This is a genomic window from Vibrio sp. B4-6 (assembly GCF_963888245.1).
Lineage (GTDB): Bacteria > Pseudomonadota > Gammaproteobacteria > Enterobacterales > Vibrionaceae > Vibrio > Vibrio anguillarum.
The window spans coordinates 230,687-461,372 of sequence record NZ_CAWPIM010000022.1 but is presented as its reverse complement, the minus strand read 5'-3'; the positions used below and the strand labels follow the sequence as shown (position 1 = coordinate 461,372).

Below are 230,686 nucleotides of genomic sequence, written 5' to 3'. Positions count from 1 at the left end.
TTGATCCTTTACTTAAATTCAGGCTCTACGATGAAACTCGTCAAGCAATGATGAAATCGGAGTTGGAGACTTTGAAGTCAATGGATAATTTAGCTCGGGATCTCTTTGAAAAAGTAACAAAAGCGCTCGAATCTTAAGGATCTTAATTCTACTAAGAGCGAGGTGATAGATACGTCTCCTCGCTCTATTTTGGTTAACGGCTATGAAGCAATACTATTTTACTCTCAATATTTCTTATCAAACTTACTTAGCGCACTATTCTGGTGTAGCAAGCTCTGTACAAGTCTACACAGATCAAGGTTTACGCCTTCAGCTACCCGCATCTCGATTTCGTCCATTTCTTAGCCAAATTGGAGTAAAAGGTCGATTTCGGCTGACAACTGACCAAAATAACAAGTTTGTAAAGTTAGAAACTCTGTGAGCCGCTGATTTTCTAGATATTTAAATAGGAATCTTAATCACATTCTCAAACATTTCACCTCAGACCTGCCCTAAAACTGTTAACTATTTGTCAATAAAGCTTTTACAATAAAGCAAGCATTACCAATGGTAAGCGCTATGCTTACCGCATACCCTACAAAAATAATAATCTTGGAGTCTACTATGACTGCGCGTGAAACTTTAGTGCCAGTTCTGCTTGAAAAAGTGTACAAACTGATTCAAGACAAACTCGATCTTGCTCATCAACCGCTCGTGACCCAACTTGCTCAACATCTATTTAGTAACATTTCGAAAGATGATCTGACTGAACGTAATGAATCTGACTTATATGGTGCGATAGTTAGCCTATGGCACCATATTAACGAGAAAAACCCGGAGGAGCGTTCAGTGCGGGTATTTAACCCGACAGTAAGCCGCCAAGGTTGGCAGTCAACGCACACGATTGTTGAAATAGTAATCCCTGATAGTCCGTTTCTTGTGGACTCCATTAAAATGGCGCTCAGCCGTTTGGATTTATCTTCACACCTCATGCTCAATGGTCCAACGCAAATCTCGCGCACCGATAACGGTGTTATTACTTCGGTAAACCAAGGTGAGGGTGTTCTGCAATCTCTTTTTCATATTGAAGTCGACCGCCTTAGTAGCAAAGAAGCGATGACACAGTTGAAAAATGAGTTGCTTAGTATTCTGAGCGATACAGCTTTAGTGGTGCAAGACTGGCAACCAATGTCGGAAAAACTGGTGCAAGTGATCGCGCAATTGGAGACACAAAAAGAATTCATTCCTGTAGAAAGTGATCGTTACGAAGAAACCATCAAATTCTTAAAGTGGATGGGAAATCATAATTTCACTTTCATGGGATACAAAGAATACGACCTCGTGACGGTCGAAGGCGATACTGAACTGAGACCAACAGCAGAAAAAGGGTTGGGTTTATTTTCTGATTCAAAACGTGTGCGCAGCGTAAAATTATCTGACTTTCCTGATTCTGCGCGCCTTGAAGCCAAAAAGCCTTTTTTATTGATTGTCACTAAAGGCAATACCCAATCACGTATCCACCGCCCAGCTTATACCGATTATATCGGCGTTAAAAAGTTCGACAAGGCAGGTAAAGTGATCGGTGAACATCGTTTCACTGGTCTATATACCTCGGCGGTGTATAACCAAAGTGTCGAAACTATTCCGCTGATCCGCGAAAAAGTAGAACGTATCCTAAAAGCCAGCGGTTATCGTGCAGGCTCGTATTCCTATAAAGCGCTGCACAATATTCTAGAAAACTATCCTCGTGATGAGTTACTGCAAGCACGTGAAGAAGAGATGTTAGAAGTTGGGATGGGCGTAGTGCAAATGCAAGATAGGGATTTGCTGCGTCTGTTTGTTCGTAAAGACCCGTTTGGTCGTTTCTTCAGCTGTATGGTCTATGTGACCAAAGAGCGCTATAACACCGAGCTTCGCCGCCAAACGCAACGAATTTTCAAACAGTACTTTGGTTGTGAGCAAGATGTTGAGTTCACCACTTATTTTTCAGAAAGCCCATTGGCAAGAACACACTACATCGTACGTGTTGATAACAACAATATGGATGTCGATGTAAAAACGGTAGAGCAGAATTTAATGGAAGCATCATCAACTTGGGATGATCGTTTATCAGATGCGATCGTAGCAAACTTTGGAGAGAGTAAAGGACTGCCATTATCGAAAGAATACATGCGCGCATTCCCTCGTTCTTACAAAGAAGACATGATGCCGGGTTCAGCGGTGGATGATATCCAGCGATTGGAAGCCTTAGATGAAGAGCACAAACTCGGCATGTTGTTCTATCGCCCACAAGAAGAAGCGGCCGATTCAAAAGCGGTGCGCTTAAAACTCTATCACCGTGACGAGCCAATCCATCTTTCTGATGTGATGCCGATGTTGGAAAACTTAGGGCTGAGGGTGATCGGAGAGTCACCTTATGAAGTACGCAAGTTAAATGGACAAACGTATTGGATCTTAGATTTCTCAATGCTGCATAAGAGCGATAAGAGTGTCGATCTTCGAGAAGCGAGAGATCGTTTTCAACAAGCATTTGCGGCTATTTGGGCTGGTGAATTAGAGAGTGATGGCTTCAACCGACTAGTACTCGGTGCTTCATTAACTGGGCGCGAAGTCTCGATTCTTCGTGCTTATGCGCGTTACATGCGCCAAGTGGGTTTCCCATTCAGTCAACAATATATTGAAGATACACTCAGCCATTATCCAGATGTAGCAAAAGGGCTGGTGGAACTATTCTTAAAGCGGTTTGATCCTAAACACAAAGGGGCTCAAAAAGGGCAAACGGATCTTATTAACGCTATTACTGAAGAGTTAGATCGTGTTGATAGCTTGGATGATGATCGTATTATTCGTCGTTATATGGAGATGATCAGTGCAACGATCCGTACTAACTACTTCCAGCTGGATGAAAACAATCAGATCAAACCCTGGCTTTCTTTAAAAATGAAACCGAAAGAGATTTCTGAAATTCCAGCTCCTGTGCCGGCTTTCGAAATCTTCGTTTATGCGCCTGATATTGAAGGTGTTCATTTACGTGGTGGTAAAGTAGCACGTGGCGGATTACGCTGGTCTGATCGCCAAGAAGATTTCCGTACCGAGATTCTAGGGTTAGTGAAAGCGCAACAGGTAAAAAATACCGTTATTGTTCCTGTGGGAGCAAAAGGTGGTTTTGTGTGTAAGAAACAGCACATGTTTACCACGCGTGATGAGATCTTTGCCGAGGGACAACGCTGCTATAAACGTTTTATTCGTGCATTACTCGATGTTTCCGACAATATTATTGAAGGTGAAGTCGTTCCACCTAAGAATGTCGTTCGTCATGATGAAGATGACCCTTACTTAGTTGTAGCCGCGGATAAAGGGACAGCAACATTTTCCGATTTGGCTAACTCAGTGTCAGCAGAATACAATTTCTGGCTAGGTGACGCTTTTGCTTCTGGTGGTTCAAATGGTTACGACCATAAAGCCATGGGGATTACAGCAAAAGGGGGATGGGAGTCAGTCAAGCGCCACTTCCGTGAGATGGGCATTAACTGCCAAACCACAGATTTTACAGCGATTGGCATCGGCGATATGGCTGGAGATGTGTTCGGTAATGGTATGCTGCTGTCTAAACACATCTGTTTGCAAGCAGCGTTTAACCATTTGCATATTTTCATCGATCCAACACCAAATTCAGCAAAAAGTTGGGAAGAGCGCAATCGCTTATTCAACACGCCACGATCTAGCTGGGAAGATTACAACGCAAAGTTGATCTCAAAAGGTGGTGGTATCTTCTCTCGCAAAGCGAAATCGATCACCTTAACGCCTGAAATTCAAAAAATGATCGGCACTAAGAAGGCTTCTGTTGCGCCTAATGAGCTGATTAAAATGATCTTGAAAATGGAAGTGGATCTTTTGTGGAACGGCGGCATCGGCACCTATGTTAAATCATCGAAAGAGAGCCATTCTGATGTAGGTGACCGTGCTAACGATGCTCTAAGAATTGATGGACGCGATCTTCGTACAAAAGTGATCGGTGAAGGCGGTAACTTAGGTATGACTCAACTTGGACGTGTTGAGTATGCATTAACTGGTGGTCGTGTTAATACCGACTTTGTTGATAACGTTGGCGGCGTCGATTGCTCGGATAATGAAGTTAATATTAAGATCTTCTTGAATGGCTTGGTGGCGAATGGTGATCTTACCGTCAAACAACGTAATCAGATCTTAGAGTCGATGGAAGACGAAGTAGGAGGCATCGTTATTGAAGATGCTTACGCTCAATCTGAAGCTATTTCTGTCACTGAGCAACAGGGTGTATCGTTAGTTAAAGAGCAAATTCGTTTCATCCATGCCATGGAAAAAGCAGGGCACCTTGACCGAGCATTGGAATATATTCCAGATGATGAAACTTTGCTTGAGCGTGAGAAGCAGGGATTTGCATTAACCCGTCCGGAGCTATCGGTATTAGTGGCATACGGCAAAATGGTGTTGAAAGAGGAATTGGCTTGTGAAGAGATTTCACACGATGAATTCCATTCACAGCAGTTGATCAACTATTTCCCTACTGAGTTACGTCGTAACTATTCTCAGCACATGCAACAGCATCCACTTCGTGCAGAGATCATTGCTACGGCTCTGGCCAATCAGATGGTGAACGAAATGGGATGTAATTTCGTGACCCGTCTGCAAGAAGAGACTGGTGCGAATGTTGTCGATATTGCCAATGCTTACACTGCGGCAAGAGAAATCTATGGTTTAGGCCGTGTTCTTGAGCAGGTTCGTTTACTCGACAATAAAGCAGAAGCCGATGCACAGTACGATGTGATTTTCTTAGTACGCCGAACCTTACGCCGCTTATCTCGTTGGTTGCTGCGTAATCGTTCAGGCAAACAATCGGTCAAAGATTTGATTGCGCTTTATCAAACTGACGTCAATGCCGTTTCCGCTGAACTAGACAATATGCTCGTTGCTGAAGAGGTTGCAGAGCATAATGCCATGGCTCAAGTCTGGATTGATAAAGGCATTAACTCCGAACTGGCGAATTACGTTGCTCGTTTATCAAGCCTGTACTCAGCACTGGATATATCCACAGTGGCTCGTGATAAAGGTAAGACCGTTGCTCAGACAGCTAAGCTTTACTTTAACTTGGGTGATCGTTTATCACTGCACTGGTTCTTGAAACAGATTAACGGTCAAGCGGTGGATAACAACTGGCAAGCACTAGCTCGCGCTGCATTCCGTGAAGATTTAGACTGGCAGCAGCGTCAACTTACTGCGCAAGTATTGAATTGTACTTGTGCGCCAGAAGAACTCGATGTAATAAAAGCACTGGATGAATGGATTGCTAGTAATGAAGTATCCTTAATGCGCTGGGAGAGTATCCTCAACGAATTTAAAGTTGGTGCAGTACATGAATTTGCAAAATTCTCAGTAGCATTAAGAGAATTAGTACTTTTAAATTTGAATTGTGCGGCAAATGAGTAAATAATAACGCCCCGTTTATACGGGGCTTTTTATTTCGGAGGCACAATGCTCTACCGCTTAGCCAGGACTGGCTTTTTTCAACTTGATGCCGAAAAGGCACATGATCTCGCCATTGAAAACTTTAAACGTTTCACAGGCACTCCTCTTGATCTCTTCTATCGTCAACACTTACCCAATCGCCCAGTCGAATGCATGGGTTTAACTTTTAAAAACCCTGTAGGTTTGGCCGCTGGCCTAGATAAAAATGGGGAATGCATAGAAGCTTTTGGTGCAATGGGGTTTGGTTTTGTCGAAGTTGGTACCGTGACTCCACGTCCTCAATCTGGTAACGATAAACCGCGTTTATTCCGTTTGATCCAAGCGGAAGGTATTATCAATCGAATGGGCTTTAACAACTTAGGTGTCGACAACCTAGTTGAGAACGTTAAGAAAGCTAAATATGACGGCATTATCGGTATCAACATTGGAAAGAATAAAGATACACCGATTGAAAATGGGGCAGATGACTATCTTATTTGTATGGAGAAAGTCTACCCATATGCTGGTTACATAGCAGTGAACATTTCATCCCCCAACACTCCTGGGTTACGAACGTTACAATATGGTGAGGCATTGGATGATTTGCTTGCCGTACTGAAAGCGAAGCAATCTGAATTGGCTAAGCTGCATAATAAATACGTTCCGTTAACATTAAAGATCGCTCCCGATCTTTCTGATGACGAACTTAAACAAATTTGCCAATCGTTACTCAAGCATAATATTGATGGCGTTATCGCGACTAATACCACATTGGATCGGTCGCTGGTGGAAGGTATGAAATTCGCGAATGAAGCGGGTGGGTTAAGTGGCCGTCCTGTTCAATCAAGAAGTACTGAAGTGATTAAGTGCTTGTACCAAGAGTTGGGTGATAAGCTGCCCATTATTGGAGTGGGTGGTATTGATTCTTGTATCGCTGCAAAAGAAAAAATGTTGGCGGGCGCGAAACTAGTACAAGTCTATTCAGGATTCATTTACCACGGCCCAGGTTTAGTGAGAGATATTGTCAAGAACCTGTAAATAAGTGCGATTTAAAGGTATTTACTCAGAAAAATAAAAAGTGACTGGGTCAAAGTAAGAGGGAATGAGTTATTCATTTCCTCTTTTTTTTTATATTTCTGTTCTTAAAATTACATTCACTAGCTGGCAAAGGTAATTAAGCGTTTTACCTAATAGTTTGATAATTCATTAAAATTAGAGAGTGGAACGATGCTTAAACCAAGTGACAAATGGAGTTGGTATTATTCAGATAGCGAAAGCTGCCTGATGTTGTACCTTGGTGATGAGATGGTTTTTAAGACCAATCTTTACCGTAATCTGCTCGTCGATTGTGCTTTTGCTGAGAATCATTTTTCAGTCGATGATGCGAGTGCTTTCCAAACCTACAAAGAGCAAATTGCCTATTTAGGTTTAAGTGAGCCAAGACAAGCCGAATTAGCACTCTATTGTGTTGCCGCTAAGCGTTTTCATAAACCTGTCCAGCCTAAAAGTTGGTTTTTTGATCATCAAGGCTACGGTTTTGAACCGAGTGAAGGTGACATTGTTCGGTTGGTCAACGGCTACAGCCAAGGTTATTTCATCGTACTTGAGGTAGGGGACTGCGCTAGTCTTTGCGCCTTAGTCGATTTGGATGCGTTCATACTGAATGGTTCCAAACAGCTGGAATTCGGACAGGTCATTAAGGTTATGCATGACCGTATGGCTTGCGCCAATCATATTTTGCTCGAAGAGCACGTTGCTCTTGTGAGTTAACTTTTCCCTAATAGCACAACGTTTCGTTCCTTTGTTTCATTTCCCATCGGCTTAATAGCCGATTTTTTTTGCCTAGAGCTTTTCCCCAACTCAATCCTATCCGTCTGAATTCGATCTTAAATGTGAGATTTGTTCAGGATTCTGATGTTTTTTTCTTCAAAAGTGACGTTATAAACAGTGTCTACATTGCTAGAAATGGCCGACATATTCCCATTTTTAGCTCATTTGTAATTAATTTACACTACAAAAATCAATCTGGTATAGTCCAATTATGCAGTGAATAAATACTCACTTATCCCGTAGGTCTTGCTATATCTAGTGAGATGTTTTTGCAATGCTCGAAGCTTGTCTATTTGTAAAATTGGCGAGTAGTTAAGCAATTGAATGGTTGAGAAGGTGAAAGAGACACTTTGTTTTACTCAAGCGTGGGATTGTCAGGTATAATGCGTGGTCATTTTTATCAGTAAAAGAGCAGTATGAATCAATATCTAGCGGTTACCTCAAACGGTCTTGAGAACCTATTAGTTGAAGAACTAACCAAATTAGGGATTACGGACGCAAAACCCGTGCAGGCCGGGGTAAAATTTAAAGCGTCGAAAGAGCAGATTTATCGCTGTTGTTTGTGGAGCCGTCTAGCATCAAGATTTGTTCGCGTCCTCTCTGAATTTACCTGCCAAAATGATATGGATCTTTACTTGTCAGCAAGTTCAGTGAACTGGGTTAATCATTTTCATAGTTCGAAAAAGTTTGTTGTCGACTTCAACGGCACAAATAACGAAATCCGCAACAGTCAGTACGGCGCGATGAAAGTAAAGGATGCGGTTGTCGACTGTTTCACCAAAAAGAACTTACCGCGCCCTTCGATCGATAAAGATCATGCAGATCTTCGTGTCCATGTACGCTTGCATAAAGATAAAGCCATTTTAGGGATTGATATGGTGGGCGGTGGTTTACATCAGCGCGGTTACCGTACCGAAGCGGGGCGAGCACCACTTCGTGAAACATTAGCAGCGGCTATTATTTTGCGTAGTGGATGGAGTGAAGCGAAGCCACTGCTCGACCCAATGTGTGGTTCTGGTACTTTGCTCATTGAGGCGGCCATGATAGCTGCTGGTATGGCCCCCAGTCTCAAGCGTCCAAAGTGGAGTTTCGAAGCTTTAGAGGATTTTGATGCAGAACTGTGGGCGCAAATAAAATCAGAGGCCAATGTTCAAGCAAGACGTGGTGTCAAGAAAGTTGACTGTAAGTTCTTTGGTTTTGATAACGATGCACGAGTGCTGCAAACCGCGAAAGATAACGCTCGCCGCGCAGGGGTTGAAGAACTGATTACCTTCCAGCTAGGTGATGCGGCACTGATCAAACGTCCTGAAGGGTTTGAGGATGGTGTAGTTATCTGTAATCCACCCTATGGTGAACGTTTAGGTACACATCCTGGTTTGATTGCTTTATACACGGCATTTGGTGGGCAATTAAAGGCTGAATTTGGCGGTTGCCAAGCGTCGATTTTCTCAAGCTCTGACGAATTACTCAGTTGTTTGCGTATGCGCGCTGAAAAGCAGTTTAAGTTAAATAACGGTGCGTTACCTTGTCACCAAAAGAACTACTCAATTTCATTGCGCACGGTAGAGCCGGGAGCGTCTATTTCTCAAGAATCGGTGATTGCTCCTGATTTTTCGAATCGTTTAAAGAAAAATATTGCGAAAATTGGTAAGTGGGCGAAACGTGAATCACTCGATTGCTATCGTATTTATGACGCTGATTTGCCTGAATACAATGTTGCGATCGATGTTTATCTCGACCACCTAGTGATCCAAGAATACGCCGCACCTAAGGATATTCCAGAAGAAAAGGCGAAACGCCGTTTAACAGATATCATTCGTGCCGCGATTCAAGTCACCGGAACAGAAGCAAATAAAGTGGTACTCAAAGTTCGTGAAAAACAGAAAGGGCGCTCTCAATATCAAAAATTAGGGCAAATTTCTGAGACAATGGAAGTGAACGAGTATGGCGTTAAACTGATTGTCAATTTACATGATTATCTCGATACGGGTTTATTCCTTGATCATAAATTGACGCGTCGTCGCTTAGGGCAAATGGCAAAGGGTAAAGACTTCCTCAATCTATTTGCTTACACTGGCTCTGCAACCGTTCATGCCGCTTGCGGTGGAGCAAAATCAACCATGACGGTTGATATGTCTAAAACCTATTTAGAATGGGCTAAAGACAACTTAAAGCTCAACGATCAAGTTGGACACCAGCATCGCTTTGAACAAGCTGACTGTGTGCAATGGCTAGAGACTGCAAAAGAACAATTTGATTTGATATTTATCGATCCGCCGACATTCTCAAATTCCAAACGTATGGAACACACATTTGATGTACAACGCGATCATATTAAGTTGATGGAAAATTTAAAACGTATCCTACGTCCAGAAGGTACGATTGTGTTTTCAAACAATAAACGACATTTTAAAATGGATTTAGAAGCGTTAGCTGAGCTTGGTTTAGTTGCTCAAAATATTTCAGCGCAAACATTGCCACTGGATTTTGAACGCAATAAGCAGATCCACAACTGCTGGACCATTTCCCATGCACGCAGTGAATAGGGAATGAAGTTGTTCACGCTTTACAGTACTGAAGGATGCCATCTCTGTGAGATGGCATTTCAGCTTGTTCAGCAGGCAAACATTGCTGAACAAGTACAACTTGTTGATATTGCATTTGATGATGTGCTCTTCTCTCGTTACGGGGTCACCATTCCGGTTCTTAAATACCAAGAATCCGAACTGAGCTGGCCCTTTGACCAACAAACATTACTTCATTGGTTAGAAAATAATGGCATTAATTACCATCCATAACGGTCAATTAGCATTTGGTGACCACCCATTACTCGATCATGCAGATTTCGCATTACAAGAAAATGAACGAGTTTGTCTCGTCGGCCGAAACGGTGCAGGCAAGTCGACTATGATGAAAGTTCTTGCGAGAGAAATCATCATGGACGACGGAAAAATGCAGATAGAACAAGATGTTGTTGTTTCTCGATTAGAACAAGATCCGCCTAGAGATGAAGCTGGCACCGTTTTTGATTATGTTGCTGGTGGATTAGCGGAAGTTGGTGAGTATCTAAAGATCTATCAAGATCTTTTAGATCTCATCGTTATCGATCCAAGTGAAAGTAATATCAATAAGTTATCTCGTATTCAAGAGCAGCTAGAGCATACAGGGGCATGGCGTTTTGAAGAACGTATCCAAAATGTTCTGGCGGCGTTGAAACTGGATGGCCACACCAAACTAACGGATTTATCCGGTGGATGGCAGCGTAAAGCGGCTCTTGCAAGAGCACTAGTGTGTGATCCTGATGTCCTTCTGCTTGATGAACCGACTAACCACCTTGATGTAACCACCATCGAATGGCTCGAAGGCTTTTTGAAAGATTTTAGAGGCTCGATCATCTTTGTATCGCATGACCGGACGTTCATCCACTCAATGGCGACACGCATTGTTGATCTTGACCGCGGTAAACTCAGCTCGTTTCCTGGTGATTATGATCAGTACCTTGTCGCCAAGGAAGAAGCCTTGCGCGTAGAAGAGATGCAAAATGCCGAGTTTGATAAGAAATTGGCCCAAGAAGAAGTTTGGATTCGCCAAGGCATCAAAGCGCGTCGTACTCGTAACGAAGGGCGCGTAAGAGCACTCAAGAAGCTAAGAGAAGAGCGTAATGATCGCCGTGAGGTACAGGGCAAAGCAAACTTGCAAATCGATGACGCTGCGCGTTCAGGAAAAATTGTCTTCGAAGCGAAGGATATTAGCTATAGCATTGATGGCAAAAACATTGTCTCGAACTTCAGTTTCAATATCATGCGTGGTGATCGCATTGCACTTATTGGCCCTAACGGATGCGGTAAAAGTACGCTGCTGAAACTGCTGTTGGGTGATTTACAACCTCAGAGTGGCAAATTACATTGCGGTACCAAACTTGAAGTTGCTTATTTTGATCAGTACCGTGAGATCCTCGATCCTGAGAAGTCGGTAATTGACAACTTAGCTGACGGAAAACAAGAAGTGATGGTGGCTGGGCGCCCACGGCACGCATTAAGTTACTTACAAGATTTCTTGTTTGCCCCTAAACGTGCGAGAACGCCAGTAAAAGCGCTATCTGGTGGTGAGAAAAACAGACTGTTGCTCGCTCGTATTTTCCTCAAACCGAATAATTTATTGATTTTAGATGAACCAACCAACGATTTAGATATCGAAACTTTGGAACTTTTAGAAGATTTGCTTGCCAACTACCAAGGCACATTGCTGCTTGTCAGCCACGATCGTCAATTTGTTGATAATACTGTAACAACGAGTTGGATTTTTGAAGGCGATGGCAAAATTGAAGAATTTGTTGGAGGCTATCACGATGCTCAGCAACAAAGAGCTCAGGTTTTGCAGTCACGAGTTGCTGAAAATGTCAGCAATAAAGAAAAAGTGGTTGAGGAAACTCTCAAAACAGCGCCAATTAAGACAAAACCTAAAAAGTTATCTTATAAACTGCAGCGAGAAATGGATGAGTTGCCCGCAATGTTAGAGCAACTTGAGAATGATATTGAAATGCTTCAACAGCAAGTGAACGATCCTGAGTTTTTCATGCAATCAGCAGACAAAACACAGCCCGTTTTAGATAAGTTAACTGCGAAAGAGCAGGAGCTTGAAATTGCTTTCGAGCGCTGGGAAGAGCTCGAAGTAATGCAACAGGAAAGTTAGAGATTATTAATGAGTAGTAAAACATTTAAAATCACCGTAATAGCAGCCAGTATTTTGGCTGCCACTCAAGCTCATGCTGCACTTTACCAAATTGTCGAAGTGACACCCGGTAACTTAGTCGCTAATGAATATTATGGAAGGGCAATACAAAAAGATAACCTTTCAGCAAATCCTCTTGGATGTTTTACGGCCGGAAATAGCTGTAATACTTTTGCGTTTGGTGGCGATACGCTCAATGGTTCTGATGGCATTTCCTATCATGATGAAGTGCCATTCAAAATGGATAATCGTTTTGTTTATCAGGATATTGATGATCTCAAAAACTATTGCTCTAACGAACTCGGTTATTCTACTTGTGACGCATGGGCTGATAAGCAGTGGCACGGTTTTGAGTACAACAATGTTGAAACTGGCGGTTTGAAGCGTGAGCGTGATGCTTGGGATAATGGTAGTTATCTACAAAATGCAGCGGCCTTTGTTAATTCATCGCAAGTTGTTTTGACTTTTGGCTCTATTGCAAATACTCAGAATACCGTTTTAACTGGGTTAGACGGTACTTATGCTTTTGGTATTACGAGCAGCGGTTACACACAGTCTGGGAGTAATTACGCTCTAGGCTACCGTCAACGTGGTTTTTATAATGGCAATATTTTAAATCCACCAACAGACACCACAATTGTCAAAGACACAAATAATAAAATTGTTGAAAAAATGGGTCGGACGTTCGCTTATGATGTATTCAATGATGGTACCCATAATTTCGTGGTTGGTAGTGCATCAGTTAGCCCTTATTTAACGGGTAATGGTGATGATGATAACAAAGACTACAATGGCGATGTTAACACTTGTGTGAGTGATGGTCTCGATCCACAGTTAACTCGTCAGTGTCAAAATTTTGCATTTGCAACGCAAGCTTATATGTGGGATACAGCATCTATCTCGACGGGTTACCGTGTAACAGGGTGGGTCGGTGATGTTGAAGCAAACCGTAGCGGATACTCTGCACAAGCAAGTGTAAGAGGCGCTGCTGTTCCTACATCTGGCAGTTACGCTAACAAGCCAGTTATGGCTGGTTTTAATACCTATCGCGATGATAATGTGTTTAGAATGCAAGCAACAGTATTCTATCCTAATGCAAGTTACGACGTAACAACTCCTAAGCATGATATGTGGAGTAGTAAGGTTATTACTGGCACAGAACTGAAAGTGGACGGAGATGTGATTTACTCCAACTCATTAGCGACAGATATTAATAACCATTTAATCGTGATCGGTGAAACAAAACGCAAAGGCGACAAACCTGAAAGCGGCGCAGCAGCAAACCGTATTTTTGTGTCGGATGCTAATAGTGGAACGCCTGTAGCTAACTATCTATCAGGTGGAATTTTCTTTACCGGTGCTGGCGGTGAAGCGAAAGCGATCAACAATTTCAATGAAATTGTCGGTCAAATCGATGCAGAAAAAGGTCGTGAGGATGGAGGCAAACAACGTCGTCATCGTGGCTTTATCTATCCTTTCAACGGTACAGGGAGTAACGCAGCAAGAATGGCGTTGTTCCAGAACCAAGGTTGGTGGTTAGATGATCTAACCAATGGTGGGGCTTACTCACAACATAATAACCAGTTCCGTATTTTTGAAGCCTCAGATATCAATGATGATGGTGTGATTGCAGCAAGTGCATTTAAATGTACTGGTGGCTATGACGATTTCTCCCATAACTCATACTGTACTTCTGGAAGTGAAAGCGTTGTCGCGATTAAACTGATCCCGATTGCTGGCGCGGCGGCTAGCGATATTGAAATCCGTAGCACGGCACTTCCACCCGTTGAACGTAAAGGCGGTAGTATGGGGTGGATTGCTCTGACACTACTTGCTCTCTTTGGGTTCCGCAGAAAATAATTAAATAGTGTAAAGAATGGCGCAAGTTCACAATTTAGAATCTGCGCCTTTTTTGTAACTTGAGAAAGCCGAATTTTTGAGCAATTCTTAATTGTGGCGTAACAGATATGCCATGTAGATTTAATAGTTGTATGTAAGACACAAGTTACTGTATGAGGACTACACTATGATGAAGAGACAAAAGCGTGATCGCCTTGAAAGAGCACAGTCTCATGGGTATAAAGCTGGCTTAAACGGACGTTCCGTAGAGGCTTGCCCTTATCAACAAACGGACGCTCGTTCATATTGGCTAGGTGGTTGGCGCGATGCCAGAGATGACAAACAAGCTGGTCTCTACAAATAAACTCCCACATACATGCAAAAGGATTTAAGCCCCGGAAGGGGCTTTTTAGTATTCAAGCCACTCTAAGGCACTATAACTAAGTGTTTTGATGAGAAAAAAGCGACTCTATGAGTCGCTTATGAATAGTTTAACGTCATTAAAAAGCAGAAGTATCTTGGAAAAGACCTACTTTTAAATCCTTTGCAACGTAAATCTCTTTGCCATCGACAAGAACGCGACCATCAGCTAGGCCCATTACAAGTTTACGGTTAACAACCCGTTTCATCGTGATTTCGTAAGTTACTTTTTTTGCTGTTGGTAGGATCTGACCTGTGAACTTAACTTCACCAACACCTAATGCCCGGCCTTTTCCTTTGCCACCAACCCAGCCAAGGAAGAAACCAACCAATTGCCACATCGCATCTAAACCTAAACAGCCAGGCATTACAGGATCGCCAGGGAAATGGCAATCGAAGAACCATAGATCAGGAGTAATATCTAACTCAGCAAGAATAAGGCCTTTACCATACTCGCCCTCGGTTTCTGACATTTTGGTGATGCGGTCCATCATCAACATATTTGGCGCTGGCAATTGAGGGTAGCCAGGCCCAAAAAGCTCACCTTGGCTAGAGGCTAGTAAGTCTTCACGATTATATGAATCTCGTTTATTCTGCATTATCAGTTACTCCAATTTTTGATAGGGTGCATATTAGGGAACACGTGTACGCTAAACAACTCCGATCAGTGCTACACAAACCAGTTTTTAATGCGCTCTGCAATACTGTGTGATTGGTCATGCCTTTCAAAGTTTTCAATACGTTGAGCAATTTTATTAATGATGCTTTCTTCGTCATCGCCTCTGAATGACGCACCCATGAGGATCGGTACGGCTTCATCAACTGTAGCGACTGGCCAAATATGAAATTCATCATTTTTAATGCTATTGACTACATCTTTATGAAGCGCAAGATGTTTTAGATTTGTTTTTGGTAGAATGACGCCTTGTCCACCCGTGAATCCCTGATGCTTACACACATGGTAGAAGCCTTCAATTTTTTCGTTTAGCCCGCCAACAGCTTGAACTCGCCCGAATTGATCAACCGCACCTGTCACAGCGATTTGTTGGTTAATGGGATGTTCAGATAAAGCGCTTACTAAAGAACATAACTCGGCTAGTGATGCACTGTCGCCATCCACTTCGCTGTATGATTGTTCGAAGACAACCGAAGCAGAATAGGGAAGCGGTGCGTCAAGGTTCATTGAACTGCTTACAAAGGCTTGCATTATCATCATGCCTTTTGCATGCAAATTACCACCGAGCTCGGCTTTGCGTTCGACATCGGTAATATCACCGTCACCAAAGTGCACAACGCATGAGATACGAGCTGGTTCACCATAGGAAAGAGGATGGCCAGCAACATCGATCACTGTTAATCCATTGACTTGGCCGACTTGTTCGCCTTGAGTTTCGATAATTACCTGTCCATCAAGTATATCGTCGAGTGCTCGTTGCTGCAGATAAGACTCTCGATAATAGCGTTTGTCTAAGGCGCTTTCGATATGAGATTTAGTAATCGGATACTGATTTGACTCTAAGGCCGCTTCTTCTATGAGTGTTCTGTGCCATATTACACATAACGGTGTGTAATGTTGATCTTCCGTGAAACGGGCACCTGCGGTCATAAGAGCAGGAATGGCATCTTCAGTCAGTGTAGGGAGTTGGTATTCTTCAGATATCCAACGCAAATAAGCGAGGTAGGTCAATATCGATTGTTCATCAATTTTCAGGTCCAACTCTAATTCGGTGTAGAAACAAAAGCTTGAGCGGACGTCTGCATCCAAATAGTCGACATCGGCTAACTGGTTCCTATCACCTAAAATGATCAGTTTGACCTCATATCTTTTAGAGATTGGTGAGGGGTGTGGTGATTTAGCATTACAATTAATGGGGCTTACATCTTCGCCTAATACTGCCGCTTTTAATAATGGCCACATTTTAGGATTAGCCAACAGCATATTAGCGGAGATCAGAAGGTAACCACCATTGGCTTTATCCAGTAAGCCAGGAATTTCGCTGGTGATAAGCCCATTTTCAGCGCGGTATTGGCCAAAGATAGTCCCCATATCGAGGGACTCCGTACAAATAACGTGCGAGTTTGGCTTTATTACTTGAAGTTTTTGACTGACTAATTGACGATAGATTGAGTTATCTGGCGCGTTGATCAACATCACTCGTGTAAAACCTTTCAATTGAACAAACTGCTGAATAGCGGTTGCTAGTCTGGGCTGTGTGTCGAGTAATGTTACCGGAGATAGACTAGGGTACTGAGCTAGTTGCGAGTGGAATTGATCATACTGAGGTGTGACTGAACGCCAAATATTTTGAGTCATTGAAATCTAGTGTTTATTAAAAGAAGCCAGATTATATAGAAAAATAGCAATGTCTAACAGCTCCATTATTATGCTTGATCTTGTTCGCTTTTTTGAATCCAAAAATTGAACTCTGAACGATGGTGGGTTACGCTGTCACCCTAACTTGGCATGGATTTTACGTTATGAAATATCAACAGCTTGAAAATTTGGAATCGGGTTGGAAGTGGCAATACTTAATTAATAAGTGGAAGGATGGCGAAACAATCACTCGTTATGTAGACAAAAGTGAAGCTCTAGCTGCAATTGAACAGTTAAAAAAAATAGAGCATGAACCCAATCTGGTTCTTGGGTGGATTGATCAGCACATGTCACTTGAACTGAGTAATAAACTCAAGCAAGCAATTAGAGCCAAACGCAAACGCCACTTTAATGCCGAGCAACTACACACCAGAAAGAAATCTATCGATCTCGATTATCGAGTGTGGGAAAAACTATCATATCGAGCCAATGAGCTTGGTTGCACTTTGTCTGACGCGATTGAATACCTGTTAAGTGAAGCATCTCGTAGCGAAAAAGCGAGTAGAACCGTCTCAAGTTTAAAAGAAGATTTAAGTAAATTACTGTCTGAATAAGAAAGGAGATAAAAATGTTGTATGTCATTCTGGCTGCTGCTGCAGTTATCTTTTGGTTAGTCGCTGTTGATCGGCCTATATTGAGAGTTAAATTCAAAGATGGTGTCGTAGCACAAGTTAAAGGTCATTTCCCTCCAAGTTTTAAACATAATGTGACTGAGATTGCTGAAAAGACAGACTTGAGCGGCGAACTAAAAGTTTACCAGCAGAGAACGGGTGTTAAGTTGGTTTTTTCTAAAGACGTACCTAAAAAAATTCAACAGCGTATTCGCAATGTTTTTCCTCATCAGGGATTTCATACAAAAGAGCAACGAACCAAGAAGTTACATTGAGTCTGCCATTCTTAAGTTACAGATTGTTTTCATTAAAAAACGAACATCGTCGAAACGATTAACTTTACACATCGTCCATTTATAACTCGCTGATATCATGATGGAAATCTCTGTAAAGGTTCTCGTCGATGAAAAAAATCTGTGTAGTTATCATTTCGTTAGTGATAGTAGTTTTCTGTTCAAAGGGTTATGCCGACGATTCAGAAAGTAATCCTGTCGCGAAATCAATAAAACAGCAAACGCTTAAAGCTCTTAAAAAATATAGATCTAAGCTTGATGGATATTGTGACGTGATGATCGAAATGAAGCATGTTCAAAGTTATGCAGAAATTGTAGGCGTTGGGACAAACGGTGATTACCAAATCTGCGCGAAAGCAAAATCTAAAATTAAGATAGGCAAAAAATTTAAATATAAAGTTCCAGAGAAATACATACGGATACAAATCAATGCAGCAGAGTTATGAGTAAGGTGTGATTTCACTGTGAAATGAAAATTTGGATGTATGGTTTCAATTGCTATTATGGTTAACAAATTAGAGTGCGCATTATGGTTATGAGTTATGTTGAGGGTTTGCCGCAGGACTGAGAGCAGTCAAGGGTGGGCGAAAGACTTGGCAATATCCGGTCAGTGCAACGCTGGCCGTGATGACTAGGATAGAGAATCGCTTTACCATCGAAGCCCGTAATATAATTCGCACTCATCCCACCAAATGACATACCTACCGGTTCAGTACGTCAAAAATGACATGCCTGATTTCTGCCGCTCGCCACAGTGCGAGCTAATCTCTGATTAGTCGAGCGCGAGGAAGAGGAATTTCACCGCCCTAAATCACTTCTACGGTCACCGTATATTGCCCAATGACGACGGACGCACGACGACGAAGACTGAGGAGGAGGAGGAAGGAGAAAGCAGGGCAAGTACACTAATGCCGTTCACTTAAGGTGAGCGGCATTGTATTTTCTAGAGTATCGGCTTGGCTTTTTCTTCACGACTCTAGGGAAGGCTCTTTCTCGTCTTGGCTCAAGTATTAAACTCCCACTCATTGCATAGAAGTTTTGGAGTTGCCTCGGTATGGCTCCCGGTGACGAGTAGGGAAGCCCCACTATTAGGCGCATGATGTGGGCTAAGGCTCCATTGAAGCTAAGTTGGTATGGCAAGTAGTCTCCATTCAACGTATTACACATCTGCACCATTTGATATCTGACTAAGTTGTATGTCAGTAGTATTCCCCAGAGCTCTTGTCTCACGAGCTCTGGGAGTCGGCTTCGCAGTGTAAGGCGGTTACCAAGCATGTATTGTTTTTGCTCTCGGTACCCCAGTTCAATTTCCCAACGGTATTCATATAAACCGACTATATCTGATTTGGGATAAAGCATAGGGTCAACCATTGAGGTGAGAACATCGTATTGCTTACCCTCTTTGACTCTCGTGATTAAACGTACCACAACCTCTTTTTCTAGCTCTGGCCATTTCTTACGCGCTTGCGGATTACTCTTCAGTTTTATCAGTTTATCTTGTCGGCCAAAAGACTGAACGACTTCATAAATCAGCCCTTTTTTCATCGGGATAAGCCAATGGCGATTGATGCCTTGCGAGCTCCATGCTTGAAGTAAACCTAGGGAGTAAAAGCCTTTGTCGAAGAGCGTTAAGCTGTTATCGGGGGTCGTTTCGATAAGCTGCTCTGCCAGCTTCATTTCATTGACGGTATAACAGTCAAAAGCACTGCCTGTGATTAAATGACTGCTCAGCTCCATCTGACAGACCATGAGCACCTGTGGATACTGTGTTTCTTTACCATCCCGATTAGTGGGCTTAGCAAACGCTTCAGCGTTATCTTTTGAGTCTTCTGTTCGCCATAAAACCCCATCAACACCCAGTAACGTAAGTCCGTTCCAGTTTGGTAAAGATGATTGTGTCGAGATTTATAACCATCTTCTTTCACGTTATGGCTTACCACCACTGACTAAAAATACTCGTTTGTACCCAAGGCAATCGCCTAATGGTAAATCAACATCGCTAGTCGGCAATGGCGCGGAAATTACTTCTATTGATTGGACTCGTAATTTGGCTGTGGGGCAGGGTAAGGAAGCCTCATTCATTCGCGGCATGTCCTCTATGCAAATCGGTCGAGGTCGTAAGCCTAATTTGTTTCCCAACGGCATGACATGCGGCTGGGGTTATGGCTCATCTTGGTTATTGAATAAACTTTACTGTAAGGCATTTGAATTAAAAGAACATTTGAAAAAAGACAAGCGTAAAAAAGACGGTATTACTGAAAATCAACTTGAATATGTAGAGAAATTAATCAGTTGTTGCGAACAAAATGGTGTCGTACGAGACGAAAACAGCCTGAAGCAATTATTTTTGAAAAAACACAGACTACAGTTTTACGGATTAGTGACCGAAGAAGACTTTTACCCGCATCTGAATGATATTGAGAACGCTATGAAGACGATACAGATTACCCATGATGAACACGTATCAATTGCCCACCAACTTCTTGATGTGGGCGCTGTCGATACACTTCGAAAGGCTAATACAACAATGAACTATTTCAGTCTTTGGCAAAATGGTACCGACTTACGCCAAGTATTGAATCGAAGCCAATTTTATGAACATAAAACACGACTTAAAAAAGTTGGTATCGACATTGGACAACCGTTTGATGTAACTCGTATGTGTCCGACCTTAAGGCGTTCTGAAGTTATCGAAGTTAAGCCGTTATCCATTCCTAGTTGGTATCAACTGCCCGTTGTTGCCAAATCTAACGTTATGCCATTTAGAGCTATTGCATCGAGAGATACCACATGTTGAAAATTGAAATATTCCCCGAAGATGTAAAAGTTGCGACTCGAACCACCAAACCCAAAGATGATAAGCCAGGTCGTGATATTTATGAGCAAGATGCTTATGCCTACATTGGTGGCAAGTTTCCCGTTCAAATGAAATTGCAGTTAGAAAAAGGACAACAACCTTACGCGGCCGGACTCTATACACCACACAGCTCAAGCTATGCGATTAATAATTTCGGCTCCCTTGAATTAAAACGGTTTGGCCAGATTATCGAGCCTTTGGAGGTTGAGCTATGAGTATCATAAAACCCGAGCAGCTAAAGAAAGCAGCAGGCTTACCTGATGATGCTAATTTCCATGGTTGGCTTATTCACAGCCCTGAGCAAGATGATTTTCTTCTTAAATACAAAGAGAGTGACTCTGTAGTTAACAAGATTTGGTGCGGTCTCCCAGACCAAGCAATGCGTTTTAATCGATTTACTAGAGCATTAAAAGTTATCGAGCGCCTAGGCTTGGAAAATCAAGCAATCATTGTCGCTGCTTTTGACTTAGGTCGTCAGGTTATCGTGTTAGCCCCGAATGACTTCAAAGAACGCATGTCTTTACCGTCTTCAAATCCATTTAGAGCCGATTCCATCAAACACTAATGACAAAGCCCGTAACTCCTTGAACAGCTACGGGCTTTTTACCACAACCAACTAAAGGACAGTTGATTATGACCATGAAAGAATACACGCTATCAGACGTAGAATCTAAGCTAAATGCAATTTCCAACATCTCAATTTTCTTAGGTACAGGCGATTGTCCTGATGAGATTGCCTTTAACTTACGAGATCATATGCACGATGAAATAGAAAACCTTCAAGGTATGTTGAGTTTCATCCGGCTTTATCCAGAGCTTAAAGCCCAAGAACGTCAAGCATCAAAACCCCAAATCGATTCATCCAATCCCAAAAATGATCATGCCTAAAGTGCGTATTATGTATATTATGTTAAGTTGAAAATGATCATATTTTAGTGTACGAATATTTCTTTCCTCTTTTCTATCTATCCTCATGATATTAAACATAATCAGTATTTACCATAAAATACCTAATAACTAGTCTGATAATCGAAGATTTCATTCTAGTTATTAGGTATGCTGATCAATCCAAGAACCAGATTGGGTTCATGTTTTATTTTTGTAAGAGTTTATATCGAGGATCTTTTTCCAATTATCTTGAAAGTTATAGGTTTATTGGGTGAATTTGGTTGGATTATCCAGTGGTCGGAATGTTGAATAAGTGTTCCATTTGTATGTATTTCTAGTTCAGGAATTCGTGGCCCAATTATGTATTGATTTGGGTTTTTATCATCTTTAATCACTATAATTTCCTGTTCATTTACAAATACAGAACAATTTGGCGTTGGAGTGCAGCTTGTCATGTCGACGTTTTGATAAGAAAAAGTCCTCCAGAAAAAAGCGACCAAAAGAATGAGTGATGTGATTAGTATTTGAGCAAACCTGTGTTTTGTAAGCTTTTCTGAAGCCATGATGCTTCCTTCCTCGTGTAACAAACTTCAAAGTTTTGAAATAAAAGGCCAAATCCTGAACAACTGTAAGGTTACTACTCTGTCATTGAATTGTTAATTGCAGTATAGTTGACGGTTGAAAATGCCACTTTTTTTTAAAGTCAGCAATAGATAGTAACGTTCTGATAAAGCAGTATTTCTATTGTGGATTTGGGGGGCATTACGACATGTGTCGTGTTGGAAGTAAAGTGTAGTTAATTAGAAATTGGAAGCATGCAAATGAGCCAAGAAAAGCAGCTTGAACAAAACTACAACTATACAGTTGTTCGGCAATTTACCTTAGTGACTATTCTCTGGGGTATTGTTGGTATGGCTGTAGGTGTTTTGATTGCCGCTCAATTAGTTTGGCCACAGCTAAACTTTGATACGCCGTGGTTGACGTACAGTCGCTTACGTCCTCTGCATACTAATGCGGTTATTTTTGCGTTTGGTACAAGTGCCCTCTTTGCAACATCTTATTATGTTGTTCAGCGTACTTGTCAAACTCGTCTATTTGGTGGTCCTCTTGTGCCCTTCACCTTTTGGGGATGGCAAGCCATTATTTTATCTGCAGCAATAACTTTACCTTTGGGTTATACCTCCGGTAAAGAATACGCGGAATTAGAATGGCCAATTGATATCGCCATTGCTCTTGTATGGGTATCTTATGCGATAGTGTTTTTTGGAACACTCGTCAAGCGTAAGACGGCACATATCTATGTGGCAAACTGGTTCTTCGGAGCTTTTATCCTTACTGTTGCTGTATTACATATTGTAAATAGCATGGCAATCCCTGTTTCTATGGGTAAATCGTATTCAGTTTACGCTGGGGCGGTGGATGCTATGGTTCAGTGGTGGTACGGTCATAATGCGGTGGGTTTCCTGCTTACTGCCGGCTTCCTTGGTATGATGTATTACTTTGTACCAAAACAAGCTGAACGCCCTGTTTATTCATACCGTTTATCGATTGTTCACTTTTGGGCTTTGATCTCTCTTTACATTTGGGCTGGTCCGCACCATTTACACTACACTGCTCTGCCTGACTGGACTCAGTCACTTGGCATGGTGATGTCGTTGGTGTTGTTTGCTCCTTCATGGGGCGGGATGATCAACGGGATCATGACGTTATCTGGTGCTTGGCATAAACTGCGCTATGACCCAATCTTACGATTCCTCATCGTTTCATTGTCATTCTACGGAATGTCTACGTTTGAAGGACCAATGATGTCGATTAAGACAGTTAATGCACTGTCACACTACACCGACTGGACTATTGGTCACGTGCATTCTGGAGCTCTAGGTTGGGTGGCGATGGTGTCGATTGGTTCGGTATACCATTTAATCCCTCGCCTATTTAACCAAGAGCGTATGTACTCTGTTAGTTTGATCAATGCTCACTTCTGGTTAGCGACTATTGGTACGGTGCTCTACATCGTTGCGATGTGGATTTCAGGTGTTATGCAGGGCTTGATGTGGCGTGCTGTTAACTCTGACGGTACGTTAACGTACAGTTTTGTTGAGTCTGTCCAAGCCTCTTACCCATTCTATACCGTTCGATTCATTGGTGGATTTATCTTCTTAGCAGGTATGTTCCTGATGGCTTACAACACGTATAAAACGGTTTTTGCACCAGATAATAGCTTAAAAGCTATTCCTCAACCGGCATAAGGAGATGAAAGAATGAGTTCTAATAATCGCCATGAAATCATCGAACGTAATGTCGGTTTACTGGCTATTTTCATTATTTTTGCCATCAGTTGGGGAGCCTTGGTTGAAATCACGCCATTGATTTTCCAAAAGCAAACTACTGAGCCTGTTGAAAATCTTAAGCCCTACACTGCGCTGCAACTTGAAGGCCGTGATATCTATATTCGCGAAGGTTGTAACGTTTGCCATAGCCAAATGATTCGCCCATTCCGTTCCGAAACGGAGCGTTATGGTCATTATTCGGTGGCTGGTGAAAGTGTTTGGGAGCATCCATTTGTGTGGGGTTCGAAGCGGACTGGGCCTGATTTGGCTCGTGTTGGTGGTCGTTATTCTGATGAATGGCATCGAGTTCACTTGACTAATCCTCGCGAACTGGTTCCTGAATCAAACATGCCCGGTTTTCCTTGGCTAGCAAAAAATGTGTTGGACGGCAAGCTTACGCAAAGCAAACTTGAATTATTCCGTAATCAGTTTGGTGTGCCGTATACCGATGAACAAATCGCGAATGCAGCAAAAGATGTCGAAGGGAAATCAGAAATGGATGCAATCATTTCTTATCTTCAATCTCTTGGTCACGCAATGAAGTAAGGGGTAGTTATGGATATCGGTACTATTCACAGTATTTGGACCATAGTGCTGTTCGTCTGTTTTATAGGCGTAGTGTGGTGGGCCTATGGCAAAAACCGTAAAGCTCGTTTCGATGAAGCGGCTAACCTCATTTTTGCCGATGAACAGCCCAAATCCTCTAAGGAACAAGGAGTGACTAAACAATGACGACATTTTGGAGTCTATGGGTCATCATCATTACGGTGGGAACTTTGCTGGGCTGTGCGATTCTGCTCGTTTGGTGTTTAAAAGACAAAATGGGAGTGGAAGAAGGCTCGGATATGGGCCATGAATACGATGGTATTCGTGAGCTCAACAACCCTCTGCCTAAATGGTGGACCTATCTTTTTATTAGTACGTTTATTTTTGCCGCTATCTATCTGACCCTCTATCCTGGGTTAGGTAGTTTTAAAGGTGTACTTGGTTGGCAAAGTTCAGATCAAACCATTCGCTCTCTTGATGAGTCCAAAGCCTCGATTGCAAATGCGCAAAACAATAAAGTGTTAGTACAGTATGCAAAAGAGTTAGATGACGCAAACACCTACTTTGGTGAAGCATTTAAACGCTTAGCTTATACTGGCGGCGGTTCGGATTTACGCCCTATTCCTGAAATTGCAGCAGATTCTGATGCATTGAAGGTTGGTCAGCGTTTATTCTTACAAAACTGCTCTCAGTGTCATGGTTCTGACGCTCGTGGTCAAAAAGGCTTTCCGAATCTAACCGATAATGCTTGGTTATATGGTGGTGAACCAGAAGCGATTGTGACCACTATCCGACATGGTCGTATTGGACAAATGCCAGCTTGGAAAGATGTCCTCGGTGAGCAAGGTGTGAAGGAAGTGGTGAGTTATACCCTAAGCCTTTCTGGGCGTTCTGTGAACGTTCGAGAAGCGGAAGCAGGTAAAGCTCGCTTCGTCGTTTGCGCCGCTTGTCATGGTACGGATGGTAAAGGTAACCCTGCGTTTGGAGCACCTGATCTTACTGATAACGATTGGTTATTTGGTGACTCAAGAGCCGATGTTACTCAAACGGTCATGCATGGCCGATCAGGTGTTATGCCTGCTTGGAATGACATTCTCGGTGAAGATAAAGTTCAACTGGTTGCTGCTTACGTGTGGAGTTTAAGCAATACAGAGAACTAGTTGCACAACAAAGGCAGCTCTTTATTAGGGCTGTCTTTCTTCTCTTTTTAATAAGCCTTCTTTATTTTGTTGTTGAGAACTTTTTTATGGTAACTCCTTGGTATAAACAATTCTGGCCGTGGTTTCTGATCATCTTACCGTTAACTGTGGTGATATGGACGATTGCAACGGTTATCGTCTTTTCTCAGAATTCAGTGTCATTGGTGACAGAGGATTACTACAAAAAAGGCAAAGGCATTAATATTGACCTATCAAAAATTAACGAAGCAAAAGCATTAAAGCTCAGCTCGGAAGTCTACTCTGAGGGTAATGATATTATCTTCAAATTTAATAAAGGTGAGCTTGAACACTACCCCGCGATTAAAATGATGTTTGCTCATCGGACACTGCCAGACCGTGATTTCACACAACTTGTCGCATCGGATGCACAAGGTATATATCGCATTACCCTGCCTGCCCCGTTACAAGGCCCTTGGTTCATCGAACTCACTCCTCACAATGAGGAGTGGTTAATCCAAGGTCGAGTAACGTTTCCAATGCCAACTTCTACTCAATTAATGAATTAAACTATGTGCAAAGCGTGTTACCACTGTGGTGAAGATGTACCAGCCAACACGGATTATAAAGTTGATATTCTAGGTAAAAGCAGAGATATGTGTTGTCCCGGTTGTGAAACCGTGGCTAAAACCATTGTAGAGAGTGGCCTAGTATCTTATTACCAATACCGAACGACCACTGCAGATAAAGTGGAGCTTGTGCCAGAGCAGCTCAAAGCACTCATTCATTATGATAATGATGATGTACAAGCAGAGTTCGTTCGTAACGACAACGAAACGTCCGAAGTGACGTTATCGTTAGAAGGTGTTTCCTGTGCGGCTTGTGCTTGGTTAATTGAAAAACAACTCTCTCATAAAAATGGGGTAATTTCGATAAGGGTCAATACCACTACCAACCGTGCTTTACTCAGTTGGGATAAGACACAAACACGACTCAGTGAATTACTCTCCACTATTCATAAATTAGGTTATAAGGCTGCCCCTTTTGAAGCAGACGCACATGAGGCAGCCTACCATCAATCAATGAAGCAATATCTTTATCGCTTGGGTATTGCAGGCCTAGCCACCATGCAAGTGATGATGCTTGCTGTGGCGCTCTATCTTGAGGTCTTCGGTGATCTTGATTCTGAGTTTCGCAATTATTTTCGTTGGGTTAGTTTGATCTTTGCAACCCCCGTACTTTTATACTCTGCCCTTCCCTTTTACCTCAATGCTTGGCGAAGCATTAGAGGCAGAACATTAGGTATGGATGTTCCTGTTTCTATCGCTCTTATTTTTGCGTATGTTGCTAGTCTGATAGCGACAGTGACTGAACAAGGCGAAGTCTTTTTTGAATCCATTTCAATGTTTACCTTTTTCTTACTGGTTGGACGATTTTTAGAGATGCGGGCGCGTAGAAAAGCCGCGGCGGCTAGCGGCAATTTACTGAAATTGATCCCTGCGGTTGCAACTACGTTGGATGGCCGTCAAGTGCCTGTAAAAACTCTAGCTCTTGGTGATCGAATTCGCGTGTTGCCTGGAGAACACGTCCCTGCTGATGGTCGAGTGTTGAATGGGCGTATTCATATTAATGAATCAATGTTGACCGGTGAATCAGTACCCGTTGTCAAAACAGTCGGTGATGCTGTTTTTGCTGGTACATTAAATGGCGATGAGTCTTTCGAGTTGGAAGTCACTGCATCTAAAGCGGATTCCGTTATTTCCAATATTGTTAGACTGCAAGATGAAGCTCAAATGTCTAAGCCTAAGATTGCAGAAATTGCTGATATTGTCGCGAGATATTTTGTGGCTGTAATTTTGATTATTGCAGCAGCCACTTGGTTTTATTGGCACCAGACAAAACCTGAAGATGCATTTTGGATCATGTTAGCGGTCTTGGTGGCAACCTGCCCGTGCGCGCTTTCTCTTGCGACCCCCACAGCCATCACTTGCGCTACATCACGAATGGGTGACTTTGGTATTTTATTGAGAAAAAACCATGTCTTTGAAACACTTTGCAAAGTTAACCATTTGATTATTGATAAAACGGGAACGTTGACCCGTGGTGATATCGAAATTAGTGACGTTGAGTTGCATGGTGATATAGACGAAAACCATTGTTTGGCGCTAGCCGCTGCTTTGGAGCATCATGCCAATCACCCCATTGCCAGAGCGTTTGCGCAATATCGTAATGACGAGTTTCGTGTTGAGCATGTGCAGAATATGATTGGGTCTGGTATTCAAGGTAAATATTTAGGTGGCGATGTTCGTATCGGCAGCGCCGAATTTGTTTTGAACGACATCAGTGACGATCGGGCAAATCGTATTTATCTGTCGCTCAACGGGCAACACATTGCGACCTTCACGTACCGCGATCCTATCCGTAGTGAAGCGAAACAATTTATCGATCGTTTCCATCATGAAGGAATTAAGATCACGCTATTAACGGGTGACTCTCAACTTAATGCACAAAGTGTGGCCGCCGAAATGGACATCGATATTGTCGTATCGAATGCCAAACCAGAAGATAAACTGAGTTACTTAAAGTCGTTACCAGATGATGATATCACCATGATGATTGGCGATGGCATTAATGATGCGCCAACGCTTGCTGGTGCGCACTTATCAGTCGCTATGGGTGGTGGAACCGATGTCGCAAAAGCATCCGCTGATATGGTTTTACTTGGTGATAAACTCGACAGATTATTGGAAGCCAGAAGCTTAGCGTTAAAAGCTCGCAAAATCATTCGGGAAAATTTAGCGTGGTCACTTGGATACAATATTATTGTTTTGCCACTCGCCGTTGCTGGGCTGGTTGCTCCTTACATTGCCGTTGTGGGCATGTCGGCGAGTTCGATTATTGTGGTATCTAATTCTCTTCGACTACTCAAAAAGAGGGATAAGTAGATGGAAAGTCTTTATATATTGATCCCCATAGCGATCGTTTTGGTTACGATCGCCGTCATCATCTTTTTATGGGCAGTAAAGAGCGAACAGTTTGAAGATTTAGAACGCCAAGGACACAATATTTTGTTTGATGAAGATGAACTTACCTCATCAAAAGAAGAGAAAAAATGACCGCAGATTGGATTGGTGCTTTCTTTATCGGTTTACTTGGAGCTGGCCACTGTATGGGAATGTGTGGCGGAATTGCTTCTCTTTTGACCTTAGGTGAAAAACGCAGTGATCGACTCCCAATACTGCTTGTTTTTTACAACCTTGGGCGTATTGCCAGCTATATGCTGTTTGGCGGTTTATTAGGAGGCCTCGCCGCCTCGCTATCCGAATTTTCTACACTTAATCATGCGTTGATTTGGTTGCGGCTCATTGCGGCAGTCCTAATGATTGTACTTGGATTGTATGTTGGCCGTTGGTGGTTTGGTCTGTTAAAGCTGGAGAAGGTTGGGCAAAAAATCTGGAGTTTTATTTCGCCTTTTGGGCAATCATTGCTCCCGCTTAGGAAAACGTGGTTCGCTCTCCCTTTTGGGTTTATCTGGGGGTGGTTACCTTGTGGGCTAGTTTACTCGGTACTGACTTGGTCTGTTGTGTCCGGTAGTGCACTGTCAGGGGCACTGGTTATGGCCTCTTTTGGTCTGGGAACCTTACCTGCGATGCTTCTTGTTGGTTATGGCGCGACCCGTTTGAAGAACATTCAACAATCATTCATATTTCGTCATTTTGCTGCGATTTTTATCATACTCTATGGTCTATACACGGGTTATGGAGCAGTGAGTATTTTATCATCTACGTGGTAGCTGTCTGATTTATGGCATCTTTTTTCGCTATCCTTTAGGGGTAATGGGTGCTAAAATATTGATGTACATCAAAAAGTGAAAGGTTGTTATGATTTCTGATAAGCCAGCGGCAAAGCGCATTCAATCTGGTGGTTGTGCAATTCACTGTCAAGATTGCAGCATTAGCCAGCTTTGTATTCCTTTTACGCTCAATGAATCTGAACTTGATCAACTTGATCAAATTATTGAGCGCAAAAAACCTATCCAAAAGGGCCAAGAGCTATTTAAAGCTGGTGACGACCTTAAGTCTCTCTACGCTATTCGCTCAGGTACAATTAAAAGTTATACCATTACTGAGCAAGGTGATGAACAAATCACTGCGTTTCATTTAGCGGGTGATTTAGTTGGTTTTGACGCGATCACTGATGATTCTCATCCTAGCTTTGCTCAGGCTCTAGAAACATCAATGGTATGCGAAATACCCTACGAAATTCTTGATGATCTTTCGGGTAAAATGCCTAAGTTACGTCAGCAAATTATGCGTTTGATGAGTAATGAAATTAAGGGCGACCAAGAGATGATTCTTCTGCTATCTAAAAAGAATGCGGAGGAAAGATTAGCGGCTTTTCTTTATAACTTGTCGACTCGTTTCTCTCAGCGCGGCTTTAGCCCTAGAGAGTTTCGTCTGACAATGACTCGTGGTGATATCGGTAACTACCTTGGTCTCACTGTTGAAACGATCAGTCGTCTACTCGGCCGTTTTCAGAAGTCTGAAATCCTTAGCGTTAAAGGCAAATACATCACAATCCTTGACCATGACCAACTGATGGAACTGGCAGGCGTATCTAAAGAAACTAAGTAACTTCAATGAGGTAGCTCTTAAATGAGCTACGTCATACTTCTGTTAAAAACTCTCTTTTTTTCTAAAATTCTCGCTGGTTATGAGCTAAAGTAACTCTAACGCCCTCCTCCATAATTAAGGAGTCGATATGAGTATTTATAGCAAGATTCTGGTGGTTGCTGACATCAACCACGATGAACAACCCGCCCTTGCCAGAGCCATACAGTTAGCGCAGCAAAGCACGTCTTCTAGCCACATTACATTTTTTCTATCTATTTATGATTTCTCTTATGACATGACGTCGATGCTCTCTGTTGATGAACGTGATGCTATGCGACGTGGTGTTATCCATCAGCGCGAGCAATGGATGAGGAAAGTAGCTGAACCGTATATTGATAGTTCGATCCAATTTGAAGTGAAAGTGGTGTGGCATAACCGCCCTTATGAAGCGATTATTGCTGAGATATTTTACGGAGAACATGACATTCTGATCAAAGGGACGCGTAAGCATGATGTCCTGGAATCCGTTATTTTTACACCGACAGATTGGCACTTATTGCGTAAATGCCCAACTCCAGTGCTATTGGTTAAAAATTCAGATTGGCCACAGAATGCGAATATAATCGCTTCGGTACATGTGGGGTCAGAAAATCCGGCTCATATTGATTTAAATGATTGCATGGTTGAACAACTAAAAAGCCTCACCACTCGTTTAGGTGCGACGCCTTATCTGGTGAATTCATACCCTATTACGCCTGCGAATATTACCATTGAGTTGCCCGAGTTTGATCCAATGACCTACACTGATGCTGTTCGTGGTCACCACTTGATGGCAATGAAAGCATTGCGACAAAAGCATGGTATAGATGAATCGCAAACACTTGTAGAGCAAGGCTTGCCTGAAGACGTCATTCCTCAAGCTGCTGAAAAGCTCAATGCGGCGATGGTTATTCTTGGTACGACGGGGCGTACAGGGTTATCGGCAGTATTTATTGGCAACACGGCAGAACAAGTCATTGATAAAATTAACTGTGATGTTTTAGCATTAAAGCCGCATGGCTACGTGAGCCCTTTAGATCCTAAAACCTCTATTTAAAATGGCCCGATCTATCATCGATCCCCCTTGTCATAGACGAGGGGGATTTTTTATCTTCCTTACTTGTTAGATCTGGCATCTGCGTTATTTATCCGTATCATACGCACTCTATTTTGTTTTAAAGATTAAAGACCAGACACTGATGACTGAGCAAATTCAAGAGCGCACCAAAGCTCAACAATATAATTTCAATAAACTTCAGAAGCGTATCCGTCGCAATACGGGTCAAGCCATTGCTGACTTTAATATGATTGAAGATGGCGACCGTATTATGGTATGTCTTTCTGGCGGTAAAGATAGCTTTACTATGCTGGATATTCTAATGAGCCTTCAGAAAAGTGCCCCTGTTAGCTTTGAGCTTATTGCCGTGAATCTTGATCAAAAACAGCCCGGATTTCCTGAACACATTCTGCCGCAGTACTTAGAGCAGCTAGGCGTTGAATATAAAATTATTGAAGAAGACACGTATTCTATTGTTCAAGATAAGATCCCTGAAGGGAAAACCACCTGCTCACTTTGTTCACGCTTACGCCGCGGCATTTTGTACCGTACAGCCAAAGAACTCGGTGCGACGAAAATTGCGTTAGGCCATCACCGTGACGACATTCTAGAAACGCTATTTTTGAACATGTTTTATGGTGGAAAGATCAAAGGAATGCCACCTAAACTTGTGTCTGATAACGGTGAACATGTGGTAATTCGCCCTCTAGCCTACTGTCGTGAAAAAGACATTATCAAATATGCGAACATGCGAGAGTATCCGATTATTCCATGTAATCTATGTGGCTCTCAGCCAAACATGCAACGTCAAAACATTAAGCAAATGCTAAATGGCTGGGATAAACAGTTCCCTGGGCGCATCGAGACCATGTTTAGTGCAATGCAAAATGTAGTGCCTAGCCATTTGGCTGATTTCAAGTTGTTTGACTTTAAGTCGATTAACCGTGATTCAGGCGTTATTAATGGCGGCGACATTGGTTTTGATAAAGAAGAGATGCCAATCCTAGCGCTCGAAGATGAGGATAGCGTGATGGAGTTTGATCCTAGTTTGAAGTTGGATGTCACCAATCTTTGATGTTCCTACAAAGATAAAAAGAATAAGGGCTGCGAATGCAGCCCTATTGATATTAGCCCAACATGTCTAATGTTTCGCTTTGGGAAGATAAGGTAACACGCGAACCGTTTCTTGTGGTAACTGCATCGATCCACCTTCACCCAGTTGACTGAGATCCACTTGGGCTTTGCCATTTTCTATGTTAATGGTTTCGCCGTTACTCAACTGAATGACCGAATTCAAATTATTGGCAAATTCGAGTGTGACACCAGAAACATCGGGTGTGAACCAACTCGCAAACATCCCGCCGAGCTCTTCCAGTAATTTTTGCATCTGAGGTAATAAGATGGCGACCTGCTGGTAAGATATTTCTTCTTTGAACTGCTCTTTTGCCATAACAACAGTCGAAAAGTCACAACGCATATCTTGAGGAGTATCGACAAACACTAACGGATTCGCTTGCCGTAAATGATCGTCTAAAGGAAGTAGTAGTTCGTGGTTGCTACTGACTTTCAACGCTTCATAGTGCTTTTCTTTTTCCATCCAAGCCTTCTCTATTGGGCAGAGCTGCTTGGTATTTGCATTAAGGAAATAATAAGCGACTTTGACATTGGGGTACTCTTCTTTCACGTTATTTTTCATTGCTGAAAACAACTTGGAGTATGTAAACATATACTCTTGAGCGTTAACGGGAAATGCGTTAGCAAAGCATAACGTTGTCAGTAATAAGGTAAGCGTTCTTTTTTTCATTATTATTCTGTCCAGAAAGGCTGATTGTGACGCATCATAGATTGAAGATCTTGCACATAAGCTTCTCCGCGCTCTGAGTATTTCAATAAGCCATTGGTCATCTCCATGGCACTGTCAGCACTCAATAAATCGGCATTATTTTTTCTTAATCGAAAACGAATCTCTCGTAAATCATGATAAGCGGAATTGCGGTTAACATTCATGAAGTAACCGTGGATTGACTCTTGAACAGAACCAAAACTCGCCACTTCGTGAGTCATACCTTCCACTCGTTGCAAAGGTACCAACCCACACCCTACACTGTAACACCATTGACCGAAATAGTTGTTTCCTTCAGTTGCAAAGCGAGAGGTTCCCCAAGCCGATTCATTCGCTGCCTGGGTCAAGACTAACGCTTCGGGTAAAACGTCAACTCGATGAAGCATGTTTTCTAGCCATGCGCTAGTGATGCCTTCTGCAGGAATCGGTACTTCATATCGCTTAGAGAGTTTTTGCGCCTCACTATAGTCACTTTTGGCTATCTGATTGCTTAGATGATGTTGTGCAATCCTCTCTAATATTTCACGCTCTCGCAAAACACGTAAATTTTCCCAAGCTATTCCTGGTTTTAAGAAAGAAAAAAAAGCATGCTTTTTCTCATTCACATCATCGATGGCTGAGAAGTCAGGCGCTTTTCCAACAGCTCTAGCACCTTGCAAAGATGGAATGTCGCTTTTGTAAGTCGTCTCAGTTGAGGTTTGCTTGACGTAATAAACGCTGCAACTCACAACCACGAGCGAGATGGCGGTAAGTAAGATTATTTTACGCATTGAACACCTGAGAATTTGGATTATTGTCGGATTGATTAGTCGCTATGATCTTTAGTTTGATGCCGAACATATTACGATAAATAATCCCTTTAGCATGGAAGAAGAAAGGTAATACAAAAATGAAACCTATCCCATAAAAGAGCGCGGCGGCAACGAACATCAGCATGATCACGGAATAAATCACGGCAATAGGAACGATTTTTTTATTGACTGCGCGTAAGGATAATAGCAGTGATTGCATAGGTGGAACCCGTTTTTCGCAGATCAATAAGATGGATTGGCTAAACGCAATACTCAAATACATTGATAGCAATGGGAAAATCATTCCTGCTACACCTTGCAGTAATAAGCTGAATAGCGTTGCTAAAATCACTGGGATGGTGAACTGTAATCCCTTACCTATATGTCTTGGCTGTGTTCTTAACCCAGCGACATGACTCATCGCCATTAAGCTCACGCCAGCATAAATAGGTGCACTAACGACCTCATAGCTAAAATTAGCCACAAAAATAGCTTGTACAATATTGCCTGTGAAAGCTTCTGGTGTTTCTAACGCATCCAAGATTAGTGATGGATCACCCAGTTGCAATTTTAAAGCAATATAGAAGATCGCAAGCTGCACAAATAAAAGAATCACGATGGAAGGAGAAAAGGAGATAAATTGCTTGATCGTACAATCCCATGCCTCTTTGAGCACGGAGTTGACTTTTAGCTCGTAATCTCCCTTGAGCGCATGCTCTACATTACCGCCTAAATTGAAATCTTTTTCAATATCATTATTCATAAAATGTCCTAGGCAACGGAAAAGCAAGTTGCCTGTATTTGGGTCACAAAGTTATTGTCATTATACTGCAATACACTCTAGTCCAAAATCAGAAGCCTAATCTGATCTTGCATTATTATGTGTTTGGTTGATAATTAACCACTTGAAAGCATTGAACAGTTAGTTAGTTCTGTATGGTAATCAATCTTTACTGCTACCTACAAAACTTTTTCTGTATCAATATAAGAAAACGCTTTGAATTCACTCTTTTGGTGATTATGATGCGCGCCTCAATTGTGTATAGCGACAGGTCGTAAGATAGGCATCCCTATAGACCAAGGTGGGAGAAAAACAGACGTTGAACGTAAAAAAATCAGTAGGAAAACCAGTAGTTCGTCTTTCTGGTATCAGTAAAAGTTTCGATGGTAAGGAAATCATTGGCAACCTAAACCTTGATGTTAATCATGGCGAATTCTTAACGATACTTGGTCCTTCTGGCTGTGGTAAAACAACAGTACTAAGAATGATTGCAGGTTTTGAAACCGCAGATCAAGGTTCAATTACTCTTGATAATCAAGATGTTACAAAAGTTCCTGCTGAACAGAGACACGTTAACACCGTCTTTCAAAGCTATGCACTTTTCCCACACATGACAGTATTTGAAAATGTCGCGTTTGGTTTGCGTATGCAAAAAGTGCCAACGGCGGACATTGAACCCCGTGTGATGGAAGCACTGCGGATGGTACGTCTCGACGCGATGGCCCAGCGTAAACCAAGTCAACTTTCTGGTGGTCAACAACAACGTATCGCGATCGCGCGTGCCGTTGTTAATAAACCTAAGGTTCTGTTACTAGACGAATCTTTATCCGCGCTTGACTATAAACTTCGTAAGCAGATGCAAATGGAGCTTAAGCAGCTTCAACGTCAGCTTGGGATCACCTTTATCTTCGTTACGCACGATCAAGAAGAAGCCTTATCAATGTCGGATCGCATTATTGTTATGCGTGAAGGGAAAATTGAGCAAGATGGCTCTCCACGTGAAATTTACGAAGACCCTAAAAACCTATTTGTTGCTCGCTTCATCGGTGAGATCAACGTATTTAATGCTGAAACGATTGAACGAATTGACGATAAGCGTATTCGTGCACATATCGAAGGTGTTGAAGCGGTGGTTTACCACGATCAAAATGTACAACCCAGACACAAACTACAAGTTTTGCTGCGTCCTGAAGATCTTCGCATCGAAGAGATTAAAGAGTCAGAAGAAAAAGGCATTGTTGGACACGTGACAGAACGTACCTACAAAGGCATGACTCTAGAATCTGTAGTCGAACTGGAAGAATCAGGCATGCGCGTGACGGTTAGCGAATTCTTTAACGAAGATGATCCTGATGTGGACCATTCTCTCGGCCAAAAAGTCGCTATCACTTGGGTTGAAAGCTGGGAGGTAGTACTCGATGATGAGCAAGAAGCTTAATCTTCAAAATGCTATTATCACATTGATTGTTGGGTGGTTAGTGCTGTTTGTGCTAATCCCTAACGTTATGATCATTGGTACTAGCTTTTTGACTCGCGATGAAGCCAACTTAATTGAAATGACCTTCACGCTTGATAACTATACACGCTTATTGGATCCACTTTACGCCAAAGTGCTCATGCACTCTTTCTATATGGCAATTGTGGCTACCCTTCTCTGCTTGGTTATTGGTTATCCATTTGCCTACATTGTCGCAAAAATGCCACAAAAATGGCGTCCAATTATGCTGTTTTTGGTGATTGTTCCTTTTTGGACGAACTCTCTTATCCGTACCTACGGATTAAAAATAGTGCTGGGCACGCAAGGCATCTTAAACCAAGCTTTAATGGCTTTAGACATCATAGACAAACCACTGCGTATTATGTACACCGAGACAGCGGTAATGATTGGCTTGGTTTACATCTTGCTGCCTTTTATGATTCTTCCGCTCTATTCTGCTATTGAAAAATTGGACGATACCTACATTGAAGCCGCGCGAGATCTAGGGGCAAATAAGCTTCAAACTTTGCTCAAGGTAGTATTGCCATTGACCATGCCGGGTATCATCGGGGGCTGCTTATTGGTGTTACTGCCAGCATTAGGTATGTTCTACATTGCTGACTTACTCGGTGGCGCGAAAAACCTGCTGATTGGTAACGTGATTAAGAGCCAAGTATTGAATGCTCGTGATTGGCCATTCGGCGCCGCGACCAGCATTGCCTTGACTCTGGCGATGGCTGTAATGCTTTATGCATACTATCGTGCTGGTAAGTTATTGAATAAGAAAGTGGAGCTAGACTAATGGGCAAAACAGTTAGATTTAGCTTTATGAGTTTAGTGTATGTATTTCTATACCTACCGATCATAGTGCTGATTGTAAACTCATTTAATGACAACAAATTTGGTATTAAATGGGGCGGTTTCACTACCAAGTGGTACCACGCTTTAGTTGCAAACGACAGCTTAGTTCAGGCCGCATGGCACTCGCTGAATGTCGCGGTTTTTTCAGCCACAGCAGCGACGCTGATTGGCAGTTTAACTGCTGTAGCCCTTTTTCGTTATCAATTTAAAGGTAAACGTGCAGTTAATGGTATGTTGTTTGTTGTGATGATGTCCCCAGATATTGTCATGGCAATTTCGCTACTTGCGCTATTCTTAGTGTTAGGTGCTCAGCTAGGTTTTCTTACTTTGTTGATTGCACACATTACATTCTGCTTACCTTTCGTTGTTGTGACTGTTTACAGTCGCCTCAACGGATTTGATGTAAAGATGCTTGAAGCTGCCAAAGATCTCGGTGCTGGCGAATGGGTGATTTTGACCAAAATCATTTTGCCATTAGCGAAACCGGCGGTTGCAGCTGGTTGGTTGCTGAGTTTCACACTGTCATTGGATGATGTGATCATTAGCTCGTTTGTAACCGGCCCTACTTACGAAATTTTACCATTGAAGATTTATTCTATGGTTAAAGTTGGCATTTCCCCAGAAGTTAACGCTCTGGCGACCGTGATGTTAGTTGTCTCATTGGCTCTAGTAATCACATCACAGTTGTTAGCAAGGGAAAAAGTGAAGTAGAATCGACATCTTGTAATACATTACGCGAAACAGAATGACAAATCGTCATTCTGTTTTTCTATCTAACGCCTAAAAATAGGCAACGTTTGGTTTGGAGCTAACGTCAATGAAAAAATGGGCTACTCTATTAGCTGGTAGTGCATGTGCGCTTTCTTTGTTCTCTGGAGCAGTAACAGCGGATGAAAACAAGGAACTAGTATTCATGAACTGGGGGCCGTACATTAACAGTGGTCTTCTAGAGCAGTTTACGAAAGAGACCGGCATCAAGGTCATTTATTCAACTTATGAATCGAATGAAACCCTGTATGCAAAGCTAAAAACTCACAACCAAGGTTATGATCTTGTTGTTCCATCCACCTACTTCGTTTCTAAAATGCGCGATGAAGGTATGTTACAAAAGATTGATAAGTCTAAATTAAGCAACTTTAAAAACCTTGATAACAACTATTTGAATAAACCTTACGATCCAAATAATGATTATTCAATTCCACACGTGGTTGCTATCACTGGGCTTGCGGTTAATACCGATATGTATGATCCCAATGATTTCCAAAGCTGGGGTGACCTATGGAACCCAGAGTTGAAAGGCCAGCTAATGTTGATGGATGATACTCGTGAGGTATTCCACATTGCCCTTCGTAAGTTAGGTTACTCAGGTAACACTACGGATGAAAAGCAAATTGATGAGGCCTACGCTGAGCTGCAAAAACTAATGCCCAATGTATTGGTATTTAACTCAGATAACCCTGCCGCTCCTTACCTCTCTGGTGAAGTTGGCTTAGGTATGCTGTGGAATGGCTCTGCAGCAGCGGCGCAAAAAGAAGGCTTGCCAATTAAGCTTGTTTTCCCTAAAGAAGGCGGTATCGGTTGGGTTGACAACTTTGCTATCAGTTCTGGTGCCAAAAACGTAGAAGCCGCACATATGATGATCGACTTCTTGCTACGTCCAGAAATTGCAGAACAAATTTCTCGCGACACGGGTTATTTAACTGGCGTGAAAGCGTCTAATGAGAAATTTAAAGACAGCCCTGCTCTTTTCCCATCTCAAGATGATTTAGATCGTGTTGAATGGCAATCTGCCGTTGGTGAAAAAACTGTGCAGTATGAAGATTACTTTATGAAGTTAAAAGCGGGTCAATAATTCCGCAAAAAGTATGAAATAGGCAGCACTAGCTGCCTATTTTCGTTAAAACTGGTATACTTTGCACTTTCGTATCACGCACCCTTGCCTAGTTAAGCTTTGGCACCGACTAAAATGGAAACGTAATGAAAAGCACACTGTATGCTGGCGCTATTTGCGCAGCAACTCTATTCACTACGCCTGCAATGGCTGCAGATCAAGAGCTTTATTTTTACAACTGGTCTGAATATATCCCCCACGACGTTCTCGAAGATTTCACCAAAGAGACAGGAATTAAAGTCATTTACTCAACCTATGAGTCTAATGAAAGCATGTATGCCAAGTTAAAGACTCAAGGTTCCGGCTACGATCTTGTCGTGCCATCCACCTACTTTGTTTCTAAAATGCGTAAAGAAGGCATGTTGCAGGAGATTGACCACGCTAAGCTTTCTCATTTTGCTGATCTTGATTCTAACTATCTCAATAAATCGTTCGACCCAAACAACAAATTTTCTATCCCTTATATCTGGGGCGCAACGGGGATTGGTATTAATACCGACATGCTTGATAAATCACTGATCAAAAACTGGGGCGACTTATGGGATGCCAAGTGGGAAGGTCAGTTGATGATGATGGACGATGCTCGTGAGGTGTTCCATATTGCACTGAGTAAGCTTGGTTACTCACCTAATACGACGGATCCTGACGAAATTAAAGCGGCCTATGAAGAGCTTAAAAAACTGATTCCAAACGTGTTAGTGTTCAACTCCGACTTTCCGGCAAACCCTTTTTTAGCGGGTGAAGTTTCTTTAGGTATGTTATGGAATGGCTCGGCGTATATGGCCCGCCAAGAAGGCGCTTCAATTGACATTATTTGGCCAGAAAAAGGCGCGATTTTCTGGATGGATAGCATATCCATTCCGGCCGGGGCCAAAAACGTTGATGCGGCTCATAAGATGATTGATTTCTTATTGCGCCCTGAGAATGCAGCAAAAATCGCATTAGAAATTGGTTACCCAACTCCCGTTAAAACAGCCTATTCACTGTTACCCAAATCTTTCGCCAATGATCCTAATATCTTCCCTCCACAATCTGTGATGGACAGCGGGTTTTGGCAAGATGAGGTGGGAGAAGCGAATGTGTTGTACGACGAATACTTCCAGAAGCTCAAAGTAAATAATTGATCATATTCAATGTTTAGATAACACGCCTACTCTAGGCGTGTTTCTTTTTTGGCATTTCTAACCCTAATATCTCTTCCACTAACCGCGGAACTTCAATACTGGCTTTACCGTAGCGTTTTTCCTCAAACTCACTTTCAACGGCACTCGGTTCTAAGTTGATCTCAATGGTGTGCGCGCCATGCATTCTGGCATCATGAACAAAGCCTGCAGCAGGATAAACAACACCCGATGTACCGATAGAGATAAAAAGATCAGCCGTCTCGAGTGCTGAATAAATATCGCCCATGCGCAGTGGCATTTCGCCAAACCAAACAATATGAGGTCGCATTTGAGCTGGAATTTGACAGCAATGACAAAGCTCTCCGCTCAGAATGTCGTCTTTATGCTCTATTACTTGGTTAGAAACGCTGCAGCGTGCTTTAAGCAGCTCACCGTGCATATGAATCACCTGTTTGCTACCACCCCGCTCATGAAGGTTATCAATATTCTGCGTAATAATCGTTACGTTTCCCTCTAGCTCTTGCTCTAATTTACCAAGCGCGATGTGGGCGGCATTAGGTTGTATTGATTCAGATTGGAGTTTTCGACGACGCTGATTATAGAAATCCTGTACGAGATCGGGATCACGTGCGAAACCTTCAGGGGTCGCGACATCCTCTATTTTATGGTTTTCCCATAACCCATCTTGAGCACGAAATGTTTTGATGCCTGATTCCGCTGAAATGCCTGCCCCCGTGAGGATCACGATATTCTTGTAAGGGAAATTCATACTATGTCCTTATTGCACGCTTTTTTGCTAGCTTAGCACCGATGCAATAACAACAGTAGTTTTGAGGGTTAGACCATAGTATAAAATGGCCATTGATTGCTTATTTTCTGTGACATAAACCGAGCTATGAAATAGACCGAAGTACCCCGCGACTTCGGTCTATATGTAATCAATCTTCGTTAATGGCGGAGATTTTATGAATAGCCAAATCCGCGCCGTTAAATTCGTCTTCTTCAGATAAACGCAATCCAGTCAATACATTGAGAGAGCCATAAACGATTGCGGCACCCAATACTGCCACTGAAATACCCAATAAGGTTCCTAGTAGTTGAACGGCGAGGCTGAGACCACCTAGGCCGCCGAGTGATGATTGGCCAAAAATACCAGCGGCAATCCCACCCCATGCACCACAAACACCATGTAATGGCCATACACCTAATACATCGTCTATTCTCGTTCGGTTTTGTAGTTGAGTGAACAACCAAACAAATAAAGCACCCGCTACCACTCCCGTCACTAAGGCACCCAGTGGGTGCATCAAGTCCGATCCTGCACACACCGCGACTAATCCCGCTAGAGGACCATTGTGGATAAAGCCAGGGTCATTTTTTCCGACAATTAACGCTGCTAAAATACCACCAGTCATGGCCATTAAAGAGTTCATCGCGACTAATCCACTAATTCCATTTAATGTTTGCGCTGACATGACGTTAAAACCAAACCAGCCCACACAAAGGATCCACGCGCCCAGTGCTAGGAACGGAATGTTGGATGGAGCAAAGTTGGTGTGCTTTCCTGCACGTACTCTTCCCTTACGCATTCCTAGAAACATGACAGCGATGAGTGCAATCCATCCGCCGACTGCATGCACGACCACAGAGCCAGCGAAATCGTGAAAAGCAGCACCGAATTGAGCTTCAAACCAGCTTTGCACGCCATAATTGCCATTCCAAATCATTCCCTCAAACAGCGGATAAACAAACCCGACGGTGAAAAAAGTAGCAATGAGAATCGGGTAAAACCGAGCGCGCTCGGCAATGCCTCCAGAAACGATAGCAGGAATAGCGGCGGCAAACGTCAATAGAAAAAAGAACTTAACTAGATGATAGCCGTTCCCTTGGGCAAGGGTTTGTGCATCAGCAAAGAAATGAGCGCCGTAGGCTATCCAGTAACCGATAAAAAAATAGGCGATTGTAGAAATACCGAAATCGGCGAGAATTTTTACCAGCGCGTTCACTTGGTTCTTTTTACGCACAGTCCCCACCTCAAGAAAGGCAAATCCGGCGTGCATTAAAAACACCATGATTGCTCCGAGCAGCAAAAATAGCGTATCAGAACTTTGAGTCAGGGCTTGTACGGCACCTTGAACCTGACTTACGGTTTGAGTCATCTTAGTGATTCTCCATTGAAATGTTGCGCACCAATCCTGTGCTACTTGATTATTTTCTCACCAATATAGTGAGTTATTGTTATTAAACAGCCTTAAAGCAAAATACATTCCAAAATAAACAAATGAATCAATAACTTTTCAATATCAAATAACTTATTGAAATAGAGTGAATTATATAAATATCAAGGGAGTTGTTGCATGATGGAAGAATAAACGCATTCATAAAAAGCGCACCAAATTGGAACGTACGCTCCATTTTAATGCACTCTATTTTTTGGCTCGCAGATTGCAGGCATTAAAAAGGCCTCCCGCAGGAAGCCTTTTCTTAAGAGTAAACCGTGGATTAGTTTACGCCACGAGATTTCAAGAATTCAGCATAAGTGCCTTTGAAATCGGTCAGTTTGTTATCACGGATTTCAATGATGCGCGTTGCCAGTGAATCCACAAATACGCGGTCGTGAGATACGAAGAACAGAGTCCCTTTGTAGTTCTCCAACGCCGTGTTGAGCGATTCGATCGATTCCATGTCCATGTGGTTGGTTGGCTCATCCATCAACAGCATGTTTGGCTTATGCATCATTAGCTTACCAAGCAACATACGGCCTTGTTCACCACCAGAGATGACCTTAACAGATTTCTTGATGTCATCTTGGCCAAACAACATGCGCCCTAAGAAGCTGCGGATCACTTGCTCGTCATCCCCTTCTTGACGCCATTGGCTCATCCAGTCAAACAGGTTCATATCTTCGGCAAAATCGTGCGCGTGATCTTGAGCGTAGTAACCAATGTTCGCGTTTTCAGACCATTTGTAGCTGCCGCTACGAGGCTCAAGTACACCCGCTAAGGTGTTAAGCAGTGTTGTTTTACCGACGCCGTTTTCACCAATGATCGCTACGCGTTCGCCTACTTCAAAAATGGCGTTGAAGTTACTGAATAGATCGTTTTCAAAACCTTGGCTAAGGTTTTCAACTTCTAACGCGTTGCGGAACAACTCTTTCGATTGTTCAAAACGAATGAAAGGGTTTTGGCGGCTAGACGCTTTAACTTCGTCCAATTGGATCTTGTCAATCTGCTTAGCTCGTGACGTCGCTTGCTTCGCTTTAGATGCGTTCGCAGAAAAGCGTGCAACGAAAGTTTGCAGTTCAGCAATCTGTGCTTTCTTCTTGGCATTATCAGAGAGCAGACGAGCACGCGCTTGCGATGCTGCCGTCATGTACTCGTCATAGTTACCCGCGTACAGACGCAGTTCACCGTAATCCAAGTCAGCCATATGTGTACATACGCTGTTTAAGAAGTGACGGTCGTGCGAGATGATGATCATGGTGCAGTTACGTTGGTTTAGCGTATCTTCTAGCCAGCGAATGGTATCCATATCCAAGTTGTTGGTTGGTTCGTCAAGCAGCATGATGTGTGGTTCAGCAAACAAAACTTGCGCCAATAGCACACGCAGTTTCCAACCTGGTGCCACTTCGCTCATCAAACCAAAGTGCTGTTCAAGAGGAATGCCTACCGCAAGCAACAATTCACCGGCTTTAGACTCGGCCATGTAGCCGTCCATTTCCGCGAATTCAGTTTCGAGATCCGCAACCTTCATGCCATCTTCTTCGGTCATTTCAGGCAGAGAATAGATACGGTCACGTTCTTGTTTAACTTTCCACAACTCTTTGTGGCCCATGATTACCGTGTCGATAACCGTGAACTCTTCGTAAGCGAATTGATCCTGATTCAGTTTCGCCACACGTTCGTTAGGATCATAGCTAACGTTACCACTCGAAGGTTCAAGCTCTCCGCTTAGAATCTTCATAAATGTTGACTTACCACAACCGTTAGCGCCAATCAGGCCATAGCGATTACCTTCGCCAAACTTAACGGAAATGTTTTCAAACAGAGGCTTTGCGCCAAATTGTTGAGTGATATTCGCGGTGGAGATCAAAACCAGTACCTTAATAAATGTGAATTGTATAAAAAACTGCGCAACGTTACTTGTTCAAGGCTCGAACTGCAAGCGATGTTTTTGTTTCACTGCCCTCGTAGTGCGAGTAACTCGCTCATTTAATGCCTACCTGCCACTGATCATAAGTTTCGAGAGAGCAATCACATCCCCTGCGCTGGTTTTTGATACTTATTGATACATCTGCGACTATCACTGCAAACCTATAGGATACCCGTATGATTTCAGTTGCTTTGGTGGATGACCACCTCATGGTTCGCTCTGGTTTTGCACAACTGTTATCGGTTGAACCAGACATTCATGTCCACAGTGAGTATGGTAGCGCGCGCGAAGCATTTCGTGCGCTGGTGAACGCTTCTATCGATGTGGCAGTTATCGACATTTCAATGCCCGACGAAAGTGGGCTTGTGTTGTTAGAGAAACTGCGCCGCGCTCAGCCGGACTTTAAAGCCATCATTCTCTCTATTTATGATTCAGCGTCCTTTGTCAGTAAAGCGTTAGAAGCTGGCGCTTGTGGTTATTTATCAAAACGTTGTGGGCCTGGAGAGTTAGTGAGCGCCATTCGTACCGTGGCTAATGGTGATCGCTATTTGTGTGCCGATGCCTTAATTAACCTAAGCAATGCTTCAGGTACGCCATCTGTCCTTGAAGGGTTAACTAAACGCGAAAGAGAGGTGTTTGATCACCTGATTTTAGGCAAAGACGTCAAAGAGATTGGTTACGATTTATCAATTAGCCACAAAACGATTCACGTGCATCGGGCAAATATTTTAAGCAAACTGGGGCTTACCAACAATGTGGATCTCATCCGCTTTGCTATTACTCACCAACTGTTGGTTAACGAGACGTTATAGAAGCGACTATGCATTTTCATCATCGATTTTCTGAAGCTTTACCTCGGTTGTCTCTTTCCTCTGGCTTTAGCTATGCATTTGCATGCGTTTTGTATTCAATTGGTTGGTTTTGTTTATGGAACATCAGCCGCTACTTAACTCCTGATTTATTGCTGGCTGGTCTGTTTTTGCCCACAGGCTTAAAGCTGGCCACACTCGCTCTTGCACCACGTCGTTTTTGGCTTGGGATCACTTTATGCGAAATGGCTATAGTGGCGTTGCTCGGGCATGTGTTGGCTATCGCTGCTCATGAATATCTATTACTACTGTTTGCATTGATCGCTTATTGGCTGGCGATTGCCTTTCAATCTCTCTGGACATCACTGCACGTTTATTGGAAAAAACTGTTGGCGCTTACCGGGTTGACGGTCGTTTACGGCATCTTATGTGGAAGCTCGGTTTTGCTGTTGGTCAAACCGCTCAACCTCGAACTGCATTACGTGGCACAAGCGACCGTTTCAGCTCTGACCGGCGGTATACTGCTCACTCCGTTCTTATTTCTCCTGTACGATTATCTACATCAGCAGATCTGGAGACCACTGTCACCCGATCTTATTCATCAGGACGTAACACTTCGCCCCTCTGCGTTGCTGTGGTGTTTGCTTTTTTTTAGTGGCGGATTGATCGCGGAGTTAACCTTGCTAGAGCAGCTCAAACCGATCGCCCTGCTCATTTTCCTGCTTCCCAATATTTTTATGGCTTATAAATACGGTTGGCAAGGCGGCGTATTGGCTAGTCTAATGAACAGTATTTTGCTTGCTACAGCACGGCAAATGACAGGTTCATTTGAATCCGATATTGAACTACAAAGTTTTATAGCGACGCAGGCTTTTGTTGGTTTAGGGCTTGGTATCGCGATTAGCCGTCAATATTTCTTGGCGCAACGCTTAGCTAAAATTAACCAAAAGCTGGCAATCGAACTCGCGAACAAACAGCAACTGGCTCGGCAATTAGTCAAGGTTGAAGAGCAAATCCGAAAATCAGTTGCACGCGAACTGCATGATGAAATTGGCCAAAATATTACCGCGATACAGATCCAATCCATGCTCGCTAGTCGCTTGGCACAAAATGAAAAACAAACCAACATCGCTGAGACGATCAACACGCTCGCGCTACGAATTCACTCATCGACACGTCAATTATTAACCGAGCTTCGCCCTCATGCGCTTGATGAATTGGGGCTTGAGAGTGCAATTCGGCAGCTTGCAAGTGAAATGAAATTTGCGGAACGACACGTCGATTTTCGTCTGAATTTCGGAATTTTTGCAGAGCGTTTAGATGACATTACGGCCGTTACACTGTATCGAATTATTCAAGAGCTGCTTAATAACGTGTGCAAACATGCACAAGCATCAGCCGTGCAATTAAGCCTTGTTCCCGGTGACATGTTCAGTGTCGATCTGCGTGATAATGGCATTGGTTTAGCTTCCGATTGGCGCAGCAAAGGCCAAGGCTTACTCGGCATCGAAGAACGCGTCAGCGCACTGGGTGGCACATTTTTAATTGAATCGCAGCGTAGCCAAATACCGCTTGGGACGCGCATAACTGTTAACTTGCCCACAAAACCGCTCACAATATCAACAAACTAGGAAAATTTCCTAGTCACTTATAACTTTGTCTCATTCATTTGGTGAATCACTCCGATACCATCTCTTAGCACTAGGGAGAAACAAAGCATGCTGGGTTTTCTGATTTCAAAACCGACATCAGCACCTATAGAACCACAGGACATTGATGCAACCTATCGTTACTGGCGCTTGCATTTAATGTTATCGATGTACGTCGGCTATGGGGTGTTTTATTTCACACGCAAAAGTCTCAATTTTGCCATGCCTGCGATGCTCACTGATCTCGGGCTTGAACATTCCGATGTTGGTCTGCTTGGTACGCTCTTTTACATGACCTACGGTTTGTCAAAGTTTGTTTCTGGCATGGTCAGCGACCAATCAAAACCGAGTTACTTCATGGGTTTGGGGCTGGTTGCAACGGGCGTGATCAATGTGCTGTTTGGTTTGAGCTCTTCCCTAGCCGCATTTACCGTGCTTTGGACATTGAACGCTTTTTTCCAAGGTTGGGGATGGCCGCCGTGCGCTAAATTGCTCACCACTTGGTATTCCCGATCTGAACGTGGGTTTTGGTGGTCTATCTGGAACACTTGCCACAATTTAAGTGGCGCACTCATTCCGATCAGCATTGGTTTTATCGCTGTGACTTTTGGTTGGCGGTACGGATTTATTGCACCGGGTTGCTTGGCGATCATCGTTGGTTTAGTGCTCTGCTTTCGCATGCAAGATAAGCCCACAACGTTAGGGTTACCCCCAGTGGGTGAGTGGCGTAACGATGAATTAGAAAAGCGCCATGAGTCTGAAGGTAAAGGGCTGCCATTTCGCCAAATTTTAAGTCGTTACGTGCTAGGGAATAAGTACATTTGGCTGTTATGTAGCTCCTATCTACTGGTGTATGTGGTGCGTATCGCGCTAAATGATTGGGGTAATTTATACCTCACTGAACGGCATGGTTATGAGCTTTTTTCGGCCAACGCTGCCGTATCAATGTTTGAAGTCGGAGGATTTTTAGGATCGCTATTTGGTGGTTGGGGCTCGGACAAATTTTTTAAAGGCAATCGAGCGCCGATGAACTTGATTTTTGCGCTAGGCATTTTCATTTCAGTGGCCGCGTTATGGCTAACACCGATTGACAACTTTGTGGTGTTGTCGGGCTGCTTCTTTTCCATCGGATTTTTTATTTTTGGTCCGCAAATGATGATAGGAATGGCCGCCGCTGAATGTTCGCACAAGGATGCGGCTGGAACCGCGACCGGTTTTGTCGGCTTATTTGGCTATCTTGGTGCAGCGTTAGCCAGTTACCCATTGGCTGTCATTATTGAACAATTTAGTTGGGAAGGATTTTTCAGTGTCATTACCCTCTCAGCCGCACTGATTGGATTACTGATTTTGCCCTTTTTAAAAGCGCAGCAGCGTGCAGGGAATGCCGTCACTATGTCATAACCTTTCCTCACGTTGTTTTCTGATTTCGCTGTGTCATGCAGCAAAAACGAAATCACAGGAATGTGATGAAACTTAACGCTGCCCTACGTCTACGTTAAGTAATGAAAATAACAAGAGGAAACAGACATGAAAGATAGATTACCTCGCAGTGTACTTGCTACCTGCATTCTCGGTGCTTCGCTTGCCGCGCCTCAAGCATTTGCTGAAGGCCGACTCGTGGTTTATTGCAGTGCCACTAACGCCATGTGCGAGACAGCGACTAAAGCCTTTTCTGATAAATATGACGTAAAAACTTCTTTTGTTCGCAATGGCTCTGGCAGCACGCTGGCCAAAATCGAAGCAGAGAAGAAGAACCCACGCGCGGATGTTTGGTATGGCGGCACGTTGGATCCTCAATCACAGGCGGGTGAAATGGATCTCTTACACGCTTACCAATCCCCGCAGCTTGAATTCATTATGGATGGATTTAAAGATCCAGCGAAACGCAAAGGGAACTACTCTTCGGCCGTTTATATGGGTATTTTAGGTTTTGGGGTGAACACTCAACGTTTGGCTGAAAAAGGATTACCGATCCCGCGCTGCTGGAATGATTTAACCAAACCTGAATACAAAGGAGAGATTCAAATCTCTGACCCACAAAGTTCGGGGACTGCCTACACCGCATTAGCCACCTTCATTCAACTTTGGGATGAAGATAAAGCCTTTGATTATTTCAAAGCACTCGACAAAAACGTCTCTCAATACACCAAATCAGGTGTTACCCCTTCACGTAACTCAGCGCGTGGTGAAATTGCGATTGGTATTGGTTTTTTGCATGACTACTCACTCGAACAATCGAAAGGAGCACCGCTGGAGCTGATTTCGCCTTGTGAAGGTACAGGTTATGAAATTGGTGGTGTGAGCATTATCAAAGGGTCGCGTAACCTTGATAACGCGAAACGGTTTGTTGACTGGGTCATGTCAAAAGAAGGACAAGAGCTGGCATGGAAAGAAGGTCAATCTTTCCAAATTTTAACTAACACTCAAGCGGAACAATCCCCCAACGCCCTCGACCCTAAAAAGTTAACCTTGATCGATTATGACATGGATACCTATGGATCCTCTGATGAACGTAAGCGATTGATTAATAAGTGGGTTAATGTTGTAAAAATGGGCGAATAGCCAACGCATTCCCTTTTCTTAGCCTCGATGGGCAGTGTCTACTGCCCTTTTTATAAAGCCAATACCAGGCTTATCACCGTGTGGCTACAAACAACTTTGGTACAGAAAAATGAATGAATTTACAGCAGGCACTGCACCACATCGGCCGCTAAAAACCTCGCATAGGGACCCGATTTTTTATTGGATCCTGACGTTATTGTGTGCGTTTGTGCTGTTGCCCTCTTTTGCACTTGATTACGGAGTGTTTGATTCAACATCGCAAGAGTTTTATGCCGCTATGGGTTGGAGCCGTGCCAATATTTCTTGGTTATGGTTTGCGCTTCCGGGTGTACTTCTCATTCGCCCTTGCTATGCAGGTAATAAGTACGCCAAACACCGTCACTATTTTGATATCGGTTATTCAGCGGCATGCATGTTTTTCGTGTTGGTCAGCTCTTGGTATACCCAGCAAGGTTTAGGTTATTCAACCATTGCACTATTTATTGCCTTAAGTGCTGTCATGACATTGGCATTGGCTCGTCTTGAGTTTTTGGGCGGTGACAGCTTCGTGATTGGTGCTCTGATCTCGATTGTTCTCTTGATCACGATTTTTATTATCTTTCCGAGTATCGCCATCTTTGTACCGATGTTCCAAGATGAAATGGGGAACTTTGTTGCGTGGCAATTCATTGAAATTTTGAGCCGAGCGCAGATCATACAAATTGTTTGGAACTCCGTACTGCTTGGCGTATCTGTGGGTATAGGTGCCACTTTCTTTGGTTTGATCTTTGCTATCTATACCACACGCATTGCCACTCGCTCCGCTTTCATTGCGCGAATTTTTTCTATTCTTCCCATTGTGACTCCCCCTTTTGTCGTTGGGCTTGGGGTGACTTTAATGCTTGGGCGCTCCGGTTATATCACCGAACTCATGGTGGATTGGTTTGGGTTACAACAGACAAACTGGCTGTATGGTTTTACAGGCATTTGGATGGCACAAGTGCTCGCCTTTGCTCCTATGTCATTCATGATTTTAGATGGCGCGATGAAATCCCTACATCCATCATTGGAAGAGGCGTCCTACACGCTGCGTGCTAATCGTTATCAAACTTTTTTTAAAATTGTCATGCCATTGCTCAAGCCTGCTTTGGCCAACAGTTTCTTAATCATCTTTGTCCAATCACTGGCCGACTTCAGTAACCCGCTTGTACTTGGGGGCAGTTTCGATGTGTTAGCCACTCAGATTTACTTCTACATCGCAGGAGCTCAATTAGATTACGCTTCCGCCAGCACACTTGGAGCCGTCTTGTTGCTATTTTCGTTGGCGATCTTTGTTGTCCAATATCTGTGGATAGGAAAGCGTTCATACGTCACCATTTCCGGCAAATCATATCGTGGCGATGTGCAAGCGCTGCCTACCTTACTTAAACATACGGTTTCGGCACTGCTCTATTTTTGGATGGCATTTAACATCTTGCTTTATGGCAGCATCATCTTCGGCAGCTTCACCGTGAACTGGGGTGTAGATTACAGTTTAACGCTTAAAAACTATATTCATCTGTTTGGCATGGGAATGAGTGAAGGTGCTTGGCCATCACTTATCACGACGATGATTTATGCCGGCGTTGCAGCGCCATTAACTGCCTTCTTTGGTCTGTTGATTGCGTATATCGTTGTCCGTCAGCAATTTTACGGTAAGAAAGTGATTGAGTTTGCAACCATGCTTTGCTTCGCCGTTCCGGGCACGGTTGCGGGGGTATCTTACATTCTTGCATTTAATGATGCGCCTATTTACCTCACCGGTACCGCGGCCATTGTTGTGATTTCCATGGTGATGCGTAACGTGCCAGTAGGCATTCGCGCAGGTATTGCAGGGCTAGGCCAGCTTGATAAATCGCTCGATGAAGCGTCACTCAGTTTGCGGGCTAACTCCTTTAAAACCATTACTCATATTCTGTTGCCGTTATTACGACCAGCAATTCTCTCAACACTGATTTACAGCTTTGTTCGAGCAATGACGACCGTCAGCGCCATTATTTTCTTGGTGACACCAGAAACACGGGTGGCAACGTCTTACATCCTGAATCGTGTAGAAGATGGTGAGTATGGCGTTGCGATCGCATATGGCTCGATTTTGATTGTTGTGATGTTGGCTATTATTTTAATTTTTGATTTTATCGTTGGCGAGGCACGTGTTTCTCGTTCTAAAGCCAATAACCAAGAATAACCATTGGAGATATCACCATGGAAAATGAAAACTTTGTTGTTTTAAAGAATGTCTGCAAGCGTTTTGGCGATAAAACCGTCATTGGTAATTTGGATTTAGAAATCAAAAAAGGCAGCCTTGTAACACTGCTCGGCCCTTCAGGATGTGGAAAAACGACCGTGCTGCGTTTGGTCGCAGGGCTCGAAAAACCAACCAGCGGCCAAATTTTTATTGATGGTGAAGATGTCACGAGTACCTCCATCCAGCAACGTGACATCTGCATGGTGTTTCAATCTTACGCTCTGTTTCCTCACCTTTCCTTACATGACAACGTAGGTTATGGCCTAAGAATGATTGGCTTGAGTAAAGATGAAGTGAAACAGCGAGTGGATGAAGCCTTGAAATTGGTTGATTTAGAAGGCTTTGGGGAACGTTACGTTGACCAAATTTCAGGAGGTCAGCAACAGCGAGTAGCGCTCGCTCGCGCGTTGGTGCTTAAGCCTAAGGTATTGCTATTCGATGAGCCGCTCAGTAACTTGGACGCCAATTTAAGACGCAGCATGCGTGAAACTATTCGAGAGTTGCAACAGCGTTTTAATATCACCTCTTTGTATGTGACGCACGATCAGGCTGAGGCCTTTGCCGTTTCTGATACTGTGATTGTGATGAAAGATGGCGACATCATGCAGCAGGGGTCACCAACTCAACTGTATAAGCACCCAACCTCGATGTTCATGGCCAACTTCATGGGCGAAGCCAATATTTTTGAGGGTCAATATGATGGTGAACATTTGATCATCAATGGCTATAAGATCCCCGCTAATGATGACAGTGTCACGGCTTTGCCTGCGGGAAATTATCAAATTGGTGTTCGACCAGAAGCTATTTTGCTCTGCGCGGACGGTGATGCCTGCCAACAGTGTCAAATTACCAGTATTGCTTACATGGGGTCGATGTATGAAGTGTTGGTTAAATGGCACAACAAAGAGCTGTTACTGCAACTCAACTCGTCACAATTTGACCCCAGTTACGCTGATCACCCTTACCTGACGATCAACCCCGTGGGGTTATTCCTACTACCTGAAGATGCATAATACTGCCTAACTTGACCAAACGCCTCCAAACTAATGGAGGCGTTTGTGCCTTAGTGAGAGCAATGAACAACTTAACGAGAGCAATGAAAAAGATCCACCCGCGCAAGTGAGATTGGTTATAATCATCAGCCCGTTAGCACCAAGGCATGAGTTGGGTTATCATCCTTACCTTGGTTTGTCGCCACTAAAAATGGGCGAGTGATGCTCAATCAATGAGTTTAACTTGTCTGTACGGCGCTCTTCTCATCGCACAATTAAGAGACATTTCATGTTACTTCCCACACAAACAAGTTGGGTTATTTTAGCGGGTGGGCAAGCCAGCCGTATGGGTGGACAAGACAAAGGGCTGATTGAACTCAATGGCCAACCTTTGATTCAACATGTCATGAATAAGCTTAAGCCGCAATCTACTAACCTGACGATTAACGCTAATCGTAACCATGCACAGTATCGTCAGTTTGCGCCTGTCATTTCCGATACCATGGCTGATTATCCCGGGCCACTCGCTGGAATTCAGGCAGGGTTAACCCATGCACAAACCGATTGGGTTGGATTTGTCCCTTGCGATTGCCCGTTGATCAATGACGATCTTGTTGCGCGTTTTTGCCATGCTGTTCAAGACTCGCATGATATTTTAGTCGCCCATGATGGTCACTTCGCTCAACCCGTATTCACCCTTATTCACCAACGTGTGCAGCCAACACTGACTGCATTTTTAGAACGTGGCGAGAGAAAAATCACCCGTTTTTATCAAGAATGCCACACAGATTACGTTGACTTTAGCGACTCGCCAAACTGCTTTTTGAACCTCAACACGCCTCAAGATCTGGCACAATTTGGAACTTTGACATCATGAAATATCAAGCGCCTTCATGCCCTTTACTTGGTTTTGCGGCCTACTCTGGCACAGGAAAAACGACCCTGCTTGAAGCCTTATTGCCCAAGTTAAGGGCAGCAGGCCTAACATTAGGCGTACTTAAGCACGCGCACCACGATTTTGATATTGATAAACCAGGTAAAGATAGCCATCGGCTGCGTAAAGCGGGGGCAAGCCAGATGTTAGTTGCATCGCGCTATCGTCATGCCATGATGACTGAGACGCCAGAAGCCGAACCCGATTTCGAATATCTTTTGTCTCGCTTTGATTGCGATAAACTCGACGTAATTTTAGTTGAAGGGTGTAAAAACCTCGCCTTTCCAAAAATTGAATTGCACCGTGCTGAAGTGGGTAAACCTTGGCTATATCCAAATGATGAAAATATCATCGCTATCGCCGCGGATGAAGTTGTGAAAAGTGCTTTACCACAAATGGACATCAATAATCTCGATGCAATCGCGGCGTTTGTGATTGAATATGTACAGCGTTGTAAATGAAATATCCTGCGCTATTTCGGTGGTGAAAGCGTGACAATTATCCCACTTAAAGGCAAAATCTAGCTCATTACATGTTGGTTAGTCATGTTTCAGCGCTGCCAACGCCCCCATTTTCAATTGGTTGATAGTAAGCGATCAACCTTTGTTTATTTTCCCGAAATTGGGAATGACGATTTTAGAGAGATGATCATGGCTCGCACCATTTTGTACACTTACAAAAATGAAGATAAAACGCTGACTTTTTCTTACGAAAAACATCACAACATTCAAGAAGCAGTAGCCGAAGCGGAAGGTATTGATATTACTGATTTTTTAAAAATGGAACAGCAGCTGGAAATGATTTCTGACGCAAAAGCGGTACGCAATTACCGCGATAACCACTTTAAAAAGTTAGGCTTTAGCAAGTTAACACTGCAACAAAAAGAAAACGTAGGTGTGGGTAAAAAAGGCGCTAACACCAAATAAACAGAATTTAGGTTAAAGAGTTAACTTTTGACTGATATAAAAAAGGGCCCGTTTGATTATAGGCCCTTTTTGTTTGATTTTATGATTTGATATTAAGGAAAGCCGCACCACGTACGCCGCCTGAATCACCATGTTTTGCTTTGATGATCTTCGGACATTTCGCGACAGAAAGCAGGTATTTCGGTACGCGTTTAGGCATCTCTTGGTAGATCAATTCAAAGTTTGATAAACCGCCACCGAGTGCAACAACGTGTGGGTCATTGGCTGTGAAAATGTTGGCAAAACAGATGGCAAGTAGTTCCATAAAGCGCTCAACATGCTCAACGGCTTTCGCTTCACCTGCTTCATTGGCGTGAATGATATCAATCGCTTTTTTGTGCTCGCCATAATAGTGCTCGTACAATAGCTCAAAACCGCGGCCAGAGAGATAACTGTCTAAGCATCCTTGTTTGCCACAACCACAGCCGAGCATCGGCGCGTTATCACCAAGATGTAACCATGCATCAAGAGGCAGACGCATATGACCAAACTCCCCCGCGACGTGGTTACGACCAGAGAACACTTTCCCTTCATAGATAAGGCCGCCACCAAAACCTGTGCCGAGAATTAGGCCCATAACCGAAGGCTCATTTTTCAGCTCATCGTCCCATGCTTCAGAAAGCGCAAAGCAGTTTGCATCGTTTTCAATCTTCACGCTGCGGCCAATTTTTGCTTCTAAATCAGCGCGTAACGGCTTGCCTTTTGCAGCAGGAACGTTGACGGTTAATACCGTAGCATCATCAGCGTCTTCCATACCTGGTAGGCCAAGGCCTATTTTACCTTCCACACCCAGTTGCGCGTCATATTTACTCACCAACTGCGCAATGGTTTCAACTAGCAGATTGTAGTCGTTTGTTGGGGTAGGAACGCGCTCCGTTGCTACGCGTTCTAACTTCTCATTAAACGCACCAAACTCAATTTTAGTGCCACCGACATCAAAGCCGTAGTACATGCAATCTCTCCTAAAATTTGCTCATCAATGAGCTAAAAATAAAACTTTGGGCATTATCCACAGAGCTCAGCCTACAATCCGTGACCGAGTACCAATTTATCTGGTCTATAGGTTCGATTGAACAATTACTCATCACCGAATCGATCAACTTTAGAGTCACGTCTCGCTTTGCTGCTGGTCGATGAAACGTTTCAAGACTGGCCTGCTCAAATCATGCTTTAGGCGGGTTTTGCTCAGCAAGTAACTTTCTCGAAACACTTCAAACCATTGGCTTAATAGCAGAGAGGCTTGATGCTCACCCACTTCAGCCAATACCAAAGACGCCACTTCAGCCGTTGATAAATGCTGCTCATTATCAGATTTACGCATCATATATTGCGATACGCTTTTAGGTGCGATAGACATCACCGGAAGCGCATCCAAATAAGGTGATTTGCGAAACATTCGTCTAGCCTCGCGCCAGCTTCCATCAAGCAATATCAACAGTGGTTTGCGTTTATCGTGCGCGCTGGGAGGGCTTTGCATTACTCGAGGCTTTTCATCCACATACTCTTCGGGAAAAATGACGACTGGTTGATAGGCGGGGTTATTCAACAGTGCTAGCATTTCCGCGTGAGGTTCGGTGCGATTCCACTGATAAACGTAAGTTTCTTTAATCACATCGGCAATTAGTCGACCAGTATTACTGGGTTTAAATACTTCATTTTCAGAAACCAGCAGTAATACTGCGATATCCGTATCCATATCCGGTTGATGGCCGCATAAGCAGTATTGCGTGGCGACCTGACAATAGGCGCAACGTTCAACTTTCGCACCACGAGCTTGAAAAGGTTTGGTCGATAACGCTAAGCGATGTTGGAACAAATGGTTAAATGCGTGGATTCTCATAAATCAGGGCGGCAAGCTGGAAAGTGCTGCCGATTGTACTTACAGTACAAGCAGATTCCTAGCACAAGACCATTGAAGATGAGCCATTAAGCATGAACCTGAACCCTGAATTGATCCGTTTGAGCGTATTTTTCGCTGTATTTATGCTTTGTGCGCTGTGGGAATGGTCTTGCCCACGTAAAACACTCACCCAAAGTAAAGCCACTCGCTGGCTGAATAATTTAGGTTTGGTTGGTTTAAATAGCGTGTGCTTATCGCTATTGATGCCAGTGTTAGCCATTGAAGCGGCTTATTGGGCGCAGCAAGACTCTATTGGCCTTTTTAATTGGGTGGATTTACCACAAGTGGCTGAAATTGCGCTGTCAGTTATTATTCTTGATGGCGTGATTTACGCCCAGCATGTGCTTTTTCACTTCTCTCCTTGGTTATGGCGTTTACATCGCATGCACCACGCTGATCAAGATATTGATGTGACCACTGGCTCACGGTTTCACCCATTCGAAATGATTCTCTCTTTGTGGATCAAAATCACTTGCGTGATCATTTTGGGTGTCAGCCCATTCGCGGTATTGATATTTGAGGTAGTGCTCAATGCGAGCGCGATGTTTAACCACAGTAACGCAAAATTACCGTTGAAAATGGACCGTTGGCTTCGTTGGTTGGTGGTGACACCTGACATGCATCGGGTGCATCATTCAGTCATTGTGCGAGAAACTCACTCCAATTTTGGTTTTTTCTTGTCATGTTGGGATCGGCTATTTCGTACTTATCGTGCGCAGCCAGAATTGGGCCATAAGCAGGTCATTATCGGCCTACCACTCTTTCGAGAGAAGCGTGAGCAGTGGTTGGATAAAATGCTTACCCAACCATTTAGAAAAAAGTGACAACGTCATGAAAATACAGAAATTCGCACTGGATAAGCTAGTTGAGCGTATATTTATGCAACATAGCCTGCTGTTCACCCGCAACTTCAGCCACCTGCTCTGAACTTTCGACCATGGCTTCAAGCTGTAATTTAGTTTGCTCACCTTGCGATGAAACTTGGCTGATAGATTGACTTACATCGGCCGTCGCTCGTTCTTGTTCTTCTGTTGCAACGCTTATCTGCTCAACTCGAGCACGAATCTGTTCCACTGCTTTTTCTATCTGCTCAAATGTTGTTTTGACTTCTTGACTCGATTGCAGCGCATTACTCATCTCTTGCCGCGAATCCGATACCGCTTGACGAGAGCGCTGCGTTGCATTTGTGAGTTCATTCATCATGTCTCGGATATTGGTGGTTTGCTGTGATGTATCGCTGGCCAATTTGCGTACTTCATCGGCTACAACCGCAAAACCACGCCCTTGTTCGCCAGCTCTTGCTGCTTCAATCGCGGCGTTCAACGCCAGTAAGTTGGTGCTGTCAGCAATACCGCTGATCATATCCACCATCTCGCGAATTTTCTTCACGCGCTGGTCAAGCTCGTGCATTGCTTCATCGTTTAAATGCAGTGTATTTTCAAGAGATTCCAAGCGAACACGGTTTTGTTCCACAACTTTCACCCCTTGCGTAGAAAACTGGCTGGCAGCCACTGATTCTTCATAAGATTCACTGGTCACAAGCGCGATATTCCGAATCGCCGATTCCAACTCACTCACTGTGGAAACCATGTTAACCAACGAATCATTTTGTGCGGCTAAACTGCGGTTGGATTTATCGGCTGCATCGTGACTGGTTTCGGCATTTTGGTAGAGCACTTCACAATTGCGCGTTACGGTAGAAATTGAATATTTTGTTGATTCAATAACTTGGTTTAGTTGTAGAGCAACTTCTTTAAATTCACTCGGGCCAATCAAGCGAGCGGGTTGAGAAAAATCGTGTTGAGTTAATAATGCAAGCTTGGTCAATAAGTTATTCAGCCCCAGCTTTAGCCAGTGGCGTAACCCTAGCCATGCAAGTAAAACCAAAGCGACCAGAATAATGCCGCCAGTATATTGTACTTGCTTAACCATTAGCATTGCGTCATGAACCACGTTCTCACTATGTTTGATCAACTCACTTGCGGTGGCAGAAATCGTATTTAGCAGTGCTACCGTGTCTTTGGCTAGCTGCGCAGCTTGTGCCATTTCTTGTCGCTGCTGCTGTGCTTGCTCAATTTTATTTAAGATCAGTGCTAAAATGCCATGCTCAACAAAACCCGCTTTAACCATTTCATAAGGTGCCGTCAGGCTTGCAAACTCCATAACATCAGGATGCCACTCTTTCAAATCATCAAAGGCTAGCTCAATTCCCGCCATGCGATTACGGATTTCTTTAAATTGCACTTTGGCCTGTTCAGGATCGTTTTGCATCATTAACAGTAAGAAGGTACTTTCCATCGAACTTGCACTGGCAATAAAGCGGTTAGCCGCATCCATCGATTCAGGGTTATCTAATGCGAGAAATGAACTGATCCGGTTCATCTCCGGTCCAATGGAGCTTAATCCGTAACGAAACGCGGTGGCGGCGTTATCGATAGCATTCTGCTGTTCAAGCAAAGAGGCCTGCGTTGATAAAATAGAATAGGTGAGCTGCTGAAATGCCGCACTTTTGCTGCGTAACGACACTTGATGCTCTTGAGTAATCGCGTTACCGATACGAGTAGCGATGGAGAAAAGCTGGTCAGTAAGTTGGTCCGTCTGCTGGTTTAACTGGCTTAATTGCTGGTTTACCGCTTCTAATTCTGCCGATTCCGTTGTGCGAATGCCATCTCCGAGAGATTGTACTTGTTCTAATATATTTTGCGTCAACCTTGCATTATTTAATGCCAAAGGTAGTGTTTGTTCAGACAATCCAGAAAACTGTAGCCCTACCTTATCGATGCTTTTTAAACTGGTGATGGATAAAAGGATCACCAGTAACGTCATCGTGATGAAAATGGCACTGATGGTTTGAATCAACGACAGTGAATGTCGGTTATTTATTGAGGAATTCATGATAAATGCAACTAAGTGATTAGAGAATGTGTTAATGCTCAACCATAGTAGGAATGCAATATTTCAAAAATGTTTCAGTTACATTTCATTGGGATGATAAATGATTAAAAGTCCAATACTCTTCGCATTATCAATAACTAGTGTACTAACGGGTTGCGTAGGATCTCCTATTTCGTCCAATTCTGGCCCTGCTTATGTTACTCAAGAAGAGATTCTGTCAATTGTCCAAGATAAAGACGATGGATTAGGCACGGTTTTTCAGCGCTGGCAAGGAGTGCCGTACCGATTAGGTGGTGAAACATTGAACGGAGTCGACTGCTCAGCATTTGTGCAAATAGCGTTTAAAGATGTATGGCAGATCCCTCTACCACGAACCACACGCTCACAGAGTCAAACGGGTTTTGAGGTAAATTATCAAAATGCGCAGCGCGGGGATTTGGTCTTTTTTAGAACATCAAGGACGAGCAATCATGTTGGAGTCTATCTAGGAGACAAAAAATTCATGCACGCCTCTACGTCTAAAGGTGTGATGATCTCAAGAATCGATAACCCCTATTGGGCTTCTAAATTCTGGCAATTTAGGCGGATTATAAGCCCGCCTAACTCTGATTAGTCATACTTCAATTAGTCGTACTTCGCAACGGCAGTATCGAACAGATTCTTCACTAAGGCGATGTATTCATCAAGAAAAAGGATCTGTTCATTGGTCGCAGGTTTACTCCAAACACCCGCCAATACTTCACCAAGATCTTCCACTACAGAATCGGCTTCTTTGAGCAACTGGAATCGAACACTGGAATGTAGCTCAGGGTTTTGTTCAAAAATAGCCATGATGTTGCTTGAAACCATGTCGGTCACAACATCTTCTACACTTTCAGCGCCAATATCTCCGCCTGATGTGAACACATCCATATTAAAAGAGAGATGCTCTATCAGAGCCAAATAACCATCGGTTTCTACAACCACTTTAATTCTCCGCTTTACCGCTAAATTGCTAGTAATCACTGTACCTTCAATAATACTAAGCCATGTCAGCCCATTTTCACAGATTTGATAGTTTAGACGTTCAAATTTCCCGCGATTTCTTGATAAGCATCTATTTCACGAGCATTTATTTTCCCCAAAGTAGGATACGCCATCCTATAAATTGGGTTACTAGCACCTAAGCAAGATCAACTTATGGAAAATATAGCGTTATTTTTAATACTATTTCTGTATTCGAATCTGCAAATTCTTGCACTTAATCACATTTATGAGCATTGGTGCTCCCTCAAAAGGAAAGTGGCTAAATTATGTGTCACGCACTTCTGAAATATTCGTAACCATGACCTAAACTACGAATTATTAAGTAAATCAAGGCAGAGGTCGTTATGTGGCAAACTCTCATTCAGCAGTTATCCGATACGCTCATGTTTGAATTTAACCCTGTTGAAAAAGAAAAAGTCAGCGGTGGTGACATTAGTGATTGCTACATGATCAGCGATGGTGAGCAACGCTATTTTGTTAAAGTGAACACACGAGACTTCTTAGCTAAGTTTGAGATTGAGGGTGAAAACCTACGTTCGCTTCGTGAAACGTCAACAGTACAGGTTCCCGAGCTAGTGATGATTGGAACCAGTAAAAATCATGCTTTCATTGTTCTAAACTATCTACCAACCAAACCCCTAGATAACGCGACGAACAGCTATGAGTTCGGTGTACAACTGGCCAAACTGCATCAATGGGGAGAACAAAAAGAGTATGGGTTTGATGCAGACAATTATATTGGTTCCACTTTGCAGCCAAATCCGTGGGACAAAAAATGGGGTCGTTTTTTTGCGGAACAACGAATCGGCTGGCAATTGCAATTGTTGCGTGAAAAAGGAATTGAGTTGTTCAATATCAGCGAGTTGGTCGACGTTGTCCAATCTCGCTTAGCTAACCATAGCCCTCGCCCATCTCTGCTGCATGGAGATTTGTGGCATGGGAATGTGGCAAACTCTGTATTTGGTCCAATTTGCTACGATCCCGCCTGTTATTGGGGTGATCGTGAATGCGATATCGCAATGACAGAGTTATTTGAAGGTTTTCAACCTGAGTTTTACCAAGGCTATGAGAGTATCTTACCTTTGAGTTTGGACTATGTGGAACGTAAAAATATTTATAACCTCTATCATGTCCTCAATCACTACAATCAATTTGGTGGCCACTATCTGGTCGAAGCGGAAAGTTTGATCAAGAAAATCCTCTCCTTTTAACGGTGTAAATAACCGAGCTGTATAGACAACAAATGAGCCTTAATAAATGGCTCTTTTGTTGTTTTATGGGCCAATTCAAAGTTTGAACTTAATTTGCCACTTAAAGGAACTTAGCGACTTAGTATTAAGGTATCTCCAAGGATGTAAGGAAAGAGATATGAAAAATTATACGGAAAGAATGGTCAACTGCCCTCACTGCGGTCATTCCATTAGGATCACCCTAGATGCATCAAATGGTAGCCAAGAGTTTTATGACGATTGCCCCGCCTGTTGCCATGCGATTCATCTCAATATGATGGTCGATGAACGTTTAGACAAAATAGAGTTGTTTGTTGATGCCGATGATGAACAAATCTTTTAAAAAGTGAGCGCTTGGCAAGCGCTCTTCTTAATGGTTACGTGCAACACGCCAAGCCCCCCTATCTAGCCTAATCAAGCTTTGTCTGAAATAGATTTCACCGCATATAGCGCGACGAGCAACCTTCCAAATAAACATTAGGTAATTTCATCAGTTTTTCATGGAGCTTAGTGTGACATTTCTTTATCATCCATGCCTACGCGATAAGTTGATTATTGGTCGCGATTTTTGCTTGTCCTTCCTCTGGAGATATTTGTGCATCGTTATAAACAAGAAGCTTCAAATTTAATCAAATTGGCAACACCTGTGTTGATTGCCTCTATTGCTCAAACTGGAATGGGCTTTGTAGATACCGTCATGGCAGGTGGTGTGAGTGCGATTGATATGGCTGCGGTATCGATCGCAGCGAGTATTTGGCTACCTTCGATTCTGTTTGGTGTTGGGTTGTTAATGGCGTTGGTTCCTGTGGTAGCGCAACTCAACGGATCAGGGCGGCAAAAGAAAATTCCTTTTGAAATACAGCAAGGCGCAGCGCTAGCGTTGTTTGTCTCTATTCCCATTATTGGTGTTCTTTTTCAAACTCAATGGATTTTGGGGTGGATGGATATTGAGCCGTTGATGGCTGAAAAAACTAACGGGTACATGTACGCCGTGATGTTTGCCGTACCTTCTTATTTACTATTTCAAGCATTGCGCAGTTTCACGGATGGTATCTCACTGACGAAACCCGCCATGGTGATTGGTTTCGCGGGCTTATTAGTTAACATTCCACTTAACTGGATTTTCGTATACGGAAAATTTGGCGCACCAGAGCTAGGCGGTGTGGGTTGTGGTGTGGCGACGGCAATTGTCTATTGGTTGATGTTTTTTATGCTGCTGTTTTATGTCGTCACTTCTAAACGCATGGCGCACATTAATATCTTTGGTGAATTCCATAAACCACAATTGAAGGCGCAAATTCGCTTATTTAAGCTTGGTTTTCCTGTGGCGGCAGCGATATTTTTTGAAGTTACTCTATTTGCTGTGGTCGCATTGCTGGTCGCTCCACTCGGTTCATTGGTGGTGGCGGCTCACCAAGTCGCTTTGAATTTCTCATCATTAATTTTTATGTTACCGATGAGTATCGGCGCGGCAGTGAGCATCCGTGTTGGCCATAAGCTGGGCGAAAAAAATATTGAAGGGGCAACCATCGCTTCGCAGGTTGGCTTGTTAGTCGGTTTATCTACTGCAATTATCACAGCGACGTTAACGGTCCTATTTCGTGAATATGTGGCTTTGCTTTATACGGAAAACCAAGCCGTTGTAGCCATGGCGATGCAGTTGCTTATTTTTGCGGCTATTTATCAATGTATGGATGCGATTCAAGTCGTTGCAGCAGGAGCGCTACGTGGTTATAAAGACATGACGGCTATTTTTAATCGTACCTTTATCGCTTATTGGATGATTGGCTTGCCAACCGGCTATGTATTAGCAATGACAGATTTCATTGTCGAACCTATGGGTGCCAGTGGGTTCTGGATAGGATTTATCGTTGGCTTATCCTCTGCTGCTTTAATGCTGGGTATCCGCTTACACTGGATGCATCAACAAGCCGATAGCGTGCAACTCGATTTTGCATCGAAATAACGGCTTGATTCTCTGAATTTCAACGTGGCGAAAAGGCGTTGCGATGAAATAATAAGGTCAGACATTGTCTGGCCTTATTTATATTGCTGGCCTTTCTCTCATAAAACGTGCAAATCTTGGTTTTCCTTCTGCAGTGAGATCATTAAAACGAAAAGTAATAATGGATCCGATCTTTGGCGGATTATTTCTGATCTCATCAGAAAAACCGCTGCCGATATAGAACTCAACACCGTTTTCTAAGCGCACTAGCACTGATCCCATCATACCTTGGTACTTGCCAGACCCCAGTTTATAACCAATGACCGTAGCTTCAGCATCTTGGTGTTTTTTAAGCTTAAGTAAATCGTTACTGCGGCCAGCTTGGTAATCGGCATTAATTTTTCGCAGCATCACCCCTTCACCCTGCCCATCACTTACGTTGTCTAAATACCCAAGCAGCTCTTTTTCTGAGTGAATTGGTGAATGTTCAATATAGGTAATATGCGGAGCATTCATGAGTGAGGATAAGTGGATGAGATGGCGGTATCGCTTTTGGTAGTCACCGATCGCTTCGGGCATATCAAACAGCATAAAGCGGATGCTTTGCCACGCTTCATCGGTTGGTATGGTATCCAATACCGTTTGTTGAACGTGATGAAACTGACCTCGTCCAGCCCAAAGCTCTCCTTCTAATGCTTTATTAGGTAATGGTGCAGTAAACCAAGCAGGCGCATTGATCTTATTACCATTACGCGTATGAAGATATTGTCCATTCCAGACGGCGCGAATTCCATCCAGTTTTTCACTTTTCCAGTACTCAGCAACATCAATGCCATGTTGGTAACTATTGGCTGCTGTGACCGGAATAAACATCTGAAAGTTTTCCGTTGCAATAACAGGAATTGTGTTCAATAAAGCGATGGAGAGTAGCGATAGTTTCAGTTGCATGCCGTCAGGCTCGATCAATCAAAATGTGGTACATACTTAGCACGTACCACTCATATGAAAACCATAAACAAGATAAATTGCGATGAAATTCATACTCAATCATCTCTAAAAAACAGCTTATTACATAGACAGTTACGACATGTAGATAGTGTTTTATCAGCCTTTAAAACCTAAGCGTTTTTAGGCTGCACGTGTGTATTCAAGCCACTCCAAATGATTTTGCCCTGCTTTTAAGCCCATGTCATAGCCTATATTGAGCAAAGGTAACTTCATCGTCAGTCTCTTAACGGGAAACCCTTCAGGTGGCGCGATTACTCGAATGATGGCATCAGAAGGTGGATTGCGAATAAATTCAAGTGATTGGTTGTAATGTTTCGCACGAAATAGCATTGATTTAGCCATATTTGGATGGCGTGAAAAGAGTTTTTTCATCATCCACTTACTTTTAGGGGGCGACATGATATAGCTAAGTGGATGTGATAAAACAACCGTAATATCTCGTGCTCCACGGCGATACGCTTCTTTAACAGGGATCGAGTCAGCAACCCCTCCATCAGTGTAGCAACCACCATGGAAACAAGGCGTGTGCTTATAAACTATCGGTAGAGCGGATGTGGCTTCAATGGCCGTGCTCAAGTTTTCTTGAGTCACTCGATAATAATCGGCTTTACCCGTTTCGATATTGGTTGCAACGGCAAAGAAAGGGACTGAGTTAAACAGTTTGTCTTCATCAATCGGATAACGTCGGTTGGACTCATCGATTAGCCAACGCACATCGACGAGATTTCCCCCCTTAATAAAGCGAATTGGGTTAAAAAAAAGACGGTCGGTGGCAAGCTGAGTTACAACGTGATAACTGCGTCTCGGTTGCTTCGCAAGGTAGCCGATTAAGTTTGAAGCTCCAGCTGAAACACCTAATACAAAATCAAATGGGTTGTGCTGATGTTGTAAAAAACTATCCAAGACTCCACTGGCAAAAATGCCGCGCATCGCACCACCTTCAACCACTAACGCTTTCATCATGATTCTCTCTCTGTACTTCATCGTTAAACGTTATGGTACGGAAAAAATCAGAAAGACAATAATAGGTTCTCTTTATCACTAAGATAGGCAAAACCGAACCAATGTCAGTCTTGATAATGACGATTCAAAAATCGTAAAAGGTCAGACGCCTCATCATCGGGCAGATGAGGCGCTATGATCAGATATTAGCAGTTTGCGCTTGCTGAACTTTTTGTAAACGAGAAAGGAATTTGATCCATCCTTTGGCATGGCTTGATGGGTTTAGGTTTTCAGCTTGCTTGGCTTGGTATAGAGCATTATCGAGTTGATTGAGTTTGTACAGCGCATGAACTCGCGCTAACGCGACATCGGCTTTTTTCTCGCGCGTGGTGACTTTATCCAACGCCTGTAACGCTTCTTTAAATTGCCCTTGCTGGTTGTACAGCAGCGCCACTTGCCAATAGTATTGCTCATCCTGTTCAGCTGCTTTTGTCCATGTTCTGATCGCGGATTGCCATTCTTTGGCTTGCTGCCAGTAAGTGGCTTGCTCTTTCAGTAAAGTTAAGTCTTGATCAGCATCAGATAATGTTTGCAGAACTTGCGCCGCACGTTCTGGAATGCCATTTTGCGCATACAACTGCGCGAGCAAGTGTTTATCCTTATCGGTTAATTCCATACCTTGTAATTTGGCTAACGCTAGACTGTTTAATGCTTGACGACGCTGATCTAAACGCAGATGTAAACCGACCAACTGTCGCCACCAACTGGCTTGGTCAGGCTCCAGCATGATCAGTTTTTCTAAAGTTGGAATGGCCGCCTTCCATTGTTCTAGCTGAAGCTGCGCACCTAATTTAAGTGACAGTGGGTTTTTAGTATTGAGTGGTGTCACGGTTTGGTATTTATCCAACGCATGCAGCACTTTTTTCCATTGTGCAATTTGGTAGTGGGTTTGTGCGATACGCAACCACAGATCGTCTACTTTCTGTGAAGGAGGAACGGATTTCAATAATTGGTAGTAGTGCGGTAACGCCTTTTCAAATTGTTGTTCATTGACATACAGATCAGCCAACATACGTTCGGTGGTCCATGCCTGCTCATCTTGCAGCTCTCCACTCTCTACAGCGTACTTGATCTGTTTGACTGCCGCTTTGGGCTGACCACTTTGCCAATAAAACACACCAAGCATCCGGGCAACAAATGCTTTATCGTAAAGACGTGACGTTTCAACACTGCTCAGTACCTCAATGGCTTGAGTGAGGTTCTCTTCTAATGCAAATTGCTGTGCTTTTTGCACTTTCAGGACTGTTGTCGCACTTAATTCGCTCGCATTTAAAGAGAGCGAGCCGATAACAAGTGATAAGCCAATCAACATACGTTTCATCATTTGGCGATTTTAAACTCCACAGTCACGGTTTGTCCCGGCTGCTCAATAGCTTTGCCGTCAACAATCTGAGGTTGATACTTCCATTTTTTCAGCGCTTGCATCGCTTCACGCTCAAACATACGTTTAGGATTGGCATCGACGACATTGATGTCGACGGCTTTTCCTGTTGTATCAATGGTAAAGCTTAATGTAACGAAACCTTCTACGCCTCGCTTTAGAGCTCGGCTTGGATAAAGCGGCTCGACACGATATAACGGCATTGCTTGCTGGTTTGAGCCAAAATCACCAAAGGTTGGTGCGCTAATCGCCACCCCATTAAGCGCTGTATCCAAACCCAAAGCTGGTAAACTAGTGAGTGATGTAGCGGCCGTAGCGGTAGTTTGTGACTGTGTCACTTGTGCTTGCGGTGGCGGCTCAGGCAACTTTAAAGGTTCCGGAACGCTACGTTGGCGACGCTCTAAATCGTGTTCTTGTTCCATCATCACCATGTTAAATCGCAGTGCTTGAGTTGGTTTTACAGCGTGTTGGTTACCGTTATCCACCATCCACGCCATAAAACTGAACAGCGCCAGCGAAATCGCTCCTGCAATTGGCAAAGCAAGCAGTAAACGTCCCATTAACGCTTCTCCGCCGCCAATGCGATATTTTTCACTCCGGCCCCTTTGGCCGCATCCATCACTTTAACAACCGTACCGTTATAAGCATGTTCATCCGCTTGAATCACTAACGCCGCATCTGGTTGTTCGAGTAGCAGATGTTCTAGGGTGGCCTCTACACGTTCAACATCAATCAAGCGTTTATCGATGTAAATATCATTGGATGCATTGATAGCGACAAAAATACCCGCATCTTTCTGACTCACCGCGTGAGAAGCTTGAGGGCGGTTAACCTCAACACCTGATTCACGAACAAATGAGCTGGTAACAATGAAAAAAATCAGCATGATAAAGACGATGTCGAGCATCGATGTTAAGTCTATCTGCGCTTCATCATTTCTTGGCTGGCGTCTGCCTAATCTCATCGCAAACTCCTTAACGATTTTTCTAATTTTAATTCAAGTAGATGACACTTTTTTGCAAGACGGGCATGCACAAACATGCCCGCAAGGGCCGCGACCATTCCGGCCATTGTCGGTAATGTGGCCAATGAAATGCCAGATGCCATCAATTTAGGATCGCTGCTGCCTTGATTTGCCATCACATCAAACACAGAGATCATTCCGGTGACGGTGCCGAGCAGCCCTAACATTGGGCAAAGTGTGACGAGCAGTTTGATCATGTTAAGGTTGTGGCGCAGCATCTGTTGTGCTTCACCAAGCCAACCCTCGCGAATCGCATGGGCATACCATGAATGGTGTTCCACGCGTTGATGCCATTGCTCTAACCACCCTTTTCGATATTTAGGAAAGCTCAATACCACAAACAGTACGCGTTCGATGATCAACAACCAATAAAGCGCCACCACCCCAGCTAGCCACCATAAGACGATACCCCCTTGCTGCATAAACTGCTGCAAGGTTGCTAGCCAGTCATTGCTGAGCAGTGCGCTTGGCAATACGCTGTTCATTACGCCGCATTCCTCATTGAAGCTTGACATTCTTGCTCTGCTTGCGCAGCAACGAGGCCAATCCCCTGCTTTTCTAAAATAGAGCGAATATTTTCCGCTTGAGAGCTTAAGATATTATGAGCTAATAATAGTGGGATCGCAGAGACTAAACCCAGCACGGTAGTCACCAAGGCCATTGAAATACCACCCGCCATTACTTTTGGATCACCGTTACCAAATTGTGTGATCACTTGGAAGGTTTCAATCATGCCGGTCACCGTACCCAATAGCCCAAGCATCGGCGCAATCGCGGCTAATAACTTCAGCATCGATAAACCTTTTTCCAAATGCGCTTGTTCATCGACCACCGCTTCCAGCAAGCGCAGCTCCAACGCTTCTACGCTGCGATTTTGCTCTTTGTTATAGACGCTGAGTACACGCCCCAATGGGTTATTACCAATTTTCTGTACATCTTTAAGCTGCGCTTTGATCTTGTGGTGAGTCATCACCAATGCGAAGCCGCGATAGAAAGCGATGATTAAACCAATACCAAGCAGTACCAAAATGATGTTACCAACCGCACCACCCATTTGTAGCCGTTCGGCTAATGTTGGCGTAAGGGCTAGCTGTTCAAGCATGATGCCACGCGAAGGATCGACCACTAAGCTTTCGATTTCCCCCGTATTTAGGCCAGAGAAAATCGGTCCATTGTCCGGTTGTTTCAAATAAGCGGTGGCGGCTTGTTTATCCCCGTTCCATTTGACATAACCTTGCTCTGTCACCAAACCAAAGGTTCCAATACGATAGGCGGCCACATTTTGCGTGACACCGTCACCATTGATAAATGCGATCTGAACGCGGCTTAGCTCACCACTGGCGATGATCTGTTCAACATAGCTGTGCCATAACCCTGTCAGCTGCGGCATCGAGGGTAAAGATTTTGCGGCGACAATTTCTTGTACCCGCGATGTATACTGATGGCGATCAACCGCAGTGATGGAAGATTCCAATTCACTGCTTAATGCTTTGGCATTTTGGCGTACCACACCAAACAGCTCTCCAAGGCTTCCTGTTTCTAAGCGAAGCTGCTCTTCTAAACGTGCTAGTCGGTTTTCATTATTACTGAATTGCGTGCTTAGCTTATCCGCTTGCGCTTGTAAATCTTGGCGCTGAGCTTCTAGCTCTGCTTTGGCGCGGCGTAGCTGCTGTTCGGTTTGTTTAAAACCCGCTTCGCGTTCGATATTGTGCTGCTGCTGCTGTTTGTTTTCCACTTTGGCGTTGCTGACTAATTCCGTAGAAGCAAAGCTGTTGAAAGCCAATAGTGTTAAACAGAGTGATGAGAGAGAGAAAACCATCTTCATTTGCTTTGCTCCTCTACTAACTCAAGTGAAACAGGTATCGTCATTAAGTTTGGTGTAATTAAATTGTTGGCCATTTTGAAAGCGGTATCTAAATCGGCATATAACCCACTATCGACATCGGTCCACTGGTGCGAGTTTTGGCTCCAGCTCCAATACTGTTTGCCATTTAAGCTACGAGCCACCAGCGATAAACGGCCAACGTATAAAATGTCAGCTTCAATGGTTTTGTTTTCATTGAGCACCACTGCGCCTTGATAAACACCCAGTTTAGTCCCGTAATCAATTTCGATTTGGTACGCTTCAAGAATACGGCGGTATTTTTCAGCATCGCTGACATCCGATCGCACCATCATCGATTCCAGCTTTTCTAAACGCTCTAAACGCGTTTCGCGCTTTAATGGTTTGTCGTTTTCGATTAGGGTACGTAGCCCGTCGATCATCTGATACATCAAAGGAACGATGCCTTGGCGAGTCAGTTTTATCTCATCAATTTGTGACGATAGACTTTGCGCTTCCTGATTCTGGTTTTCCACCAGCGATGCCAAGTGATTACGATAAATAGTGAGATTTTTCACTTCTTCTTTTAACTGATCGATATCAGCTTGCATCAGCAACGCTGATTGAGAACTGTGATTGATGTTCTGTTGGCTGGCGACTGAAGCCGAATTGGTTTTATTTTGGATGGCATTCGCGTCACTGAGTGTAGAAGCATTTACTGCGAACAAACTGGTAGTCGCCACCAAGGACAAGCTGATTTTTAAAAGATTCATAGACGTTATTCATTACCTTCAACGAAGTGTTATCACCTTGTTGATAAAAGCTCTCATTATCATCAAGGATCGCATTCTAACGATTTTTTCCGGTGCAAACAACCACAGTATGCACCGAACACTCTTTGCTGATGAGTTTTAAAGCCAGCTACCCTTTATTTACCTTTGCTGACCCCAAATTGCCAAACAGACTTCATTAAACTTTTGACTTTTATTTTGACCACTCGCCAATGTGTGATGGGCCGTATAGGTGCGGTATTTAGCAGGTGTTGGTAGGTTTTTTCGCTCAAACGCCCCTCTTTGCCGTGTGCAAGAAGCAGTGTTTCTGGGTTGAGCTTGAAGATCCGTTCAAGTGACTGGCGATATTGATTGGGATGGAAAGTAGGAAAAGGGGCAATCAACTGCTTTTTCACTTCAACCATTAAATCAGCAACATACACAATGCCTTGCTGTGCATGGTAGACAGACAAATCTCGGTCGGTATGCCCTGGAGTTTCTAAGATTTGCCATTCGTTAAAATGAGGAATAGTGTCGCCATCGTTGAGCTTAATATCAGGCTTTAAGACACGTGGATACCATAAATTCTGCCGCGGGCGGCCTAGGCGATTCGCCATCCAACGCGCAAGCGCAAGATCTGCTAGATGCATACAAAATCCGTCCAAGCCACGATACCAATCATGATCTTTATTGGCAGAGATGATTTTACAACCCGTTAATGCACGCAATTGATGAGCCGCCCCAGCGTGATCTGGATGCATGTGAGTTACCACAACGGTATGCAGATGTGAAAAAGGACGGTTCAGTTCATTCTCAATGAAGTGCTGCAACGTAGGAATGTCTGCTCGACTTGCACCGTCTAGCAGTAATAATCGTTCTGGATATTCAGCCAGATACATATTCTGAATATAGCCTTTGATCGTATGTAGCTTCACCGTTATCCCTACTTGACAGATCAGACCTCCTGCCTGATGTTGGATAAGCATAGCATTAGCGAAAGTGATGTCCAAAGCGCGTCGTCTCTCATTTCCATCAATTTGAAGACAAAATAGAAGGCGCGCGCTATGCTGAGCCGGTTTTAATTGTGTGGAGATAACGCTATGAAGCCTATGATTATTGGCCACCGCGGAGTGGCCGGCCATTACCCTGAAAATACGCAAGTGAGTGTGCAAGCCGCTATTGATTTAGGCCTAAAGTGGGTTGAAGTGGATGTGCAACCGACTCAAGATCACATATTGGTTGTTTGCCACGATCACACCATTAATCGTTGCAGTAATGGTAAAGGGCGCATTGATTCTTACACGCTTGAGCAATTACAACAGTTCGATTTTGGCGGTTGGTTTGATCCTCAATTTGCAGGCGAACCCATCATGACATTAGAGACGTTGCTGACACTCGCAAAGCAGCACAGCCTTGGTTTAAACATTGAAGTCAAAGTGGATAAACACGATGTTGCTCAAGTCGCTGCTCAGCTTAAAGCGCAACTGGATCAATGTGGATTACCGAATGAACAGATTGTTCTCTCCAGTTTTAGCCACGCTATCATGCGCGAGCTTTATCAGCATTGTCCGGGTTATAAATTGGCGGTGTTGAGCGAGCGATTAACGCGTAAAGATAAGCAAGTGTTAGCCGAAATTGACGCCTTTGGCTGTAACCTTAATTATCAATGGATCAGTGCAAAACACATTGCCGAGTTACATCAAGCGGGTTACCAAATTTGGTGCTACACGGTGAATAATCCGAAAAAGTTCAAACATCTCAACTCGGTTGACGCCATTTTTAGTGACGATCCACAGTGCTTTTTGTAAGCCTGCAAGCGTTTAGCTGACTGGTAGAATCTCTTTATTGAGAATGATTCTTCATAATGCGCCACTCTTCCACTCTGTCATCACTCAATAATATGGATGATTTCCTAAGGTACTCTCTATGATACTTGACTCATCGTTATGGATTTGGATCCCGCTGCTTTTTGCCGTTATCTTCAGTTTTCAAAAGCAATTACGTCCAGCATTCGCCTTGCTAGCACTGTCGTTAGTGGGCGGATGGTTCACAGACCGATTATCGTTAATGGCCCTGCTGTATGTCGCCATTGGATTATGTGGTGCTTATTACATCCCACAACTGAAAGGCCGCTGGAAATGGTTTGCTCATGGTGCGTTGCTATTATGGGCAATTGCACTGCTGCTGCATGCTATTCCTGGTTTTAATAACCCTAAAGTGCTGGATAATGTGGTGGCTGGTGCAAATAGTGCCCCCTTTCGTCTCTACTTGAACCTAGATAAACCTATGGTATTTTTTGCTTTGCTACTCGCTTGGCCGCCACTCCTTGGCAACCATCAAACCATTCGTTGGGCCGCGATCGGTAAAGTGTCGATTCCTCTTTTTGCTTTGCTTTTTGTCGCATGGGCGCTTGGCGCAATTAAGCCCGAGTTATCTTTACCGACTTGGTGGTGGCTCTTTGCTCTCAATAATTTGCTTTTAACCTGTGTGGTGGAAGAAGCATTTTTCCGGGGCTATTTACAAAAAGCCGTTAGTGAAAAATTCGGTCTATGGCTAGGTATTGCGCTCGCTAGTATCCTATTTGGTCTTGCGCATTTTTCTGGCGGCGTGACTTTGGCGCTATTTGCCACATTAGCTGGTATTGGCTACGGCGCGATCTATCATCTAAGCGGGCGTTTATGGACGGCTGTACTCTTCCACTTTCTCTTTAATTTTTCCCACCTTATTTTCTTCACTTATCCAGTATGGGTACAGCGTTAAAACCTTTAAGCCAGCTGAAGTTTTCGCTGGCTTTTTTCTTTTTTTCAGTCGATGAAATACCTTATTGATAGTTTAGTGACAACCGTTATGAACAACTGAGTATAAAACGAATTGTTCTCATTATTCCTATTTTTGGCCTAGGGTTTATGGTCAACGTCATGTTGATAATAATACTCCAGGGAGGAGAGAATGAACCAGAAACAAACGTTATTGGCGATTGCGCTAGCAGGCTGTTTCAGTACCGCTTATGCAGAAGAAAAGGTGTGGATTTCCATTGGTGGTGACGCGACGCAAACGGCGCTTCGCTCTGGAGCCCAAAGCCTATTACCTGAAAATCTTATCAATCAAACATCAGTATGGGTTGGGCAAGTACCAGTAAGCGAGTTGGCGACGCTTTCACATGAAATGCACGAAAATCATCAGCGATGTGGTGGTTATATGGTCCACCCTTCTGCACAAAGTGCGATGAGTGTCAGCGCAATGCCGCTGAATCTAAACGCTTTCAGTGCACCAGAAATAACTCAGCAAACCACCGTTAACGCTTGGTTGCCATCAGTATCAGCGCAACAAATCACCAGTACCATCACCACCTTAACCCAGTTTAAAAATCGCTTTTATACCACCTCGACTGGTGCTCAAGCATCGAATTGGATTGCAGATCATTGGCGCTCACTCTCTGCGTCACTGCCCGCAAGCAAAGTAGAACAAATCACACATTCAGGCTACAACCAGAAATCGGTAATGCTCACAATTACAGGCTCTGAAAAACCTGACGAATGGGTGGTGATTGGCGGGCATTTAGACTCGACACTTGGTTCTCGAACCAACGAAAGCAGTATTGCGCCGGGTGCGGACGACGATGCATCAGGTATCGCGGGCGTGACAGAAATCATCCGTTTGTTGTCTGAGCAAAATTTTCGTCCTAAACGCAGCATCGCTTTCATGGCTTACGCTGCTGAAGAAGTGGGCCTTAGAGGTTCACAAGACTTAGCCAATCGTTTTAAAGCCGAAGGTAAAAAAGTAATGTCTGTGATGCAGTTAGACATGACTAACTACCAAGGTTCACGCGAAGATATTGTCTTCATAACCGATTACACCGACAGTAATTTTACCCAGTATTTGACACAACTATTGGATGAATATTTACCGTCATTAACCTATGGATTTGATACCTGTGGCTATGCCTGCTCTGATCATGCCTCTTGGCATGCGGTTGGTTACCCAGCCGCGATGCCTTTTGAATCCAAATTTAATGATTACAACCCTAATATTCATAGCCCGCAAGACACTCTGCAAAATTCCGACCCAACAGGATTGCATGCGGTGAAATTTACTAAACTTGGATTGGCTTATGTGGTTGAAATGGGTAACGCCTCAACACCGCCTACACCGAGTAATCAACTGAAAAATGGCGTACCTGTGAACGGTTTATCGGCCAGCAGAAATAGCAAAACCTGGTATCAATTCGAACTGCAGGAAGCGGGCAACTTGAGTATTGTATTGTCAGGGGGAAGCGGCGATGCCGATTTATACGTTAAGTATCAAACTGATGCTGATCTACAGCAATACGACTGCCGTCCTTATCGCAGTGGCAATAATGAAACGTGTCAGTTCTCCAATGCTCAACCGGGCCGCTATTCTATTTTGCTGCATGGATACAACAATTACAGCAATGCAAGTTTAGTGGCGAATGCTCAATAAACAGCGCAAAGAAAAGCCAGCCGCAAGGCTGGCTAATCGATTAACTCTCAGCATCGGGCTGGTTTTCTGGTGCGGCGGCAATAAACGCAGGATGAGCACGAAGCTCTGCAGTGATTCGTTTGATGATCGGAAACTGCGCCATATCAAGATTAAAGCGCTCCGCGTTATACACTTGTGGTACTAAACAAACATCCACTAAGCTCAGTTGATCACTAACACAGTATTCTCCTGATACTGTCGCCAATTTCTTTTCCAAGGCATGAAACCCCGTGGCTATCCAATGCCGATACCAGTCTCCTTTTTGACTTTCATCCACGGCCAGTTCACGCGTTAAATATTGTAAAACTCGTAGATTGTTCAGTGGATGAATATCAATAGCAATGTCTTGCGCCAGTGCTTTAACCTGATATTTCTCTTTACCTGATAACGGAACCAAACGGACTTGGGGATATTGGTCATCCAAATATTCGATGATGGTTAACGACTGAGTAATGCAATGTCCGTTATCTTCCAGTACCGGAATTAACTCACTCGAGTTGAGAGCGCTAAACTCGGTTGAATGTTGCACTCCGCCCTCCTTAACTAAATGGATAGCAATCGACTGGTAATCGAGCGCCTTGAGGTGAAGTGCGATGCGTACTCGGTAAGCGGCTGAAGAGCGCCAATACCCATATAACTTGAGGCTACTCATGACCCTTTCACCACGCGTTGATCGATTAAACCAAACAGGCTGTTCCCTTTATCATCACGCATTTCTAACGTTATCCTGTCACCAAATTTCATAAATTCGGTGCTTGGTTTACCGTCCCGAATGGTTTCAATCATTCGCACTTCTGCAATGCATGAATAGCCGACTCCCCCTTCAGCAATCGCACTGCCAAAATCGGTTCCCTGTTTATTAGAAACTGTACCAGAACCAATAATAGTGCCCGCGCACAATGGGCGCGTTTTTGCTGCGTGAGCAATTAACTGTGGAAATTCAAACGTCATGTCCACGCCAGCATTGGGGCAACCAAATGGTTTATTGTTATAGGTTGATAGCAATGGCAGGTTGAGTTTTCCGCCGTCCCAATGGCAGCCTAGTTCATCGGGTGTCACAGCGACAGGAGAGAATGCTGAAGACGGTTTGGATTGAAAAAAACCAAATCCTTTAGCAAGCTCTTGAGGGATCACACCACGCAGCGACACATCGTTAACCAACATCACCAATCGAATCGCTTGCGCCGCTTCACTTAGGGTTGCACCCATTCTGACATCATCGGTGATCACGGCCACTTCGGCTTCAAAATCAATTCCCCATGCTTCATCTTGCATTTGAATATCATCACGCGGTCCAAGAAAAGCATCCGAACCACCTTGATACATTAACGGATCACTCCAGAAACTTTCAGGGATCTCTGCTCCTCGTGCTTTTCGTACTAACTCAACATGGTTGACGTAAGCAGAACCGTCGGCCCATTGATACGCTCTAGGCAGCGGCGAATGACACAAGGTTTGATCAAACCGCATCTCTTGCAGCAATTCGCCTTCATTCAGCGCCGTGTAAATTTCGCTGAGCATCGGTGCGGTTTCCTGCCAACGGTCTAAGGCTTGCTGTAAATGCTCGGCAATTTCAGGCACAGCAACGCATTTTGATAAGTCATGGCTGACCACAACCAATAACCCATCTCTTGTGCCGTTTTTTAGCGTAGCTAACTTCATGTCACTTCCTTATTCTTATTCGTTTATTCGCTCTTCCAACTGTAGACGTACTGTTGATTTTCAACCTGCTGCGCCGCCTCACTAAAGTGTAATGCATGCCGCGTATCAATCATCACAGCCACTTCATCGGTAAATTTTTTCTTATACTCTTGCCCAGCTTGGAACGCTTTCGGATGTGGGCCATGGGTAAACCCGGCAGGATGAAAAGTGACCATGCCAGCTTCAATATTATCGCGGCTAAAGAAATCACCCGCATGGTAGAAGAGCACTTCATCGTAATCATCATTGTTATGATAAAACGGAACCTTTAAAGCGCCGGGGTCACTCTCAATCGGCCGAGGCACAAAGGTGCAGACCACAAAACCTTGGCCAACAAACGTTGTGTGAGCGGAGGGCGGCAAATGATAGCGATGCGACATCAACGGCCGAATGTCTCGCCAGTTGAGTTTCACCACGGAAAGATCACCGTGCCAACCTACTGCATCCAATGGGTTAAATGGATAAGTAATGACGCTGATTTTCTCATGACGTTTTAAATGAACTTGGGTGGTCTTTTCTGAATACTGCGCTTTAAACTCTGGATTAATCGACGGGACTTGCAAAACCGCAGGATCGAATATGGCGTGGTTCCCTACTAGCCCTTTTTCTGGCAAAGCATACGCCGCATCCGTATTCTCTATCATTAGAATGAACATCGGCTCACTTGGCTCAAGCCGCCAATTGGTTGAGCGCGGGATCAACACATAATCCCCTTGTGAAACGCTCAAGTGTCCGTAATCGCAATAAAAATCAGCGCTTCCTTGATGAATAAAAAGTAACTCATCACCATCGGCGTTACGCACTAAATGATCCATCGCTTGAGCCAGCTTCCATACTCGTACTTTACATTGTGCATTATGCAATAGGTGCGGCACGCTCCACGGTGAACTTTGTTTGGCTTGCTCGATCAAATTAAAATTAAAGGCTCTCGGCCTTAACTCACCTTGCCATTCACTCCACCCAGTCGGTGCATGTTGGTGATGGAAATGGGCCGCAGGGCCAAAAAAGCCACTGCGTCCTGCTTCTCTTTCATAGATGGCCTCTTGCGGGAAGTCGGCATGAGCTTGGTTTGAACATACCCCTTCTCGATGAGGAAATGTGATCCATTTATGCATCGCTGAGTACTCCTCGTCGAATTTGATCTTCTTCAATCGACTCAAATAACGCTTTGAAATTACCTTCCCCGAACCCTTCATTGCCTTTGCGTTGAATGATCTCAAAAAAGACTGGGCCAATGACGGTTTGAGTAAATATTTGCAGCAAAATTCCATCTTTCATCGGTGCACCATCAATCAGGATCCGCAGCGCTTTTAACTGATCAACATCTTCTTGATGCCCTTCAACTCGATCACTGACTTTTTCGTAGTAAGTATCCGGTGTCGGCATGAAATCCATCCCTCGCTCGCGCAGAGTACGTACCGTCTGGTAGATATCATCAGTGGATAAAGCGATGTGTTGGATCCCCTCACCATTGTATTCACGAATAAACTCTTCTATTTGTGATTTATCGTCAGACGATTCATTGATTGGGATGCGAATTTTGCCGCAAGGCGCTGTCATTGCGCGGCTAACTAACCCAGTTAGCTTTCCTTCAATATCAAAATAGCGAATTTCACGGAAGTTACCAATCCGCTCATAAAAGCCAGACCAAATGTCCATGTGGCCTTGTTTGACGTTATGCGTTAAGTGGTCAATTTCGAACAAGCCAACATTGGCGTCGGTCATTCGTTGATTAGCATCGGCATAGAACTTGAAATCCACATCATAAATGCTCTGGCTACCATAACGATCGACAAAATAAAGCAAGCTATCGCCAATTCCATAAATCGCAGGAATGCTCAGTTCCATTGGGCCAATTTGTGTTTTGTATTCTCGCCCGCCATTTGCCTGCACATGCTGCATGGCGACAGATGCATCATGAACGCGAAACGCCATCCCACACACTGAAGGTCCATGCACTTTGGCAAACGCTGCAGCTTGGCTATGGGGTTGAGAGTTAACGATAAAATTGATATCCCCTTGACGATATAACCACGCCTCTTTTGAGCGATGTTTGGCTATCTCAGCAAAGCCAAGAGAAGTAAACAGCTCTTTTAACTGCGCGATTCCAGCGGGATCAGCCGCGGTGTACTCCACAAATTCAAAACCGTCTGTTCCCAATGGGTTAAATGTTGAGGTCATCTCACGCTCCTTTTTTGTTAACGCTTGTGTTGAGTATTGCGAACATGGCGTAATTTTCAGCAAAAATGAACCCTATAACAAAAAACGGTTTAGCGGAGAACAAATAGTGTCAATGTAATTAAAATGTTACACAAATCTATTAATGAGCAGTAGGATAGTAAATTAGCGAATTTCACAGAGATGATTTGTTTTTATTTGACTGAATACTAAGCACTTTTACTTAATTGGCCACGTTAATCACAAGTCAATCATAACCAGTTGCTCAGTAAGATAAATAGCACGGCGTAACATTTTAGCTACATTTATCAAAAGCCGACACTGCCTCCGGCAAAAAACACACAATCGGGCGAGGTGTTAGGCGCACATGATTTTTATATGTCGAGCTACACGAACAAAACATTAGGCCAACACAAGTGAATCATTAAGTTAAAAACAATAGCCATTGGCTATAATATATAAGCGAAAAATTCGGTTGTTTTGTCGTGCTTCTTTGATTTATCGCAGAACATCGCGTCATCCACACGCGATATGGTATGGCTTCTGTTTCCTACGAGATAACAAAATGACCATGATAAATGAACAGCGCTTGGTTGAGCACTTTCTACAACTAATTCAAATTGACAGCGAATCGGGTAACGAAAAACAGATTGCAGAAACGCTGTCTGAACAATTGGGTGAGCTTGGTTTTTCAGTCCAAAAACTGCCCGTACCTGAACATGTTTCCAATGGCTTTAACCTTTATGCTCGCCTAGCAGGACAACTCGATGACAGTGTCGTACTGAGCTGTCACATGGATACCGTCAAACCGGGGATTGGCATTACACCCGTCATTGAAAATGGCGTCATTCGCTCTAACGGTGAAACTATTTTAGGCGGCGATGACAAATCGGGTATTGCGGCAATTATGGAGGCGATCCTAACGATTAAAGCGCAAAAACAACCTCATAAAACCATTGAAATTGCATTCACCGTCCATGAAGAAGGCGGGCTACAAGGCTCCAAACACTTTGATATGTCTCATATTCAATCGGCTAAGGCGATTGTACTCGACACTGGTGGTCCAATAGGAACCATCGTTAAAGCCGCCCCAGGGCAGCAAAAAATCATCGTTAATATCAAAGGCAAACCCGCACACGCAGGCCTTGCTCCTGAAGAAGGTATTAGCGCTATCGCCGTCGCAGCCGATGCGATTACCCAAATGAAATTGCTGCGTATTGATGAGGAAACCACGGCGAATATCGGCCTTGTTCATGGCGGTGGCGCAACGAATATCGTCATGCCTGATCTTAGAATTGTCGCTGAAGTCCGCTCATTGAATGATGATAAGTTGAGCCTACAAGTTGAACATATGGTGTCAACCTTTCAGGCCGCGGCGCACAAGCATGGCGCGCAGGTTGAGATTGAATCTACTCGTGCTTACAACGCCTTTGTATTGGATGAAGAGCATCCGCATATCGCTGCGATCAAAAAGAGCTTTGAATCGGTTGGGATTGTACCAAAAACCAAACGTACTGGTGGAGGCAGTGATGCAAACAACTTTAACGAAAAAGGATTAGTGACTGTCAATTTGTCAACGGGCATGGCGAAAGTTCACACCACCGAAGAGTATATTGCGATCAGTGATATGGTGAAGATTGCAGAATTCCTAACAACGTATTTGACCGAATAAGCCTTACGATAAAACAGGCCTCATTTTCGCGAGGCCTGCTAAAGAAACATTGGTGGGATTTGTATAAATTATAAGCCTATATTTTCCGTTAACGCTTTGATTTGTCCTAAATCCATGCGGTGAACTTGGATCATCTGATCGATTTGGCTAATTCTTGAATTCGCTTCATCTTGCTTATCACATGCGTCTGATTTTGCATCCCACGACTTACCTTCTAAGTAGACATCACAATCGGTTTTGAGCGTTTTGAGCTTCGGTACTAAAGTTTCTTTCTCTTTTTGCAGCGCTTCTAACTCTTGCTTAATTTTCAATTCACGTTGGAACAGTTCGCGTGAACGTTCAAAAATCGTTGCCTGCATATCGGCTTGCCGATTTAATTTAGAATTTTTGTTCTCAACTTGCGCTAGTGCATTTTCCTGTGTATTGAGTTTCGCTTGCAGCGCTTTATTTTCTGCCATTAATGCTTGGTATTGGCTTTGCGCTTGATCCAGCTCTTGCTGATACTGCTTTTGTTGCTCTTCTAATGCTTGTTGAAGTTTATTTGCTACTTCAGCGTCGACACTGGCGACTTTTAATTGCACTTTTTCAGCTAATTGGCTTTTATCTTGGGTGAGCTGTTCATATTTTTCTTCTAGCTGATGGTATGTTTTTTGCCAGTTATTCGTGGTGATACTTGAACCGATTAAGCCACCTAATGCTAACCCCAACACCCCTGCTAACGCGATGTAGACGTAGGTGCGTTTGTCTCGTTCTTCAATCACTACGACATCGTCTTGTGCATCAATGTCCGTCTGTTTGTTCACTCTTTCGCTCCTATCTATCTCAGCGAGTTAATTCAGTAATCACAATTGAGGCAGCATAAATGACAAAAGCAGTGAGTAAAGAAACCACCACCCCTTTTTGCAACTTTTCGTTGGTACGATAACGAATAAAAATAAAAGCAATGGCGATCAATAAAATAATGGTGATGAGTCGTGTCATTAGCCTATCCTCTCACGTAGTGTATATCATTTATAACACGCGATAAGTCAGAAAAAAGTAGAACAATCGACAACAAGCGTAAAGTTTTCCCCCCTCATCCTACGTTTACGTCTATAAATGGTTAACAAACCACCAAACGGCAGCAAATTGAGATCAAAAGCACAATTTTTCTTGTCTTGAAAAACGCTTTATGTAACATATCTCGCCTTGATGGTAAGCGCACTTATCATCAGTTCCGATGAAGACTGCAGGAGAGTAGCCTTAGTTTATTCAAAGTATGAGTAAACAGGCTCGCCGAAGAAGTAAATCTTTCAGGTGCTAATGCTCTCTCTTATGAGAGCTGGCGAGGACTGTAGTTGGAGGAACCTCTGGAGAGAACCGTTTAATCGGTCGCCGAAGGAGCAAACCCTATTTGGGGTGAAACTCTCAGGCAAAAGGACAGAGGAGTGGAAAGTTACAATCATAAATAGGTGTGGTTTCTTCACCACTGGCCTGCTGTGATCTTTTTGTGGGATCTTTTCAGATTACTGCCCTTTCCCTCTTCTCCTTAACTGTCGTTTTATTAAGGGGAACTAATGAACAACCTGCAATCTATTCTTGAATCTATAGACAACTTTGTCTGGGGACCACCACTTTTAATTTTATTGGTCGGTACAGGCATCTATTTTACGTTTCGTCTCGGTCTTATCCAATTTCGACATTTACCTACCGCACTTAAGATGGTGTTTAGTAAAGACAAAGACGCCGGTAAACAAGGCGATGTATCAAGCTTTGCCGCCTTATGTACCGCACTTTCCGCGACGATTGGAACCGGTAATATCGTTGGCGTAGCGACAGCGATTAAGCTCGGTGGGCCGGGCGCGCTATTTTGGATGTGGTTAGCCGCGCTGTTTGGTATGGCGACCAAATACGCTGAATGTTTACTGGCAGTAAAGTATCGTCAAGTGGATGACAAAGGCCAAATGGTTGGTGGCCCGATGTATTACCTGCAATATGGCGTGGGCTCGCGAACTTTGGCGGTTTTATTCGCCCTATTTGCCATCGGCGTCGCTTGTTTCGGCATTGGTACATTCCCACAAGTCAACGCGATTTTAGATGCTACTGAAATCTCTTTTGGTGTGTCACGCGAAATATCAGCAGTGGTTCTAACGCTGTTAGTCGCATTTGTCACGGTCGGTGGTATTCAATCAATTGCTAAAGTGGCTGGGAAAGTGGTACCTGCCATGGCCCTTTTTTACATCCTTGCGTGTTTGAGTGTGATCATCAGCAACAGCGATCAATTACTCACGGCCATCAGTTTAGTTATTACTTCTGCCTTCACTTCCACAGCCGCTACTGGTGGTTTCTTAGGAGCGAGCATCATGCTAGCGATTCAATCAGGGATTGCGCGCGGTGTATTTTCTAATGAATCTGGTCTTGGCAGCGCGCCAATGGCCGCGGCGGCAGCGAAAACTGACTCTTGCGTAAAACAAGGGTTGATTTCAATGACTGGTACTTTCTTTGACACCATCATTATTTGCACCATGACCGGGCTTGCGCTGATCTTAACTGGCGCATGGCAAAGTGATTTTTCTGGTGCCGCTATGACAACCTATGCATTTGCCGTGGGCTTAAATGCGCAAACCTTGGGCCCGATGATGGTCTCCATTGGTTTGATGTTTTTTGCTTTTACGACGATTTTAGGCTGGAACTATTACGGTGAGCGCTGCGTGGTGTTTTTGTTTGGCACCAAAGCAGTAATGCCTTATAAGCTGATTTTTATCGGTTTGGTAGCATCAGGTGCGTTCTTGCACCTTGATATGATTTGGATTATTGCTGATATCGTTAACGGTTTAATGGCTATCCCTAATCTGATCGGATTAATCGCATTACGTCATATTGTGCTTGAAGAGACCAAGCTGTTTTTTGAAAAACAGTCAGCACCTTTTACGCGTGATGCTCAAACCCAACATTAATCGTTTGCCAGCCGATAAGCATGTGGCAGTGCTTATCGGCAACTTTAGGTGACTAAAGAGCAACTTCTTAAGCCGCTTCATCTTCTAGTAGCAATTTCACCCCAAGCGCAACGAGCACAACACCTGTTGTCCCTTCCATCCATTTCATAAACGACGCATTCTTGAGTAAGTTTTTTGCAAAGCTTAATGCGCCCGCTAAACCGCACTGCCAACACATAGCGATAACAAAATGAATAGCAGCCATCAAAAGCGATTGCAACAACGGAGAATATTCTGGGTTAATAAATTGCGGCAAAAATGCGAGATAAAATACTGCCGTTTTAGGGTTCAACACATTGGAAAGAAAGCCTTCACGCAATGACCGCTTCAGCGTAAATTCACTGTGTGAAATCGCCGTAACCTGCATACCTTGGCTATTTTTCAGCAACGCTTTTAAGCTGGATAGTCCCAGCCAAATTAAATACGCCGCACCAATCATTTTAACCACATGAAACAGCTCGGCCGATTGTGCCAAAATCGCCGAAATACCAACGGCGGAAAAGGTCGCATGCACAAATAGCCCCATGCAAATACCCAAACTTGTTATGCTGCCGTCAGTGAACCCTGCTCGTGATGTGTTACGAATCACCAGTGCCGTATCTAGCCCCGGAGTTAGCGTTAATATAGTAATTGCGATCAGAAAGGCTTCAACGTTTTGGATATACATACCCGTCCTTGTATAAAAGAAATGTCATCGTTTGCCTTTTTATACCTGAGCTCTTTTATAAAGTCTTTAACAGTTTTCACTGGATAAGAAAATAATGAAATCCCCTCAGCTTTGTTGGTTTGGGTCACGCTCTTTCACCTTGATTGACTTGGATAGCCTTGGTTAGACACTTAATGGTTGCTACACTTACTTCTCTTTTACGTCACGGAAGGCTAATTCCATGGATGCATTCAATCAATTAGTTCAACATTCTAAGAAAATCTCACATTTCAATCATTTAGCGGCTATTTGTGGCTGGGATCAAGCCGCAGTAATGGCTGCTGGCGGAGCTCAAGCTCGCTCGGAAGCGATGGCGCACTTGTCCGTTCATATTCATAGTTTACATACTCAACCTCAATTGGCTGAATGGTTTGATAAAGCACAAAATGAGCCATTGGACGATGAGCAAAAAGCAACTCTGCGTGAACTCAAACGCCACTGGCAGCAGGCAAACGTACTGCCTGAAGCTTTGGTGCAAGCGAAATCTCTTGCTGGTTCAAAGTGTGAACATGCTTGGCGTACCCAACGCAAAAACAATGATTGGGTCGGTTTTGAGAAAAACTGGGCTGAGGTGGTCACACTCTCACAGCAAGAAGCGCAGATCCGCGCTGATGCTACAGGTTTAACGCCTTATGATGCGATGCTCGATCTTTACGAACCGGGTACAACAACTCAATCATTGGACGCTGTTTTCAGCGATGTTAAAACTTGGCTGCCAACATTAATCGATCAAGTCATAGAGAAGCAACGCGCCGAAGAGATAATCATACCGACTGGCCATTACCCTGCTGAAAAGCAAAAGGCGCTAGGCTTAGAAGTCATGAAACTGCTTCAGTTTGATTTTGAACACGGTCGCCTTGATGAAAGTGTTCACCCTTTTTGCGGCGGTGTTCCAACCGATGTTCGGATCACCACTCGTTATAATGAGTCGGAGTTTATTCAGTCTCTAATGGGCATTGTCCATGAAACAGGCCACGCACGTTATGAGCAAGGCTTGCCTAAACATCTTGCAGGTACACCAGCAGGAGAAGCGCGTTCGATGGGTATTCATGAATCTCAATCGCTCTTTTTTGAAATGCAGATGGGGCGCAGTGAACCCTTTATTGAGCACTTAGCCACCCTAGCCGCCCGCTATTTTTCAGGTAGTGAAGATAAAGTATTTGCACAAGCGAATTTCCAGAAGATCTACACTCGCGCTGAAAAAGGCTTTATTCGTGTCGATGCCGACGAGCTCACTTATCCAGCGCATGTCATTTTACGTTATGAAATTGAACGTGATTTGATCAATGGTCATATCAAACATACCGATGTGCCTGAGCTATGGGATCAAAAAATGCAGGCTTACCTCGGCCTTTCTACCCAAGGAAATAACCAAAACGGCTGTATGCAAGACATCCACTGGACAGATGGCGCTTTCGGATATTTCCCAAGTTATACACTTGGCGCGATGTACGCTGCGCAGTTTATGGCAGCAATGAAGAAAACGGTGGATGTTGATGCCGCCATTCGCAGTGGTGATTTATCACCAATATTTACTTGGCTTGCCGATAATATTTGGCAAAAAGGTAGCCTATTAACAACCAATGAATTGGTGAAACAAGCGACTGGGGATGTGCTTAACGCTCAATATTTCCAAGACCATCTAAAGCATAGATACCTTTAGCGCCAAACTTAAAAAGCAGCTTAAATCGCTGCTTTTTTCACACTTAGTTAACGCTCAATAACACGCAGGAATTCATGATGAACTTTTCATCAATGCATCTTTACGCAAGCGCCATACTGTCAGTAACATCGCCAGTAACGCTAGTACGCTCATGCCAATATAAACCAAGCTAAAACCTTGTGATAATACCTGAGTGGAAACGCCGGCCTGCTCGGCACTGTGTTCAGCAACCATGACTTCGCTCGGCACTCTCAGATAAAAGAGCGCGGAACAGAACGCCACACCGAGTGCACCGCCGAGTTCTCGTCCAAAATTAAACAGTGACATGCCAATGCCGCGATCGCGTGCGGGTAAGACACTTTGTACAACAACGCCTAAGGCCGGTAAGGTTAAACCAATACCTATACCCGCAAAACCCAATGCAAATTTCACCCACATATCGTAATGAACTTGCCACAATGCAGCCATAGCCAAAGTAAAACCGACGATCACTAACATCTTATAACGACCAAACTTCGCGATGAGCTTCCCACCCACATAAGCGCCAGAGGTAATACAGACCATGAAGATCACCATAATGGCACCACTTTCTGACGGAGTGAGTCCTTTTTGCCACTGAAACTGCAGCGGCAAATAAACCAAAAGCGCAAACATCAGCATTTGCGACCCCATAATAAGAACAATCGCGGTCAGATAATTCGGAAGACGTGCTAAACGCGCCGGTAAAATAGGATCACTCACTCTGCGTTCAACAACCACCAAAGCAACTAAACACGCCAGTAATGCAAACGCGCCCCAGCCAGTAGGGATAAATGAATGTGAAGAAAGTAATAACAGCAGCAAAGTCGTCGCACTCATGAGTAACGCTGCTCCCACCCAATCAAAGCGACTATCTCTGCGTTTATTGAGATGCTTCAAATAGCGGTTAACCATGTAAAGTGCCACCAACCCTAGCGGTAAATTAATACCGAATACCCACCGCCAACTGAGGTAGTCAGCAAAATAGCCGCCAAGTAGTGGCCCTGCAATACTGGACACCGCATAAACCGCTGAAATATAACCTTGGTACTTGCCCACTTCGCGCGCAGGAATTGAATCGGCGATAACGGTAAATGCCAGAGCTATTAAGCCTCCACCGCCAATCCCTTGAATCACACGAGCACCAATTAAACTGGGTAGATCAAAAGCAAAGGTACACAGCGCGGAACCCAACATAAAGATCACGATACTGACATTTAGCATCCGAACTCGTCCGAACAAGTCGCTCAGTTTACCGTAGACGGGCAATACAGCGGTCGATGCTAATAGATAAGCAGTAATCACCCATGTTAATGCTTGTCCTGCCGAGAGATCTTGCCCAATAAGAGCCAATGGAGTGGTAACGATGCTTTTTTCAAGCGAGCCTAAAGCGATGACTAAAGCAACGCTGGCAAAAATAATTTTCGGATTAGCCGAATAAGTTGAATCGGTAGGCATGTGCCCCTCATATGAACTTGATTAGAATGCGCGACCGACACGATAACGTAATAGTGCACATCCTAAAATAGGATAGAATGGGATGGCTTATTGCATAAATGGGATTAATGATGAAACTTGATGATTTATCACTCTTTTTAACGGTAGTGAAATGTGGCAATTTTACGCTGGCAGCAAAACAAAAAGCCTTGTCCACTAGCACGTTGAGCCGCAGAATTCAGCAGTTGGAGCAAGATATTGGCAGCATTCTACTGATCAGAAACAGTAAAGAAGTGGTACTAACGAAAGAAGGCGAGCATTTGTTTGAAACCTATGCCAACCTATTTAGCCAAATAGAAGATAAACAAGCACAAGCTTTAAAAGCCAAACAAGAGTTTAGAGGCGAGATCGTCATTAACGCGCCAATCCTACCCATTCGGCATCAGCTAAGTCCATTAGCACTGGAATTTTGTCAGCAACATCCTAAAGTCAACATTCGTATTCAAGTCGGTGCAGGGCTGGATTATCATACCCAGCACGACCTTGATATAGCGCTACGTTTTGGTCCACAACCTCAATCCGATTGGGTTGCGCGCAAACTAGCTAATAACCCTTCCGTGTTGTGCACAAGCCCTGACTACTCGGCCTCTTTGCTGCTAAAACATCCAGAGCAATTACTTTCTCTGCCACTACTCACTTTAAATACCAAACAAGCGTGGATATTTGAACATCAGCAAAGCAAAGAACGTTTTCAATTTATCCCTCAGGCACGTATTAGCTCTGAGGAAATTGATACGATTTTGCAAGCCACATTCATGAATATGGGTATTGCAAGGTTACCTAAAGGATTAATTGATAAGGAGTTAGAGGAGAAACGATTAGTGCCATTATTGCCTAACTGGCAGATTGAAGGAGCGGATGTTTATTTGCTGCACCCTCAGAGACGTTTTCTTCCTGAGCGAACTCAGGCATTTATTGACTACATCATCAATCACTGGTCACGCTTTGCTTTCAGTTACTGGCGTACTTGAGAATGTACACCACACCATACTGCTCAAATAAAAAACCACTTCTTGCTACTAACGAGCAAGAAGTGGTTGAAAGCGATTGAGTGACTAGATTAAAGAAAGTGGAAGGTCGCGTTGAATGAAACCGTACCAATATCGTCATCGCCCAAAGTGTAATTCATGTAACTTGCACCAACTGAAATTGGCCCCATCAGGAAGTATTCAGCGCCTACACCGTACATGATGTCAAAACCATCATCTATTTTATTGCTGTTTAATTTTTTATCCCAAGAATGCAAACCACCCTTGGCATACACATGCAGAGGGCCAAAATCAATGCTTGGCTTTACCGCAAAATAAACAGAAGAGGCCGCGATTTCATTCGTGGCAGTGACTTCAAATTTGCCATGGTCGGTGTAACCCGCTTCGAGGCCAATCAGAGGAAGAATACCAGTACCGGCATGAATGTTGTACGAAGTACCGCTTTTACCATTCAAATCCGATTGGCCTACTGATGCGCCGCCATAAATCCAAGAGTCAGCAAACGCCATTGAAGATGTACTGATCAGCGCCAGTGCGATTAAAGTCTTTTTCATGATGAACCTTCTTTATTTAATTTGGCAGTGGCCTCAAAACGGCGACCGATTGCCACATAGCGTCAAATTATAGTGAACTGTTGGTTAGATGCAAATCTTATACCTAACAAGCATCAATCGCATTTTTTATACGTTTATCTGAAACTGGATAAGGAGTGCCAAGTTGCTGAGCAAATAAACTCACCCGAAGCTCTTCAATCATCCAACGGATCTCTTTAACATTTTCAGGTACTTCTGCACCACGAGGTATCTTGTTTAGTAGCGCTTTGTAATCATTGGTTACCGCTTCAATTTTCAACATGTGCAAACGATCCTTATTTGGATCAATGGGTAACTTCTCCATCCGACGTTCAATCGCGCGCATGTAACGCAGAATATCCGGCAAACGCTTCCAGCCGCATTCGGTGGCAAAGCCTTTAAAGATCAAACCTTCGATCTGCGCTTTGATATCCGATAACGCAAAAGCCATCGTAAAATCGATTTTCCCTTTCAGCTTTTTATTAATGTTGAATGCCGTGGTAAGGATCGTCTCCACTTGTTGGGCGATATCGACCACAGTATCGCCCAATTCAGCGCGCACAAACTCTTTCAGTGCCTCAAACTGCTCCGGTTCCCACACTAAACCGCCTTGCTGCTCAATTAACTTATCAATCCCACAAGCAATACAGTCATCAATCAGGTCCAGTACTTTGCCATACGGGTTAAAGTAGAGCCCCAATTTTGACTTGTTCGGTAAATTGGTGTGCAGATATTTAATCGGTGAAGGAACGTTCAGCAAAATCAGACGCCGTTGCCCTGCTTTCATTGCATTGAGTTGTTCTTGCTCGGTCTCAAAAAGCTTAATTTCAACGCTCTCTTTACTATCCACTAACGCTGGATAGGCTTTAACCTCGAAACCGCCGCGCTTTTGTTGGTACACTTTCGGTAATTCACCAAAGCTCCACGTATGCAAACCTTGCTGTTCAATATCATCGTCTGCCACTTGAGATAGTGTTTCTTGTACTTTCTCTTTCAAACTCTCTTTCAGCTGATATAAATCTTTATGCTCGTTGAGTTTGCGATTTTTATGATCCACCGCGCGAAAAGTGATTTTTAAATGATCCGGAACTTGCTCTAGCTTCCAATCTTCACGCTTCACCTCGACGCCCGTCATGCGTCTTAACTCTTTTTCCATCGCATCCAATAAAGGCAATTCCATCGGTGTGACACGAGCTAAAAACGCATCCGCATAGTTAGGTGCCGGTACAAAGTTTTTGCGCAGTGTTTTAGGCAAAGACTTGATGAGGCTGACAACCAATTCATGACGTAACCCGGGGATCTGCCAATCAAACCCTGTCGGCTCAATTTGATTTAGGATCGGCAATGGTAAATGCACCGTGACACCGTCACTATCCACGCCAGGTTCAAATTGATAGCTGAGCTTCAGCTTAATACCGTTTTGATGCCAAAAGTTGGGATAATCTAAATCAGTGATGTGGCTAGCATCACCTTTAAATAGCATCTCTTTTTCAAAGTTGAGTAGATCTGGGGTGGCTTTGCTGACTTTTCGCCACCACGCATCAAAATGACGCCCAGAGACCACATCAGTTGCGACTCGCTGATCGTAGAACTCGAAAAGCTGTTCATCATCAATCAAAATATCGCGGCGGCGAGATTTATGCTCAAGCTCCTCGACTTCAAGTAATAAGCGACGGTTTTGCTTGAAAAACGCATGTTTGGTTTCCCAATCACCTTCAACTAATGCGCTGCGAATGAAAATCTCACGACATAGTGGCTCGTCAATGGTGCTGTAGTTAATCAAACGTTTAGGCACAATAGGAATGCCATATAACATCACTTTTTCATAGGCCATGACGGCGGCTTGTTTTTTTGACCAATGCGGTTCGCTGTAGCTACGCTTGATCAAATGCTGTGCCAGCGGTTCCACCCATTCAGGCTGGATTTTAGCTGCAATACGCCCCCACAGTTTAGAGGTTTCCACCAATTCGGCGACCATCACCCACTTGGGCTGCTTTTTAAACAGACCAGAAGCGGGAAAAATATTAAAGCGGGCGTTACGAGCCCCTTGGTATTCATTTTTCTCTTGGTCTTTGATACCGATGTGCGACAGTAAACCAACCAAAATTGCACTGTGGATACTTTGGTAATTGCCCGGTTCGTCGTTCAATTTGTAATCCATTTCACGCATCGATTGGTGAATTTGGAAGTAGACATCCTGCCATTCGCGTACCCGCAAATAATTGAGGTAATCTTGTTTGCACTGCTTACGAAATTGGCTGCTGCTTAACGCTTTTTGCTCAGTTTGAATGTGGTTCCACAAATTCACTAGGCTCAGGAAATCGGACTCTTCATCAAAAAATCGGCGATGTTTCTCATCTGAGGCTTGTTGTTTATCTGATGGGCGTTCGCGTGGGTCTTGAATCGAAAGTGCAGCGGCAATCACCATCAGCTCTTTTACGCAGCCAAGCTTTGGCGCTTCGAGCACCATACGCGCCAAACGGGGGTCAATCGGCAAGCGTGCTAATTTGCGCCCCATATCCGTCAACTGCTTTTTGCTGTCGTGACCGTGTTTATTGGTATCAGGAACAATCGCACCAAGCTCTTCAAGCAAACGCACACCATCTTGAATGTTGCGTTTATCCGGCGCTTCCACAAATGGGAATGCTTCAATATCACCCAGCCCAAGTGCGGTCATTTGTAAAATAACCGAGGCTAAGTTGGTACGCAGTATTTCCGGATCGGTAAATTCTGGGCGTGAAAGAAAATCCTCTTCGGAATAGAGGCGTATGCAGATCCCTTCTTCAACACGGCCACAACGTCCTTTACGCTGATTTGCACTCGCTTGAGAAATTGGTTCAATCGGCAAACGTTGGACTTTGGTGCGGTAGCTATAACGGCTGATACGCGCCGTACCTGGGTCAATGACATATTTGATACCCGGAACGGTAAGGGATGTTTCTGCCACGTTGGTGGCTAAAACAATGCGCCGCCCTATATGGGGCTGAAAGATTTTATTCTGCTCACCGGCGGATAATCGTGCATAAAGCGGCACAATTTCAGTATCACGTAAGTTACGTTTACTGAGCGCATCGGCCGTATCACGAATTTCTCGTTCACCATTCATGAAGATCAGAATATCACCAAGCCCTTCAGCACAGAGTTCATCGACGGCTTCAAAAATACCTTCAAGTTGATCGCGGTCTGCGTCCTCTTCACCAAGCAGTGGTCGATAACGCGTATCGACCGGATAAGTACGACCCGACACTTCAATGATAGGCGCGCCACTAAAATGGTTAGAGAAGCGTTCAGGATCGATGGTGGCCGAAGTAATGATGACTTTGAGATCCGGACGACGCGGCAGCAGTTCTTTCAAATAACCTAAGATAAAATCGATATTTAAGCTGCGCTCATGCGCTTCATCGATAATGATGGTATCGTACTGATTGAGAAAACGATCATGCTGGATTTCGGCCAACAATATCCCGTCAGTCATCAATTTGATCTGAGTCTGCTCGGAAATTTGATCGTTAAAACGAACTTTATAGCCAACAAAGCCACCCAGTTCTGTTTCCATCTCTTGCGCTATTCGGCTCGCGACCGAACGCGCAGCAAGACGACGTGGTTGCGTATGGCCAATCAGGCCATATTTACCGCGCCCAAGTTCTGCGCAAATTTTGGGTAACTGAGTCGTTTTGCCTGACCCTGTTTCACCCGCCACAATTACCACTTGGTTTTCAGCAATCGCTTTGGCGATATCATCGCGTTTTTGGCTTACGGGCAATAAATCAGGGTAGTCGATGGTAACGCGGTTGTTGAGACGCTGCTGCGCCACCATCATTGACTGAGCAATATCGAGCGCAATTTGATCAAAAACGGCATGTTTGGCTTGCTCATTTTTTATTTTGCTCGCACCAGAGATGCGTTTACTCAGACGAAAACGATCACGCATCATGCATTCTTTCAATGCATTGCGCAGAGATGCCGCACTGTTGCTGCTAGCGTTCATTGACTTGTGTTGATTGGGCTGTGACGAGGTCAAAGCATTTCCTATTCATTTCATTACATAAAACTGAGCGGATTGTAGCATGATCAACGCTCCTGCAATCAGTTATCCTTTCACAAACGGCGAGCATTTATTCGCTTCCTCCTCGATTCCGGTATGTTTTGCCATCGTTCGTATGATTAAGCGATTTAAAATTGGGCAATCGGATCAGGATTTCTTATGTTTATAAGAAAATCGCCGCTACAATAGCGACATGATTACTGAAACGATAAAACTGTGAAAGCATCTGAACTGAAACACATACTCGATTCACTACCCGATAACACCGATCCAGAATTGGTGATGGGTGAGGCTTGGTTGCCTGAACGTCTTATTGACACACAATTGGACGGCCATTTTCTGTTTCTGGAGTTTGATAATGCGCCCGAGGAAGGTGAAGGAGAGGAAGAAGGTCGCGGTTTTGTTGAACATGAGATTGCCATGATACGGCGACGCTTTGAAGAAATTTTGCTAGAAAAAGCGGACAATAAATCCAAAGCCGATGCCATGTTAGCGCTTTTCCTGATGGGGCATGAATACTCAAGTTCAGAAGTCATTGAAATACTAGAAGACCCTAGCGTTCCTCAAGATCCGAATGATTTTTATCACGAGAACGATGAAGGTGAATCTCGTGATATTTAGAATCTCACTTTATTCTGACTTGTGTTTTGCTCAATACGCCACTATTTAAACAATAATGACTCGAAATTTTCAGTAGGTTTTTTTATGTTTAATGCCATTACATCGCTATTCAAGCAACTCTTGGACGGAGAAGATTTAGGCCAGCGCTCCAACACTAACCCCAACCTAGCGATTGCTTGTTTGCTCAGAGAAGTGGCAGGAGCCGATCATCAAATTGACACTCGAGAAAATGACGCTAAGTTTCAATTAGTTAAACGACTATTAGCGTTAGATGATACAGAAACCACGGAACTGCTCATTCGGGCAGAACAAAGCGTCAAACAGTCAGCTTCATTGTATGATTTCACTTCACAATTACGCGAGCTCTCGCAAGATACGCGATATGAACTTATCAAGGCGATGTGGCAAGTGGCGCACGCGGACGGTGAGATAGACCCACTCGAAGAGGCGGTGATCCGCAAAGCGGCAGAATTATTGTATGTCGACCACAGTGAATTTATCCGCGCTAAACTTTCCGCTCAAAAATAGAGCGGATTACAACATCGTTAACGCCAATTTCGCAAGGTTGTAGGCATCAACATAAGCGGAGTGCTGCCGCCCTTCCCACTCAATACCTTGCGCTTCTTGTGCGGCGCGGTGACCAATACGTTTTTCTTTCATTCTCTGCTGAATACGGTAGAGCGTTGCTAGGTTGATGAACTCGCTAAAAGGCATAACGATCCCCTTCTGCTCACACTCTTTAGCTAAAATTTGGTCATCACGCCCCCACGAAACATAAATCTTGTTTGGGCCGCCAAAGTTCTTAACCATTGATTGAATGACACCTGCGAGTGGTCGCCCCTGTTTTTCAATTTTACGCGGAGTTATCCCGGTTAACTCACTACAAAACAGCGAAATTTCGTCTTGCTCTGGCCTGACATAATATTGAGCACGCTTCACAATCGTGCCCAACTGCACATCAATTTCAGCTAAACCCACTTCAATGATTTCACCCGTTGTCCCAACCCCATTTTCATTCCAGCAGCACATTTCTAAATCGAAGCAGACAACTCGGTTATAGTTCATTGTTCAGGCGTATCCTTTAAATATAAGTGGTCAAAGAACGTTATCTTACTCGACTCCTCTCAAAAACTCGACTCTCGCCCTTTCGTTCGGACAGTTATTGGGCGATTGAAACTCGGTTGCGACCATTTTCTTTGCTTTCGTATAACTTGCTGTCTGCCAAATGTAATAAAGACTCTTGATCATAAGTATGATTGATCGCCGCCCCAATACTGAGCGTGCAATACAGCACCTCATCCATGAACTCATATCCGGTTGATTCAACAGCCGCTCGTAACGTTTCTAAATAACACTGCAAAGGTTGAAGTTCTGACAATTCACAAATAATGCAAAATTCGTCCCCACCTAACCGAGCTAAAACATCATTATTTCCCATATGACGTGAAATAACCGTTGCGATATGTATTAGCATCTCATCGCCTGCAATGTGGCTATGCTTGTCATTAATCAGTTTAAAATCATCGACATCAAACATTACCAACGAAAAAGCTTTTTTCTGTAAGACGTTCTCTTGCAGTAAACGTCCGAATGCACGTCGGTTATACAACCCAGTCAAACTATCGTGGTCCGCTAAAAAGCGCAGTTCTTCAGTACGTTCTTCTAGCATCTCGCTAAGATGAAGTTTTTCTCTCATCAACAAATAGACAACATAACCTAACAAGATCGAAATAATTAAACCACCGACGCTGAGCGCCACTAAAATCCACTGTATGTTGCTCGCTATTGGTTCTGAGAACTTAAAATCAATTTTCCAATCACGGTTAGGCAGAGATAAGCGTTTCTCTATTTCTATGCCTTTAATAGAATCCCAATCTGGGCTTTGGAATAGAATCGGATCATCTTCGGCATCAAATCCGAGATCGGTTACTTTCATATACAATCGATGATCGGATGCCGTGCGGCTCACCAATCCATCAAAATAAGTAGAGAGTCGAATAACACCCACTACCACACCAATCATTTCCTGTTTGTTGTAGTTAAAAACGGGATGATATACCAATAATCCATCCTTTTTGTGGTGTGCTTCTATGCCATCTTGCAATAGGCGGACCTTATCGGATATAGCAGGTAGCCCCGTACTCTCAATATGTGCAGCAATTCTTTGAAAGCGAGGGCGTAGCGAATAGAAACCGAGCAATTCAAGGTTACTTTTGGTTTGAGGATAAATATCACTCAGAACATAAACGGGTTGTTCATTCTCTTCAGAAAATCCAATCACCTTTTGAGCCGCTTTAGGTACTGTAAATAACTCAAATTGAGGCAAACGATCCCTCATTAATGTTACAAATTCGTCAGCATCATCTTTTGTTACTTTCGCTAACCATTGCAAACCGATAAGGCTGTAGGATGTTGACATAACCCCATGGGCAAAAACGTCAAATCCTTGCACACTCCCCCCCTCGGTAGCATGCAAAAAATTGGCAGCCGAACCAATAAAACTGACATCATTTGCAACCAACGTGTCTAATATGCTTGCTTGATGCTCGGCGTGGCTATCAAACAACATGACAATATGATTCTTTTGATTAATGTAGAGTAATGAGATGACTGACGCTGTCATCATTAAGGTAATAATTGAAATACATAAAGGATAGATCACCTTTTTGTCGCTCTCGAACATAACAGCCTCTCCGTGGCTCAGGACTCAGGACTCAGGACTCAGGACTCAGGACTCAGGACTCAGGACTCAGGACTCAAATTACTCTTATAAAAGTAGGTAAATCAATAGCCAGTCACCAATTTATTAACCAATTAATCTTAAAGTTGAACCAGAATAGAGAATTAATGATTGATACTGCTCAAAACGCAAGCAATCACTTTAGCTTAAACGTGATGATGCGGACTTTCTATCCTGTATTCGCCTTGAATATGGTAAGCTGCGCCCCTATTTTTAAGTCTATTCACCGTAGGCTCACGAGAATTCCCACGCCTACTTCATTGTGTAAAGAGAATTGTGATGAACTTCGATTTAAATATGATCCCTACCACCTTTGATATGCTGCATGCTGGGCTCAGTGCATCAAGCCTTTTGCTACTTCTCATTGTGGTATCACGCAAATCAAAAGTCGTTGAGAAAGTTGTTGAAAAACCTGTCGAGAAAATTGTCGAAGTCGAAAAGCCGGTTGAAACGATTGTTGAAGTCGAAAAAATCGTAGAAGTAGAAAAAGTGATTGAGCGCGTAGTTGAAGTCGAATCTAAATTAGCGACAGCGCCAACCGATTCCGCCCTACAACTTTTGTCGTTAATGCAGCAAGAAGCTCGTCTGATTGACTTCTTAAATGAAGATGTCACCGCTTTTTCGGATGAAGAAGTCGGAGCCGCGGCGCGCGTGATCCACGCCGGTGGTAAAAAAGTCCTACAAGATTACATTCAGCTCACGCCCATTCGTGGCGAAGATGAAGAGAGCCGAATTACCATTGAAGCCGGTTTCAACCCGCAAGAAGTTCGCTTAACGGGTAATGTAACGGGTTCAGCACCCTTTAATGGCACCTTAGTCCATAAAGGCTGGAAAGCAACAGCTATCACTTTGCCTAAATTGGCTGAACAGTATGATGCTTCAATCATCGCCCCTGCCGAGGTTGAATTGTAATGGAACAGACAGCGCCAAAATTTAGTATTGGTATTGACTTAGGCACAACACATTGCGTGCTCTCTTATGTTGATACTCAGGATGAAAACGCTCGCGTTTCAGTAATGAGCATCCCTCAACTTACCGCGCCCGGTACGGTTGAAAGCCGTCATCAATTAGGCTCGTTTTTATACCAGCCTCATGAACATGAGATGAGCCCTGCCGCACGCGTTTTGCCTTGGTCGGCCGAGCCAAAAGCTTTAGTCGGTGCCATTGCGCGCAACCTTGGCAGTAAGACACCGATTCGTTTAGTCGCCAGTGCCAAATCATGGCTATGTCATGGTGGCGTCAATCGACGTGATGCATTTTTACCCGTGGGTAGCAGCGATGAAGTGGAAAAGATCTCGCCATTAAAAACCACTGAGTGCTATCTAGAGCATTTAAAAAGCGCTTGGGATCACGCTCACCCTGACTTCCCCTTAGCTACACAAGATGTCACGTTAACAGTACCCGCTTCATTTGATCCAGCCGCCCGAGATTTAACCGCTGAAGCAGCACGCAACGTTGGTTTTGAGCAATTAACGCTGCTTGAAGAGCCACAAGCGGCTTTATACAGTTGGATAGATAATAGCCACGATGTGTGGCGCGATGAAGTCAAGGTGGGTGACATTGTTCTCGTGGTTGATATTGGTGGGGGAACCACTGATTTATCCTTAGTGGAAGTGACTGAAGACGCTGGTAACTTAACGCTCAATCGGATTGCGGTTGGTGAGCACATCTTACTCGGCGGCGACAACATGGACCTTGCCCTTGCTTACCGTTTAAAAATGAAATTGGCGCAAGAAGGTAAAGAATTAGCACCTTGGCAAGTACAAGCGATGACGCACGCTTGCCGAGATGCCAAAGAGGCGCTTCTTAATGACAGTGCCCTACATTCCGTACCGATTGTGGTACCAAGTCGCGGTTCAAAACTGCTCGGTACAACGCTTAAAACCGAATTGACTCAACAAGAAGTGCAACAAACCTTGGTCGATGGTTTTTTCCCACAAGTGAATATCACTGATCATCCCGTACAAAAAGCACGTGGCGCATTAACGCAAATGGGCCTTCCCTACGCGCAAGACGCTGGAATTACCCGCCATATCGCCGCGTTCTTGGCAAAACAAGCCCATGCAATGGGTGGCGAAATATCCGCTCTGGAAACATCCGCTCTGAATGATAATCCATTTGCTGGCATGCCCGGTATGGGCGAAGCTCCGGAGATGGATTTTATCAAACCGACCGCCATCTTACTAAACGGTGGCGTGTTAAAATCCGATTTATTAGCAAACCGTCTTCTCAGCACTATTAATGCTTGGTTGAGCACTGTGGGAGCACCACAGATGAAGCGCTTAACAGGCTTAGACCTTGATTTAGCCGTCGCATGTGGCGCAGCGTATTACGGCGCAGTTCGTCGTGGACAAGGTGTGCGTATTCGCGGTGGCATTGCCTCGAGTTATTACGTCGGTATTGAAAGTGCTATGCCTGCCATTCCGGGGATCGCACCACCGATGGAAGCCTTGTGCGTCGCTCCATTTGGCATGGAAGAAGGAACCAGTGTCCGCGTACCAAGCCAAGAGTTTGGATTGGTCATTGGTGAGCCTGTGCATTTTCAATTCTTTGGTTCAACAATACGCCGCGATGACGAAGCTGGCATGCACTTAGATTATTGGGCTCCAGAAGAACTTGTAGAGCTGCCCGAGCTCCACGTCACCTTGCCTGTTTCTGAAGGACGTCGACAAGGCGAAGTCGTGCCGGTTCACTTAGCCTCAACGATCACAGAACTCGGGACACTTCACTTAGAAGCCATTGCGACCGACAACGGCCAAACATGGCACGTTGAGTTCGATGTGCGTAAAGATCCTCAAGTCACTCAATAATCCCCACACGGCATCTTCGGATGCCGTTTTTGAAATTCAGGAGCCTCCATGTCTTCTCCTCGCTTTCTCGTCGGTATCGATTTAGGCACCACCAATACTGTGGTGGCATTTTGTGAAATCACCGAATCGTTAGAAGACTCACCCGTGCATCTTTTTGAGGTCGACCAATTGATTGGCCCCGGTGAAGTGGTTCGAAAACCACTCCTTCCGTCATTTCGTTATCACCCAGCCGACGGGCAGATCGCACCTGATGCCCTATCGCTCCCTTGGCAAATTGAACCGGTTATGGGCGATAACAAAGAGGTAATTATTGGCCAATGGGCAAGAGATTTAGGTGCAAAAGTAGAAGGGCGACAAGTATCCAGCGCGAAAAGTTGGCTCTCCCATCAAGGGGTTGATCGCAAGCAAGCCATCTTACCGTGGGCAGGCGCTCACGATGTGGCGAAAGTTTCCCCTGTGATTGCCAGCGCCAGTTATCTCAATCACATCCGGCAAGCATGGAACTACCGTCATCCAAGTCATCGACTTGAAGATCAAAATGTCATTATCACCGTACCGGCATCATTTGATGAAACGGCTCGTAAGCTCACCATCGAAGCTGCAACACTGGCTGGCTTAAGCTCAATTGTACTACTTGAAGAGCCACAAGCCGTTTGCTATGACTGGTACGCACGTCACCGCCATTGTGCCTCACAGCAACTACAGTCACTCCCTTTGATCTTGGTTTGTGATGTGGGCGGAGGTACGACAGACCTCAGTTTAATTGAAGCGAAACACAGCGCAGACAACCAACTCTCCCTTGACCGAATTGGCGTGGGTGATCACTTAATGCTCGGAGGTGACAACCTTGATTTAGCATTAGCTCATCTAGCTGAGCAACGCTTTGACGGTTCGAAAAAATTAACCGCCGCCAGTTTGAGCAAACTAATTCAGCAAACTCGCCAAGTCAAAGAGCAGCTCCTATCAAACCAAGCCCCAGAGCAGCTAAAAATTACGCTCCTTGGCAGTGGTTCAAAGCTATTAGGCGCAGCAAAAAGCATTTCCCTGACGAAACAAGAGGTACATGAGATTGCACTGGAAGGCTTTTTCCCACTTTGCTCGGTACAAGAACGTCCAAATAAACGCCGCAGTGCAGTGGTGGAATTTGGTTTGCCCTACGCAGCCGACCCTGCCGTGAGTAAACACATTGCTGAATTTTTAGCTGAACACCAAGCCGTTTCTCGCCTTGCGCTCAAGCAAGAGTCAAACGCAACGGCCATTCCAGTTGGATTACTACTTAATGGCGGCGTATTTAATAGTGAGCTTATCACAAAGCGCATCACTCAATTATTGACCGATTGGCGAGGTTCACCGATCACCCTGCTTGATAATCCTCATCCTGATTGGGCAGTCGCACTCGGTGCTGTTGCCTATGGTAAAGCTCGCCAAGGTGCACAGCTTAAAATCGGCGGCGGATCGGCACGCTCCTATTTTTTACACCTGCCTGAAAAAAACAGTGCGGGACATGCTCTGTGTGTCTTGGCTAAAGGCACCGAAGAAGGACAAGAGATACGCTTAACCAGCCGCCGATTTTCACTGACGTTAGGTGAACCAGTACGCTTCAACATCCTGACCTCAACCCACGATATGTTTGCTGATCGCCGCGTTCAAAATGGTCTGCTATTGGCTGTTGAACATGAGCTTTTTACGCCACTGCCTCCTTATATAACGGCGTTAAAAGGAAATGATGATGCTCTATTGCATGCTAACCAAAAGCAACGAGTGGAAGTTCAACTGGCTTGTCAATTAACTGAAGTCGGCACGCTCAAGATTGAATGTGTCAGTGTTGAGGACGAAAAAAACCGATGGCAACTTGAGTTTGAAGTTCGCAAGCACAGTGAGTCAGACAGTGAAATCCAACGTCATCCTCGCTTGTCAGAGGCGATTTCGCTCATCACACACCTCTATAGTGGCAATAAAAAAGCCTCTGATAACCAAGCCATAAAAACGCTTGGCAAAGATTTAGATAAGCTTTTAGGGCCACGTGATGAATGGGATTTCGCCACGCTACGACCGCTCTTTGATGCATTTTCTCAAGGCCGTAAACGTCGACGTCGCTCAGAGCAACACGAGAAAAACTGGTTGCGTCTGGCTGGATTTGCCCTGCGACCAGGATTTGGCGATCCAACTGATCCTTGGCGTATGGAACAGATGTGGAATCTGTATCAACAAGGTATTCAATTCCAAAATCATCAAGGCTGGAGCGATTGGTGGGTATTTTGGCGGCGTGTTGCTGGCGGACTGAGGCAGGAGCAACAAGAAACGATTCTAGCGGATATCGCTAAGTATCTTCACCCTAGCGCAATCAAAAATCCAAAATCAGCTCAAGAAGCGCACGACAAAGGGTACGAAGCCATGGTACGGCTTGCCGCTTCGCTGGAACATCTAGAAGTGGAAGATAAAGTATTACTTGCCACGTGGTTTTTGAACAAAGCGATTAATCAAACTCAATGTGAACAAGCACACTGGTGGGCCGTTGGGCGGTTAGCCTCTCGGACGCTACTGTATGGTAGTCAACATTCAGTCATCCCAAGAGCGCAAGTGGAACAATGGTTACCGAAGTTGCTTGATCAAAACTGGCAAAAAGAACCGATGATTGCCTTTGCCGCGGTAATGATGTGTCGCAAGACAGGAGATCGTCTTTTTGATATTAGCGATGATGTTCGTCAGCTCGTTTTAGCCAAGATAAAGCAGAGTAAGGTTCCAGAAACTTGGTTTACTTTGGTTAATGAAGTGCATGACCTGTCTGACACCGAATCCAAACGTGTCTTCGGTGATACTCTGCCAAGTGGGTTGATACTGCTTAAAAAATGAATCGACCTAATTTGACCACTCTCGTTGCTATGATGACGAGAGCGGTCAAAGATAACGCTGAATGTAGATTACAATTTCCTAAAAATCACTTCGCAATCCGTTTGCTGCATGTATTTTGGCGCAGGATAATTCCAAAACGCTTCACGAAAAGCTTGTTTGGCCAATTCTGGAATATGCTCTGGCATTACCCCCTGTAACTGTGTAGGTATATGCAGTGTGTGATTGAGCTCTTTCACATACCCAATGAAGGCGTCCGCTTTCATTGAATCGGTCAAATGTGGATCGGTTATTTTGAGTACGTCAGCCAGTTTAGCCAGCTTATCTTTCGCCGCCTCTTTGGAGTATTCCAATACATGTGGCAACACAACCGCATTCGCTAAGCCATGCGGGAAATGGTATTTCGCCCCAACCGCATGGGCGATGGCATGTGTATACCCTAAACTGGCTTTGGTAAAAGCAAGTCCAGCGTAATAAGAGGCCAGTGCCATGTTTTGTCTCGCCGTCAAATTTTGGCCAAAGAACGCCGCTTTTTCCAAGTTATCGTGGATCAGTTTAACCGCAGCGATAGCATAGCGATCAGTCTCTGGCGTAGCATTACGCGATATAAAGGCTTCCACTGCATGCGTGAGTGCATCCAACCCCGTTTGCGCAGTAATATGAGTAGGCAGGGCCATCATCAGCATCGGATCTAACGCTGCAATAAGTGGCACAAGTTTCGGGTCAGTAATCGGTGTTTTTTGCTGAGTTTGAGGGTCAGAAACCACCGCAATGACGGTCACTTCAGAGCCCGTACCTGCCGTTGTTGGGATCACAAACAGCGGCGCAGGTGTTTTCCATACTTTTAACAACCCCACTAAACGTTTGATCGACTTGCGGTTAGTAGCACAAGCGGCGATCACTTTTGCACAATCGATTGAAGAACCGCCACCAATAGCGACAACGCCTTGGCACTTCTCCAATCGATACTGATGGAGGCCGGCTTCAACTTGATCATAAGTAGGATCAGGCAATACATGGTTAAACACCACACAACTGACACCAACGCGCTCAAACTCAAAGGTCAGTTTTTTTACATAACCAAGCTTTTCAATGCCTTGGTCTGTTACGACAAGCACGCGTTCAATACCCATCAAAGAAACCGAATAACAGAGTTGCTTGAGCGATTCTTTACCAATAAACAAGGTTGGCTTGGAGATGGGCAGAATCGCTGCGGCCAATTTGAGCACTTTCATGTATAGCTTATGCTGCCACTGCTGGTACTTGATCTCCATGATTGGTCTCGAGTTGTGAAGTTCTATTAGCTAGACTAGGCAATACAACGAGTTATCTCTACCTAGAAAGTCAAATTTTGTAAGATAAGGCAAATAATCGCTGTTCATTATTAGATTTAACGCCAACTTAAGCTCGCATTTTAATGCAAACCTTGTAAAATCCACCTCGCTCACTTTTTATACTTATAATTGAAATCATTAGCTGAGTACTCTGCACATAATTTTATGTGTCATAAAATAATCGACACGTCGTTTGGCTTTCGTCTTTGAGGTACATTCCCTGCACTCAAATGGCATTCAAAAATTGTATTTTATTCAACCAATTACTGTAGAAGTCATGAACGAAGATAAGTTTACCAATGTCTATCGCTTGCCTGGTTCATTGCAAATTCGCATAGCCACATGGCAGCAAACCTTTAAAGGCACTTCTGATTTAGTGCTTCATCAAGTATTAACCGCTAGAAATAATCAGTATAAACAGGCTGACTTTTGGCCTAAGGGCTGGTGTGTGAATCTGTTTGATGAGAGCGATATTTCCATTACGCAGCACGGTACCTACATTCAAACCAGTATGCGAACGATGATTGATCGCAAAATCTCGTATAAGCGCGTTTATCTCTCTCGACTACCTTTAGAAAAAGCCGAGCCCGCCTTGCTTCGCTTTAAGAAAGAGTGGATCCGGAACTACAATAATGTCGCCCAAGAGTATAACAAGAGGAAAAAAAAAGAGTTTATGGCCTTTGCCAGAGAAGAGGTCGAAACACTTTATCCTGCCATTCCTAAAGAACCTTTTGATAAAGCGCTATGGAACCGTTTAGTGGTTTCGATTGTTGGTCACGCTAATAAATTCAACAATCCTTACTTTGTTAAACATGCTGATTTTTAACGTAATAAAATTTAGCGTAATAAAAAAGCCTGAGTGGTTTCACTCAGGCTTTTTTGTCAGACATCGCAAATGCAAAGCACTGGCTGAATAACGTAGAATAGAAGAGCAATTAAGCGTAATTGGCATCCACTAATTCACCAGCAACAACTTTGCTTACTTCAGCACGATTTTCTAACCATTTTACAACCAACGCTTTATCTTCTTCTGTTGCTGAACGGTAGCGATCGGCTGCGCATACAAAGCCGTCAAAGATCTCTAATCCACCACCACCGAAACAAAGGCCGATGCTATCAACGTAATCAATAAACTCATCAACGAAGAGATCGTATTGTTCAAAGTCTTTGATAGACGTTGTACAGCTAACTTCAAAACCGAGGATCGCAAATTCACCTAAAAACAGTTTCTTACGGATACGGCGGTTTTTATTTTCTAGCTTGTCGATTTTCATCATATTTTCTCTCTCTGTTTGAATGCGGCATTTATACACCTTTCAGCACCATTTCCAAAATGATTCTTTATATAAACCGCCACAAGCGGACACTTTCACAACAAATTGTTTCAAGATGTGCCAAGACAAAACAAGTTAAAACAAGCCGCTCGTCAAGCTTAGTGACGTCAAATTAAAGTCAAGAAAATCATAATTATTGACTGCTTCGCAACTTAATCTAAAAACTTCGCACAACTTTTGAGCCTGCCACCCATGCACATTTTTATTTCATAGTGCATGGTTAAATCAGCTCATTTAGCCCTTGTAAATCGTATTTTTTGAGGTGGATTTATGTTTGATTTAAACGGTGAATGGCGATTGAGCTCACCCGAGTATCCCGATATCCAAATCGCGATGACACTGCCCGGCGACCAGTATCATGCATTACTGCAAGCGGGTTTGATCCCTCATCCCTATTATGCATCCAATGAGTCTCAGGTTCAGTGGGCTGGTTTATGTCATTGGGTATTAACAAAAGCGATCACTTTAAATGCGGCAGACCTTCAGTGCCCAAACCACTTACTGGAGCTGAATAAGGTCGATACGTTTGCTGATCTATGGATCAACGGACAGAAGGTTTTACAGTGCCATAATGCTTTTCAAACCTATACCGTTAATATTCGCCCTTATCTGCAAATTGGTGTAAATCATTTTGAATGGCGATTTGAACCTGCCGCTTCGGTAGCCAAGCAAAGAGCCGATGAGCTGCCCTTTCCCATTCCGTGGGCGCAAGGGAATAATCAACTTCCTCACATGAACACCGTGCGAAAACCTCAATGCCACAGTGGTTGGGATTGGGGTATATGCCTTGCTGTTTGTGGTATTTTTGCACCAATGCAATTAAAAACGGTACAAGAATATTCACTGCTGGGTGTGGATATTGAACAAGTTTGGCATGCTTTAACACACGTTACGCTGCACGTGAGAATACGGCATAGCGAATCACTCTCCACACCCATCACACTTACTTTTGGCGATCAAACTATTACGATCGATAGTGAGGCATTTTGCAACCAAAGCAGTGTGGATATTGATGTTCACCATCCGCATCTCTGGTGGCCAAACGGTTACGGTGCCCCTTATTTATACACACTGTCTATTACCATGGCACAGCAGCAGATCAACCGCCAAGTTGGCTTAAGACGTCTCACGTTGCGCACTGAGCAAGATTCCATCGGCAGTGAAATGACCTTTACCGTGAATGAGGTCTCGATATCAGTGAAGGGCGCGAATTGGATACCAATGGACGCCATGCCAAGCAAAGTCAATTTTTCCCGTTATCAACAGCTGCTACGAGCCACACAAGAAGCTCACATGAATATGATTCGTGTGTGGGGAGGGGGTGATTATGAACACGATCATTTCTATCAACTTTGCGACCAACTCGGATTATTAGTCTGGCAAGATCTGATGTTTTCCTGTGCACAATACCCTTCAACACCGAGTTTCTTAGAAGAGGTAAAGCAAGAAGTCACACAACAAATACAACGTTTGAAGCACCATGCTTGTCTTGCCATTTGGTGTGGTGATAATGAGGTGATTGGTTCATTAACTTGGTATCCAGAATCTCGAGAAAACCGTGAAAAATACTTAGTCAATTACGACCGACTCAATCGTTTTTTAGAAATCCTCGTCAATGAACAAGATCCAAATCGCCGTTTTTGGGCAAGCTCACCTTGCAATGGTGAGTTAGATTTTGGTGACGCTTGGCATGATGATAATAAAGGTGACATGCATTTTTGGGATGTGTGGCATTCAGGTAAATCCTTTGACGTTTACCATTCAATATCCCCACGATTTTGTTCAGAATTCGGTTATCAGTCTTGGCCTTCATTTAGTGAAGTGAAGCAGATTATCCCAGAAAGCGACTGGAATATCAGTGCGCCTCATTTTGAACATCACCAAAAGAATGCTCGTGGTAATAGCATCATCACCGAAATGTTTACTCGCTATTTCCGTTTCCCGAATGGCTTCCAGCAGATGCTTTATTTGAGCCAAGTTCAGCAAGCCATGGCAATTAAAACGGCTGTCGAAGCGTGGCGGGCAACCTCACCGATTTGCCGTGGCATATTATATTGGCAACTCAATGACAACTGGCCCGTCGCGTCTTGGTCAAGCATTGAGTATTCTGGACGCTGGAAACAATTACATTATCACGCCAAACGGTTTTATAACCCGCTTTTGGCCTGTTTTTCTGAAGATGAGAAACACCTATCACTGAGAGCCATTAATGATGCGCCCGGTGAGCAATACCTTGTGGGTGACATATATTGGTTTGGATGGGAAGGAGAATTGCGAAAGCATTGGTCAATCAATGAACGACTGCCCCAAGAGAGTAACCAAATCGTGTGGCAACACACAATAAAGGATTTCACACCAGAAAAAGGAGCGATCTACTTTGTCAGTACGGATGGCCAGCGGGATAATTTTTGGCTGCCGGATGTACCCAAACGCTTGCCCTTAAAATCGGCCCGCATATTGTGTGAATATCGTGCGGGCAGTCTCTGTTTGACCACTGACCGACCTGCACTTTACGTTCACCTAGAACATGACAACGTACTACAATTTTCTGACTCCAGCTTCTTTTTGCTCCCCAACCAAATGCGGACAATCGCCTTTAGATCAGACGATAAATCTCACTTAAACTGTACTATTTATCAACTGGCTGAATGAACTGAGCCGAATAAAGACAAACGCTCAGCCTTAAGGAAGGAAACGAAAAAGAGCTGCGCATCAAGCAGCTCTTTGCAAGCTAAACCATTTTTACTAATGCATGTTCAACATTGGCTCATGTCGAACACTGACTAATGTTGAACACCAGATGGGTTTTCACCAAATTCAGTCTGTTGATAAATATCTGCAAGGGTTTTTGCACGTTTTGCTGCCTTGCGTCGTTTCGTTGGTTCAAAGTATTGCTCGACCTGCTTCAATGTCTCTTCATGGTCTTGCGCGGATTGGACAAAGTCTGGGTTGGCTAACGCTTCTTGGCGAAGGCGGTTAACTCGTTCTAGCGTTTCCCACAACATATTTCACCTCCAACTTCACTGTGCATACATACAGCTTAGTAAAGAGTGACATAATGTCAAGCAATTAACTGTGGATTTATACAGTTAATTAAAATAAATGCTCATTATTTCAATGAGTCATTAATCTGCGAGGCCTCTTAAGGTGCGCACGTTGATTCTCGAAGCACCAGCTTACCTAGATAGCGATGTATCTTGGCATCATCCGAGCCCTTCCCTTCAGCCAATTGTAGGGCCAAGGCTACTGCGTCCTTCGTCAGTTGCTCAATGGGAAGCGATATTGTTGAGAGATTGGGCACCGAATACGCAGCCGCAGGCTCATCATCAATCCCCATTACAGAGACCTGATTGGGTACCAAAATGGCATGTTCGTAAAGTGCGCGCATTGCTCCTAGTGCCATATCATCGTTACAGGCAAAAATAGCGCTGAACTCACTCTGTTGTTCTAATAACCGTTGAACCGCGGCATAACCCGCCAGCATAGAATTATCACCTTCAACAACGAGCGTGTGATTGAGCTTAATACCAGTCTGCTGCAAGCCTGACTGGTAAGCAGCAAATCGCTGTTGTCCTGTATCACTGTCCAAAGGGCTAGTGATGCAAGCAATGCGGCGATGGCCAAGTTCAAGCAAGTGATTAATCGCTAAAGAAGCGGCTTGATGCTGCTCAAAACCAAAACTATGCAAACCGACTTCTTCCAAGGTTCGATTGAGTACAATCAGTGGCACTGAAACATCAGATTGCAATGATGCCAGCTCATGATTCGACAAATGGCGGCTGTAAAGCATGATGGCGTCACAACGCTGAGTGAGCAATGAGCGCACTGCTGCTAATTCGCCTGCCGCGTTATCGTGACTGTCCATGACAAGTAAGGTCTTACGTGCTTGCTCGGCACCTTGTGCTGCTTGATGCAATAAGCTGCCAAAATAACTCCCTTGAAACTGAGGAAGTATCAGCCCAATCGCATTTGCACTGTTTGTGGCTAATGCTTGCGCCAACACATTAGGTTGATAACCCAAGGTGGACATGGCTTGTAAAACGGCTTCTCGCGTACTTGCTTTTACTTGGCCAGTTTGATTGAGTACGCGCGATACGGTGGCTTTAGACACGCCCGCAGCTTTACAAACGTCATTGATTGTCGCCATGGTGACTCCTAATAAAAACCCCCGACTCTTGGAAGCCGAGGGAGTTTACCTAATTTCCTAAGCTGGATGAACGCTCTCAATCAACAATTATTATTGTTATTCTACGTTTATAATTGTTCGCCATTGGTTTTGATCACGGACTGATACCAGTAAAAGCTTTTCTTTTTACTGCGAGCCATTGAACCAGAACCATCATCGTGTTTGTCTACATAAATGAAACCGTAACGTTTTTTATATTCACCAGTGGTGAACGACACACAATCGATGCAGCCCCAAGGGGTATAGCCCATGACATCAACGCCGTCTATAGCAATGGCCTTCTTCACTTCTCGTATATGTGCTTGTAAATACTCAATCCGATAATCATCTTGCACTTGGCCTTGCTCATCGACTTCATCGATCGCCCCAAAACCATTTTCAACAATAAAAATCGGTTTCTGGTAGCGTTCATACAACTCAGAAAGCGCGTAGCGAAGCCCTACCGGGTCAATTTGCCATCCCCAATCAGACGCTGTGAGATAAGGGTTTAAGCGACTTTGTTTGAATAAACTGGTTGTTTCACCTTCAGCGTTGCGATCATCAGAGACAATATTCGTCATGTAATAGCTGATCGCAAGGTAGTCGGCACAACCCTTACGCAGTATCGCTTCATCGCCATCGAGCATATCAACGGTTATCGATTTTCGCTCCCATTCACGCCAAATATAGCTTGGGTAATAGCCACGAACTTGCACATCGCTGAACAAGTACTTCTCTCTCATCATTTCTTGAGAGCGGATCATATCTTCTGGACGACACGACGCGGGATAAAGCGGCATCATATGAATCATGCTACCCATTTGAAATTGAGGGTTGATCTTATGACCGAGATCGACCACTAAAGCACTGGCAATAAATTGGTGATGCATGACTTGGTACATCACCTGCTCTGGGTTGTCATGTTCAGTGAAGATCACCCCTGAGTTACAGTAGCCAAACAGTGGGAATTCCCAATTTCGCTGGTTATTGATCTCATTGAAGGTAATCCAGTATTTCACTTTCTGTTTATAACGCTCCATCACCACTTGGCTAAAGTTAACGAAAAAATCCACAAGCTTGCGATTTGCCCATCCCCCGTATTGTTGTACAAGGTGGAATGGCATCTCAAAATGCGAAAGCGTAATAACTGGCTCAATGCCGTATTTCAGCAATTCATCAAAAAGATCATCATAAAATTGTAGCCCTGCTTCATTGGGCGAGACTTCGTCACCTTGTGGAAAAATACGAGTCCAAGCAATTGAGGTTCTAAAACATTTAAAACCCATCTCAGCAAAAAGTGCAATGTCACCTTTGTAATGACTATAAAAATCAACGGCTTCATGATTAGGATAGAAATAATTTGCATCCACACCGGAGGTCATCACCCTAGGTACTTCATGCGCTCCTTTTGAGAGCACATCGACAATGCTGACTCCTTTTCCACCTTGGTTCCATCCACCTTCAACTTGATGTGCTGCTACAGCCCCACCCCATAAAAAATCTTTTGGAAAACCATTCGTTGCCATCGTCATCTACCTCGTCTTCATTTGCTGACTCAATGTACCCTTATGTCGATCTAATATGCTATTTCACGCCATGTGGACACGTTGTATAGAAATACATCATCGCTTTGCTACTTTGCGTGACATCATAAACGATTATCGTAAAAATGTAACCGGTTTCGGAAACCGGTTACATTTAAATTAATAATTCTAATGTTCTCGGAAGAAAATACGCACTATTTGTTACTGACAAGTGGCAAACAGAGACATTCCGTAGCACTTTTGCTGTGACTACTGTATGCTTGCGCCTTTCCGCAACGTGATGCGGATCACTTCCTTATTTACATATCGAGACATTTTAATGAGTTTTGCCTCTCTGGGTTTATCCCATGCCATCCTGAAAGCCGTTGCTTCTCAAGGTTACGAAACACCATCGCCAATTCAGGCGCAAGCTATTCCAGCCGTTCTTGAAGGCAAAGATGTGATGGCAGCGGCCCAGACAGGTACCGGGAAAACAGCAGGATTTACCCTGCCCATTTTGGATCTATTAGTTAAAGGCCCAAAAGTAGGCCCCAACCAAGTGCGTGCATTAATTCTGACGCCGACACGTGAATTGGCCGCGCAAGTTGCCGACAACGTGGCAACTTACGGACAAAACCTTCCACTACGCTCTGAAGTTATTTTCGGCGGTGTGAAAGTTAACCCACAGATGATGAAAATGCGTCGTGGAGTAGATATTTTGGTCGCGACACCGGGTCGACTGTTGGATTTATACAACCAAAATGCGATTAAATTTAACCAATTAGAAATTTTGGTCTTAGACGAAGCGGATCGCATGTTAGACATGGGCTTCATTCGTGACATTAAAAAGATCCTTGCACTGCTGCCAGCAAAACGTCAAAACCTACTCTTTTCGGCCACTTTCTCTGATGAAATTCGCCAACTTGCGAAAGGGTTAGTTAACAACCCAGTCGAGATTTCGGTTACGCCACGCAATAGTACCGCCAAAACTGTCAAACAGTGGGTACATCCTGTAGATAAAGCGAAAAAACCAGCACTATTGATTCAACTAATCAAAGAAAATAATTGGCAACAAGCGTTGGTATTTACACGAACTAAACACGGCGCTAATCGCTTAACCGCACAACTTGAAGGCAGTGGCATCAGCGCCGCCGCTATTCATGGCAATAAAAGTCAAGGCGCACGCACTAAGGCATTGGCCAATTTTAAAAGTGGTGAGATCCGCATTTTAGTAGCAACGGATATTGCCGCTCGCGGCATTGATATTGACCAATTACCACAAGTGGTAAACTTTGAATTGCCTAACGTCCCTGAAGATTATGTTCACCGAATTGGCCGTACAGGCCGCGCAGGCGCTGAAGGAAATGCGATCTCTTTGGTCTGCGCCGATGAAGCAAAAGACATGTTTGCCATTGAGCGCCTTACCCAAAATTTACTAGAACGAATTGAGGTTGAAGGCTTTGCGCCAATGAACAAATTACCGGCATCTCCTTCGCTACAACCGATTAAAGCGAAAAAGCCGAAAAAGAACAAACCAGAACATAATGACGGACAGCGCTCTGGTGATGTAGCAAAAGGTCACAGCATAAGCGCGAATACCAGAACTAATGACAGAAAGCCGAAAGCGGCCAATTCCACTCGTTCAAACAGTAACAAACCAAGTGCAAACCAACCCACGAGAAGCGGATCGGCTGGACAAAATAGACCTCGTAGAGCAAAAAAAATCGCGGCGAGCTGATATTACTCACTGACTACGACTCTCTGATTAAAAAGTAAAGGCCACTCTCATCTAGTGGCCTTTTTGCTTTTACGCGCCTTTGGGCGGTGTGAATGCAGTTAGAGGAAGTGGCTCTCCTACATATTTCTCTATTTTCACAATTGAAGAGTTACCAGCACAGCCATTGGCTAACCTTGAAGTAGGTATGTCAGCGGTCAGTACGTTGCATCCTCCGTTTTTACATAAACCATGAGGTTTATCAAAATCAGGCCATGCCCCTTCATGAATACAGACCGAACCTTGCTTAATTCCATCCGTGATCAGCGCGCCAACTAAGACTTGGCCACGTTGATTATAAGCACGAACAAGATCGCCATCTTTAATCCCTCGAACTTTTGCATCTTCTGGATGAATCCAGATCGGTTCACGGTTTGCTATCGCATATTGCTCGCGTAGTGCCGCGTAGTTTAACTGGCTATGGAGACGATGAGCGGCATGCGATGTCATCAATTGCAGTTCATCGGCTTGAGCATTCCCTACCCACTCCGTTGGCGGCATCCACATAGGATGTGGCGGGCAATCGCTATATTTGAAGCCTTCGATGGTTTTGGAGAAGATCTCAATCTTGCCACTTGGTGTACCAAGAGGGTTCAGGATAGGATCCTCTCTGAAAGAGGAATAACGCACAAACTTCGCGTTCGCTTCGTTCCATTTCATCTCAATGAGCTGATTTTGTTTCCAAAAATAGCTGAAGTTAGGCATTGCAATCCGATTTTGGCGACCGATAGCTTGAGCTCCTTTATAGAAACCAGCCAACCATTCCATTTCGGATTTATTTTCCGTATACACTGCACGTCCGCCCGGTTTTAACAGCTCCGCCATATCAGCAAATACATCAAAATCATTTCGCGCTTCAAATTGAGGCTCAATTGCCTGTTTCATCGGCACTAAATGTTGATTGCTATAATCCCCTGTCATGGTGAGATCATTACGCTCAAATGACGTCGTGATGGGCAGTACAATATCAGCGTGTTTTGCGGCCGCAGTCCAATAAGGCTCAGAGATAACGATGAGTTCCGGCTTTTGCCACGCTTTAATCAAACGGTTGGTATCTTGGTGATGAGTAAAGTTTGCACCGCCCGCCCACCAGATCATTTTGATGTTAGGAAATGTTTTCTCATGCCCGTTGTGTTGATATTGACCGGATGGGTTTTCCAACGCTTCAACAATACGAGCCACAGGAAAACTATTTACTGCTCCAGAAACGGCCCAATCATTACCCGCAGATGAACCACCATCAATAGCCGCTGATATAGCAGGTAAAACACCCGCAGTTCGCGTTGGGTTACCGCCATTGGAATAGTGATATGAAAAACCAAACCCACCACCGGGTAAACCGATCTGCCCTAGCATTGCAGCCAGAGTGACAAGCATCCAGTGTTTTTGTTCACCATATTGCTGACGTTGGATTCCCCAACCAGCCATGATCATAGTTCTATTTTTGCTAAAAATATCAGCCAATAGCTCTAGTTGTTTGGCAGGAACGCCACAAATTGCCTCAGCCCATTGTGCTGTCTTTGGCGTGCCATCAGAATGACCTAGCAGATAAGCTTCAAATTTGTCGTAACCAGCGGTGTATTTATTCAAAAATTCGAGGTTATGTTGGCCCTTTTCAACTAATGAGTGGGCGATCCCCAACATCATCGCAACGTCAGTACCAGGATGCGGTGCAATCCACTGAGCGTTTTCACCAAAAAATTCGATGGTTTCCGAACGCATAGGATCGATAGCGATAATGGTTTTTTTAGAATGTTTGAGTTGATTAAAAAACTCAAGCCCCGCGCCGTCGGTACTGCTCCATGCTATTTTCAGTGTATTAATAGGGTTAAGCCCCCAAAGCACCACAACATCACTACTTTCAAGCACAACAGGGTAAGTTGTTTGTTGTTCATACACTTCTATTGAGCCTACAACGTAAGGCATGATGACTTGCGCAGCACCCGTAGAATAATCACCTAAATGACCCGAATAGCCTCCCGCCATACTCATATAGCGTTGCAGTAGGGTTTGGGCTTTATGTAAAATCCCACTGGATCGCCAGCCGTAAGAGCCCGCAAAAATTGACTCGGCTCCATAAGCAGTGCGAATACGGGCATGCTGTTGGTGGATTAATTGCAGCGCTTTTTCCCAACTAACGCGGACGAACTCATCGTCTCCTCGTTTACCATCTGGCATATGGGGATTGGCTAGAAAACCTTTACGCACCATCGGGTATTTGACCCGCGCTTTAGTATGTACTTGATCTGGCGCTGAGGTTTGTAGACTATTGGGTACGGTTTGCGGCAATGCATTCTTGGAGGAAATAATTTTCCCATCCTTAACTTCAACCAGCATAGCGCCCCAACGCCCAGCAGTCAGTACACCAGCTCCTCGCGGTGCGGAAGCGAGAACAGGCATAGGTTTAACCGAAAAAATAGCGACCGCACCTGCAGTTGCACCAGCGCTTTTTAGAAAACTTCGACGTGTGAGAGTAGTCATCACTGAATCCTTATTTCATTTTTTATTGGGCAACAACATCTTTCGCATTGTATTGGAAATATTTCGTGAGGATTTCTAGATCCTCTGCGGAAATAGAGGTACGGTCCCCCATACTTTTTGCCACAGAAGGCCACGCGTTAACCGTAAAATGGTTACTCGGAATTTTGGCATGACATGTTGAACAGTAAACATTGTCCAATTGCTCAGCGTATGCCCAAAGCGAATCCATTTTACCCAATACTGGCGTGTCGATGTCCCCGGCAAGTGTTACTTGACGCCACTGATTTCCGTAGGCATCTTCGTTATACTCTTTTACGCTCAATGCTTTTTGCCCTGCTTCAGTTAACATAGCAATCACAGCACGCTTACCTTCACCCATATACAAGACTTGTTCTGCACCTTGCATCTGATAACCACTCAATTCAACGGTGCGCTTGCCATCGTTTTCATTCAATACTTTCAACGGTGTCGCTGGATTGATCGTTCCGAAATCAGAAATGGGCGTAGATTGCATCGCATAAACAATAGGAGTGCCCACAGGGGTTAACTTGGCCTCTTCGACTAAATGGGCTAATGCTTGGCTGTCCATTTTGACTTCAGGAAGCATGTGCGCCACACCTTTATGGCAATCAATACAGGTTTGATTATTGTCGATACCGTACTGATGCATTTTTTGTGCTTGCGCCGTTTGGTCGTAAATCTCCATCGCATCTTCACTGTGACATGAACGACAGGTCGCAGAATCGTTCGCTTTTAATTGTGCCCAGACAGTTTCAGCCATCTCGGCTCGATGCGCTTCATACTTTTCAGGTGTGCTGATCTTCTTGGTAATGAACTCATGATAGATATCTTTGGACGCCCTGATTTTAGTGACTAAATAATCCATAGTATCAGTGGGGATATGGCAATCAGCGCATTCTGCACGGATGCCTTTGGCATTGCTAAAGTGTACCGAGCCTTGATACTCCTGAAAGGGTGCTTGCATAGTATGACAAGAGAGACAAAATTCCGTACTCGACGTTTTTTCTAAGATGACATGAGTTCCTCCAAGGCTTAACCAACCGAGCAGCACCCCAATAGCAAGAACTCCCACTATCATTCTTTTTTTAATATTCATTATTCCTCACAAATCTCAACGGATGTGGTTTTGACAGAACACGTTGCATTTATGTGATGCGCATCGTATTCCATAAGGAAATCATACCCCCAAAGAGGGATGTCAACTTGACAGTAGTCAATTTAGACAAGGAACAGGCGTGACCTATGTCACCTTTCTTATAAATTGATAAAATAGAAAATAAATAACCACACAGATGATAAAAATTAAAAATACATAAAACACAACCGATTGATATTAAAAATAAAAGATAAAAACCCCAAAGACCCACCCCAAAGGCCAAAAGATAGGCAGAGCCTTATCACTAATGCCGTTCACTTAAGGTGAGCGGCATTGTATTTTCTAGGGTATCGGCTTGGCTTTTTCTTCACGACTCTAGGGAAGGCTCTTTCTCGCCTTGGCTCAAGTATTAAGCTCCCACTCATTGCATAGAAGTTTTGGAGTTGCCTCGGTATGGCTCCCGGTGACGAGTAGGGAAGCCCCACTATTAGGCGCATGATGTGGGCTAACGCTCCATTGAAGCTAAGTTGGTATGGCAAGTAGTCTCCATTCAACGTATTACACATCTGCACCATTTGATATCTGACTAAGTTGTATGTCAGTAGTATTCCCCAGAGCTCTTGTCTCACGAGCTCTGGGAGTCGGCTTCGCAGTGTAAGGCGGTTACCAAGCATGTATTGTTTTTGCTCTCGGTACCCCAGTTCAATTTCCCAACGGTATTCATATAAACCGACTATATCTGATTTGGGATAAAGCATAGGGTCAACCATTGAGGTGAGAACATCGTATTGCTTACCCTCTTTGACTCTCGTGATTAAACGTACCACAACCTCTTTTTCTAGCTCTGGCCATTTCTTACGCGCTTGCGGATTACTTTTCAGTTTTATCAGTTTATCTTGTCGGCCAAAAGAATGAACAACTTCATAAATCAGCCCTTTTTTCATCGGGATAAGCCAATGGCGATTGATGCCGTGCGAACGCCATGCTTGAAGTAAACCTAGGGAGTAAAAGCCTTTGTCGAAGAGCGTTAAGCTGTTATCGGGGGTCGTTTCGATAAGCTGCTCTGCCAGCTTCATTTCATTGACGGTATAACAGTCAAAAGCACTGCCTGTGATTAAATGACTGCTCAGCTCCATCTGACAGACCATGCGCACCTGTGGATACTGTGTTTCTTTACCATCCCGATTAGTGGGCTTAGCAAACGCTTCAGCGTTATCTTTTGAGTCTTCTGTTCGCCATAAAACCCCATCAACACCCAGTAACGTAAGTCCGTTCCAGTTTGGTAAGTTAGCCTGTTTGAACCAATGACTTTGCGTACACTCAAAGAGCGCTTTAGCGGCTGACTCACCAAGGTTTTTTCTTCGCTGTGTTAATGCACTTGGAGCAACAAATGGCTTACCTGTGCGGTCAACAATATCGAGCATGTTTACAATGTCAGCCATGGATTTATCATTATAGATAGCCATGCCAACCAGTAACCATGCCATCGACTCTAAAGTGAGCTTTCGTTTTCTTAGAGTAACGGTATCAGTAAGCTCATAAGCACTATTGATGAGCTCAATGGGCAAGAGGTCTGCGAGTGTTTCAACTTGATTGGGTTTATAACTGTTGATGATATCGAGGGCTTGAGAGACGTGCATAAAAAAATCCGATAAACAAGGTCTATCGGATTTTTACATAAAGGTAGGATCATTCAACTGATCTGCCGATTAAAGTCTTAACTGATCGGCATTAGAGCAGTGCTCTGGCCTCTGGGAGTATCTCTAATGAGTTTAGAAGCGATAATTGGCTTGTGCGCCGATAAGCCAAACATTACCCGTCGTTGTACCAGAAAATTGGCCTCCAACGGCTTGCGCTGCATCATCTGAAGCATAACCACGAGATTCCACAATGTTGGCATCTTTGGCAAAAATGTAAGTAAAGCCAGTGTCTATGGTGAATTGCTCCGTGAAGGCATACTCCGCACCAACGCTTAACCAAGTTCGATCAGTTTCAGGGATGGTAATGGTACGGTTTTTATCGTTAACTGCCGCCATATCGTAAGCAATGCCTGTACGCAGTGCTAATTTTGCATCGACTTGGTAAGTCGCACCCAGAGCAAAACGGTAATTGTCTTCCCAGTTTTCTTCTTTAACCATCACCGAGCCAAGAGTGTTTAAATCCGCTTCAAGCTTTTCGAAACTGCTCCAATCGGTCCAGTTAATACTGGCATGCAGTGCCAGCTGTTCACTTAGTTGGTGGTAGCTAGCCAGTTCAGCGGTGGCAGGCATAGTGAGCATCATTGAACCTGTATCATTCACTACCTTGCCCGATTCTTTCGAAAATATATTCGCTGTGCCAGTAAGCTTTAGGTCAACTTCGGATTTATAAGTAAAGCCAATGCGATTGCTATCATTGATCTGCCATGCCGTACCCACTTGCCAGCCCCAAGCTTTATCTTCACCTTCCATGTACTTTAGTGTTGTACCTTGTGGAAGAGGCTTAGTTTGAGCCGGAGAGGTCGCACCGAAATGGCCTTCTCCAATCACATAACGAATGCCACCGCCAACGGTGACCGCATCAGTAAGTTGGTAGCCGATGTTGGCATTGACTTCCATTGTTTTAACCATCGCTTGATTACCAAAGTGGCTCGCGCTGAAATTACGGTCAAGCTCGGTCTCCATGCCATAGTTAGTACCGAGTGCTAAACCTAGTACCATTTTATCGTTCACTTGATGTGAGAGGTAAAAATTGGGGATGACGGCATCATTTGCGAAGTCATTTGAGCTTGCTTCTAATGCGCCGTTGATTTTTCCATTCACATCAACATTCGGATTAACGTAAATTGCACCAACAGAAATTTGCGTACCTTTCAAATAAGTCAGCATGGCAGGGTTACGCCATTGTGCACTGGCGTTATCAGCCATAGCCGCTTCACCGGCGTAAGCACGCCCAAGGCCCGTTGCAGAGTATTCTGCCAATTGGAAACCGGCGGCTTGAGATGCGTTTGATACGCTGAATAGTCCACATGCCACTGCAAGTGAAAGAAGAGTTTTATTTGATTTCATTATAATGTTCGCTGAAATATTTGAATTCGGTGTGGGGATTTTAAGGTTAGAGCTAATGCTTTAAAAATATAAAGCAGTGAATTTGTTGTTTTTGAAATTAAAATCTATTAAAGGTTTAATTATAAGCGGAATACTCTGCTTGTTATGAAAGTGTTTCTGATTTTTGGCGAACACTTGTAGTGTGGTTTAAGGCCCAAAAGGTACAGTTGTTAGCTGAATTAGGCGAGGAGACGATATTACAAGCATTAAAAAGGGCTGGAAAACCAGCCCTTTATTGACGCTATGCTAATAAACGTTGCGCTTAGAAGTTGCGGCTATATTGTAAGCCGACTAGGATTGCATCTGCGTGAGTCGTTGCCGTCAGAGTTGAAAGATATTGAGGTGAACCAAGAGGATTAGGTGTTCCTTCAGATACTTGTACATCATCACCCAGTAAGTAGGTGAAACCAAAATCAATATTTGATTTTTCATCTAGGTTATAAGTAAAGCCAGCAGAGAACCATTGGCGGTCAGAGTCAGGTACTGATACTGACGTTAATGAATCTTGAGCGCTGGTGTCATACATATAACCAGCTCGTAAAGTCCAATCTGTATTTAAATAATAAGTTCCGCCAATAGCATAATGCCATCCATCTTGCCATTTATATGGTTTGTTGTAAGTAGAACCTAGTGGGGAGTTTTTGAGGTCACTAAATTCAATTTGATCAAATGTGCTCCAGCCGATCCATTGTACGCTGTAATGAACTGCAAAATTGGTATCTTTTATTTTATGGAATCCAGAAAACTCAAAAAGGTCAGGCAATGGTAAATTGATTTTTTGTCCTTTATCATCTTTTGCTTCCATTTCAGGACTGTAATGATATGCGGCACCGAAACGGTTATTTTCATCTAGCTCAAAGACAGTACCAAAGTTGAATCCGATAGCCCAAACATCAGCACCATCTACGTTGACTAAATCTTTACCACCCAAACTTGCGACATCAGAACTAGCCGTACGTTTCATGGTTCCTTTACCATAGATTAAATCTAGTCCAGCGCCAACACTCCATTGAGAGTCTATTCTGTAAGAACCAGCAAGGCCTAAGTTAAAGCTCTTGACGTCTGTTAAACCGCCATATTCACTAGCAGAGTAACTATCTGAAAATTCAGTTTTTGTACCAAAGTTAGAATAGGCATTGACGCCCCACGCAAACTTATCATTGAGAGGGACAATGAGATGGATATTTGGAGCAATAGATGTACCGCCTGCTTCATCATAATTTGCGTTTTTTGGAGCCGATAGCTGTGGTGCAACTTGGCAAGTTGTACCACAGTATTTCGCATCCTTGACTTTAATTTTTGTCGTTATGGATTCAAAGCCCAAAGAGAGTGAGGTCTCGTCAAACAGTGCCATTGCGGCAGGGTTACGAGCCATCACCGATGCGTTATCGGCAATAACAGCATCACCAGCAAATGCACGACCTAGGCCAGTCGCAGATTGTGCATTGAGCTGAAAGCCCGCTGCCAGTGCTTGTTGTGAAGCGAGAGCTACCGTTACGGCAAGTAACGATTTTTTAAACAGACGCGTCTTGTTCATGGTGCTTTTCCTTTTTGATTTCATCGCCTCTAATGGACGTTGTTTTTGAGCAAATGCTCAATTGGTGGCTGATACTAGAGGCAAGTATAGAAGATAGAAATCCGACCATTGTCTAATTGAATGATAAAATTGCAGAAATGATGTCTATTTGGCAGGAAAAAGGCGGAAAATGCTTATTTATAGAGTTTAAGCTCTACTTTTGTCTAGGGAACCTGGCCTGCATTATATACAGGCCAGGAATGGTTTTAATGGGAAGGTTTTAGCATAGGCATTAGTTTTTTAGCGATGTTCGTGACATCTTCGCCATTTTCACCGACAAGGATCAGGCTAGCATCACCGACGGGTTCGATGATTCCTGCCATGCCTTGCTCATTAAAGTTCACGGCTTGTTCACTGGCAATGCCTGTGAAAAAGAGCGTCACTTTCCCGCTTTCACCTTGAAAAACCATGTGCAGAGCGTTTGCCTTGCCAAAACCACAGTGGTTTAGGTAATAAACGTGGTAAGGGAAGTTACTGCTTAACTGATAAGCGAATGGCAGCATTTTGGCGTTGATCTGCGTTGAATTCACTTGTTCATCCAGTTGGTTGACAAAGCCTTCTTCATCAATGACGTGTTTGATGGCAGTGTCCATTAGGCTTGCCTGCGCCGGTGGAATGAGCACATTTCGCCAATTGATTTGGCCAACCAATAAACCAAACACAAAAGCAATCGATGCAGCCAATGTCATCGCTTGCTTGGCAAAAGTAGGGCGGATGACATTGCTTGCCATTGTGGTTTGACTAAATAGAATACGGTCTGCGAGATCGTCAGGCACGTCTACATTCATTGCAGTAGCAATCGTTGCGTCTAAGCTCAATATGTCCTCTAGGAACTGACGATTAGTATCACTAGTGGATGCCGCTTGGATAATCTCTTGGTCATGCTGTTTTGGATCGGACATAACTCGGCGGCGAAATTCTAATTCATCCATTTTGCTGCCCCTTATACGCTTCTGATGAATCCAATTGTTCTTTTAATTGATTACGAGCTCGAAACAGACGAGTCATGACCGTGTTCTTATTGAGTTCGAGGATCTCGCCAATTTCATCACCACTAAAACCACCAATGACTTGTAGGAAAAGAGGTTCGCGGTATTCAATATCCAGCTTCATTATCTGTGCCTGCAACCACTCTTGTTGATGATGAGGATCATCGTTGACTTTTACGTCACCGCTGTAGTCATCAATATCGACCAACTCAAACTGCTTGCGCTCAAAGCGGCGCGCGTTCTCGCGACGAAGAATAGTTATAAGCCACGATTTGGCAGCTTTCTCGTCGAGCAAACTATCGAGAGATTTCCAAGCCCTCAAGCAGGTTTCTTGTACTAAATCTTCAGCAATGCTTTTATCTTTACATAGCCAATAGGCATAACGAAAAAGATCTCGGTGATAAGCACGCACAAGCGTTTCATATTTTCTCTGTCTGTCAATATTACTATTGACCGGGCTGCTGGACTTTTTCTTTCCAAACATGGTTATTATCGACACATGAGTCTCCGTTTGCTCTGTGATTTCTTCTTTGTTTAGGCCATTTTATGGTCGTCTTGCGATGAACGCTTCGCGTATTCGTTCGCTTTCGATCCGTTCAAGTTGTTCGGTAACATCAATTCAAGCGTCGACGGCTTTTTAATTTCATAGTATGGAATAAATCAATATAAAATTGATCTACTTCAAAATCTCATAGCACGAAGTGGCTATAGTACACCTTGTCATCTCGTTAGTCATTGCGACTAACATGTTGAGCAAGATGACACTTCCTTTTGAAGGCTGACTTTACTTTCTCCTAATCAGGAAACTGATTATTTCAATTGGCGTAAGTTAATTGCTTTATATATTCCGACCACACATTATTGTGTGGTTTTTTTTTTGCTTATATACTCTTCCTACTTGAAGCCGCAGTGGTGTTGGCTACGTTCGTTTACCCCAATCACATAGTTTGCCTATGCTCATGGGGACTCACTCACTTGCCGCCTACCTGCAACTCCAAGTTGTTTGGGTATAACTCCATTATTCATTTAAAGATTAAGTGATTATCCATCTCCTTTCCCTACATTACTTTCTTCGATTCGATGCGAATATCACGTTTATTTAAACACTTGTTTGATTGTTTTAACAACCTCGTTACAATGTGCCAGGTCAGACCTCTATTCTAAGGAGAAACAATGGGCAAACAGGAAGTCAAAACGCGCTCTGGTGAGCGTGTGGCTATCGTCGCGGGGTTGCGTACCCCTTTTGCGCGTCAAAGTACCGAATTTAGTCAAGTTCCTGCAGTCGATTTAGGCAAGATGGTGGTGAGTGAACTGCTTGCGCGAACGGAACTCGATCCTAAATTGATCGAACAACTCGTCTTTGGACAAGTCGTGCAAATGCCTGAGGCACCAAACATCGCGCGTGAGATCGTTTTAGGCACAGGAATGAGCATCCATACCGATGCGTACAGCGTCACACGAGCGTGCGCTACCAGTTTTCAGGCGGCGGTGAATGTGGCTGAAAGCATAATGGCTGGCACGATTGATATTGGTATGGCTGGTGGTGCCGATTCGTCTTCCGTTTTGCCGATTGGAGTGTCTAAAAAATTAGCCGCTAGCTTACTCGCTTTAAGTAAAACCAAAACCGTTGCTCAGAAACTCAGTATCTTAAAATCATTATCTTTTAAAGATTTAATGCCAGTCCCCCCCGCGGTCGCTGAATATTCAACGGGCCTTTCGATGGGGCAAACGGCTGAGCAGATGGCAAAATCTCATCACATAAGCCGACTGGATCAAGATGCTTTGGCACATCGTTCTCACTCTCTAGCTTCACAAGCTTGGAAAGAGGGCAAAATCCAAGGCGAAGTCATGACGGCATTCCCAGAGCCCTATAAAAAGTGGATCGCTGAAGATAACAATATTCGTCATGACTCGACTCTGGAAGGTTATGCCAAGTTACGTCCAGCGTTTGATAGGCAATATGGTAGCGTGACGGCCGCCAACAGCACACCACTAACCGATGGCGCTGCCGCTATTCTATTAATGCGTGAAGGCCGTGCTAAAGAGCTTGGTTTGGAGATTATGGGTTATATCCGTTCTTACGCTTTTTCAGCGATTGGTGTTGAACACGATATGTTAATGGGGCCGTCTTATGCGACACCGTTAGCCTTACAACGTGCAGGTATTGAGCTTTCCGATCTCACATTGATTGACATGCATGAAGCGTTTGCCGCGCAAACCCTCTCTAATATGAAAATGTTCGCCAGTGATAAGTTTGCACAGGAACATCTTGGTCGAGCAAAAGCGATTGGCGAAATTGATATGGATAAATTTAATGTGCTAGGTGGTTCTATTGCGTATGGTCACCCCTTTGCGGCGACGGGTGCGCGCATGATCACACAAACACTGCGTGAACTAAAACGACGTGGTGGTGGTTTAGGGCTGAATACCGCTTGTGCAGCGGGTGGTTTGGGCGCGGCAATGATTTTGGAGGTTGAATAATGAGCACAGAGAGAGCTTTTCATTTAACAATTGATGAACAAAATATTGCGTGGCTGGCGATTGATGTTCCCGGCGAAAAAATGAATACGCTACAAGCGGCGTTTGCCCAAGAGATGCAAGAGGTTTTTGCGACCTTGGAGGCTCAAAAAACCAGCCTAAAGGGGATGGTGATTCACTCGCTTAAGCCAGATAATTTCATTGCTGGAGCGGATGTCCGTATGCTGAACGCTTGCCAATCGGCCAGCGAAGCACAAGCATTGGCCAAGCAAGGTCAGGAGATGTTTCAAACCTTATCGGATTTGCCATTCCCAGTGGTTGCCGCGATTCATGGCCCATGCTTAGGTGGTGGTTTAGAGCTGGCGCTGGCTTGTCACTACCGGGTGTGCAGCGACGCGGACATCACGCGTTTGGGTTTGCCCGAAGTGCAATTAGGCTTGCTGCCAGGCTCCGGTGGAACGCAGCGGTTGCCGCGTTTGATTGGTTTGTTACCTTCTCTCGACTTGATTTTGACGGGTAAACAGCTGCGCGCAAAAAAAGCAAAACAGCTGGGTGTTATTGATGCTTGCGTAGCAGAGACTATCTTGCTGGATGTGGCCAAGAAGTATGTGCTCGATAATTCTGGGAAAAAACGTCATCAGGCCAATACGTCGACCAAAGAGAAATTAATTTCTCATACGCAGCTTGGCCGCAAATTAATTTTTGATCAGGCCGCTAAAAAGACTAAGCAAAAAACACGAGGTAATTACCCAGCCGCAGACGCGATTTTAGAGGTGATCCGTCACGGTTTAGATCGTAGTTTTAAAGCCGGGTTAGAGCTTGAAGCGAAGCGATTTGGTGATTTGGTGATGAGCCCGGAATCCAAAGCACTGCGCTCGATTTTCTTTGCCACCACAGAAATGAAAAAAGAGACGGGCAGCGACGCAAAACCTCAAACCGTGAAACGTATCGGCGTATTGGGCGGTGGTTTAATGGGGGCAGGGATCAGCCATGTTAGCGTTGCAAAAGCCAAGGTTCCCGTACGAATCAAAGATGTTTCGAATGATGGGGTATTAAACGCGCTCAATTACAACTACAAATTATTCGATAAACAGCGCAAGCGTCGCATTTTATCCAAAGCGCAGATGCAAACAAAAATGGCGCAATTGTCTGGCGGGATTGATTTTACCAGCTATCAGCATATCGATGTTGTCATTGAAGCGGTATTTGAAGATCTCACGCTTAAGCAGCAAATGGTGGCTGATGTTGAAGCGAATGCCAAAACCAGCACCATTTTTGCGACGAATACTTCTTCGCTTCCAATCCAGAAAATTGCAGCGAAGGCGGCGCGTCCAGAGAATGTGATTGGATTGCACTATTTCAGTCCTGTTGAAAAAATGCCTCTGGTGGAAGTGATCCCTCATCAAACCACATCGCAAGAGACGATAGCCACAGTGGTGGCCTTGGCGAAAAAACAGGGCAAAACGCCGATTGTGGTCAAAGATTGCGCTGGTTTTTATGTTAACCGTATCCTTGCACCTTACATGAATGAAGCGGCGCAGATCCTGATGGCGGGTGAGTCGATTGAAAAGATAGATACGGCTTTACTCGATTTCGGTTTCCCAGTCGGCCCTATCACGTTATTGGACGAAGTGGGCATTGATGTTGGCTCGAAAATCATGCCAATTCTAGTGCAAGAACTCGGCCCACGTTTTCAAGGACCAGACGTATTTGATTTGCTGCTCAATGACAACCGCAAAGGGCGTAAAAGTGGTAAGGGATTCTATACCTATAAAGGTAAGAAAAAAGAAATCGACAAATCTATCTATAAATTGCTGAAAATAACGCCAGATACCAAACAGAGTGATAAGGAGATCGCGCTGCGTTGCGTGCTACTTATGCTGAATGAAGCCGTACGTTGTTTGGATGAGGGCGTAATTCGTTGTGCGCGAGATGGCGATATTGGTGCGATTTTCGGTATCGGTTTCCCGCCGTTTTTAGGCGGCCCATTCCGTTATATAGACCAAATTGGTATCAAGAAATTAGTGGAAATGATGAATCAACATGCTGAGAAGTATGGCGATAAATTCGCTCCTTGTGATGGGCTACTGACTCGAGCTGGGGTTGAAGCACGTTTTTATCCGTAGTCATCTCGGCTGTTTTCATTCATATGTTTGCTTAAATTAGGCGAGGGAATATCCTCGCTTTTTTTCATTTATAGCCAATGAGGTCATCTCTTTATGCGAGTTATTCTCAGTTTGGTATAAGATTATGGAAAATCATCAATAAGGAATCGAAATGGATGCACTAGAGTTGCTGCTTAACCGTCGTTCAATCGCCAATCTCACATCGCCTGCACCTGAAGGTCTGGTCTTGGAAAATATTATTAGAGCAGGCTTGCGAGCGCCCGATCATGGCGGTTTAACCCCTTGGCGTTTCGTGATTGCTCAGGGAGCGGGTTTGCAAAAGTTGTCGGGTATTTTGGCGTCTGCTGTGCGAGCGGATAACGGCAGTGATGCAGAGATAGAAAAAGCGAAAAATGCACCGTTTCGAGCACCCATGGTAATCACAGTGATCGCGAAAGTTACGGAGCATGAAAAGGTGCCAGCGATTGAACAACATCTCTCTGCGGGATGCGCAGTACAAGCGATGCAAATGGCTGCGGTAGCACAAGGTTTTCAAGGTTTCTGGCGTTCGGGAAGCTGGATGTTCCACTCTCACGTTCGGCAAGCATTAGGTGCTAAGGGCGATGATCAAATCGTTGGTTTCTTATACCTAGGAACTGCAGGGTGCACGCCAATGAAAGTGCCTGAACGTGATTTGAGTAAATTTATTGAGTTTCTATAGCGAGTTTATTGACTATCTGCCGCTGCGATAACTCATGGCCCAGCAATGCTGGGCCTAAAATCTAGTGGATGTGATAGGCAATCACAAAATCAATAAATAGCCTGACTTTTTCAGGTAGATGATCCTTGTGGTTATACAGCATATAAATATCACGAGGGTTGGAAACCCAGTCTTCCAGTACTCTGACTAAGCTGCCTTCTTCGATAAATTCTTTAATCATCACATCTGGCATTAAGGTGATACCCAGCCCCTCAGAGCAAGCGCTGCGCACTACGTTTAAAGCGTTGGCCTGAAAACGACCAGTATCACAATTGACCACGCATTCCCCTTTATTGTTGGTTAACTGCCATTTTACTAGAGGATATCCCTTCAATAATGAATGATTACTGAGCTCTTCGGCATGAGTTGGTGCAGGGTGTTTCGCTAAATACCCTGGGCTTGCGACTAATACATCTTTCACTTCATTAATTTTTCGCGCAATCAAACTGGAGTCTCGTTGAGGGCCAACTCTAAAAATGACATCCCATTCGGTTGGGTCGAGTTGATCGGCCTGATTGCTGGTGGTCAGTTCTATGTTGATATCTGGGTACTGCATCATGAAGGCATTGAAGATAGGCATCATCATGCGTTTCGTGACATTAGATGGTGACGATATTCTTAGTTTGCCTGAAGCGCCACGACATTCATCGGTAAGCTCTTCTGCTGTTGCAGCTAAGCGATGTAGCAACGGTGAGCACTCTTGAAAAAAACGTTCACCCGCTTCAGTCAGCGAAAGTTTTCGAGCATGGCGATTCAACAACCTAAGATTCAGAGAATCTTCCAATGCTTGAATGCGTCGGGTAATGGTCGCAACGGGGATCATTGTTTTACGAGAAGTTGCGGTATAGCTTCCATTTTCGACAACCAGTCGAAAGAGGTTTAGGTCATCTAATTTCATTGTTCCTGACACATTATTTTTCGAATTTGAGTAATTTATACGTATATCATTTGTCAAATCTTGAGTCATATCAACTTGTTTGACGAAAGTAACATTCCGTACAATCCATACATAGCCCATATATATAGTATGCAACCGAGTTACAAAGTGGAACATTTGTATAAATCTTATTTTGCGACTACTTTATAAAGTAACCTATCAATTTATCCTATAACAATAAAATGACTGCTTTTTAAAAGCATTGTGAGGCAGGATTATGTATAAATCTCACATTCAGGCTAGTGAGTTCTTGGCGAAAAAACCTTCAGATAATCAGCACGTCGAGCAAAAACTGATCATGCTTGTTGATGATGACCCAATTTTTAGGCGAATAACCAGTGGTTATTTGTCGGCTCAAGGCTATAAAGTGCTTGAAGCTGAAAATGGCTTAGAGGGGTTGCGCAAGTTAAAAGATGCGGAGCCTGACCTTGTTGTGTGTGACTTAGCAATGCCAGTACTGAACGGTATTGAGTTTGTTGAAGAGGTGAGCCTTGAGTATCCCTCGCTGCCACTGATTGTGGTCTCTGCAACTGATGAAATGGCTGATGTTGCAAAAGTGCTGCGATTTGGTGTTAAGGATTTTCTTCCTAAACCGATTGGTAACCACCAGTATTTAAGCAGTGCAATAGAAAGTACGCTCGAAGATACGTTTAGTCGTTTATCTGATCAGCGTGATTTTTCGACTCAATGGTTCCGGGTCGATGATGGTGGTGATATTCCAGAAGAACAAGAGTTGCATTGGCATCTGGAGTATTTACGAGAAAACCCCAGTACCGCGAAAGATTTGCTGCACGCGTTATTGCCAGAAAAGGATACTTCACAAGGCAGTTGGAAGTGTAGTTACCGTCTTTTACAATCGGCGGATGTGATGCCGCTGGTATTTGACTATGCGTGGTTGATGAACGGGCAGTTTGCCTTTTACTTGGTCGATTCAGATGCTCATTATGAAAATAGTGTGGCTTCAACATTGCTCGTTCGTGCTCTGTTTCACGATTATCTTCGCAACTTAAAAAGCTTCAGTGCCGATTTGAAAGACCTTGCTGACATACTGGAAAAAGGTATTGAATGCTCAGAGTGTGCTAATCCAATCAACGCAGTATTCGGTATTGCGGATTTAAGCGAAGGTACACTCTCTATCCTGCCAGCTGGGCTCGACAGTCAATGGTCAAATGGCTACTTAACTCAACATATTGCCGCGGGTGTTAGCCTTGGGCAGAACTGTTTAAAAAACTTTATCACTAAAGATTTACCGATCAACTCAACTTGTCAGCTATCAACTAATCGCTTAGGTTCGAGTAGTTTCAAACTCAATATTTACCAAGGTGGCAGCAGTTAATAACCTTATCTTTAGTCGGTGTTTGCGGTGATTTGTTTGAGGTATAGTTCGCGTCTAGAACAACAATCACCCAATTCGTTTACGTTACATTAACTTTGTTTATGGTGCCAAAACGAACGGAGTCATCCAACACTAGAGAAGTTATGATGGAAGAGCAGAATTTTAAAGAACCTTACAACATTTTTTATTTTTTAGGCTTTATTGCCGTACTTTCGATCCCTACATTGCCAGCAATACTGACTTGGATCCGTGTGTTTAATGGTTATTCAACTTTCTGAGTTGGATAGTACGTTGGGAGTTCACCATCAATATTCGTCATTTTCTTCTTACGGTGGCTGGTGGGCTCTGCCTTCTGTTAGGCGTGATAGGCATATTCTTACCGCTACTCCCCACAACCCCTTTCATACTTCTTGCTAGCGCTTGCTTCTTACGAAGTAGCCCTCGTGTTTTCATGCTTGGTTGCATCAACATCAGACGCTAGGCCCAATACTGGATAATTGGCAGCAACATGGCGCTGTTTCGCGGCAAGTGAAACAACGGGGATGTTTGTGGATTATTCTAAGCTTTATTTTTTCCATCTGGGTTGTCCCACACTTTTGGCTCAAAATTATGTTGTTTACTATGCTTGTGGTCCTGATCACTTGGTTTATTCGACTTCCCACTCATGAGCAGGTTGCTAACCAACAAGAAAATCACTAGCATTATGGGGAAGTGTGCCCATTCTTCGAATGGGCGTTTGTTTTTTCAGCGGCTAAGATATTGTGGCTTATCTATGTTGCTGAGAGCTCACGCTCTATCATTCTGATACGTAAATGTATCGTGAGAAATGAAGAGCCAATCTAAGTAAATGTAAGTTATGACAACCGAAACTATCTCTTTGATCAAATCGAGCATTCAAAGCATCCCTAACTACCCAAAACCTGGCATTTTGTTTCGTGATGTAACTAGCCTGCTAGAGGATGCAAAAGCCTATCAAGCAACCATTGCTTTATTAGTCGAAAAATATAAAGACATGGGCTTTACCAAAGTTGTGGGTACAGAAGCGCGTGGTTTCCTATTTGGTGCGCCATTGGCTTTAGAGCTTGGTTTGGGGTTTGTACCTGTACGTAAGCCGGGTAAGTTACCACGCGAAACGTTAGCCCAATCTTACGAATTGGAATACGGTACTGACACATTAGAAATTCACGTTGATGCGATCAAACAAGGTGATAAAGTGCTGGTGGTGGATGATCTACTGGCAACGGGTGGTACGATTGAAGCGACGACTAAATTGATCCGCCAGCTTGGTGGTGAAGTTGAGCACGCGGCTTTTGTCATCAACCTGCCTGAAATTGGCGGAGACAAACGTTTACAAGGTTTGGGCCTGAACGTTTATAGTATTTGTGAATTTGAAGGTCACTAAGCTAATCAACTGGACGTACTCATGAGTTATCTTGCCTTAGCGCGAAAATGGCGACCAACAAAATTTAATGAGGTGGTGGGACAAGCACATGTCTTAACTGCACTAGAAAATGCGTTGGCCCAAAATAGATTGCACCATGCGTATTTATTCAGCGGTACACGTGGTGTCGGCAAGACGACGATTGGTCGCTTGTTTGCCAAGGGGTTAAACTGTGAAACCGGTATTACGGCCACACCTTGTGGCCAATGTGATACTTGCCGAGAGATTGACCAAGGCCGTTTTGTTGATCTTTTAGAAATAGATGCGGCATCACGAACCAAAGTCGAAGATACGCGCGAATTACTTGATAACGTGCAGTACAAGCCTGCTCGCGGTCGCTTCAAGGTGTACTTAATCGATGAAGTACACATGCTGTCGCGCCACAGTTTTAACGCTTTGCTTAAAACGTTGGAAGAGCCGCCTGAGTATGTGAAATTCTTGCTCGCTACGACAGATCCGCAAAAGCTGCCGGTTACGATTTTATCGCGCTGCTTACAGTTTCATCTTAAGCCGATCAGTGTTGAAAATATCCACGATCAGCTTGAGCATGTTTTAGCGGCAGAGCAGATCCCTTGTGAAGCGAGAGCATTAAGAATGATCGCTCATGCTGCCGATGGCAGTATGCGTGATGCACTTAGCTTAACTGATCAAGCGATTGCACTAGGTAATAACCAGGTGATGGCCGATCTAGTCGCCCCAATGCTTGGCACGCTAGACACAGATCAAGCACTCCATTTACTGCAAGCTATTAGCAGTAAACAGCCTCAAACGGCGATGGATAGCGTTGCACATTTAGCACAAAATGGTGTGGATTGGGATGGATTACTACAACAACTCGCGGCGCAGTTACACCGTATTGCGATGTATCAAGCGTTGCCAGCAACACTGGACAAAACCCAACCCGATGCAGAGAAGGTACAACTGCTTAGCAAAGCGCTGAGCCCACAAGATGTGCAGCTCTATTATCAAATTGCTTTAAAAGGGCGTGAAGATTTAGCACTCTCGCCAACCGCTCGAACGGGGCTGGAAATGATTGTGCTACGTATGATGGCGTTTCGTCCTGCTTCTGTATCGTTGGTGAATACGTTCAGTACTGAAGTGAGTTCAGATGTCGCAGTGCCAAGCCACGGCACTCCTTCACTACAACCCGCATCAGCGGCAACGCCTCTAACTGAACCTAAGCAAACGTCGGCGGCTCCCGTATCGGACAGTCAGGTTAATGAGCCACAAAGGCATGAGGATACTCAGCCTGATTATGGCATCGTTCAAGATTACGATAACCGCTATGCGGATATGAATGATGACATGTCCAGTGCAATGGAATATGCCCCAGAATCGTATGAGCCTGCACCAGTTCCTCAACCACCGGCACCTTCTTCAGCTCCACGTCCCTCACCGATTGCAGGGCTGCGACACCAGTTGCGTTCACAGCGCCAAGGAGTTGCTCAGCCAGCAAAAGGAGTGAATGAAACAAAGAGCAACGGGACAAAAAAGCCTAATGCGGCATCGACTAAATCTGAATCTGTGCTTGAGCGTGTTGCCTCGCATGGAAAATCAGCTCGAGTGTCGCCTTTGTCAACATCCGCTCCTGAAGCTGCCCCAACCTTGGACAACGAGCCTTATCAGTGGCGTCCAACGCTGCAACCTGTGGTGGTTGAACAACAAAAAACAGAGCTGACACCGACACAAATTAAGCAAGCGCTAGAACATATTAAAACGCTAGAGATGGCAGAAAAGTTACTTGCAGAATCGATAGAACAAGATGAGTGGGCAGCTCTGATCCACCAGCTCGATATTGCCAAGTTAGTGGAACAATTAGCACTTAATTCTGTCTACCACAAATCGGGCTCATCAATCGAGCTAGTGCTGCGGCCAAGTCAGGCCCATCTTAATACCGATAAAGCACAAAGCGAGTTGTTAGAAGCGCTCAATGAGACATTAGCTGAAGAGTGCCACCTTAGCGTGACAATTGGTGAGCAAGGTGAGACTCCATTGGAGCTTAGAGAGCGTCTTTACCAACTCAAATTAGAGCAAGCATTGAACAGCTTGGAGGCCGACCCTCACGTAATGTTCTTCAAGCGACGTTTTGATGCGGAACTTGATCGCGACAGTGTGCGGCCGATTTAATCAATTAAGCGAGTGTGGGGTTGAATCTATATGTTATGACCCCACCTTATGTGAAACACCCAATTCAACCAGAGAGATAAACATGTTTGGCAAAGGCGGTATGGGCAACCTAATGAAGCAAGCCCAACAAATGCAAGAGCGCATGCAAAAGCTACAAGAAGAAATTGCGAATATGGAAGAGGTTGGTGAGTCTGGTGCTGGTCTGGTAAAAGTGACCATTACTGGTAGCCACAGCGTACGCCGTGTAGAGATTGATGAAAGCTTAATGGAAGACGACAAAGAGATGCTAGAAGATCTGATTGCCGCCGCTTTCAATGATGCTGCGCGCCGCGTGGAAGAGACTCAAAAAGAAAAAATGGCTTCTGTCACTGGCGGTATGCAATTACCACCAGGTATGAAGATGCCGTTTTAACGAACGACTTTTTAACAAACAACCTTTTTAACAAACAAAATAGGTTACTAATGCGTACCAGTCATATGCTGGAGCATTTGATGGAGGTCTTACGTTGTCTGCCTGGGGTGGGTCCCAAGTCAGCACAGCGTATGGCCTTTCATTTGTTACAGCGCGATAGAAAAGGCGGCTTACAGCTCGCCGATGCTTTAAGCCAAGCCATGACAGAAATTGGACATTGCAGTGAATGTCGAACTTTCACTGAAGAAGAAACTTGTCATATTTGTAGCAACCCTAAGCGGCAGGATAACGGCCAACTCTGTGTAGTCGAAAGCCCTGCTGATATTGCGGCCATTGAAGCTACAGGCCAATATTCTGGACGTTATTTTGTTCTGATGGGGCACTTATCACCTTTAGATGGTATCGGCCCGAGTGATATTGGTTTAGATACGCTGGATTACCGTTTGCAACGTGGTGGCATTGCCGAAGTCATTCTTGCCACTAACCCAACCGTTGAAGGTGAAGCCACCGCGCACTACATTGCGGAATTATGTCGCGCCCATCAAGTTTCTGCGAGCCGTATTGCTCATGGTGTGCCTGTTGGCGGTGAGCTTGAGCTTGTTGATGGCACGACGCTATCACACTCTTTGCTTGGCAGACAAAAGCTGTAGCACCTTTCGAATCATTGCCCTAGCTGCTGGGGCAATTTTGAGTGACGCCATCGATTAAGGCAAACAAAGCAGTGCCATCAAGTGATTTTTTCGAGTTCGGTAATGTTGCTCAAAGCTTCTTGGTTCGTGTTGCCACAGACCATCGGGCAAGGTTTAAATTCGTGGCATACTTTTGGACGTTCAGGCTTACCAAATAACTTGCACAAATTAGCGTCATTAAGTTGAATGCAACGTACACCTGCTGGCTTTCCTTGCTCCATACCCGGGATGGAGGAAGAAATACTAGGAGCGATACAACACGCACCACAACCAAGTCTGCATTCAATAATTGAGTACCAGTAAAAAGAAAAGGGTGACGATCCTAGCAGATGTGACCGAAGTGTACAGCAATAGCTTCCTAAATTAACCAGCCGTTTTTATCCTTGAACTTTGGTTGGTGTGGAGGTATAACACGCACCCCATTCGTTAAGTAAGATAGAGACTCATGAACACACCATTCTGGCAAAATAAGAAATTAGAACAAATGACGGAATCGGAGTGGGAGTCGCTTTGTGATGGATGCGGTAAGTGCTGCTTACACAAGTTAATGGATGAAGATAGTGATGAGGTCTATTACACCAATGTCGCTTGCAGTTGGTTAAACAGCGATACCTGCTCATGCAAGGATTATCCAAACCGTTTCAATTCTGGTGAGGAGTGCTTAAAACTGACGCGTGATAAAATTGATGAATTTAACTGGTTGCCGGATACGTGCGCCTATCGTGTACTGTCAGAAGGCAAAACATTGCCGCAATGGCATCCTTTGATTACCGGCTCCAAAGAGGCGATGCACGCCGCGCAAGAAAGTGTTCGCAACAAAGTCGTTTATGAGATTGATGTTATCGACTGGGAGGATCACATCATCAATCATCCAAACCGCAATTAATATCCAATAGAAATCTAAAAAATTAGAGAAGCAGTAACAAACCTCCTACTGTTGCCGCGGCGGAAAAATATTTCCCTGCGGAATAGGAGCTATCATCTTCTTCTGGTTTTTTATCTGGATGATCTAATCCCAAAGCACCATGAGCAAATGATTCCACTTTGCCAGTCACAGTTTTCTCTTTGTTTTCTAACTTACTCTCTTTGTCGAGTTGTTGCAGCGCTGCGAGCAAGGCTTTGCCTTCATCAGACAAAGTGACGGTATTCTGCTCCACTTTGAGCGGGGCAGAGGGGGGGGATGCCGCTGTAGAATTTGCTTGAGCTTTAACTTGCTGGAGTGAATGCAGTTGCGCTGAGCTTGTCCCTACCGGTGTCATACTTCTCTCCTATAAATGCCATCAGTTAATGTATCGACAGATTTATGAAAAACTTGTGCAAAAAATTCGCAATTTGTATGAGGTATGTACAAGCAAAAAACGCGCCTACTTTATATGAAAAGAATAAGCAGGCCCGTTATTCACCGCTAATTAGTCGCAAGTGAGATCTGTATTGCGATTCTTTATCTGTTGATAGGCCTGCATGCGATGCTCTGCTTGAACATAGGCGGTGGGAATTGGCAGTACAGTGAGTTGGAAATCAGGATACGACGTCTGGGTATCCTCTACGGGCGTGATGATGGCAATCTTTAAATCAGGATTTCGACGAAGGATAGAATGCGCCGTGCCTAAACCCTGCTCGGTGTGGAACTTGCCTGCGATGTGCATCACCTGAGCTGTCGGGTGGTTTTGTAAATAATCCACCATGCTTTCTGCCATCGTTTCATCCCAAGTGAGCTGAGCTGCGTACTGTTTTTCAGTTTGCTCTTTTGAACCGTGGTGCATTGATTCCATGAACTTCGCTTTGTAGGGAGAGGCTGAGGTGTCAATTTGGTGTGCAACCTGAGCCCGCTCTACTGGCGTTAATTTATCAAGGTATTTGATTCCCACTTTGCCGATACAACGTACGAAAGGTTTAGGCGCATTAGCGGCAATGACATTCAACTGCTGTGATTTTGCAAATTCAACCAGTGGGCGGTAGTCACTTTGGTAGTTTGGCCACGCTCTGGTCTGAGAAATAAGGTATTGTTCGCCGATTTCTCCTGCTAGATAGCGGTTCAGTATCTCTTGTTCATCGCGTGAAAATTGTTCCATAGACAAGGCTACATGGGTGTTTTCGCGGCTGAGTTGTGCCAATAGCTCGGTTTGGAAGCGATGAATGGCTGGGTGTGTATGCCACTCACCGACTAAAATGATATCGGCATTTTTTATCTCATTCGGCAGCGAATTGAGATTCAATGGTTTGCCGCTAGGGGTAGATAATTGGTAGTCATAAAAGTGAGCAATGGGCTTCGTCTGGTGCGAAGCACAGCCAAAAAGTGGTAATAGTAGAGCCAGAGAAGTAACTAAGCGCATGAGTGTCTCCATTTTGAATTTGGCATAATAATGGAGACACTGTGGATTTGCAATATAATGAGAATTATTATCAACTAACTTTGCGATAAACGCTGATCATAAAATCGGCCTCACAATTAAATTGCTCAGCTTGCTTTAATTGCGCTCTTAGCTCATCACTGGCCCGCCATGCAAACGGCGTCATCTGTAATAAATCAAAAGCATCGTTACCACTTAATGCCATGGTGTAGTGCAGTTTTTGTTGCTCTACTAATGTAAACCCAGCTATCTCTTCTGCGGTTTCATCATGCAGTTGAACATTAGGATAGATCCCTTCTTTTAACTGATAGAGGTGCCTTGCCGCGGGTGTAACGGTAATCACCACTCCTTGGTTTTGAATGCAGCGGTAAAGCTCTTGCGCTTTACAGGGCGCATAAATTCGTAATATACCGGCTAGGGAAGCATCGTCAAAGGGCAAGCGGTGGCTGGAGGCGACGACAAAGTTGACCATAGGGTAGCGCTTTGCTGCATAACGGACGGCGATTTTAGAGATATCTAACCCATAGGTGACCGATTGTGTCGAGTGTTGTGCAAGCGTTTGAGCGACAAATTGGGTGTAGTAACCTTCGCCGCAGCCGATGTCTAAAAACTGATAAGAAGAATCTTGCAGATACTTACTGCACAACTGAGCGACCGTCTGACGCATCAGATCGTAATGTCCACCTTCAAGAAAACGGCGACGGGCTTGCATCATCTCTTTATTATCACCCGGATCTTTTGAGCGTTTATGATGTGCAGGCATCAAATTGACGTAGCCCTCTTTGGCTATATCAAATTGATGATTATTTTCACATTTCAATATTTGCTGCTGTTGCAACAGAGGTTGCTGGCAAAGGGGGCACAGATACGCCATGAAGATCTCGCTTGAAAAACAAAGGCGCCAGTTTAGCGTCTGCGGCTAGAAATAAAAAGGACAGCGTGATTTCACTGTCCTCAGCATGAGTATGATGACGGAAAATTCGCCAAAAAAGCTTAGTTGGAAAAAACCGTCGTGACGAGCTGATGGCTTTCACCTGGTTGCAAGGTTTTTCCAGCGGATAAGCAAGGGGCATGCAGTGTAGATTCAACACACAGCATCGTTTGATAACCATTGTCAGGCATATCTGCCATTGATTGAGCGCCTTGAGCCCATGGATTCCACAAGACGGCAGAGTTGTGCCCAGAGTTTTCAACCACTAACGTGCGATTCAAAACAGGATCTTGGACCTGAATTTGTGCTTCAGGCGCGGTATAGACGCGATCAATCGTATCGGTGAGGATGAGTGTTGAACCACCTTGACACATTTTTGCATCTTGTAAGCTGTCTATATATTCAACGCCCATACCTGTAGTAGTGGTCTGGGTAATATTACCAACCTTGAGGTAGCTGTGCAGCGCTGCAGAAAACGTCCATGCTTTCTCATCCGTATTGGTCGTTTCTAAAGTGACTTTTAACTTGTCACCGATTTCAACATAAAGACGGGTTTGGAATTGAAATGGCCAAATAGTCAGTGTTTGGGGCGAATGGTCGAGCCCTAGCACGATAATGACGCCCTGCTCGTTTTCTCTATGTTCAATCAATGCCCATTCACTGGTGCGTGCGAAACCATGGGCTGGTGCAGCAATACGGCCAAACCATGGCCAACAAACAGGGATCCCGCCTCTTAGAGCGGCTTTACCGTCAAAAATGGCCGTGTCACTTATCCAAATGAGCTCATCTTGTCCTTTAGGAGTGAATGAGATGACATGGCCGCCATGCAGTGTAATTCCGGCGGTCGCTTTGTCATGAATAACGCGAACAATTTTAACGCCCTCTTTCTCAACGATGGTGACGTTGTCAGAAAGATAAGTCAGGGTAGGGAGAGATTGCAGATCCATAAATTCGATACCTCATACCATTCCTACCGGGTAAATAAGTGAGGAACGGCTCGGATTGTCTAACGCAGTCCCATTAATGAAAGGGACAGATACTAAAAAGGCGACACAATGGCCGCCTTTTGTTCTCAACGAATTTCTTCGCTAAACACTACGATTATTTAGAAACGTGAGCGATTAGGTCTAGAACTTTGTTTGAGTAACCGATTTCGTTGTCGTACCAAGATACAACTTTAACGAATTTGTCAGTTAGTGCGATACCAGCTTTAGCATCGAATACAGATGTGTTGATTTCGCCGATGAAGTCTTGAGAAACAACTGCATCTTCAGTGTAGCCTAGAACGCCAGCGAATTCGTTTTCAGAAGCGCGCTTCATTTCAGCACAGATTTCTGCGTAAGATGCTGGGTTTTGTAGGTTAACAGTTAGGTCAACTACAGAAACGTTCGCTGTAGGTACGCGGAAAGCCATACCAGTCAGTTTGCCGTTTAGTTCTGGGATTACAACGCCAACCGCTTTAGCTGCGCCAGTTGAAGATGGGATGATGTTTTGAGAAGCACCACGACCACCACGCCAGTCTTTCGCAGAAGGACCATCTACAGTTTTTTGAGTCGCTGTAGTTGCGTGAACAGTAGTCATAAGACCAGACTCGATGCCCCACTTGTCGTTAAGAACTTTAGCGATAGGTGCTAGGCAGTTTGTAGTACAAGAAGCGTTAGAAACGATGTCTTGGCCAGCGTAAGAAGCGTGGTTAACACCCATTACGAACATTGGAGTCGCGTCTTTTGAAGGACCAGTTAGAACAACTTTTTTCGCGCCAGCAGTGATGTGCTTACGAGCTGTTGCATCGTCTAGGAATAGACCTGTTGCTTCAGCAACCACGTCAACACCGATTGCATCCCATTTTAGATCTTCTGGGTTACGCTCAGCTGTTACACGTACAGTTTTGCCGTTTACAACTAGGTTGCCAGCTTCAACTTCAACAGTACCGTTGAAACGGCCATGAGTTGAGTCATACTTTAACATGTATGCCATATAATCTACGTCGATAAGGTCGTTAATACCTACAACTTCGATGTCGTTGCGCTCTTGCGCTGCACGGAATACGAAACGACCGATACGGCCAAAACCGTTAATACCTACTTTGATAGTCATTATAGTTGCTCCACAACTTAATTTCTGATTAAAGATAACTGGTAGTAAAATTACAGAATCCAGTAAATGTCTGCAACAGATAATCGGACTTAACTTGTTTAAAGTCAAAAAAAAGCGTCGCTTTTTTTCACAATTAATCGTAAGTGATTAAATTTTAAACTTTATACCGCTTCTGTTTACTTTCAGTTGGCGTAAAATACTTTAGCCTTCTAAGGCAGTTAGAAATTACATACCTACCATTTCATGGTGAGAAAGTATGTGCTACAAAGAGTGGAGTATGCAAGTTTTTGGCATAAAAAGTACCAGTTCAATATTGAGAAGAAGGGAAGTTTTGTAAGTGAAATCGAAGATTGAGAATAATGTTAAGCCTGATGAATACTGGCGTGAAAGACTAACGGATGATGAGTTTTATGTTTGCCGTCAACGCGGTACAGAAGCCCCGTTTAGTGGCAAGTTATTACATAATCGTGACACAGGTGTGTACGCGTGTACCTGTTGCAGCAGCCCGTTATTTGTCTCCAACAATAAGTATGATTCGGGGTGTGGTTGGCCAAGTTTTGATGCACCGATCAATGATACTGCAATCCGCTATCTTGAAGATTTAACGCATGGAATGATTCGAACTGAGATCCGTTGTGCGGTGTGTGATAGCCATCTAGGGCATGTTTTTCCCGATGGACCTCAAACAACAGGTGAACGATTTTGTGTCAATTCAGTGTCGTTAATTTTCAACAAAAAGTGAAAGAGCGGTGAACTTATCACCGCTCTTTGTTTTATGATTACATTTTGTTAGTTGGCAAAGTCGAGAGGAATGAGCTCTGGTTTAAACTGTCCATTTTTGATAGCGTCAACGATTTTTTCGGCGATATCGTCGAGTGCATCAAATTTTTCTTGATCAAACCCGTACAGCAATTTGAGTTCTGTCTCTGAAGCAACCGGCACATTGAATGTTTTTCCTACCATCGCCCAAATGTAAGCTTTTTCTTTCTGTTTGAGAATTTGGTTGGTACTGGCAAGAGATTTGATAGCATCAAGGTTGATACTGCCTTTTGGGCTGAGTTCTAAGGTTCGATGGAGCAAATAGATTGCTTTTTCTCGATCCCGTTGAACATAAAAAGTAGCGAGAGCGTATTGCATTTCTGCTGTATCTAGCTCGGGTTTACCTTCACGTTGTAAGAATTTTCTTTGTGCACTTTTATCACCAATCTGACTCCAGAGAAAGTATAAGGTTTCCGCGGAGCTGGATGACTGAAGCTCTTTTTCAATCTGCTCTAAATCTTTCCCTGTATTGACGAGTGCTGAAAATCGACGTTGTTTCAGTTCCGTTTGATCAATCGCTTGAATTTGTGAAGCGAGCTCGAGACATTTTCGATAAGCTTGAACTAATCCGTATTCTTTAATCTTGTTGCTATCGCTTGGATTTTTAAGTACTTCAAATCGATGCCAGATGAGGTCCGTGCGTGGAACTCTACATTGCCCATCATTTATATTGAGCCTTTCACAGCGCAAATTAGGATTATCTGCACATAGCTTGTCGGTATCTCTGTTATTCTCAAAGCAGCCACTTATAAGAAGTGATAGGCTGAGAATCATGGGCACTTTTATCAAATTCATAATATTAGCTTGTGATCAAATACACTTATTTATTGGGCTTGTCTTGACTCAATATCATGGCAAGTTATGTTTGTGACGAATTCGTTAATTAAGGATAGACCATGGATGCCGATCAACTCATTAACGCCATCACCCCCGAAGCTTACAAGCGATTAATGCACGCTGTTGAAACGGGTAAGTGGCCTGAAGGTACACCACTTTCACAAACACAGCGAGATTCATGCATGCAAGCTGTGATGTTGTATCAATCTAAGCATAATGTAGAAGCGGACCATATGACAGTTGCCGCTGGTGGAGAAATCAGTTTTAAGTCAAAAAATGAGCTTAAAAAGCGCTTTCAAAACGGACAAGACGATATTGTTCGAGTCAATCCAAACCACGAATGAGTCTATTTGACTTGTACAGAATACAAAAATCCCCAATTCATTGAGTTGGGGATTTTGTTAATGATGGGAAAATATATTGTGGGTGTTTAAAGCTATAAGCTCATTTCACCACGTAATACTTCCTGCATTTTCTGCTTCACTTCTTCATAAGAAAGATTCTGGCTCAGTAAATAGTGAAGCTTGGCTAAAGCGGCTTCGGGTGTCATGTCGTAGCCGCTGATCACGCCTGCTTCTGCAAGAGCACAGCCTGTCGCGTAACCACCCATGTTGACTTTACCTGCTAAGCATTGAGTTAAGTTCATGACGATCACGCCACGTTCAGAGGCTTCTTTTAAATGCGCTAATAGTTGCGCATTTTGAGGTGCATTTCCCACACCAAAAGTCAGCAAAATCATTGCGTTGACTGGCTGTAATAAGGTATTGCGGATCACTTCGTGAGAGATGCCAGGGTACATGGTAATCACACCGATCGGTTGTGGTGTAATGTTATGGACTCGGAAGGCTCCTTGCGGCTGTTCGCCAACTTTAACGTTACTGCTGATTTGAATATTGATCCCAGCTTCTAACAGCGGAGGAAGGTTCGGCGAGGTAAACGCATTAAAACCATCGGCGTGTGATTTGACACTGCGGTTACCCCGCATCAACTGATTATTGAAGAATAACGTCACTTCATTGATGGGGTAATTAGCGGCGATGTGCAATGCATTAAGTAAATTCGCTTGTCCGTCAGAGCGCAATTCGGCCAACGGAATTTGTGAGCCTGTCACAATGACGGGTTTACCCAAGTTTTCCAACATGAAAGAGAGTGCCGATGCCGTGTAAGCCATGGTATCCGTACCATGTAAAATCACAAAGCCATCGTATTTATCATAATTATCTCGAATATCGTTGGCGATTTGTTGCCAATCTTCAGGCGTCATGTCTGAGGAGTCAATCAGAGGGTCATATTCATGAATGGTGAACTCAGGCATTTCAGGGCGCTGAAATTCAGGCATACTTGCGAGTTGTTTTTCCATGAAGCCCGCAATAGGGACATAACCATGGTCGGATTTTAGCATGCCGATAGTACCGCCAGTGTAGGCGATGTAGATATGTTTTCTTGCCATAGCTAGAAATCACTCGTGTAGGGGAACAGAGCGGGGGATTATAGCGTATTCACTTAATATAAAAAGGGGCGCTCAACACAAAGCGCCCCAATGGTTTTTAGTCATTACAGATTGATATTGCTACTGAACTTGGCAGTTTAGGCAGAATGCATATTGCCCTTTCGGATCATTAAAATGGTTGAGTAAGCTGGCATCTTGCACCCATTGTTTTGCTACAGGTTGCAGCGACGCTGGCACTAGTGTTGATACATCAAAACCGAAGCGAACTTGCACTTGATTCATGATGTCTTGCAAGAACTGCTCAGCGGGTGAAAGGGGTTCTTCTACCCAATAAATATTGTAGGTCTCTAATTTTGCCAGTTGTGCTGCGAGCTTAATGGCATCATCAAAGTCACCCATTTGATCGACTAAACCATGATCCATCGCATCTTGTCCTGTCCATACGCGGCCTTGCGCGACCTGATCGACTTGTGCCAATGAAAGGCCACGGTTCTCTCCCACCAAACTGATGAAACGCTGGTAACCATGGTTAATGCCCAGTTGCAGTGCGTCGGCCACGCCTTTTGTTAGCCCTGTGGTGACACCGACACCAGAAAAAGGTGAGGTTCCTACGCCATCGGTATAAACCCCCAATTTATTGAGTCCTTTTTCGAATGTGGTGATGACACTAAAAATACCAATCGAACCGGTTAACGTGGTTGGCTGCGCGATAATTTTATCCGCACTCATTGAAATCCAATAACCGCCAGACGCTGCAAGGCTTGACATTGAGACGACAACCGGTTTGCCTGCGTCTTTTAACGCTTGAATTTCATTACGAATAACTTCGGAGGCAAAGGCGCTGCCTCCTGGGCTGTCCACACGCAATACGACGGCTTTGACTTTATCATCGTTACGCGCTTGGCGAAGTAATGCGGCGGTGGTATCACCACCGACTGTGCCTCGTGGGTGATCTCCATCCATGATGGTACCACTAGCCACGATTACGGCTACATCGTCCATATCAGCGTTAAACTGTGGACTAATGGTGGCTTGATATTCGTAGTAACCTACGGCGTTGTAGCTATCTTCTCCATTGCTGCCAAATGTTTCGGCGAGCGATAGGCGCATTTGTTGGCGAGTGGCCAATTCATCTACTAACCCTAATTTTAATGATAAAGCAGCGAGATCACCCTCACTCGCTTTTAATTGCGTCAGAAATTCATCCATTGATGGGTTTAACGTTTTCCCGTCAATCTTACGGTTGGTCGCTACGTCATCGACGTACGCTCCCCATAATTGCATTAACCAGCGAGAGGCGGACTCTTTTGCCGCGTCGGACATATCGTCACGAATAAATGGCTCAATGGCTGATTTATAAGTACCGACACGGAAAACGTGCGTATTGACATCCAGCTTTTCCAGCAAAGTTTTGTAGTACATCGAATAGGCACTGTAGCCTTTCAGCATCACGGCGCCGTCCGGTGCCAAATAGACTTTATCGGCGTAGCTTGCCAAATAATATTGGCTTTGATTATAGAAATCTCCCACCGCGTAGATGGGTTTGCCCGTGGCTTTAAATTCGTTCAACGCTTTAGCAATGTAACGTAGCTTAGTGAGGTTGGTTTCAGGCATTTCTCCGAGAGCGAGCACAATGCCTGTGATTTTCGCATCATCTTTCGCATGGCGAATGGTCTCTACTACATCAAATAATACATTTTCTTTGGGTAAGTCTTTGCCAAAAAATGAACCAGTCATTGAATCCATCGGATTGATGTAAGAACTCTGTTCAACAATCGGTCCCGATAAGTTCATCACTAATGCGGACTCTTTTTCTATGGTAGGCAGGGGAGAATCGGTATGCACATACAAGAAATAAATCAGTGCAATACTGAGCAAAAAGAACAGGTTGGTTAGGGCTAAACGAATAAAGGTAATGATTTTCCAAAAACCTTTAAATATCAAACCGATAAATCGAAATAGTGATTTCATTGTTTCTCCACTGCGGCTATTCGCAAGCGTGTTTAAATGAATCAAGGGATTAACCTTGAGATATTAATGGCTTACATCCTACGTGATCTAGTATACCCAAACAACTGCAAGATTGATCGGTGTTACAAAAATGTAAACACTTGTTTGATTTTTTTTGTGGGCAATAATATTCTGGTCAGACCATAACGCATAATTATAAAAGTGAAGTCGCCATGTACCCACATCTGTTAGAGCCTTTGGATTTAGGATTTACTCAGTTACGCAACCGTGTATTGATGGGATCAATGCACACGGGATTAGAAGAGCACAAGGAAGGGCTCCATAAGCTGGCCGCTTTTTATGAAGAGCGTGCAAAAGGTGGGGTTGGGCTGATTGTGACGGGCGGGTTTTCGCCTAATTTGCGCGGTCGACTGCACCCTTTCAGTGCTGAATTTAGCAAGGCAAAACATGCGCGTGCACACCAAGTTGTGACTGAGGCAGTGCATCGCCAAGGTGGAAAGATCGCCTTGCAATTGCTGCACGCAGGCCGATACGCAATGCACCCTTTTGCCCAAAGTGCTTCGGCGATTAAAGCACCTATTGCGCGTTTTGCACCGGGTGAAATGAGTGCCCGTCAGATAAAAAAAACCATTGATGCCTTTGCCAGTAGTGCTGAATTAGCTCACCTTGCAGGATACGATGGTGTGGAAGTGATGGGCTCGGAAGGGTATTTGATCAACCAATTTATCTGTAAACGTACCAACATGCGTTACGACGATTGGGGCGGTAGTTACGAAAATCGTATCCGTTTACCCATTGAGATAGTGAAAGCGATTCGTGCAGTGGTTGGTAAAGAGTTCATCATCATTTTCCGTCTTTCAATGCTGGATTTAGTCGAAGAGGGCAGCACTTTTGAAGAGGTTTTAATGCTCGCGAAGGCACTTGAACAAGCTGGCGTGACCATTATCAATACGGGCATCGGTTGGCATGAAGCGCGCGTTCCAACGATAGCGACTCAAGTACCCCGTGCTGCTTTTACTTGGGTAACGGAAAAAATCCGCCCACATCTCTCTGTGCCCGTCGTGACCTGTAATCGCATCAACACTCCAGAAGAAGCAGAAAAAATATTAGCAACGGGTCAAGCGGATATGGTGTCGATGGCGCGTCCGTTTCTTGCCGATCCAGAATTTGTTGCCAAAGCCGAGCAAGGAAAAGCCGCGCTGATCAATACGTGTATCGGCTGTAACCAAGCCTGTTTAGATAACGTATTTAAAGGCAAACGGGCCAGTTGCCTCGTTAACCCGCGGGCCTGCTATGAAACGGAAATGGTTATTCGCCCTGCGGCTCAGCCGAAAAAAATGGCGGTGATTGGCGCAGGTCCTGCGGGGCTTGCTTGCGCGACTACCTTGGCTGAGCGTGGGCATCATGTTGATCTGTTTGAAAAAAATGATCGCATTGGTGGCCAGTTCCGTTTGGCGATGCAAATTCCCGGCAAAGAAGAGTTTCGAGAAACCATTCGCTACTTTGCAAATCGTATTGATCAAACCGGTGTGCATCTGCATTTAGATACTGACGTCAATTTTGAGATGCTCGAACCGTACGATGAAGTGGTGATGGCGTCGGGTGTCGAGCCGAGAAAAGTAAAAATTGAGGGTATTGATAACCTAGAAAAGGTGGTGGATTACCAAACGCTGATCCGTGAAAAAACACCCGTTGGCGAAAAAGTCGCGATTGTTGGTGCTGGCGGAATTGGTGTCGACGTCGCCACTATGTTGACTGAGCCGACAGAGCATACGCTTGATGATTGGCTGCATGATTGGGGCATCGATAAAGAGATTGCTTATCCCGGAGGTTTGTACCCATTCCCTGATGGTATGAGTGAAAAAACGGTGTGGTTATTGCAGCGTCGCAAAGGACGAGTAGGTAAAGGCCCCGGTAAGACCACAGGTTGGATCCATAAACGCACCTTAGAAAAGCGTGGAGTGAATCTACTGGGTGGTGTCGGTTATGAAAAAATTGCCGCTGACGGTTTACATATCACGCTTGACGGTAATCCTTTGCTGTTAGACGCCGATAAAATAGTGATTTGTGCCGGGCAAGAATCAGTGCGTCCTTTTGAAGATAAATGGGCATCATTGGGTGAGAAGATGCATGTGATTGGTGGTGCCGATTATGCTGGTGAGCTTGATGCTGTGCGCGCGATTCGTCAGGGGGTAGAGCTGGCGATCAAGTTATAATCTGTGGTCCAAGCTAGGCGGTGGTGTTATCACTTGCAGTGATCAGTCAGCAATCGTAAAACAACAAAAGGCGCAAATCGCGCCTTTTGTCTTTGCTACGTTCGTGAAGAACAGCCTTCGCTTTGCTATAAAATGACCGTTTTGTTGCCATAAACAAAAACGTGATCGTTGATAACTTTGTTCAAGGCTTTACTCAGCACATTTTTCTCAACATCCCGTCCAGCTTGCGCCATGTTTTGCGCGCTGAATGTGTGATCAACCGGGATCACATCTTGCTTAATAATCGGGCCTTCATCTAAATCATTAGTGACAAAGTGCGCCGTCGCACCAATGATTTTCACACCGCGCTCGTACGCTTGCTGGTAAGGTTTTGCACCAATGAATGCCGGTAAAAAGCTGTGGTGAATATTAATAATTTTGTGATGGTACTTATCGACAAAGCTGGGCGTGAGTACCCGCATGTATTTGGCGAGGACCAAATAGTCGGCGTGATATTGGTCCAGCACTTCTAACAATTTCTGCTCGTGTTCCTCGCGGTTTAGCCCTTCATGAGAAACATGGTGATACGGGATATCAAACTTTTCGGTCAGATTTTGCAGCGTATCGTAATTGCCAATCACTGCAGCAATATCGACATCCAAGCTGCCATCATAATTCTTAATCAAAATATCGCCCAAGCAATGTGCTTCTTTAGTCACCAAAATAACGATGCGTTTGCGCGAAGAATCAATCAGTTTACGTTTTGCGTGTGCAGGCAAGGCTTGGTCAAGGTCGGCTAAAAGGGTGGTGTCGTTAAAGTAGCCTTCCAATTCAGTACGCATAAAAAAGTGACCACTGATGTTATCAACATACTCATTATTATGAATAATATTGAGTTGATGTTTATAACAAATGTTCGTGATTTTAGAGATAAGTCCGGGCGCATCACTACAATGAGTGAGCAGTGTTTTTCTTTCCATTATTAATTACTTCCGTGCATGATTTTTTTCGTTCTAAAAACTAATTCGTGAGCGTGTGAACGGTGAGGCGCCCCGCAATATAAGGGCTATAATTAATCTATTATCAAGTTGGTTTCAATATATAAACGGGTTCACCGTTAGGCTTTTACTAATTTTCTTCCTCACAGAGTGTCTTAAGGCGGTATTTATGGATAGAGAACTCCTCGCACGAAAGCTGTATATGGAAAGAGTGAGTGCATTGATGGGAGACCATCAAATTGACGAAATCATTTTGGAAGACATGTGGGAGAACCGAGCGTCACCCGCCGAGGCGGCAAAAGCAATGACCCAAACGGAGAATGGGTACGAAGGACCAGCTTGGTTATCTCGTTACCTCAATCGCAAATAGAACACACCTAACTGGCGCGGGTTGCACTTGGATTCGCGCCAGCTCATCAAACCTGACATAATGCCCCGCAACGAACACTTACCTCCACTTTTTGATGATTGCAAAAACCTTCTCTTCACAAGGCGCATTAGGCAAGGCCATTGCCGGTTTTCAAGCTCGACAAGCGCAAATTGACATGGCTGAAGCGGTCGCTAAGGCGATTGCCCAACAATCGCAATTAGTGGTTGAAGCAGGGACTGGTACAGGCAAAACCTTTGCGTATCTGGTGCCTGCGCTGCTCAGTGGTAAAAAAGTCATTATCAGTACGGGTTCTAAAAACCTACAAGAGCAGCTTTTTCATCGTGATTTACCCTTGATGATTGATGCGCTCGGTTTCTATGGCAATGTCGCGCTATTAAAAGGCCGAGCAAACTATCTGTGCCTTGATAGGCTGAGCCGCCAAATGGTGGAAAGCCACACCAACCAATCTGATCCACAGCTGCTGACTCAATTGGTGAAAGTGCGTCGTTGGTCATCGGAAACCAAAAGTGGTGATTTAGGTGAATGTGAAGAGTTGCCTGAAGACAGTGCGGTCATTCCAACCATCACCTCAACCAACGACAATTGCCTTGGCAAAGAGTGCCCAAGTTACGTCGACTGTTTTGTCTCTAAAGCGCGCAAAAAGGCGATGGATGCCGACGTTGTCGTGGTCAACCATCACCTTTTTCTAGCCGATCTGGCGATCAAAGAAACCGGGTTTGGTGAGTTGATCCCCGAAGCCGAGGTCTTTATCTTCGACGAAGCGCATCAGTTACCGGATATCGCCAGCCAATATTTTGGTCAATCAGTTTCCAGTCGCCAAGTTCAAGAGCTGGCGAAAGATATTGAAATCGGCTATCGCACTGAAGCAAAAGATATGCGCCAATTGCAGAAAGTCGGCGATAAACTGGTGCAGTCAGCGATGGATTTACGCATTGTGTTGGGTGAACCCAGTTTTCGAGGCAACTGGCGTGAGGCGTTAGCTTCACCATCGATTTCGCGAGAATTAGCGCGTTTGCGAGACAGCTTAGATTTTGCTATCGATGTGTTAAAACTCGCGTTAGGTCGCAGCCAGTTATTGGATACCGCATTTGAGCGCGCCAACTTAATCAAAGGACGAATTGATCGAGTGTGTGATGTCTCTATTACTGGTTATTCCTATTGGTATGACACCACGCCGCGTCATTTTAGTTTACACATCACCCCACTTTCGGTGGCCGATAAATTTCACGAACAGGTGCAACAAAAGCAGGGCGCATGGATTTTCACCTCAGCAACTTTGGCCGTAAACGACGATTTTAGCCATTTCACTCAGCGTTTAGGACTAAAGCCCCAAGCTCAGTTTTCATTACCAAGCCCGTTTGACTATCAGCAGCAGGCGCGGCTGTGTGTACCACGCTATTTACCTGAACCCAATAGCCCAGGCCTTGCCGATAAATTGGTGCGTATTTTGTCGCCAGTGATTGAGCAAAACCAAGGCCGCTGCTTCTTTTTATGTACTTCCCACAGCATGATGCGCGAGTTAGGTGAACGTTTTCGAGAAGTGTTAACCGTGCCAGTGCTGATGCAAGGGGAGACGAGTAAACAAAAAACGTTGGCCGAATTTATGGAATTAGGTAATGCCTTATTGGTCGCGACAGGGGCATTTTGGGAAGGGATAGATGTTAGAGGTGACGCATTAAGCTGTGTTATTATCGACAAACTTCCATTTACCGCACCGGATGATCCGCTGTTGAAAGCGCGAATTGAAGATTGCCGAATGCGCGGTGGGGATCCATTTGCGCAAGTACAACTACCCGATGCCGTCATCACCTTGAAACAAGGGGTCGGGCGTTTGATCCGCGATAAACATGACAAAGGTGTACTGATCATTTGTGATAACCGTTTAGTCACCCGTGACTACGGTGGGCTATTTCTTGCCAGTTTACCGCCCATTCCACGCACGCGGGATTTGGACAAAGTAAAAGATTTCTTAAGTCAAATTTCAGTCACGACACCCGTAACTATTAACAACAATTAGAGACAGTAATGAGCGCAAAGATCCTTGCCTTAGACACAGCAACAGAGAACTGTTCTGTTGCTTTAATGATGAACGGCAAACTGTACGTTCGCAGTGAAGTTGCCCCTCGCGATCACACCAAGAAGATTCTACCCATGGTGGATTCCGTCCTAAAAGAAGCGGGCATCACCTTACAGGAACTAGACGCGCTAGCCTTTGGCCGTGGTCCGGGCAGTTTTACCGGAGTACGGATTGGCATTGGAATTGCACAAGGTTTAGCATTCGGTGCTGATTTACCTATGATAGGTATTTCGACCCTGGCAGCGATGGCGCAAGGCAGCTATCGTTTACAGGGTTACCAGCAGGTGGCATGTGCAATTGACGCCAGAATGAGTGAGATTTACTGGGGTCGTTATACACGTCAAGAAGATGGCTCTTGGCAAGAGATAGATGCAGAGTGCGTCATTGCTCCTAATACTCTTGCTGAGCAAATCAAAGCTAACAGCATCACTTGGGGCTGCGCTGGAACGGGTTGGGCGGCTTATAAAGAAGAGTTAGATACGTTGCCTATCTCGTGTCAAATGGGGGAAGTATTGTACCCAGATGCACAGGATATGGTGTTTCTTGCTCAGTATGAGTTTGCTAAAGGAAACACGCTAACAGTGGAAGAGTCGAGCCCTGTTTACCTGCGTGATAACGTGGCTTGGAAGAAGTTACCGGGCCGAGAATAATCAGTTAAAGGCAAGGCGTTGCATTCGTCTTGCTCTAATTGAATAGGAACAGTATGGTTTCAATTAACGGTTTACCTCCTGCGATAGTGCCCGGTAGCAATAGGGCTAATCGCGCAAATAAGAACAATGGGGTAAAGAAAGGCGATGTCAAAACCGGAGTAGGCCAACCTACTAAGGTGGCGAATGCTGTTTCTCATTCAATTCGTCATGTCGATCCATCAGAGATTCATCAGGCTAATCTGGAATACGATCTTCCTGAAGGTCGATCAAGAAAGGCGATGGAAGAGTACATGGACGTGATGAACCAAGCAAAAAAAGAGGAACTTGCTCAACTGCTTGGAGTCGATATCTACATCTAATCCAACAAGGTCATTATGATGCGATCTTTTTCCACTTCTAAAACGCTACTGCTGTTATCGTCCACATTGTTGCTTGGTGCATGCTCAAGCTTACCGGATGATCTTCGTGCCAGTAGTGAGGCCGTGATCACCGATTACGCCACTTGGGTCAATACGCCAACCAATGAGCAAGATGAAGTCCGGCTGGGCGGCGTCATCGCCAGTGTGACTAATTTGGCGGATAAAACACGGATTGAAATAGTCAATTTGCCGATTAGCTCATCAGGCCGACCGGATATCGACCGCGAACCGCAAGGGCGTTTTGTTGGCTATGTTGACGGGTTTGTTGACCCAGTGGCTTATGCGAAAGATCGTTTGGTGACGCTAGTGGGAACCAGCCTTGCTCCAGAAAAAGCCAAAGTAGGTGAGTTTGAATACACTTTCCCAACCATGGCCGTAAAAGGGCTACATTTGTGGCGAGTTGAAGAAAGAGTGGTCGTGAATGATCTCGGTACTTATATGTACCCTTGCCACAGCTTATATTGTCGTCAAATGTACATTGGTGCTCGTGAAGGGCGCGTGGTACAAGAAGTGAAATAGCGATGCAACAAAAACAGTACTCTCTTGCGCAAGGAATGATTGCGACTCAAGAGTTGGGAAACGCACAAACGGCCGACTTATCGGTCGTTTTTTTGCATGGTTGGTTAGATAATTCATCCAGTTTTCTTACCGTTATCAAAGCGTTAAGTCACCTTAATCCACAGTTACACCTTTGCGCAATCGATTTACCGGGACATGGCCTTTCAAGCCATAAAGCCGACGGTCATTTTTACCCATTTCATGACTATATTGATGATATTTACTCATTTTTGCTCAACTTATCACCAAACAGGTTAGTGATCGTAGGGCATTCCCTTGGTGCTTTAATCGCAAGTTGCTATAGTGCCGCCTTTCCTGAGCAAGTCGCAGGATTAGTTCAAATCGAAGGAATGGCTCCATTGGCTGAATCGCCACTAGAGAGTGTGGCCAGGCTGCGCAATGGCGTACTCAGCCGCCAGCGGATCCGGCGTAAGCCTCGTCGTAGGTTACCGAACTTAGAATACGCTGTTGCTCGCCGAGCCGAAGTCAACCAGTTAGAAGCAGCCTTGATCCAACCCATCGTTATTCGAGGGGTTGAGCGGTGCAATGACGAGTGGTATTGGCGTCATGACCCACAGTTAAACAGCGATTCCTTGTATCGCATGTCGTATGAGCATGCTCAGCACATCATGGCGCACATCCAATGCCCACAACGTGTGATTCTCGGTACACACGGTTTTTCTGAGTTACGAGCCGCTCGAGGCTATTTCGCCGATGATCGGCAAGAGATGTTCACTATTTCTGGTGGTCATCATTGCCATCTTGAGCAACCTTCGCAAGTCGCAGAACTAATTTTTGGCTTAGTTAACAAAATTTAAACAAGTGTTTGAGTGTTTCGTGCTCAAGCGCTTTGGCTGTGCTGTAATAGCGCACATAAAAATATCGCCGTAGAGCAGCCGCCAATAACGAGGAGTATTACCGTGGAGAAACCTTGGCTTTCACGCTATCCAACTGATGTACCTGAATTCATCAACCCTGATCAGTACCTCTCTTTGGTCGAAATGTTTGAGCAATCGGTTCATAAATATGCCGATCAACCAGCCTTTATGAATATGGGTTCGGTCATGACTTTTCGTAAACTGGAAGAGCGCAGCCGAGCATTTGCCGCCTATTTGCAAAATGAGCTGAAGCTGAAAAAAGGTGATCGTGTCGCCTTAATGATGCCTAACCTATTGCAGTATCCGGTCGCGTTATTTGGCGTATTACGAGCCGGGTTGATTGCGGTGAATGTTAACCCGTTGTACACCCCGCGAGAGCTTGAGCATCAACTGAATGACGCCGATGCAAAGGCGATCGTCATCGTCTCGAATTTTGCCAATACCTTAGAGCAAATTGTTGAAAATACCTCGGTAAAACATGTGGTATTGACCAGCCTTGGACAGATGTTACCTAGAGCAAAAGGGACGTTGGTTGATTTCGTTGTGAAATATGTGAAAGGGATGGTGCCAAAATATGACTTACCAGGTGCCATTTCCATGCGTAAGGCGTTGCACAAAGGTCGCCGTTTACAGTATGTGAAGCCTTTTATGTCTGGCGACGACATTGCATTTTTACAATATACCGGTGGTACAACCGGTGTGGCAAAAGGGGCAATTCTGACCCACCGCAACATGATTGCGAATGTGCTCCAAGCAAAAGGGGCATATGGCCCAGTATTGGCCGAAGGCCGCGAACTGGTTGTGACGGCATTACCGCTTTATCACGTATTTGCACTGACCGTAAACTGTTTACTGTTCGTCGAAATGGGTGGGCGTAACCTATTGATTACTAATCCACGCGATATTCCAGGCTTTGTTAAAGAGTTGCAAAAGTACCCATTTACTGCCATTACGGGGGTGAATACGCTGTTTAATGCGTTGGTCAACAACGAAGATTTCCATGAACTTGATTTCAAAAATCTTAAGCTTTCTGTTGGTGGTGGCATGGCGGTACAGCGCGCGGTGGCCGATCAGTGGAAAAAAGTGACGGGTATCCACCTGCTTGAAGGTTACGGTTTGACTGAATGTGCACCACTGGTGACAGGTAATCCTTATGATTTAAGTGATTATTCGGGAGCAATTGGTTTACCCGTTCCTTCAACCGAAGTGCGTATCGTTGATGATGAAGGCAAAGTGTTGGCTTATGATCAAGTCGGTGAGTTGCAAGTGCGTGGCCCACAAGTGATGCAAGGTTATTGGCAAAGACCGGAAGCGACGAAAGAAGTGATTGATGCCGATGGTTGGCTCTCTACAGGCGATATCGTCAAGTTTGATGAGCAAGGAATGGTCTATATTGTCGATCGCAAAAAAGACATGATTTTAGTCTCTGGATTCAACGTCTATCCTAATGAGATTGAAGATGTGGTTGCACTGCATGGCAAAGTATTAGAAGTGGCCGCTATCGGCCAGCCTCATGAAGTGTCTGGTGAAATCGTCAAGATTTATGTGGTTAAGCGTGATCCGAGCTTAACCAAAGATGAAATCATTGCCCATTGCCGTAAACATTTGACTGGCTATAAAGTGCCTAAGTTGATTGAGTTTAGGGAAGATTTACCAAAAAGTAATGTGGGTAAAATTTTACGCCGCGTACTTCGTGAAGAAAATGATGCGGCAATTGAACAAACAAAACGTGCCTAAGCATCAACTCAGTATGAAAAAATAGTGCTAGAATGCCGACTCAAACCGTCGGCATTTTTATGTCCCCTCTAGTAGGGTTGCCCAAAGTGAGCCATTAGTGAACTACCAAATAATTACCCAGCCTAACGACCTACAACGTGTATGCCTTGCCGCGCGAGATGCCGATGTGGTGATGCTCGATACCGAGTTTGTCCGAGTGCGTACCTTTTACCCACAGCTCGGATTGATCCAGCTTTATGATGGTGAAAACCTTTCTTTAATCGACCCACTTGCCTTTGATGACATGGCCCCTTTTGTCGAGCTACTGCAAGACACCTCCGTGCTCAAAGTGCTGCATGCGTGTGGTGAAGATCTCGAAGTGTTTCATAATGCATTTGGCTGCACACCGTTTCCAATGGTCGATACACAAGTAATGGCAGCCTTTCTCGGCCATGGACTGTCTACCGGATTTGCCGCATTGGTCAATGAATTCTTAGGGATTGAAATTGATAAAAGTGAATCGCGTACTGATTGGTTAGCAAGGCCTTTATCGCAAAAGCAGTTGGATTACGCTGCCGCCGATGTGTTTTATTTGCTGCCGATTTACGAGAAATTACTCGATAAAGTGACGCAGGCGGGCTGGTGGCAAGCGGCGCAGCAAGAATCTGAACTATTGAGCGTCAAACGCATTAAACAGACTAATCCCGATTTGGCCTATTTGGATATCAAAGGGGCATGGCAACTAACACCGCAAGAATTAGCGATTCTCAAACCCTTAGCTACTTGGCGCTACGAAGAGGCGGTACGCCGTGATTTGGCGCTCAATTTTGTGGTCAAAGAGACAGATTTGCTGACTATCGCTCGTTTGGGATTGACGAGTGCAAGCCGTATGATTGATGAAGGGGCCGATCCGAGATCGATTCAACGTCACAGTGCCAAAATCATTGCATTGGTGAAAGCGGGCCAGCAGACTCCGGCTGATCAATACCCACCTAAAATCGACCCTTTGATGGACTATCCCGGCTATAAACAGTTGTTTAAACGGTTGAAAGATGAAGTTAAATCAGTGTCTCAAACCACGGGTTTAGCGACTGAATTTTTAGCCTCTAAAAAACAGCTCAACCAGCTATTGAGTTGGGTGTGGAAGAAAGAGAGAGATCCCGAGCAATTGCCGGATGTGATGCAGAGCTGGCGCTTACCTATTCTCGGTGAACGGCTCAACAAATTGGTTGAGTAAAATTGGTTAGTAAAGAGAAAGAGCCTGCAATTTTGCAGGCTCTTTTATCATAAGGATTACTTTTCTTCGTCTGGCAGTTTCACGTTCAATTCCAGCACAGAGATATCATCATCTTTGTGCTCAAAAGAGACTTCAACCATCGAAGGGTCAACCGCTACGTATTTGGCGATCACCTTGAGAATGTCTTCTTTCAATTGAGGCAAATAGGTCGGTGCAGGGTCATTTTCACTACGACGTTCGGCGACGATAATTTGCAAACGCTCTTTGGCAAGGCTTGCTGAGGTCGTTTTCTTTTGTGGTCGGAAAAACTCAAGTAGAGACATAATATTAACCCCCGAAAAGTCGTTTAAAGATGCCCTTTTTCTGCTCCGTTAGAAAACGAAACTCGACTTCTTGCCCTAATAAGCGCTCGACAGCGTCAGCATAAGCTTGGCCTGCGTCTGATTGATCGTCAAAAATAACCGGAACACCTTTGTTGGAGGCATTAAGCACCGCTTGGCTTTCTGGGATCACGCCAAGTAAAGAGATATGTAAAATCTCTTCAACATCTTCCACGCTCAACATTTCACCTTGTGTCACGCGAGTAGGGTTATAACGGGTCAATAAAAGGTGCTGTTTAACGGGCTCTAACCCTTGCTCTGAGCGCATTGATTTGGAATCCAAAATCCCTAAAATGCGGTCCGAGTCGCGTACGGAAGAGACTTCAGGGTTCGTCGTTACAATCGCTTCATCAGCAAAGTACAAAGCCATCAACGCGCCTTGCTCAATACCTGCTGGTGAGTCGCAAATGACGAAATCAAAGCCCATCGTATCGAGTTCATCCAAAACGCGCTTTACGCCCTCTTTGGTGAGTGCATCTTTATCACGGGTTTGTGAGGCAGGCAGAATAAACAGGTTTTCGGTGCGTTTATCTTTGATCATCGCTTGGTTAAGTGTCGCCTCACCGTTGATGACGTTGACAAAGTCGTACACCACGCGGCGCTCACAACCCATGATTAAGTCAAGGTTACGCAGACCGATATCAAAATCGATGACCGCTGTCTTTTTACCTTTTAAAGCCAAGCCAGAAGCAATTGCTGCGCTTGAGGTTGTTTTACCAACGCCGCCTTTTCCTGACGTTACAACAATAATGCGTGCCATTATGTTTTCCTTGTTAATTTTAAATCGTGAGCGTTTCAAAATGCAGTGAATCATCAACCATGCTGAGCATCACTTTCTTCTGCCAAAACTCACTTTCAATTTGATCGCTAAGCCAATAATTTCCAGCAATGGAGACCAGCTCTGCTTGTAAATCGTGACAAATAATTTTTGCTTCCGTTTGGCCGCTGGCACCGGCAATGGCCCTTCCGCGCAGTGAACCATGAATGTGAATTGAACCATCGGCGATCACTTCGGCCCCCGCGCTGACGTGATTGAGGATCACTAAATCGCTATCTTTGGCATACACTTGCTGGCCAGAGCGAATGGGCGTGCGAATCACCTTGGTTGGCGCGATTTGAGCGGGAGCTTGAGAAGGCGACTTGCTTGCTGCCATCACGGCAAAGCCAGCTTCTGAGGCTAAGTTTTGGCTGCGTTTATCACGGCAACCTGTCACACCGACCGGGATCATTCCCGCTTCAGTGATGCCTTGTTTAAGTATCGCAAAATCAATATCGCCAATCACTTTAGCAATATTGATCACTACAGGTGCAGAGGCAAAAAAAGCAGGAGCTTGGGCGACTTTTTCCTTGAGAAACTCAACGGTATTGGCAACTTCACTGTCGCAAAGGTGTAACACTGACAAAGTAAAACTGCTACCTTTTAGGTCAGGAGTATTCGACATCTTATATTGACCTCAATAACTAATGGCTTCACTAGAAAGGGCGTTGCCTGAAACTAGGGTTGTCATGTTATATTCCCTGACTTAGCTCAGCAAGTTATCTTGCGGTCAAATGTTTGTTTTAATCTCAAATTTGGTAAAAGTTTAACGTTTCTAACTTAATTGGCTCGAAAAGCCAGTTTATTACAATAAAAGGTTTGTCATGCTTTGCTCTATCTACAAAAGCTCTAAAAAAGAAGGTACCTATCTCTATATCCCCAAAAAGGATGACTTTTCACAGGTTCCTGACACATTAATGGCGATGTTCGGTAAACCTACTTTAGTCATGGTAGTGAAACTGGAAGGGCGTACACTTGCCCAAGTGAACATTGAAAAAGTAAAAGAGTCTCTAGAAAATGAGGGCTTTTTCCTACAGTTACCGCCACCGCCACAAAATTTATTAGAACAATATAAGCAGCAAAAGGCTCAGCAAAAAGATAGCTAAGTTTTCAGCTCAAGGAGGACGATTTGAGAAAGTTATTGTCAGTCGTATTGGGATTAAGCCTCTCCACGCCATTGATGGCGAATGAGGTTAGTTTTGAACACTATGTCGAAGGCTTGAAGCAGCAAGCACGAAATGAAGGCATTTCAGAGCAAATTTTAATCGATGCGTTTAAAAATGTGGAGTACAAGCCACGTGCTGTGACGGCCGATCGCAATCAACCAGAAAAGAAACTGACGCTGGATGAATATATCCCACGCGCGGTTCCAGAATGGAAAGTGAACCAAGCAAAGGCGCTGTATGAAAAGCACTATGCAGAGCTTAGCCGCATTGGCGAACAATATGGCGTACAGCCGCGCTTTATCGTGGCTTTGTGGGGCGTAGAAAGTAATTTTGGTGCGTTGACCGGTGGTTTTAGTGTTATTGATGCGCTGACGACTATGGCTTATGACGGTCGTCGAGAAGAATTTTTCCGCAAGGAGACGATGGCCGCGTTGCAAATTCTACAGCAAGGTCATATCCAAGCTGATGAGATGAAAGGGTCTTGGGCTGGTGCGATGGGACAATGTCAGTTTATGCCGAGTTCGTTTTTGGCGTTCGCTTCCGATGGTAATGGCGATGGCAAAAAAGACATTTGGCGCTCAAAGGAAGATGTATTCGCGTCGACGGCCAATTATCTCAGCCAATCGGGATGGGATGATAAATACACTTGGGGCCGTCAAGTTAAAGTTCCGCATGGGTTTGACCGCACTTTAGAAGGGCGACAGCCCGAAAAAGGGAAGTCACTGAGAGAGTGGAACAAGCTCGGTATTACCCGTTACGAAGGTAAACCACTGCCTAATTTAGACAACGTTCAAGCTTGGCTTATCATGCCAGATGATGAAAATGGCCGCGTTTACTTGGTATACAATAACTATAATGTGTTGATGAAGTGGAACCGTTCATATTATTTCGCCCTCGCGGTGAGCCATTTGGCGGATAGAATTACCTATTGATTTGAACCTTAATTGAACGCAAAGGGCTCATCATGAGCCCTTTGCTATTTCTGGAGAGTGTGTGCTAGTTGAACGTGCAGGGCAAATGGTGATATTTGCTGCGTTAATCAAACATCAAGGCTTTACCGCTGCGGCCAAAAGCTTAGGCGTATCAGTATCGCATGTTAGTAAGCAGTTGGCCTTACTGGAAGCCTCGCTCGGGGTGAAGCTCGTTCAGCGAACCACTCGCAGCTTCACCACAACCGAGGCTGGAGAGGCTTTTTATCGCCATTGTATTGCGGTCGTTGGGTTGATGGATGCTGCGCAGTCTGAAATGGAAAGCCAGCGTGATGAGGTGTCTGGGCTGATTAAGCTTGGTCTTTCACAGTCGTTTGGTTCTTTGCACATTTTGCCAGCACTGGAGGCGCTTCGTCAGCGTTATCCAAAACTGCAAGTGGAAGTGCATTTGTTCGATTATCGAGTCGATATGCTCGAAGAAGGGCTTGATTTGTGGGTGACCAACAACGAACATTTGCCGGAAGGGTACGTGGCGCAACGTCTCGCCGATTGCCAATTTGTGCTGGCGGCGTCACCGGAATACTTATTAAACCATTCACCCCCTCAGACACCCAGTGATCTGTTAGGTCACAACTGTCTTATCTACCGTAGTTGGGAGCGAGATTACACCCGTTGGTCGTTTGCCAATCCAGAGCAAAAAATCAACATCAATGTGTCGGGTAACTATTCGGTAGATTTAGCCGAAGCCGTGCGTGACGCCGCCGTGGCAGGGTGGGGTGTTGCTTACTTGGCGACTTATTTAATTCGAGATGAATTTCGAACCGGTAAACTGATCCAATTGCTGCCAGATTGGCACGCAAATCAAAGCATGCCTTTTTATGCGGTTTACCCGAGCCGGCAGCACATGCCGAAGAAAACCTCAGCCGTGATTGAATTTATCAAGGCTTTAATCGGTACACCTTGCTATTGGGATACTCAATTAGAGCCTTACATCCGTTTTACAAAAGCGTAATGAGCACGGTTTATTATTTCCCAACTCAGAAACATATTTTCTATATGGAAAATACAAGCCTAGGCAATCGTTTAGCTTGTTACAAATCAACAGCTTGAAAATGGAAGATTAAGGCTGCTACTGTTAAGCACACCTCTGTAACATTTGCGACTTGCGCATTCGTTTTCGCACGATAGAATGCGCGCCTTTCCTATCCCCGTTATCTGGATTGACAGCAAATGAACTCATTACTTGGCGTCGTCGCCATCTTATTTACGGCTTGGCTACTTTCTACCAATAGAAAAAACATCCAACTTAGAACCGTATCGCTCGCTTTTTTATTGCAAGTAGGCTTTGCACTATTGGTTCTGTATGTCCCTATGGGGAAAGAAGTGCTCAACAGTGTCACGGGTGCGGTATCGAATTTGATCAATTATGGGCAAGAGGGAATTGGCTTTCTCTTTGGCGGTTTAGCCAATGGTAGCGTTGGTTTTGTGTTTGCGATTAATATGCTTGGCATCATCATTTTCTTCTCTGCTTTGATCTCCGGTTTGTACCACATTGGTTTGATGCCTAAAGTAATTAATTTGATTGGTGGTGGTTTGCAAAAATTATTGGGTACGGGGCGTGCAGAGTCACTGTCGGCCACGGCGAACATTTTTGTCGGCATGATTGAAGCACCGTTAGTCGTTAAGCCCTATTTAAAGCACATGAGTGATTCGCAATTTTTTGCGGTGATGACGTGTGGCTTAGCCTCGGTTGCGGGCGGAACGTTAGTTGGCTATGCCTCACTGGGCGTTAACCTTAACTATCTTATTGCGGCGGCATTTATGTCAGCTCCAGCCGGTTTGTTGATGGCGAAAATTTTGCTGCCGGAAACCGAAGCGCAAAGTCAGCAGGTGGCCAACGAAGAGGTTGAGATACCAAAAGCAACCAATGTGGTTGAAGCCGTAGCTGATGGTGCAATGTCAGGGCTTCGTATCGCGGTTGCAGTTGGGGCAACGTTACTGGCCTTCATCAGTGTGATTGCGCTACTCAACGGCCTATTGGGCTGGGTGGGCGGTCTGTTTGGCTTAACCCTTAGTTTTGAATTGATTTTAGGCTACCTATTTGCTCCAGTTGCGTGGCTGGTGGGCATTCCATGGAGCGAAGCGATGACGGCAGGCTCACTGATTGGTAATAAAATTGTCGTGAACGAGTTTGTCGCTTTTATCCAATTGATGGACGTAAAAGATTCGCTCAGTGAACATTCTCAAGCGATTGTAACTTTTGCTCTGTGCGGCTTTGCCAATATTTCGACCATGGCAGTATTGATCGGTGGTTTGGGCAGTTTGGTGCCAGAGCGTCGCAGCTTCATCTCTCAATATGGTTTTCGAGCGATCAGCGCTGGCGTGCTGGCTAACTTGATGAGTGCTGCGCTTGCTGGGGTTATTTTGTCGCTATAAACGTAGCGTTTCTATTGGTTACGAAAACCCACCATACATTTTGTATCTTCGATGCCGGCTAATAGAGCCGGCATTTTTATCCATCCACCTCACCAAAATAATATTGACCATATCAATTTCTCAACGACGTGTGATTAGGTGAGTTCGTGAAGTCCGCCGAAAAAGATTTGCAAGCGGTGTTGATGTTAAAATCATGCCGTGATTTTGAGCTGAGATAATTAAAATTATCAGTTATTTAGAGTGCAATTCTCGTCCTCTAGCTTATTAGTTATATACCCTGCCTACTTGATGTTGCTTTGTCTCGCGTATTGCAGGCCACCACGTCAAGTTAATTGGGAACGGGTTAATTATTCATAAGCAAAGGAGAGAACAATGAGTTCTTATCTACTCAGAGCCGCCATCATTACAACGTTAGGGATAAGCTACCAAGCTCAAGCCTATAACTGTGATGGCTTGGGCTCTTGGGATACGGCCGCCATTTATACGTCCGGTGATAAAGTGACGCAATCTAACGCAGCCTATCAAGCTAACTATTGGACGCAGGGAAATGATCCTGCAAGCAATAACGGCCCCTGGGCATTTTGGCTATCACTCGGGCAGTGTGACAGCGGTGGTGGCAATGTTCCACCCACGCTAAATCTCGTTTCTCCTGCCAATAATGCACAAATCCCACAAGGCAGCTTAATCACGCTGCAAGCCACCGCGTCTGATAGCGATGGTAGCGTGGCACAGGTTGAATTTTTGATTAATGGCGTGTCGATCGCCGTCATCACACAAGCGCCTTTCCAAACCGATTGGACTGCCGCTTTAGGCGCAACCCAAGTGACTGCAATTGCCACTGATGATCAGGGTGCGACTACGTCAACAGAGTCAACCATCTCGGTTACGCCTGTTGGTGGTTTAGTGCCTCCTTCCATCTCCTTAACCAGCCCAACAGGTGCTGAGCAGCTAGCGGCTGGTGACTCATTGACGCTAAGCGCTAATGCCACCGATTCGGATGGAACCGTCACGCAAGTTGATTTTTATGTGGATGGACAACTCGTCGCTTCAGATACTGCAGAACCTTATGCCCACGATTGGACTGCTGTCTCAGGCTCTCACACCTTTAAAGCCAAAGCGACGGATAATGATAACCAAACGACTCATAGCCAAGAGGTCGCCTTGGTTGTATCTGGAGGCTCAAGTGGTGGTTGTGCAGGTTTAGCAACCTATGTGGCGGGTAGCAGTTACGCTGCGGGCGAACTGGTGCAAAACAATAATCAAAAGTTCCGTTGTGATATCGCAGGTTGGTGCTCTTCCAGCTCAGCGTGGGCCTATGAGCCGGGCAAAGGAAGTTATTGGCAAGAAGCGTGGACAGGAATGGGCGCGTGCGCCACGCCACCTACCGTTTCATTGACAAGCCCTGCTGATAATGAAGTGATTCTGGCTGGTTCTACCATCCTGCTCAGTGCACAAGCTAATGATGCCGATGGCAGTGTAGTACAAGTGGAATTTCTTGCTGATGGCACGAGCCTTGGCGTAGTAAACCAAGCGCCTTATTCGGTTGAGTGGGTTGCGAACAAGGTAGGAAGTACCACACTCAAAGCCATCGCAACCGATAATGACAATAATAGCGCTGAAAGTCAGATTAACGTTTCAGTGAGCGATCAAGCGTTAGTGGTGTCGTTAACATCGCCAACGTCAGGGCAAACCGTCGGTTTAGGTAAACCAGTCAATATTGCTGCCAATGCGACGTCACTCACTGGTGCTGTTTCTAAAGTCGATTTCTTAGTGAATGGAGCGGTGGTCGCAATTGATACCAGTGCGCCTTATGCCTACACTTGGACACCTACGGCTATCGGCGAATACACAGTGGCTGCGCAAGCTTATGATGTAGGCAGTAGTGTATTGTCAGACGCAGCTGCCGTGAAGGTGGTTGAACAGACACAGAAAAAGCACAAATTGATCGGTTACTGGCATAATTTTGTCAATGCTGCTGGCTGCCCAATGCGTCTCGCTGATATGTCTGATGCGTGGGATGTGATCGATATTGCATTTGCCGATAATGACCGCAATAGTAATGGAACCGTGCATTTCAATCTTTTCGCAGGCGATGCGCATAGTAGCTGTCCCGCCTTAGATGCTACCCAGTTCAAGCAAGATATGGCGGCCTTGCAAGCCAAAGGCAAAGTTTTTGTTTTGTCACTTGGTGGCGCTGAAGGCAACATTACGCTCAATACTGACAGTGATGAAGCGCACTTTGTTGATAGTTTGACGGCGTTGATCAAAGAGTGGGGTTTTGATGGTTTGGACGTTGATTTAGAAAGTGGTTCTAACTTAATGCATGGCTCGCAAATTCAAGCGCGCTTGGGACGGGCATTAAAGCAAATTGAAGCCAACATCGGCGGTGATATGTACCTGACCATGGCACCAGAACACCCTTATGTTCAAGGAGGAATGGTGGCTTATAGCGGCATTTGGGGAGCGTATATTCCTATCATCAATGAGGTTCGTGACACACTCGATCTACTTCATGTCCAGCTCTATAACAACGGTGGGTTACCAAACCCTTATCTACCGGGTGCAGCACCTGAAGGTTCGGTGGATATGATGGTCGCTCAATCAAAAATGCTGTTAGAAGGGTTTGATTTGGCCGATGGTTCACGCTTTGAACCACTGCGTGACGATCAAGTTGCAATCGGTTTGCCTTCTGGCCCGAGCTCTGCCAACTCTGGGCAAGCGCCCACGCAAAACATTCTTGATGCGTTGGACTGCTTAACCAAGGGAACCTCTTGCGCGACGGTGAAACCGAGCTTCAACTACCCTAACTACGGTGGTGTGATGACATGGTCTATTAACTGGGACGAACACGACGGCTACAATTTCTCTACGCCAATAGGCAACAAACTGACGCAAATGAATAATGCCCAATAAAGGCTAAGTTGGTTTATAACGCAAGAACCCCAGCGCAGTGCTGGGGTTCTTTTTGGCTCGCTGATCATAGCTAGCAATAACCACTAGCAATAATCAATAGCAATAATCAATAACAAGATCAGTTATTGGGGTGAAATTGCTCGCACGCCAACAGGGTGTTTTCAATCAAACTAGCAACCGTCATTGGCCCGACACCACCCGGAACAGGGGTGATCAAGCTTGCTTTGGTGCGCGCTACATCGTACTCGACATCGCCAATCAGTTTGCCTGACTCCAAGCGGTTGATGCCCACATCAATCACCACGGCACCTTCTTTAATCCATGCACCGGGAATAAAATTGGGTTTACCAACGGCCACCACCAACAAATCAGCTTGGCGAACATGGTGCTCTAAATCTTTAGTGAAGCGATGGCATGTGGTTGTGGTGCAACCAGCCAGTAGCAGCTCTAACGTCATTGGTCGGCCGACAATATTGGATGCGCCCACAATCACCGCATGCTTACCACGCAGTTGAACGTTATAGCGCTCAAGCAAAGTGATGATCCCTTTGGGCGTGCAAGAGCGCAGTTTAGGAATGCGTTGGGCTAAACGGCCCACATTGTAAGGATGAAAACCATCGACATCTTTTTCAGGAACAATGCGTTCAAGCACATGGGTTGTGTCAATCCCAGCAGGTAAGGGCAGTTGCACTAAAATGCCGTCAATTTCAGGGTCGGCATTGAGCTTATCGATTAACGCCAGTAGCTCCTCTTCACCTGCAGTGGCCGGAAGATCATAGGATTTAGAAACAAAACCCACCTCTTCACAAGCACGACGTTTGCTGCCGACATACACTTGTGACGCAGGATCTTCTCCCACCAGCACCACCGCTAGCCCCGGAGCTCGAAGACCCACTTGAGTGCGAGCTTTTACCCGCGCCGCTACTTCAGAGCGAACCGTCTGGGAGATGAGTGTCCCATCAATATTTTGAGCAGTCATGGCTTTCCTTACACATTGGTCGCAAATATTTTTGGGCGCATTGTCGCAGATATTTAAAGTAACATCTATAAGCAAACGTTTGCTTTGTTCTGTTTTTCGTCACATGGTTAGCGAATGGCAGTTTTTTAGGCATTTGAAACAGAATGTTAGAGAAAGCGATTGATTTACGGAGTTCAACTCGTATAATCCTGTCCCTGTAGCGCGCCCTTAGCTCAGCTGGATAGAGCACGTCCCTTCTAAGGATGTGGTCGTAGGTTCGAATCCTACAGGGCGCGCCATTTATTCAAGAAAGCCCCGATAACTCAAAAAGTTATCGGGGCTTTTGTTTTTCATGTTCATCCGTTCGGTTTTTTACTCCGATGGTACTTTTGTGCAGAGTGTTGATAATTTCATCGCTTTCATCTTATTACATCTTGCTCCTACTGGCCTCGCAAAACGCACCTTCTTAGCTATCCCACGAATATTTTGTGCCACACTCTATGTGAAATTTAATTCATATGGAGGGTGCGTAATGAATCTAACCAAATCTTCTTTAGTGACATGGTTTATCTGTTTTAGCCCAATGGTGGTAAGCCATCAGTTGTATCCTGATGTCGATACTCCACGGCTTAACGAAGCGCAGCTTGCAGAGAGCCAACTGCCATTTTCTCTGATTAGCGATGATGAGTTTGTTTTTCGACCTCATCAACGTCCTTTCAATATTGAAGATTTTATTGGTACCCATCAGCCAAATTGGCTTGAGCTTGTCGAGTCAGTTAGCCATTGGGCTGGGGCAACGGGGGTTGATCCTCGAGTGTTATTGACCACTTTAGCGTTATTAGAGCAAGAGAGTGCTTCGGATCAAAGCTTGGACGATAGACAGCGGCAGATCAAAGATATTGCGAATCAACTGTCTCAGCGTTTCTATCACTATCAAGAAAGTTCATCGGCTCTTCAATACAATGCTGCGACGTTAGCGGTCATGCAGCAATTGAATCGGGTGGATGATTGGGCGTTATGGAAATCGCAATATGAGCTTTGGTTTGGTGCTTTCAGCGAGCCACAAAACACACCAGCTCCTATGCGTATGGGAAACCTCATTGCTTCGCCTAGTGAGGGGTTTATGCAGTGGCCATGGCGCAAAGGGTATCAATGGATACCTAACGGTACGCATGCGCACAGTGGTTCAGGTTTTCCGCTTTCTTCAATCGACGTTTCTTACGATTGGCCAGCTTGGGGCGCGCCAACTTACAGTGTAACGGCCGCGCATGATGGCTACGTGTCGGTGATGTCTCGGTGCCAACTGCGCGTGACGCATCCAAACGGTTGGGCGACGAACTATTACCATATGGACGGAATCCAAGTCGCGAATAATCAGTGGGTGACGAAAGACAGTAAGTTGGGTGTTTATGCTAACCAGCGCTCCATTGCTTTGTGTGAAGGTGGATCGTCCACTGGTCCTCACTTGCACTTCTCATTGCTTTATCAAGGGCGTTTTCAATCTTTACAAGGTGTGAGTTTTGGGCCATATAAGGTTCAGACTGGGCGATATAGTTACGATAATCATTGCCAATATACATGGCTGTACGACCAACGTAAGCAACAGAAAGTCTGCTTATGGCAACCTATTTATAATTAAGGTTCACGCTGAAATGTTGTGATGGAAAATGTTGGTGCAAGGTGCTCTCTTACACCAACATTCATTTTGTGCTCAACCGATTTGTTGTGTCGTGAGCCGATCACTGACTTACCGTTCTTTAACGACGAAACGAACGGTTACGTGCGGAACGCTCTTTATGGGCAGAAGCCGCTTTAGCCTGTGAGTTTAAAATGGAATCAACCGTCAGCTCCATTGGCTCTTTAGGTTTGAGGCCATGTGGGAAAGTGCGCGCGCGCGGTGGCAGATCATATTCTTCAGCTGAAGCGCGTGGCATACGTTTAAAGCGATATAGGTAGAAGTTTTCTACTTTCTCTCTCGCCCAATCGGTTTTATTGAGATATTTCACGCTGCTGGCAACCGATGGGTTGGTATGGAAGCAGTTAAAACGCATTGCCGTATCGAGAATATCCCAACCGTAAAAATCCACTAGTTCTTGCAGTAATGTTTCTAACTTAAGACCGTGTAATGGGTTATTTCTTTGTAATTCAATTCTTTCTTCTTCAGTCATCATAACGAGTTCCTAAGTAGTTCACTAACCGAGGCCAGCAGGGGTGTATGGTTTTCGTTGGTTTTTTATTCAAACAACGTGGCATCACGAATGATCATCTCTTAACACGCTAGTTGAAGGGGCCGCATTCTAACAGAATTCAGTGACCCTCCCTAAGATTATCGTGCGGAAGATCAGCGTTGTTTGATTGGTCAGATTTTTCTGCGTTCAATAAAAGGACATAGCGCTTAAAGAGCTTGGATTGCTGTCTTTACACAGATTTACTTGTTACTTCATCTACTTTACGTTGTGCTTGTTACTCTTAGATAACCTTTTTATTTAAGTGGTTATTGTGATGAGCAGAGTAAGCAAAACGGTATTGATTGTGATGGTGGTTGTCTCGGTATTATGGATGCAAGCCGAGCCAACGCTTTTGGTGTCTGAAAACCTCTTCAAGTGGCGATCGGCTTTTATCCAGTGGTCAGGCATTTTGGCCATTGTGGCGATGTCATTGGCTATGGTGCTGGCGCTTCGTTTGCCCCTTGTTGAGCAGTGGACGCAAGGAATCGATAAAGGCTATCGGATACACAAATGGCTGGGTATTTCGGCCACGTTGCTTGGTTTATTTCACTGGCTTTGCTACCAGATACCGAAATGGATGATCGCACTTGAGCTCCTGACTAAACCTAATCGGCTCAATGGCTCGGGCCCACAGGGGAACTTGTCGGGTTTTGCGCTTTGGGTAAAAGAGATGCGCCCGATTGGGTTAGCCATTGGCGAATGGGGGTTCTACTCATTATTGCTGCTGGTGGGTGTATCACTGTGGCTAACCATTAAATACAAACCGTTTCGCTTATCGCACCGTTTGATGGCGGTGGTGTACCTTTTGCTGGCTGGGCATTCGGTATTATTGTTGAAAAAGGTGTATTGGGGCTGGCCGATTTATTGGTTAGTGTTGATGTTTATTGCGCTTGGCTCCGCGGCAGCAGTCTACAGTTTGCTTGGATTTGTGGGCCGAAATGCACGTTATTCAGCGAAGGTTAGCGCATACCACTACTGCGCAGCGAGCCAAACGTTAGATTTAAGAATTAAGATGGAGAAACCTTGGCCCGGGCATAAAGCAGGGCAGTTTGCCTATTTGAGTTTTGTTGGCGAAGAGCCACATCCGTTTACTATTGCTTCGTACAATGAGGCTAATGAGCTGCGATTTTTGATCAAAGAGCTCGGCGATTTTACCACAGGCCTTTATAAGAGAATTACCGTGGGTGAGCCGATTGAGGTCGAAGGTCCATATGGACGATTTGAGTTTTATAGTGATAGGCCACAAGTCTGGATTGGTGGCGGTGTCGGCATCGCTCCATTTATGGCTGGGTTAGATTATTTACACACGGTAAAAGCGCATCCGGCTACTTATCTGTTTTTCTGCTGCCACCATGCAGAGCAAGCCCTGTGTGATGAGCTTAAGCAGAAAGCATTGCGTGCAGGTGTCTCCCTCACAGTGATTGATTCAAGCATTGCGCCGCATTTGTCTGCCGAGACTATTGCTCGCCAGTGTGGTGATTTAAGTGGTTTTGAGTTTTTCTTTTGTGGCCCTGTTGCGTTTTCACGGACTTTAAAACAGGCGTTGAAGCCTTACCATGTAGACGTTGAAACTCAGTTCCATGAAGAGTTGTTTATGATGCGTTGAGTATTTGTTGTGAAATGACCAAGCCCCATGTTTTCTAAGAATGACAGCACGAATGACAGCATGAACAACAGATAGTGACCTTGCGAAAAAGAATAGATAAATCAAGTCACTTACTTGAATAAAATTCATATTGCACTTCAATGTTATTCACTATGATCTTGCTCACAGTATGCTTCAATGGCACTGACCAATAAAGCATTATGGATACGATATTATGAGCAAATTAACCCTTCTTGATGGTGGCATGGGGCGTGAATTAAAAAGAATTGGCGCTCCTTTTTCTCAGCCACTTTGGAGCGCGCAAGCGCTGATTGAATCTCCACAACATGTTCGTTTAGCTCACCAAGGATTTATTGATAGCGGTGCCGACATCATCACGGTGAATAGCTATGCGTGTGTCCCTTTTCACTTGGGCGAGTCACTATATCAAACCGATGGTGCAAGGTTAGCGAACTTAGCCGCGCAGATTGCTGCGGAAGTAGCACAGCAGTCAGAACGTCCGATTTTAGTGGCGGGTTCTATGCCACCGGCTATGGGAAGCTATCGGCCTGATCTCTTTCAAGCCGAAGTCGCACGAGCGATTTCACTCACTTTGTATCAAGCACAAGATCCTTATGTGGACGTCTGGTTAGCGGAGACGATTGCCAGTTTAGAAGAGTTGAGCATGATCCAATCGGTGTTTGCCTCATCAACCAAGCCTTGCTATTACGCACTGACTCTGAAAGATGACTCTAATATCGCACAATTGCGTTCTGGGCAGTCAGTGTCTGAAGCCGCAGAACAAATCTATTCTGCGGGTGGGGCGGGTATTTTCTTTAACTGCTCAATACCCGAGGTGATGGCTGATGCCATTCAACAGGCGAAAACGGTGTTGGAAGGCCGAGCGCAAAAGATTGAAATCGGCGTTTATGCAAACAGTTTTACGCCGATTAAATTGGATCACGCCGCTAACGAAACCGTACAAGCCATGCGTGAGTTTAGTGCAGAAGATTATCTCGCATTTGCCAAGCAGTGGTATGCCCTCGGTGCAACCGTGATCGGCGGATGTTGTGGCATCACCCCTCGCCATATTCAAGCACTTTATGAATGGAGGCGCAGTTTTGAAAAATCTTAATTATGGATTGGCTTTTCCTGCGATTGCGTTAGTGCTTGTTTTGTTAACGGTATCTGCGCTTTATCCAGCCACCTCTCAAGCGATGGCGGCGCAAGCTATGGGCTGGGTGAGCCACTGGTTTGGCTGGTTAGTACAGATGGCAAGTTTGGCGTTAGTGGTTTTTTTACTGTGGCTAGCGTGTTCGAAATACGGCCGCATTCGTTTAGGTGAAGAAAAAACTGAATACAGTAATTTTTCTTACGGCGGGATGATTTTTACCGCTGGCGTCGGGGCGTCACTCATTTACTGGGCGATAGGTGAGCCGATGTATTACTTACAATCACCGCCGTTATTTGCTGAGCCTAATAGTTATCCTGCTGCGGCATGGGCCGTTACCTACTCTATTTTTCATTGGGGCATTACAGGCTGGGCGATTTACTGCTTTCCAGCGATTCCGTTTGCTTATGCATTTTATGTACAAAAAAAACGCACGTTAAAAGTTTCCAGTTTGTGTTCTTCGGTAGTGGGTGACCATCCTTTGGTGGCAAAAAGTATCGATCTATTGTCGATTTTTGGTACGTTGGCCGCGTTTGCTAGCTCGCTAGCCTTAACTGTGACTTTGGTCAGCGCCGGTGTGGCAGAGCTGTTACAAATTGAGAATAGCCTTGGCTTACAAGGCACAATTATTGTGCTTTTTGTGGCTGCGTTAGTGGTTGTGATGGGGGTTGGTTTTAATCAGGGTATCAACATGATTTCTAACTGGACAGTCAGCATGGCGGTGTTGTTTGCCCTGTTTGTATTATTGGCGACTCAACCTTCTTTCATTCTTAATAGTTTCACTGACTCGCTGGGCGTGATGTTGGATAATTTCTTTAGAATGTCATTGTGGACAGACCCTGTTCAGCAAAGTGGTTTTGCACAAGGCTGGACTCAGTACTATTGGTTTTGGTATTACGCGTACTTGATTATGATGGGCCTATTCATCACGCGAATTTCTCGTGGACGAACGATTCGTGAAGTGGTTTTGTACACCATCTCGATGGGCGCTTTGGGTTGTGCATTTTTTATCTCCATTTTTGGTGGCTATGCGGTGTGGGCTCAAATGCTGGGCGGTTTACCCGTTCAGGGCTGGATGGCAGAAGGTGGCTTAACCTACGCAGTGGTTTCATTGATAAAAACCTTGCCTGGGGGAAATGGGGTGCTTGGGCTATTTCTACTCATTCAGTTTTTATTGATGCTGACCACTATGTCCAGTGCGAGTGTTGCGACGGCGATGCTCACCACCAATGAATTGGCTTTGAATGGTGATCCTGATAATCGAGTAAAATTGCTTTGGGCCTGTGCGATTGGGCTGATCAGTTTAAGTGTATTTTTGGCTGGGGGAGGGATTGAAACCATTAAGTCGCTTTGTGTGGTCGCAGGCCTTCCTATGATGTTCATTTACGCCATCATGCTCAAAACCTTTTTACATACTTTAGGCATTTTGCCCAATCAGCATGAGCGGGAATCTGATCAAGAACCCGTGTTAATGAAAGTCACTTAAAGCAAGCCTTAACCTTATAGCCTTTAGTAAAACAAGCCAGCACGATGAAGATGCTGGCTTGTTGTATTGAACAATGACTCTCTTTGAGGTTTAAATATTATTGAGAACCATGAAATGGGTCGAAAGTGGGGTGAAGTTGATCATCACATAGCTCTCTTGTTCGTTGACGAAGAGCGTCAGCGTTTGTTGATTTAGCGGGTCGAATAGAGTGTGCTCACCACTGGTTAACTGCCAATAAGTGGTCAATGCTTTAGGTAAATGCAGTTTTACGGTTTTGCCACTTGTGGCACTGAAGTTTGCTGCGATGATCAGCTTTTGTGATGGGTTAGAGCGAGCAAAGGCAAATAAGCCATCTTGTTGGTCGGAGAAGTGTTCAACATTGGCGGAGTACAGATCATGATATTCACCGGTCAGTGCGGGGCTCTGTTTGACTAAATTCAGTAATGTTGAGTAGAAATGGCGCAGCTGTTTCTCGCTCTCGTTTAATTGGCCACCATCAAATGCGCCGTTATTCATCCATTTTTGGTGTTGTGGAACACCGATATAGTCAAAAATAGAGGTGCGAGAAGGCTGTCCAAAGCCGGCATGTTCCGCTCCCGGTTCACCCACTTCTTGCCCAAAATAAAGCAAGGTTGGTGAACTGGATAAACAGGCTGAAATCAACATGGCTGGGCGTGCTTTATGTGCTTCCCCTGCAAATTCAGGCGAGGCAATTCTCTGCTCGTCATGGTTTTCCAAGAAATGCAGCATGTGATGCTCAATGTCGCGCAGTTGATATTCAATACGACCAATCTCTTTGGTAGAGCCGTGTCCTTGCATGATGGCTTTGAGACTATCGTAAAGGTCGACTTTGTCGTACAGATAGTCCATTTTCCCGAGCTGGATATAATCGCGGTATAAATCTGGCTGATACACCTCTGCCATTAAAAAAGCATCGGGGGTGTGTAGCTTAATTGCCGAGTTGAGATAGCTCCAAAATTCAATCGGTACCATTTCGGCCATATCATAACGAAAGCCATCCACGCCTTTATCGAGCCAATAAAGAGCGATATCCCTAAATTTACGCCATGAATCCGGGATACTTTTGTCTTGCCAGAAAACGGCGTGTTCAAGGTGAGATAGGAAACGGTATTGCTGCGGAAGCTCGGCAAAATCTTTGCCTCCATCAGGTTTGATGCCGTAGTTTATTTTGACGGTTTCATACCAATCATCGATGTTCGGCTTGGCTAAACGAGATCCATTGCCTGTCCATTTTGCGGGGTGTTCGTAAAACGGGGTGGCTAAATCTGGGTGGCATTCACCGCCCAACGGTAGTAATGAGGTGGGAATATCTGGCAGTTTAAAGGAGGTGTCGGGTAGGTAATAGAAGTTATTGTCCCTGGCGTATTGCACACTGGTATCATCATTTTCACCAAAATCATTGACTCCGACAGGGTTATTGAGCCCTTGATATTGGCGCGCCACGTGGTTAGGGACAATGTCGATGATGACTTTCATGCCCGCTTGGTGTGTACGCTTAATCAAGGCTTCAAATTCGTGATTACGCTGAGCTGGGTCGTCGGCTAAATCAGGGTTTATCGAATAGTAGTCTTTAATGGCGTAAGGCGAGCCCGCTCTACCTTTGACAACACTTGGGTGATCATTCTCTATTCCCCATGCACGGTAATCACCCACCAGTGCGTGATGTAAAACACCGGTATACCAAATATGAGTGATCCCAAGTTGATGAATTGCATTGAGTGCATCGTCAGTGAAGTCACTTAATTTACCGACGCCATTTTGTTCTTTCGTTGCCCAAGGTGTGTTGCAACAGTTTGTATTACCGAATAAGCGCGTGAAAACTTGATAGATAGTGTATTTGTTGTAAGCCATAACGTGTCAACCTAAGCGATGATGGGATGCGAGAAATAGGAGATGAGTTGCAGGCTAATAGAAGTTGATGAAGACAGAATCATCCTTGAGTAGTGATTTTGGGGCGTAGAGAGAAAGAAGGCGTAAAAGTGTGATGCGGGAATGGTTTAGTCAACAAAATCCCACCGGGCGGTGGGATTTGTAAAGAAACATTATGCTTATGAGCGTTTTTCTTGTTTAGGGCGAGGGCTACGACGCGGTGCACTTGAGTGCTCGTTATCACGCTTTTTCAAGTGGTAATTTAAAATGGAAATAGGCACGTCTTTTTTCGGTGTGAAACCTTCAATTTCTTTACGCACAAGCAAATGTCCTAAGCGGCTTTCAATCATGCACAAGTTTTTAAAATCATCGCGTGATACGAGAGAAATTGCTTCACCGGTTGCACCAGCACGACCGGTTCGTCCAATACGGTGAATGTAGTTCTCCGCAGGATAAGGCAAGTCGTAATTCACCACTCTTTCTAAGTTGTCAATATCAATACCGCGCGCGGCAACGCCCGTTGCAATCAAAAATTGCAGTTTACCTGCTTTGAAATCGGCTAATAATTTTTCACGAACTTCTTGGCTACGGCCACTGTGAAACGCCTCTGCCGCAATGCCACGCTTTTCCAGTTGGCTCGCCAGCTTTGCCGCACCGTGTTTGGTTTCGATGAAAATCATCGCCTGTTGCCATTGGTTTTTAGTAATCAAATGGCTCAGTAGTGCAGATTTTTGATCTTTATCGACAGTGATAATCCACTGCTCAATTTGATTTGGCGTGCGGTTGTAACCAGCGACATCAATTTCAATCGGATTATTAATGGCTGATTTAGCCAACTCGCGCACTGGGCGAGAAAGGGTCGCCGAAAACAGCAAGTTCTGACGGTTTAGTGGCAGGCGATCAACAATTTTATTGATGTCTTCAATGAACCCCATGTCGAGCATGCGGTCAGCTTCATCCATCACCAGCACTTCAAGCTCATCAAAATGAACGGCGCGTTGGCCATACATATCAAGCAAGCGCCCCGGCGTGGCGATCAAAATATCCACCCCTTCAATCAAGCGTTGTTTTTGTTTTTGCGAATCGACACCGCCGTACATCGCAAGGCAGGTTAAGGACAGATACTTTGCGTATTGAGTGACGTTCTCTTCCACTTGCAGAGCCAATTCGCGAGTGGGCGCTAAAATTAATGCGCGAACACGTTTGGCGCGCTGAGTTGTTCCTTGACTAAGCATCTGCAAAATGGGCAGTACAAAGCTAGCGGTTTTACCCGTGCCGGTTTGCGCTGCCGCAATGACATTTTTACCCGTCAAAATGGCAGGGATTGCCTGTTCTTGAATCGGTGTTGGGGCAGAATAGCCGAGTTCGTGAACGGCTTTTAAGATTGGATCGCTCAATCCTAGGTTGGAAAATGGCATGCGGGCTCTCAGAGTTAAAAAGTCAAAACAGTTAGCAAGCGATGGCTTTGCTCAGCGTAAGGCGCTACGCCCTAATACTTTGAGTGCAACTCATCGCAAATTCGGCGCATTCTAGCATGAACTCTTCAAATGCGGTGAGATACCTCAGTGTCAGCGATCGTCTCTTTATTCAGAATAGCGCCTCGTTGCCGAGTCACTAATATGAGATACCAATAAGATTGTTATCAATGAGTGCGTGGAGTTGGATTGGCATCACAGAGCTTTTAGAACAAGTGGGATCTATTTTCGATATATTAACCTTACTTATTTGTCAGGGAATAGATTCATGGAATATCAGCAGCTACCGATTCAGTATACTGTGGTGAGTGCGTTAAAATTAGTCCAAAAAAATTGGCTGACTCTCATGCTGCAATCTTCACCTTTTTTGGTGGTGAATCTCTATTTCACGATTGGTGTTGTTGACTTTGATGATCCACAACAGTTGTTTACATTAACGAATGTCATTGTTTATGTGCTTTATACGGTAACGGCGGCGATGGCGACAGTGCGCTTGCATCGTTTGGTTCTGCTGGGTGAAAAATCTTGCCGTTTGAGCACGATTTTTTACTTAAGTTCGCGTGAATTGCGCTTTATTGGATGGTGGGCTGCGTTAGGCGCCATACTGTTTGCCATTCTAATCATACCCATGTTTATCATTGGCTCGCTGGCAAATATAGTGACTATGCCAATGTGGTTAATCCAGCTTTGTACCTATGCCGCAATGCTGCCTATTGGCTGGTTTATCTCCCGTTGGTCATTAGTTTTGCCAGCAACAGCACTAGATCATCAACCTAGAGGTTTGAGTGTCGCGTGGCAAATGTCAAAGCCCCACGCCAAAGCACTATTTGTGCTGATAGGTGTGATCCCCATGCTTATCAACGCACTACTACAGCCCTTGTTTAATCTGCATTTTCTGCCATTGACATTATTATTGTCACTCTTCTGGTTAGTGGTTTGTGCGGTTGAGATTTGTGTGTTGTCGCTCAGCTTTCAGTGGATTGTGCAGCGAGAAGCGATTACCCAGAACCAAGAGTTACGCATTCCTGAATTTACCGCTTAAATAAGCCCTGTATTCACACAGGGCTTGATGAGGATTGAACGGTATTACTATTCACAAGGTGGTGATAGGTGGATTAACGCTAAGCCGCCTAACGAGGTTTCTCGATATTTCCGATTCATATCTTTCCCCGTCTGGTACATGGTCTCAATCACTTTATCTAGAGAAATTAAGCATTTGCTGGTCCGTTTTAGGGCCATGCGTGAAGCGTTAATCGCTTTCACGGCTCCCATTGCATTGCGTTCGATGCAAGGGACTTGAACTAAGCCACCCATTGGGTCGCATGTCATACCCAATGAATGCTCCATGGCAATTTCAGCCGCCATGCAAATTTGTTCGTTGCTGCCACCTCTTAGAGCGGTCAACCCTGCCGCTGCCATTGAAGAAGAGACTCCAATCTCCCCTTGACAGCCTACTTCGGCCCCCGAAATAGAAGCATTGGTTTTGTACAAAATACCAATAGCGCCAGCCACGGCGAGAAAATCTTTCAACTGCTTAGTGTCAAGCTCTCGGATAAAGCGGTGGTAATACATTAATACGGCGGGTATCACTCCTGCCGCGCCATTGGTTGGCGAGGTGACCACTTGCCCTCCCGCTGCATTTTCTTCACTGACCGCGAAAGCAAACAGGTTAATCCAGTCCATGATCTCCATTGGGTCACTTTCAATCGCCGCGTTAGCTTCCAGCTTTTTGAGCAGTGCTGGTGCGCGGCGCGTGACATGCAACCCACCTTCGAGAATGCCTTCCGTTTCAAAGCCGCGCTGCATGCAGAGCGACATCACTTTCCAAATTTGATCGGCTTTGTGGTTAATCGTTTCAAGATCATGAAACGCTATTTCATTGCGCAAAACGAGACTGCCTAAACTTAAGCCATGTTTTTCGGCTTTAAAGAGTAATTCATCAGCAGAAGTAAAAGGAAATTCGACCTCCACGGGTGCATTTGCACTACCGTGTTCCAACTCTTTGGCGGTAGCAACAAAACCGCCTCCCACCGAGTAGTAAGTTTCAAAGGCTAACGTTTCTCCTTGCGCTCCAAAAGCGGTAATCGTCATACCATTTTCATGTAAGGGAAGATTAGTATTTTGGAAGAGGAGGTCAGTTTTTAGCTGGAATGGAATGAGCTTTTTTCCCGCTAAATTAAGCTCACCGTGTTCAATAGCATGCGCTAGCGCTTGATTGGCGCTGGTGATTTTGATGGTGTCAGGCTTATTGCCCAGCAGACCTAATATCACGGCCCGATCAGTGTGGTGGCCACGTCCTGTAAGTGATAATGAACCGTAAAGGTCAATCTGCACTCTTGCCACTTGCGTTAAATCAGCAATGATTTGGCTAAATTGATAGCCTGCAATCATTGGCCCATTGGTGTGTGAGCTAGAAGGGCCCACACCAATTTTAAAAATATCAAAAATGGATAACATCGACTTCACCTTGAATGTGACCTGTAATAGGTGACAACTTTGCCTAATAATACCCTAGTCTAGAGCTCAAGTATTTGCTAACGTGTAAAAGTCTAACCAAAAACCATATTATGAGGACTTCGCATGTCGATTTGGGATCAAGTAACACTGCACACTCGCTATGGTGAATTACCCTCGGTTTTTTATTCTCAAGTGAACCCAGCGCCTTTAGACAATGTGCGTTGGGTTGCTTGGAATGCCTCACTGGCTGGGGATTTGTCTTTACCAACACAACCTAATGATGAGCTACTGCACAGCCTGTCTGGCCAAGTTATTCCCGCGCAATTTAAGCCATTAGCGATGAAATACGCGGGCCATCAATTTGGTATTTATAACCCTGATCTAGGTGATGGCCGTGGGTTACTGTTGGCCGAAATCGAGAGTAAAACGGGTGAAGTGTATGATCTGCATTTGAAAGGTGCAGGGCTTACGCCTTATTCGCGTATGGGGGATGGACGCGCCGTACTGCGCTCCACTATTCGCGAATACTTGTGTAGTGAGGCGATGGCGGGTCTTGGGATTGCGACCACAAGAGCATTAGCGATGATGAGCAGTGACACGCCTGTTTATCGAGAAAAACAAGAGCGAGGTGCGCTGCTGGTACGTGTAGCGCAGAGCCATATTCGCTTTGGCCATTTTGAACATTTTTTCTATACCAACCAATTAGCAGAGCAAAAGCAACTGGCTGATAAAGTGATTGAGTGGCATTACCCTGATTGCCTCACACAAGAAAAACCTTATGCGGCCATGTTTAGTCACATTGTTGAGCGTACTGCTAAGATGATTGCCGATTGGCAAGCGGTTGGATTTGCCCATGGTGTGATGAATACCGACAACATGTCTATCCTCGGTCAAACCTTTGACTACGGTCCTTTTGCTTTTCTCGACGATTATGAACCGACTTATATTGGCAATCATTCCGATTATCAAGGCCGCTACGCGTTTGATCAGCAGCCGCGTGTGGCGTTGTGGAACCTGTCCGCTTTAGCACATGCATTGTCACCGTTAGTGGAAAGAAGCGATCTGGAAGCGGCACTCGCTCAGTTTGAAGCGCAGCTCGGCCGTTATTTTAGCCAGCAAATGCGTCGTAAATTGGGGTTGTTGACCTCTCTGCCCGGTGATTCGGTGTTGTTTGAGCAAATGTTTGAGTTATTAACCAAAAATCACACCGACTACACTCGCTTTTTCCGGCAACTATCCAACTTGGATCGAGAAGGGGAGCAACCTGTATTGGATCTCTTCATTGACCGCGCTGCCGCTCAGTCTTGGCTTGAACAGTATCTGGCTCGTTGTGAGCGAGAAATCGACAGTTCGGGGAACGCGATTTCGATTGAGCAGCGCTGCGCAGAGATGAGAAAAGTGAATCCGAAATATATTTTGCGTAATTATTTGGCTCAACAAGCGATTGATAAAGCAGAACAGGGTGATTACCAACAAGTGCACCAATTAGCACAATTGTTAGCCAACCCTTATGCCGAGCAGCCGGAAAAGAGTCATTTTGCCCAGCTTCCTCCTGAATGGGGGAAAAAAATGGAAATCAGTTGTTCCTCATAAGTAACGCATTTTGTGATCTCTATCTAGACAGAATTCAAACTTTACATAAATATCAATAATCAAAAAAATGACCTATAGCTACACTAGGCCGATCAGTTGAAAATATGGATAGTGGACATGCAGGCAAGAACGCGCATTCTAGTCGTGGATGATGACGAAGAGATTCGGCAATTATTAGATGAGTACTTGACGAAGTCTGGTTTTGATATCGTCACTACCGCGGATGGCATCGAGCTATTAGCCTATTTGGAACGTAACAGTTATCCCGATCTTATTTTGTTGGATGTGATGATGCCCGGAGACGATGGTTTCACTTTATGCCAAAAAATCCGTCGTCATTCGAACGTTCCTATCATTATGTTGACCGCGGTTTCTGATGAAACTGACCAAATCATTGGTTTAGAAATTGGCGCGGATGATTATGTGGCGAAACCTTTTAACCCGCGTCAGTTAATGGCGCGCATCAAGGCTTTGCTGCGCCGGGTACAAGTCAATGATGAAAAAACAACCGATGCGTTGCCCAAACAAATTACGTTTGGTGATTGGCAACTCGATACCTTGTCACACCGAATTACACATCTAGAGCGTGCCGATGAGCATGACTTGTCGGGCAGTGATTTTGCACTACTGATGCTGTTTTTAACCCGGCCTAAGGAAGTGCTTGATCGCGATACCATCTCATTTGCTACTCGTGGACGTGAAGCGCTCCCTTTTGAGCGAGGTATCGACGTGCAACTTAGCCGTTTACGTCAGCGATTGGGTGATAGTGCAAAATATCCTCACTACATTAAAACTATGCGTGGCAACGGCTATATTCTGGCCGTTCCGGTCAGTTACGGCCATTAAAAATGACGCTAAGACGTCTCTTTTCACGCTTAAAACCCAACTCTCTTGTCTCACGAACACTGCTGCTGACTTTGTTGGCGGTGGTGATAGCGCAGGGCATTGCAACGGCGATTTGGTACAGCCAATCTAAACAAAAAGAGTTGGAAGGGATCAGTTCCGTTTCTTCTAGCATGGCAGGTATGTTTGCTTCCACCGTGACCTTTTTTCAATCACTGCCCGTCAAATATCGGCATATCGTGCTGGATCAAATTCGCAATATGGGGGGAACCCGTTTTTTTGTCTCATTCAATAAAGAGCCATTGACTGTGGAGCCGATTATCGATACGCCGCTCAAGCGAGCTTCAGTCGATGCGGTGAGGGAAGTGTTGCAACAAAAGCTCAATAACGTTGAGAGTATTCAAGTTGAATTTACCAAACCAGAACATTTGCGGTTACTAAAAAACGATATTTTTCTCAGCGACTTACCTAAGTCGTGGGCCTATCATACACTCACACTTGAACCGCTAAACCCGCCAGTGTTGGTGGTGCAAATCGAACTATCAAGCCATGAATGGGTTTACGTGGCGGCGCTACTTCCCGCTCCATACGTGAAATTGGATGACACTCTACTAAGAAAAGAGCAGATCTTATTTCTCTTTTTTTCCACCACCATTTTGTTAGCGTTGACCTACTTGCTTATGCGCCGCCAAGTTCGGCCACTGAGAAATTTAGCCAAAGCGGCGAATGAGATGAGTATGGATATTGCCCAGCGTCCCTTGCGTGAAGAGGGGGCGACAGAATTGATCACTGCGACCCGCGCATTCAATCGTATGCAGCAACGAATTCGACGTTACGTGGCCGATAGAGAGCATCTGTTTTCGGCCATCTCTCATGATTTAAAAACACCCATCACCCGCTTACGCCTAAGGGCTGAATTGCTCGAAAGCGATGTTAAGCGCGAAAAATTTAACCGCGATCTCGATGAGCTAGAGATGATGGTTAAAGGGGCATTGCAGTGCGTGCGAGATACCGATTTACACGAAAATAACAGCAGTATTGATCTCAATGAGATGATTCAGACGATTGCTGAAGGGTACAACTTAACTCGCCAAGTGGTCCATTTTACGCCTACACAGCTTGAACCGATAATCGCTAAGCCTCTAGCTATTCAACGAGTATTGACAAACTTGATTGGCAATGGCGTGAAGTATGGTCAGCAAGTGTGGGTGAAGTTGGAAGAAAATCCAGAGTGGGTGGTTATCACCATTCAAGACCAAGGCCCGGGGATCCCGATAGATAAATTAGAAGCGGTCTTTGAGCCCTATTTTCGCCTTGCCGATGATGACCAAGGCCACGGTCTTGGTCTTGGAATATGCCGAAGTATTTTACATGGACACGGCGGAGATCTCATTTTACGCAATCCAGCTCATGGTGGTTTGGAAGCACAAGTCTTTATCCCACCTACGTTAGCGGTGTAGTGTAACGCTTTCGTTACGTTAAAATTACGGTTTGTTTCAACGAAAAAAATTTTCTTTGATTAGACTAGTAGGTAAACGATCAGCACTTTAATGGTTAATAAAAGTTTGCGAATCAGGTTTGCCGAATCAAAACCAAGGAAGATGATGATGAAATTTCATAACACTCTGCTTGCTTTATCTTTCCTCTCTGTCTCTTCCATCCCTTCGACTCACGCTGGTGAAGTGGAAGTACTCCATTGGTGGACTTCCGGTGGTGAAGCCAAGTCGATAGCTGTGCTCACCGAAATGTTGGAGCAGCAAGGCCATAGTTGGAAAGATTTCGCTGTCGCAGGTGGTGGTGGTGAAAGTGCCATGACGGTATTGAAAACGCGCGCGGTGTCGGGTAACCCACCGTCGGCGGCTCAAATTAAAGGACACGATATTCAAGAATGGGCGGGGCTTGGTTTTCTCACGAACCTTAATGACGTAGCCAAACAGGGTGGTTGGGATGAAGTCGTACCACCGATGATCACCAATGTCATGAAGTGGAATGGCCAGTATGTGGCCGTGCCAGTTAACGTGCATCGCGTCAACTGGTTGTGGGTTAACCCTGCGGTACTGGCTAAAGTGGGTGCTAAAGTGCCAACCACGTTAGACGAGTTTTTTGTTGCGGGCGATAAGATCAAAGCCGCGGGTTATGTGCCACTGGCGCACGGTGGTCAACCTTGGCAAGACGCGACGGTTTTTGAAACGGTGGCGTTGAGCGTGCTTGGCTCACAAGATTACGTGAAAGCGTTTGTTGAGCTTGATATGGCTGTGCTCGCGGGCGACAAAATGGTTGACGTGTTTAGCCAGTTTAAAAAAGTTCATGACTACATTGATGTTAACTCTCCAGGCCGTGATTGGAACGTTGCGACTTCAATGGTGATAAATGGTGAAGCGGCGATGCAGGTCATGGGCGACTGGGCAAAAGGTGAGTTTACCGCAGCGAGCAAAGTTGCGGGTAAAGATTACCTGTGCGTTGCCGCGCCAGGTACGGCCGATCAATTTATCCATAATGTCGATAGTTTTGTCTTTTTTGAGCTAACTGATGCAGACAATAAGCAGGCGCAAAAAGCGCTAGCCGCCACGATCCTAGATCCTAAATTCCAAGAGGTATTTAACCTCAACAAAGGCTCGATCCCGGTACGCACAGATATGAATATGTCAAAATTTGACCAGTGCGCGTTGGACTCAATGGCGGCCTTTAAAGCGACGGCTAAGTCCAACAACCTTGTGCCCAGTATTGCCCATGGTATGTCGACAACCAGCTATGCCCAAGGCGCGATTTTTGATGTCGTAACGAACTTCTTCAATGATCCAAAAGCGGATCCAAAACAAGCAGCACAAAAACTAGCGAAAGCGGTGAAAGCTGCGATGTAGCCCTAACCCCCAGAGTGGGTAGGTTTTTTAGCCTGCCTGCTCACCCTCTTCTTGTAGCACACCACTTTCTGTGTGCTACTAACATAATCTGTCGGTTCTAACCAATTAGCGCGCTCTCCGATAAAGAGCTCGGGGGGAGTGCCCAAACTAGGCTTGCTGTTTGGGCGGAGGGTGCGCTTTCTTCCTGTTTCACATTTTTTCGTCATTCTCATCGCCACCCTCTGATGGATTTAGCTGGGTGTCATTTCCCACCCAAAATTCATATTCCTTGGGTCATTTTCTACCCATTTTTGCTTTCTATCATAAGATTCTATGGGTTGTTGTTAACTGAATAGCTGGTGACACCTTATGGTTACTGGCTTGTTAATGAAATGTGTCATGTTGGCTTGTTAATTGCCTTATAGAAAACAACCAGCACCCATTGATGGGGCTGATATGTTCAATCAAGGAGAATAATAATGTTAAAGCCACTGACTTTGCTGACCGCTTCCATTCTTGCTGTAACCAGTTTTAATGCGGCCGCAAATTGCGACCCCGGCGAAATCGTAATTAAATTTAGCCACGTCACGAATACAGATAAGCACCCTAAAGGCATTGCGGCTTCGCTGCTTGAAGAGCGTGTTAATAAGGAGATGAATGGTAAGGCTTGCCTACAAGTTTTCCCTAATTCAACCTTATACGATGACGACAAAGTATTGGAAGCCATGCTAAACGGCGATGTGCAGCTAGCGGCGCCTTCATTATCAAAATTTGAAAAATTCACCAAAAAATTCCGTATTTTTGACCTGCCATTCCTATTTGAGGATGTGGACGCAGTTGACCGTTTCCAAAACTCGGCTGACGGTGAAAAACTGAAAAATTCAATGACACGTCGTGGTGTGAAAGGGTTGGAGTTTTGGCATAACGGTATGAAACAGATGTCAGCCAATAAACCTCTACTCGTTCCGGCGGATGCAAAAGGATTAAAGTTCCGCGTGCAAGCATCTGATGTACTGGTGGCTCAGTTTGAGCAGCTTGGTGCAAACCCGCAAAAAATGTCTTTTGCAGAAGTGTATGGCGGTTTGCAAACCAAAGTTATTGATGGTCAAGAAAATACATGGTCCAACATTTACGGTAAGAAATTCTTTGAAGTGCAAGATGGCATTACCGAAACCGATCACGGCATTTTGGACTACCTAGTGGTGACATCGAGCAAGTGGTGGGACAGCCTACCAGCCGATGTGCGTGACCAGTTCGCGACCATTTTAAAAGAAGTCACTGAAGCGCGTAATGCGGAATCAAATAAAGTCGAGCTCCAAAATAGACAATATGTATTGGAAGCCGGAGGCGTGATCCGCACTCTCACACCTGAACAGCGCCAGCAATGGGTTACAACGCTGAAGCCTGTGTGGCAGAAATTTGAAAAAGACATCGGTTCAGATTTGATTGAGGCAGCGCTGGCTTCAAACAAATAATCAGCCTCCAACCCCACCTTGTGTGGTGGGGTTGGACTCAACGCGTTTATTGCTCGTCTCATTGATAACTAACCTGAAGCCGTGCGGTGACCTTGAGTCAATTCCGATAATTACTATGAGAGCGATGTATCACATGGAACACTCTTTTTTCTCTAAAGTCGGCCGATTTACCGATGCGATTGAAGAAATGCTGATTGCATTCTTCTTGGGCTCGATGACCTTATTAACGTTCGTTAACGTTGTTTATCGCTATGTTTTTAACGGCAACATTTTATGGGCATTGGAATTAACCGTGTTCATGTTTGCATGGATGGTACTGGTTGGTGCGTCCTATGGGGTAAAGAAACACTTTCACATCGGAGTTGATGTGGTCATTAACATGGTGCCTGCAACTATGCGAAAAGTGTCTGCACTGGTCGCGGTGGCTTGTTGTTTAACCTTTTCTATTTTACTGCTCATCGGTTCGTGGAATTACTGGTACCCGTTTGCGACTGAGCGTGCTTGGTATGAAACCGACGATATTCCTATGCCGGAAATGCTGCAATTTCTCTCCGATTGGCTCAATGAAGGGGAGCGCTATGAAAAAATGCCGCGCTTTATTCCATACATGGCATTGCCTATCGGAATGGGATTACTCACTTTTCGCTTTTTACAAATCGCCTATCAAATTCTCAGCGGTAAGTTAGACAGAATGATTTCTGGCCATGAAGCCGAGGAAGATCTTGAAGCGCTCAAAGCGGAAATGGCACAAGTGAGCGAGACCATATTAGAGCCGAACCGCGAAGCGACCCCGCCTATTGATTCTCGCAAGGAGCGTTAATTCATGGATATTTTACTGCTGTTTGTTATGGTCATCGGCTTTATGCTAGTCGGTGTACCCATTGCTATCTCGCTCGGATTATCCAGCGTTCTGTTCCTACTTTGGCACTCCGATACTTCTTTAGCGTCAGTGGCTCAAACCTTGTTTAACGCTTTTGAAGGCCATTACACTTTGCTTGCGATTCCATTTTTTATTTTGGCTTCCAGCTTTATGTCAACCGGAGGTGTAGCAAAACGCATTATCCGTTTCGCTATCGCTATGGTGGGTTGGTTTCGGGGAGGGCTTGCGATTGCTTCGGTAGTGGCCTGTATGATGTTTGCGGCGCTGTCTGGTTCTTCGCCTGCTACAGTGGTGGCGATCGGTAGTATTGTTATTGCCGGAATGGTTAAAAATGGCTACAGCAAAGAGTTTGCCGCTGGGGTTATTTGTAATGCTGGCACATTGGGCATCTTGATCCCACCTTCGATTGTAATGGTCGTGTACGCAGCCGCGACCGATGTATCGGTAGGGCGCATGTTTTTAGGCGGTGTGATCCCCGGTTTATTAGCGGGTTTGATGCTGATTGTTGCTATCTACATTTTTGCACGAATTAAAAACCTGCCGAAACAACCTTTTGTGGGTTGGAAAGAAGCGATCTTCGCCGCCAAAGATGCCAGCTGGGGTCTGTTGCTGGTGGTGATCATTCTCGGCGGGATTTACGGTGGTATCTTTACGCCAACCGAAGCGGCTGCGGTGGCAGCGGTATACGCTTTCTTGATTGCCAATTTTGTTTACAAAGATATGGGGCCGTTCGCCGACAAAGAAAATACCAAACCTGCCTTGGTCAAAATCGTGCAAGCCTTTTTCCATAAAGATACGCAAGCGACTTTGTTTGATGCAGGCAAACTGACCATCATGCTGCTGTTTATTATCGCCAATGCATTGATATTGAAACATGTTCTGACCGAAGAGCGCATTCCGCAAATTATTGCTGAATCGATGCTTTCTGCCGGTCTCGGGCCTATAACATTTTTGATTGTAGTCAACATATTACTGCTACTTGGTGGTCAGTTTATGGAGCCATCAGGGCTGCTGATCATTGTTGCTCCATTGGTCTTTCCCATCGCCATCGCACTCGGTATTGACCCCATTCACCTTGGGATCATGATGGTGGTGAACATGGAAATAGGGATGATCACACCGCCCGTCGGGTTAAACTTGTTTGTCACCGCAGGGGTTGCCAAAATGTCGATGATGAATGTGGTGAAAGCGGCGCTACCGTGGGTGGCGATTATGTTCCTATTTTTGATGATTGTGACCTACGTGCCTTGGATTTCCACTTGGTTACCAACCACCTTAATGGGGCCGGAAATCATCACTAAGTAACCAAAATGCTGACCTGAAATTTCTATGGCTGCGGCATGTTATTAGAGCTCTATATTTTATAGAGCTCTTTGTCTAATCCGTAACGCTGCATTTTGTCGTACAACGTTTTACGCGGTACGTTGAGCCTTTCCATTGTTTCATTGATACGCCCACCACACTCAATCAATGCTTGTTCAATCACGGATTTTTCAAATTCGGCCACTTGTTCGACTAAATGGGTGGGTAATTTTTGTGATGGCTCGCTGTCGCCTAACTGAGCCAGTTTCCCCAATAGCACATAGCGTTCTGCGGCGTTGCGTAGTTCGCGTACGTTTCCCGGCCAGTCATGGCTGATTAAGCGCTGCATTTCAGGTTGAGAGAGTGCGGTTGCCGCTTTACCGTAACGAGCCGCGGCCACTAACAAAAAGTGATGGAAAAGCGCGGGAATATCCTCTTTACGTTGGCGAAGTGGTGGAATATCTAATGTGACAATGTTTAAGCGATAGTAGAGATCTTGACGAAAGGTGCCTGCTTGAGCTGCTTGCTTTAAATCGATTTTTGTTGCGGCGATGACTCGAATATCCAGAGGAATCAAGGTATTGGACCCAACTCGTTCAATGACTCTTTCTTGCAATACGCGTAATAAACGAATTTGCGCCTGCATCGGCATTGATTCAATCTCGTCCAGAAATAAGGTGCCGCCTTGTGCATGTTCAAATTTGCCAATGCGTTTGGTTTCAGCGCCAGTAAAGGCGCCTTTTTCATGGCCGTAAAGTTCACTCTCTATCAAATTTTCAGGCACTGCGCCGCAGTTCAGTGCGACGAAATTGAGCTCGCGGCGAGAACTCTGCTCATGTAACGAGCGAGCAACCAGCTCCTTTCCTGTGCCAGTTTCGCCAAACAGTAGAATGTCAGCCTGAGTGTCGGCGACATGAGTGATGGTGTCCCTTAACGCTTGGATGTTGCCAGTATTACCGATAATGCGTGGTCCAAGAGTTTGGCTCGCTTTTAAGCTGCGTTTTAGCTGCTGATTTTCTAACGTTAAGTGGCGTTTTTCTATCGCACGGTGGATGGTTTCTATCAAGCGTTCAGTAGCAAAAGGTTTTTCGATAAAATCGTATGCGCCATCGTGCATCGCTTGTACGGCCATCGAAATATCGCCATGTCCTGTGATCAAAATAACAGGGACCTCAGCATCTTGATGATGAATCGAGTTGAGTAAGCTCTGGCCACTGAGGCCAGGTAAGCAAATATCACTCACCACCACAAGAGGCAGCCCGTCGGCTTTGGCCGCCAGTAAGGCTTCTTCCGCACTGGAAAATAACCGCGCTGTGAGGTCGGCGAGCTCGAAACTTTGCGCAATGGCGATACGGATATCCGCCTCATCATCGATAAAAAATACATCACACATTGGTTGTCCTTAACTGCTTTTTATCTTTAAACCATACTTTGTCTGTAAATCACGCGCTTGGCGTAACGATCGGTAGAGAGACTGAAAATCGCGCCCCACACTGCGGTGAACTGGTCATCGTTAACTCACCGTCCATGCTTTGTATTATCTGCTGTGAAATCGACAAGCCTAAGCCTAAGCCATTTTTTTTCGTGGTGAAAAACGGTTCGAAAAGATGGGCTATTTTTTCTTGTGTAATTCCCGGGCCGTTATCATCAATATGGATCAACACTTGAGAGGCCTTGCACTCAGTGCTCAAACGAACGCATTTTTGATGCTGTTCCTCAAGGGCCTGTATCGCGTTGGTTAGCAAGTTAATCAAGACTTGTTCTAGTTGGATTGGATTGACACGCACCCAAAGATCCATTGTGGGTAATTCCATCTCAAACTGAATCAAATTCGATTTAAATTGCGGTTGCATCAACTCTTTTGTCGACAAAATAATCGGTAATAATTGCGCGTTCACTTTCTCATCGGTGTTACTTTTTCGCGCAAACGATTTGAGCTGTTCACTGATTTTAGCCATGCGTTCGGTGAGCGCTGAAATGCGAGTCAAGTTGTCATCGGTCCGTTCCGGCTTACCATTGGCTAAGAAACGCCGCCCATTGTCGGCAAAACTGCGGATAGCGGCCAGTGGGTTATTCAGCTCGTGACTAATACTGGCGGACATTTGCCCAAGCACAGCCAGTTTCGCAGCTTGGATCAATTCATCTTGAGTTTGGCGTAACATGCTCTCTGTTTTACTTCGCTCCGCAATTTCCGCGTGCAGTGCAGAGGTTCGCTCCATCACCAGAAACTCTAATTTTTGTTTTGCTTCAGACTGTAACTGTTCGATTTGGCGCTGTTTGAGCTGGCGGTGATGAACCAGTAATAGCCCTAAGTAGACGATGGCAAACAGCATGCTGTTGATCAGAGTAAATCCAAAGCTATCCCAGAAAATGTTTATTTTGGGCGATAAAACCCGAATGTTTAGCCCGATACTGGGCAGCGGTTTGGTTGAAACGATGAAATCGCCTTTAATCCAAGTTTGATAAGGATTTTCCCATTCGGCAACGGATGCGCTGAAATCGCCGATCAATCCGAGTGAGCGAATGGAGGTATCAAGATATTGGCGGCTATTTTGAACCGCAATTCGATCGCTTTCGCTCAGCATGGCAACACTTTTAAACAGCCACTCCGGTTGGCTGGACATGAAAATAATGTTGTTGCTATCGGTGGCGACAAAATAGCTTTGTTTGCTCTGCCAATTTTCCTCAATCGCGGAAAGGTCCATCTTCACTACCACTACGCCAATGACATCCGCGGCATAAACGATAGGGTAGGAGTAGTAATATCCTCGTTGCCCCGATGTTGATCCTAACGCAAAATATTGGCTCTCTTGCCCAGTTATGGCCGTTTTAAAGTAAGGCCGCCAAGCGAAGTTTCGGCCAATAAATGAGTGAGTGAGGTGCCAGTTACTTGCTGCGATCGTGTTGCCATATTGGTCGATGAGGTAGGTGTCAGCGGCTTGAATCACTTCATTGACCTGCTCTAAATAGCGATTAGTGATTTCAATTTGGGCGCTATTGCTGGGGCTGTGTAAAGCGTCAATGAGTTCTTTATCTTTGGCTAGCAATCTTGGGATATGTGCATATTTATCAAGTTTTGTGGTGATGTGGCTAGAGAATCGCTCTAGCTGAGCTTGATGTTCAATCAATAAACTTTGGTAGTTGTGCCGCCAAACAAAATGCGCCCCAGCCGCGGTAGACAAAAGGAATAACGTTACAAAAATAAGGTTTACTCGGCGAATATGTAGCATCCTTTCTCCATGTTCAGCGGCGCGACAAGGGCAGTTCTTTTGCGAGAGATATCCATTTTTGCAAGTGATAATGCTCCCAGCATTGACTCATAATTCTACTGGTTTTCCTTTGGGTGATGTTTAAAAAGAGCGCAATTGTGGGGTGCAAAACAGGAGCAAGATCTCTTTTTACGCTTTTGGGGTAAAAAAAGCCTCGATTCCCTTGAAAAAGCCTTTATTGTCCCCATTTCAAAACTGTGCTTTTTCACGTTGGTGGAATTTTTAGCACTTAGAAAGCAATTTAGGGTACGGAATCATCTCTCTGCGGTGATTGGCTCGACAGCACGGATTCAGGTCGGTAGAATGTCGCGTCTAAATTTTCTGTCCTGAGACTAATCAGAGACACCTTTAAGACAGATTCGAGTCACTAAAGATGTCGCTTATTAGTCCAATGTTGGTTTTTTCACCAATATTGATGCTGGTTTTAAAAGAAGTGTTCGGATAGAGCACAACACAAGGATGCAGCCAAGCACAAGGCATCGCCTAAGTTGCGGCTCATATTGCTCAGAAATACTGGGCCAGTTTTGAGGTTTATAAATAATGCAAGTTACTGTTGAAACGCTAGAAGGCCTAGAGCGCCGTCTGAATATTACTGTTCCTGCTGCTAACATCGAAGATGCAGTTACAAAAGAACTACGCAATATCGCTAAGAATCGTCGTTTCGATGGTTTCCGCAAAGGCAAAGTGCCTTTGAAAATGGTTGCGCAAATGTACGGTAAAGCGGTACGTCAAGACGTCATGGGCGAAGTGATGCAACGCCACTTCATTGAAGCTATCGTAAAAGAGAAAATCAACCCAGCAGGCGCACCAACATTCGCACCAGTTTCTATCGAAGAAGGCCAAGACCTTGTTTTCAATGCAACTTTTGAAGTATATCCAGAAGTTGAGTTAAAAGGTCTAGAAAACATCACTGTTGAAAAACCAGCGGTTGAAGTGAAGGAAGAAGACGTTGCTGAGATGCTAGAAACGTTACGCAAGCAACAAGCAACGTGGAAAGAAGTAGACGCAGCTGCGGAAGCAGGTTCGCGCGCGACGATCGATTTCGTTGGTTCTATTGATGGCGTTGAGTTTGAAGGCGGTAAAGCTGAAAATTTCCCTCTAGAAATGGGTGCAGGTCGCATGATCCCTGGTTTTGAAGACGGTATCGTTGGCAAAACCAAAGGTATGGAATTTGAAATCGACGTTAACTTCCCTGAAGATTACCACGCGGAAAATCTAAAAGGTAAAGCGGCGAAATTCGCAATTAAAATCAACAAAGTTGAAGTGCGTGAATTACCAGAGTTAAACGACGAGTTCGTTGCCAAATTTGGTGTGGCTGAAGGCGGTGTTGAAGCGCTGAAAGCTGAAGTTCGCAAAAATATGGAACGTGAACTTAAGCAAGCAGTAAAAAACCGCATTAAAGAGCAAGCGATTGAAGGTCTAGTAAAAGAGAACGATATCAATGTTCCTTCTGCACTGATCGATCAAGAGATCGACGTACTGCGTCAACAAGCTGCGCAACGCTTTGGCGGTAACCCAGAAGCGGCCGCTCAACTACCACGTGAATTGTTCGAAGAACAAGCAAAACGTCGCGTAGTGGTTGGCTTACTTCTTGGTGAAGTGATCAAGTCTGAAGAGCTAAAAGCTGACGAAGATAAAGTGAAAGCATTGATCGAAGAGATGGCAACAGCGTACGAAGATCCAGCTGAAGTAATGGCATACTATTCTCAAAATCAGCAAATGATGAACAACATGCGTAACCTTGCTCTAGAAGAGCAAGCAATCGACGCGATCATTGCTAAAGCACAGGTTTCTGAAAAGGCTGTTAGCTTCAATGAGCTAATGAACCAGCAACCTGCTTAATAAGCAATATGTAGCGTAGGTGGTTGACTACAGGTTAACTATTCTGCTAACAATGGTCCGTGTGATACCCATCATTCGGGCCATTTATTTTAGGGACATAACAATATGAGCTACCAAGAAAAAAACGCAATGTCGCCAATTTTTGACGCGCTAGTACCCATGGTGGTTGAGCAGACTTCCCGCGGTGAGCGCTCATACGATATTTATTCTCGCCTACTCAAAGAACGAGTGATTTTCTTAACGGGTCAAGTTGAAGATCACATGGCTAACCTTGTTGTAGCGCAGCTGTTGTTTTTAGAATCGGAAAACCCTGATAAAGATATTTTCCTCTACATCAACTCGCCAGGAGGTAGTGTGACTGCTGGTATGTCAATTTATGACACCATGCAGTTCATCAAGCCGAATGTTAGCACTGTTTGTATGGGCCAAGCTTGTTCAATGGGAGCATTCCTATTGGCTGGTGGCGCTCCGGGGAAACGTTATGTGTTACCTAACTCACGCGTGATGATTCATCAGCCGTTAGGCGGTTTCCAAGGCCAAGCTTCGGATATCCAGATCCATGCTCAAGAGATCCTTACCATCAAGCAAAAACTCAACAAATTGCTTGCTGAGCATACAGGCCAACCGCTTGAAGTTATCGAGCGTGATACCGACCGTGATAACTTTATGTCTGCTGACCAAGCTGTGGAATACGGTTTAGTCGATGCAGTCTTGCGTCACCGTGGCGAATAACAGTTCTCAGAATTGTTTAACGCATTTTGGCGTAATTTGAGTTACACTCAGACGATTAAAAGTAAAGGCTAAGAGGTTAGCGAATGACAGACAAAAGCAAAGAGAGCGGTAGTAGTAAACTGTTGTATTGCTCTTTCTGTGGCAAAAGCCAGCACGAAGTTCGCAAGCTGATCGCCGGTCCTTCTGTTTACATCTGTGATGAATGCGTTGATTTATGTAACGACATCATTCGTGAAGAGATTAAGGATGTTCTGCCAAAAAAGGAATCTGAGGCGTTACCTACGCCGCATAAGATCCGTGAACATCTTGATGACTATGTGATTGGCCAGGAACATGCAAAAAAAGTGCTCGCAGTGGCCGTATATAATCACTACAAGCGTTTACGAAACGGTGATAAAACGAGCGATGGGGTTGAGTTAGGTAAGAGTAATATTCTTCTTATTGGCCCAACAGGTAGTGGTAAAACACTGCTTGCAGAAACATTAGCTCGTTTCCTAGACGTACCTTTCACAATGGCAGACGCCACCACATTAACTGAAGCAGGTTATGTCGGCGAAGATGTTGAAAACATCATCCAAAAGCTGCTGCAAAAATGTGATTATGACGTTGCAAAAGCGGAACGTGGTATCGTCTACATCGATGAAATTGATAAGATTTCTCGTAAAGCAGAAAATCCTTCAATTACACGAGATGTCTCAGGTGAAGGGGTTCAGCAAGCGCTGTTGAAATTGGTGGAAGGCACTATAGCTTCAGTTCCGCCGCAAGGTGGCCGTAAGCATCCACAACAAGAGTTTTTACAGGTAGACACATCCAAAATCCTCTTTATCTGTGGTGGTGCATTTGCGGGCCTAGATAAAGTGATTGAACAACGTGTTGCGACAGGTTCAGGTATTGGCTTTGGTGCGGAAGTTCGCTCTAAAGATGAAACCAAAACTATCGGTGAGTTGTTCAATCAAGTAGAGCCTGAAGATTTGGTAAAATATGGGTTGATCCCTGAATTTATCGGTCGTCTTCCCGTAACGGCTACCTTGACAGAGCTGGATGAAGAAGCACTGATTCAAATCCTGTGTGAGCCGAAAAACGCGCTGACGAAACAGTACGCAGCCTTGTTTGAGTTAGAGAACGTTGACCTAGAGTTTCGTGAAGACGCATTGCGCGCCATTGCAAAAAAAGCAATGAACCGCAAAACGGGCGCACGTGGTTTACGCTCTATATTGGAAGGCGTACTACTCGAAACCATGTATGAACTGCCATCGGTAAACGATGTCAGCAAAGTGGTTATCGATGAATCAGTCATTAATGGTGAATCACAACCGCTACTAATTTACAGCGGAAATGAGAGCCAAGCGGCTGGCGCAGAGTAAATCTCAATCAGAAATATTTAAAGGAGGTAGCAAATACCTCCTTTTTTTTATTCTGTTATTGAATCCAGTGAGTTAGCCCCCATATACTCGGTAATCAGTTGAAGCGGAAGAGAGAATAATATGAACTTGGAACGTTCCGAGCGTATCGAGATCCCCGTACTACCTCTACGTGACGTGGTGGTTTATCCTCACATGGTCATTCCTTTGTTTGTTGGCAGAGAAAAATCCATCCAATGCCTTGAAGCGGCGATGGATAACAACAAGCAAGTGTTACTTGTGGCACAAAAGCAAGCGGAAACCGACGAACCGAAAATTGAAGATCTTTTTGAAGTCGGGACAGTTGCAACGATTTTACAACTTCTGAAATTACCTGACGGTACCGTGAAAGTGTTGGTTGAAGGCCAACAGCGAGCGAAAATTGATCGCTTCATCGAGCGTGAATTTTTCTCCGCAGAAGCGCAGTATCTTGTCACTCCTGAGTTGGATGATAAAGAGCAGGAAGTCGTCGTTCGCAGCGCAATCAACCAATTTGATGGTTTTATCAAACTCAATAAGAAAATCCCGCCTGAAGTATTAACGTCGTTAAATGGGATTGATGAAGCAGCGCGTTTGGCTGATACCATCGCCGCTCACATGCCATTGAAATTGATTGAAAAACAAAAAGTTCTCGAAATTGTTGATGTCAGTGAACGTTTGGAATTTTTAATGGGACAAATGGAAGCGGAGATCGACCTATTACAGGTTGAAAAACGAATTCGTGGTCGTGTTAAAAAGCAGATGGAAAAATCTCAGCGTGAGTATTACCTCAACGAGCAGATGAAAGCGATTCAGAAAGAATTAGGTGAGATGGATGACGCACCTGATGAATTTGAAATGCTGAAGAAGAAGATTGACGATTCCAAAATGCCGCAGGAAGCGCGCCAAAAAACGGAACAAGAGCTGCAGAAATTGAAGATGATGTCTCCAATGTCTGCAGAAGCAACCGTTGTGCGTAGCTATATTGATTGGATGGTCAATGTTCCTTGGGCAAAACGTTCAAAAGTTAAGAAAGATTTGGCAAAAGCTGAAGAGATTTTAAATGCCGATCACTACGGTTTAGATCGTGTCAAAGAGCGTATTTTAGAATATCTCGCGGTACAAAGTCGTATCAACAAGCTGAAAGGGCCAATTTTGTGTCTTGTTGGTCCCCCGGGCGTTGGTAAAACGTCTCTTGGCCGCTCGATAGCGGCGGCAACAGGTCGACAATATACCCGTATGGCGTTAGGTGGAGTGCGTGATGAAGCAGAAATTCGTGGTCACCGCCGTACTTACATCGGTTCTCTTCCGGGTAAGTTGATTCAAAAAATGGCGAAAGTTGGTGTGAAAAACCCACTGTTCCTGCTTGATGAAATCGACAAAATGTCTTCAGATATGCGTGGTGACCCATCTTCCGCATTGTTGGAGGTGCTTGACCCTGAACAAAATAGCACCTTTAACGATCACTATTTAGAAGTGGACTATGACTTGTCTGATGTCATGTTTGTTGCGACATCAAACTCAATGAACATCCCAGGTCCGCTGCTTGACCGTATGGAAGTTATCCGCCTTTCCGGATATACAGAAGACGAAAAGCTGAATATTGCTAAACGCCATCTAGTGACTAAGCAAGTTGAGCGGAATGGTTTGAAGCCTCATGAAATTGTTATCGAAGATTCAGCCATTATTGGTATTATCCGTTATTACACACGTGAGGCGGGCGTACGAAGCTTAGAGCGAGAGATTTCAAAAATTTGCCGTAAAGCGGTGAAGAAAATCTTGTTGAATAAAGACATAAAAACCGTGGTAGCCAACCAAGAGAATTTAAAAGAGTTTCTAGGTGTGCAACGTTGTGATTTTGGCAAAGCCGACGACAGTAACCAAATTGGCCAAGTTACGGGTTTAGCATGGACAGAAGTAGGCGGTGATTTGCTGACTATTGAAACCGAATCAATGCCTGGCAAAGGCAAGTTGACGCAAACTGGTTCTCTGGGCGAGGTGATGCAAGAATCCATTCAAGCTGCGATGACTGTGGTTCGCGCACGCGCCGAGAAATTAGGGATTAACGCTGATTTCTATGAAAAGCGTGACATTCACGTTCACGTGCCAGAAGGCGCAACACCAAAAGATGGCCCAAGCGCGGGTATTGCTATGTGTACGGCGCTTGTCTCTAGCTTGACGGGTAATCCTGTGAAAGCGGAAGTCGCGATGACGGGTGAGATAACGTTGCGTGGTGAAGTATTACCTATCGGCGGTTTGAAAGAAAAACTGCTCGCAGCACATCGTGGTGGTATCACCACCGTATTGATCCCAAAAGAGAATGAGCGTGATTTGGAAGAGATCCCTGCAAATGTGATTGCTGATCTAAAAGTCATTCCCGTTCAATGGATTGATGAAGTTTTGAAGATCGCACTTGAACGAGACCCTTCTGGGGTTGAATTTGAAGCTAAAAAATAGTGATGTGCAGCAAAAATAAGTAAAAGATCACGCTGATAGGCTTAAAAAGGCTTGTCAGCGTTTTTTTTGGGCGCTAACGTAAGCCCCTATAGCTTGCAGCCCAGATGTAATAAGGCTTCAAGCTAGTTTGGGAACTTAATGGAACGAAAAGTCACCGTTAAAAAATAATAATGGGTGACGCAAAGGGGAATCACAGTGAATAAAACACAATTAGTAGAAAAAATCGCAGAAAACGCTGACATCTCTAAAGCATCGGCAGGCCGTGCTCTTGATGCATTCATCGAAGCCGTTAGTGGCACTCTTCAATCTGGCGATCAAGTAGCGCTTGTTGGCTTTGGTACATTTAGCGTTCGCACTCGTGCAGCGCGCACGGGTCGTAACCCTAAAACGGGTGAAGAGATCCAAATCGCAGAAGCAAAAGTACCTGCTTTCAAAGCAGGCAAAGCGCTTAAAGACGCTTGTAACTAATCAAAATCGTTATTTTTTGCGGCTTAAGCGCAAAATTAATTCGAACCTTTTGAAATTATGCGCATCCTACTGATGCGCATTTCTTTTTCTGATATTATCGCGCTATTCAATTTTTAGGCTGAAGTGTGAAGCTTCTTATCCGGAGAGCAGTTAGATTATGATGGATCGATTACGCGAAGGCGTGAACAGCATCGCGGTGAAAATTATTCTAGGAATGATTATCTTATCATTCGTATTCGCAGGTGTCGGTAGCTACTTGGTCAGCGGTGGCAGTAATGCTGCGGCTAAAGTTGGCAATAGTGAGATTGGCCGTGGTGAATTTGAACAAGCGTACCAGAACGAGCGCAATCGCATGCAATCCCAATTAGGGGATTATTTTGCTAACTTGCTCGCTGATCCTCAGTATGTCGAGTCATTTCGTAAGTCAGTGCTTGATCGTATGGTTAACGATTTATTGTTGGAGCAGCATGCACAATCACTAGGTTTACGAGTGAGCGATGATCAGGTTCGTAAAATGATTTTAGACATGCCTCAATTCCAGACTGGCGGTAAGTTTGACCAAGAAATCTATCAAGCGGCTCTTCGCCGTGCAGGTTTCTCTGCTGAAAGCTTTGCAGAATATCTACGTCGTGATCTTATCCGTAACCAGTTACTTAGTGCTATCCAAGGCAGTGAATTTACGTTGCAGGGTGAGGTTAATCAGCAAAGTGAACTGATCTCTCAAACCCGTGATATCCGTGCGCTCACATTGTCACTCAGCGACTTTGCTAAAAATGTTGAGTTGAGTGATGAAGAAATTACTCAATATTATCAACAAAATGCAGAGCGCTATACCCGTCCAGAGCAGGTTAAAGTGGCTTATATCGAGCTTTCTGCCCAACAATTGAAAGACCAAATTGTAGTGTCTGATGAACAGGCCGAGCAGTACTACCAAGAGCATTTAGACAAATACTCCACTCAAGCACAACGTAAAGTAAGCCATATTTTGGTTCAAGGTGATGATAAAACTAAAGCACAGGCAATTCTCGATGAACTGAATGCTGGCGCTGATTTCGCGACTTTAGCGAAAGAAAAATCAGAAGACGTAGGAAGCGCAGAAGAGGGTGGTTCGCTAGGTTGGATTGAGCATGATGTGATGGACCCAGCTTTTGAACAAGCAGCCTTTGCTATCGAACAGATAGGGGATATCACAGGGTTGGTCAAATCTGAATTTGGCTATCACATTATCCGTCTTGATGATGTTAAAGCCCCTATCGCACAGCCCTACGCACAGGTTGCCTCTGAAATCAAAGCTGAAATGGTAGACCAAAAGGCCGCTGATCAGTTTTATGAGTTGCAGACTAAGCTAGAAAAAGTGGCATTTGAATCACCTGACTCTCTGGATGAAGCAGCAAACGCTATCTCAGCTAAGATTCAGAAAACCGATTTTATTTCTCAGCAAGATGCGCCTGAAATTCTTAAAAATCCAGCTGTTCTTCAAGCTATTCTAAGCCCAGAGGTAAAAGAAGATAGGCTCAATTCTGAGGTATTAGAAGTTGCCCCAGAACACGTTATCGTTGTTCGTGTTGATGATGCTCGGGAACAAATAGTTCTTCCTTTGGCTGAAGTGAAAGAGCAAGTGGTTACTCAGCTTTCTAAAGTCAAAGGCGAACAACAAGCGATTGAGTTAGCCACAAAATTGATTGATACCCTAAAGCAAGGTGACCAATCCTTATTGGAACAGCGTGGGTTAAAATTTGCTGGGTTGGAAATGATTGATCGTAGCTCTCCATTGGCGAGTACGGTGTTTTCTCTCCCTAAACCCGCTACAGATAGTGTGGTTTACGGTCAAGCGAAAGCAATGAACGGTGATATTGTTCTTGTTGAACTACATAAGGTTGAGGCTAAAGTCACACCTCAGTACAACGATCAAATTACGGCTCAGTTAGAGCGCATCGGTAGCCAACGTGATTTGGCTGCGATACTTACAACTTTGCGTAAAAATACAGACATTGAATATTATGTTGTGAGCCAATAAAGGCTAGTAATGTAATTGATATGAAACTCAAAATGGGCTGCTTATGCAGCCCATTTCAATTTCTACCTTTTTGATTCCCTCTCATTTCCAAGCTCAATTAATATTGGTACCCATTAATAAACAAGGAAATGTTCATATGAAATTGAAAACAAAACTCGGGTTGTTACTTCTAAGTATCGTATTGCCTCTTTCACCGACATTAGCAGAAGAAAAGGTGGTAGAAACGCACCAAGGCATTGAAATTACGGTTAATATAAATCAGGCTTCCGCTGAGGAAATTGCTACTTTGTTGAAAGGTATTGGACTTAAAAAAGCACAAGCGATTGTTGAATATCGTCAACAAAATGGCGATTTTAAAACCAAAGAAGATCTGAGCTTGGTGAAAGGCATTGGTGCCGCTACTGTCAGGCAAAACGCTGAGCGTATCATTTTATAAAAGTCTCTATCAAAAGCGTCGCCCCCTAAAAGCGACGCTTGTATCACTGTGAAATTTCAGTCATATCACCATTCCTTCCTAGCGCCTGTAACGGATAAGCACTATAATTTGTCGCCGACAAAAGCGAGCAAGCAAGCCGCATAAAAACTAAAAAACTAAGTGGAGTAAATCATGTCCTCTCACACTCCGGTAATTACCGTAGATGGACCAAGTGGTGCAGGTAAAGGCACTCTTTGTATGTTGTTGGCTAAGAAATTAGGCTTTCATTTGCTCGATTCTGGAGCTATTTACCGCGTTCTTGCATTGGCGGCGATTCACCACGGTGTGGATACGGAGTCGGAAGAAGCGCTTGTTCCTCTGGCGACACATTTAGATGTCCAATTTATCGCAGAAGGCGACTTGGTTAGAGTGATTCTTGAAGGTGAGGACGTATCGAAAGAATTGCGCAAAGAAGAGACAGGAATGGCAGCATCAAAAGTAGCGGCACTGCCTAGAGTTCGTGAGGCATTATTACGTCGCCAACGAGCCTTTGCGAAAGGGCAGGGACTGGTTGCCGATGGACGTGATATGGGCACAGTTGTGTTTCCTCAAGCAGAAGTGAAAATATTCCTCGAGGCCAGCGCGCAAGAGCGAGCCCAACGTCGCTTTAAGCAGTTGCAACTCAAAGGGCTAGATGTTAAATTTGACGCCCTTTTAAGCGAGATCCAAGAGCGTGACGACCGAGATCGTAACCGCCCAGTGGCCCCATTACGCCCTGCAGAGGATGCGCTATTGCTTGACTCAACCTCAATGTCTATCGACGAAGTTGTAGAAGAAGCATTACAATATGTAGAATCTAAGCTGGCAGAGTAGTTCTGCTAGGTAAGAGCGTCGGTCGCAAGGATGATGACTGGCGAATTTAATAACCCCATGCGGTAGGATACCCATGGAAGTTTAATTATTGAAGATTAAATAAATGACTGAATCTTTTGCTCAACTCTTTGAAGAGTTTTTAAACGAAACACAATTTCAACAAGGTACAATCGTTAAAGGTACTGTAGTCGCTATCGAGAATGGTTTCGTTCTTGTTGACGCTGGTCTTAAGTCTGAGTCTGCTATCCCTGCTGAACAGTTCAAGAACGCTGCTGGCGAACTTGAAGTTGAAGTTGGTTCTGAAGTAGACGTTGCTCTAGACGCTGTTGAAGATGGTTTCGGTGAAACTCAACTTTCTCGTGAGAAAGCTAAGCGTCATGAAGCTTGGATCGTTCTTGAGAAAGCTTACGAAGAAGCTGAAACTGTTATTGGTATTATCAATGGTAAAGTTAAAGGTGGCTTCACTGTTGAACTAAACGGTATCCGTGCTTTCCTTCCAGGCTCTCTTGTTGACGTGCGTCCTATCCGTGACACTACTCACCTAGAAAACAAAGAGCTAGAGTTCAAAGTTATCAAACTAGACCAGAAACGTAACAACGTTGTTGTTTCTCGTCGTGCTGTTATCGAATCAGAAAGCAGCGTTGAACGTGACGAACTTCTTGAAACTCTACAAGAAGGCACTGAAGTTAAAGGTATCGTTAAGAACCTTACTGACTACGGCGCATTCGTTGACCTTGGTGGTGTTGATGGTCTTCTACATATCACAGATATGGCTTGGAAACGCGTTAAACACCCATCAGAAATCGTTAACGTTGGTGACGAAATCCTAGTTAAAGTTCTTAAGTTTGATCGTGATCGTACTCGCGTATCACTAGGTCTTAAGCAACTTGGCGAAGATCCATGGGTAGCTATCGCTAAGCGTTACCCAGAAGGTCATAAACTATCTGGCCGTGTAACAAATCTAACTGACTACGGCTGCTTCGTTGAAATCGAAGAAGGCGTTGAAGGTCTAGTACACGTTTCTGAAATGGATTGGACTAACAAGAACATCCACCCATCTAAAGTTGTTAATGTTGGCGACGAAGTTGAGGTTATGGTTCTTGATATCGACGAAGAGCGTCGTCGTATCTCTCTAGGTCTTAAACAGTGTAAAGCTAACCCATGGCAGTCATTCGCTGAAGCGCAAGCTAAAGGCGACAAAGTTACTGGTAAGATCAAGTCTATCACTGACTTCGGTATCTTCATCGGTCTAGACGGCGGCATCGACGGTCTAGTTCACCTATCTGACATCTCTTGGAACGTTCCTGGAGAAGAAGCGGTACGTGATTACAAGAAAGGCGATGAAATCTCTGCAGTTGTTCTAGCAGTAGATGCAGAGCGTGAGCGTATTTCTCTTGGCGTTAAGCAAATGGAAAACGACCCGTTCAACGCATATGTTGCTGATAACAAAAAAGGTACTCTAGTTAACGGTACTGTTACTGCAGTTGACGCGAAAGGTGCTACAATTGAACTTGTAGACGGCGTTGAAGGTTACATCCGTGCTTCTGAAGCATCTCGTGACCGTATTGAAGATGCGTCTCTAGTCCTAAGCGTTGGTGACAGCGTTGAAGCGAAATTTACTGGTGTAGACCGTAAAAACCGCGTAATCAACCTATCTATCAAAGCTAAAGATGAAGCTGATGAGCAAGAAGCAATGGCTACTCTGAACAAAGCTGATGAAGGTGCGTTTGGTAATGCTATGGCTGATGCATTCAAGGCTGCTAAAGGCGAATAATCTAACTCGCTAAAAGGGGCCGTAAGGCTCCTTTTTTTTCAGTTAGTGCCTACTTTGATAAGTAATGAGGGAAACTATGACTAAGTCTGAATTGATAGAAAGACTCTGTGCTGAGAAAACGCACCTATCTGCTAAAGAAATTGAAGATGCTGTGAAAGATATTCTTGAACATATGGCATCAACTTTAGAAAGCGGAGAGCGAATCGAAATTCGCGGATTTGGTAGTTTCTCTTTGCACTATCGTGAGCCTAGAGTAGGTCGTAATCCTAAAACCGGTGATAAAGTGGTGTTGGATGGCAAATTCGTCCCTCATTTCAAGCCAGGTAAAGAGTTACGTGAGCGAGTTAATGAGAATATCTAAAGCGATTTAGAGAGTATTCTAAAAAACGGCATACAGTTTAAGTATGCCGTTTTTTTAAGAAAGGAATCCATAATAGACATGGTTTGTAAGGCCATTTTCCTGCATAATCAGACCAGATCAATACTGGATAGGTAGTGGCATATGAAAATTATAAAAATCGTTCTAATTCTTGCACTTTTTTTGATTGCTTTAGCATTAGGGGCTCAAAATCAAGCAGTTGTGACGTTTAACTATTTGATCGCTCAAGGCGAATTTCACCTGTCTACTTTACTTGGCACTGTCTTTGTCTCTGGTTTTTTACTTGCTTGTTTGCTTGGCAGTAGCTTCTACTTCAAGTCTCAGTTGCAAGTTAGAAAGTTGAATAAGCAACTGAAAAAGCAAACAGCAGAGAACAACGCTGTAACAAGTAAAGCGTAGTGAAATAAAGGCTGACTTGATGTTAGAAATTCTCTTCTTGCTATTACCGATTGCCGCCGCCTACGGCTGGTATATGGGAAATCGCAGTGCTCAGCAAGACAAGCAGAAACACTCTCACCAAATTTCTCGTCAGTATGTGACGGGTCTTAACTTGCTGCTTTCTGATCAATCAGATAAGGCCGTTGACCATTTTATCGAGCTACTCCAAGTAGACAATGAAACGATTGATACCCACTTAGCGCTGGGCAACTTATTCCGTTCAAGAGGAGAGGTTGATCGTGCTATCCGCATCCATCAAAATCTCATATCTCGTTCAAGTCTTACTATTGACCAAAAAAATCTCGCCTTACAACAATTGGCAAAAGATTATATGGTGGCAGGCTTTCTCGACCGCGCTGAAAAAATATTTGAACAACTGATTGAAGAGCCCGAACACAAAGAAGCGGCGTTGCAACAATTGGTTTCTATTTACCAACAGACTCGAGAGTGGCATAAAGCTATCGATTACGCTTATGCGTTGGTAAAATTAGGCAGAAAAAGGATGCACAGTGTTATAGCCCATTTTTGGTGTGAACTTGCAATGCAAGAGAAGGCTGAAGGACGCGATAGCAAAGCGATTCAATATCTTAAAAAAGCGCTGTCTGAAGATCCGAAGTGTGTACGCGCAACGATCTCTTTAGGTAAGCTGTATCTTGAAAATGATGACTACCGTCATACAATCCAGTATATGCAAATGGTCTTGGAGCAGGACATTGATTTTATCGGCGAGGTATTGCCTACGCTTGCTGAATGCTATCACCATATTGGGAAAGAGGGTGAACTTGTTGAGTTTTTACGCGAGTGCATTATCAATGAAGCTGGAGTGTCAGCTGAACTGATGCTCGCACAGTTGGTGGCACAACATGATGGTGCTGGAGCTGCACAGGAACTTTTGACACGGCAATTGGTTAAAAATCCGACCATGAAGGGCTTCTACCGTTTAATTGACTACCATCTCATCGAAGCAGAGGAAGGTCGAGCGAAAGAGAGCTTGTCGACCTTGCAAAAATTGGTAGGTGAGCAACTAAAAGTAAAACCTCACTACCGATGCAGAAAGTGTGGTTTCTCAACCCATTCTCTCTACTGGCACTGCCCATCATGTAAGAATTGGGGTTCAATTAAACCTATCCGTGGTTTGGATGGTGAATAGAGTTCATGTACTGGAGTTACTGATCGACTCGAAAACTGCAGCTTATGAAAGCTGCATTTTTTTAGCTTAATTATTTTAGGAGTGAAAATGAAAGACCAGAGAGTAATTGTCGCGTTGGATTATGAGCAACAAGCGGAAGCGTTAGCTTTTGTTGATAAAATTGACCCCAACAGCTGTCGATTAAAAGTGGGTAAGGAGATGTTTACCCTGTTTGGTCCCGATTTTGTGCGTGAGCTACACAAAAGAGGTTTTTCGGTATTCTTAGACCTAAAGTTTCATGATATTCCCAACACGTGCTCTAAAGCCGTACGTGCGGCGGCTGAGCTTGGCGTATGGATGGTGAATGTTCATGCCAGTGGTGGGGAGAGAATGATGTCGGCGTCTCGCCAGATTCTTGAACCTTATGGTAACGATAGACCACTACTTATTGCTGTCACAGTACTAACCAGTATGGAACAATCTGATCTTCGTGGTATTGGCATCGATGTTGCGCCTAAAGAGCATGTAATGCGTCTGGCTAGCCTAACTCAAAATGCAGGGTTAGATGGAGTGGTATGCTCAGCTCAAGAAGCGCACATGCTTAAGAGCCATCTTGGTCAAGAGTTTAAATTAGTTACGCCAGGGATTCGTCCTATTGGTTCTGAAACAGGAGACCAAAGACGTATTATGACTCCGAGTGAGGCCATAAAAGCTGGTTCAGATTATCTAGTCATCGGTCGCCCAATTACTCAGGCAACAAGACCGGATGAAGTCCTAAAAGCGATAAATGATACGTTAATTTAAATTAATGTTTTCTTTACGTTGTTGTATGAAAAAGGTCGCTTATGCGACCTTAAAAATACTTCCTAATCAAAAATAATGGGCTACCATTTTTTCTTTTCACCAAACAGTGCTTCCATATCACTATTTCTCTCGTTATCTTCAATTTGTTGAAGATCCGTTGCACTTTTTGTTTGGCGTCGTTTTTCTAAGTCATCATACATTGACTGAAGTTTTTCACGAGCTTGATTGGAATAAGCATCATTTTTTGAGCTCAGAACATCGATCCCTTTACGCAATAGCTGAATCGCAGTTCCGGGTTGCCCACGAACGATCGAATCATTTGCCCGCTTAACAACATTTTCAATGTTGATTCGAATTTGTATTGTTTCTAGACGCGCATTTTCAGCGACGTAAGATTGTGTTTCAAAACGTCCTTTATTGTGCTCACTACGAATCGTGTCTCTTAAACGTTTCACTAGTTTAAGCATAATCAAAGCTTGTTTATCGCTGGTGGGTACTTTAAACGTTGTACTGTCACCACCTGGGTGGTTTTCTTGTAAATGCTTAATTTGCCCTTTCATATGCTCAATGCGTTGTGCTAACTGCTTATTTTTCGGGTCAAGCTCATACATACTAAGTAGGGCATCAAGGATACGGGTATTTAAACACACTAAGAGTTCTTTACTAAACGGCATGTGGTGTGCGTTGCCGATAAGGTCTTCTGTCGCATCAATAATGGCGATATATCGAGTCGACTCCTGCTTTTTAGCTGACTCGACCTTTACTTTGTATTGAAGCATGATGTTATAGCCAAGGACTAACACCAGCAAAACTGCTACAAGAGCAATGATTAAACCTATATTCATATAATCCGTATCTTTATTAGAATTCAGTGGCTAGCAATTAAGAATACACGATCCTTAGTTATCACTACACCTTCAAATTGACTATTTTTATTATTCCTGTTTTAACCCCTAAAAACTGCCTTTTATTGCTTAGATTGGGCGATAGTTGGCAAAAATTTAGTCAGCTACGCAAAATACTTACTTTTTTCTTCGCTCTTGAATCATCAAGCTTTGAATTGAGAGTGTTAAGCGTTATAACTAATAATTATAAACTATGATTGAAAGATCTGGATCTTTGATAATGGATTACGGGGCCAATAATGAAGTTACAGCAGTTAAAATATATTGTTGAAGTGGTTAATCACAACCTGAATGTCTCAGCAACTGCGGAAAGCCTTTATACCTCTCAGCCAGGCATTAGTAAACAGGTTCGTTTACTCGAAGATGAATTGGGTATTCAAATTTTTGAGCGTAGCGGTAAGCACCTGACACAAGTCACGGGTGCAGGTGAAGATATTATTCGTATCTCACAAGAGATCCTTTCACGTGTGGAAAGCATTAAGGCCGTGGCAGGGGAGCATACGCACCCTGAGATGGGTACGCTGAATATTTCAACGACTCATACACAAGCTCGCTACGCGTTACCTGATGTAATCAAAGGATTCACTGCACGTTATCCGAAAGTGTCGTTACACATGCACCAAGGCACTCCAAGTCAGATGTCGGAAGCGGTTGCAAAAGGTACCGCTAATTTTGCGATAGCAACAGAAGCGCTTCATCTGTACCAAGATGCCATCATGCTACCTTGTTATCATTGGAACCGTTCTATTGTTGTGCCAAAAGATCATGCTCTTGCAAAAAAAGAACGGGTAACGATTGAGGATTTAGCCGCGTATCCATTGGTCACTTACGTGTTTGGTTTTACTGGTCGTTCAGAGTTAGACACTGCATTTAATCGCGTAGGGTTAACGCCGCGAGTTGTCTTCACCGCCACCGATGCGGATGTGATAAAAACTTATGTCCGAATGGGAATTGGGGTGGGTGTTATCGCAAGTATGGCGATAGATAAATCACGCGACACCGATCTTATCGCGATTGATGCCAGCCATCTTTTTGGTGCGAGCACGACTAGCATTGGGTTTCGCCGAGGTACATTCCTGCGCTCTTATATGTTTGACTTTATGGAACGTTTCGCACCTCATCTTACTCGCCCTGTCGTCGAACGGGCTACCTCGTTAAAATCGAATATCGAAATAGAAGAGATGTTTAAAGACATTGAATTGCCAGTTCGTTAAGCAAATTTTGATCATTTAAAACGAAACACTTTCTAATTAAACCATCACCTCCTAGAATTGGCCTTTCTAGGGGGATGTATGCGCGCGCTTTTCAAACATATCGATGCTTTTTTAATTGAAAACCAACGTTTTTGGCGATTTGAGCCCTTTCATCATAGTGGCTTAGACAGTTCACCTTGGAAACATTCAGACCATAGGCTGGATCAGTGGTTGCAAACGCTATCTTTGGACAGTATCGATAGCTTAAAGTCATCGCCGCAAGCGCTCATTGAGCAACTTCATCCGTATATCGAGGGGTTAAAAGAAGCGGATATCATGATTAGGCTTCAAGATGCCCCTCGTAATACTCAGCAAGCACTCAGCCCTTACTTAGAGCAGGGGATCCCTGGCAGAAAGCTAGAACAAATTCGTTTAATGAGCGAATCACTCGTCTCTAGGCATTCAGGAACGGAATGGCTAGAGTGGTGCGCGGGTAAAGGCTTTTTAGGTCGAATTATCGCAGCGCAGTCAAAACAAAAAGTCACTAGTTTTGAATATCAGTCGCAGCTCTGTCATGCAGGACAAGCTTGCGCCGATGAACATGATCTTCCGATGCAATTTATTCAAGGGGACGCTTTTGAGCCGCAAGCGTTTGGCGTTTTCAATACCAATCAGCATGCCGTCGCTTTACATGCCTGTGGTGATCTCCATGTTCGCCTACTCGAATATTCTGTTGCTCATCGCTTGCCTGCGATTACGTTTTCACCATGTTGCTACCATTTAATCAAAGCCGATAGCTACCAACCCATGTCCAGCTACGGTCGTACTTCTTCTCTTGCCTTGTCCAAAGAAGAGCTGCGTATTCCGCTGCAAGAAACCGTTACGGGGGGAGAGCGGGTTCGCCGTCATCGTTTGCAAGAAATGACGTTTCGTTTGGGTTTTGATTTGTTGCTAAGATCTGAGCTTGGGCACCATCAATATTGCCCAATTCCGAGCCTCAAAAAATCACAACTAGCCGAAGGATTTTTAGCTTTTTGTTATTGGGCGGCGGCACAAAAAGGCATCGCATTACCAGAAGTGGATTGGCCTGCTTATGAACGTAAAGGCGAGCAGCGTTTTTGGCAGATGGAAAGGATAGGCTTAGTGCAACAGGCATTTCGCCGCATGATTGAGCTTTGGTTGGTATTGGATAAGGCACTTTATCTTCAAGAGCAAGGCTATGAGGTGCAGATTGAGCAGTTTTGCGCTAGGAAAGTAACGCCACGCAATATATTGGTTCACGCTTTTAAAAAATGAAAGCCAAGCGCATGATGCACTTGGCTAAGAATTGAGAGCTTTACCGCAAATTGTTATCGTTAGTTAAACAGAGCGATAGCTTCAGATGGCTTAAGATATTCAAGGTTGAAACTCTCGGCGACCTCTTTACAGGTGACTTTGCCGTGTATCACGTTTAAACCTTCTAGGAATCCTTTATCCTCTAATAATGCACGTTGATAACCTTTATTGGCCAGTTTAACAATGTAAGGCAACGTAGCGTTATTCAAGGCGAAAGTTGATGTGCGAGCCACAGCGCCTGGCATGTTTGCGACGCAGTAATGAACGACGTCATCAACGATATAGGTCGGGTCATCATGAGTGGTAGCATGTGAGGTTTCAAAGCAGCCGCCTTGGTCAATTGCCACATCAACGACCGCAGAGCCAGGTTTCATTCTAGAAATCAGATCTTTAGTAACGAGTTTAGGAGCTGCTGCTCCGGGGATCAGTACTGCGCCTATTACTAAATCGGCTTCGAGGACGTATTTTTCAATCGCATCCTTTGTTGAATACACGACTTTAGCGTGACCTTGGAACTCTTCATCGAGTTTACGCAGCATATCAACACTTCGGTCGAGAATCGTCACATCTGCACGCATTCCGACGGCAATTCTGGCTGCGTTGGCACCGACGACACCACCACCAATCACCACCACTTTTGCTGGTGCGACTCCGGGTACACCACCCAGTAACAAACCACAGCCCGCGTGTGATTTTTCTAAACACTGCGCACCTGATTGAATAGACATTCGACCAGCGACTTCAGACATTGGTGCTAATAGTGGCAAGCGACCCATATTATCTGTTACAGTCTCGTAGGCTATACAGACAGCTTTGCTCTTGATTAGCTCCTCAGTTTGTGGAAAATCTGGAGCTAGATGTAAATAGGTAAATAAAATTTGGCCTTCGCGGAGCATTGCTCGTTCAGCAGCCTGAGGTTCTTTGACCTTAACAATCATTTCTGCTTTCGCAAAAATGTTAGAAGCAGTAGGAAGAATGGATGCGCCTACAGCGATGTAATCATCGTCTGAAAAGCCGATGCCGGAACCGGCATTTGTTTCAACATAAACTTGGTGACCGTGTGAGACAAGTTCGCGCACGCTTGCGGGAATCATGCCCACACGATATTCGTGGTTTTTGATTTCTTTAGGAACTCCAATGATCATCCTGACTCCTTAGGTTTTTTTGGTTGTTATAACTATATGTAGGGTTGTTGTTTCGAATTTGTGACTAGTATAGATGTGAATGTGTAAAATTTGATACTGAATATTAAAAAGTTGTAGTATATATTTTTGCAAGGAAGTAATAAGGTGGAATAAAAAATGGCAGACAACTATAAAAGGCCGTCCAAGGATTTAGACCGTATCGATCGCAATATTTTGAATGAATTGCAGAAAGATGGTCGTATTTCGAATGTAGAATTATCAAAACGAGTGGGTTTATCTCCAACCCCCTGTTTAGAGCGTGTACGTCGTTTAGAGCGTCAAGGTTTCATTACCGGTTATACCGCGTTGTTGAATCCACAATATCTTGATGCTTCGCTGTTGGTATTTGTGGAAATTACATTGAATCGCGGTGCACCTGATGTGTTTGAACAGTTTAATACTGCGGTTCAAAAACTGGATGACATTCAAGAATGCCATCTTGTTTCGGGTGATTTTGACTATCTTCTCAAAACTCGAGTCTCTGACATGGGGGCGTATCGTAAATTGTTGGGTGATACGCTATTGCGTTTGCCCGGAGTCAATGACACTCGCACTTATGTTGTGATGGAAGAAGTGAAGCAAAGTAACCAGTTGGTTATCAAAACTCGATAACGCCAGATTGTCTGAATAGTGGTACTTCTTTCCACATTCTGACGTTCGCCAATTGGGTTTTTAACCTTGATGTGGTTAAATCACACAACAAACCGAGCGGCTTTTGCCGCTCGGACTGTTTTCACCCAAACCAACGCATCAAGCCGCAATAAACCTTGAGTGTTGGCGTTAATCAGAATCTAGGTTTATGTTCAAAGAGAACCAAAATAAAGTTGAGACCATTATTAAGACCAGCGAAGAGCCTCAGTCTTCACGCCTCAATGGATCGCAACGTCTGAAAGAGTGCGGGCTTATTGTCGCTGTGCTTGCCTCTGTGCTTCTTTCCATCGCTTTATTAACATTTAGTCCCGCCGATCCTTCATGGTCGCAAACCGCGTGGGGAGGCGATATTGAAAATGCAGGCGGTATTATTGGCGCATGGATTGCCGATACCTTGTTCTTTATTTTTGGATCGCTGGCCTACCCAATACCGCTCATGATTACTGTGCTAGCATGGGTTTTTCTGCGTAAAAGAGAAGAGAATGAACCCCTTGATTTTGTGCTGTGGGGAACGCGTTTACTCGGCTTAACCATCTTGATTTTGACCAGTTGTGGTCTTGCGGATATCAACTTTGACGATATTTGGTATTTTTCATCTGGTGGTGTGATTGGGGATGTCTTAACCAGTTTGGCGCTGCCAACGCTTAATTTACTAGGCTCAACCCTAGTATTGCTCTTTTTATGGGGCGCTGGTTTTACGCTGCTAACGGGTATCTCCTGGCTAAGCATCGTGGAATGGTTAGGCACGATGAGTATTTCTCTTGGCGTTGCGTTGATCAATCGATTACGTGGTGAGAAAGATGAAGATATTGCGCCCGTTTTGTCGCCAATGGAATTGTCGCCGCTTGAATCATCATCCGCAGACTTAGCCGTTGTTGAGTCTAGTTCGCCAAATGAAGAATATGTCAAATCAGCCCTCGATGCGTTTGGGGCCGAGCAATACACGCCTGCGGTAGAGGTTGAAGAAGAGCTGGAACAGACTCACTCGCCAAGACGTTTTAATATTCACATGCCAGCGGCCAAAACTCAGGCTAACACTTCTCCTGAATTCAGTGAAACTCACTCAGATGAAGCGCCATTTGATCGCAGCAAGCAGCTTAGTGCAACGATTGAAGAGTTAGAATCTGTTGCGTTGGAAGAGGATGACCTTGCTCTTTCATCGGCAGACTGGGTAGATGAAAGAGCTAATGAGCATCAAGCATTAGCCAGTGCCGACCTCGATGCCAGTCAAGAAGCTCAGCAATATGCATGGGCAGAGGACGAAGAGGTGAGCGATCCGTCGCTTACGATGACAGAAGTTGATCTTGATGTGTCGCGTGTTGAACCGGTTATTTCCAATTTGGATGTGCTGGATGAAGATGAATCAGATCAAGCGTTGGCTGCTGATCTTGATGTGATGTCAGAAGATGACGAGCCACCGTTAGGCCAGCAAGATAGCGATGTGACGGCTTTTCAGAACATGGTGTCTTCGGCTCAGGCCAATATGGCGGCCAAGCAAAATCCATTTTTAATGCAAAAAGAAACTAACCTGCCTAAACCGACGGAGCCACTACCGACGTTAGAGCTTCTGTATCACCCAGAAAAGCGTGAACACTTTATTGACCGAGAGGCATTAGAGGAGGTTGCTCGTTTGGTTGAATCTAAACTCGCGGATTACAAAATCCAAGCGCAAGTGGTTGATATCTTTCCGGGGCCGGTTATCACTCGTTTTGAATTAGATTTAGCTCCAGGCGTAAAAGTGAGCCGTATTTCTAGCCTATCGATGGATTTGGCGCGTTCTTTATCGGCAATGGCGGTGAGGGTGGTTGAAGTGATCCCTGGTAAACCTTATGTTGGTCTTGAACTGCCAAACATGAGTCGTCAAACCGTCTATTTGTCAGATGTTATAAAAAGCCGTCAATTCCAAGAAGCGAAATCACCCACGACCATCGTTTTAGGGCAAGACATTGCAGGCGAAGCATTGGTCGCGGATTTAGCCAAAATGCCGCACGTGTTGGTGGCTGGTACTACAGGCTCAGGTAAGTCGGTTGGGGTCAACGTGATGATCCTCAGCATGCTTTATAAAGCGAGCCCAGAAGACGTTCGCTTTATTATGATTGACCCGAAAATGTTAGAGCTATCGATCTACGAGGGTATTCCTCACCTGTTAGCTGAAGTCGTGACTGACATGAAAGACGCATCAAATGCTTTACGTTGGTGTGTGGGTGAAATGGAACGTCGTTATAAATTAATGTCTGTACTTGGTGTGCGTAACATCAAAGGCTTCAATGATAAGCTAAAAATGGCTGCTGCTGCTGGCCACCCCATCCACGATCCTTTGTGGAGAGAAGGGGACAGTATGGAGAGTGAACCGCCACTGCTGGAAAAACTGCCTTACATTGTCGTGGTTGTTGATGAATTTGCTGATCTGATGATGGTGGTGGGTAAAAAAGTAGAAGAGTTGATCGCGCGTTTGGCACAAAAGGCTCGAGCTGCGGGTATTCACCTTATTTTGGCCACTCAGCGCCCATCGGTTGATGTGATCACCGGTTTAATCAAAGCGAATATTCCGACCCGCGTTGCGTTTACCGTTTCGACTAAAACCGACTCAAGAACTATTTTGGACCAAAGTGGTGCGGAATCACTGCTCGGTATGGGCGATATGCTCTATCTACCACCGGGTTCTAGCCACACGATCCGGGTTCACGGTGCGTTTGCCTCGGATGAAGATGTGCATGCGGTGGTAAACAACTGGAAAGCACGCGGTAAGCCGAACTACATAGAAGAGATCACTTATGGTGACCAAGGACCAGAAGCCTTGCTACCCGGTGAGAAGATGGAAAGTGATGAAGAAGTGGATCCGCTATTTGATCAAGTGGTTGAACATGTAGTGGAAACGCGTCGAGGTTCAGTTTCAGGAGTGCAACGCCGATTTAAAATCGGTTACAACCGTGCTGCAAGAATTGTAGAGCAGTTGGAAGCACAAGGTATTGTGAGCGCTCCCGGTCATAATGGTAATCGCGAAGTACTATCGCCAGCGCCGCCGCGAGATTAATCACGGTCATTGTAGGCAACACAAACAAAACAGCGCCACCCATGATGCCATGAGCGGCGCTGTTTCAATTTAGCTAGCATAAACTCTCGCCAGCCTTGCTAACGGCTATTTTTCTTGCATCAGCCCCACCAGTGCTTGTTGCGTGTCAGATATTTGCTGCTGCGCGGATGGTGTACTGCCAATTCCCAATTGTTGTTTAGCTTCATCTTCAGAGAGACCTAAGTGGCAACACAGTAAATCAATCGCCATTTGATAGTTGCTCGTTTCAGCCATGATGCTGTCCTTTGTCCGTCGAAAATGTCTGTTTCCCATGCAATGTAGTCACTTTAGCTGGGACTCTCAATACGACCAAAGTCTTATGCGTTCAGTTGCTCATCACGTGCTGTAAGGGTAGGTTAACCATCTTGCTATTCAATAACAGATTTTAGAAAACTCGGCGTCAGACATTAAATGTTTCAATTTATCGCTTAACCTTGTTTTTCAAATCTTAGACTATATGTATATGAAAAATTGTGTAGGTTCATGCTAGCGTCGCTTGCAGCCTACACTCATAATAAGATTTTCATTCGGAGATAAGTAATGAAGCGAGTCATGTTATTTCTAGCAACCAACCTTGCGGTGGTTCTGGTTCTTAGCCTTGTATTAAATATTGTTTATGCTGTGACGGGGATGCAGCCGGGCAGTTTATCTGGCTTGCTCGTCATGGCCGCGTTGTTTGGTTTTGGCGGCTCATTTATTTCATTATTGATGTCAAAGAGCATGGCTCTGCGCTCGGTAGGTGGAATGGTGATTGAAAGTCCACGTAACGAAACTGAGCACTGGTTATTGCAAACTGTAAGTCGTCAAGCTCAGCAAGCGGGTATTGGTATGCCAACGGTAGCAATTTATGATTCACCGGACATCAACGCTTTTGCAACCGGCGCTAAACGTGATGATTCTCTCGTCGCTGTTTCAACGGGGCTATTGCACAGCATGACGCGTGACGAGGCGGAAGCGGTATTGGCGCATGAAGTGAGCCACATTGCCAATGGCGATATGGTTACGATGACTTTAATGCAAGGAGTGGTTAACACCTTCGTTATTTTCTTATCGCGCTTTATCGCAAACATCGTGTCGTCTCGTGATTCAGAAGAGGGTGGCGGTAGCAATATGATGGTTTATTTTGGCATCTCTATGGTGTTGGAATTGGTATTTGGCTTCCTCGCGAGCTTTATTACGATGTGGTATAGCCGTCATCGCGAATTCCACGCCGACGCAGGTGCAGCAAAGCTTGTGGGTAAACACAAGATGATTGCGGCGTTAGAGCGTTTAAAAATGGGGCAAGAATCTCAATTGGAAGGTTCCATGATGGCTTTTGGTATCAACGGTAAACGTTCAATGACGGAATTATTGATGAGTCACCCACCGCTTGATAAACGCATCGCCGCTTTGCGCAATAGTTAATCTAAGCTAACTAAAAAAGAGAAGGCCAGCGCATTACGCTGGCCTTTTTGATCGTCGTAACTATTGGAATTTTAGTCTTTATTTTCTTTTTTGATCTTAATTCCTTGCAACCACGTATGCATTGAAAAGATACAAAGTTATACAAGAAATATTTTGTATAACTAAGTGACTTGTACTATTTTGTACATGTGAAGTTTTTGTATAACTTATGGAAACGTACAATGGATGTCGAATCGGTTGCTCAAGTTTATCGTCAACTCAACAAAGAGAACTTGCCTTTATTACGTCAGGTTTATCACGACAATGTCCTTTTTGAGGATGCCGCTCATCGAATAGAAGGTTGGCGTGCGCTATCGGATTATTTTGCTCGTTTGTATCAGAACGTAGAGTGTTGTGATTTTACCATCCATGATCACCAGCAAGTCGGTGACTGCGGCTTTCTCACATGGACTATGTCTTTGCAGCATCCTCGGTTAGCTCGTGGAAAACTTATACAAGTGCAAGGGATGAGCCATCTCAAGTTTCAAGACAACCAAGTCATTTATCACCGTGATTACTTCGACTTGGGAGAAATGCTCTATGAACACATTCCGCTGCTGGGAAGTGTTATTCGTTCGATCAAACAGAGGTTAGGGCAATGAAGAGTGTACTTATCACGGGAGCCACTTCTGGTATTGGTTATCAGCTAACTGTTGATTATGCAAAAACGGGTTGGCAAGTTATTGCTTGTGGGCGTAACCAAGCCAAGCTTAATCAAATGCATCAAGAGTATCCGCAGATCCAAGGCATTGCGTTTGATATTACCGATTTTGAGCAAACGAAATCGGCTTTATCGCAACTGCCTTTTACTCCTTCACTATGGATCCTCAACGCTGGCGATTGCGAATACATCGATCATGGTCAAATGGATTCACTTCGGTTTAAGCGTGTGTTTGACGTAAACGTTTTGGGTTTAGCTCATTGCATTGAGGCGATACAGCATCACTTTGTTGCTAACCACCGTGTGGCGATCGTTGGTTCCATCGCCAGTGAAATCGCTCTGCCAAGAGCAGAAGCCTATGGCGCTTCTAAAGCGGCGGTTAGTTACCTAGCACGCTCGCTCATGCAAGATTGGCGAGCGCAAGGTGTTGCTGTGACGATGATCTATCCTGGGTTTGTTGCCACGCCTTTGACTGATAAAAATAGTTTTTCGATGCCAATGATGGTCAGTGCCGAGTATGCATCGCAGGCGATTCGCCGTGGGTTGGAAAAAGGCAAAACCACCCTCTATTTTCCGGCCCGTTTTACGAGCCTATTACGTTTGATTGGCAGCTTACCTTACGCATGGCAAGGCAAATTAGTTGCGGCATTACTTAAATAACGATCTGTTTTGTAATTAAAGGAATTGAGTATGAAAATCGCCATTATTGGTAGCGGTATTTCCGGGTTAACATGCGGTTATTATCTGCATAAACATCATGATGTTACCGTGTTTGAAGCCAATCATTACATTGGTGGGCATACCGCCACCGTCGATATTGAGCTCGATGGTCAAAATCATGCAGTTGATACTGGTTTTATCGTGTACAACGACCGGACCTACCCAAATTTCATCGCAATGATGAATGAAATTGGCGTAAAAGGCATTCCGACTCAAATGAGCTTCAGTGTGCGTAATGATGTGAATGGGCTGGAATATAACGGTCATACCGCAACTACGTTGTTTGCACAAAAGCGGAACTGGTTAAACCCTGTCTTTTATCGCTTTATTTTTGAAATCATTCGCTTCAATCGGTTAGCGAAACAGCAAGCAGAACAAGCGCATCAATCAATGCAAACCTTAGGTGATTTCTTATTTGAGCACCAATTTTCTGACTATTTTTGTGAAAATTATATTTTACCGATGGGAGCGGCAATTTGGTCATCTTCCTTGGCTGATATGCGGGTTTTTCCGTTAAGTTTCTTTTTGCGTTTCTTCCTCAACCATGGCCTGCTAGAGATCACTAACCGACCACAATGGTATGTGGTTGAAGGCGGATCGCGCGCGTACATCGAACCCTTAACGCAAGGTTTTAAAGATAAGATTCATCTTGATAGCCTAGTTACACAAGTCAAACGCGGCTCGGCGGGTGTCGAGCTCATTGTTAATGGGCAATCACACCACTTTGATCATGTGATTTTTGCATGTCACAGCGATCAGGCATTAGGTATGTTAGAGCAACCGACAGAGGCTGAGCAAGAAGTGCTCGGCGTAATGCACTATCAAGCCAATGAAGTCACTTTACATACCGACACATCACTGCTGCCTAAGCGAAAAGCCGCTTGGGCAGCTTGGAACTATTGGCTTGATGGCAGTCCAGATCAAGAATCGCGTTTACCAGCGCTGACCTACAATATGAATATCTTGCAGCATATTAAAGGCGCTCATACTTTTTGTGTATCGCTCAACAGCGGCGACCGCATTGCTGATGAGAAAGTTTTACGACAGTTTACTTATCACCACCCGGTATTTACCACGCAATCTATCGCGGCTCAGCAACGCAAGCCTGAAGTCAACGGTGTGAATAACACTTGGTACTGTGGCGCTTATTGGCGCAATGGTTTTCATGAAGATGGCGTGACCAGTGCGCTGGATGTGGTGACACAGCTTGAAGCGCAAGCGCAGCAGTTAAAAGGCGCGGCGTGATGGAGACGGAGCCCAACAGTTGTTTGATGGTTGGCATGGTACGTCATCGACGCTTTACTCCGATTGAACATGCGCTCAATTATCCATTGTTTATGCCGTGTATTGATCTCGATGAACTGGATCAACTGAGTGATTCAGTTTGGGGGTTTGGCGAAAAATGGTGGCACTGGGCGCGTTTTCAGCGCGCCGATTATCTTGGTGAAGGGGATTTAAAACAGTGCATACAAGATAAAGTTCATGAGCTGACGGGCGACCGCTGCTCTGGAAAGGTGATGGCAGTATGTCACCTTCGTTATTTAGGAATCTATTTCAGCCCGGTTAATTTCTACTATCTTTATGATCAACAAGGTGAATGGCAATACTTGTTGGCCGAAGTGAGTAATACACCTTGGAATCAACGGCACTACTACGCGGTGAAAGCACAAGCGGGAGAAGAGCAGCAACAGTGGTGTCATCAAAAGGCGTTTCATGTTTCTCCCTTCAATCCTATTGATCAGCAATATCATTGGAAGTTGAAGCCGCTTGGTTCGTCATTGAGTGTGCATTTGGAATGTCACAAAGAAGGTAAAGTTTTCGATGCTACTTTATCGATGAAGGCACAACCATTTAATTCAAAAAATTTACTCAAGTTATTGATCAAAACACCCGTGATGGCCGTAAAAGTGACAATAGGTATTTACTGGCATGCTTTAAAGCTGTGGCTTAAAGGAGCACCTTTCTACTCCAATCCACATTCATAAATACGCAAGATCTACACAGAGACAGTGTCTAAATAACAATAACAAGGAGAACGCTCAATGCTTAATTCACAAACTCTCGCGTTGCCCAAGCAACTGACAGGGTTGCAAAAGAGTGCAAGAAGCTTCATTTTTCGCTGTCTACAGCGTTTAGACGTCGGCACTTTAACCATCATTGAAACCTTTTCCAATGAAGGCGCGTCCAGTCAGGAGACTTTTGGCGTACTTAAAGAGCATCAACCCCATGCAACTATTGAAATACATCACCCTCATTTTTATGCTCGTTTATTAAAAGGGGGTAGTATTGCAGCGGGTGAAGCTTACATGGATGGTTGGTGGGATAGCCCGAATTTGACCAGCCTAATGGAACTGATGGCTCGTAATGTCAGTGCATTAGATGGCATTGAAGCTCGCAGTAGTGTGTTGACCAAACTTTTTTATAAAGTCAGCCATTGGCTCAACCGAAATTCAATCGATAAAGCCAAAGAGAATATTCATGCCCACTACGATCTAGGCAATGATCTCTACCACACCTTTTTAGACAGTAATATGCTCTATTCCAGCGCGTTGTTTCTGCATCAGGATGAAACGTTAGAGCAGGCGCAAATTAATAAAATGGAACGTTTGTGCCAGCAGTTGCAACTCAAAGCAAGCGACCACGTGATTGAGATTGGCACCGGTTGGGGTGCGATGGCGATTTACATGGCCAAAACTTACGGCTGTCAGGTCACGACGACGACCATTTCTGAAGAGCAGCATTACTACACCGCGCAGCAGATAGAGCGGCAGGGGCTGGAGAGTCAAATCACCTTGCTCAAGCAAGATTACCGCCTGCTACAAGGTCAGTACGATAAATTAGTCTCGATAGAGATGATCGAAGCGGTCGGTAAAGAGTACCTCGCCTCTTATATTGAAAAGTGCCAGTCACTACTAAAACCCAATGGTTTGATGGCGATTCAAGCCATTACCATTGCTGATCAACGTTATGATTATTACAGCAATAATGTCGATTTCATTCAGAAATACATTTTCCCCGGCGGTTTTTTACCCTCAATTACTGCATTGACAACGGCGGCGACACAGCACAGTGATTTAGTGGTTCGCAACCTGTTTGATCTTGGTCCTGACTATGCGAATACGCTTGCTCATTGGCGTCACCGTTTTGAGCTTGCAAAACATCAGGTTTCACAACTTGGGTATGATGAGCGATTCACGCGTATGTGGCGTTACTATTTCTGCTACTGCGAGGGTGGATTTTTAGCAAAATCCATCAGCACTGTACATATGACTTTGCAAAGACCGATGTAATGAAAACGCTGTTTGCTGTCTCTCTTTGGTTTCAAGCGATCTGGTTTGTTGCTGTGTTGGGGACAGAACGTTTGCAGTGGTTGGCATTGACCATGATGTTAGCCGCATTGATGTTTTCCTTGCGGCACTTCTCTTATCCTTTGGAAAGGGTGATTGCGTTAACCATGTTGGGTATTGTTATCGATACCCTTAATCAGTATTTCGGATTATTACGCTTTGCTACTAATGACTTTCCCATTTGGTTAATGGTGTTGTGGGGTGCTTTTTCTTGGTATGCCTCCCATTTAGTGGTGCTGCTGAAACGTTATCCATCCAAACTCATTTGTTTGGTGGTCGGCGTGTTAGGTAGTTTAAGTTATTGGGCGGCAGAACGTTTAGGCGCTGTACATTTTGATTGGCCATTGAGTTTGACTATGACCATCTTGTGGCTGCAGTGGGTGATGATCGGTGCATTGATACTTAGGGTATTTAGCGATGCTTTTAGCAAAGAGAAATAGGCTAAGAAAATTCAACCTGTTACTGATAGTGATTGCCTTTCACAGCTTGGTGAATAACGCTTTTGCGGCGGTGGCAGACGATAAACTGACCGAGTGGCAAACTTGGCCAGTGATTGGCCAAGCGAATTTAAGCTGGTTATGGCTAGATATTTATTCCTCGCAGCTTCGTACCCCATCAGGGCAGTACGAGCAAGGAAGCGATTTATCGCCCCATCCCTTGGCGCTTGAAATTGAATATCAGCGCGACATCAGTAGTAAACAGCTGGTGGAATCGACCGCAGAGCAGTGGCAAAAACTCAAATTAACCGAGCAACAAATTGCACCGTGGCTGGTGCACCTATCGTCCATTTTTCCCAGCGTTACTGAGGGCGACCGCTTGATTTACACCTCCGATGGGCAGCAGGGCGCTTTTATTTTTCATCCTAAGAATGGTGTTCAAGCCCAGGTTGGTACAGTCGTCGACGAAGCGTTAAATGACGCCTTTCTCGCGATATGGCTGTCGCCACAGACGCAATACCCACACTTACGCAAGCAATTGATAGGAATGCAACCATGAAAGCGATAGCCAGACGCAGTTATCTGTTACTTCTACTTTGGTTAGTGGGGTGCAGCGCTGATCTCACTCAATACCAATCCACGCAACCTAAGTTTGATTTATTTGAATACTTCTCTGGTCGAACGTTCGCATGGGGGATGGTGCAAGATTATACGGGGATGCAAACGCGTCGTTTCGAGGTTGCCATCGACGGAACAGTTGAGGGGAATAAACTCACTTTGGTTGAAGACTTCAATTTTGATGATGGTGAAAAAAGCCAAAGAGTATGGGTGATTGAACGTTTTGCTGATGGAAAATATATCGGTCAAGCGGATGATGTATTAGGCCAAGCCCAAGGGGAAGAAGTGGGTAACGCTTTGCGTTGGCAATATGACTTTTCCTTACCTTATGGTGATTCTACGCTAACCGTTACCTTTGACGACTGGCTTTATCGGCAAGATGAAAAGCGGGTGTTTAACCTGACTAAAATTAAAAAATTTGGTATCGAGGTCGGTAAACTAACGCTGTTCTTTGAAAAACAATAAGGCTCCGTAAGGAGCCTTATTGTGCTGATCATATGGCTTTGGAATTATCTCTGTTCTGCGCGTGGCGCTCTTGGCTTAGAGGTTTGAGCAAACGGTTTGCCTTTACTTGTCGGGCGAGAGTGTGCAGGTTTAGATGCGCCGCCTTGGTTTTTCTTACCGTTGTCTGTCGCGCTGCTAGCGCGTGGTTTGTTTGGCGATTTACTTGGTGAAGTAGCGTTCTCTTTACGCGGGTTAAGAGCGTCAAAACCCGGCTGAGTTTTGGTGTGTTTGGTCGCAAAACGGTTCGCTCCGTGACGGCCAGATTTACGACGCTGCGCAGGCGTGAGTGCATCCATATCATTCGCAGGCACTAAGCAGTTAGGTTTATCACCAATCAAATGCTTTTTACCCATGTTGATTAAGGCTTCACGGATAATCGGCCAGTTTAATGGGTCATGGTAGCGTAACAGCGCTTTGTGCAGCCTGCGTTGACGCTCTCCCTTTGCGACAGTCACTTCTTCACGTTTTTTGTATTTCACACGTTTGAGCGGGTTAGTCTCTGAGTAATACATCGCGGTTGCATTACACATTGGCGATGGATAGAAGTTCTGCACCTGATCACACTCAAAATTGTTTGATTTTAGCCACAGTGCCAAATTGAGCATATCTTCATCTTCTGTACCGGGATGCGCGGAAATAAAGTACGGGATGAGGTACTGTTTCTTACCTGCTTCAGCGCTGTACTTCTCAAACATCTCTTTGAAGCGATTATAGGTGCCCATACCCGGTTTCATCATCAGATCAAGCGGATTCTTCTCGGTATGTTCTGGGGCGATCTTGAGATAGCCTCCTACGTGATGTGTGACCAATTCACGTACATATTCAGGAGATTCAATCGCCAAGTCATAACGCACACCAGAGGCGATCATCACTTTTTTAATACCTTTGACTTTGCGCGCTTCACGATAGAGATCAATCGTATGTTTGTGGTCGGTATTGAGCTTATGGCAAATTCCGGGGAAAACACACGATGGGCGGCGGCAGTTCATCTCAGCTTTAGGATCACTACAACCTAAACGGTACATGTTCGCCGTTGGTCCACCCAAATCCGAAATGGTTCCAGTAAAGCCGGGAACTTTATCGCGGATCTCTTCCATCTCATTCAAAATCGACTCTTTCGAACGGTTTTGGATAATGCGCCCTTCATGTTCGGTAATCGAGCAGAATGAACAACCACCAAAACAGCCGCGCATGATATTAACCGAGGTTTTGATCATGTCATAAGCAGGAATTTTACTTTTGCCATACATGGGGTGGGGCACGCGTGCGTAGCTCAGGCCAAACACGTAATCCATCTCTTCTGTGGTGAGTGGGATCGGGGCTTGGTTGACCCACAACTCACGGTCGCCATGACGCTGAATCAGCGCCCGGCCGGAATAGGGGTTGGTTTCTAAATGCAGTACACGGCTTGCATGCGCGTATAAAATCCGGTCATTATTGAGCTTTTCAAAAGCAGGCAAACGAACCGCTGTTGTCGCGGCATCATGGCGAGAAGGACGAATGGTGATTGGCTTTGCTTCGGCTTCTTTTTCTTGATTAGTTTCACACTGCGTTTCCACCGCGTAAGGGTTCACAGGAACAAACGCTTTACCCGGTTTCTCAATGCGTGATGAGTCAATGATGGTGTAATGCTCAGGCTCAGCGGCCAGGTTCACGGCCGTGCCGCGAATATTGGTCATATCAGCGATGTTATCGCCATTGGCTAAGCGGTGCGCTACTTCAACCAATGCGCGCTCTGCGTTACCAAACAGCAGTATGTCGGCTTTGGCATCAAACAGCACAGAACGACGCACTTTGTCTGACCAATAGTCATAATGGGCAACGCGGCGCAAACTGGCTTCAATACCACCGAGCACCAGTGGTACATCTTTATAGGCCTCACGACAACGCTGCGAATAGACAAGTGTGGCGCGATCTGGACGTTTGCCACCTTCATTATTGGGTGTGTACGCATCATCATGACGTAATTTTTTGTCAGAGGTGTAGCGGTTGATCATCGAATCCATATTTCCGGCCGTGATGCCAAAAAACAGGTTAGGTTTTCCCAGCGCCATGAAAGCGTCTTTATTTTGCCATTGCGGCTGGGCAATGATTCCGACGCGAAAGCCTTGCGCTTCGAGTAAACGGCCAATGATCGCCATACCAAAACTGGGGTGATCCACATAAGCGTCACCCGTGACAATCACGATGTCACAGCTATCCCATCCTAGGGCATCCATCTCCTTTTTACTGGTTGGCAGGAAAGGTGCAGTTCCAAAGCACTCTGCCCAGTATTTTTTATATTGATGAATAGGAGTGACGTTGCTGTGCATATTTTGACCTCTGATTAATGAGCCGCGCATTATAACGACTTGCACTAGTAGTATCTAGCGGAACATTGGCTTTGCGTTCTATTTATAAAGAAAATTATTAATAAAGTGAGTGGTAAGTGTGTCGGAGAGATACTAAGTGATATGTGATAAAAAGGATGCACCAATAGTAAAAAGGTCAACCAGTAATAAAACGGGTTGACCTTTAGACGAGAGTTAGTGGCTCATGTAACGACGTCGAATCAATAAAGCTGCCAGCATTGACAATAAAGTCATTCCACCAGTACTACCGCCGCCTGAACCTCCTGAAAGTGGGGGTAAGGTAAAGGAGTAAGGCTTTTCATATTTCAAATTTTTGATGTAAGCCGCATCACTGCCGGTTGGTGTGCTTGATGTCTTTACGTATTCAAAGCGGATATCGTTGACTTCTTCATTCAAATATAACGTTCTGCTGCCACTACGTTCACCATCTTCGATTATGTAAGTGCTACCGTTCACTTTCACAATTAAGGAATCATAAATAAAAGTAGAGGAGACTTGGAAATCAAAACTTACTTTTCCTTTGGGGACGTTTTCAAGAAACAAAACTGATCTCGCTTTATCGTTCATAATGGCAGAACGTAGCCAACCATCTTCTTCTAGCCAAGGGTTTACATTCACACTAAGACTGCTATTGGGTACGGTAATTAACCCCTCTAGTGATTTTGAAGCAGGTTGTAGAACCGTATTGAGCTTTATTGACGAGGTGACGGTTCCTAAATTTAGTGGGCTATTAGTGTTAATCTCTAAGCGCACATCAGCAGGTGTCATTGAATCAATGGTATAAGAAACATCAACATAACATTGGCTACTCGGAGCTAAGCCTAGCGAACAGTTTTCGGTTGTGATATTTGCAGAAGCTGGAGATAGTGTGACGTTGTTTGCGGTAATAGTCTCATCAGAGCCGTTTACAAAATGAAAGCGATGGGTATGAAGCCCATACTTAATCTCGTTTTTGTGTTGAGATTGTCGGAAAGAAACTTTTGATGTTCTTTTATTCAGCCAATCATTAAAATGGTCGACTTTGGCATAAACGCCAGCTGCGCCTTGTAACCCGCAACCATGCCCCCAACTAACGACACCATATTGAATGAAATTACCGCCGTCATTGATAAAAACGGGACCACCGCTATCACCATGGCAGGTATCTTGCGGGTAACTGCTTGCACAAAAAGCATCATTTCCTATACGAGGGTAGTTGCTACCACCTAAAGCTTGACACGTTGCAGTATCCATTAACGATATTTCGGCTTTACGTAAAACTTGAGAAGGATTGCTCGATTTATTCAACAGTTGGCTGTAACTCGTTGCCCCAAAGCCAATGATCTCTAAAACCGTACCAGCGTGTAGCAGATTAAGTGCACCAGCATCAGGTCGGGTGACTGCTTGTATTGGTAATGAGTTTTCTAATTCAAGAATGGCGATATCGTTGAATTTTTCGTTATAGTCAGCATGAGTTTCATCATCATAAGCTTCATGATAATAGATTTGTTTGACTTTTACCCGGCGACCAGCATTAGTACGTAAGTCATACGCTCCAACCGTCACTTCAATATCCTCAGCATTGAGCGGGTTTTTTCCTGCTACGCAGTGAGCGGCGGTAAGTACATACTTATCACCCAAGTAGCTGCCACCACAAAAAGAGCTTTTAAGAGTTGAATAGTGTAAGGCAACCATAAAGGGAAAGTTACCCGCGTCAGCAGGGGTTCCATTGATGATTCTAGTTGATATTCCAGATTCCGTTCCAGAAGCACTGAACTGAAAAGATGTAAACAGAAGCGCTCCTAGCGCGACTGAAAAAATGGGTTTGTTCATTAGTACCTCGGATTAGTTTTCCCAACACCTCTTGGGCTTGGGAACGGTACCATATAGTGGGTGATGAATTACGTCAATCAGTGATAATTATCATATCGACAAGATATATTAATCAAATAAGGTAGGTTAATGTATTTCAGTAGCTTACAAAATGAACGCATTGGTCATTTTTCGTTCATTATTTTCTTTCGATTACGATAGTTCTAGGCTACTCCTTTTGAGGTGTATTGATGTTCGGCGTTTTTTATATGGCTTATCTGGCCTAAAATAATAAATAAGCAACTGCGTTTACATCATTAGTGCTAACTCACGGCTTGTGATTAAGTTTTGCTCTATGCTGTGCCATTAATGGTAAATCATTTGAATGAGTTGGAGTCTATATGACACAGGTAAATTCTCAAGAGCTACGAGAAAAGGCAGTGCTTCGAGAACCGCCAGTGGCTCGATATGATGCGATTGACTGGTCGTTTAACCTGACGACTTCCGAGTTTATTTGTGATCTGAAAGCGGCGAATGAGTTACTTCATTCCAGTGTTTCGATAGCCAATATTCAAGAACTCTTGCTTTATATGACGCCGAGCAAAGCTGCAGAGATGAAGCGCTGCTTCAAGTATGTGATTGAAAGTGGCAAAAGCCATGCCTTAAATTGCAACCTTGTTATTTTGGATCAGGCGTTAACTTATGTGGAGATTTTTATCGAACGTACTTCTCTCACGCGGTTGCAAGGTACGATTCGACCGCTGCTCAAACTTGAATCATTGCAAGAGGTGGCCAAGCTTTTTGAAGGAGTGTTTGATAATACACATCATGGTTTGATCCTAACCGACGATCAAACGCGGGTTTTGGCTTGTAACCACTATTTTGAGCAGCATTCAGGTTTCAAACAAAACGAGCTACTTGGGTTAAAAGCCAACGTATTTAATGCAGGCAAGCATTCCAAAGAGTTTTTTCAATCGATGTGGCACGACATCAACACCAAAGATCATTGGAGCGGTGTCATTCTCAATCGTCGGGCATCTGGGCTGGTTGCACCACAAGAATTAACGATTCAAAAAATCGTCCTGCAAGATGGCCGAGTGTTTTTTGTAGGGATGACACTTGATTTAGCCGATAATCTTCACCGCGTAGCTGATACGGCACTTGGGGATATCGATCTTTTGACGCAACTGCCTACCGAACAAAAGTTTAAAGCCTTGCTCGAAACATATTGCGTGGAGAACTCCCAAGGCCAAACACAAATTGTTTTGGCTTTTCAACCTGCGTTTGAATCAGATCGACACCATATAGAAACTTTAATGCTTTCCAGCTTTTTGACGCGATCTAAAGAAGCTAAGTTGGTGGGCTATGTGGGAAAAGATATTTATTTAGTGAGTTTGAGCTGTTCAGAGTGCAAAAAACACACAGATTTTCGTCTCATCCAAGATGCGATCCGGCGCTTTATGAAAGAGTTAAAGAACGAATCCAGCTCACATACCGCGATTATTAATGGCCGAATTGGTGTGTCTGTTTTAGGGTTCGATGCAAAAACGCCAGCTCGAATGTTGACGCATGCGATGCAAGCGATGCTTGAACAACATGCAGGGGAAGCGCGTAACATCAGTTTCTATCACAGTGAAATACATCAACAAGTGAAACGTAGAAAAAACTTGGAAGACAGAGTCGCCAAAGCGATTGCGCAGAAGGAATTGGAAATACACTACCAACCGATTGTCGATACTAAAACATGGAACATTGCGAAATTTGAAGCGTTATGCCGTTTTAAGCCTGTGCCCGATTTACCTTTTACCACGCAAGAAATGATTAATGTAGCGGAAGAGTTAGATTTGATTGCCGAGCTTGATCGTTGTGTCAGTATTTTGTCTTTGCAAGATTTACCAAAGATAAAAACCTTGTTTGGCCAAGGTGTTGGGGTAACGATCAACCGCTCTTTAAATACCAAAATGGATGCGACGCAGATTTTAGCCAATACCATGGAGATCATTGATCGCTACACGGATACGCCTCAGTCAGTCACCATTGAGCTAACCGAAAGCGCCTATTTTGATAGTCAATCTCATCAGGTTGATGCCCTCAATGCTCTTCGATCGCGCGGCGTAACGGTTGCGATTGATGATTTTGGTACGGGTTATTCCTCTTTTACCTACCTCAGTGATTGCAATTTTGATTATTTAAAAATAGATCGCGAGTTTGTCACAGACATTCAGGTCAATAGCAATAAGTACAGTATTGTTAAAATGATCACTGAGCTGTCGCACACACTCGGCGTGAAAGTGGTTGCTGAAGGGGTGGAAACAGAGCATGAGGTTTGGGTGCTTAAATCATTGGGTATTGACTACATACAAGGCTATATTTTTTCAAAACCACTACCGCTTAAGGAACTGGTTCGGGCCAAGGAGTATCGTAACCGTTTTGCGTATTCAGGCGCTAAAGTGGAACAAGAGCGAAAGCCCAACTGTTTGCTCAATCTGTTCAAAGAGGGGAAACCACATTTGGATCCCAGTGAGCCAATCTCTCTTGCTTATCAGTATATTAAAGCGACTAAAGTTGATGTGCTGCCAGTCGTCAATCAAGGAGAGTGTGTCGGCATCATCGATGTGGCCTCACTCAATTTATATCTGACGCCGAACATGGGAACCGATCTTGAAACCACGCGTGAAGCGGCCGTATGGCGTAAGCCCGTGAGTCAGATCATGAAATTTCATTTCACTCAGCTTGACGCGTACACCGAGCTAAATCAAGTGGTGAATTTGATCGAAAAAGGACATGATTTTCCATGGGTGCTGGTCGATAACACTCGTTACAAAGGCTTATTGACTCAAGCGGACGTGCTGAGGTATTTGGCCGAAAGTCAGTAACCTTCTCTGGGCATCCGCGCTTACTCTTTGCTATTATCGCGCCCAGATGTTTCCAGATGATGTTTAGATTATGATTCAAACCTTACTTTCTGTTTTTTCACCCATGCTGTTCGGTGCGCAAATCTTACTGACGTTAGTGCTGGTCAAGGGGGATATTTGTCCTGGACAACGTGGCCGTATTCATCGCGTATTGCCAGCCATTGGTGTGCTTTGGTTGGCAGTGGCTTCACTAAAAATTGAAGCCTTTTTGATCGTCTTTTCCATCTTCTATTTCTATTCACAAGTTCAAACCAAGAAAACTCGAGATGAAGGCCCGTTATGGGCACTGTATTTGGCGAATGGCCTTGCCTTGGCTTATGTCGCGATTCAGATATCAGAGCAGGGTCATTGGTCAGCTTCTATCGCTATGTTGCTGTTGGTTGGTTTGTTGGGCGCGAGTTTCTCGCACCTTCTACTAACGATAGCGCGCTCGCGTTTACAAGCTTTCCATCGAGTTCTACCCGTTGTGGGCATTCTCTGCTCGATGGGGATCGCTTTATGCGTTGTGCCGCACGCGTACGGGTTAGATGATGAAACGTTGGCTCAAGCAACATTGCCGTTACTAACGACATTCGGTTTCATGATTGCAGGTATTATCGTGTGGTGCTGGCATATCCTGTTTGCCAAAAGCGCTGAGAAAATTCAATTAACGGCAGCCTTGTTATTGATGCTGGCAGCCAGTATTTGTTTTCAAGGTTTGTTTAATCTCTAGACCTGGGTCACTCTTTAGTGCGAATTTTACCGCTAGTCTTTAGTGGTCTCTTTGCTATAGGAGTGAGCCATGGATTTGAGTAACGTCAGCCGTTTTGATAGCAATATATTACTTGGCATCGTCAATGAGAAGCTACGCTTAGAGTGTGATAGCTTCGAAGAGCTTGCCAGTATGTATGAAATGGATAGAGAAAATGTAGTCGGTAAGCTGGATGTTTTAGGTTACCAATACGACCCACTGACCAACCAATTTAAAGCGAACCAACGCTAGTGCTAAGCAGCGTGCAGTGACAGTTAACCAACCGCACTGTCATTCAAATAGCCATGTCGATACGACGAAGAGTTTAAGCCATCTTGATCCCGTCAAGGTGGCTTTTGCATTGTTGGCGCGCGGTGGCAAAAAAAGCTTGTAAATAGTGGCGATCTTTTTCGCTGTGGCGTGTTGCGGCAAATAGTCGACGCCATAAACCTTTCCCTAGTGGCTTGCTGGTAATAAGCCCCTGCCTAGAGAACTCGCTGATGGCCCAATTTGGCAATGCTGCCACACCTAATCCAGCAGAGACCATTTGTACTAGCATCAAAGTGTTGTCGGCTTGTTTCCACTTCGCGGGTTCAACACTAGCAGGTTGTAGAAAGTGTTTCACCACATCCAAACGCTGCTTTTGTACGGGGTAAGTGAGCATCGTTTGTGAGGCGAGATCCTCTGGTTCAATCACCGATTTTCCCGCAAGCGGGTGAGTCGTAGAGGTGATAAGGCGCATTTCAAAATCAAAGAGTGGTTCGTAGTGTACCTCTGAGCGAGGCAAAATATCGGAAGTGATGACCAAATCAAGTTCGCCAGCCAGCAATGCGGGTAACGGTTCAAAGCCAAAGCCGGACGAAAAATCTAACGTCACACTTGGCCAAGCAAGCTGGTATTCGCGCAGCGCTGGCATCAACCATTGAAAGCAAGAGTGACATTCAATCGCCATGTGTAAGCGCCCATTGACGTCTTCTTTCAAACTGGCTAAATCATTTTCAGCTCTGGCCAGCTTTGGCAGGATCTCGTCAGCCAGTTTCAGTAGGATCTCTCCTTCTGAGGTAAATTTCACTGGGCGAGTTTTACGTAGAAACAGTGGCCCGCCAATGCGTGTTTCGAGATCTTTAATCTGATGTGAAAGGGCCGATTGCGTCAAATGGAGCGCGGTAGCTGTTGAGGTGAGTGAGCCGCTGTCCCTTAAAGAAACTAAAGTCTTCAGATGCTTAAGTTCAATCATTGCCATTATTTTCCTTCATTCCTTTGAGAGAACGGTGGTTGATACCAATATCGTGGGTCGCATCAACACGGTGACCATTCTGCTGTTCTGAGCTAAGTTACGCTTTTAATATGGAGCTGTAAACATCTAGACGTCTATTTATCTTGATGTCAATTAAAGCTCTCTGCAATCAACATGAATTTTTTTAATAAACAAGTTGAATAATTGCACCTTGTCTGTGGGTCAGTTTAGATGGATAGTCTAGCCATCCAGACATCTTTATCTCATGCGATAAAGAATCAGACACGATCAACAGCAAAAGGACTAGGGACATGACAACGACGACTCACATCTTAGGTTATCCACGCATTGGTGAAAAACGCGAACTGAAATTTGCGTTAGAAAAATATTGGCGTGGCGAAAGCGATCAAGCGCAGTTACTGCAAGTGGGGCATGACATTCGTCAGAAAAACTGGGCTGAGCAGCAACAAGCGGGTCTGAGTTTTTCAACCGTAGGCGATTTCGCTTGGTATGATCACGTACTCACAACCACATTGCTCCTTGGACACGTTCCTAAACGTCATAAAAACGGCTTTCCAGATTTAGATACACTCTTTCGCGTTGGACGTGGGCAATCACAAGTGGGTTGCGGCTGTAGCGGAAACGCAGCTTCTGATATGACTAAATGGTTTAATACCAATTATCACTACCTTGTGCCGGAGTTCAGCCAAGACGATACGTTCGAAGTCAGCTGGCCTCAACTGTTTGAGGAAGTTAATGAAGCGTCGAAAGCAGGCCACCAAGTTAAGCCTGTACTGCTTGGCCCGCTGAGCTACCTCTACTTGGGTAAAGAGGTCGAAGAGGGATTTGATCGCCTGACCTTACTGCCTCGTTTATTGACCGCTTATCAAGCAATTTTAGCTAAGCTTGCTAAACAAGGAGTGGAATGGGTACAAATCGATGAGCCTATTTTAGCGTTAGAGCTAGAACCAAAGTGGCAAGATGCATTTAAGTTGGCTTATCAAGTGATCGCTGGTGATGTAAAACTGTTACTGACTACTTATTTTGATTCGGTGCTTGATACGCTCGATAAAATCATTGAGCTACCAGTAAATGGATTGCACATCGATCTCTCCGCTTCTGCCGATCAATTGAACGCGATATTAGAGAAATTGCCAAAAAATTGGGTACTTTCGGCAGGTGTGGTCAATGGGCGCAATGTGTGGCGCGCCGATCTTGCGACGTTATTGGTTCGTTTACAGCCAGTGAAGCAGCAGCTGGGGGATCGTCTGTGGATTGCGAGCTCGTGTTCACTCTTGCATAGCCCGGTCGATTTAGATCTTGAGCAGCAGCTCAGTGATGAAGTACAAAGTTGGTTTGCATTTGCCAAACAAAAAGTGACAGAAGTTGCTTTACTTGGTAAGGCACTGGACGGTGATGACGCGGCGATTCTGGCCTGTGAAACTTATAGCCAACCGATACTTGCACGTAAAACGGCAACTCACGTTAATAAACCGCATGTACAGGCGAGAGTCAACAGCATAACGGCGGCACTCTCTGAGCGCAGTGCACCTTATTCAGAGCGCGCTCATCACCAAGCTGAAGTGTTAGGGTTGCCATTTTTGCCAACGACAACCATAGGCTCATTCCCTCAAACGAGTGAGATCCGTCATCAGCGCAGTGCTTACCGTCAAGGTAAACTGGCACACGCTGATTATATCAATGCATTGAAAGGGCACATTGCCGATGCAGTAAAACGTCAAGAGGCACTTGATCTCGATGTGTTAGTGCACGGTGAAGCTGAGCGTAACGACATGGTGGAGTACTTTGCTGAAAACTTAGCCGGTTTCCAGACTACGCAATTTGGCTGGGTGCAAAGTTACGGCTCA

Annotated in this window: 200 protein-coding genes, 1 tRNA gene, 3 pseudogenes and 1 riboswitch (2 of these 205 cut by a window edge); of the genes and pseudogenes, 131 read left to right on the top strand and 73 right to left on the bottom strand. The window is 44.6% G+C overall.

Annotated features, from left to right (window positions below; all coding sequences use genetic code 11):
• From pepN to rmf, 10 genes are all read left to right on the top strand, one after another.
• Positions 1-137: the end of an aminopeptidase N gene (pepN, locus tag AACV20_RS08825; RefSeq protein ID WP_170907147.1), read on the top strand. Its footprint begins 2,470 nt before the window's first position; only the last 137 of its 2,607 coding nucleotides appear in the window; its start codon lies off the left edge, out of view; its stop codon occupies positions 135-137.
• 65 nt (positions 138-202) lie between these two features.
• Entirely contained in the window at positions 203-421 is a 219-nt protein-coding gene (locus AACV20_RS08820) for a DUF2835 domain-containing protein (protein WP_013856912.1), read from the top strand.
• A gap of 182 nt (positions 422-603) precedes the next feature.
• Positions 604-5,445, top strand: coding sequence for an NAD-glutamate dehydrogenase (locus AACV20_RS08815; RefSeq protein WP_064625169.1), 4,842 nt, complete (start codon positions 604-606; stop codon positions 5,443-5,445).
• 45 nt (positions 5,446-5,490) lie between these two features.
• Positions 5,491-6,501, top strand: coding sequence for a quinone-dependent dihydroorotate dehydrogenase (pyrD, locus tag AACV20_RS08810; RefSeq protein ID WP_013856910.1), 1,011 nt, complete (start codon positions 5,491-5,493; stop codon positions 6,499-6,501).
• Positions 6,502-6,690: 189 nt separating this feature from the next.
• Positions 6,691-7,233, top strand: a complete 543-nt coding sequence (locus AACV20_RS08805; protein ID WP_010320557.1) for a cell division protein ZapC — start codon at positions 6,691-6,693, stop codon at positions 7,231-7,233.
• A gap of 476 nt (positions 7,234-7,709) precedes the next feature.
• Positions 7,710-9,839: a bifunctional 23S rRNA (guanine(2069)-N(7))-methyltransferase RlmK/23S rRNA (guanine(2445)-N(2))-methyltransferase RlmL gene (rlmKL, locus tag AACV20_RS08800; protein ID WP_094167904.1), complete on the top strand. Its 2,130-nt coding sequence runs from the start codon at positions 7,710-7,712 to the stop codon at positions 9,837-9,839.
• A 3-nt stretch (positions 9,840-9,842) separates the two neighbouring features.
• Positions 9,843-10,091 carry a glutaredoxin family protein gene (locus AACV20_RS08795; RefSeq protein WP_170907146.1) on the top strand — a complete coding sequence of 83 codons (249 nt, stop codon included), beginning with the start codon at positions 9,843-9,845 and terminating at the stop codon, positions 10,089-10,091.
• Positions 10,069-11,985 (top strand): ABC transporter ATP-binding protein, encoded by a 1,917-nt coding sequence (locus tag AACV20_RS08790; RefSeq protein WP_170907145.1) that lies wholly within the window; start codon positions 10,069-10,071, stop codon positions 11,983-11,985. Before AACV20_RS08795 ends, AACV20_RS08790 begins: the two co-directional genes overlap by 23 nt.
• Before the next feature lie 9 nt (positions 11,986-11,994).
• Positions 11,995-13,884, top strand: a complete 1,890-nt coding sequence (locus AACV20_RS08785; RefSeq protein WP_170907144.1) for a DUF3466 family protein — start codon at positions 11,995-11,997, stop codon at positions 13,882-13,884.
• A 169-nt stretch (positions 13,885-14,053) separates the two neighbouring features.
• The gene (gene rmf, locus AACV20_RS08780) at positions 14,054-14,227 is read left to right on the top strand and encodes a ribosome modulation factor (protein ID WP_010320553.1); all 174 of its coding nucleotides are present in this window, start codon (positions 14,054-14,056) and stop codon (positions 14,225-14,227) included.
• A 136-nt stretch (positions 14,228-14,363) separates the two neighbouring features.
• On the opposite strand, the gene fabA is transcribed toward rmf, so the two are convergent.
• Positions 14,364-14,882, bottom strand: a complete 519-nt coding sequence (gene fabA / locus AACV20_RS08775) for a bifunctional 3-hydroxydecanoyl-ACP dehydratase/trans-2-decenoyl-ACP isomerase (RefSeq protein ID WP_013856904.1) — start codon at positions 14,880-14,882, stop codon at positions 14,364-14,366.
• Between the two features lie 71 nt (positions 14,883-14,953).
• The gene (locus AACV20_RS08770; protein WP_094127625.1) at positions 14,954-16,597 is read right to left on the bottom strand and encodes a S16 family serine protease; all 1,644 of its coding nucleotides are present in this window, start codon (positions 16,595-16,597) and stop codon (positions 14,954-14,956) included.
• Between the two features lie 164 nt (positions 16,598-16,761).
• Here AACV20_RS08770 and matP point away from each other — a divergent pair, with 164 nt between their 5' ends.
• The 3 genes from matP (at position 16,762) to AACV20_RS08755 (ending at position 18,007) form a co-directional block, all read left to right on the top strand.
• Positions 16,762-17,211, top strand: coding sequence for a macrodomain Ter protein MatP (gene matP, locus AACV20_RS08765; RefSeq protein WP_026027109.1), 450 nt, complete (start codon positions 16,762-16,764; stop codon positions 17,209-17,211).
• Between the two features lie 14 nt (positions 17,212-17,225).
• Entirely contained in the window at positions 17,226-17,543 is a 318-nt protein-coding gene (locus AACV20_RS08760) for a DUF3634 family protein (protein ID WP_088721166.1), read from the top strand.
• 128 nt (positions 17,544-17,671) lie between these two features.
• Complete coding sequence (locus AACV20_RS08755) at positions 17,672-18,007, top strand: hypothetical protein (RefSeq protein ID WP_013856900.1); 336 nt, start codon at positions 17,672-17,674, stop codon at positions 18,005-18,007.
• A gap of 469 nt (positions 18,008-18,476) precedes the next feature.
• Here AACV20_RS08755 and AACV20_RS08750 read toward each other — a convergent pair.
• Positions 18,477-19,445 (bottom strand): annotated as a pseudogene (locus AACV20_RS08750) (IS4 family transposase); the annotation flags it as partial.
• Between AACV20_RS08750 and AACV20_RS08745 the strand changes: the two are divergent.
• The 15 genes from AACV20_RS08745 (at position 19,351) to ttcA (ending at position 32,123) form a co-directional block, all read left to right on the top strand.
• On the top strand, positions 19,351-20,358 hold the full coding sequence (locus tag AACV20_RS08745; protein WP_306685464.1) for a phage/plasmid replication protein, II/X family: 1,008 nt from the start codon (positions 19,351-19,353) through the stop codon (positions 20,356-20,358). The pseudogene AACV20_RS08750 and the gene AACV20_RS08745 overlap by 95 nt on opposite strands.
• Complete coding sequence (locus AACV20_RS08740; protein ID WP_170907143.1) at positions 20,352-20,633, top strand: single-stranded DNA-binding protein; 282 nt, start codon at positions 20,352-20,354, stop codon at positions 20,631-20,633. Before AACV20_RS08745 ends, AACV20_RS08740 begins: the two co-directional genes overlap by 7 nt.
• Entirely contained in the window at positions 20,630-20,983 is a 354-nt protein-coding gene (locus AACV20_RS08735; RefSeq protein WP_170907142.1) for a hypothetical protein, read from the top strand. The genes AACV20_RS08740 and AACV20_RS08735 overlap by 4 nt, the downstream gene beginning before the upstream one ends.
• Positions 20,984-21,051: 68 nt before the next feature.
• Positions 21,052-21,306, top strand: a complete 255-nt coding sequence (locus tag AACV20_RS08730; RefSeq protein ID WP_170907141.1) for an RstC protein — start codon at positions 21,052-21,054, stop codon at positions 21,304-21,306.
• A gap of 821 nt (positions 21,307-22,127) precedes the next feature.
• Positions 22,128-23,555: a cytochrome-c oxidase, cbb3-type subunit I gene (gene ccoN / locus AACV20_RS08720; protein ID WP_026028003.1), complete on the top strand. Its 1,428-nt coding sequence runs from the start codon at positions 22,128-22,130 to the stop codon at positions 23,553-23,555.
• Between the two features lie 12 nt (positions 23,556-23,567).
• Positions 23,568-24,182: a cytochrome-c oxidase, cbb3-type subunit II gene (gene ccoO / locus AACV20_RS08715; protein WP_013856896.1), complete on the top strand. Its 615-nt coding sequence runs from the start codon at positions 23,568-23,570 to the stop codon at positions 24,180-24,182.
• Positions 24,183-24,191: 9 nt separating this feature from the next.
• Complete coding sequence (locus AACV20_RS08710) at positions 24,192-24,368, top strand: CcoQ/FixQ family Cbb3-type cytochrome c oxidase assembly chaperone (RefSeq protein ID WP_010320252.1); 177 nt, start codon at positions 24,192-24,194, stop codon at positions 24,366-24,368.
• On the top strand, positions 24,365-25,342 hold the full coding sequence (gene ccoP / locus AACV20_RS08705; protein ID WP_013856895.1) for a cytochrome-c oxidase, cbb3-type subunit III: 978 nt from the start codon (positions 24,365-24,367) through the stop codon (positions 25,340-25,342). The genes AACV20_RS08710 and ccoP overlap by 4 nt, the downstream gene beginning before the upstream one ends.
• Positions 25,343-25,428: 86 nt before the next feature.
• Positions 25,429-25,908: a FixH family protein gene (locus AACV20_RS08700; RefSeq protein ID WP_017042885.1), complete on the top strand. Its 480-nt coding sequence runs from the start codon at positions 25,429-25,431 to the stop codon at positions 25,906-25,908.
• Between the two features lie 3 nt (positions 25,909-25,911).
• Positions 25,912-28,284: a heavy metal translocating P-type ATPase gene (locus AACV20_RS08695; RefSeq protein ID WP_170907140.1), complete on the top strand. Its 2,373-nt coding sequence runs from the start codon at positions 25,912-25,914 to the stop codon at positions 28,282-28,284.
• Complete coding sequence (ccoS, locus tag AACV20_RS08690) at positions 28,285-28,455, top strand: cbb3-type cytochrome oxidase assembly protein CcoS (protein WP_013856892.1); 171 nt, start codon at positions 28,285-28,287, stop codon at positions 28,453-28,455.
• Positions 28,452-29,132 (top strand): sulfite exporter TauE/SafE family protein, encoded by a 681-nt coding sequence (locus tag AACV20_RS08685; protein WP_105976975.1) that lies wholly within the window; start codon positions 28,452-28,454, stop codon positions 29,130-29,132. The genes ccoS and AACV20_RS08685 overlap by 4 nt, the downstream gene beginning before the upstream one ends.
• Positions 29,133-29,220: 88 nt before the next feature.
• A complete protein-coding gene (locus AACV20_RS08680) occupies positions 29,221-29,973 on the top strand; it encodes an FNR family transcription factor (protein ID WP_010320258.1) in 753 nt (250 codons plus the stop codon).
• A 127-nt stretch (positions 29,974-30,100) separates the two neighbouring features.
• Positions 30,101-31,048 carry a universal stress protein UspE gene (uspE, locus tag AACV20_RS08675; protein ID WP_013856890.1) on the top strand — a complete coding sequence of 316 codons (948 nt, stop codon included), beginning with the start codon at positions 30,101-30,103 and terminating at the stop codon, positions 31,046-31,048.
• A 142-nt stretch (positions 31,049-31,190) separates the two neighbouring features.
• Positions 31,191-32,123 carry a tRNA 2-thiocytidine(32) synthetase TtcA gene (ttcA, locus tag AACV20_RS08670; protein WP_094164789.1) on the top strand — a complete coding sequence of 311 codons (933 nt, stop codon included), beginning with the start codon at positions 31,191-31,193 and terminating at the stop codon, positions 32,121-32,123.
• Between the two features lie 66 nt (positions 32,124-32,189).
• On the opposite strand, the gene AACV20_RS08665 is transcribed toward ttcA, so the two are convergent.
• Genes AACV20_RS08665 through AACV20_RS08655 form a run of 3 tightly spaced genes read right to left on the bottom strand, consistent with a single transcriptional unit; the run spans position 32,190 to position 34,445 of the window.
• Complete coding sequence (locus AACV20_RS08665; protein ID WP_017047641.1) at positions 32,190-32,852, bottom strand: DUF2987 domain-containing protein; 663 nt, start codon at positions 32,850-32,852, stop codon at positions 32,190-32,192.
• 2 nt (positions 32,853-32,854) lie between these two features.
• On the bottom strand, positions 32,855-33,661 hold the full coding sequence (locus AACV20_RS08660) for a glucosaminidase domain-containing protein (protein ID WP_013856887.1): 807 nt from the start codon (positions 33,659-33,661) through the stop codon (positions 32,855-32,857).
• Positions 33,654-34,445: a hypothetical protein gene (locus AACV20_RS08655; protein ID WP_170907139.1), complete on the bottom strand. Its 792-nt coding sequence runs from the start codon at positions 34,443-34,445 to the stop codon at positions 33,654-33,656. The genes AACV20_RS08660 and AACV20_RS08655 overlap by 8 nt, the downstream gene beginning before the upstream one ends.
• Before the next feature lie 319 nt (positions 34,446-34,764).
• Between AACV20_RS08655 and potA the strand changes: the two genes are divergently transcribed.
• The 5 genes from potA (at position 34,765) to AACV20_RS08630 (ending at position 39,816) form a co-directional block, all read left to right on the top strand.
• On the top strand, positions 34,765-35,901 hold the full coding sequence (gene potA / locus AACV20_RS08650) for a spermidine/putrescine ABC transporter ATP-binding protein PotA (RefSeq protein ID WP_096036388.1): 1,137 nt from the start codon (positions 34,765-34,767) through the stop codon (positions 35,899-35,901).
• Positions 35,885-36,742, top strand: a complete 858-nt coding sequence (potB, locus tag AACV20_RS08645) for a spermidine/putrescine ABC transporter permease PotB (RefSeq protein WP_026027331.1) — start codon at positions 35,885-35,887, stop codon at positions 36,740-36,742. Before potA ends, potB begins: the two co-directional genes overlap by 17 nt.
• Positions 36,742-37,512: a spermidine/putrescine ABC transporter permease PotC gene (gene potC / locus AACV20_RS08640; protein ID WP_013856883.1), complete on the top strand. Its 771-nt coding sequence runs from the start codon at positions 36,742-36,744 to the stop codon at positions 37,510-37,512. The genes potB and potC overlap by 1 nt, the downstream gene beginning before the upstream one ends.
• Positions 37,513-37,618: 106 nt before the next feature.
• Positions 37,619-38,653: an extracellular solute-binding protein gene (locus AACV20_RS08635; RefSeq protein ID WP_026027330.1), complete on the top strand. Its 1,035-nt coding sequence runs from the start codon at positions 37,619-37,621 to the stop codon at positions 38,651-38,653.
• 125 nt (positions 38,654-38,778) lie between these two features.
• Entirely contained in the window at positions 38,779-39,816 is a 1,038-nt protein-coding gene (locus AACV20_RS08630; protein WP_013856881.1) for an extracellular solute-binding protein, read from the top strand.
• 31 nt (positions 39,817-39,847) lie between these two features.
• Here the strand turns inward: AACV20_RS08630 and cobB are convergent, their stop codons facing one another.
• The 3 genes from cobB to AACV20_RS08615 form a co-directional block, all read right to left on the bottom strand.
• On the bottom strand, positions 39,848-40,585 hold the full coding sequence (gene cobB, locus AACV20_RS08625) for a Sir2 family NAD+-dependent deacetylase (protein WP_013856880.1): 738 nt from the start codon (positions 40,583-40,585) through the stop codon (positions 39,848-39,850).
• 169 nt (positions 40,586-40,754) lie between these two features.
• A complete protein-coding gene (locus AACV20_RS08620) occupies positions 40,755-41,975 on the bottom strand; it encodes an ammonium transporter (protein ID WP_017044715.1) in 1,221 nt (406 codons plus the stop codon).
• A gap of 343 nt (positions 41,976-42,318) precedes the next feature.
• On the bottom strand, positions 42,319-43,908 hold the full coding sequence (locus tag AACV20_RS08615) for an ABC-F family ATPase (RefSeq protein WP_017042874.1): 1,590 nt from the start codon (positions 43,906-43,908) through the stop codon (positions 42,319-42,321).
• A gap of 236 nt (positions 43,909-44,144) precedes the next feature.
• Between AACV20_RS08615 and AACV20_RS08610 the strand changes: the two genes are divergently transcribed.
• From AACV20_RS08610 to AACV20_RS08570, 9 genes and pseudogenes are all read left to right on the top strand, one after another.
• Entirely contained in the window at positions 44,145-44,780 is a 636-nt protein-coding gene (locus AACV20_RS08610) for a response regulator (RefSeq protein WP_013856877.1), read from the top strand.
• A gap of 8 nt (positions 44,781-44,788) precedes the next feature.
• Positions 44,789-46,408, top strand: coding sequence for an MASE1 domain-containing sensor histidine kinase (locus AACV20_RS08605; RefSeq protein ID WP_094164335.1), 1,620 nt, complete (start codon positions 44,789-44,791; stop codon positions 46,406-46,408).
• Between the two features lie 87 nt (positions 46,409-46,495).
• Entirely contained in the window at positions 46,496-47,827 is a 1,332-nt protein-coding gene (gene uhpC / locus AACV20_RS08600; RefSeq protein WP_013856875.1) for an MFS transporter family glucose-6-phosphate receptor UhpC, read from the top strand.
• A gap of 126 nt (positions 47,828-47,953) precedes the next feature.
• A complete protein-coding gene (locus AACV20_RS08595) occupies positions 47,954-48,988 on the top strand; it encodes an ABC transporter substrate-binding protein (RefSeq protein WP_013856874.1) in 1,035 nt (344 codons plus the stop codon).
• A gap of 109 nt (positions 48,989-49,097) precedes the next feature.
• Positions 49,098-51,194 carry an ABC transporter permease gene (locus tag AACV20_RS08590; RefSeq protein ID WP_029388220.1) on the top strand — a complete coding sequence of 699 codons (2,097 nt, stop codon included), beginning with the start codon at positions 49,098-49,100 and terminating at the stop codon, positions 51,192-51,194.
• A gap of 17 nt (positions 51,195-51,211) precedes the next feature.
• Positions 51,212-52,267 carry a ferric ABC transporter ATP-binding protein gene (fbpC, locus tag AACV20_RS08585; RefSeq protein WP_094166334.1) on the top strand — a complete coding sequence of 352 codons (1,056 nt, stop codon included), beginning with the start codon at positions 51,212-51,214 and terminating at the stop codon, positions 52,265-52,267.
• 268 nt (positions 52,268-52,535) lie between these two features.
• Entirely contained in the window at positions 52,536-53,123 is a 588-nt protein-coding gene (gene mobA / locus AACV20_RS08580; protein WP_029388219.1) for a molybdenum cofactor guanylyltransferase MobA, read from the top strand.
• Positions 53,120-53,632 (top strand): annotated as a pseudogene (gene mobB, locus AACV20_RS08575) (molybdopterin-guanine dinucleotide biosynthesis protein B); the annotation flags it as partial. The gene mobA and the pseudogene mobB, both read left to right, overlap by 4 nt.
• A 198-nt stretch (positions 53,633-53,830) precedes the next feature.
• Complete coding sequence (locus AACV20_RS08570; RefSeq protein ID WP_026027239.1) at positions 53,831-54,106, top strand: DUF2960 domain-containing protein; 276 nt, start codon at positions 53,831-53,833, stop codon at positions 54,104-54,106.
• A gap of 79 nt (positions 54,107-54,185) precedes the next feature.
• Here the strand turns inward: AACV20_RS08570 and nagK are convergent, their stop codons facing one another.
• Both nagK and AACV20_RS08560 read right to left on the bottom strand, forming a co-directional pair.
• Complete coding sequence (gene nagK, locus AACV20_RS08565) at positions 54,186-55,097, bottom strand: N-acetylglucosamine kinase (RefSeq protein ID WP_088732431.1); 912 nt, start codon at positions 55,095-55,097, stop codon at positions 54,186-54,188.
• A gap of 156 nt (positions 55,098-55,253) precedes the next feature.
• Positions 55,254-55,985: a tRNA-uridine aminocarboxypropyltransferase gene (locus AACV20_RS08560; RefSeq protein WP_017042509.1), complete on the bottom strand. Its 732-nt coding sequence runs from the start codon at positions 55,983-55,985 to the stop codon at positions 55,254-55,256.
• Between the two features lie 92 nt (positions 55,986-56,077).
• Here AACV20_RS08560 and AACV20_RS08555 point away from each other — a divergent pair, with 92 nt between their 5' ends.
• Complete coding sequence (locus tag AACV20_RS08555; protein WP_170907138.1) at positions 56,078-56,869, top strand: sterol desaturase family protein; 792 nt, start codon at positions 56,078-56,080, stop codon at positions 56,867-56,869.
• Between the two features lie 37 nt (positions 56,870-56,906).
• Here AACV20_RS08555 and AACV20_RS08550 read toward each other — a convergent pair whose 3' ends face one another.
• The gene (locus tag AACV20_RS08550; protein ID WP_170907137.1) at positions 56,907-58,982 is read right to left on the bottom strand and encodes a methyl-accepting chemotaxis protein; all 2,076 of its coding nucleotides are present in this window, start codon (positions 58,980-58,982) and stop codon (positions 56,907-56,909) included.
• A gap of 58 nt (positions 58,983-59,040) precedes the next feature.
• Here AACV20_RS08550 and AACV20_RS08545 point away from each other — a divergent pair, with 58 nt between their 5' ends.
• Positions 59,041-59,553 carry a C40 family peptidase gene (locus AACV20_RS08545; protein ID WP_094167598.1) on the top strand — a complete coding sequence of 171 codons (513 nt, stop codon included), beginning with the start codon at positions 59,041-59,043 and terminating at the stop codon, positions 59,551-59,553.
• Between the two features lie 11 nt (positions 59,554-59,564).
• Here the strand turns inward: AACV20_RS08545 and AACV20_RS08540 are convergent, their stop codons facing one another.
• Complete coding sequence (locus AACV20_RS08540; protein WP_026027237.1) at positions 59,565-59,906, bottom strand: DUF3802 family protein; 342 nt, start codon at positions 59,904-59,906, stop codon at positions 59,565-59,567.
• 404 nt (positions 59,907-60,310) lie between these two features.
• Between AACV20_RS08540 and AACV20_RS08535 the strand changes: the two genes are divergently transcribed.
• The 3 genes from AACV20_RS08535 to AACV20_RS08525 all read left to right on the top strand — a co-directional run bounded on the left by AACV20_RS08535 (position 60,311) and on the right by AACV20_RS08525 (position 63,161).
• Positions 60,311-61,177 (top strand): fructosamine kinase family protein, encoded by an 867-nt coding sequence (locus AACV20_RS08535; protein ID WP_017042505.1) that lies wholly within the window; start codon positions 60,311-60,313, stop codon positions 61,175-61,177.
• Between the two features lie 157 nt (positions 61,178-61,334).
• On the top strand, positions 61,335-61,538 hold the full coding sequence (locus AACV20_RS08530; RefSeq protein ID WP_010320526.1) for a CPXCG motif-containing cysteine-rich protein: 204 nt from the start codon (positions 61,335-61,337) through the stop codon (positions 61,536-61,538).
• Between the two features lie 252 nt (positions 61,539-61,790).
• Positions 61,791-63,161, top strand: coding sequence for an MATE family efflux transporter (locus AACV20_RS08525; protein WP_026027236.1), 1,371 nt, complete (start codon positions 61,791-61,793; stop codon positions 63,159-63,161).
• A 78-nt stretch (positions 63,162-63,239) separates the two neighbouring features.
• On the opposite strand, the gene AACV20_RS08520 is transcribed toward AACV20_RS08525, so the two are convergent.
• The 9 genes from AACV20_RS08520 to AACV20_RS08480 form a co-directional block, all read right to left on the bottom strand.
• Positions 63,240-64,088 (bottom strand): DNA ligase, encoded by an 849-nt coding sequence (locus AACV20_RS08520; protein WP_170907136.1) that lies wholly within the window; start codon positions 64,086-64,088, stop codon positions 63,240-63,242.
• A 180-nt stretch (positions 64,089-64,268) separates the two neighbouring features.
• Positions 64,269-65,132: a patatin-like phospholipase family protein gene (locus AACV20_RS08515; protein ID WP_017047626.1), complete on the bottom strand. Its 864-nt coding sequence runs from the start codon at positions 65,130-65,132 to the stop codon at positions 64,269-64,271.
• Between the two features lie 157 nt (positions 65,133-65,289).
• Entirely contained in the window at positions 65,290-66,474 is a 1,185-nt protein-coding gene (locus AACV20_RS08510) for a tetratricopeptide repeat protein (protein ID WP_170907135.1), read from the bottom strand.
• Positions 66,471-67,091: an energy transducer TonB gene (locus AACV20_RS08505; protein WP_170907134.1), complete on the bottom strand. Its 621-nt coding sequence runs from the start codon at positions 67,089-67,091 to the stop codon at positions 66,471-66,473. The genes AACV20_RS08510 and AACV20_RS08505 overlap by 4 nt, the downstream gene beginning before the upstream one ends.
• Entirely contained in the window at positions 67,091-67,495 is a 405-nt protein-coding gene (locus tag AACV20_RS08500; RefSeq protein WP_013856855.1) for an ExbD/TolR family protein, read from the bottom strand. Before AACV20_RS08500 ends, AACV20_RS08505 begins: the two co-directional genes overlap by 1 nt.
• Positions 67,492-68,040 (bottom strand): MotA/TolQ/ExbB proton channel family protein, encoded by a 549-nt coding sequence (locus AACV20_RS08495; protein ID WP_170907133.1) that lies wholly within the window; start codon positions 68,038-68,040, stop codon positions 67,492-67,494. The genes AACV20_RS08500 and AACV20_RS08495 overlap by 4 nt, the downstream gene beginning before the upstream one ends.
• Complete coding sequence (locus AACV20_RS08490) at positions 68,040-69,380, bottom strand: MotA/TolQ/ExbB proton channel family protein (protein WP_047689424.1); 1,341 nt, start codon at positions 69,378-69,380, stop codon at positions 68,040-68,042. The genes AACV20_RS08495 and AACV20_RS08490 overlap by 1 nt, the downstream gene beginning before the upstream one ends.
• A complete protein-coding gene (locus AACV20_RS08485; RefSeq protein ID WP_019282153.1) occupies positions 69,377-70,150 on the bottom strand; it encodes a DUF3450 domain-containing protein in 774 nt (257 codons plus the stop codon). The genes AACV20_RS08490 and AACV20_RS08485 overlap by 4 nt, the downstream gene beginning before the upstream one ends.
• 155 nt (positions 70,151-70,305) lie before the next feature.
• Entirely contained in the window at positions 70,306-71,082 is a 777-nt protein-coding gene (locus tag AACV20_RS08480; RefSeq protein ID WP_170907132.1) for an MBL fold metallo-hydrolase, read from the bottom strand.
• Positions 71,083-71,247: 165 nt separating this feature from the next.
• Between AACV20_RS08480 and AACV20_RS08475 the strand changes: the two genes are divergently transcribed.
• The 3 genes from AACV20_RS08475 to AACV20_RS08465 all read left to right on the top strand — a co-directional run bounded on the left by AACV20_RS08475 (position 71,248) and on the right by AACV20_RS08465 (position 74,608).
• Complete coding sequence (locus AACV20_RS08475) at positions 71,248-71,955, top strand: glycerophosphoryl diester phosphodiesterase (protein ID WP_115339797.1); 708 nt, start codon at positions 71,248-71,250, stop codon at positions 71,953-71,955.
• 118 nt (positions 71,956-72,073) lie between these two features.
• Positions 72,074-72,907 carry a CPBP family intramembrane glutamic endopeptidase gene (locus AACV20_RS08470; RefSeq protein ID WP_017047619.1) on the top strand — a complete coding sequence of 278 codons (834 nt, stop codon included), beginning with the start codon at positions 72,074-72,076 and terminating at the stop codon, positions 72,905-72,907.
• A 189-nt stretch (positions 72,908-73,096) separates the two neighbouring features.
• Entirely contained in the window at positions 73,097-74,608 is a 1,512-nt protein-coding gene (locus AACV20_RS08465) for a M28 family metallopeptidase (RefSeq protein ID WP_170907131.1), read from the top strand.
• 40 nt (positions 74,609-74,648) lie between these two features.
• Here AACV20_RS08465 and maiA read toward each other — a convergent pair whose 3' ends face one another.
• The 4 genes from maiA to hppD are packed head-to-tail and all read right to left on the bottom strand — an operon-like array spanning position 74,649 to position 78,529.
• Positions 74,649-75,299: a maleylacetoacetate isomerase gene (maiA, locus tag AACV20_RS08460; RefSeq protein WP_170907130.1), complete on the bottom strand. Its 651-nt coding sequence runs from the start codon at positions 75,297-75,299 to the stop codon at positions 74,649-74,651.
• Positions 75,296-76,309: a fumarylacetoacetate hydrolase family protein gene (locus AACV20_RS08455; RefSeq protein WP_170907129.1), complete on the bottom strand. Its 1,014-nt coding sequence runs from the start codon at positions 76,307-76,309 to the stop codon at positions 75,296-75,298. The genes maiA and AACV20_RS08455 overlap by 4 nt, the downstream gene beginning before the upstream one ends.
• Before the next feature lie 23 nt (positions 76,310-76,332).
• Complete coding sequence (locus AACV20_RS08450; protein ID WP_096036405.1) at positions 76,333-77,463, bottom strand: homogentisate 1,2-dioxygenase; 1,131 nt, start codon at positions 77,461-77,463, stop codon at positions 76,333-76,335.
• A complete protein-coding gene (hppD, locus tag AACV20_RS08445) occupies positions 77,456-78,529 on the bottom strand; it encodes a 4-hydroxyphenylpyruvate dioxygenase (RefSeq protein WP_013856844.1) in 1,074 nt (357 codons plus the stop codon). The genes AACV20_RS08450 and hppD overlap by 8 nt, the downstream gene beginning before the upstream one ends.
• Before the next feature lie 562 nt (positions 78,530-79,091).
• Here hppD and AACV20_RS08440 point away from each other — a divergent pair.
• On the top strand, positions 79,092-80,198 hold the full coding sequence (locus AACV20_RS08440) for a M20/M25/M40 family metallo-hydrolase (protein WP_170907128.1): 1,107 nt from the start codon (positions 79,092-79,094) through the stop codon (positions 80,196-80,198).
• A 68-nt stretch (positions 80,199-80,266) separates the two neighbouring features.
• Here the strand turns inward: AACV20_RS08440 and AACV20_RS08435 are convergent, their stop codons facing one another.
• Both AACV20_RS08435 and AACV20_RS08430 read right to left on the bottom strand, forming a co-directional pair.
• Positions 80,267-81,001 carry a chromosome partitioning protein ParA gene (locus tag AACV20_RS08435; protein WP_170907127.1) on the bottom strand — a complete coding sequence of 245 codons (735 nt, stop codon included), beginning with the start codon at positions 80,999-81,001 and terminating at the stop codon, positions 80,267-80,269.
• A 19-nt stretch (positions 81,002-81,020) separates the two neighbouring features.
• Positions 81,021-81,179 (bottom strand): hypothetical protein, encoded by a 159-nt coding sequence (locus tag AACV20_RS08430; protein WP_010319274.1) that lies wholly within the window; start codon positions 81,177-81,179, stop codon positions 81,021-81,023.
• 358 nt (positions 81,180-81,537) lie between these two features.
• Positions 81,538-81,631: riboswitch (glycine riboswitch) on the top strand.
• A gap of 123 nt (positions 81,632-81,754) precedes the next feature.
• On the opposite strand from AACV20_RS08430, the gene AACV20_RS08425 reads away from it, so the two are divergent.
• Positions 81,755-83,134, top strand: a complete 1,380-nt coding sequence (locus tag AACV20_RS08425) for an alanine/glycine:cation symporter family protein (protein WP_017042489.1) — start codon at positions 81,755-81,757, stop codon at positions 83,132-83,134.
• 67 nt (positions 83,135-83,201) lie between these two features.
• Here AACV20_RS08425 and AACV20_RS08420 read toward each other — a convergent pair whose 3' ends face one another.
• Positions 83,202-83,840 (bottom strand): LysE family translocator, encoded by a 639-nt coding sequence (locus tag AACV20_RS08420; RefSeq protein ID WP_017044740.1) that lies wholly within the window; start codon positions 83,838-83,840, stop codon positions 83,202-83,204.
• Between the two features lie 220 nt (positions 83,841-84,060).
• Between AACV20_RS08420 and AACV20_RS08415 the strand changes: the two genes are divergently transcribed.
• Entirely contained in the window at positions 84,061-85,542 is a 1,482-nt protein-coding gene (locus tag AACV20_RS08415; protein ID WP_170907126.1) for a carboxypeptidase M32, read from the top strand.
• Positions 85,543-85,614: 72 nt separating this feature from the next.
• Here the strand turns inward: AACV20_RS08415 and AACV20_RS08410 are convergent, their stop codons facing one another.
• Positions 85,615-87,018 (bottom strand): MDR family MFS transporter, encoded by a 1,404-nt coding sequence (locus AACV20_RS08410; protein ID WP_017044742.1) that lies wholly within the window; start codon positions 87,016-87,018, stop codon positions 85,615-85,617.
• 98 nt (positions 87,019-87,116) lie between these two features.
• On the opposite strand from AACV20_RS08410, the gene AACV20_RS08405 reads away from it, so the two are divergent.
• Positions 87,117-88,028, top strand: coding sequence for a LysR family transcriptional regulator (locus tag AACV20_RS08405; protein WP_013856811.1), 912 nt, complete (start codon positions 87,117-87,119; stop codon positions 88,026-88,028).
• Positions 88,029-88,117: 89 nt separating this feature from the next.
• On the opposite strand, the gene AACV20_RS08400 is transcribed toward AACV20_RS08405, so the two are convergent.
• Both AACV20_RS08400 and hrpA read right to left on the bottom strand, forming a co-directional pair.
• A complete protein-coding gene (locus AACV20_RS08400; RefSeq protein ID WP_017044743.1) occupies positions 88,118-88,600 on the bottom strand; it encodes a porin family protein in 483 nt (160 codons plus the stop codon).
• A 103-nt stretch (positions 88,601-88,703) separates the two neighbouring features.
• Positions 88,704-92,639, bottom strand: coding sequence for an ATP-dependent RNA helicase HrpA (hrpA, locus tag AACV20_RS08395; RefSeq protein ID WP_094144980.1), 3,936 nt, complete (start codon positions 92,637-92,639; stop codon positions 88,704-88,706).
• 240 nt (positions 92,640-92,879) lie between these two features.
• On the opposite strand from hrpA, the gene AACV20_RS08390 reads away from it, so the two are divergent.
• Together AACV20_RS08390 and AACV20_RS08385 are read left to right on the top strand one after the other, a co-directional pair.
• Positions 92,880-93,284, top strand: coding sequence for a hypothetical protein (locus tag AACV20_RS08390; RefSeq protein ID WP_010319280.1), 405 nt, complete (start codon positions 92,880-92,882; stop codon positions 93,282-93,284).
• 84 nt (positions 93,285-93,368) lie between these two features.
• The gene (locus AACV20_RS08385; RefSeq protein WP_026027231.1) at positions 93,369-93,812 is read left to right on the top strand and encodes a tellurite resistance TerB family protein; all 444 of its coding nucleotides are present in this window, start codon (positions 93,369-93,371) and stop codon (positions 93,810-93,812) included.
• A gap of 6 nt (positions 93,813-93,818) precedes the next feature.
• On the opposite strand, the gene AACV20_RS08380 is transcribed toward AACV20_RS08385, so the two are convergent.
• Both AACV20_RS08380 and AACV20_RS08375 read right to left on the bottom strand, forming a co-directional pair.
• Positions 93,819-94,349: a 3'-5' exonuclease gene (locus AACV20_RS08380; RefSeq protein WP_013856806.1), complete on the bottom strand. Its 531-nt coding sequence runs from the start codon at positions 94,347-94,349 to the stop codon at positions 93,819-93,821.
• Between the two features lie 94 nt (positions 94,350-94,443).
• A complete protein-coding gene (locus AACV20_RS08375) occupies positions 94,444-95,967 on the bottom strand; it encodes a sensor domain-containing diguanylate cyclase (RefSeq protein ID WP_170907125.1) in 1,524 nt (507 codons plus the stop codon).
• Positions 95,968-96,303: 336 nt separating this feature from the next.
• Between AACV20_RS08375 and AACV20_RS08370 the strand changes: the two genes are divergently transcribed.
• The 3 genes from AACV20_RS08370 to AACV20_RS08360 are packed head-to-tail and all read left to right on the top strand — an operon-like array spanning position 96,304 to position 101,687.
• The gene (locus AACV20_RS08370; RefSeq protein ID WP_026028849.1) at positions 96,304-96,936 is read left to right on the top strand and encodes a DUF2760 domain-containing protein; all 633 of its coding nucleotides are present in this window, start codon (positions 96,304-96,306) and stop codon (positions 96,934-96,936) included.
• Positions 96,936-98,834, top strand: a complete 1,899-nt coding sequence (locus AACV20_RS08365) for an Hsp70 family protein (RefSeq protein WP_170907124.1) — start codon at positions 96,936-96,938, stop codon at positions 98,832-98,834. Before AACV20_RS08370 ends, AACV20_RS08365 begins: the two co-directional genes overlap by 1 nt.
• Positions 98,835-98,882: 48 nt before the next feature.
• Entirely contained in the window at positions 98,883-101,687 is a 2,805-nt protein-coding gene (locus tag AACV20_RS08360; protein WP_170907123.1) for an Hsp70 family protein, read from the top strand.
• A gap of 68 nt (positions 101,688-101,755) precedes the next feature.
• Here AACV20_RS08360 and AACV20_RS08355 read toward each other — a convergent pair whose 3' ends face one another.
• Complete coding sequence (locus tag AACV20_RS08355; protein ID WP_017047595.1) at positions 101,756-102,958, bottom strand: iron-containing alcohol dehydrogenase; 1,203 nt, start codon at positions 102,956-102,958, stop codon at positions 101,756-101,758.
• A gap of 253 nt (positions 102,959-103,211) precedes the next feature.
• On the opposite strand from AACV20_RS08355, the gene AACV20_RS08350 reads away from it, so the two are divergent.
• Positions 103,212-103,844, top strand: a complete 633-nt coding sequence (locus AACV20_RS08350) for an MSHA operon transcriptional regulator (RefSeq protein WP_013856799.1) — start codon at positions 103,212-103,214, stop codon at positions 103,842-103,844.
• 109 nt (positions 103,845-103,953) lie between these two features.
• Here the strand turns inward: AACV20_RS08350 and AACV20_RS08345 are convergent, their stop codons facing one another.
• On the bottom strand, positions 103,954-104,292 hold the full coding sequence (locus AACV20_RS08345) for a YggL 50S ribosome-binding family protein (RefSeq protein WP_010319363.1): 339 nt from the start codon (positions 104,290-104,292) through the stop codon (positions 103,954-103,956).
• Between the two features lie 330 nt (positions 104,293-104,622).
• Between AACV20_RS08345 and AACV20_RS08340 the strand changes: the two genes are divergently transcribed.
• Positions 104,623-107,004, top strand: coding sequence for a glycoside hydrolase family 2 protein (locus AACV20_RS08340; RefSeq protein WP_170907122.1), 2,382 nt, complete (start codon positions 104,623-104,625; stop codon positions 107,002-107,004).
• 131 nt (positions 107,005-107,135) lie between these two features.
• On the opposite strand, the gene AACV20_RS08335 is transcribed toward AACV20_RS08340, so the two are convergent.
• The 3 genes from AACV20_RS08335 to AACV20_RS08325 all read right to left on the bottom strand — a co-directional run bounded on the left by AACV20_RS08335 (position 107,136) and on the right by AACV20_RS08325 (position 110,043).
• On the bottom strand, positions 107,136-107,357 hold the full coding sequence (locus AACV20_RS08335; protein WP_010319365.1) for a hypothetical protein: 222 nt from the start codon (positions 107,355-107,357) through the stop codon (positions 107,136-107,138).
• A 137-nt stretch (positions 107,358-107,494) separates the two neighbouring features.
• A complete protein-coding gene (locus AACV20_RS08330; protein WP_017050539.1) occupies positions 107,495-108,499 on the bottom strand; it encodes a LacI family DNA-binding transcriptional regulator in 1,005 nt (334 codons plus the stop codon).
• A gap of 107 nt (positions 108,500-108,606) precedes the next feature.
• Positions 108,607-110,043: a 6-phospho-beta-glucosidase gene (locus AACV20_RS08325; protein ID WP_026028850.1), complete on the bottom strand. Its 1,437-nt coding sequence runs from the start codon at positions 110,041-110,043 to the stop codon at positions 108,607-108,609.
• Positions 110,044-110,317: 274 nt separating this feature from the next.
• Between AACV20_RS08325 and AACV20_RS08320 the strand changes: the two genes are divergently transcribed.
• Positions 110,318-111,778, top strand: a complete 1,461-nt coding sequence (locus tag AACV20_RS08320; RefSeq protein ID WP_170895308.1) for a DEAD/DEAH box helicase — start codon at positions 110,318-110,320, stop codon at positions 111,776-111,778.
• Positions 111,779-111,847: 69 nt separating this feature from the next.
• Here AACV20_RS08320 and AACV20_RS08315 read toward each other — a convergent pair whose 3' ends face one another.
• The 7 genes from AACV20_RS08315 to AACV20_RS08285 form a co-directional block, all read right to left on the bottom strand.
• The gene (locus tag AACV20_RS08315) at positions 111,848-114,295 is read right to left on the bottom strand and encodes a molybdopterin guanine dinucleotide-containing S/N-oxide reductase (RefSeq protein ID WP_017044753.1); all 2,448 of its coding nucleotides are present in this window, start codon (positions 114,293-114,295) and stop codon (positions 111,848-111,850) included.
• A 22-nt stretch (positions 114,296-114,317) separates the two neighbouring features.
• Entirely contained in the window at positions 114,318-115,412 is a 1,095-nt protein-coding gene (locus AACV20_RS08310) for a NapC/NirT family cytochrome c (RefSeq protein ID WP_047689101.1), read from the bottom strand.
• Between the two features lie 314 nt (positions 115,413-115,726).
• A complete protein-coding gene (locus AACV20_RS08305; RefSeq protein WP_170907121.1) occupies positions 115,727-117,052 on the bottom strand; it encodes an IS4 family transposase in 1,326 nt (441 codons plus the stop codon).
• Positions 117,053-117,184: 132 nt separating this feature from the next.
• Complete coding sequence (locus AACV20_RS08300) at positions 117,185-118,459, bottom strand: outer membrane protein transport protein (protein ID WP_017044554.1); 1,275 nt, start codon at positions 118,457-118,459, stop codon at positions 117,185-117,187.
• Positions 118,460-118,760: 301 nt separating this feature from the next.
• Complete coding sequence (locus AACV20_RS08295) at positions 118,761-120,059, bottom strand: outer membrane protein transport protein (protein ID WP_170907120.1); 1,299 nt, start codon at positions 120,057-120,059, stop codon at positions 118,761-118,763.
• A gap of 221 nt (positions 120,060-120,280) precedes the next feature.
• Positions 120,281-121,006, bottom strand: a complete 726-nt coding sequence (locus AACV20_RS08290) for a DUF3379 domain-containing protein (RefSeq protein ID WP_017044335.1) — start codon at positions 121,004-121,006, stop codon at positions 120,281-120,283.
• Complete coding sequence (locus AACV20_RS08285) at positions 120,999-121,547, bottom strand: sigma-70 family RNA polymerase sigma factor (RefSeq protein WP_088717986.1); 549 nt, start codon at positions 121,545-121,547, stop codon at positions 120,999-121,001. The genes AACV20_RS08290 and AACV20_RS08285 overlap by 8 nt, the downstream gene beginning before the upstream one ends.
• Positions 121,548-122,236: 689 nt before the next feature.
• On the opposite strand from AACV20_RS08285, the gene fadI reads away from it, so the two are divergent.
• From fadI to AACV20_RS08270, 3 genes are all read left to right on the top strand, one after another.
• Complete coding sequence (gene fadI, locus AACV20_RS08280; protein ID WP_017044558.1) at positions 122,237-123,544, top strand: acetyl-CoA C-acyltransferase FadI; 1,308 nt, start codon at positions 122,237-122,239, stop codon at positions 123,542-123,544.
• On the top strand, positions 123,544-125,667 hold the full coding sequence (fadJ, locus tag AACV20_RS08275) for a fatty acid oxidation complex subunit alpha FadJ (protein WP_170907119.1): 2,124 nt from the start codon (positions 123,544-123,546) through the stop codon (positions 125,665-125,667). Before fadI ends, fadJ begins: the two co-directional genes overlap by 1 nt.
• Before the next feature lie 151 nt (positions 125,668-125,818).
• Positions 125,819-126,367, top strand: coding sequence for an NAD(P)H nitroreductase (locus tag AACV20_RS08270; protein ID WP_013857243.1), 549 nt, complete (start codon positions 125,819-125,821; stop codon positions 126,365-126,367).
• 61 nt (positions 126,368-126,428) lie between these two features.
• Here the strand turns inward: AACV20_RS08270 and AACV20_RS08265 are convergent, their stop codons facing one another.
• Positions 126,429-127,304, bottom strand: a complete 876-nt coding sequence (locus tag AACV20_RS08265; protein WP_026027659.1) for a LysR family transcriptional regulator — start codon at positions 127,302-127,304, stop codon at positions 126,429-126,431.
• Positions 127,305-127,560: 256 nt separating this feature from the next.
• On the opposite strand from AACV20_RS08265, the gene AACV20_RS08260 reads away from it, so the two are divergent.
• The 6 genes and pseudogenes from AACV20_RS08260 to recR all read left to right on the top strand — a co-directional run bounded on the left by AACV20_RS08260 (position 127,561) and on the right by recR (position 133,309).
• The gene (locus tag AACV20_RS08260) at positions 127,561-128,679 is read left to right on the top strand and encodes a response regulator (RefSeq protein WP_017044561.1); all 1,119 of its coding nucleotides are present in this window, start codon (positions 127,561-127,563) and stop codon (positions 128,677-128,679) included.
• Between the two features lie 331 nt (positions 128,680-129,010).
• Positions 129,011-129,378 (top strand): annotated as a pseudogene (locus AACV20_RS08255) (YbaN family protein).
• A gap of 157 nt (positions 129,379-129,535) precedes the next feature.
• Positions 129,536-130,081 (top strand): adenine phosphoribosyltransferase, encoded by a 546-nt coding sequence (gene apt, locus AACV20_RS08250; protein WP_013857239.1) that lies wholly within the window; start codon positions 129,536-129,538, stop codon positions 130,079-130,081.
• A gap of 21 nt (positions 130,082-130,102) precedes the next feature.
• A complete protein-coding gene (gene dnaX, locus AACV20_RS08245) occupies positions 130,103-132,247 on the top strand; it encodes a DNA polymerase III subunit gamma/tau (RefSeq protein ID WP_170907118.1) in 2,145 nt (714 codons plus the stop codon).
• An 82-nt stretch (positions 132,248-132,329) separates the two neighbouring features.
• Positions 132,330-132,659 carry a YbaB/EbfC family nucleoid-associated protein gene (locus AACV20_RS08240; protein WP_170907117.1) on the top strand — a complete coding sequence of 110 codons (330 nt, stop codon included), beginning with the start codon at positions 132,330-132,332 and terminating at the stop codon, positions 132,657-132,659.
• Positions 132,660-132,709: 50 nt separating this feature from the next.
• Complete coding sequence (gene recR / locus AACV20_RS08235) at positions 132,710-133,309, top strand: recombination mediator RecR (protein ID WP_170907116.1); 600 nt, start codon at positions 132,710-132,712, stop codon at positions 133,307-133,309.
• Between the two features lie 77 nt (positions 133,310-133,386).
• On the opposite strand, the gene AACV20_RS08230 is transcribed toward recR, so the two are convergent.
• Entirely contained in the window at positions 133,387-133,635 is a 249-nt protein-coding gene (locus tag AACV20_RS08230) for a YkgJ family cysteine cluster protein (protein ID WP_013857235.1), read from the bottom strand.
• Between the two features lie 158 nt (positions 133,636-133,793).
• On the opposite strand from AACV20_RS08230, the gene AACV20_RS08225 reads away from it, so the two are divergent.
• Positions 133,794-134,234 carry a YcgN family cysteine cluster protein gene (locus AACV20_RS08225; protein WP_017047805.1) on the top strand — a complete coding sequence of 147 codons (441 nt, stop codon included), beginning with the start codon at positions 133,794-133,796 and terminating at the stop codon, positions 134,232-134,234.
• A 22-nt stretch (positions 134,235-134,256) separates the two neighbouring features.
• Here the strand turns inward: AACV20_RS08225 and AACV20_RS08220 are convergent, their stop codons facing one another.
• The 5 genes from AACV20_RS08220 to gap all read right to left on the bottom strand — a co-directional run bounded on the left by AACV20_RS08220 (position 134,257) and on the right by gap (position 138,727).
• Positions 134,257-134,607: a hypothetical protein gene (locus AACV20_RS08220; protein WP_017044563.1), complete on the bottom strand. Its 351-nt coding sequence runs from the start codon at positions 134,605-134,607 to the stop codon at positions 134,257-134,259.
• 150 nt (positions 134,608-134,757) lie between these two features.
• Complete coding sequence (locus AACV20_RS08215) at positions 134,758-135,693, bottom strand: ChaN family lipoprotein (RefSeq protein WP_170907115.1); 936 nt, start codon at positions 135,691-135,693, stop codon at positions 134,758-134,760.
• A 58-nt stretch (positions 135,694-135,751) separates the two neighbouring features.
• On the bottom strand, positions 135,752-136,573 hold the full coding sequence (gene rlmA, locus AACV20_RS08210; RefSeq protein ID WP_017047803.1) for a 23S rRNA (guanine(745)-N(1))-methyltransferase: 822 nt from the start codon (positions 136,571-136,573) through the stop codon (positions 135,752-135,754).
• A gap of 119 nt (positions 136,574-136,692) precedes the next feature.
• Positions 136,693-137,577 (bottom strand): D-hexose-6-phosphate mutarotase, encoded by an 885-nt coding sequence (locus AACV20_RS08205; RefSeq protein ID WP_170907114.1) that lies wholly within the window; start codon positions 137,575-137,577, stop codon positions 136,693-136,695.
• A gap of 154 nt (positions 137,578-137,731) precedes the next feature.
• Positions 137,732-138,727 (bottom strand): type I glyceraldehyde-3-phosphate dehydrogenase, encoded by a 996-nt coding sequence (gap, locus tag AACV20_RS08200; RefSeq protein ID WP_010317219.1) that lies wholly within the window; start codon positions 138,725-138,727, stop codon positions 137,732-137,734.
• Between the two features lie 337 nt (positions 138,728-139,064).
• Here gap and msrB point away from each other — a divergent pair, with 337 nt between their 5' ends.
• Positions 139,065-139,469, top strand: coding sequence for a peptide-methionine (R)-S-oxide reductase MsrB (gene msrB, locus AACV20_RS08195; RefSeq protein WP_013857228.1), 405 nt, complete (start codon positions 139,065-139,067; stop codon positions 139,467-139,469).
• A gap of 47 nt (positions 139,470-139,516) precedes the next feature.
• Here msrB and AACV20_RS08190 read toward each other — a convergent pair whose 3' ends face one another.
• A complete protein-coding gene (locus tag AACV20_RS08190) occupies positions 139,517-140,341 on the bottom strand; it encodes a DUF2989 domain-containing protein (RefSeq protein ID WP_013857227.1) in 825 nt (274 codons plus the stop codon).
• A gap of 101 nt (positions 140,342-140,442) precedes the next feature.
• Here AACV20_RS08190 and AACV20_RS08185 point away from each other — a divergent pair, with 101 nt between their 5' ends.
• The gene (locus tag AACV20_RS08185; RefSeq protein WP_013857226.1) at positions 140,443-140,727 is read left to right on the top strand and encodes a YeaC family protein; all 285 of its coding nucleotides are present in this window, start codon (positions 140,443-140,445) and stop codon (positions 140,725-140,727) included.
• 92 nt (positions 140,728-140,819) lie between these two features.
• Here the strand turns inward: AACV20_RS08185 and ansA are convergent, their stop codons facing one another.
• Both ansA and sppA read right to left on the bottom strand, forming a co-directional pair.
• Positions 140,820-141,833, bottom strand: coding sequence for an asparaginase (gene ansA, locus AACV20_RS08180; protein WP_017044568.1), 1,014 nt, complete (start codon positions 141,831-141,833; stop codon positions 140,820-140,822).
• Positions 141,834-141,953: 120 nt separating this feature from the next.
• A complete protein-coding gene (gene sppA, locus AACV20_RS08175; protein ID WP_170907113.1) occupies positions 141,954-143,804 on the bottom strand; it encodes a signal peptide peptidase SppA in 1,851 nt (616 codons plus the stop codon).
• 212 nt (positions 143,805-144,016) lie between these two features.
• On the opposite strand from sppA, the gene AACV20_RS08170 reads away from it, so the two are divergent.
• Positions 144,017-146,020: an NADPH-dependent 2,4-dienoyl-CoA reductase gene (locus tag AACV20_RS08170; RefSeq protein WP_170907112.1), complete on the top strand. Its 2,004-nt coding sequence runs from the start codon at positions 144,017-144,019 to the stop codon at positions 146,018-146,020.
• 125 nt (positions 146,021-146,145) lie between these two features.
• Here AACV20_RS08170 and purU read toward each other — a convergent pair whose 3' ends face one another.
• Positions 146,146-146,979 (bottom strand): formyltetrahydrofolate deformylase, encoded by an 834-nt coding sequence (purU, locus tag AACV20_RS08165; RefSeq protein ID WP_170907111.1) that lies wholly within the window; start codon positions 146,977-146,979, stop codon positions 146,146-146,148.
• Between the two features lie 187 nt (positions 146,980-147,166).
• Between purU and AACV20_RS08160 the strand changes: the two genes are divergently transcribed.
• The 8 genes from AACV20_RS08160 to rnd all read left to right on the top strand — a co-directional run bounded on the left by AACV20_RS08160 (position 147,167) and on the right by rnd (position 154,923).
• On the top strand, positions 147,167-147,367 hold the full coding sequence (locus AACV20_RS08160) for a hypothetical protein (protein WP_013857222.1): 201 nt from the start codon (positions 147,167-147,169) through the stop codon (positions 147,365-147,367).
• A gap of 94 nt (positions 147,368-147,461) precedes the next feature.
• On the top strand, positions 147,462-149,405 hold the full coding sequence (locus AACV20_RS08155) for an ATP-dependent DNA helicase (protein ID WP_038148369.1): 1,944 nt from the start codon (positions 147,462-147,464) through the stop codon (positions 149,403-149,405).
• 8 nt (positions 149,406-149,413) lie between these two features.
• Positions 149,414-150,115: a tRNA (adenosine(37)-N6)-threonylcarbamoyltransferase complex dimerization subunit type 1 TsaB gene (tsaB, locus tag AACV20_RS08150; RefSeq protein ID WP_170907110.1), complete on the top strand. Its 702-nt coding sequence runs from the start codon at positions 149,414-149,416 to the stop codon at positions 150,113-150,115.
• Between the two features lie 53 nt (positions 150,116-150,168).
• Entirely contained in the window at positions 150,169-150,474 is a 306-nt protein-coding gene (locus AACV20_RS08145) for a chromosome partitioning protein ParA (RefSeq protein WP_170888650.1), read from the top strand.
• Between the two features lie 15 nt (positions 150,475-150,489).
• The gene (locus tag AACV20_RS08140; protein ID WP_029626776.1) at positions 150,490-151,053 is read left to right on the top strand and encodes a Slp family lipoprotein; all 564 of its coding nucleotides are present in this window, start codon (positions 150,490-150,492) and stop codon (positions 151,051-151,053) included.
• Positions 151,054-151,055: 2 nt separating this feature from the next.
• Complete coding sequence (locus tag AACV20_RS08135) at positions 151,056-151,910, top strand: alpha/beta fold hydrolase (RefSeq protein WP_170907109.1); 855 nt, start codon at positions 151,056-151,058, stop codon at positions 151,908-151,910.
• A 102-nt stretch (positions 151,911-152,012) separates the two neighbouring features.
• Positions 152,013-153,707: a long-chain-fatty-acid--CoA ligase FadD gene (gene fadD, locus AACV20_RS08130; RefSeq protein ID WP_026028639.1), complete on the top strand. Its 1,695-nt coding sequence runs from the start codon at positions 152,013-152,015 to the stop codon at positions 153,705-153,707.
• 97 nt (positions 153,708-153,804) lie between these two features.
• Positions 153,805-154,923 carry a ribonuclease D gene (gene rnd / locus AACV20_RS08125; RefSeq protein ID WP_170907108.1) on the top strand — a complete coding sequence of 373 codons (1,119 nt, stop codon included), beginning with the start codon at positions 153,805-153,807 and terminating at the stop codon, positions 154,921-154,923.
• 56 nt (positions 154,924-154,979) lie between these two features.
• Here rnd and minE read toward each other — a convergent pair whose 3' ends face one another.
• From minE to minC, 3 genes are read right to left on the bottom strand one after another with little or no spacing between them, the layout of a single operon-like run.
• Positions 154,980-155,246 (bottom strand): cell division topological specificity factor MinE, encoded by a 267-nt coding sequence (gene minE / locus AACV20_RS08120; protein WP_010317176.1) that lies wholly within the window; start codon positions 155,244-155,246, stop codon positions 154,980-154,982.
• Between the two features lie 4 nt (positions 155,247-155,250).
• The gene (minD, locus tag AACV20_RS08115; RefSeq protein WP_013857214.1) at positions 155,251-156,063 is read right to left on the bottom strand and encodes a septum site-determining protein MinD; all 813 of its coding nucleotides are present in this window, start codon (positions 156,061-156,063) and stop codon (positions 155,251-155,253) included.
• Between the two features lie 19 nt (positions 156,064-156,082).
• The gene (gene minC, locus AACV20_RS08110) at positions 156,083-156,745 is read right to left on the bottom strand and encodes a septum site-determining protein MinC (protein WP_013857213.1); all 663 of its coding nucleotides are present in this window, start codon (positions 156,743-156,745) and stop codon (positions 156,083-156,085) included.
• Between the two features lie 199 nt (positions 156,746-156,944).
• Here minC and AACV20_RS08105 point away from each other — a divergent pair, with 199 nt between their 5' ends.
• From AACV20_RS08105 to AACV20_RS08085, 5 genes are all read left to right on the top strand, one after another.
• Positions 156,945-157,226, top strand: coding sequence for a YcgL domain-containing protein (locus tag AACV20_RS08105; protein WP_017044579.1), 282 nt, complete (start codon positions 156,945-156,947; stop codon positions 157,224-157,226).
• Between the two features lie 23 nt (positions 157,227-157,249).
• Positions 157,250-158,218, top strand: a complete 969-nt coding sequence (locus AACV20_RS08100; protein ID WP_013857211.1) for a lytic murein transglycosylase — start codon at positions 157,250-157,252, stop codon at positions 158,216-158,218.
• A gap of 61 nt (positions 158,219-158,279) precedes the next feature.
• Positions 158,280-159,227, top strand: coding sequence for a LysR family transcriptional regulator (locus AACV20_RS08095; RefSeq protein ID WP_170907107.1), 948 nt, complete (start codon positions 158,280-158,282; stop codon positions 159,225-159,227).
• A gap of 218 nt (positions 159,228-159,445) precedes the next feature.
• Entirely contained in the window at positions 159,446-160,651 is a 1,206-nt protein-coding gene (locus AACV20_RS08090) for a NupC/NupG family nucleoside CNT transporter (protein ID WP_170907106.1), read from the top strand.
• Positions 160,652-161,023: 372 nt separating this feature from the next.
• Complete coding sequence (locus tag AACV20_RS08085; protein ID WP_170907105.1) at positions 161,024-163,564, top strand: Ig-like domain-containing protein; 2,541 nt, start codon at positions 161,024-161,026, stop codon at positions 163,562-163,564.
• Between the two features lie 118 nt (positions 163,565-163,682).
• Here AACV20_RS08085 and folD read toward each other — a convergent pair whose 3' ends face one another.
• Positions 163,683-164,543 (bottom strand): bifunctional methylenetetrahydrofolate dehydrogenase/methenyltetrahydrofolate cyclohydrolase FolD, encoded by an 861-nt coding sequence (gene folD / locus AACV20_RS08080; RefSeq protein WP_010317168.1) that lies wholly within the window; start codon positions 164,541-164,543, stop codon positions 163,683-163,685.
• Positions 164,544-164,744: 201 nt separating this feature from the next.
• On the opposite strand from folD, the gene AACV20_RS08075 reads away from it, so the two are divergent.
• Both AACV20_RS08075 and AACV20_RS08070 read left to right on the top strand, forming a co-directional pair.
• Positions 164,745-164,821: transfer RNA gene (locus tag AACV20_RS08075), tRNA-Arg, on the top strand.
• Between the two features lie 233 nt (positions 164,822-165,054).
• Positions 165,055-166,161, top strand: coding sequence for a M23 family metallopeptidase (locus AACV20_RS08070; protein ID WP_170907104.1), 1,107 nt, complete (start codon positions 165,055-165,057; stop codon positions 166,159-166,161).
• A 118-nt stretch (positions 166,162-166,279) separates the two neighbouring features.
• Here AACV20_RS08070 and AACV20_RS08065 read toward each other — a convergent pair whose 3' ends face one another.
• A complete protein-coding gene (locus tag AACV20_RS08065; RefSeq protein WP_013857204.1) occupies positions 166,280-166,693 on the bottom strand; it encodes a VF530 family protein in 414 nt (137 codons plus the stop codon).
• A gap of 331 nt (positions 166,694-167,024) precedes the next feature.
• On the opposite strand from AACV20_RS08065, the gene AACV20_RS08060 reads away from it, so the two are divergent.
• From AACV20_RS08060 to AACV20_RS08050, 3 genes are all read left to right on the top strand, one after another.
• The gene (locus tag AACV20_RS08060; RefSeq protein ID WP_170907103.1) at positions 167,025-168,356 is read left to right on the top strand and encodes a ferredoxin reductase family protein; all 1,332 of its coding nucleotides are present in this window, start codon (positions 167,025-167,027) and stop codon (positions 168,354-168,356) included.
• 214 nt (positions 168,357-168,570) lie between these two features.
• The gene (locus tag AACV20_RS08055) at positions 168,571-169,470 is read left to right on the top strand and encodes a homocysteine S-methyltransferase family protein (RefSeq protein ID WP_170907102.1); all 900 of its coding nucleotides are present in this window, start codon (positions 168,571-168,573) and stop codon (positions 169,468-169,470) included.
• Positions 169,457-170,992: a BCCT family transporter gene (locus AACV20_RS08050; RefSeq protein WP_094144900.1), complete on the top strand. Its 1,536-nt coding sequence runs from the start codon at positions 169,457-169,459 to the stop codon at positions 170,990-170,992. Before AACV20_RS08055 ends, AACV20_RS08050 begins: the two co-directional genes overlap by 14 nt.
• Before the next feature lie 90 nt (positions 170,993-171,082).
• Here the strand turns inward: AACV20_RS08050 and AACV20_RS08045 are convergent, their stop codons facing one another.
• Positions 171,083-172,864 carry an alpha-amylase family protein gene (locus AACV20_RS08045; RefSeq protein WP_170907101.1) on the bottom strand — a complete coding sequence of 594 codons (1,782 nt, stop codon included), beginning with the start codon at positions 172,862-172,864 and terminating at the stop codon, positions 171,083-171,085.
• Positions 172,865-173,061: 197 nt separating this feature from the next.
• Positions 173,062-174,300 carry a DEAD/DEAH box helicase gene (locus tag AACV20_RS08040; protein WP_170907100.1) on the bottom strand — a complete coding sequence of 413 codons (1,239 nt, stop codon included), beginning with the start codon at positions 174,298-174,300 and terminating at the stop codon, positions 173,062-173,064.
• Between the two features lie 325 nt (positions 174,301-174,625).
• On the opposite strand from AACV20_RS08040, the gene AACV20_RS08035 reads away from it, so the two are divergent.
• Positions 174,626-175,399 carry a hypothetical protein gene (locus AACV20_RS08035; RefSeq protein WP_170907099.1) on the top strand — a complete coding sequence of 258 codons (774 nt, stop codon included), beginning with the start codon at positions 174,626-174,628 and terminating at the stop codon, positions 175,397-175,399.
• A gap of 47 nt (positions 175,400-175,446) precedes the next feature.
• Here AACV20_RS08035 and AACV20_RS08030 read toward each other — a convergent pair whose 3' ends face one another.
• Positions 175,447-176,814, bottom strand: a complete 1,368-nt coding sequence (locus AACV20_RS08030) for an L-serine ammonia-lyase (protein ID WP_029189727.1) — start codon at positions 176,812-176,814, stop codon at positions 175,447-175,449.
• Between the two features lie 123 nt (positions 176,815-176,937).
• Here AACV20_RS08030 and AACV20_RS08025 point away from each other — a divergent pair, with 123 nt between their 5' ends.
• The 7 genes from AACV20_RS08025 to AACV20_RS07995 all read left to right on the top strand — a co-directional run bounded on the left by AACV20_RS08025 (position 176,938) and on the right by AACV20_RS07995 (position 185,750).
• A complete protein-coding gene (locus tag AACV20_RS08025) occupies positions 176,938-178,407 on the top strand; it encodes a protein adenylyltransferase SelO (RefSeq protein ID WP_170907098.1) in 1,470 nt (489 codons plus the stop codon).
• 117 nt (positions 178,408-178,524) lie between these two features.
• Positions 178,525-179,253, top strand: coding sequence for a response regulator (locus AACV20_RS08020; RefSeq protein ID WP_026028047.1), 729 nt, complete (start codon positions 178,525-178,527; stop codon positions 179,251-179,253).
• Between the two features lie 2 nt (positions 179,254-179,255).
• A complete protein-coding gene (locus AACV20_RS08015) occupies positions 179,256-180,710 on the top strand; it encodes an ATP-binding protein (protein ID WP_017044591.1) in 1,455 nt (484 codons plus the stop codon).
• Positions 180,711-180,857: 147 nt separating this feature from the next.
• Positions 180,858-182,111, top strand: coding sequence for an ABC transporter substrate-binding protein (locus AACV20_RS08010; RefSeq protein ID WP_170907097.1), 1,254 nt, complete (start codon positions 180,858-180,860; stop codon positions 182,109-182,111).
• Between the two features lie 458 nt (positions 182,112-182,569).
• Positions 182,570-183,565 carry a TRAP transporter substrate-binding protein gene (locus tag AACV20_RS08005; protein WP_017044592.1) on the top strand — a complete coding sequence of 332 codons (996 nt, stop codon included), beginning with the start codon at positions 182,570-182,572 and terminating at the stop codon, positions 183,563-183,565.
• A 133-nt stretch (positions 183,566-183,698) separates the two neighbouring features.
• Positions 183,699-184,385, top strand: coding sequence for a TRAP transporter small permease (locus AACV20_RS08000; RefSeq protein WP_094165740.1), 687 nt, complete (start codon positions 183,699-183,701; stop codon positions 184,383-184,385).
• A 3-nt stretch (positions 184,386-184,388) separates the two neighbouring features.
• Positions 184,389-185,750: a TRAP transporter large permease gene (locus tag AACV20_RS07995; protein WP_013857190.1), complete on the top strand. Its 1,362-nt coding sequence runs from the start codon at positions 184,389-184,391 to the stop codon at positions 185,748-185,750.
• A gap of 49 nt (positions 185,751-185,799) precedes the next feature.
• Here AACV20_RS07995 and AACV20_RS07990 read toward each other — a convergent pair whose 3' ends face one another.
• Positions 185,800-187,140 (bottom strand): sigma-54-dependent transcriptional regulator, encoded by a 1,341-nt coding sequence (locus AACV20_RS07990; protein ID WP_170907096.1) that lies wholly within the window; start codon positions 187,138-187,140, stop codon positions 185,800-185,802.
• Between the two features lie 49 nt (positions 187,141-187,189).
• Positions 187,190-188,977, bottom strand: a complete 1,788-nt coding sequence (locus tag AACV20_RS07985; RefSeq protein ID WP_170907095.1) for a sensor histidine kinase — start codon at positions 188,975-188,977, stop codon at positions 187,190-187,192.
• A 579-nt stretch (positions 188,978-189,556) separates the two neighbouring features.
• On the opposite strand from AACV20_RS07985, the gene tig reads away from it, so the two are divergent.
• The 13 genes from tig (at position 189,557) to pyrF (ending at position 203,723) form a co-directional block, all read left to right on the top strand.
• Entirely contained in the window at positions 189,557-190,858 is a 1,302-nt protein-coding gene (gene tig / locus AACV20_RS07980) for a trigger factor (protein WP_013857186.1), read from the top strand.
• A 105-nt stretch (positions 190,859-190,963) separates the two neighbouring features.
• Positions 190,964-191,590: an ATP-dependent Clp endopeptidase proteolytic subunit ClpP gene (gene clpP / locus AACV20_RS07975; RefSeq protein WP_010317461.1), complete on the top strand. Its 627-nt coding sequence runs from the start codon at positions 190,964-190,966 to the stop codon at positions 191,588-191,590.
• 83 nt (positions 191,591-191,673) lie between these two features.
• Positions 191,674-192,954 (top strand): ATP-dependent protease ATP-binding subunit ClpX, encoded by a 1,281-nt coding sequence (clpX, locus tag AACV20_RS07970; protein ID WP_013857185.1) that lies wholly within the window; start codon positions 191,674-191,676, stop codon positions 192,952-192,954.
• 120 nt (positions 192,955-193,074) lie between these two features.
• The gene (gene lon, locus AACV20_RS07965; protein ID WP_013857184.1) at positions 193,075-195,426 is read left to right on the top strand and encodes an endopeptidase La; all 2,352 of its coding nucleotides are present in this window, start codon (positions 193,075-193,077) and stop codon (positions 195,424-195,426) included.
• A 195-nt stretch (positions 195,427-195,621) separates the two neighbouring features.
• Positions 195,622-195,894, top strand: a complete 273-nt coding sequence (locus AACV20_RS07960; RefSeq protein WP_026027116.1) for an HU family DNA-binding protein — start codon at positions 195,622-195,624, stop codon at positions 195,892-195,894.
• 157 nt (positions 195,895-196,051) lie between these two features.
• A complete protein-coding gene (gene ppiD / locus AACV20_RS07955; RefSeq protein ID WP_170907094.1) occupies positions 196,052-197,911 on the top strand; it encodes a peptidylprolyl isomerase in 1,860 nt (619 codons plus the stop codon).
• 136 nt (positions 197,912-198,047) lie between these two features.
• On the top strand, positions 198,048-198,347 hold the full coding sequence (locus AACV20_RS07950; RefSeq protein ID WP_017044597.1) for a ComEA family DNA-binding protein: 300 nt from the start codon (positions 198,048-198,050) through the stop codon (positions 198,345-198,347).
• A gap of 171 nt (positions 198,348-198,518) precedes the next feature.
• Positions 198,519-199,199, top strand: a complete 681-nt coding sequence (gene cmk / locus AACV20_RS07945; protein ID WP_170907093.1) for a (d)CMP kinase — start codon at positions 198,519-198,521, stop codon at positions 199,197-199,199.
• 103 nt (positions 199,200-199,302) lie between these two features.
• Positions 199,303-200,973 carry a 30S ribosomal protein S1 gene (gene rpsA / locus AACV20_RS07940; protein ID WP_013857179.1) on the top strand — a complete coding sequence of 557 codons (1,671 nt, stop codon included), beginning with the start codon at positions 199,303-199,305 and terminating at the stop codon, positions 200,971-200,973.
• A gap of 76 nt (positions 200,974-201,049) precedes the next feature.
• The gene (gene ihfB / locus AACV20_RS07935; protein ID WP_010317449.1) at positions 201,050-201,334 is read left to right on the top strand and encodes an integration host factor subunit beta; all 285 of its coding nucleotides are present in this window, start codon (positions 201,050-201,052) and stop codon (positions 201,332-201,334) included.
• Between the two features lie 141 nt (positions 201,335-201,475).
• The gene (locus AACV20_RS07930; protein ID WP_013857177.1) at positions 201,476-201,751 is read left to right on the top strand and encodes a LapA family protein; all 276 of its coding nucleotides are present in this window, start codon (positions 201,476-201,478) and stop codon (positions 201,749-201,751) included.
• Between the two features lie 19 nt (positions 201,752-201,770).
• Positions 201,771-202,940 carry a lipopolysaccharide assembly protein LapB gene (gene lapB, locus AACV20_RS07925; RefSeq protein ID WP_026028046.1) on the top strand — a complete coding sequence of 390 codons (1,170 nt, stop codon included), beginning with the start codon at positions 201,771-201,773 and terminating at the stop codon, positions 202,938-202,940.
• A gap of 87 nt (positions 202,941-203,027) precedes the next feature.
• Positions 203,028-203,723: an orotidine-5'-phosphate decarboxylase gene (gene pyrF / locus AACV20_RS07920; RefSeq protein WP_038170096.1), complete on the top strand. Its 696-nt coding sequence runs from the start codon at positions 203,028-203,030 to the stop codon at positions 203,721-203,723.
• 80 nt (positions 203,724-203,803) lie between these two features.
• Here the strand turns inward: pyrF and AACV20_RS07915 are convergent, their stop codons facing one another.
• Positions 203,804-204,568 carry a hypothetical protein gene (locus tag AACV20_RS07915; protein WP_013857174.1) on the bottom strand — a complete coding sequence of 255 codons (765 nt, stop codon included), beginning with the start codon at positions 204,566-204,568 and terminating at the stop codon, positions 203,804-203,806.
• Between the two features lie 299 nt (positions 204,569-204,867).
• Between AACV20_RS07915 and cysB the strand changes: the two genes are divergently transcribed.
• Both cysB and AACV20_RS07905 read left to right on the top strand, forming a co-directional pair.
• Positions 204,868-205,842 (top strand): HTH-type transcriptional regulator CysB, encoded by a 975-nt coding sequence (cysB, locus tag AACV20_RS07910; RefSeq protein ID WP_010317444.1) that lies wholly within the window; start codon positions 204,868-204,870, stop codon positions 205,840-205,842.
• Between the two features lie 78 nt (positions 205,843-205,920).
• The gene (locus AACV20_RS07905; RefSeq protein WP_026028586.1) at positions 205,921-207,117 is read left to right on the top strand and encodes a methyltransferase; all 1,197 of its coding nucleotides are present in this window, start codon (positions 205,921-205,923) and stop codon (positions 207,115-207,117) included.
• A 59-nt stretch (positions 207,118-207,176) separates the two neighbouring features.
• Here AACV20_RS07905 and ald read toward each other — a convergent pair whose 3' ends face one another.
• Positions 207,177-208,301, bottom strand: coding sequence for an alanine dehydrogenase (ald, locus tag AACV20_RS07900; protein ID WP_170907092.1), 1,125 nt, complete (start codon positions 208,299-208,301; stop codon positions 207,177-207,179).
• Positions 208,302-208,457: 156 nt separating this feature from the next.
• Between ald and lrp the strand changes: the two genes are divergently transcribed.
• Both lrp and AACV20_RS07890 read left to right on the top strand, forming a co-directional pair.
• Complete coding sequence (gene lrp / locus AACV20_RS07895; protein WP_010317439.1) at positions 208,458-208,952, top strand: leucine-responsive transcriptional regulator Lrp; 495 nt, start codon at positions 208,458-208,460, stop codon at positions 208,950-208,952.
• Between the two features lie 187 nt (positions 208,953-209,139).
• Positions 209,140-212,025, top strand: coding sequence for a DNA translocase FtsK (locus AACV20_RS07890; protein ID WP_017049915.1), 2,886 nt, complete (start codon positions 209,140-209,142; stop codon positions 212,023-212,025).
• Positions 212,026-212,130: 105 nt separating this feature from the next.
• On the opposite strand, the gene AACV20_RS07885 is transcribed toward AACV20_RS07890, so the two are convergent.
• Positions 212,131-212,298 carry a hypothetical protein gene (locus AACV20_RS07885; RefSeq protein WP_170894779.1) on the bottom strand — a complete coding sequence of 56 codons (168 nt, stop codon included), beginning with the start codon at positions 212,296-212,298 and terminating at the stop codon, positions 212,131-212,133.
• Between the two features lie 306 nt (positions 212,299-212,604).
• Between AACV20_RS07885 and htpX the strand changes: the two genes are divergently transcribed.
• The 9 genes from htpX to AACV20_RS07840 all read left to right on the top strand — a co-directional run bounded on the left by htpX (position 212,605) and on the right by AACV20_RS07840 (position 219,755).
• Entirely contained in the window at positions 212,605-213,468 is an 864-nt protein-coding gene (gene htpX / locus AACV20_RS07880; RefSeq protein WP_017044602.1) for a protease HtpX, read from the top strand.
• A 221-nt stretch (positions 213,469-213,689) separates the two neighbouring features.
• Positions 213,690-214,109 (top strand): nuclear transport factor 2 family protein, encoded by a 420-nt coding sequence (locus AACV20_RS07875; protein WP_170907091.1) that lies wholly within the window; start codon positions 213,690-213,692, stop codon positions 214,107-214,109.
• Positions 214,106-214,828, top strand: a complete 723-nt coding sequence (locus AACV20_RS07870) for an SDR family NAD(P)-dependent oxidoreductase (protein WP_170907090.1) — start codon at positions 214,106-214,108, stop codon at positions 214,826-214,828. The genes AACV20_RS07875 and AACV20_RS07870 overlap by 4 nt, the downstream gene beginning before the upstream one ends.
• A gap of 30 nt (positions 214,829-214,858) precedes the next feature.
• Positions 214,859-216,133 (top strand): NAD(P)/FAD-dependent oxidoreductase, encoded by a 1,275-nt coding sequence (locus AACV20_RS07865; RefSeq protein WP_170907089.1) that lies wholly within the window; start codon positions 214,859-214,861, stop codon positions 216,131-216,133.
• Positions 216,133-216,873: a DUF1365 domain-containing protein gene (locus AACV20_RS07860; RefSeq protein ID WP_170907088.1), complete on the top strand. Its 741-nt coding sequence runs from the start codon at positions 216,133-216,135 to the stop codon at positions 216,871-216,873. The genes AACV20_RS07865 and AACV20_RS07860 overlap by 1 nt, the downstream gene beginning before the upstream one ends.
• Before the next feature lie 57 nt (positions 216,874-216,930).
• Positions 216,931-218,178: an SAM-dependent methyltransferase gene (locus tag AACV20_RS07855; RefSeq protein ID WP_170907087.1), complete on the top strand. Its 1,248-nt coding sequence runs from the start codon at positions 216,931-216,933 to the stop codon at positions 218,176-218,178.
• Positions 218,178-218,675: a DUF2878 domain-containing protein gene (locus AACV20_RS07850; protein WP_170907086.1), complete on the top strand. Its 498-nt coding sequence runs from the start codon at positions 218,178-218,180 to the stop codon at positions 218,673-218,675. Before AACV20_RS07855 ends, AACV20_RS07850 begins: the two co-directional genes overlap by 1 nt.
• The gene (locus AACV20_RS07845) at positions 218,653-219,231 is read left to right on the top strand and encodes a chalcone isomerase family protein (RefSeq protein WP_170907085.1); all 579 of its coding nucleotides are present in this window, start codon (positions 218,653-218,655) and stop codon (positions 219,229-219,231) included. Before AACV20_RS07850 ends, AACV20_RS07845 begins: the two co-directional genes overlap by 23 nt.
• Positions 219,228-219,755 (top strand): DUF3833 domain-containing protein, encoded by a 528-nt coding sequence (locus tag AACV20_RS07840; RefSeq protein WP_017049908.1) that lies wholly within the window; start codon positions 219,228-219,230, stop codon positions 219,753-219,755. The genes AACV20_RS07845 and AACV20_RS07840 overlap by 4 nt, the downstream gene beginning before the upstream one ends.
• A gap of 44 nt (positions 219,756-219,799) precedes the next feature.
• Here the strand turns inward: AACV20_RS07840 and AACV20_RS07835 are convergent, their stop codons facing one another.
• Entirely contained in the window at positions 219,800-222,106 is a 2,307-nt protein-coding gene (locus tag AACV20_RS07835) for a YgiQ family radical SAM protein (RefSeq protein ID WP_170907084.1), read from the bottom strand.
• A gap of 213 nt (positions 222,107-222,319) precedes the next feature.
• Complete coding sequence (locus AACV20_RS07830) at positions 222,320-223,957, bottom strand: S1 family peptidase (protein ID WP_249929743.1); 1,638 nt, start codon at positions 223,955-223,957, stop codon at positions 222,320-222,322.
• 380 nt (positions 223,958-224,337) lie between these two features.
• Here AACV20_RS07830 and AACV20_RS07825 point away from each other — a divergent pair, with 380 nt between their 5' ends.
• The 3 genes from AACV20_RS07825 (at position 224,338) to AACV20_RS07815 (ending at position 227,833) form a co-directional block, all read left to right on the top strand.
• Positions 224,338-226,812, top strand: a complete 2,475-nt coding sequence (locus AACV20_RS07825) for a sensor domain-containing phosphodiesterase (RefSeq protein ID WP_170907083.1) — start codon at positions 224,338-224,340, stop codon at positions 226,810-226,812.
• 70 nt (positions 226,813-226,882) lie between these two features.
• Positions 226,883-227,563, top strand: coding sequence for a hypothetical protein (locus AACV20_RS07820; protein WP_170907082.1), 681 nt, complete (start codon positions 226,883-226,885; stop codon positions 227,561-227,563).
• A gap of 69 nt (positions 227,564-227,632) precedes the next feature.
• Positions 227,633-227,833: a DUF4250 domain-containing protein gene (locus tag AACV20_RS07815; protein WP_010316942.1), complete on the top strand. Its 201-nt coding sequence runs from the start codon at positions 227,633-227,635 to the stop codon at positions 227,831-227,833.
• 73 nt (positions 227,834-227,906) lie between these two features.
• Here the strand turns inward: AACV20_RS07815 and metR are convergent, their stop codons facing one another.
• Positions 227,907-228,818: an HTH-type transcriptional regulator MetR gene (metR, locus tag AACV20_RS07810; RefSeq protein WP_038148387.1), complete on the bottom strand. Its 912-nt coding sequence runs from the start codon at positions 228,816-228,818 to the stop codon at positions 227,907-227,909.
• 311 nt (positions 228,819-229,129) lie between these two features.
• Between metR and metE the strand changes: the two genes are divergently transcribed.
• Positions 229,130-230,686 carry the 5' portion of a 5-methyltetrahydropteroyltriglutamate--homocysteine S-methyltransferase gene (metE, locus tag AACV20_RS07805; protein ID WP_170907081.1) on the top strand. 738 nt of this gene lie beyond the right edge of the window, so 1,557 of the gene's 2,295 nt are visible here — the first part of the coding sequence; the start codon lies at positions 229,130-229,132; the stop codon falls past the right edge of the window.

Bases quoted from the DNA above. Each gene is read 5' to 3' on its own strand.
- AACV20_RS08415 (WP_170907126.1), top strand. From the start codon at position 84,061: ATGGATGCATTCAATCAATTAGTTCAACATTCTAAGAAAATCTCACAT.
- AACV20_RS08485 (WP_019282153.1), bottom strand. From the start codon at position 70,150: ATGAATCTTTTAAAAATCAGCTTGTCCTTGGTGGCGACTACCAGTTTG.
- uspE (WP_013856890.1), top strand. From the start codon at position 30,101: ATGAGTATTTATAGCAAGATTCTGGTGGTTGCTGACATCAACCACGAT.
- AACV20_RS08590 (WP_029388220.1), top strand. From the start codon at position 49,098: ATGAATGAATTTACAGCAGGCACTGCACCACATCGGCCGCTAAAAACC.
- AACV20_RS07915 (WP_013857174.1), bottom strand. From the start codon at position 204,568: ATGAATATAGGTTTAATCATTGCTCTTGTAGCAGTTTTGCTGGTGTTA.
- AACV20_RS07855 (WP_170907087.1), top strand. From the start codon at position 216,931: ATGCTTAATTCACAAACTCTCGCGTTGCCCAAGCAACTGACAGGGTTG.
- AACV20_RS08040 (WP_170907100.1), bottom strand. From the start codon at position 174,300: ATGCCATTTTCCAACCTAGGATTGAGCGATCCAATCTTAAAAGCCGTT.
- AACV20_RS07875 (WP_170907091.1), top strand. From the start codon at position 213,690: ATGGATGTCGAATCGGTTGCTCAAGTTTATCGTCAACTCAACAAAGAG.
- AACV20_RS08085 (WP_170907105.1), top strand. From the start codon at position 161,024: ATGAGTTCTTATCTACTCAGAGCCGCCATCATTACAACGTTAGGGATA.
- htpX (WP_017044602.1), top strand. From the start codon at position 212,605: ATGAAGCGAGTCATGTTATTTCTAGCAACCAACCTTGCGGTGGTTCTG.
- cobB (WP_013856880.1), bottom strand. From the start codon at position 40,585: ATGAATTTCCCTTACAAGAATATCGTGATCCTCACGGGGGCAGGCATT.
- potB (WP_026027331.1), top strand. From the start codon at position 35,885: ATGAGCAAGAAGCTTAATCTTCAAAATGCTATTATCACATTGATTGTT.
- AACV20_RS08555 (WP_170907138.1), top strand. From the start codon at position 56,078: ATGAACCTGAACCCTGAATTGATCCGTTTGAGCGTATTTTTCGCTGTA.
- lapB (WP_026028046.1), top strand. From the start codon at position 201,771: ATGTTAGAAATTCTCTTCTTGCTATTACCGATTGCCGCCGCCTACGGC.
- AACV20_RS07990 (WP_170907096.1), bottom strand. From the start codon at position 187,140: ATGTGTGATGTATTTTTTATCGATGATGAGGCGGATATCCGTATCGCC.
- AACV20_RS08185 (WP_013857226.1), top strand. From the start codon at position 140,443: ATGGATGCCGATCAACTCATTAACGCCATCACCCCCGAAGCTTACAAG.
- AACV20_RS08770 (WP_094127625.1), bottom strand. From the start codon at position 16,597: ATGACTCAAAATATTTGGCGTTCAGTCACACCTCAGTATGATCAATTC.
- AACV20_RS08005 (WP_017044592.1), top strand. From the start codon at position 182,570: ATGTTAAAGCCACTGACTTTGCTGACCGCTTCCATTCTTGCTGTAACC.
- AACV20_RS08300 (WP_017044554.1), bottom strand. From the start codon at position 118,459: ATGAAATCAAATAAAACTCTTCTTTCACTTGCAGTGGCATGTGGACTA.
- tsaB (WP_170907110.1), top strand. From the start codon at position 149,414: ATGAGCGCAAAGATCCTTGCCTTAGACACAGCAACAGAGAACTGTTCT.
- AACV20_RS08045 (WP_170907101.1), bottom strand. From the start codon at position 172,864: ATGGCTTACAACAAATACACTATCTATCAAGTTTTCACGCGCTTATTC.
- AACV20_RS08220 (WP_017044563.1), bottom strand. From the start codon at position 134,607: ATGACACCGGTAGGGACAAGCTCAGCGCAACTGCATTCACTCCAGCAA.
- AACV20_RS08760 (WP_088721166.1), top strand. From the start codon at position 17,226: ATGTTGTATGTCATTCTGGCTGCTGCTGCAGTTATCTTTTGGTTAGTC.
- AACV20_RS08545 (WP_094167598.1), top strand. From the start codon at position 59,041: ATGATTAAAAGTCCAATACTCTTCGCATTATCAATAACTAGTGTACTA.
- recR (WP_170907116.1), top strand. From the start codon at position 132,710: ATGCGTACCAGTCATATGCTGGAGCATTTGATGGAGGTCTTACGTTGT.
- pyrD (WP_013856910.1), top strand. From the start codon at position 5,491: ATGCTCTACCGCTTAGCCAGGACTGGCTTTTTTCAACTTGATGCCGAA.
- AACV20_RS08440 (WP_170907128.1), top strand. From the start codon at position 79,092: ATGACCATGATAAATGAACAGCGCTTGGTTGAGCACTTTCTACAACTA.
- AACV20_RS08155 (WP_038148369.1), top strand. From the start codon at position 147,462: ATGATTGCAAAAACCTTCTCTTCACAAGGCGCATTAGGCAAGGCCATT.
- AACV20_RS07835 (WP_170907084.1), bottom strand. From the start codon at position 222,106: ATGCACAGCAACGTCACTCCTATTCATCAATATAAAAAATACTGGGCA.
- AACV20_RS08360 (WP_170907123.1), top strand. From the start codon at position 98,883: ATGTCTTCTCCTCGCTTTCTCGTCGGTATCGATTTAGGCACCACCAAT.
- AACV20_RS07950 (WP_017044597.1), top strand. From the start codon at position 198,048: ATGAAATTGAAAACAAAACTCGGGTTGTTACTTCTAAGTATCGTATTG.
- AACV20_RS08365 (WP_170907124.1), top strand. From the start codon at position 96,936: ATGGAACAGACAGCGCCAAAATTTAGTATTGGTATTGACTTAGGCACA.
- AACV20_RS08560 (WP_017042509.1), bottom strand. From the start codon at position 55,985: ATGAGAATCCACGCATTTAACCATTTGTTCCAACATCGCTTAGCGTTA.
- AACV20_RS07825 (WP_170907083.1), top strand. From the start codon at position 224,338: ATGACACAGGTAAATTCTCAAGAGCTACGAGAAAAGGCAGTGCTTCGA.
- AACV20_RS08385 (WP_026027231.1), top strand. From the start codon at position 93,369: ATGTTTAATGCCATTACATCGCTATTCAAGCAACTCTTGGACGGAGAA.
- AACV20_RS08170 (WP_170907112.1), top strand. From the start codon at position 144,017: ATGTACCCACATCTGTTAGAGCCTTTGGATTTAGGATTTACTCAGTTA.
- apt (WP_013857239.1), top strand. From the start codon at position 129,536: ATGACAACCGAAACTATCTCTTTGATCAAATCGAGCATTCAAAGCATC.
- AACV20_RS08490 (WP_047689424.1), bottom strand. From the start codon at position 69,380: ATGAAGATGGTTTTCTCTCTCTCATCACTCTGTTTAACACTATTGGCT.
- fadI (WP_017044558.1), top strand. From the start codon at position 122,237: ATGGGCAAACAGGAAGTCAAAACGCGCTCTGGTGAGCGTGTGGCTATC.
- AACV20_RS08465 (WP_170907131.1), top strand. From the start codon at position 73,097: ATGAACCAGAAACAAACGTTATTGGCGATTGCGCTAGCAGGCTGTTTC.
- AACV20_RS08500 (WP_013856855.1), bottom strand. From the start codon at position 67,495: ATGAGATTAGGCAGACGCCAGCCAAGAAATGATGAAGCGCAGATAGAC.
- AACV20_RS08260 (WP_017044561.1), top strand. From the start codon at position 127,561: ATGTATAAATCTCACATTCAGGCTAGTGAGTTCTTGGCGAAAAAACCT.
- pyrF (WP_038170096.1), top strand. From the start codon at position 203,028: ATGAAAGACCAGAGAGTAATTGTCGCGTTGGATTATGAGCAACAAGCG.
- fbpC (WP_094166334.1), top strand. From the start codon at position 51,212: ATGGAAAATGAAAACTTTGTTGTTTTAAAGAATGTCTGCAAGCGTTTT.
- AACV20_RS07865 (WP_170907089.1), top strand. From the start codon at position 214,859: ATGAAAATCGCCATTATTGGTAGCGGTATTTCCGGGTTAACATGCGGT.
- AACV20_RS07995 (WP_013857190.1), top strand. From the start codon at position 184,389: ATGGATATTTTACTGCTGTTTGTTATGGTCATCGGCTTTATGCTAGTC.
- AACV20_RS08495 (WP_170907133.1), bottom strand. From the start codon at position 68,040: ATGAACAGCGTATTGCCAAGCGCACTGCTCAGCAATGACTGGCTAGCA.
- AACV20_RS08630 (WP_013856881.1), top strand. From the start codon at position 38,779: ATGAAAAGCACACTGTATGCTGGCGCTATTTGCGCAGCAACTCTATTC.
- AACV20_RS07820 (WP_170907082.1), top strand. From the start codon at position 226,883: ATGATTCAAACCTTACTTTCTGTTTTTTCACCCATGCTGTTCGGTGCG.
- AACV20_RS08225 (WP_017047805.1), top strand. From the start codon at position 133,794: ATGAACACACCATTCTGGCAAAATAAGAAATTAGAACAAATGACGGAA.
- AACV20_RS08450 (WP_096036405.1), bottom strand. From the start codon at position 77,463: ATGCATAAATGGATCACATTTCCTCATCGAGAAGGGGTATGTTCAAAC.
- AACV20_RS08790 (WP_170907145.1), top strand. From the start codon at position 10,069: ATGGCATTAATTACCATCCATAACGGTCAATTAGCATTTGGTGACCAC.
- AACV20_RS08655 (WP_170907139.1), bottom strand. From the start codon at position 34,445: ATGAATAATGATATTGAAAAAGATTTCAATTTAGGCGGTAATGTAGAG.
- AACV20_RS07870 (WP_170907090.1), top strand. From the start codon at position 214,106: ATGAAGAGTGTACTTATCACGGGAGCCACTTCTGGTATTGGTTATCAG.
- ccoP (WP_013856895.1), top strand. From the start codon at position 24,365: ATGACGACATTTTGGAGTCTATGGGTCATCATCATTACGGTGGGAACT.
- mobA (WP_029388219.1), top strand. From the start codon at position 52,536: ATGTTACTTCCCACACAAACAAGTTGGGTTATTTTAGCGGGTGGGCAA.
- AACV20_RS07985 (WP_170907095.1), bottom strand. From the start codon at position 188,977: ATGCTACATATTCGCCGAGTAAACCTTATTTTTGTAACGTTATTCCTT.
- AACV20_RS08010 (WP_170907097.1), top strand. From the start codon at position 180,858: ATGAAATTTCATAACACTCTGCTTGCTTTATCTTTCCTCTCTGTCTCT.
- AACV20_RS07830 (WP_249929743.1), bottom strand. From the start codon at position 223,957: ATGAACAAACCCATTTTTTCAGTCGCGCTAGGAGCGCTTCTGTTTACA.
- rlmA (WP_017047803.1), bottom strand. From the start codon at position 136,573: ATGGCGTATCTGTGCCCCCTTTGCCAGCAACCTCTGTTGCAACAGCAG.
- maiA (WP_170907130.1), bottom strand. From the start codon at position 75,299: ATGAGTAGCCTCAAGTTATATGGGTATTGGCGCTCTTCAGCCGCTTAC.
- minE (WP_010317176.1), bottom strand. From the start codon at position 155,246: ATGTCTCTACTTGAGTTTTTCCGACCACAAAAGAAAACGACCTCAGCA.
- AACV20_RS08380 (WP_013856806.1), bottom strand. From the start codon at position 94,349: ATGAACTATAACCGAGTTGTCTGCTTCGATTTAGAAATGTGCTGCTGG.
- dnaX (WP_170907118.1), top strand. From the start codon at position 130,103: ATGAGTTATCTTGCCTTAGCGCGAAAATGGCGACCAACAAAATTTAAT.
- ccoO (WP_013856896.1), top strand. From the start codon at position 23,568: ATGAGTTCTAATAATCGCCATGAAATCATCGAACGTAATGTCGGTTTA.
- ald (WP_170907092.1), bottom strand. From the start codon at position 208,301: ATGATCATTGGAGTTCCTAAAGAAATCAAAAACCACGAATATCGTGTG.
- AACV20_RS07860 (WP_170907088.1), top strand. From the start codon at position 216,133: ATGGAGACGGAGCCCAACAGTTGTTTGATGGTTGGCATGGTACGTCAT.
- AACV20_RS08355 (WP_017047595.1), bottom strand. From the start codon at position 102,958: ATGGAGATCAAGTACCAGCAGTGGCAGCATAAGCTATACATGAAAGTG.
- AACV20_RS08060 (WP_170907103.1), top strand. From the start codon at position 167,025: ATGAGCAGAGTAAGCAAAACGGTATTGATTGTGATGGTGGTTGTCTCG.
- AACV20_RS08065 (WP_013857204.1), bottom strand. From the start codon at position 166,693: ATGATGACTGAAGAAGAAAGAATTGAATTACAAAGAAATAACCCATTA.
- AACV20_RS07850 (WP_170907086.1), top strand. From the start codon at position 218,178: ATGAAAACGCTGTTTGCTGTCTCTCTTTGGTTTCAAGCGATCTGGTTT.
- AACV20_RS08405 (WP_013856811.1), top strand. From the start codon at position 87,117: ATGGGATTAATGATGAAACTTGATGATTTATCACTCTTTTTAACGGTA.
- AACV20_RS08160 (WP_013857222.1), top strand. From the start codon at position 147,167: ATGGATAGAGAACTCCTCGCACGAAAGCTGTATATGGAAAGAGTGAGT.
- AACV20_RS08205 (WP_170907114.1), bottom strand. From the start codon at position 137,577: ATGGATCTGCAATCTCTCCCTACCCTGACTTATCTTTCTGACAACGTC.
- AACV20_RS08795 (WP_170907146.1), top strand. From the start codon at position 9,843: ATGAAGTTGTTCACGCTTTACAGTACTGAAGGATGCCATCTCTGTGAG.
- AACV20_RS08305 (WP_170907121.1), bottom strand. From the start codon at position 117,052: ATGCACGTCTCTCAAGCCCTCGATATCATCAACAGTTATAAACCCAAT.
- fadJ (WP_170907119.1), top strand. From the start codon at position 123,544: ATGAGCACAGAGAGAGCTTTTCATTTAACAATTGATGAACAAAATATT.
- AACV20_RS08375 (WP_170907125.1), bottom strand. From the start codon at position 95,967: ATGTTCGAGAGCGACAAAAAGGTGATCTATCCTTTATGTATTTCAATT.
- AACV20_RS08030 (WP_029189727.1), bottom strand. From the start codon at position 176,814: ATGTTATCCATTTTTGATATTTTTAAAATTGGTGTGGGCCCTTCTAGC.
- matP (WP_026027109.1), top strand. From the start codon at position 16,762: ATGAAATATCAACAGCTTGAAAATTTGGAATCGGGTTGGAAGTGGCAA.
- AACV20_RS08660 (WP_013856887.1), bottom strand. From the start codon at position 33,661: ATGCGTAAAATAATCTTACTTACCGCCATCTCGCTCGTGGTTGTGAGT.
- AACV20_RS08570 (WP_026027239.1), top strand. From the start codon at position 53,831: ATGGCTCGCACCATTTTGTACACTTACAAAAATGAAGATAAAACGCTG.
- AACV20_RS08000 (WP_094165740.1), top strand. From the start codon at position 183,699: ATGGAACACTCTTTTTTCTCTAAAGTCGGCCGATTTACCGATGCGATT.
- AACV20_RS08425 (WP_017042489.1), top strand. From the start codon at position 81,755: ATGAACAACCTGCAATCTATTCTTGAATCTATAGACAACTTTGTCTGG.
- AACV20_RS08475 (WP_115339797.1), top strand. From the start codon at position 71,248: ATGAAGCCTATGATTATTGGCCACCGCGGAGTGGCCGGCCATTACCCT.
- AACV20_RS08680 (WP_010320258.1), top strand. From the start codon at position 29,221: ATGATTTCTGATAAGCCAGCGGCAAAGCGCATTCAATCTGGTGGTTGT.
- minC (WP_013857213.1), bottom strand. From the start codon at position 156,745: ATGTCGAATACTCCTGACCTAAAAGGTAGCAGTTTTACTTTGTCAGTG.
- AACV20_RS08285 (WP_088717986.1), bottom strand. From the start codon at position 121,547: ATGTTTGGAAAGAAAAAGTCCAGCAGCCCGGTCAATAGTAATATTGAC.
- clpX (WP_013857185.1), top strand. From the start codon at position 191,674: ATGACAGACAAAAGCAAAGAGAGCGGTAGTAGTAAACTGTTGTATTGC.
- AACV20_RS08820 (WP_013856912.1), top strand. From the start codon at position 203: ATGAAGCAATACTATTTTACTCTCAATATTTCTTATCAAACTTACTTA.
- AACV20_RS08145 (WP_170888650.1), top strand. From the start codon at position 150,169: ATGGTTTCAATTAACGGTTTACCTCCTGCGATAGTGCCCGGTAGCAAT.
- AACV20_RS08025 (WP_170907098.1), top strand. From the start codon at position 176,938: ATGTCGATTTGGGATCAAGTAACACTGCACACTCGCTATGGTGAATTA.
- AACV20_RS08265 (WP_026027659.1), bottom strand. From the start codon at position 127,304: ATGAAATTAGATGACCTAAACCTCTTTCGACTGGTTGTCGAAAATGGA.
- AACV20_RS08020 (WP_026028047.1), top strand. From the start codon at position 178,525: ATGCAGGCAAGAACGCGCATTCTAGTCGTGGATGATGACGAAGAGATT.
- AACV20_RS08090 (WP_170907106.1), top strand. From the start codon at position 159,446: ATGAACTCATTACTTGGCGTCGTCGCCATCTTATTTACGGCTTGGCTA.
- AACV20_RS08620 (WP_017044715.1), bottom strand. From the start codon at position 41,975: ATGACTCAAACCGTAAGTCAGGTTCAAGGTGCCGTACAAGCCCTGACT.
- AACV20_RS08335 (WP_010319365.1), bottom strand. From the start codon at position 107,357: ATGTTGTGGGAAACGCTAGAACGAGTTAACCGCCTTCGCCAAGAAGCG.
- purU (WP_170907111.1), bottom strand. From the start codon at position 146,979: ATGGAAAGAAAAACACTGCTCACTCATTGTAGTGATGCGCCCGGACTT.
- rmf (WP_010320553.1), top strand. From the start codon at position 14,054: ATGAAGAGACAAAAGCGTGATCGCCTTGAAAGAGCACAGTCTCATGGG.
- AACV20_RS08270 (WP_013857243.1), top strand. From the start codon at position 125,819: ATGGATGCACTAGAGTTGCTGCTTAACCGTCGTTCAATCGCCAATCTC.
- AACV20_RS08315 (WP_017044753.1), bottom strand. From the start codon at position 114,295: ATGACTACTCTCACACGTCGAAGTTTTCTAAAAAGCGCTGGTGCAACT.
- AACV20_RS08070 (WP_170907104.1), top strand. From the start codon at position 165,055: ATGAATCTAACCAAATCTTCTTTAGTGACATGGTTTATCTGTTTTAGC.
- AACV20_RS08345 (WP_010319363.1), bottom strand. From the start codon at position 104,292: ATGAAAATCGACAAGCTAGAAAATAAAAACCGCCGTATCCGTAAGAAA.
- AACV20_RS08320 (WP_170895308.1), top strand. From the start codon at position 110,318: ATGCTTGCGCCTTTCCGCAACGTGATGCGGATCACTTCCTTATTTACA.
- AACV20_RS07845 (WP_170907085.1), top strand. From the start codon at position 218,653: ATGCTTTTAGCAAAGAGAAATAGGCTAAGAAAATTCAACCTGTTACTG.
- AACV20_RS08755 (WP_013856900.1), top strand. From the start codon at position 17,672: ATGAAAAAAATCTGTGTAGTTATCATTTCGTTAGTGATAGTAGTTTTC.
- tig (WP_013857186.1), top strand. From the start codon at position 189,557: ATGCAAGTTACTGTTGAAACGCTAGAAGGCCTAGAGCGCCGTCTGAAT.
- uhpC (WP_013856875.1), top strand. From the start codon at position 46,496: ATGCTGGGTTTTCTGATTTCAAAACCGACATCAGCACCTATAGAACCA.
- AACV20_RS07885 (WP_170894779.1), bottom strand. From the start codon at position 212,298: ATGGCTGAAACGAGCAACTATCAAATGGCGATTGATTTACTGTGTTGC.
- AACV20_RS08430 (WP_010319274.1), bottom strand. From the start codon at position 81,179: ATGACACGACTCATCACCATTATTTTATTGATCGCCATTGCTTTTATT.
- ihfB (WP_010317449.1), top strand. From the start codon at position 201,050: ATGACTAAGTCTGAATTGATAGAAAGACTCTGTGCTGAGAAAACGCAC.
- AACV20_RS07930 (WP_013857177.1), top strand. From the start codon at position 201,476: ATGAAAATTATAAAAATCGTTCTAATTCTTGCACTTTTTTTGATTGCT.
- AACV20_RS08295 (WP_170907120.1), bottom strand. From the start codon at position 120,059: ATGAAATCAAAAAGGAAAAGCACCATGAACAAGACGCGTCTGTTTAAA.
- lrp (WP_010317439.1), top strand. From the start codon at position 208,458: ATGGCAGACAACTATAAAAGGCCGTCCAAGGATTTAGACCGTATCGAT.
- AACV20_RS08140 (WP_029626776.1), top strand. From the start codon at position 150,490: ATGATGCGATCTTTTTCCACTTCTAAAACGCTACTGCTGTTATCGTCC.
- AACV20_RS08735 (WP_170907142.1), top strand. From the start codon at position 20,630: ATGAGTATCATAAAACCCGAGCAGCTAAAGAAAGCAGCAGGCTTACCT.
- AACV20_RS08015 (WP_017044591.1), top strand. From the start codon at position 179,256: ATGACGCTAAGACGTCTCTTTTCACGCTTAAAACCCAACTCTCTTGTC.
- AACV20_RS08340 (WP_170907122.1), top strand. From the start codon at position 104,623: ATGTTTGATTTAAACGGTGAATGGCGATTGAGCTCACCCGAGTATCCC.
- folD (WP_010317168.1), bottom strand. From the start codon at position 164,543: ATGACTGCTCAAAATATTGATGGGACACTCATCTCCCAGACGGTTCGC.
- AACV20_RS08530 (WP_010320526.1), top strand. From the start codon at position 61,335: ATGAAAAATTATACGGAAAGAATGGTCAACTGCCCTCACTGCGGTCAT.
- AACV20_RS08215 (WP_170907115.1), bottom strand. From the start codon at position 135,693: ATGGAGACACTCATGCGCTTAGTTACTTCTCTGGCTCTACTATTACCA.
- AACV20_RS08815 (WP_064625169.1), top strand. From the start codon at position 604: ATGACTGCGCGTGAAACTTTAGTGCCAGTTCTGCTTGAAAAAGTGTAC.
- AACV20_RS08420 (WP_017044740.1), bottom strand. From the start codon at position 83,840: ATGTATATCCAAAACGTTGAAGCCTTTCTGATCGCAATTACTATATTA.
- rpsA (WP_013857179.1), top strand. From the start codon at position 199,303: ATGACTGAATCTTTTGCTCAACTCTTTGAAGAGTTTTTAAACGAAACA.
- ppiD (WP_170907094.1), top strand. From the start codon at position 196,052: ATGATGGATCGATTACGCGAAGGCGTGAACAGCATCGCGGTGAAAATT.
- AACV20_RS08685 (WP_105976975.1), top strand. From the start codon at position 28,452: ATGACCGCAGATTGGATTGGTGCTTTCTTTATCGGTTTACTTGGAGCT.
- AACV20_RS08710 (WP_010320252.1), top strand. From the start codon at position 24,192: ATGGATATCGGTACTATTCACAGTATTTGGACCATAGTGCTGTTCGTC.
- nagK (WP_088732431.1), bottom strand. From the start codon at position 55,097: ATGTACTACGGCTTTGATGTCGGTGGCACTAAAATTGAGTTTGGTGCG.
- hppD (WP_013856844.1), bottom strand. From the start codon at position 78,529: ATGACCTCAACATTTAACCCATTGGGAACAGACGGTTTTGAATTTGTG.
- AACV20_RS08700 (WP_017042885.1), top strand. From the start codon at position 25,429: ATGGTAACTCCTTGGTATAAACAATTCTGGCCGTGGTTTCTGATCATC.
- AACV20_RS08470 (WP_017047619.1), top strand. From the start codon at position 72,074: ATGATACTTGACTCATCGTTATGGATTTGGATCCCGCTGCTTTTTGCC.
- AACV20_RS08370 (WP_026028849.1), top strand. From the start codon at position 96,304: ATGAACTTCGATTTAAATATGATCCCTACCACCTTTGATATGCTGCAT.
- AACV20_RS08730 (WP_170907141.1), top strand. From the start codon at position 21,052: ATGACCATGAAAGAATACACGCTATCAGACGTAGAATCTAAGCTAAAT.
- AACV20_RS08595 (WP_013856874.1), top strand. From the start codon at position 47,954: ATGAAAGATAGATTACCTCGCAGTGTACTTGCTACCTGCATTCTCGGT.
- AACV20_RS08695 (WP_170907140.1), top strand. From the start codon at position 25,912: ATGTGCAAAGCGTGTTACCACTGTGGTGAAGATGTACCAGCCAACACG.
- AACV20_RS08515 (WP_017047626.1), bottom strand. From the start codon at position 65,132: ATGAAGTACAGAGAGAGAATCATGATGAAAGCGTTAGTGGTTGAAGGT.
- AACV20_RS08665 (WP_017047641.1), bottom strand. From the start codon at position 32,852: ATGAAAAAAAGAACGCTTACCTTATTACTGACAACGTTATGCTTTGCT.
- AACV20_RS08330 (WP_017050539.1), bottom strand. From the start codon at position 108,499: ATGGCGACAATCAATGACGTTTGTAAAGCTGCGGGCGTGTCTAAAGCC.
- AACV20_RS08410 (WP_017044742.1), bottom strand. From the start codon at position 87,018: ATGCCTACCGATTCAACTTATTCGGCTAATCCGAAAATTATTTTTGCC.
- AACV20_RS08785 (WP_170907144.1), top strand. From the start codon at position 11,995: ATGAGTAGTAAAACATTTAAAATCACCGTAATAGCAGCCAGTATTTTG.
- metR (WP_038148387.1), bottom strand. From the start codon at position 228,818: ATGATTGAACTTAAGCATCTGAAGACTTTAGTTTCTTTAAGGGACAGC.
- AACV20_RS07840 (WP_017049908.1), top strand. From the start codon at position 219,228: ATGAAAGCGATAGCCAGACGCAGTTATCTGTTACTTCTACTTTGGTTA.
- AACV20_RS08105 (WP_017044579.1), top strand. From the start codon at position 156,945: ATGCTTTGCTCTATCTACAAAAGCTCTAAAAAAGAAGGTACCTATCTC.
- AACV20_RS08740 (WP_170907143.1), top strand. From the start codon at position 20,352: ATGTTGAAAATTGAAATATTCCCCGAAGATGTAAAAGTTGCGACTCGA.
- ansA (WP_017044568.1), bottom strand. From the start codon at position 141,833: ATGGCAAGAAAACATATCTACATCGCCTACACTGGCGGTACTATCGGC.
- ccoN (WP_026028003.1), top strand. From the start codon at position 22,128: ATGAGCCAAGAAAAGCAGCTTGAACAAAACTACAACTATACAGTTGTT.
- ttcA (WP_094164789.1), top strand. From the start codon at position 31,191: ATGACTGAGCAAATTCAAGAGCGCACCAAAGCTCAACAATATAATTTC.
- AACV20_RS08400 (WP_017044743.1), bottom strand. From the start codon at position 88,600: ATGAAAAAGACTTTAATCGCACTGGCGCTGATCAGTACATCTTCAATG.
- cysB (WP_010317444.1), top strand. From the start codon at position 204,868: ATGAAGTTACAGCAGTTAAAATATATTGTTGAAGTGGTTAATCACAAC.
- AACV20_RS08610 (WP_013856877.1), top strand. From the start codon at position 44,145: ATGATTTCAGTTGCTTTGGTGGATGACCACCTCATGGTTCGCTCTGGT.
- cmk (WP_170907093.1), top strand. From the start codon at position 198,519: ATGTCCTCTCACACTCCGGTAATTACCGTAGATGGACCAAGTGGTGCA.
- sppA (WP_170907113.1), bottom strand. From the start codon at position 143,804: ATGAAATCACTATTTCGATTTATCGGTTTGATATTTAAAGGTTTTTGG.
- lon (WP_013857184.1), top strand. From the start codon at position 193,075: ATGAACTTGGAACGTTCCGAGCGTATCGAGATCCCCGTACTACCTCTA.
- AACV20_RS08505 (WP_170907134.1), bottom strand. From the start codon at position 67,091: ATGGGACGTTTACTGCTTGCTTTGCCAATTGCAGGAGCGATTTCGCTG.
- AACV20_RS08605 (WP_094164335.1), top strand. From the start codon at position 44,789: ATGCATTTTCATCATCGATTTTCTGAAGCTTTACCTCGGTTGTCTCTT.
- AACV20_RS08190 (WP_013857227.1), bottom strand. From the start codon at position 140,341: ATGAATTTGATAAAAGTGCCCATGATTCTCAGCCTATCACTTCTTATA.
- AACV20_RS07890 (WP_017049915.1), top strand. From the start codon at position 209,140: ATGTTCAAAGAGAACCAAAATAAAGTTGAGACCATTATTAAGACCAGC.
- AACV20_RS08035 (WP_170907099.1), top strand. From the start codon at position 174,626: ATGGAATATCAGCAGCTACCGATTCAGTATACTGTGGTGAGTGCGTTA.
- AACV20_RS08520 (WP_170907136.1), bottom strand. From the start codon at position 64,088: ATGCAACTGAAACTATCGCTACTCTCCATCGCTTTATTGAACACAATT.
- AACV20_RS08635 (WP_026027330.1), top strand. From the start codon at position 37,619: ATGAAAAAATGGGCTACTCTATTAGCTGGTAGTGCATGTGCGCTTTCT.
- ccoS (WP_013856892.1), top strand. From the start codon at position 28,285: ATGGAAAGTCTTTATATATTGATCCCCATAGCGATCGTTTTGGTTACG.
- AACV20_RS08805 (WP_010320557.1), top strand. From the start codon at position 6,691: ATGCTTAAACCAAGTGACAAATGGAGTTGGTATTATTCAGATAGCGAA.
- AACV20_RS08290 (WP_017044335.1), bottom strand. From the start codon at position 121,006: ATGGATGAATTAGAATTTCGCCGCCGAGTTATGTCCGATCCAAAACAG.
- fabA (WP_013856904.1), bottom strand. From the start codon at position 14,882: ATGCAGAATAAACGAGATTCATATAATCGTGAAGACTTACTAGCCTCT.
- AACV20_RS07905 (WP_026028586.1), top strand. From the start codon at position 205,921: ATGCGCGCGCTTTTCAAACATATCGATGCTTTTTTAATTGAAAACCAA.
- rlmKL (WP_094167904.1), top strand. From the start codon at position 7,710: ATGAATCAATATCTAGCGGTTACCTCAAACGGTCTTGAGAACCTATTA.
- potC (WP_013856883.1), top strand. From the start codon at position 36,742: ATGGGCAAAACAGTTAGATTTAGCTTTATGAGTTTAGTGTATGTATTT.
- AACV20_RS07815 (WP_010316942.1), top strand. From the start codon at position 227,633: ATGGATTTGAGTAACGTCAGCCGTTTTGATAGCAATATATTACTTGGC.
- AACV20_RS08325 (WP_026028850.1), bottom strand. From the start codon at position 110,043: ATGGCAACGAATGGTTTTCCAAAAGATTTTTTATGGGGTGGGGCTGTA.
- gap (WP_010317219.1), bottom strand. From the start codon at position 138,727: ATGACTATCAAAGTAGGTATTAACGGTTTTGGCCGTATCGGTCGTTTC.
- AACV20_RS08310 (WP_047689101.1), bottom strand. From the start codon at position 115,412: ATGAATATTAAAAAAAGAATGATAGTGGGAGTTCTTGCTATTGGGGTG.
- minD (WP_013857214.1), bottom strand. From the start codon at position 156,063: ATGGCACGCATTATTGTTGTAACGTCAGGAAAAGGCGGCGTTGGTAAA.
- clpP (WP_010317461.1), top strand. From the start codon at position 190,964: ATGAGCTACCAAGAAAAAAACGCAATGTCGCCAATTTTTGACGCGCTA.
- AACV20_RS08535 (WP_017042505.1), top strand. From the start codon at position 60,311: ATGTGGCAAACTCTCATTCAGCAGTTATCCGATACGCTCATGTTTGAA.
- AACV20_RS08510 (WP_170907135.1), bottom strand. From the start codon at position 66,474: ATGATGAAACGTATGTTGATTGGCTTATCACTTGTTATCGGCTCGCTC.
- AACV20_RS08135 (WP_170907109.1), top strand. From the start codon at position 151,056: ATGCAACAAAAACAGTACTCTCTTGCGCAAGGAATGATTGCGACTCAA.
- AACV20_RS08455 (WP_170907129.1), bottom strand. From the start codon at position 76,309: ATGAAGTTAGCTACGCTAAAAAACGGCACAAGAGATGGGTTATTGGTT.
- AACV20_RS08240 (WP_170907117.1), top strand. From the start codon at position 132,330: ATGTTTGGCAAAGGCGGTATGGGCAACCTAATGAAGCAAGCCCAACAA.
- AACV20_RS08055 (WP_170907102.1), top strand. From the start codon at position 168,571: ATGAGCAAATTAACCCTTCTTGATGGTGGCATGGGGCGTGAATTAAAA.